General features: G+C 46.2%; 190 protein-coding genes, 1 tRNA gene, 8 pseudogenes, 2 CRISPR repeat arrays, 5 riboswitches and 1 other annotated feature (1 of these 207 cut by a window edge). Of the genes and pseudogenes, 130 read left to right on the top strand and 69 right to left on the bottom strand.

All coding sequences use genetic code 11. The features are described 5' to 3' along the window. Window positions 1-83: 83 nt before the first annotated feature. The 5 genes from NSQ19_RS12975 to NSQ19_RS12955 form a co-directional block, all read right to left on the bottom strand. Window positions 84-281 (bottom strand): DUF4926 domain-containing protein, encoded by a 198-nt coding sequence (locus tag NSQ19_RS12975; RefSeq protein WP_161655812.1) that lies wholly within the window; start codon window positions 279-281, stop codon window positions 84-86. 9 nt (window positions 282-290) lie between these two features. Next, window positions 291-2,042 (bottom strand): LXG domain-containing protein, encoded by a 1,752-nt coding sequence (locus NSQ19_RS12970; protein WP_340702971.1) that lies wholly within the window; start codon window positions 2,040-2,042, stop codon window positions 291-293. Window positions 2,043-2,046: 4 nt separating this feature from the next. Continuing rightward, window positions 2,047-2,325, bottom strand: a complete 279-nt coding sequence (locus NSQ19_RS12965; RefSeq protein WP_161655813.1) for a DUF5344 family protein — start codon at window positions 2,323-2,325, stop codon at window positions 2,047-2,049. 2 nt (window positions 2,326-2,327) lie between these two features. Beyond that, a complete protein-coding gene (locus tag NSQ19_RS12960; RefSeq protein WP_013860478.1) occupies window positions 2,328-2,678 on the bottom strand; it encodes a YwqH-like family protein in 351 nt (116 codons plus the stop codon). Window positions 2,679-3,041: 363 nt separating this feature from the next. Beyond that, window positions 3,042-3,497: a DUF4274 domain-containing protein gene (locus NSQ19_RS12955; RefSeq protein WP_340702970.1), complete on the bottom strand. Its 456-nt coding sequence runs from the start codon at window positions 3,495-3,497 to the stop codon at window positions 3,042-3,044. 637 nt (window positions 3,498-4,134) lie between these two features. Here NSQ19_RS12955 and NSQ19_RS12950 point away from each other — a divergent pair. The 5 genes from NSQ19_RS12950 to NSQ19_RS12930 all read left to right on the top strand — a co-directional run bounded on the left by NSQ19_RS12950 (window position 4,135) and on the right by NSQ19_RS12930 (window position 8,360). Further along, window positions 4,135-4,461, top strand: a complete 327-nt coding sequence (locus NSQ19_RS12950) for a hypothetical protein (RefSeq protein WP_035191034.1) — start codon at window positions 4,135-4,137, stop codon at window positions 4,459-4,461. Window positions 4,462-4,657: 196 nt separating this feature from the next. Further along, window positions 4,658-4,876, top strand: a complete 219-nt coding sequence (locus NSQ19_RS12945; RefSeq protein ID WP_014097104.1) for a hypothetical protein — start codon at window positions 4,658-4,660, stop codon at window positions 4,874-4,876. Between the two features lie 431 nt (window positions 4,877-5,307). Beyond that, window positions 5,308-7,359, top strand: coding sequence for a catalase (locus NSQ19_RS12940; RefSeq protein WP_340702969.1), 2,052 nt, complete (start codon window positions 5,308-5,310; stop codon window positions 7,357-7,359). 143 nt (window positions 7,360-7,502) lie between these two features. Next, a complete protein-coding gene (locus tag NSQ19_RS12935) occupies window positions 7,503-8,111 on the top strand; it encodes an aldose epimerase family protein (protein ID WP_340702968.1) in 609 nt (202 codons plus the stop codon). Between the two features lie 9 nt (window positions 8,112-8,120). Then, entirely contained in the window at window positions 8,121-8,360 is a 240-nt protein-coding gene (locus tag NSQ19_RS12930; protein ID WP_340702967.1) for a hypothetical protein, read from the top strand. On the opposite strand, the gene NSQ19_RS12925 is transcribed toward NSQ19_RS12930, so the two are convergent. The 4 genes from NSQ19_RS12925 to NSQ19_RS12910 form a co-directional block, all read right to left on the bottom strand. Further along, a complete protein-coding gene (locus NSQ19_RS12925; RefSeq protein ID WP_017554043.1) occupies window positions 8,355-8,489 on the bottom strand; it encodes a hypothetical protein in 135 nt (44 codons plus the stop codon). The genes NSQ19_RS12930 and NSQ19_RS12925 overlap by 6 nt on opposite strands. Beyond that, window positions 8,489-9,088, bottom strand: coding sequence for a DUF6609 family protein (locus tag NSQ19_RS12920; RefSeq protein WP_340702966.1), 600 nt, complete (start codon window positions 9,086-9,088; stop codon window positions 8,489-8,491). The genes NSQ19_RS12925 and NSQ19_RS12920 overlap by 1 nt, the downstream gene beginning before the upstream one ends. 373 nt (window positions 9,089-9,461) lie before the next feature. Continuing rightward, complete coding sequence (locus NSQ19_RS12915; protein WP_340702965.1) at window positions 9,462-9,776, bottom strand: hypothetical protein; 315 nt, start codon at window positions 9,774-9,776, stop codon at window positions 9,462-9,464. A gap of 169 nt (window positions 9,777-9,945) precedes the next feature. Continuing rightward, window positions 9,946-10,839 (bottom strand): fructose bisphosphate aldolase, encoded by an 894-nt coding sequence (locus tag NSQ19_RS12910; protein WP_340702964.1) that lies wholly within the window; start codon window positions 10,837-10,839, stop codon window positions 9,946-9,948. A gap of 323 nt (window positions 10,840-11,162) precedes the next feature. Between NSQ19_RS12910 and NSQ19_RS12905 the strand changes: the two genes are divergently transcribed. Genes NSQ19_RS12905 through NSQ19_RS12890 form a run of 4 tightly spaced genes read left to right on the top strand, consistent with a single transcriptional unit; the run spans window position 11,163 to window position 13,876 of the window. After that, window positions 11,163-11,888 carry an ABC transporter ATP-binding protein gene (locus NSQ19_RS12905; protein ID WP_340702963.1) on the top strand — a complete coding sequence of 242 codons (726 nt, stop codon included), beginning with the start codon at window positions 11,163-11,165 and terminating at the stop codon, window positions 11,886-11,888. Further along, on the top strand, window positions 11,885-11,989 hold the full coding sequence (locus NSQ19_RS12900) for a hypothetical protein (RefSeq protein ID WP_014097127.1): 105 nt from the start codon (window positions 11,885-11,887) through the stop codon (window positions 11,987-11,989). The genes NSQ19_RS12905 and NSQ19_RS12900 overlap by 4 nt, the downstream gene beginning before the upstream one ends. Continuing rightward, entirely contained in the window at window positions 11,986-13,209 is a 1,224-nt protein-coding gene (locus NSQ19_RS12895; protein ID WP_340702962.1) for an ABC transporter permease, read from the top strand. Before NSQ19_RS12900 ends, NSQ19_RS12895 begins: the two co-directional genes overlap by 4 nt. 13 nt (window positions 13,210-13,222) lie before the next feature. Beyond that, complete coding sequence (locus NSQ19_RS12890; RefSeq protein ID WP_340702961.1) at window positions 13,223-13,876, top strand: TetR/AcrR family transcriptional regulator; 654 nt, start codon at window positions 13,223-13,225, stop codon at window positions 13,874-13,876. A 181-nt stretch (window positions 13,877-14,057) separates the two neighbouring features. On the opposite strand, the gene NSQ19_RS12885 is transcribed toward NSQ19_RS12890, so the two are convergent. Next, window positions 14,058-15,539 (bottom strand): amino acid permease, encoded by a 1,482-nt coding sequence (locus NSQ19_RS12885; RefSeq protein ID WP_340702960.1) that lies wholly within the window; start codon window positions 15,537-15,539, stop codon window positions 14,058-14,060. Window positions 15,540-16,075: 536 nt separating this feature from the next. Here NSQ19_RS12885 and hsdR point away from each other — a divergent pair. The 4 genes from hsdR to NSQ19_RS12865 are packed head-to-tail and all read left to right on the top strand — an operon-like array spanning window position 16,076 to window position 22,690. Then, entirely contained in the window at window positions 16,076-19,288 is a 3,213-nt protein-coding gene (gene hsdR / locus NSQ19_RS12880; RefSeq protein WP_340702959.1) for a type I restriction-modification system endonuclease, read from the top strand. A gap of 33 nt (window positions 19,289-19,321) precedes the next feature. Further along, a complete protein-coding gene (locus tag NSQ19_RS12875) occupies window positions 19,322-19,762 on the top strand; it encodes a hypothetical protein (RefSeq protein WP_340702958.1) in 441 nt (146 codons plus the stop codon). Window positions 19,763-19,814: 52 nt separating this feature from the next. Then, window positions 19,815-21,245 carry a class I SAM-dependent DNA methyltransferase gene (locus NSQ19_RS12870; RefSeq protein WP_029142667.1) on the top strand — a complete coding sequence of 477 codons (1,431 nt, stop codon included), beginning with the start codon at window positions 19,815-19,817 and terminating at the stop codon, window positions 21,243-21,245. Beyond that, window positions 21,242-22,690: a restriction endonuclease subunit S gene (locus NSQ19_RS12865; RefSeq protein ID WP_340702957.1), complete on the top strand. Its 1,449-nt coding sequence runs from the start codon at window positions 21,242-21,244 to the stop codon at window positions 22,688-22,690. The genes NSQ19_RS12870 and NSQ19_RS12865 overlap by 4 nt, the downstream gene beginning before the upstream one ends. Before the next feature lie 95 nt (window positions 22,691-22,785). Here the strand turns inward: NSQ19_RS12865 and NSQ19_RS12860 are convergent, their stop codons facing one another. Then, window positions 22,786-24,132 (bottom strand): sigma-54 interaction domain-containing protein, encoded by a 1,347-nt coding sequence (locus tag NSQ19_RS12860; protein WP_340702956.1) that lies wholly within the window; start codon window positions 24,130-24,132, stop codon window positions 22,786-22,788. Between the two features lie 165 nt (window positions 24,133-24,297). Between NSQ19_RS12860 and NSQ19_RS12855 the strand changes: the two genes are divergently transcribed. From NSQ19_RS12855 to NSQ19_RS12840, 4 genes are all read left to right on the top strand, one after another. Next, window positions 24,298-25,509, top strand: coding sequence for an ornithine--oxo-acid transaminase (locus tag NSQ19_RS12855; RefSeq protein ID WP_340702955.1), 1,212 nt, complete (start codon window positions 24,298-24,300; stop codon window positions 25,507-25,509). A 276-nt stretch (window positions 25,510-25,785) separates the two neighbouring features. Beyond that, window positions 25,786-26,232, top strand: coding sequence for a GNAT family N-acetyltransferase (locus NSQ19_RS12850; RefSeq protein ID WP_013860456.1), 447 nt, complete (start codon window positions 25,786-25,788; stop codon window positions 26,230-26,232). Window positions 26,233-26,335: 103 nt separating this feature from the next. Then, complete coding sequence (locus tag NSQ19_RS12845; RefSeq protein ID WP_019721639.1) at window positions 26,336-26,899, top strand: FAD-dependent oxidoreductase; 564 nt, start codon at window positions 26,336-26,338, stop codon at window positions 26,897-26,899. Between the two features lie 371 nt (window positions 26,900-27,270). Next, window positions 27,271-27,744, top strand: coding sequence for a DUF523 domain-containing protein (locus NSQ19_RS12840; RefSeq protein ID WP_026684082.1), 474 nt, complete (start codon window positions 27,271-27,273; stop codon window positions 27,742-27,744). Between the two features lie 272 nt (window positions 27,745-28,016). Here the strand turns inward: NSQ19_RS12840 and NSQ19_RS12835 are convergent, their stop codons facing one another. Continuing rightward, window positions 28,017-28,301, bottom strand: a complete 285-nt coding sequence (locus tag NSQ19_RS12835; RefSeq protein WP_034768242.1) for an SDR family oxidoreductase — start codon at window positions 28,299-28,301, stop codon at window positions 28,017-28,019. 469 nt (window positions 28,302-28,770) lie between these two features. Here NSQ19_RS12835 and NSQ19_RS12830 point away from each other — a divergent pair, with 469 nt between their 5' ends. From NSQ19_RS12830 to NSQ19_RS12820, 3 genes are all read left to right on the top strand, one after another. Next, a complete protein-coding gene (locus tag NSQ19_RS12830; RefSeq protein ID WP_340702954.1) occupies window positions 28,771-29,361 on the top strand; it encodes a hypothetical protein in 591 nt (196 codons plus the stop codon). A 159-nt stretch (window positions 29,362-29,520) separates the two neighbouring features. Continuing rightward, complete coding sequence (locus tag NSQ19_RS12825) at window positions 29,521-29,706, top strand: type Z 30S ribosomal protein S14 (protein WP_013860453.1); 186 nt, start codon at window positions 29,521-29,523, stop codon at window positions 29,704-29,706. 515 nt (window positions 29,707-30,221) lie between these two features. Beyond that, window positions 30,222-32,393 (top strand): ATP-dependent helicase, encoded by a 2,172-nt coding sequence (locus NSQ19_RS12820; RefSeq protein ID WP_340702953.1) that lies wholly within the window; start codon window positions 30,222-30,224, stop codon window positions 32,391-32,393. A 207-nt stretch (window positions 32,394-32,600) separates the two neighbouring features. Here NSQ19_RS12820 and NSQ19_RS12815 read toward each other — a convergent pair. Both NSQ19_RS12815 and NSQ19_RS12810 read right to left on the bottom strand, forming a co-directional pair. Beyond that, window positions 32,601-33,536 (bottom strand): annotated as a pseudogene (locus tag NSQ19_RS12815) (purine/pyrimidine permease); the annotation flags it as partial. A gap of 105 nt (window positions 33,537-33,641) precedes the next feature. After that, complete coding sequence (locus NSQ19_RS12810; protein WP_003352379.1) at window positions 33,642-33,782, bottom strand: ribbon-helix-helix protein, CopG family; 141 nt, start codon at window positions 33,780-33,782, stop codon at window positions 33,642-33,644. 87 nt (window positions 33,783-33,869) lie between these two features. On the opposite strand from NSQ19_RS12810, the gene NSQ19_RS12805 reads away from it, so the two are divergent. After that, window positions 33,870-34,988: an RNA-guided endonuclease InsQ/TnpB family protein gene (locus NSQ19_RS12805; RefSeq protein WP_014096213.1), complete on the top strand. Its 1,119-nt coding sequence runs from the start codon at window positions 33,870-33,872 to the stop codon at window positions 34,986-34,988. A 116-nt stretch (window positions 34,989-35,104) separates the two neighbouring features. On the opposite strand, the gene NSQ19_RS12800 is transcribed toward NSQ19_RS12805, so the two are convergent. The 5 genes from NSQ19_RS12800 to NSQ19_RS12780 all read right to left on the bottom strand — a co-directional run bounded on the left by NSQ19_RS12800 (window position 35,105) and on the right by NSQ19_RS12780 (window position 41,361). After that, window positions 35,105-35,467 carry a purine/pyrimidine permease gene (locus tag NSQ19_RS12800; RefSeq protein ID WP_340702952.1) on the bottom strand — a complete coding sequence of 121 codons (363 nt, stop codon included), beginning with the start codon at window positions 35,465-35,467 and terminating at the stop codon, window positions 35,105-35,107. Window positions 35,468-35,948: 481 nt separating this feature from the next. After that, entirely contained in the window at window positions 35,949-36,905 is a 957-nt protein-coding gene (locus NSQ19_RS12795; RefSeq protein ID WP_081110487.1) for a sulfite exporter TauE/SafE family protein, read from the bottom strand. Window positions 36,906-36,994: 89 nt separating this feature from the next. Further along, a riboswitch (SAM riboswitch) is annotated at window positions 36,995-37,102 on the bottom strand. Between the two features lie 412 nt (window positions 37,103-37,514). After that, window positions 37,515-38,849, bottom strand: a complete 1,335-nt coding sequence (locus NSQ19_RS12790; RefSeq protein ID WP_014097155.1) for an amino acid permease — start codon at window positions 38,847-38,849, stop codon at window positions 37,515-37,517. Between the two features lie 323 nt (window positions 38,850-39,172). Continuing rightward, window positions 39,173-39,916: an oxygen-insensitive NADPH nitroreductase gene (nfsA, locus tag NSQ19_RS12785; RefSeq protein ID WP_340702951.1), complete on the bottom strand. Its 744-nt coding sequence runs from the start codon at window positions 39,914-39,916 to the stop codon at window positions 39,173-39,175. Between the two features lie 407 nt (window positions 39,917-40,323). Beyond that, window positions 40,324-41,361, bottom strand: a complete 1,038-nt coding sequence (locus NSQ19_RS12780) for a PTS transporter subunit IIC (RefSeq protein ID WP_014097169.1) — start codon at window positions 41,359-41,361, stop codon at window positions 40,324-40,326. A 1,309-nt stretch (window positions 41,362-42,670) separates the two neighbouring features. On the opposite strand from NSQ19_RS12780, the gene dhaK reads away from it, so the two are divergent. From dhaK to NSQ19_RS12760, 4 genes are all read left to right on the top strand, one after another. Continuing rightward, window positions 42,671-43,663, top strand: coding sequence for a dihydroxyacetone kinase subunit DhaK (gene dhaK / locus NSQ19_RS12775; RefSeq protein ID WP_340702950.1), 993 nt, complete (start codon window positions 42,671-42,673; stop codon window positions 43,661-43,663). Window positions 43,664-43,676: 13 nt separating this feature from the next. Further along, window positions 43,677-44,267 carry a dihydroxyacetone kinase subunit DhaL gene (dhaL, locus tag NSQ19_RS12770; RefSeq protein ID WP_340702949.1) on the top strand — a complete coding sequence of 197 codons (591 nt, stop codon included), beginning with the start codon at window positions 43,677-43,679 and terminating at the stop codon, window positions 44,265-44,267. After that, window positions 44,260-44,637, top strand: a complete 378-nt coding sequence (gene dhaM, locus NSQ19_RS12765) for a dihydroxyacetone kinase phosphoryl donor subunit DhaM (RefSeq protein WP_014097172.1) — start codon at window positions 44,260-44,262, stop codon at window positions 44,635-44,637. Before dhaL ends, dhaM begins: the two co-directional genes overlap by 8 nt. A gap of 523 nt (window positions 44,638-45,160) precedes the next feature. Then, entirely contained in the window at window positions 45,161-46,150 is a 990-nt protein-coding gene (locus tag NSQ19_RS12760; RefSeq protein ID WP_014097174.1) for an aldo/keto reductase, read from the top strand. A gap of 154 nt (window positions 46,151-46,304) precedes the next feature. Here the strand turns inward: NSQ19_RS12760 and gabT are convergent. After that, window positions 46,305-47,522 (bottom strand): annotated as a pseudogene (gabT, locus tag NSQ19_RS12755) (4-aminobutyrate--2-oxoglutarate transaminase); the annotation flags it as partial. 179 nt (window positions 47,523-47,701) lie between these two features. Between gabT and NSQ19_RS12750 the strand changes: the two are divergent. The 9 genes from NSQ19_RS12750 (at window position 47,702) to yidA (ending at window position 58,078) form a co-directional block, all read left to right on the top strand. Continuing rightward, window positions 47,702-48,460: a GTP pyrophosphokinase gene (locus NSQ19_RS12750; RefSeq protein ID WP_340702948.1), complete on the top strand. Its 759-nt coding sequence runs from the start codon at window positions 47,702-47,704 to the stop codon at window positions 48,458-48,460. Beyond that, complete coding sequence (locus NSQ19_RS12745; RefSeq protein ID WP_179234675.1) at window positions 48,457-48,894, top strand: YwnF family protein; 438 nt, start codon at window positions 48,457-48,459, stop codon at window positions 48,892-48,894. Before NSQ19_RS12750 ends, NSQ19_RS12745 begins: the two co-directional genes overlap by 4 nt. 554 nt (window positions 48,895-49,448) lie before the next feature. Further along, entirely contained in the window at window positions 49,449-50,864 is a 1,416-nt protein-coding gene (locus NSQ19_RS12740) for an ISLre2 family transposase (protein WP_042512392.1), read from the top strand. Window positions 50,865-51,425: 561 nt separating this feature from the next. Continuing rightward, window positions 51,426-52,493, top strand: a complete 1,068-nt coding sequence (rlmN, locus tag NSQ19_RS12735; protein WP_340702947.1) for a 23S rRNA (adenine(2503)-C(2))-methyltransferase RlmN — start codon at window positions 51,426-51,428, stop codon at window positions 52,491-52,493. Between the two features lie 172 nt (window positions 52,494-52,665). Then, window positions 52,666-54,183 carry a sugar porter family MFS transporter gene (locus NSQ19_RS12730; RefSeq protein ID WP_340702946.1) on the top strand — a complete coding sequence of 506 codons (1,518 nt, stop codon included), beginning with the start codon at window positions 52,666-52,668 and terminating at the stop codon, window positions 54,181-54,183. A 178-nt stretch (window positions 54,184-54,361) separates the two neighbouring features. Further along, complete coding sequence (locus NSQ19_RS12725; protein WP_013860418.1) at window positions 54,362-54,844, top strand: PTS glucose transporter subunit IIA; 483 nt, start codon at window positions 54,362-54,364, stop codon at window positions 54,842-54,844. A 165-nt stretch (window positions 54,845-55,009) separates the two neighbouring features. Beyond that, the gene (locus NSQ19_RS12720) at window positions 55,010-55,327 is read left to right on the top strand and encodes a nitrous oxide-stimulated promoter family protein (RefSeq protein ID WP_013860417.1); all 318 of its coding nucleotides are present in this window, start codon (window positions 55,010-55,012) and stop codon (window positions 55,325-55,327) included. A gap of 141 nt (window positions 55,328-55,468) precedes the next feature. Next, on the top strand, window positions 55,469-56,884 hold the full coding sequence (locus tag NSQ19_RS12715; RefSeq protein ID WP_265115626.1) for an ISLre2 family transposase: 1,416 nt from the start codon (window positions 55,469-55,471) through the stop codon (window positions 56,882-56,884). Window positions 56,885-57,268: 384 nt separating this feature from the next. Then, the gene (gene yidA, locus NSQ19_RS12710; RefSeq protein WP_017554285.1) at window positions 57,269-58,078 is read left to right on the top strand and encodes a sugar-phosphatase; all 810 of its coding nucleotides are present in this window, start codon (window positions 57,269-57,271) and stop codon (window positions 58,076-58,078) included. A gap of 39 nt (window positions 58,079-58,117) precedes the next feature. On the opposite strand, the gene NSQ19_RS12705 is transcribed toward yidA, so the two are convergent. Further along, a complete protein-coding gene (locus NSQ19_RS12705; protein WP_340702945.1) occupies window positions 58,118-58,342 on the bottom strand; it encodes a hypothetical protein in 225 nt (74 codons plus the stop codon). Window positions 58,343-58,555: 213 nt separating this feature from the next. On the opposite strand from NSQ19_RS12705, the gene NSQ19_RS12700 reads away from it, so the two are divergent. Further along, entirely contained in the window at window positions 58,556-59,089 is a 534-nt protein-coding gene (locus tag NSQ19_RS12700; RefSeq protein WP_133536463.1) for a hemerythrin domain-containing protein, read from the top strand. A gap of 47 nt (window positions 59,090-59,136) precedes the next feature. On the opposite strand, the gene NSQ19_RS12695 is transcribed toward NSQ19_RS12700, so the two are convergent. Then, window positions 59,137-60,240, bottom strand: coding sequence for a glycerol dehydrogenase (locus NSQ19_RS12695; RefSeq protein ID WP_328193930.1), 1,104 nt, complete (start codon window positions 60,238-60,240; stop codon window positions 59,137-59,139). 264 nt (window positions 60,241-60,504) lie between these two features. On the opposite strand from NSQ19_RS12695, the gene NSQ19_RS12690 reads away from it, so the two are divergent. The 7 genes from NSQ19_RS12690 (at window position 60,505) to fni (ending at window position 69,792) form a co-directional block, all read left to right on the top strand. Then, entirely contained in the window at window positions 60,505-61,263 is a 759-nt protein-coding gene (locus NSQ19_RS12690; RefSeq protein ID WP_237348532.1) for a DeoR/GlpR family DNA-binding transcription regulator, read from the top strand. 128 nt (window positions 61,264-61,391) lie between these two features. Further along, the gene (locus NSQ19_RS12685; protein ID WP_340702944.1) at window positions 61,392-63,290 is read left to right on the top strand and encodes a PTS fructose transporter subunit IIABC; all 1,899 of its coding nucleotides are present in this window, start codon (window positions 61,392-61,394) and stop codon (window positions 63,288-63,290) included. A 481-nt stretch (window positions 63,291-63,771) separates the two neighbouring features. Continuing rightward, on the top strand, window positions 63,772-65,181 hold the full coding sequence (gene ltrA / locus NSQ19_RS12680; RefSeq protein ID WP_340702943.1) for a group II intron reverse transcriptase/maturase: 1,410 nt from the start codon (window positions 63,772-63,774) through the stop codon (window positions 65,179-65,181). Between the two features lie 303 nt (window positions 65,182-65,484). After that, window positions 65,485-67,524 carry a Na+/H+ antiporter gene (locus NSQ19_RS12675; RefSeq protein WP_340702942.1) on the top strand — a complete coding sequence of 680 codons (2,040 nt, stop codon included), beginning with the start codon at window positions 65,485-65,487 and terminating at the stop codon, window positions 67,522-67,524. 222 nt (window positions 67,525-67,746) lie between these two features. Continuing rightward, window positions 67,747-67,977, top strand: a complete 231-nt coding sequence (locus NSQ19_RS12670) for an excisionase family DNA-binding protein (RefSeq protein WP_013860408.1) — start codon at window positions 67,747-67,749, stop codon at window positions 67,975-67,977. A gap of 21 nt (window positions 67,978-67,998) precedes the next feature. Then, window positions 67,999-68,667: an N-acetylmannosamine-6-phosphate 2-epimerase gene (locus tag NSQ19_RS12665; protein WP_258921099.1), complete on the top strand. Its 669-nt coding sequence runs from the start codon at window positions 67,999-68,001 to the stop codon at window positions 68,665-68,667. 93 nt (window positions 68,668-68,760) lie between these two features. Next, on the top strand, window positions 68,761-69,792 hold the full coding sequence (gene fni, locus NSQ19_RS12660) for a type 2 isopentenyl-diphosphate Delta-isomerase (RefSeq protein ID WP_328192275.1): 1,032 nt from the start codon (window positions 68,761-68,763) through the stop codon (window positions 69,790-69,792). A 54-nt stretch (window positions 69,793-69,846) separates the two neighbouring features. Here fni and NSQ19_RS12655 read toward each other — a convergent pair whose 3' ends face one another. The 3 genes from NSQ19_RS12655 to NSQ19_RS12645 form a co-directional block, all read right to left on the bottom strand. Next, window positions 69,847-69,969: a hypothetical protein gene (locus NSQ19_RS12655; RefSeq protein ID WP_013860405.1), complete on the bottom strand. Its 123-nt coding sequence runs from the start codon at window positions 69,967-69,969 to the stop codon at window positions 69,847-69,849. 119 nt (window positions 69,970-70,088) lie between these two features. Continuing rightward, the gene (locus NSQ19_RS12650; RefSeq protein WP_340702941.1) at window positions 70,089-70,583 is read right to left on the bottom strand and encodes a DoxX family protein; all 495 of its coding nucleotides are present in this window, start codon (window positions 70,581-70,583) and stop codon (window positions 70,089-70,091) included. A 279-nt stretch (window positions 70,584-70,862) separates the two neighbouring features. Continuing rightward, complete coding sequence (locus tag NSQ19_RS12645) at window positions 70,863-71,450, bottom strand: nitroreductase family protein (protein WP_019722097.1); 588 nt, start codon at window positions 71,448-71,450, stop codon at window positions 70,863-70,865. Window positions 71,451-71,599: 149 nt separating this feature from the next. Between NSQ19_RS12645 and NSQ19_RS12640 the strand changes: the two genes are divergently transcribed. The 9 genes from NSQ19_RS12640 (at window position 71,600) to NSQ19_RS12600 (ending at window position 96,673) form a co-directional block, all read left to right on the top strand. Next, window positions 71,600-74,845 (top strand): DEAD/DEAH box helicase, encoded by a 3,246-nt coding sequence (locus tag NSQ19_RS12640; RefSeq protein WP_340702940.1) that lies wholly within the window; start codon window positions 71,600-71,602, stop codon window positions 74,843-74,845. A gap of 189 nt (window positions 74,846-75,034) precedes the next feature. Beyond that, window positions 75,035-77,458 (top strand): CRISPR-associated helicase Cas3', encoded by a 2,424-nt coding sequence (gene cas3 / locus NSQ19_RS12635; protein WP_340702939.1) that lies wholly within the window; start codon window positions 75,035-75,037, stop codon window positions 77,456-77,458. A gap of 197 nt (window positions 77,459-77,655) precedes the next feature. After that, complete coding sequence (cas5c, locus tag NSQ19_RS12630; RefSeq protein ID WP_340702938.1) at window positions 77,656-78,375, top strand: type I-C CRISPR-associated protein Cas5c; 720 nt, start codon at window positions 77,656-77,658, stop codon at window positions 78,373-78,375. Next, window positions 78,376-80,262, top strand: coding sequence for a type I-C CRISPR-associated protein Cas8c/Csd1 (cas8c, locus tag NSQ19_RS12625; protein ID WP_276210544.1), 1,887 nt, complete (start codon window positions 78,376-78,378; stop codon window positions 80,260-80,262). A gap of 21 nt (window positions 80,263-80,283) precedes the next feature. After that, on the top strand, window positions 80,284-81,144 hold the full coding sequence (cas7c, locus tag NSQ19_RS12620) for a type I-C CRISPR-associated protein Cas7/Csd2 (RefSeq protein ID WP_168985563.1): 861 nt from the start codon (window positions 80,284-80,286) through the stop codon (window positions 81,142-81,144). Beyond that, entirely contained in the window at window positions 81,134-81,790 is a 657-nt protein-coding gene (cas4, locus tag NSQ19_RS12615; protein ID WP_328192270.1) for a CRISPR-associated protein Cas4, read from the top strand. The genes cas7c and cas4 overlap by 11 nt, the downstream gene beginning before the upstream one ends. Further along, the gene (cas1c, locus tag NSQ19_RS12610; protein ID WP_195850229.1) at window positions 81,787-82,818 is read left to right on the top strand and encodes a type I-C CRISPR-associated endonuclease Cas1c; all 1,032 of its coding nucleotides are present in this window, start codon (window positions 81,787-81,789) and stop codon (window positions 82,816-82,818) included. Before cas4 ends, cas1c begins: the two co-directional genes overlap by 4 nt. 10 nt (window positions 82,819-82,828) lie before the next feature. Then, window positions 82,829-83,119 carry a CRISPR-associated endonuclease Cas2 gene (gene cas2 / locus NSQ19_RS12605; protein WP_029143053.1) on the top strand — a complete coding sequence of 97 codons (291 nt, stop codon included), beginning with the start codon at window positions 82,829-82,831 and terminating at the stop codon, window positions 83,117-83,119. A gap of 168 nt (window positions 83,120-83,287) precedes the next feature. Then, a CRISPR array of direct repeats spans window positions 83,288-94,550; the repeat unit is 32 nt; unit sequence GTCGCTCCCTACATGGGGGCGTGGATTGAAAT. A 99-nt stretch (window positions 94,551-94,649) separates the two neighbouring features. Then, window positions 94,650-96,263: a CRISPR direct-repeat array (repeat unit 32 nt; unit sequence GTCGCTCCCTACATGGGGGCGTGGATTGAAAT). Window positions 96,264-96,421: 158 nt separating this feature from the next. Then, a complete protein-coding gene (locus tag NSQ19_RS12600; RefSeq protein WP_029142356.1) occupies window positions 96,422-96,673 on the top strand; it encodes a hypothetical protein in 252 nt (83 codons plus the stop codon). 119 nt (window positions 96,674-96,792) lie between these two features. Here the strand turns inward: NSQ19_RS12600 and NSQ19_RS12595 are convergent, their stop codons facing one another. Together NSQ19_RS12595 and NSQ19_RS12590 are read right to left on the bottom strand one after the other, a co-directional pair. Further along, complete coding sequence (locus NSQ19_RS12595) at window positions 96,793-97,212, bottom strand: helix-turn-helix domain-containing protein (protein WP_013860392.1); 420 nt, start codon at window positions 97,210-97,212, stop codon at window positions 96,793-96,795. A gap of 850 nt (window positions 97,213-98,062) precedes the next feature. Further along, window positions 98,063-98,683, bottom strand: coding sequence for a histidine phosphatase family protein (locus tag NSQ19_RS12590; RefSeq protein WP_340702937.1), 621 nt, complete (start codon window positions 98,681-98,683; stop codon window positions 98,063-98,065). A 228-nt stretch (window positions 98,684-98,911) separates the two neighbouring features. Continuing rightward, window positions 98,912-99,059, top strand: a riboswitch (cyclic di-AMP (ydaO/yuaA leader). Window positions 99,060-99,263: 204 nt separating this feature from the next. Here NSQ19_RS12590 and NSQ19_RS12585 point away from each other — a divergent pair. Together NSQ19_RS12585 and NSQ19_RS12580 are read left to right on the top strand one after the other, a co-directional pair. Further along, window positions 99,264-100,565 (top strand): cation:dicarboxylate symporter family transporter, encoded by a 1,302-nt coding sequence (locus NSQ19_RS12585; RefSeq protein WP_017553891.1) that lies wholly within the window; start codon window positions 99,264-99,266, stop codon window positions 100,563-100,565. Window positions 100,566-100,792: 227 nt separating this feature from the next. Continuing rightward, complete coding sequence (locus NSQ19_RS12580) at window positions 100,793-101,938, top strand: metallophosphoesterase (RefSeq protein ID WP_118497902.1); 1,146 nt, start codon at window positions 100,793-100,795, stop codon at window positions 101,936-101,938. A gap of 155 nt (window positions 101,939-102,093) precedes the next feature. Here NSQ19_RS12580 and NSQ19_RS12575 read toward each other — a convergent pair whose 3' ends face one another. Both NSQ19_RS12575 and NSQ19_RS12570 read right to left on the bottom strand, forming a co-directional pair. Then, on the bottom strand, window positions 102,094-102,372 hold the full coding sequence (locus tag NSQ19_RS12575; RefSeq protein WP_340703188.1) for a MurR/RpiR family transcriptional regulator: 279 nt from the start codon (window positions 102,370-102,372) through the stop codon (window positions 102,094-102,096). Between the two features lie 47 nt (window positions 102,373-102,419). Further along, window positions 102,420-102,896, bottom strand: coding sequence for a MurR/RpiR family transcriptional regulator (locus NSQ19_RS12570; protein WP_340702936.1), 477 nt, complete (start codon window positions 102,894-102,896; stop codon window positions 102,420-102,422). A 382-nt stretch (window positions 102,897-103,278) separates the two neighbouring features. Here NSQ19_RS12570 and NSQ19_RS12565 point away from each other — a divergent pair, with 382 nt between their 5' ends. Continuing rightward, window positions 103,279-104,193: a DUF1002 domain-containing protein gene (locus tag NSQ19_RS12565; RefSeq protein WP_118497904.1), complete on the top strand. Its 915-nt coding sequence runs from the start codon at window positions 103,279-103,281 to the stop codon at window positions 104,191-104,193. 22 nt (window positions 104,194-104,215) lie between these two features. Here NSQ19_RS12565 and NSQ19_RS12560 read toward each other — a convergent pair whose 3' ends face one another. The 3 genes from NSQ19_RS12560 to NSQ19_RS12550 are packed head-to-tail and all read right to left on the bottom strand — an operon-like array spanning window position 104,216 to window position 106,186. After that, window positions 104,216-105,109, bottom strand: coding sequence for a hypothetical protein (locus tag NSQ19_RS12560; RefSeq protein ID WP_328005020.1), 894 nt, complete (start codon window positions 105,107-105,109; stop codon window positions 104,216-104,218). Between the two features lie 27 nt (window positions 105,110-105,136). Next, the gene (locus NSQ19_RS12555; protein WP_013860384.1) at window positions 105,137-105,559 is read right to left on the bottom strand and encodes a DUF6114 domain-containing protein; all 423 of its coding nucleotides are present in this window, start codon (window positions 105,557-105,559) and stop codon (window positions 105,137-105,139) included. A gap of 24 nt (window positions 105,560-105,583) precedes the next feature. After that, complete coding sequence (locus tag NSQ19_RS12550) at window positions 105,584-106,186, bottom strand: DUF6230 family protein (RefSeq protein WP_029142364.1); 603 nt, start codon at window positions 106,184-106,186, stop codon at window positions 105,584-105,586. A 288-nt stretch (window positions 106,187-106,474) separates the two neighbouring features. On the opposite strand from NSQ19_RS12550, the gene NSQ19_RS12545 reads away from it, so the two are divergent. From NSQ19_RS12545 to NSQ19_RS12535, 3 genes and pseudogenes are all read left to right on the top strand, one after another. Beyond that, window positions 106,475-108,010, top strand: a complete 1,536-nt coding sequence (locus tag NSQ19_RS12545; RefSeq protein ID WP_207368766.1) for a response regulator transcription factor — start codon at window positions 106,475-106,477, stop codon at window positions 108,008-108,010. 149 nt (window positions 108,011-108,159) lie between these two features. Then, window positions 108,160-109,044: pseudogene (locus tag NSQ19_RS12540) on the top strand (anti-CBASS protein Acb1 family protein); the annotation flags it as partial. Beyond that, the gene (locus tag NSQ19_RS12535; protein WP_340702935.1) at window positions 109,037-110,017 is read left to right on the top strand and encodes a phage head morphogenesis protein; all 981 of its coding nucleotides are present in this window, start codon (window positions 109,037-109,039) and stop codon (window positions 110,015-110,017) included. The pseudogene NSQ19_RS12540 and the gene NSQ19_RS12535, both read left to right, overlap by 8 nt. A 216-nt stretch (window positions 110,018-110,233) precedes the next feature. On the opposite strand, the gene NSQ19_RS12530 is transcribed toward NSQ19_RS12535, so the two are convergent. The 9 genes and pseudogenes from NSQ19_RS12530 to NSQ19_RS12490 all read right to left on the bottom strand — a co-directional run bounded on the left by NSQ19_RS12530 (window position 110,234) and on the right by NSQ19_RS12490 (window position 120,870). Beyond that, the gene (locus NSQ19_RS12530; RefSeq protein WP_340702934.1) at window positions 110,234-111,697 is read right to left on the bottom strand and encodes a transposase; all 1,464 of its coding nucleotides are present in this window, start codon (window positions 111,695-111,697) and stop codon (window positions 110,234-110,236) included. 775 nt (window positions 111,698-112,472) lie between these two features. Further along, complete coding sequence (locus NSQ19_RS12525; protein ID WP_014461788.1) at window positions 112,473-113,210, bottom strand: glycerophosphodiester phosphodiesterase; 738 nt, start codon at window positions 113,208-113,210, stop codon at window positions 112,473-112,475. A gap of 86 nt (window positions 113,211-113,296) precedes the next feature. After that, window positions 113,297-114,637, bottom strand: a complete 1,341-nt coding sequence (locus NSQ19_RS12520) for an ABC transporter substrate-binding protein (protein WP_061566124.1) — start codon at window positions 114,635-114,637, stop codon at window positions 113,297-113,299. Between the two features lie 13 nt (window positions 114,638-114,650). Beyond that, window positions 114,651-115,463, bottom strand: coding sequence for a carbohydrate ABC transporter permease (locus tag NSQ19_RS12515; protein ID WP_014461790.1), 813 nt, complete (start codon window positions 115,461-115,463; stop codon window positions 114,651-114,653). Further along, window positions 115,460-116,395 carry a carbohydrate ABC transporter permease gene (locus NSQ19_RS12510; RefSeq protein ID WP_061566125.1) on the bottom strand — a complete coding sequence of 312 codons (936 nt, stop codon included), beginning with the start codon at window positions 116,393-116,395 and terminating at the stop codon, window positions 115,460-115,462. The genes NSQ19_RS12515 and NSQ19_RS12510 overlap by 4 nt, the downstream gene beginning before the upstream one ends. After that, a complete protein-coding gene (locus NSQ19_RS12505; RefSeq protein WP_061566126.1) occupies window positions 116,392-117,507 on the bottom strand; it encodes an ABC transporter ATP-binding protein in 1,116 nt (371 codons plus the stop codon). The genes NSQ19_RS12510 and NSQ19_RS12505 overlap by 4 nt, the downstream gene beginning before the upstream one ends. A gap of 20 nt (window positions 117,508-117,527) precedes the next feature. Then, window positions 117,528-118,106: a glycerol-3-phosphate responsive antiterminator gene (locus NSQ19_RS12500; protein ID WP_014461793.1), complete on the bottom strand. Its 579-nt coding sequence runs from the start codon at window positions 118,104-118,106 to the stop codon at window positions 117,528-117,530. A 244-nt stretch (window positions 118,107-118,350) separates the two neighbouring features. Further along, a pseudogene (bioB, locus tag NSQ19_RS12495) lies at window positions 118,351-119,302 on the bottom strand (biotin synthase BioB). Window positions 119,303-119,532: 230 nt separating this feature from the next. Next, window positions 119,533-120,870: an IS1380 family transposase gene (locus NSQ19_RS12490; RefSeq protein ID WP_081355869.1), complete on the bottom strand. Its 1,338-nt coding sequence runs from the start codon at window positions 120,868-120,870 to the stop codon at window positions 119,533-119,535. A 210-nt stretch (window positions 120,871-121,080) separates the two neighbouring features. Between NSQ19_RS12490 and NSQ19_RS12485 the strand changes: the two genes are divergently transcribed. The 9 genes from NSQ19_RS12485 (at window position 121,081) to NSQ19_RS12445 (ending at window position 128,035) form a co-directional block, all read left to right on the top strand. Continuing rightward, window positions 121,081-121,359 (top strand): hypothetical protein, encoded by a 279-nt coding sequence (locus NSQ19_RS12485; RefSeq protein ID WP_340702933.1) that lies wholly within the window; start codon window positions 121,081-121,083, stop codon window positions 121,357-121,359. Window positions 121,360-121,395: 36 nt separating this feature from the next. Next, window positions 121,396-122,226: a glycerophosphodiester phosphodiesterase family protein gene (locus NSQ19_RS12480; RefSeq protein ID WP_340702932.1), complete on the top strand. Its 831-nt coding sequence runs from the start codon at window positions 121,396-121,398 to the stop codon at window positions 122,224-122,226. 8 nt (window positions 122,227-122,234) lie between these two features. Beyond that, window positions 122,235-122,591 carry a hemolysin XhlA family protein gene (locus tag NSQ19_RS12475; RefSeq protein WP_340702931.1) on the top strand — a complete coding sequence of 119 codons (357 nt, stop codon included), beginning with the start codon at window positions 122,235-122,237 and terminating at the stop codon, window positions 122,589-122,591. A 13-nt stretch (window positions 122,592-122,604) separates the two neighbouring features. Then, entirely contained in the window at window positions 122,605-122,973 is a 369-nt protein-coding gene (locus NSQ19_RS12470) for a hypothetical protein (protein ID WP_340702930.1), read from the top strand. 12 nt (window positions 122,974-122,985) lie between these two features. Next, the gene (locus NSQ19_RS12465) at window positions 122,986-123,402 is read left to right on the top strand and encodes a GH25 family lysozyme (protein WP_340702929.1); all 417 of its coding nucleotides are present in this window, start codon (window positions 122,986-122,988) and stop codon (window positions 123,400-123,402) included. Then, a complete protein-coding gene (locus NSQ19_RS12460) occupies window positions 123,377-124,273 on the top strand; it encodes a LysM peptidoglycan-binding domain-containing protein (protein ID WP_340702928.1) in 897 nt (298 codons plus the stop codon). The genes NSQ19_RS12465 and NSQ19_RS12460 overlap by 26 nt, the downstream gene beginning before the upstream one ends. A 467-nt stretch (window positions 124,274-124,740) precedes the next feature. Continuing rightward, window positions 124,741-126,051 (top strand): transposase family protein, encoded by a 1,311-nt coding sequence (locus tag NSQ19_RS12455; RefSeq protein WP_013858128.1) that lies wholly within the window; start codon window positions 124,741-124,743, stop codon window positions 126,049-126,051. Window positions 126,052-126,286: 235 nt separating this feature from the next. Then, window positions 126,287-127,405, top strand: a complete 1,119-nt coding sequence (locus NSQ19_RS12450) for a hypothetical protein (RefSeq protein ID WP_340702927.1) — start codon at window positions 126,287-126,289, stop codon at window positions 127,403-127,405. Between the two features lie 447 nt (window positions 127,406-127,852). Then, complete coding sequence (locus NSQ19_RS12445) at window positions 127,853-128,035, top strand: hypothetical protein (protein ID WP_340702926.1); 183 nt, start codon at window positions 127,853-127,855, stop codon at window positions 128,033-128,035. A 252-nt stretch (window positions 128,036-128,287) separates the two neighbouring features. Here NSQ19_RS12445 and NSQ19_RS12440 read toward each other — a convergent pair. Then, window positions 128,288-128,360: transfer RNA gene (locus tag NSQ19_RS12440), tRNA-Arg, on the bottom strand. Between the two features lie 469 nt (window positions 128,361-128,829). Here NSQ19_RS12440 and NSQ19_RS12435 point away from each other — a divergent pair. After that, window positions 128,830-129,517: pseudogene (locus tag NSQ19_RS12435) on the top strand (N-acetylmuramoyl-L-alanine amidase family protein). A 602-nt stretch (window positions 129,518-130,119) separates the two neighbouring features. Here NSQ19_RS12435 and NSQ19_RS12430 read toward each other — a convergent pair. Beyond that, window positions 130,120-130,683: a beta-class carbonic anhydrase gene (locus NSQ19_RS12430; RefSeq protein ID WP_013860378.1), complete on the bottom strand. Its 564-nt coding sequence runs from the start codon at window positions 130,681-130,683 to the stop codon at window positions 130,120-130,122. A 159-nt stretch (window positions 130,684-130,842) separates the two neighbouring features. On the opposite strand from NSQ19_RS12430, the gene NSQ19_RS12425 reads away from it, so the two are divergent. The 6 genes from NSQ19_RS12425 to NSQ19_RS12400 all read left to right on the top strand — a co-directional run bounded on the left by NSQ19_RS12425 (window position 130,843) and on the right by NSQ19_RS12400 (window position 136,401). Continuing rightward, window positions 130,843-131,484 carry a class I SAM-dependent DNA methyltransferase gene (locus NSQ19_RS12425; RefSeq protein ID WP_328005022.1) on the top strand — a complete coding sequence of 214 codons (642 nt, stop codon included), beginning with the start codon at window positions 130,843-130,845 and terminating at the stop codon, window positions 131,482-131,484. 5 nt (window positions 131,485-131,489) lie between these two features. Next, window positions 131,490-131,960, top strand: coding sequence for an S-ribosylhomocysteine lyase (locus NSQ19_RS12420; protein ID WP_013860376.1), 471 nt, complete (start codon window positions 131,490-131,492; stop codon window positions 131,958-131,960). Between the two features lie 18 nt (window positions 131,961-131,978). Beyond that, a complete protein-coding gene (locus NSQ19_RS12415; protein ID WP_340702925.1) occupies window positions 131,979-132,893 on the top strand; it encodes a PLP-dependent cysteine synthase family protein in 915 nt (304 codons plus the stop codon). 18 nt (window positions 132,894-132,911) lie between these two features. Continuing rightward, window positions 132,912-134,042, top strand: a complete 1,131-nt coding sequence (locus NSQ19_RS12410) for a bifunctional cystathionine gamma-lyase/homocysteine desulfhydrase (RefSeq protein ID WP_017551465.1) — start codon at window positions 132,912-132,914, stop codon at window positions 134,040-134,042. 271 nt (window positions 134,043-134,313) lie between these two features. Beyond that, window positions 134,314-134,874 (top strand): NfeD family protein, encoded by a 561-nt coding sequence (locus tag NSQ19_RS12405; RefSeq protein ID WP_017553463.1) that lies wholly within the window; start codon window positions 134,314-134,316, stop codon window positions 134,872-134,874. A gap of 12 nt (window positions 134,875-134,886) precedes the next feature. After that, a complete protein-coding gene (locus tag NSQ19_RS12400; RefSeq protein ID WP_029142371.1) occupies window positions 134,887-136,401 on the top strand; it encodes a flotillin family protein in 1,515 nt (504 codons plus the stop codon). A gap of 71 nt (window positions 136,402-136,472) precedes the next feature. Here NSQ19_RS12400 and mreBH read toward each other — a convergent pair whose 3' ends face one another. The 4 genes from mreBH to NSQ19_RS12380 all read right to left on the bottom strand — a co-directional run bounded on the left by mreBH (window position 136,473) and on the right by NSQ19_RS12380 (window position 140,645). Continuing rightward, window positions 136,473-137,483 carry a rod-share determining protein MreBH gene (gene mreBH, locus NSQ19_RS12395; RefSeq protein ID WP_013860371.1) on the bottom strand — a complete coding sequence of 337 codons (1,011 nt, stop codon included), beginning with the start codon at window positions 137,481-137,483 and terminating at the stop codon, window positions 136,473-136,475. 263 nt (window positions 137,484-137,746) lie between these two features. Beyond that, window positions 137,747-138,262 carry an acyl-CoA thioesterase gene (locus tag NSQ19_RS12390; RefSeq protein WP_017553460.1) on the bottom strand — a complete coding sequence of 172 codons (516 nt, stop codon included), beginning with the start codon at window positions 138,260-138,262 and terminating at the stop codon, window positions 137,747-137,749. Window positions 138,263-138,440: 178 nt separating this feature from the next. Beyond that, window positions 138,441-139,208: a TraR/DksA C4-type zinc finger protein gene (locus NSQ19_RS12385; protein ID WP_340702924.1), complete on the bottom strand. Its 768-nt coding sequence runs from the start codon at window positions 139,206-139,208 to the stop codon at window positions 138,441-138,443. A 183-nt stretch (window positions 139,209-139,391) separates the two neighbouring features. Next, a complete protein-coding gene (locus NSQ19_RS12380) occupies window positions 139,392-140,645 on the bottom strand; it encodes an MDR family MFS transporter (RefSeq protein WP_265114822.1) in 1,254 nt (417 codons plus the stop codon). A gap of 114 nt (window positions 140,646-140,759) precedes the next feature. Here NSQ19_RS12380 and NSQ19_RS12375 point away from each other — a divergent pair, with 114 nt between their 5' ends. Then, on the top strand, window positions 140,760-141,110 hold the full coding sequence (locus tag NSQ19_RS12375; protein WP_017551467.1) for a DUF488 domain-containing protein: 351 nt from the start codon (window positions 140,760-140,762) through the stop codon (window positions 141,108-141,110). Between the two features lie 34 nt (window positions 141,111-141,144). Here the strand turns inward: NSQ19_RS12375 and NSQ19_RS12370 are convergent, their stop codons facing one another. Further along, window positions 141,145-141,303: a hypothetical protein gene (locus NSQ19_RS12370; RefSeq protein ID WP_013860365.1), complete on the bottom strand. Its 159-nt coding sequence runs from the start codon at window positions 141,301-141,303 to the stop codon at window positions 141,145-141,147. 97 nt (window positions 141,304-141,400) lie between these two features. Here NSQ19_RS12370 and NSQ19_RS12365 point away from each other — a divergent pair, with 97 nt between their 5' ends. The 5 genes from NSQ19_RS12365 (at window position 141,401) to map (ending at window position 145,215) form a co-directional block, all read left to right on the top strand. Continuing rightward, a complete protein-coding gene (locus NSQ19_RS12365) occupies window positions 141,401-141,775 on the top strand; it encodes a DnaJ family domain-containing protein (RefSeq protein WP_019721470.1) in 375 nt (124 codons plus the stop codon). 266 nt (window positions 141,776-142,041) lie between these two features. Further along, complete coding sequence (gene motA, locus NSQ19_RS12360) at window positions 142,042-142,845, top strand: flagellar motor stator protein MotA (RefSeq protein ID WP_013860362.1); 804 nt, start codon at window positions 142,042-142,044, stop codon at window positions 142,843-142,845. After that, window positions 142,838-143,662, top strand: coding sequence for a flagellar motor protein MotB (motB, locus tag NSQ19_RS12355; RefSeq protein ID WP_340702923.1), 825 nt, complete (start codon window positions 142,838-142,840; stop codon window positions 143,660-143,662). Before motA ends, motB begins: the two co-directional genes overlap by 8 nt. Window positions 143,663-143,796: 134 nt before the next feature. Continuing rightward, on the top strand, window positions 143,797-144,312 hold the full coding sequence (locus NSQ19_RS12350; protein ID WP_013860360.1) for a type 1 glutamine amidotransferase domain-containing protein: 516 nt from the start codon (window positions 143,797-143,799) through the stop codon (window positions 144,310-144,312). A 150-nt stretch (window positions 144,313-144,462) separates the two neighbouring features. Continuing rightward, complete coding sequence (map, locus tag NSQ19_RS12345) at window positions 144,463-145,215, top strand: type I methionyl aminopeptidase (protein ID WP_340702922.1); 753 nt, start codon at window positions 144,463-144,465, stop codon at window positions 145,213-145,215. 109 nt (window positions 145,216-145,324) lie between these two features. On the opposite strand, the gene NSQ19_RS12340 is transcribed toward map, so the two are convergent. After that, window positions 145,325-145,549: a DUF1128 domain-containing protein gene (locus NSQ19_RS12340; protein ID WP_026104843.1), complete on the bottom strand. Its 225-nt coding sequence runs from the start codon at window positions 145,547-145,549 to the stop codon at window positions 145,325-145,327. Between the two features lie 124 nt (window positions 145,550-145,673). Here NSQ19_RS12340 and NSQ19_RS12335 point away from each other — a divergent pair, with 124 nt between their 5' ends. Continuing rightward, window positions 145,674-146,516 carry a YihY/virulence factor BrkB family protein gene (locus NSQ19_RS12335; RefSeq protein WP_265114823.1) on the top strand — a complete coding sequence of 281 codons (843 nt, stop codon included), beginning with the start codon at window positions 145,674-145,676 and terminating at the stop codon, window positions 146,514-146,516. Between the two features lie 305 nt (window positions 146,517-146,821). Here NSQ19_RS12335 and NSQ19_RS12330 read toward each other — a convergent pair whose 3' ends face one another. Beyond that, entirely contained in the window at window positions 146,822-148,006 is a 1,185-nt protein-coding gene (locus NSQ19_RS12330; protein WP_179234643.1) for an MFS transporter, read from the bottom strand. A 113-nt stretch (window positions 148,007-148,119) separates the two neighbouring features. On the opposite strand from NSQ19_RS12330, the gene cax reads away from it, so the two are divergent. The 6 genes from cax to rlmD all read left to right on the top strand — a co-directional run bounded on the left by cax (window position 148,120) and on the right by rlmD (window position 154,789). Further along, a complete protein-coding gene (gene cax / locus NSQ19_RS12325) occupies window positions 148,120-149,181 on the top strand; it encodes a calcium/proton exchanger (RefSeq protein ID WP_340702921.1) in 1,062 nt (353 codons plus the stop codon). 425 nt (window positions 149,182-149,606) lie between these two features. After that, window positions 149,607-150,401, top strand: a complete 795-nt coding sequence (locus tag NSQ19_RS12320) for a YfkD famly protein (RefSeq protein WP_017551475.1) — start codon at window positions 149,607-149,609, stop codon at window positions 150,399-150,401. Window positions 150,402-150,543: 142 nt separating this feature from the next. After that, on the top strand, window positions 150,544-150,741 hold the full coding sequence (locus tag NSQ19_RS12315) for an SE1561 family protein (RefSeq protein ID WP_017554110.1): 198 nt from the start codon (window positions 150,544-150,546) through the stop codon (window positions 150,739-150,741). 142 nt (window positions 150,742-150,883) lie between these two features. Then, on the top strand, window positions 150,884-151,672 hold the full coding sequence (gene pdaA / locus NSQ19_RS12310; RefSeq protein ID WP_013860352.1) for a delta-lactam-biosynthetic de-N-acetylase: 789 nt from the start codon (window positions 150,884-150,886) through the stop codon (window positions 151,670-151,672). An 860-nt stretch (window positions 151,673-152,532) separates the two neighbouring features. Further along, a complete protein-coding gene (locus NSQ19_RS12305) occupies window positions 152,533-153,396 on the top strand; it encodes a DNA-3-methyladenine glycosylase family protein (protein WP_340702920.1) in 864 nt (287 codons plus the stop codon). A 13-nt stretch (window positions 153,397-153,409) separates the two neighbouring features. Then, window positions 153,410-154,789, top strand: coding sequence for a 23S rRNA (uracil(1939)-C(5))-methyltransferase RlmD (gene rlmD / locus NSQ19_RS12300; RefSeq protein ID WP_340702919.1), 1,380 nt, complete (start codon window positions 153,410-153,412; stop codon window positions 154,787-154,789). Window positions 154,790-154,990: 201 nt separating this feature from the next. On the opposite strand, the gene NSQ19_RS12295 is transcribed toward rlmD, so the two are convergent. From NSQ19_RS12295 to NSQ19_RS12285, 3 genes and pseudogenes are all read right to left on the bottom strand, one after another. Beyond that, the gene (locus NSQ19_RS12295; RefSeq protein ID WP_009052922.1) at window positions 154,991-155,890 is read right to left on the bottom strand and encodes a GIY-YIG nuclease family protein; all 900 of its coding nucleotides are present in this window, start codon (window positions 155,888-155,890) and stop codon (window positions 154,991-154,993) included. A gap of 25 nt (window positions 155,891-155,915) precedes the next feature. Beyond that, window positions 155,916-156,470 (bottom strand): hypothetical protein, encoded by a 555-nt coding sequence (locus tag NSQ19_RS12290; RefSeq protein ID WP_328192568.1) that lies wholly within the window; start codon window positions 156,468-156,470, stop codon window positions 155,916-155,918. 197 nt (window positions 156,471-156,667) lie between these two features. After that, a pseudogene (locus NSQ19_RS12285) lies at window positions 156,668-157,336 on the bottom strand (IS1634 family transposase); the annotation flags it as partial. Between the two features lie 335 nt (window positions 157,337-157,671). On the opposite strand from NSQ19_RS12285, the gene NSQ19_RS12280 reads away from it, so the two are divergent. Beyond that, window positions 157,672-159,135 (top strand): transposase, encoded by a 1,464-nt coding sequence (locus NSQ19_RS12280; protein WP_340702252.1) that lies wholly within the window; start codon window positions 157,672-157,674, stop codon window positions 159,133-159,135. 295 nt (window positions 159,136-159,430) lie between these two features. Here the strand turns inward: NSQ19_RS12280 and NSQ19_RS12275 are convergent, their stop codons facing one another. The 5 genes from NSQ19_RS12275 to NSQ19_RS12255 form a co-directional block, all read right to left on the bottom strand. Continuing rightward, entirely contained in the window at window positions 159,431-160,684 is a 1,254-nt protein-coding gene (locus NSQ19_RS12275) for an aspartate kinase (RefSeq protein WP_227277956.1), read from the bottom strand. A gap of 81 nt (window positions 160,685-160,765) precedes the next feature. Beyond that, window positions 160,766-161,071: a Na-translocating system protein MpsC family protein gene (locus NSQ19_RS12270; protein ID WP_340702917.1), complete on the bottom strand. Its 306-nt coding sequence runs from the start codon at window positions 161,069-161,071 to the stop codon at window positions 160,766-160,768. Window positions 161,072-161,139: 68 nt separating this feature from the next. Beyond that, window positions 161,140-161,604, bottom strand: a complete 465-nt coding sequence (locus NSQ19_RS12265) for a hypothetical protein (RefSeq protein ID WP_061575815.1) — start codon at window positions 161,602-161,604, stop codon at window positions 161,140-161,142. A gap of 112 nt (window positions 161,605-161,716) precedes the next feature. Then, window positions 161,717-161,875: riboswitch (cyclic di-AMP (ydaO/yuaA leader) on the bottom strand. A 207-nt stretch (window positions 161,876-162,082) separates the two neighbouring features. Next, a complete protein-coding gene (locus tag NSQ19_RS12260) occupies window positions 162,083-162,784 on the bottom strand; it encodes a response regulator (RefSeq protein WP_328192570.1) in 702 nt (233 codons plus the stop codon). Then, on the bottom strand, window positions 162,771-164,339 hold the full coding sequence (locus NSQ19_RS12255; protein WP_017551733.1) for an ATP-binding protein: 1,569 nt from the start codon (window positions 164,337-164,339) through the stop codon (window positions 162,771-162,773). The genes NSQ19_RS12260 and NSQ19_RS12255 overlap by 14 nt, the downstream gene beginning before the upstream one ends. 447 nt (window positions 164,340-164,786) lie before the next feature. Further along, a riboswitch (cyclic di-AMP (ydaO/yuaA leader) is annotated at window positions 164,787-164,948 on the top strand. Between the two features lie 111 nt (window positions 164,949-165,059). Between NSQ19_RS12255 and NSQ19_RS12250 the strand changes: the two genes are divergently transcribed. The 6 genes from NSQ19_RS12250 (at window position 165,060) to NSQ19_RS12230 (ending at window position 172,530) form a co-directional block, all read left to right on the top strand. Continuing rightward, a complete protein-coding gene (locus NSQ19_RS12250; RefSeq protein ID WP_161655352.1) occupies window positions 165,060-165,467 on the top strand; it encodes a hypothetical protein in 408 nt (135 codons plus the stop codon). A gap of 161 nt (window positions 165,468-165,628) precedes the next feature. After that, window positions 165,629-165,706, top strand: a complete 78-nt coding sequence (locus NSQ19_RS15785) for a potassium-transporting ATPase subunit F (protein ID WP_080612102.1) — start codon at window positions 165,629-165,631, stop codon at window positions 165,704-165,706. 32 nt (window positions 165,707-165,738) lie between these two features. After that, window positions 165,739-167,421, top strand: a complete 1,683-nt coding sequence (kdpA, locus tag NSQ19_RS12245; protein WP_340702916.1) for a potassium-transporting ATPase subunit KdpA — start codon at window positions 165,739-165,741, stop codon at window positions 167,419-167,421. A gap of 13 nt (window positions 167,422-167,434) precedes the next feature. Next, window positions 167,435-169,465, top strand: coding sequence for a potassium-transporting ATPase subunit KdpB (gene kdpB / locus NSQ19_RS12240; RefSeq protein WP_328192571.1), 2,031 nt, complete (start codon window positions 167,435-167,437; stop codon window positions 169,463-169,465). Between the two features lie 32 nt (window positions 169,466-169,497). Continuing rightward, on the top strand, window positions 169,498-170,106 hold the full coding sequence (kdpC, locus tag NSQ19_RS12235) for a potassium-transporting ATPase subunit KdpC (protein ID WP_328192572.1): 609 nt from the start codon (window positions 169,498-169,500) through the stop codon (window positions 170,104-170,106). Window positions 170,107-170,193: 87 nt separating this feature from the next. Further along, window positions 170,194-172,530, top strand: coding sequence for a histidine kinase (locus tag NSQ19_RS12230; protein ID WP_340702915.1), 2,337 nt, complete (start codon window positions 170,194-170,196; stop codon window positions 172,528-172,530). Window positions 172,531-172,815: 285 nt separating this feature from the next. On the opposite strand, the gene NSQ19_RS12225 is transcribed toward NSQ19_RS12230, so the two are convergent. Next, window positions 172,816-173,978 (bottom strand): IS3 family transposase gene (locus NSQ19_RS12225; RefSeq protein ID WP_406601754.1). Its coding sequence is split into 2 segments (ribosomal slippage): window positions 172,816-173,735 and window positions 173,735-173,978, totalling 1,164 coding nucleotides; the frame shifts between segments, so codons are not numbered across the junction. Window positions 173,979-174,070: 92 nt separating this feature from the next. Between NSQ19_RS12225 and NSQ19_RS12220 the strand changes: the two genes are divergently transcribed. From NSQ19_RS12220 to NSQ19_RS12180, 9 genes and pseudogenes are all read left to right on the top strand, one after another. Further along, a complete protein-coding gene (locus tag NSQ19_RS12220; protein WP_340702914.1) occupies window positions 174,071-174,775 on the top strand; it encodes an alpha/beta fold hydrolase in 705 nt (234 codons plus the stop codon). A gap of 17 nt (window positions 174,776-174,792) precedes the next feature. Then, window positions 174,793-174,927 (top strand): annotated as a pseudogene (locus tag NSQ19_RS12215) (zinc ribbon domain-containing protein); the annotation flags it as partial. A gap of 103 nt (window positions 174,928-175,030) precedes the next feature. After that, entirely contained in the window at window positions 175,031-175,243 is a 213-nt protein-coding gene (locus NSQ19_RS12210; protein ID WP_328192496.1) for a LysE family transporter, read from the top strand. A gap of 190 nt (window positions 175,244-175,433) precedes the next feature. After that, window positions 175,434-176,429 (top strand): tRNA dihydrouridine synthase, encoded by a 996-nt coding sequence (locus NSQ19_RS12205; RefSeq protein WP_207368612.1) that lies wholly within the window; start codon window positions 175,434-175,436, stop codon window positions 176,427-176,429. Window positions 176,430-176,749: 320 nt separating this feature from the next. Further along, window positions 176,750-176,956: a zinc ribbon domain-containing protein gene (locus tag NSQ19_RS12200; protein ID WP_061565006.1), complete on the top strand. Its 207-nt coding sequence runs from the start codon at window positions 176,750-176,752 to the stop codon at window positions 176,954-176,956. A gap of 20 nt (window positions 176,957-176,976) precedes the next feature. Beyond that, complete coding sequence (locus NSQ19_RS12195) at window positions 176,977-177,480, top strand: kinase (protein ID WP_207368610.1); 504 nt, start codon at window positions 176,977-176,979, stop codon at window positions 177,478-177,480. Window positions 177,481-177,555: 75 nt separating this feature from the next. Further along, on the top strand, window positions 177,556-178,050 hold the full coding sequence (locus NSQ19_RS12190) for a PH domain-containing protein (RefSeq protein ID WP_026104894.1): 495 nt from the start codon (window positions 177,556-177,558) through the stop codon (window positions 178,048-178,050). Continuing rightward, window positions 178,047-179,513 carry a PH domain-containing protein gene (locus NSQ19_RS12185; RefSeq protein WP_340702913.1) on the top strand — a complete coding sequence of 489 codons (1,467 nt, stop codon included), beginning with the start codon at window positions 178,047-178,049 and terminating at the stop codon, window positions 179,511-179,513. Before NSQ19_RS12190 ends, NSQ19_RS12185 begins: the two co-directional genes overlap by 4 nt. Window positions 179,514-179,585: 72 nt before the next feature. After that, window positions 179,586-180,068 (top strand): DUF456 domain-containing protein, encoded by a 483-nt coding sequence (locus NSQ19_RS12180; protein WP_017554820.1) that lies wholly within the window; start codon window positions 179,586-179,588, stop codon window positions 180,066-180,068. A gap of 72 nt (window positions 180,069-180,140) precedes the next feature. On the opposite strand, the gene NSQ19_RS12175 is transcribed toward NSQ19_RS12180, so the two are convergent. Beyond that, the gene (locus NSQ19_RS12175) at window positions 180,141-181,553 is read right to left on the bottom strand and encodes an L-cystine transporter (RefSeq protein WP_340702912.1); all 1,413 of its coding nucleotides are present in this window, start codon (window positions 181,551-181,553) and stop codon (window positions 180,141-180,143) included. Window positions 181,554-181,694: 141 nt separating this feature from the next. Here NSQ19_RS12175 and NSQ19_RS12170 point away from each other — a divergent pair, with 141 nt between their 5' ends. The 9 genes from NSQ19_RS12170 to NSQ19_RS12130 all read left to right on the top strand — a co-directional run bounded on the left by NSQ19_RS12170 (window position 181,695) and on the right by NSQ19_RS12130 (window position 194,565). Further along, a complete protein-coding gene (locus NSQ19_RS12170; RefSeq protein WP_061565001.1) occupies window positions 181,695-182,057 on the top strand; it encodes a hypothetical protein in 363 nt (120 codons plus the stop codon). 243 nt (window positions 182,058-182,300) lie between these two features. Then, a complete protein-coding gene (locus tag NSQ19_RS12165) occupies window positions 182,301-182,783 on the top strand; it encodes a DUF2975 domain-containing protein (protein WP_061565000.1) in 483 nt (160 codons plus the stop codon). A 10-nt stretch (window positions 182,784-182,793) separates the two neighbouring features. Further along, the gene (locus tag NSQ19_RS12160; protein WP_017554817.1) at window positions 182,794-183,009 is read left to right on the top strand and encodes a helix-turn-helix domain-containing protein; all 216 of its coding nucleotides are present in this window, start codon (window positions 182,794-182,796) and stop codon (window positions 183,007-183,009) included. A gap of 2 nt (window positions 183,010-183,011) precedes the next feature. After that, window positions 183,012-183,854, top strand: a complete 843-nt coding sequence (locus tag NSQ19_RS12155) for a DUF817 domain-containing protein (protein ID WP_340702911.1) — start codon at window positions 183,012-183,014, stop codon at window positions 183,852-183,854. Window positions 183,855-184,086: 232 nt separating this feature from the next. Next, window positions 184,087-185,778, top strand: coding sequence for a methyl-accepting chemotaxis protein (locus tag NSQ19_RS12150; protein ID WP_340702910.1), 1,692 nt, complete (start codon window positions 184,087-184,089; stop codon window positions 185,776-185,778). A gap of 483 nt (window positions 185,779-186,261) precedes the next feature. Next, window positions 186,262-187,752 (top strand): TIGR02677 family protein, encoded by a 1,491-nt coding sequence (locus NSQ19_RS12145; RefSeq protein ID WP_340702909.1) that lies wholly within the window; start codon window positions 186,262-186,264, stop codon window positions 187,750-187,752. Window positions 187,753-187,867: 115 nt separating this feature from the next. Beyond that, a complete protein-coding gene (locus NSQ19_RS12140; protein WP_207368604.1) occupies window positions 187,868-189,031 on the top strand; it encodes a TIGR02678 family protein in 1,164 nt (387 codons plus the stop codon). Beyond that, window positions 189,028-193,140 carry a TIGR02680 family protein gene (locus NSQ19_RS12135; protein ID WP_340702908.1) on the top strand — a complete coding sequence of 1,371 codons (4,113 nt, stop codon included), beginning with the start codon at window positions 189,028-189,030 and terminating at the stop codon, window positions 193,138-193,140. Before NSQ19_RS12140 ends, NSQ19_RS12135 begins: the two co-directional genes overlap by 4 nt. A gap of 129 nt (window positions 193,141-193,269) precedes the next feature. Beyond that, window positions 193,270-194,565, top strand: coding sequence for a TIGR02679 family protein (locus NSQ19_RS12130; protein ID WP_340702907.1), 1,296 nt, complete (start codon window positions 193,270-193,272; stop codon window positions 194,563-194,565). Window positions 194,566-194,910: 345 nt separating this feature from the next. Here the strand turns inward: NSQ19_RS12130 and NSQ19_RS12125 are convergent, their stop codons facing one another. From NSQ19_RS12125 to NSQ19_RS12115, 3 genes and pseudogenes are all read right to left on the bottom strand, one after another. Then, on the bottom strand, window positions 194,911-195,252 hold the full coding sequence (locus NSQ19_RS12125; RefSeq protein ID WP_259299114.1) for a YhgE/Pip family protein: 342 nt from the start codon (window positions 195,250-195,252) through the stop codon (window positions 194,911-194,913). An 8-nt stretch (window positions 195,253-195,260) separates the two neighbouring features. Further along, window positions 195,261-195,410 (bottom strand): annotated as a pseudogene (locus NSQ19_RS12120) (TetR/AcrR family transcriptional regulator); the annotation flags it as partial. 304 nt (window positions 195,411-195,714) lie between these two features. Further along, the gene (locus tag NSQ19_RS12115) at window positions 195,715-197,283 is read right to left on the bottom strand and encodes a multicopper oxidase family protein (protein WP_029141672.1); all 1,569 of its coding nucleotides are present in this window, start codon (window positions 197,281-197,283) and stop codon (window positions 195,715-195,717) included. Window positions 197,284-197,523: 240 nt separating this feature from the next. On the opposite strand from NSQ19_RS12115, the gene NSQ19_RS12110 reads away from it, so the two are divergent. The 4 genes from NSQ19_RS12110 to NSQ19_RS12095 all read left to right on the top strand — a co-directional run bounded on the left by NSQ19_RS12110 (window position 197,524) and on the right by NSQ19_RS12095 (window position 202,937). Further along, entirely contained in the window at window positions 197,524-198,522 is a 999-nt protein-coding gene (locus NSQ19_RS12110; RefSeq protein ID WP_340702906.1) for an asparaginase, read from the top strand. 312 nt (window positions 198,523-198,834) lie between these two features. Beyond that, window positions 198,835-200,535: a sensor histidine kinase gene (locus tag NSQ19_RS12105; RefSeq protein WP_340702905.1), complete on the top strand. Its 1,701-nt coding sequence runs from the start codon at window positions 198,835-198,837 to the stop codon at window positions 200,533-200,535. Then, complete coding sequence (locus tag NSQ19_RS12100; RefSeq protein ID WP_017550128.1) at window positions 200,495-201,244, top strand: LytR/AlgR family response regulator transcription factor; 750 nt, start codon at window positions 200,495-200,497, stop codon at window positions 201,242-201,244. The genes NSQ19_RS12105 and NSQ19_RS12100 overlap by 41 nt, the downstream gene beginning before the upstream one ends. Before the next feature lie 457 nt (window positions 201,245-201,701). After that, a complete protein-coding gene (locus tag NSQ19_RS12095) occupies window positions 201,702-202,937 on the top strand; it encodes an L-lactate MFS transporter (RefSeq protein ID WP_328192247.1) in 1,236 nt (411 codons plus the stop codon). A 103-nt stretch (window positions 202,938-203,040) separates the two neighbouring features. Here NSQ19_RS12095 and NSQ19_RS12090 read toward each other — a convergent pair whose 3' ends face one another. After that, on the bottom strand, window positions 203,041-204,144 hold the full coding sequence (locus tag NSQ19_RS12090; RefSeq protein ID WP_061575744.1) for a 5-methyltetrahydropteroyltriglutamate--homocysteine S-methyltransferase: 1,104 nt from the start codon (window positions 204,142-204,144) through the stop codon (window positions 203,041-203,043). Window positions 204,145-204,281: 137 nt separating this feature from the next. Further along, window positions 204,282-204,383: riboswitch (SAM riboswitch) on the bottom strand. A gap of 151 nt (window positions 204,384-204,534) precedes the next feature. On the opposite strand from NSQ19_RS12090, the gene NSQ19_RS12085 reads away from it, so the two are divergent. Further along, the gene (locus NSQ19_RS12085) at window positions 204,535-205,170 is read left to right on the top strand and encodes a Bax inhibitor-1/YccA family protein (protein WP_211062281.1); all 636 of its coding nucleotides are present in this window, start codon (window positions 204,535-204,537) and stop codon (window positions 205,168-205,170) included. Here the strand turns inward: NSQ19_RS12085 and NSQ19_RS12080 are convergent. Continuing rightward, window positions 205,093-205,584, bottom strand: a complete 492-nt coding sequence (locus NSQ19_RS12080) for a hypothetical protein (protein WP_340703187.1) — start codon at window positions 205,582-205,584, stop codon at window positions 205,093-205,095. The two genes, NSQ19_RS12085 and NSQ19_RS12080, sit on opposite strands and share 78 nt — an antisense overlap. 265 nt (window positions 205,585-205,849) lie before the next feature. Here NSQ19_RS12080 and NSQ19_RS12075 point away from each other — a divergent pair, with 265 nt between their 5' ends. Continuing rightward, window positions 205,850-207,109 (top strand): hypothetical protein, encoded by a 1,260-nt coding sequence (locus NSQ19_RS12075; RefSeq protein WP_340702904.1) that lies wholly within the window; start codon window positions 205,850-205,852, stop codon window positions 207,107-207,109. Window positions 207,110-207,542: 433 nt separating this feature from the next. Further along, complete coding sequence (locus NSQ19_RS12070; RefSeq protein ID WP_340702903.1) at window positions 207,543-208,400, top strand: STAS domain-containing protein; 858 nt, start codon at window positions 207,543-207,545, stop codon at window positions 208,398-208,400. Window positions 208,401-208,620: 220 nt separating this feature from the next. Here NSQ19_RS12070 and brnQ read toward each other — a convergent pair whose 3' ends face one another. After that, a complete protein-coding gene (gene brnQ / locus NSQ19_RS12065; RefSeq protein WP_328004864.1) occupies window positions 208,621-209,967 on the bottom strand; it encodes a branched-chain amino acid transport system II carrier protein in 1,347 nt (448 codons plus the stop codon). Between the two features lie 57 nt (window positions 209,968-210,024). Next, window positions 210,025-210,266: a binding site (T-box leader), on the bottom strand. Window positions 210,267-210,736: 470 nt separating this feature from the next. Between brnQ and ilvD the strand changes: the two genes are divergently transcribed. The 11 genes from ilvD to NSQ19_RS12010 all read left to right on the top strand — a co-directional run bounded on the left by ilvD (window position 210,737) and on the right by NSQ19_RS12010 (window position 224,653). After that, window positions 210,737-212,437: a dihydroxy-acid dehydratase gene (gene ilvD, locus NSQ19_RS12060; protein ID WP_013860314.1), complete on the top strand. Its 1,701-nt coding sequence runs from the start codon at window positions 210,737-210,739 to the stop codon at window positions 212,435-212,437. A 349-nt stretch (window positions 212,438-212,786) separates the two neighbouring features. Next, complete coding sequence (ilvB, locus tag NSQ19_RS12055; protein WP_340702902.1) at window positions 212,787-214,502, top strand: acetolactate synthase large subunit; 1,716 nt, start codon at window positions 212,787-212,789, stop codon at window positions 214,500-214,502. Further along, window positions 214,499-215,020, top strand: a complete 522-nt coding sequence (ilvN, locus tag NSQ19_RS12050) for an acetolactate synthase small subunit (protein ID WP_013860312.1) — start codon at window positions 214,499-214,501, stop codon at window positions 215,018-215,020. Before ilvB ends, ilvN begins: the two co-directional genes overlap by 4 nt. Before the next feature lie 29 nt (window positions 215,021-215,049). Beyond that, window positions 215,050-216,078 (top strand): ketol-acid reductoisomerase, encoded by a 1,029-nt coding sequence (gene ilvC, locus NSQ19_RS12045; RefSeq protein WP_017550959.1) that lies wholly within the window; start codon window positions 215,050-215,052, stop codon window positions 216,076-216,078. Then, window positions 216,065-217,606, top strand: coding sequence for a 2-isopropylmalate synthase (locus NSQ19_RS12040; RefSeq protein WP_340702901.1), 1,542 nt, complete (start codon window positions 216,065-216,067; stop codon window positions 217,604-217,606). Before ilvC ends, NSQ19_RS12040 begins: the two co-directional genes overlap by 14 nt. Before the next feature lie 19 nt (window positions 217,607-217,625). Continuing rightward, window positions 217,626-218,726, top strand: coding sequence for a 3-isopropylmalate dehydrogenase (gene leuB, locus NSQ19_RS12035; protein ID WP_340702900.1), 1,101 nt, complete (start codon window positions 217,626-217,628; stop codon window positions 218,724-218,726). Between the two features lie 163 nt (window positions 218,727-218,889). Next, window positions 218,890-220,305 carry a 3-isopropylmalate dehydratase large subunit gene (leuC, locus tag NSQ19_RS12030; protein WP_061577558.1) on the top strand — a complete coding sequence of 472 codons (1,416 nt, stop codon included), beginning with the start codon at window positions 218,890-218,892 and terminating at the stop codon, window positions 220,303-220,305. Between the two features lie 84 nt (window positions 220,306-220,389). Next, complete coding sequence (gene leuD / locus NSQ19_RS12025; protein ID WP_013860307.1) at window positions 220,390-220,980, top strand: 3-isopropylmalate dehydratase small subunit; 591 nt, start codon at window positions 220,390-220,392, stop codon at window positions 220,978-220,980. After that, window positions 220,937-221,989, top strand: a complete 1,053-nt coding sequence (ilvA, locus tag NSQ19_RS12020) for a threonine ammonia-lyase (RefSeq protein WP_061575753.1) — start codon at window positions 220,937-220,939, stop codon at window positions 221,987-221,989. Before leuD ends, ilvA begins: the two co-directional genes overlap by 44 nt. A gap of 147 nt (window positions 221,990-222,136) precedes the next feature. Beyond that, entirely contained in the window at window positions 222,137-223,267 is a 1,131-nt protein-coding gene (locus NSQ19_RS12015) for an HAD family hydrolase (protein ID WP_340702899.1), read from the top strand. Between the two features lie 357 nt (window positions 223,268-223,624). Then, window positions 223,625-224,653 carry a PTS transporter subunit IIC gene (locus tag NSQ19_RS12010; RefSeq protein WP_340702898.1) on the top strand — a complete coding sequence of 343 codons (1,029 nt, stop codon included), beginning with the start codon at window positions 223,625-223,627 and terminating at the stop codon, window positions 224,651-224,653. 91 nt (window positions 224,654-224,744) lie between these two features. On the opposite strand, the gene serA is transcribed toward NSQ19_RS12010, so the two are convergent. The 3 genes from serA to NSQ19_RS11995 form a co-directional block, all read right to left on the bottom strand. Continuing rightward, window positions 224,745-226,370, bottom strand: coding sequence for a phosphoglycerate dehydrogenase (gene serA / locus NSQ19_RS12005; protein WP_013860303.1), 1,626 nt, complete (start codon window positions 226,368-226,370; stop codon window positions 224,745-224,747). Continuing rightward, the gene (locus tag NSQ19_RS12000; RefSeq protein WP_340702897.1) at window positions 226,363-227,523 is read right to left on the bottom strand and encodes a pyridoxal-phosphate-dependent aminotransferase family protein; all 1,161 of its coding nucleotides are present in this window, start codon (window positions 227,521-227,523) and stop codon (window positions 226,363-226,365) included. Before NSQ19_RS12000 ends, serA begins: the two co-directional genes overlap by 8 nt. A gap of 386 nt (window positions 227,524-227,909) precedes the next feature. Then, the gene (locus NSQ19_RS11995) at window positions 227,910-228,872 is read right to left on the bottom strand and encodes a D-2-hydroxyacid dehydrogenase (RefSeq protein ID WP_340702896.1); all 963 of its coding nucleotides are present in this window, start codon (window positions 228,870-228,872) and stop codon (window positions 227,910-227,912) included. Window positions 228,873-229,118: 246 nt separating this feature from the next. Here NSQ19_RS11995 and NSQ19_RS11990 point away from each other — a divergent pair, with 246 nt between their 5' ends. Further along, on the top strand, window positions 229,119-230,686 hold the 5' portion of the coding sequence (locus NSQ19_RS11990) for a methyl-accepting chemotaxis protein (RefSeq protein ID WP_340702895.1). 409 nt of this gene lie beyond the right edge of the window; the window shows 1,568 of its 1,977 coding nt (coding positions 1-1,568); it begins with the start codon at window positions 229,119-229,121; its stop codon lies off the right edge, out of view.

Here is a 230,686-nt window from a genome sequence, read left to right as displayed (position 1 = left end):
TTGGATTATTCGTCAATGGGTAGCCCCAAAACAAGAAAAGAATCCTTGAAAGGCATTAAACCAATCAAGGTTTCATCATAAAATTATTTTATTTTTTTTATCTGATTTGAGAGAAAAACTCCTTGATACTTGACTCTGCCTTTTTCATCGACAAACTCAACCTCATAGGCTTTATTAGGTGTATCATAAACCATTATTATAGTGCCTATATCTCCTTTTTTTACCCCCTCGTTAGGGTCATCTTCTAAAACTATAACAGTATCGTATACTTCAAAACTCATTATCTTCACCTACTTTACAAATAGTGTAGTCATTTCAGGTGTATTTGAACCACTCTTAATAATCCATCCCGTTCTAACTGTGGCTGTTTTACCGTTTGCACCTTTTATTAGCATATCAACAGTATATCTCTGACCATATTGGTCTGCTTTCCCTAATGTAGCAGGTGTGTTTGCTAGATTTTTTTGAATTTGTTTCATTAGTTGACTAGCATTAGATTGATTATACCCTAGAGCACTCTCAAATACTTTTGCTTTATTCCCTCCAACTGGATGATTAGGATTTAAGGCATAATCAGTTAGTTTTCTAGGGTCTATTGTAGCTTTACTAAAGTTAGGAATTGCATTATCTATACCCTTATTACTTCCCCATCTTTCCTCTGTTGCCCTCTGAATCCTAACCCCCAGCTCATCCATTACATTATACGGAATCTTGATTTTTCCGGCCCCGGCTGCTTCCAATGCAGGAACGAACCCTGTATTGACTTTCAGCCTCTCGGCCTTTTCTGCCAGTTTCCCGGCCTTGACAGCTTTCGTAGCTGTGCCCAGTTTGCTGAGGCCTTTGTCGCCAATAAGTGAGATTCCGATAGAAGTTAGCCCGTAGGTGAAAAATTCCGTCCGGCTTTTGGCATCGCCGTGGATGACATCCCGTTCGAAGGCATTTTGGACGGCCTGCCCCATATACTTTGCCATATCGATCGTTTTATGTGCGGTGCTGTTCAACGTTGCAATTGGAGAAGATTTGAGCTTGTTTCCATAATCAACAGCTTTCTTTCCAATTGAAGAATAAGTATTACGATCTAAAGAGGACTTACCTAATGATAGGAGACCATTGATCGTGTCACCGATGGCTTTTCCGGCCCCATCATAAAATCCCTTCCAAATATCAAACAAGACCGGATCGTCCGGGTTTTCTGAACCTGGAATGGCTTCTTTTGGGATTTTATCCACCAGTTCATAATGGGGCTGCTTGCTGCCGGGCTTACGGTATTCCATCACCAGGACCCCGTCTTCATACCGATGGAACTTGACGGACAGGTGACCTTCAAAGTCCTTGCCGTCAATGGTTAGAACCGGCTTCGAGCCGGTTTTCTGAATGAGCCCGCCTTCCAAACTGCGATAGGCTTCGGTTGTGACAAACTGTTTCGGGTTGTAAGTGGCAATATCAAACGAACCATCACCCGCCATCGATTCCATTTGCCGGACAAACTTTATCATCGTGTCTATGTCCTGATCTAAAGCCTCGAGGGAGCGGGTGGCTTTTGTGTCAAAGTCATACAGCTGTTCAAGCGTCTTGTTTGCTTTTTTACGCGCTTTCTGGATTGGATGCAGTTTTTCATCAATGTCTAATGTCTTCAATTCAACAAGATCTGAAACTTCCCGCATTGCTTTATTGGCATCTTCCAGCAAATAGCCAATGGCGTTCTCCAGTTTTTTCAGTGCGGGGATGACACTATTCTGGATAAAAGCTTCCTCAATATAACCTTTCAGATCTGGTTCAAAGTATGACAAATCTTTAAGAATCTGGTTCAGCTGCCCATTGTAGTCGGCTAAAAACGACTGCAGATACAGGAGAAAAGGCTGGTGGAAATCCCGAAAATAGCCGCGTATCGCACTCCCGGCCTTGCCTTTAAACGCATCCTCCATGTTTACAAAAGAGTCGATCGCCTGTTGGAGGTCCGAAATTTGATCAGATTTCTCCTTTAAAGCCCTTTGCGTGTCCGTAACGACTTGTTCAAACGTTTCGACATCAAGGGTTTTCATGGCTTCACCTGCTCATCGCGCGGCCTTCAAAGCCTTTTTCCAATTGTTCATCGTATTCTTTCATGGCATGAACGACTTTTTGCGCTGCGGCTTCATTTTTTGATGTGACGGCCTGATATGCAGTGAGCAGGCTCTCCAGTTTTTGATTCAAATAGGCAAGCTGCTGAAGGGAAGATAAAGGATACGAATCCATGCCATCCATTGAAATGTCCAGGTTTTGTGCTTGTGAGCGGATTTTTGTAAGCGACTTTTCAACTGATCCGGATTGGATTTTGACTTCCATCTTCACACCCCTTTTTTGTACATTTTTACCATTTCGGCTCGAATGGCTGTTTCAATTTGGTTGTTTTGGGTGGTAAGCTTACTGATTTTTTCGTCTAGCAGTTGAAGGGCCGTATTGATTTGCTTTTCCGTTGCGTTAAAGCTTTCAAGCAGTTCGTTTTTTCGGACTGCCTGGAACTGCTTCGCGAGCTGCCCCTCCCAAGTTGAGGCGGACAGGGCGGGCTGAAGAGCGTGCTTTTCTTTCTCCGCCAGTGCGTGCTTTGATTCTAGTAGTGCCTGTTTGCTTTTTTTCAGCCGTTCCAATTCTTCCTGGTTTTGTGAGCGTTGAAAATTCAAGAGCGAAATGATACTCATGTTTACCCCCGGATTTCGTAATATTTTGGTTTTATTATCCAAGGTTGCGGAAACGTTGTCAATTTGGTGAGTGGCGGCATATAGGTGAATAGAAGGAGGGAATGGAAGAGAAATACAGAAAAATGCACTTACTTGGGGGCAAATTTGAATCTTTTTTAGTAAAAACTATCAAATTAAGGAAATAAAATAGGTCTTTCGATGGAGATTTCCGGAATGGTTATTTTTCAACCTTACATCCATCATGGTACTCCCCCCGCTAGTGATCAAGCGTTTTGCCGAAATATAGTGCTATTTCTAGTGGGATACAGGGGCAGCAGAAAAACAAAAACCTTGAAAGGCATTTAACGGCTCTAATCAATCACTTTATATTTTAGGAATATCAACCACTTCTCCTGGTGATTTGTTAATGAGCATATCAGGAATATCTGGATGGTTCTTTTTCAATTTATACTTTTGAATTTTTGTTAGCCCAGGGTTGAAAGAAATATTTTGATACTTAAATTCAAAATTAATAAGTTTATTATAAATTTTATTCAAAAAGGCCTTCCATTCCTTTAATGAAGAACTTGAAAATTCATCTGGATTTTCTAACATACGATATCCGTCTGCAAAATAAAACATTAGTAAACCTGTTCCTAAATCACAATTCTCATTCTCTAGAATAACCGTTGGGATATCAAATCCATTATTCCAATTATAATTTGCAGCAAAGTAATGAAGTAATAAAGAGTTGTTTATGTTTGCTAACTGACTGATTACACAGCTCTTATCTGTCTTATAAAGTAACTTTTCGAGAAAATTAATATCTTTCTTCTCCATAGATTTTTATCTCCTTACCTAAAATCATTAACTTGTAAATTATCAACACTTTGATTTTTTAACCGCTCATCGCTCAGCCTTGGAGGCCTGCTACCAATCGTTTATCCTCTTCCTTCATGACATGAACAGCCTTTTTGAATCAGATTTCATACTCAATATTCATAAATGGTTTGCTTTTATTATCTTGCGTTGTGGGAACGTCGTCAATTTTGTGAACATTGGTAAGTAAATATGATGGAACCTTTAAAGGGCTGGCAAAACGATAACGGAGCCATATATCTTAATGCGAGAGAGGTTGCTGCAATGAATGCAGCAGGGGAACAAATCGGCGTGAAAGATCAACATTTGCTTGTAAGCGCAGAAGAAAAAGGGGCACCTGCTTCATTTTTGCTTGCGCGTGAAAGATCAACATTTGCTTAGAAGTGTAGTAACTTGGTCTGAGGCAAATGCATTCGGGATCCCGAAGTCCGGATCAAATCAGCTGTTTATAGTAACAACAATGAATTGATGTACAATATACTTTCGCTGTCATTTGCATTTTCATTGGGAACACCTGGATTCGGTTTTAATATCTTATATTTACATAAAACATAAAAAATTATAAAATATTGATATGATGAAGGAAGGAGGAGTTATATTGAAAAAATTATTTGTATTATTAAGCTGTTTTCTGATTCTTGCGCTCGCATTAGTTGGATGTGGAAAAACAAAAGTGGATTTCACCACAAAACAGTTTGAAACTGCTCTCAATAAAGGGGAAAACGTAGAAGGGAAAACAGTTTCAGTTAAAGTGAACAAAATTGTGCCCAATAGCGTATTCGGTTACAATATTGAAGCCGGAAAACATTTGAACTTTGTATCAAATGATAATCCTGATGTCAAAAAAGGGGAAACGGTAATATTGAAGGTTAAACAAGTAAAAAGCACACTCGGTTCGTATATTATTTATTACGAGAAAAAGTAAGTTGAATAACCTAAAAACGCATCTCACCAGAGAGGTCAGATGCGTTTGCCATACAATATTTCTTACATGACCGTCCTGACCAATATTTTTGCTTGGTTTTTATCTTCAATTAATTGGTTGAAGCCTCTATCAAGGGTGTGTTGATGATTTCAATGAAAAACCTTATTCTCGTTAGAAACAAGGAGGGTATAAAAAAATGAGACCCACTACCCAACTGAAAAGAACGGTTGAATGGACTATAGACAATAAAAAGTTAAAAATTATAAATGTTCCATACGAAAAACTGCCGGTTGATGGAGAGATCTTTTACGACGCTGATGTATCTATTCGGATAATGATGTTAAAAGATCTAATGTTGGCAGATCGCATTCCTCCTATTGTTGACTATGAAATCGTCAAAGACTTTCCTGTTTAATATTACACATATTAGATATCCACATGAATCACTTATGAAATATTTTGTAAGTGATTTTTTATTTTTACTCTCAATCTGTGCCTAAAATTTTCATTTACTGCCAAATAGATCGCCTAATTGGAATATCCACCAAATATAACCCATTCCTCATTAGGTGATCTAATGAAAAGATTTTGATAGCCCCCCGAAGGAACGAATTGGAAATGAAGGCCGGCCGTCATCCGGAAATTTTCCGGGGGACAGGGAGCGAGCGAAAACGCCAAAGGATCAATTGTAAGTGCGATTGCTGAATGGAGCAGCGGGTATGAAAGCTGGTGGGCTCCGCTAACACGAAGAGGCGCAATAACGATTTGCGGTTTGCCTTCCTTTTTTGCAGGGTACGAAATGAATGAGGAGTGATGATCCAATGCAAAGAGTGGAGGCAGATATGAATGAGTAGTGAACGGAAACCGGGCCAAAATGAGAAGGATCGCCAACTGGAACAGTTTCGCTCCATTGATGAAGGAAAACCAATGTCGACAAACGAAGGGTTAAAACTTTCAGAAGATGAATTTTCTCTGAAAGCGGGCGAACGCGGCCCGACTTTGATGGAGGATTTCCATTTTCGTGAAAAAATTACCCACTTTGACCATGAACGGATTCCTGAACGCGTTGTCCATGCAAGAGGTTATGCTGCACACGGCGAATTTCAGGTTTACGAATCCATGAAACCTTATACAAAAGCGAAATTTTTGCAGGATCCTGCTGTAAAGACGCCTGTTTTTGTGCGCTTTTCGACAGTTGCCGGTTCGCGGGGGTCGGCGGATACCGTCCGGGATGTGCGCGGATTTGCAGTAAAGTTTTACACGGAAGAAGGAAACTATGACCTTGTCGGAAACAATATTCCGGTTTTCTTTATTCAGGATGCCATTAAATTCCCGGATTTGGTGCATTCCTTTAAACCTGAGCCCCATAACGAAATTCCACAGGCCCAAACGGCACATGATACGTTTTGGGATTTCGTTGTGAACAACCAGGAATCCGCCCATATGGTGATGTGGCATATGTCGGACAGGGCGATTCCGAGAAGCTTCCGGATGATGGAGGGTTTTGGCGTCCATACATTCCGGTTTGTAAACGAAGAAGGAAAGGCCCGCTTTGTTAAATTCCATTGGAAACCAAAGCTTGGTGTCCATTCGCTGGTATGGGACGAAGCCCAAAAAATTGCCGGGAAGGACCCGGATTTTCATCGCCGCGATTTGTACGAAGCCATTGAGATGGGGAATTATCCGGAATGGGAGCTCGGTGTCCAGATGATTCCAGAGGAAGATGAATTTGCTTTTGACTTTGATATCCTCGACCCGACGAAAATCTGGCCGGAAGAAGAGATCCCGGTGAAAATTATCGGGAAAATGACGTTAAATCGCAATGTCGATAATGTCTTTGCCGAAACTGAGCAGGTTGCCTTCCATCCGGGCAATGTGGTACCGGGAATTGATTTTACCAATGACCCGCTGCTGCAGGGTCGCTTGTTCTCATATACGGATACGCAGCTGATCCGCCTGGGCGGGCCGAACTTCCATGAGCTTCCGATTAACCGGCCGGTGTGCCCTTTCCATAATAATCAGCGCGACGGATATGGCCGCCAGACAATCAATGTCGGCCAGGTCAGCTATCATAGGAATTCGCTTGCAAATAATACCCCGTCTGTTTCAAGCGTACAGGAGGGCGGTTATGAACATTACCAGGAAAAAGTGGAAGGCCGTAAAGTGCGAAACCGCAGCAAGAGTTTCGAGGATCATTTTTCACAAGCCATCCTGTTTTGGAACAGCATGGGGGAACCGGAGAAACAGCATATTATCGAGGCCTTCAGCTTTGAACTCGGCAAAGTAAAAAGCAAGTCGATCAAGCAAAAGGCAGTCGATATGTTTGCCAATGTCAGCACCAAGCTTGCGAATGCGGTCGCAAATGCAATTGGCGTAAATCCGCCTGAAAACGCAGAGGATCCAAAACTGGAAAAGTCTTCTCCGGCGCTCAGCATGCTGAACACGGTTATGCTTCCTGATACACGTAAAGTTGGCGTGATTCTTGGTAACCAATTTAATGAGCCTAAAGTGGCAGCAGTCGTGAAGGGCTTGCAGGCTGCAGGAGTCCTGCCCGTCATCATCAGTGATAAAGCAGGTGATGTAAAAGGTACAGACGGGACTGTTTTTGAGGCAACAGAAACATTCCTGACAAGCAGTTCTGTTTTATTTGATGCGATTTATGCAGCAGGCGGGCAAGGGTCAACCCCTGCATTTGAAAAAAATGCCGCACAATTTATTCATGAGGCTTTTATGCATTATAAAGCAATTGGCGCCACGTTTGACGGCGTTGTATTTCTGGAAAAAGGAAATCTGTTAAACCAGGCGGGGGTGGTCACGGGAGAAGATCCCCGGCAATTTACAGAAGAATTTGTAAAGGCGATTGCAGCTGACCGCCATTGGGACAGGCGTTTGATATGATTTTAAGATAGCAGGGAGCGGCGGATTCTCCCTGCTATTTTTTTACATCCAAAGATTGGGTGGACTGCAGTTTTTGGTGTAGAGAGTTTTCACGAATGGTATAATAAAACGGATGTTCAATACTTAACAAATCGAGGGATCACATGTACAGCATAGAAGAATTTGACCGGAAAGGCATGCACTTTTTCCGCTTGAAGGGGGAAGGGGCTTTTGTGGAAGTCTGCCCTGAACGGGGCGGAATGATCACAGCCATTCATATTGCAGATGAGGATTTGCTGTATATGAATGAGGAAACGCTGTTTGATCTTGATAAAAATGTCCGCGGCGGGATTCCGGTTCTGTTCCCAATCGCGGGGCAGCTCAGGGGCAAGCAGTATGAATGGGAAGGCCGGGTGTATCAAATGGCCAACCATGGGCTTGTTCGGACGCGCCCTTTAGAAGTGGCAGGCCAATCGTGCGGCACGGATCATGCGGAAATCACTTTGGTTTTCCATAGCACACCAGAGACGCGTGTTTCCTATCCGTTTGATTTCGAAATGCAGTTAACGTACCGCTTAGCGGGCGGAAAAGTAACCATCCTGCAGAAAGCCACAAACCGGTCAGTAGACTCGATGCCGATTTGCCCGGGGTTCCATCCATACTTTGCCATCCGGGATAAAGCGCTGGAACTGGAGACCGCTGCAACAACTTATTTCGATTACAATGGCCACAAAGAAAAGCCACTTACTGGGAAACTGGAGATGGCGGGATGAAAAGAATCCGTGATATTTGAAGGTGGTTCAGTAAAGGCAGCTTTCCATGCCACAAAGGATCTCGCCATTGAAGCAGACGAACATTTCCGTTACACTGTCGTTTGGGTGGAAGGGGATGCGCCTTTCGTCTGCATCGAACCATGGGTCGCGAAAAACGAAGCGCTGAACACGAAAGAAGGGCTGATCCTTGTAAAACCGGACAAACCCATTGTACTGGAAGTGAACTTTTACCTGGAAAACAAATCATAAATCATTCAGCTGTTGCTGATGACCCGGAATTTTTCCGCCATTCCTATGAGCAAAAATTTCAGCTTTCATGAGAAAAAGCGGCGATTCCCGGACAATAGAAGGTATCGCTGCTTTATTTGCCATTTTCATTACGGTTTATCTGCTTTTAAAGTTTCTGATACCGTTTTTTCCAGGGTTAGCGGGTTTTTAGAACGCAATAAAATGATCCCAAAAATGCCCATGACCGCTACATCCGCATAAGCGAAAGTAGTGAAAGGGACGTTTGAAAGCAGCATGCCGGCAATGGCGTTTGCCGAACAAAGGGCACCAAGCGGCAGCATGATTTTTCCGTGCACGGCGGCAAACGGGAAAAAGTGGATGCCGAATGCCAAAAAGGCCGCAAGCCAGATCATCCGGTATTGATGCGAGGCAAAAAAAGGCCCGCCCATTCCAATGAGTAAAAGTACAGCCAGGAAAATTGAAATCACGGTCATTCGATTTTGAAAGCGGCTTGGACGGCCGAATGCCAGCTTTTTGTAAACCCACTTGTTTGCCAGGATCAAGGCAAATCCGAGAAAATAACCGGTAGCAAAAATCGGGATGCTGATCATTTGTGCTCCTCCGAAAAGGGTGCCCACGAGAATGACCGCTGCAATCCAGACCAGCCACAGCCCGCAAATCCTTTTGGACAAGAAAGTGAGCGGTTCGCCTTTTACGTAACCTAACGATTTAAGTAATGTAGAAATCATCTCAATCCCCTTTTGAATGTTTTCTTCTGCCTTTTTACCTGCTTTTAACAGCGGGAGCCGCAAGCCATGGGTAATAGAGAGCCGTTACATATAAGTATAATCGAAAAGCAGAATAAAAAATAGAAAATTTTGTGTAATTTTGCTGTTTTTCACGAAAGTATGCCTAAGAACCACCGCCGGAAAAGCCTAAAAAACTGGCAGGACTCCACCATTAATAAGTGCCTCACCGTTTTCTTGCATTCTAACTTTTTCAGTGCCTTCCAGAAAATACAGCGTTTTTTTCATCTAAATTGGACATGTTAATGAACAAAACCAATTTGGAGTGAACCAGTTATGATTACAAAACGGCACCCATGCTTCACGCGTTCGTGTGTCACCCGCCGCTTCCCGGATGAGCGCCCGCAAAGCTGCAGGCGTAATATGCTTCAACTGTCGCAGAAAGATTGCCGCCGTTTTCTTCATCGGCGAAAAGCTTCCATGCCCCGTTATCGGACTGTTTGCTTAAAATTCTTTGCGCGAGCCCCCGGATCAATTGGTCTTCCTGAACCGCCAGCGTCCTTAACAGAATGATCATGTAGGCATCGGTTGTGATGCCGGTGTCGAACGGATAGGCCCATGAACCATCAGAAGACTGGTCCTGTTTGAGCCTATTGATAAGCCAATCCATTTTTTGATCCCATTTTGTCATGGCGCCATTCCTTTCTTTTTTACGATACATATGCACAAAGCGGGGAAACATGATGGTTTTTTTGCGCGGTCTCTCCCGCAAAATGCATCTTTTCAGTTTGAAAAAATCTTCCCGCCGCCATCATCCAAATAAAAAACCAGCAGGACTGCGGTCGCCCTGCTGGTTTCTGTTAGTTTTTATTGACAGAAGCATCATAGATCGATTTTACTGCTTTTTCCAAAGCGGCATTAAATTCTTCATCTGTCTGGCTGGCGTTGAGTTCCCCGGTTAAAGCACGCGAAAAGCTTGCGATGATGCCATCGTTTTCTTTCAGTTTTTGATTGGCTTCTTCGCGGGAATAGCCGCCGGAAAGGGCAACAACGCGGATAACGCGCGGGTGCTCAACCAATGCTTTGTAGACATTTGGCACGGTCGGAATGGTGAGCTTCAGCATCACATGATCCTTTTCCGGCAATTCGTTCAGATGATTGAGTAGTTCTGCCTTTAACAATTCCTCGCATTTTTCTTTGTCTGCACTATGGATGTCTACTTCCGGTTCAATAATCGGAACGAGGCCTGCCGCGAGGATTTGTTTTGCCACTTCAAACTGCTGGTCAACCACGGCTTTAATGCCTTTCGGGTTGGCTTCCTTAATGACGGAGCGCATTTTGGTCCCGAAAATATGGTGTTCATTTGCACGCCGGAGTGTCGCATCCAGATCCGGGATCGGCTTCATCAGCTGAACGCCGTTTTCAAGATTCGCAAGCCCTTTGTCCACTTTTAAAAACGGGACAATGCCTTTTTTCTCGGCCAGGTATTCCGCAGTGTACAAGCCTTCAATCTGGCGGTCCATCGTTTGTTCGAATAAAATAGCGCCGAGGATGTATTTGCCATCAAAAGCCGGAGAAGTGATGATTCTTGTCCGCATTTGGTGGATAAGATCAAACATTTCGTCTTCGTTTGAATAGGCATCTTCCGGCACGCCGTAGTTTGCCAACGCTTTCGGTGTGCTGCCGCCGCTTTGGTCGAGCGCCGCAATAAAACCTTTTCCGTTCTTGACTTTGTCGAACTGCGTTTGGTTCATCATGATCTCTCCTTATAAGGTTTGTTGAAGGGCCTCTTTTTCTTCATATCCCGATGAATGAAAAAGAAACCTCTATGCATAAGCATACCACTACTGATTGGGAGAAAAAAATAATATATTCCGTTAGCGCATCGTTTCCGCTGTTTCCCATATTCTAATGTTAAGATTGTCCCAATGGCTCCGATAATAAGCAAAAAATGGAGAATGGGGCAGATTTTTGCCGGATTTAAAGTGACCACTCACTTTTTATTGACAGCCAGCTTTCTTCATGGCAATATAGTAAGTGAGTCATTACTCACTTATCTAAAAGAGGAGGGCCGGGGATGGAAGCTGCGGTTGTGATGGAACATATAAGCAAGCAGTTCGGGAAAAAGCCTCTGTTAAACGATATCCGTTTGAAAATCGGGAAGGGCCGGATTTACGGCTTGATCGGGCCGTCGGGAGCAGGGAAAACCACTTTGGTCAAAATGATTGTCGGGATGGAAAAAACGGATGCTGGCACGGTCCATGTGCTGGGAGAAAAGATGCCGAATCTTGAAGTTTTGCAGCATATCGGCTATATGGCGCAGTCAGACGCATTGTATATGCAGCTGACCGGGAAGGAAAACCTGAAATTTTTCGCATCGCTCTATAAAATGGGGAAAGCGGAACGGCATGAGCGGATTGCCTACGCGGCGGGCCTTGTCCATTTACAGGATGACCTCAATAAAAAAGTGTCTGCCTATTCCGGCGGGATGAAACGGCGGCTGTCGCTTGCGATTGCGCTGATCCAGGATCCGGAATTGCTCATTCTGGACGAACCGACTGTCGGCATTGACCCGGAACTAAGGGCAAATATCTGGGATGAACTGCTCCGCCTCAAAAATGAAGAAGGCAAAACGATGATCGTCACGACGCATGTGATGGATGAAGCGGAAAAATGCGATACGGTCGCCATGATCCGGGAAGGAAAAATTTTGGCGCACGGCTCACCGGGCGAGTTGAAAGCAATGTATGAAGCAGCCGGCTTAAATGAAGTGTTTTTGAAAGCGGGGAGGACCGGAAAATGAAGAGAACCAGCTTTTTGCTCGATACGGCCGGATTAAAAGAACTGCTTCAAACAGATGATGCAAACCGGATATTCCTGAAAGCAGGGAGGGACGGGCAATGAGGACAGCCGCACTCATCAAAAGAATTTTGTTGGAAATGCTGAGGGACAAACGCACATTGGCGCTGTTGTTTCTCGCGCCGCTGTTGATTTTGACGCTTATGTACTTTTTCTTTAACGGCAGCTCAACCAGCCCGAGACTCGGGATCAGCCACGTGGACGCAAGCCTTGTAAAAGTGTTGGATAAAGCGGATATGAAAATCAAACACTATGAAACAGTAAAAGATCCGGAGCAAACCGTGCTGAATGGAAATCTTGACGGGCTGCTTGTAAAAAAAGGCGGCGCGTATGTCCTCACTTTGCAAAACAATGATCCGTCTACTGCCAAATCGCTGCAGATGAAAGTGAAGCAGGCGATTGCGGCGGAATCCACGCAGCAGCTGGCCGAACAAATCAAAGCACAGGCAAAGACGCTCCAAGGTGTGCAGAAAATCATTGCCTTGCAAAATGAGGCACAGCATATATTGATGAAACAGGTTCCCGCGCAGTCACCGGCCTTTGGGAAAGTGCAGCAGCTGGAAGAACAGGCGGAAAAAACGAAACAACAGTTGCAGGCGCCGGTCAAAGTGGCCTTTTCTAAACCGGATGTATCGGCAAAATATGTATACGGCAGCAGCCATACGGTATTTTTTGATGTGCTGAGCCCAATTTTGGTTGGTTTCTTCGTTTTCTTTTTCGTATTTTTAATCTCCGGCATCGGACTTCTAAAAGAACGGACATCTGGCACGCTCGACCGCCTAATGGCAACGCCGGTCAAGCGGGGCGAAATTGTGGCTGCTTATTTGGTGGGTTTCGGCATTTTTGCTGTCATCCAGACCGTGATTGTCGTGTTTTACGCGGTGAACGTGCTGGATATGGTGCTTGCCGGTTCACTCTGGAATGTCTTGCTCGTTAATTTGATGCTCGCGCTTGTGGCGCTGTCTCTCGGGATTTTATTATCGTCTTTTGCGTCTTCAGAGTTTCAAATGGTACAGTTTATTCCGCTTGTCGTGGTGCCGCAGATCTTTTTCTCCGGCATTATTCCGTTAAAAGGGATGGCCGTCTGGCTGCAGGCGCTTGCAAAAGTGATGCCGATTTATTACGGTGCCGATGCCTTAAAGCGGGTCATGTATGAAGGCATGGGCCTTGGGGATGTATGGAAAGACTTGACGGCGCTTGTTGTTTTTGCAGTGATTTTTATTCTGCTCAATATTGTCGCGTTGCGGCGTTACCGTGCGCTGTAAAGGGGGAGAAAATTTGCCAAAATATAATCTTCTGGAAGCAATGAAGGAACAAACGAAGACGGACGCAAAGCTGACGGATAAAAAACAAAAAATCATGGAGGCAGCAATTTCTCTGTTTGCAGAGAAAGGATATGGCAATACGCCGACAAGCGAAATCGCAAAAGCGGCCGGCGTTGCAGAAGGGACGATTTTCCGGCACTTCGGCACGAAAGACCATTTGCTTGTTTCGCTGATCGTTCCGTTTTTAAAAGATTCGATTCCTTTGATGGCGGAAGAGCTTTTTGAAAAACTGCTGTCAAACCATGGCCTCGGTTTTGAGGACTTTTTGCGGAACCTGCTCCGGGACCGGCTTCTCTTTTTAAAACAGAACAGGGAGATTTTCCAAATCATCGTAAAAGAGTTTTTTTATAATGAAGAAATCCGCCATGAACTGATGCCGTATTTTGCGGAAAATATCGGTTCCCGGCTGGTGCAGGTGATCCGCACTTTCCAGGAACGCGGGGAGCTTTCAGACCGGCCCGCGGAAACCATGGCAAGGCATATCTTTTTTTCAATCGGCGGCACATTTATTTTTAAGTTTGTCTTCGGGCTGAACGTATCCCAGGATGAAGAGGCTGAGATTGAATCCGCCGTCCGGTTTATCATGGACGGGGTGCGGAACAGATAGGCGCATCTGCGGCAAAATAAAAGAACCCGAAATTCCGGGTTCTTTTCTGCTATTCGGGGCTTGTCAAACGAATCCGGCTTTGCGTTGCTTCATGACGATTTCAAGGGCAAAGTTTTTCCGGCATTTTTTATAAAAACATGTCCAGGCCGGAGCTCCCAAGCCTAGGACTTTAGAGCCCGGTTTATTTATTGGGTTCTGCGATTGCATGGAAATCGTGTGCATCAAGCGGCACGATTTTTGTTTTTCTTGCGATTTTGTATCCGAACCACAAGACGAGAAAGAACGGGATGCCAAGATAGGCCGCAATGACATTTCCCCAGTTAATATGCGGGGCGAGGAATGCCTGGTAGTCCTGGGCGAGTGTCACAATCAGGCAAACGGCAATGGCAAAAATCGGCCCGAATGGATACCATTTCGCTCTGTAAGGCAGTTCACTGAGCGCGTGCCCTTGCGCGAGAAAAGCTTTGCGGAACCGGTAATGGCTAACGCAGATGCCGAGCCAGAAAATAAAGCCGGTGATGCCGATCGAATTCATCAGCCAGATATATACAACACCGTCCCCGAAAATGGAAGTGAAAAACGCAAGCATACCGACAACTGCGGTTAAAATCATGGCCGGCACCGGGACGCCGCGCCTGTCAAGCTTTGAAAAAATACGCGGGGCCTGTCCTTCCTTTGCCATCGCGTAAAGCATGCGCGTGGATGCGTACAGGCTGGAATTGCCGGCTGACAGAACAGCGGCCAGGATCACGGCATTCATCATCGAAGCTGCAAATGAAAGGCCGGCTTTTTTAAAGACAAGCGTGAACGGGCTGACGAGAACATTTTCGCTTTCCAGGCTGCTGTTTGTATACGGGACAAGGAGCCCGATGACAAGGATGGCAAGCACATAGAATAATAGAATTCTCCAGAAAACATTTTTAATCGCTTTCGGCACATTTTTCGCCGGATTTTCGCTTTCCCCGGCGGCAACCCCGACAATTTCCGTCCCCTGAAACGAAAAACCGGCCGCAATAAAGACGAGAAAAGTGCCGAGAAACCCGCCCGGAAACGGCGCCTTCCCTGTAGTGAAATTTTTTACGCCGGCTGCTTCCCCGCCAAGAAGGCCAAAAACCATCAATAAGCCGACCACAATAAATAGAATAATCGCCGCCACTTTGATGAAAGAAAACCAGTATTCCCCTTCGCCATAACCTCTGACGGTCAAATAATTGAGCAGGAAAATGAGCACAAAAAAGGACATGCTCCATAATAACGACGGGCTGTGCGGAAACCAGAACTTCATGATCATAATCGAAGCGGTCAGTTCGGCAGCAATCGTCATCGCCCAGTTGAACCAGTAAGTCCAGCCAATTGCAAATCCGAAAGCGGGATCGACGAATTTTGTCCCGTATGTGCTGAACGCGCCGCTTGTCGGCATGTAGGCGGACATTTCCCCAAGGCTTGTCATGACAAAATACACCATTGCCCCGACCAGTGCGTATGCGACAAGTGCCCCGCCCGGCCCCGCCGAATGGATCGCCGCGCCGCTCCCGAGAAACAGGCCGGTTCCGATGGAGCCCCCGATCGAAATCATCGTTAAATGGCGTGCTTTCAGTTCTTTTCGGAGTGTCCTGCCCTGCTGCTTTGGAAGATGGATGTCCTGCTGCTTTTCCAATTCCATTTTTCTTTCCCCCCTTCATTCGTTTCATGAGAACGATTGCAAAAATGTATATATTCTCATATCAGGACTTTTTGCAATTTTCATGCCAAAGGCGGAGGAGCTGTTTTTCGTGAAGCAAACGCGATGCATGCAAAATTTTTTTGCACATGCGCGAACCATGATTTGGCGCCGGCATGATTATGTTGCGGGCCGCGAGTGCATTTCCCTTCAGGATGCAAAATCCATTTGCATGCGGCTAAAATAATGTCAAAAAGAGGGTCACACACAGACATGGCGAACATGAGACCCCGGCGGCCCGATTTCTGCCGGGATGCTAATAAAAATGCCATTGTGTTTGTAAATCAGGGGGTATTTTGTACACCTTAAAGTTGAGCACAGTTGAAGACGCCATCACAGACTCTCTTTTACGCAAAAATAAAGGGGATATATGTTCAGCCACCCAGTATTTTGATTCAACCCAATGACAACGTTTCCCTGTGCGCCCAAAGTATAAATAGTTTGTTGTATAATAAAAGCAAAGTAAAAAGAAAACGGTGATGAAAGTGAAAAGCAACTTTTCATTTTTTAAAGGGAAATGGGATGTGCTTGCAAATTTGGGCGAGACGGCTGAGAGAAATATTTATCAGGATCCCCATACAACGATTATGAAACTTAGGTTGTTTGCCGAGACGTTGACCAAGTTCGTACTGGCAGCCGAAAATATCAAGGAAGCATACGGAACATCCCAAGTGGATCGTATCCATATGCTGCGCAGAGAAGGTTTGATTGAGCCGGAACTGATGGATATTTTTGAAACGCTGCGTCGCAAGGGAAACCAGGCCATGCACGAAGCCCTGAAATTTACAACAGAGGAAGCAAAAGCACTGCTGCGGCTCGCTTTTCGCCTGTCCATTTGGTTTATGGAAGTATACGGAGAATGGGATTTTCAAGCGCCGGAATACATAGAGCCGAAAGAGCAGAAGAAAGTTGATACGGAACAGCTCCAGCAGGAATACGAAGAGAAGCTGAAAAAGCTTGAAGACGAGTTAGAATCTATTAGAGCAAAAGCTTCTAAAGAAAATGCGGAAGAGAAAACGGAACGGAAAAAGAGAGCTGTAACCTTTATGCGCCGCCATGAGCTGACGGAAGCGGAAACACGTGCCATTATTGATGAGAAGTTGCGTGCCGCCGGCTGGGAAGCAGATACAACTTTGTTGAATCATTATACACATGGTACAGTGCCTGAAAAGAACCGGAATATGGCCATTGCGGAATGGAAAGTTGGCAAAGGCAGAGCGGATTATGCTTTATTTATCGGTTTGAAATTGGTAGGGCTCATAGAAGCAAAGGCGAAGAAAAAGACGATTCCGAGCGCGCTGGAAAGCCAGACAAAAGTTTATGCAAGACAAGTGCGTCAAATTGAAAATGAAGAGATTTTACAAACGCGAAATGAATATAAGGTGCCTTTCCTATACGCAACCAACGGCAGGCCTTTTTTAAGGCAGCTTCAAGAGGAATCGGGCATTTGGTTTTGGGATTCCCGTAAGCCGCTTGAACACGCCCGTCCGCTTGAAGGCTGGCACTCTCCCGATGATTTGCTCATGTTACTGAGCCAGGATGATGAGGATGCCAATCAGCGGCTTGAAGAAGAAAGCATCTCGAAATTCGGATTGCGCCCTTATCAGGAAAAAGCAGTGCTGGCAGCCGAAGAAGCACTGAAAGCCGGACAAAGAAGGATGCTCATCGCAATGGCAACAGGGACCGGGAAAACCCGTACCGCAATTGCGCTCATGTACCGGCTCATTAAATCGAAAAAATGCAGGCGCATTCTTTTTCTTGTCGACCGCAACTCACTCGGGAAACAAACGGAAGATGCCCTGAAGGATACTAAGATTGAAGGTTATTCATTCTCTGATATTTATGATGTGAAGTCGATCGGGGACATTTCACCGGAAGTGGCAACAAAAGTGCACATCGCAACGGTGCAAGGGATGGTGCGCCGGCTGTTCTACAGCAATGAAGAAAAAATTCCGAGCGTCGGGCAGTACGATTTTATTATTGTAGATGAAGCGCACCGCGGCTATACAAGCGACAGGGAAATGTCTGAAGATGAACTATTGTTCAGGGATCAAAACGATTATGTCAGCCAGTACAGGCGCGTTCTTGACTATTTTGATGCGGCCTGTTTAGGGTTGACCGCGACACCGGCGCTTCATACGACGCAAATTTTCGGCATGCCGATCTTTAAATATTCGTACAGTGAAGCGGTACTGGACGGCTATCTGGTTGACCATGAGCCGCCTTATGTATTCAAAACGGAACTTTCACAAGCGGGGATCACTTTTGAGAAAGATGAAGAAGTCGAAGTGTACGATGCGGAAAACGGCGAAATTCAATTAGAAAAAATGGAAGATACCCTTCATTTTGAAGTTGAACAGTTTAACAAAAAAGTGATCACCGAATCTTTTAACAGGGCGGTGCTGAATAAACTGGCGGATTATATTGATCCGTCCGGCAAAGAAAAAACACTGATTTTTGCTGCTACCGACCAGCATGCAGACCTGGTCGTCCGTTTATTGAAAGAGGCATATGCCGAACGCGGCGATGAGATAGAAGATGATGCCATTATGAAAATTACGGGGTATATTTATAAGCCGCTCGATGCCATTAAACGTTTTAAAAACGAAAGGCTGCCAAATGTTGTTGTGACGGTTGATCTGCTCACGACCGGTGTGGATGTGCCGGCCATTACGAATCTCGTCTTTCTGCGCCGCGTTCAATCCCGTATTCTGTATGATCAAATGCTCGGCCGCGCCACCCGCCTTTGCCCTGAGATCGGGAAAAGCCATTTTAATATTTATGATGCTGTTGGGATTTACGATAAACTTCAGCCTTATACAGAAATGAAGCCAGTCGTGAAACAGCAACATGATAGTATTGGCGAGCTGTACAAGTCGCTTGTGAACGCGCAAACGGAAGAAGAAGCCAAATTTTACCGCGATCAGTTGGGCGCAAAAATCCAGCGGCGCAAACAAAGGCTCAGTGAAGAAGCAAAACAGAAATTTGAAGAGCTGTCCAATGGCAAAAATATTGAAGACTGGGCGAAAGAAATTCAATATTACACGCCGCAGGAAGCAAAGCAAAACAGCCTCTTGTTTGAGTACATGGAAAATTACCGGACAGGTGGAGATAAACGCTATATTTCCAATCAGGCAGACCGGGTAACAGCAGTCATCCGGGGCTATGGTGAAGGGAATGAACGACCTGAAGATTACCTGGATGGATTTGTAAAATTTATTAAAGAAAATATCAATGAAATTCCCGCACTCCACCTCGTTTGCACGCGCCCGAAAGATTTAACAAGGCAGGACTTGCGTGAATTAATTACGATACTGGAGACGAAAGGGTTTAAACAATCCCACTTGCAAACGGCCTGGAAACAAACGAAAAACGAAGATATTGCGGCCGATATCATCAGTTTCATTCGCCAAGCTGCATTAGGCGAATCGCTTATTGACCATGAAACCCGGATCAGGCGGGCGATGCAAAAGGTGTACGCCCTGCATGACTGGACGCCGCGGCAGAAAAAATGGCTGCAGCGGATTGAAAAGCAGTTGCTGCAAGTTCCGGTGCTGGCGCCAAACCCGGAAGAGGCGTTTGGGGAAGAACCGTTCCGCAGCCAAGGCGGGTATAAGATTTTGAAACGCGAATTTGGTGATGAAATTGATAGGATTGTGGATACGATTAATGACAATCTATATGTGATATAAATACACCCAGTTCATCCAGCCGGATTTTGGCGGTTGGATGAACTGGGTTTCGTTGTTTTGAAAGGCCCGATATTTAAACCTTGCCGGGAAAAACTTGACACATACAACTTGATAGAAACATGGACTTTTTTAGGATTTTGCATATATAATTGTACATGTACAATTATGTATGCTACGGAAGTGATTGCATTGTTCCATAACCCCCTAATAGAAATTGAATTTGAAACAAGGCAGGAAAAAGAAGCTTTTATCAAATGGGTTTTGGAACCAAGTGTGCCATCAGAAGAGCGAAAATGCCTGAGTCAAATTCGGGAAAAACAAAAACAGTACAAATGCTGCAAAACCAATCCGTGCAAATTTTTCAAACCAAAAATGAACGAAAGTAAAGGCAGCCTATATCATATACAGGCAGAACCCAGCTCCTTTGAATGCAAGCTCCCAAAAAGTGACTGGGTTCTTTTCTTTGGAATATAGAAGGGCTTGTTTCATTGCAAGTAACATGTGCAGTAAAAACAGGAGGAGAAAAATGAACAACCAGGAAATCGTACAAAAGCTTTGGAACTTATGTAATGTTTTGCGGGATGACGGGATTACATATCAGCAATATGTGACGGAATTAACGTATCTGCTGTTTTTAAAAATGATGAAAGAACAAGAAAAGGAGTCTGCCATTCCGGAAGGCTATCGCTGGGATGACCTTGTGGCCAAGGAAGGAACGGAGTTAAAAACATTTTATCAGCATTTGCTGCTGCATTTGGGCACAAGCGGTAATGAAATGCTGCGCGATATCTACAGCGATGCAGCGACCAGCATTTCAGAGCCGAAAAACCTTGAAAAAATCATTAAATCGATTGATGCCCTCGACTGGTACAGCGCAAAAGAAGAAGGGCTCGGTAATCTGTATGAAGGACTGCTGGAAAAAAATGCGAATGAAAAGAAATCGGGAGCAGGGCAATATTTTACACCGCGCGTCCTGATTGATGTCATGGTGCAGCTGGTCGACCCGAAAATCGGCGAGCGCTGCGCGGATCCGGCAGCCGGCACTTTTGGCTTTATGATTGCCGCGGACCGTTATGTAAGACAGAAAACGGATGACTATTTTGACCTGGATCCGCAAATGGCGGAATTCCAGAGGAAGGAAGCTTTCTCCGGGATGGAGCTGGTAAAAGACACGCACCGTCTTGCATTAATGAATGCCTTGCTCCACAGCATGGAAGGGCGCATTGAGCATGGCGACTCTTTATCCAACAACGGGAAATGGATGAAAAATCTGGATGTCATTTTAACAAATCCGCCTTTTGGCACAAAAAAGGGCGGCGAACGGGTATCGCGTGATGACTTGACGTTTGACACATCGAACAAGCAATTGAATTTCCTGCAGCTGATCTACAATGCCTTAAAAGATGATGGCAAAGCGCGCGCAGCAGTCGTTTTGCCGGATAATGTGCTGTTTGAAAGCGGCGTTGGTGCGCAAATCCGCCGAGACTTAATGAATAAATGCAATCTGCACACGATTTTAAGGCTGCCGACCGGCATTTTCTATGCACAAGGCGTCAAAACAAATGTCCTGTTCTTTACGAGAGGAAAAACCGACCGGGACAACACAAAAGAAGTGTGGGTGTATGACCTCCGCACGAATATGCCGTCATTCGGCAAACGCAACCAGTTGACGATGGCGCATTTCGAAAACTTCATGAAAGCCTACGAAGCCGAAGACCGGTCGAAAGTGGAAGACGAGCGCTGGAATGTGTTCACACGGGAAGAAATTGCGAAAAAAGGTGACAGCCTCGACATCGGCCTGATCGCGGATGCGTCATTGTCCTCCTACGAAAACTTGCCAGACCCGGTTGAATCGGCAGAAGAAGCGATCGCAAAACTGCAGCAGGCAATGGATTTACTGGGCGAAGTGGTAGACGAACTGCGCGCTGTGGAAGCGGATGAGGTGGCTGTGAAGTGAGGAAGAAGCAAAAGACCATGGAGGAGTTATTGGAAGAAGCTTTGGTGCCGGAAAAAGAGCAGCCGTATGAAGTGCCGGGGAATTGGGTGTGGGTAAAATCAGGGTATATAGCAAAATGGGGATCTGGCGGTACACCCTCTCGAAAAAAAGAAGAATATTATAAAGGTAACATTCCTTGGATTAAAACAGGTGAGTTAAGAGATAACGTGATATTAGATTCTGAAGAAAAGATATCAGAAGAAGCGTTGAAAAAATCTAGTGCTAAGCTCTTTCCAAAGGATTCTGTCGCTATCGCTATGTATGGTGCGACTATTGGTAAACTGGGAATCTTGGGCATTGATGCAGCAACTAATCAAGCTTGTGCAGTAGGAGTTCCGCACTTCTTAATGGATAAAGATTTTATGTTCTACTATTTCTTCTATCAAAGAAAAACACTTATTGATTTGGGAAAGGGTGGTGCTCAACCAAATATTTCACAAACAATAATAAAAGATTTTCCTCATTTACTTCCTCCGTTAAAAGAGCAAAAAAGAATTGTAAATAAAATCAAGCAACTTTTAAGTAAAATTGACGAAGCAAAGCGGTTGATTGAGGAAGCGAAGGAAACGTTTGAACTTCGCCGGGCGGCTATTTTGGATAAGGCGTTTCGTGGGGAGTTGACGAGGAAGTGGAGAGAGGAAAATAAAAACATTGAAGATGCCGAGTCATTATATGTCAAAATAAAGGAATCTCAAAGTATACGGAGAAAAGTATCAAAGGAAATTAATATTAAAGACTTAAGGTATAGCATTCCATCAACTTGGAAATGGGTAAGATTAGGAGATGTCTTTACAATTACTTCTGGAGGCACTCCAAAAAGAACTATTCCAGAATATTACGAAGGAAATATACCATGGATTAAAACCGGTGAAATAAAATGGAATGCTATTAATGAAAGTGAAGAGCAAATTACTCCTGAAGCAGTTGCAAATAGTTCTGCAAAGTTGCTTCCACCAAATACTGTTTTGGTTGCTATGTATGGCCAGGGATTGACAAGAGGTAGAGCTGCTATTTTAAGTGTGGAAGCGACTTGTAATCAAGCTGTTTGTGCGTTATTGCCTAATGATTATATAGCACCAGAATTCATATTTTATTATTTTATGGAAGGCTATCAAAGGTTTAGACAGGTGGCAAAGGGAGGTAATCAAGAAAATTTGAGTGTCTCGTTAATATCAGACTTTATTTTTCCATTGCCGCCATTAGAAGAACAGAGAGTAATAATCACCACTTTACAAAATATATTTAAAAAAGAAAGTAAAATAAAAGATGTAATCAAAATAAATACAGACGAAATAAAACAATCCATCCTCTCCAAAGCCTTCCGCGGCGAGCTTGGAACAAACGACCCGACAGAAGAAAGTGCGATCGAGTTGTTAAAAGAAGTGCTGCAGGAACAAGTGAAATAAGCGTAATCATGGCAGGGGCTGTTTGTTGAGTCCCCTGCCTTTTTCTAACTGCCTGGCTAGAGGTGATCTTTGAAGCCGGCTGTGTTTTACACACGTCAAATCCCGAGCCGTTTCATCCGGTACTGGAGGCTTTGCCGGCTTAACCCGAGCTGTTCTGCTGCTTTTGATATATTCGACCCGTTTGCCTCCAGCGCTTCTAAAATACAATGCTTCTCGTATTCAAACAGCCGGTCTTTTAAAAGCGGTGATTTTTCCGCCGGCGAATTGAAGTGGCCGGACTGCCGGTACTGCATGGGCAGATGGCGGAGTTCAATCATGTCTTCATCGAGCATGACATTCATCGCTGCCTCAATCATATGCTCCAGCTCGCGTATATTGCCAGGCCAGCGGTACGACCGGAAGAAAGTGAGCACTTCCGGTGTGATCCCCCTGACATTCATTTGAAAAAGGGGATTGTATTTTTGAATAAAATGGCCGGTGAGAAGGGGCAAATCTTCCAGCCGGTCCCGTAACGGTGGGATAAACAGCGTCACGACACCAAGCCGGTAATACAAATCTTTGCGCAGCCGGTGATTTGCAATCGCTTCGTAAGGCGTTTCGTTCATGGTGGCGATCACGCGCACATCCACTGGCTTTTCCTGCGTGCCCCCGATCCGTTTTACTTTTTTCTCTTGCAGCACGCGCAAAAGCTTTGCCTGCAAATGAATGTTCAACGCATTGATTTCGTCGAGCAGAAGCGTGCCGCCGTCCGCCTGTTCGAACAGCCCTGCGCGGTCAACGGCCCCTGTAAATGCCCCTTTTTTCGTACCAAATAAGATACTTTCAATGAGATTATCGGGAAGCGCTGCACAGTTTTGCGTGATGAACGGTCCCCGGCTTCTTTCGCTTTCATAATGGATGTTCTGTGCAAACAACTCTTTTCCCGTCCCGGTTTCGCCGATAATCAGCACATAGGAGGAAGTACGGGCGGCGCGTCTTGCAAATTCAATGACTTCAGAAACTGCCTTGCTTTTTCCGATAATATGATGAAATGTGTAACCGGTATGGGGCTCATGGTTCCGGCGAATGAGGCGCTCGATTTTCGTAATGTCCTCCGCAATTTCAACAGCACCCATCAATTTCCCTTTATAATAAAACGGATACGTATGGTTGACGGAGGTGATTTCGCGGCCTTTATTGTTAAAATACGTCTGCTTGACAAGATGACTTTCTTCTCCGGTTTTGAGCGCCTTTAACAGGGTGCTTTCTTCACTGCTGCGGAAGCGGAAAACATCTTCCAATTTTTTATGCAGTACTTCACGGCTGTCCATCCCCTCAATATCCCGCATTTTTTGATTGTAAATCATCGTGCGCCCTTCTTCATCCACTGCATGAATGCCGGCATCGACGAGATTCATTATTGTTTCGTACAACGCGAGGAGTACATCTTTTGTTTCTTCCATGTTGTGTCCACCCCCTTCGATGATAAAAATTTTAAAATATTTTGCGGCTTTATGCAAAAATTTTTTGCATTTTCACTGAAAAAACCGCACGAAGGCCTTTTTTTCATGATGGCATTCTTTTTGCATATGAATGGATAGGGACATTGAAAAGAAGGGGGAAACAAAATGGCACAAGTAAAAGAGCAAGCGAAACAAGTAATTGAAAAAACGGAACAGTTCGGTGCGCATAATTATGCGCCGCTTCCGGTTGTCATTTCGGAAGCGGAAGGGGTGTGGGTGAAGGATCCGGACGGCCGCCGCTATATGGATATGCTGAGTGCTTATTCGGCACTGAACCAGGGGCACCGCCACCCGAAGATCATTCAGGCATTAAAAGACCAGGCGGACCGTGTGACGCTCACATCACGCGCGTTTTATAACGACAAACTTGGCGAATGGTACGAAAAAGTGTGCCAACTGACGAAAAAGGATATGGTGCTGCCGATGAACACCGGGGCGGAAGCGGTGGAAACGGCGGTCAAAGCTGCACGGCGCTGGGCATATGATGTGAAAGGCGTGCCGGACAATAAAGCGGAAATCATTGCCTGTACCGGAAATTTCCATGGCCGTACGCTGCTTGCGGTGTCGCTCTCATCGGAAGAAGAATATAAACGCGGCTTCGGGCCGATGATTGAGGGCATCAAGCTCATTCCGTACGGGGATGCGGAAGCGCTGCGGGAAGCCATCACTCCGAATACGGCAGCGTTCCTTGTTGAGCCGATCCAGGGGGAAGCTGGCATCAACATTCCGCCGGCCGGGTTTTTAAAAGAAGCAGCGGATATTTGCCGCGCGTCCCGGGTGCTTTTCATGGCAGACGAGGTGCAAACCGGGTTAGGCCGGACCGGCAAGTTGTTTGCGGTTGACTGGGAGGGTGTTACCCCGGATGTGTTCATTCTTGGGAAAGCGCTTGGCGGCGGTGTCATGCCGATTTCCTGTGTAGCTGCAAATAAAGAAATACTGGGTGTATTCAACCCGGGGTCGCACGGCTCGACGTTCGGCGGCAACCCGCTTGCATGCGCGGTATCGATCACAAGCCTTGAGGTGATTGAAGAAGAAAAACTGGTGGAACGCTCGCTCCGGCTTGGGCAGGTGCTCCTGGAGAAACTGCGTGAAATCGAGCACCCGTCGATTAAGGAAATCCGCGGCCGCGGCCTTTTCATCGGCGTGGAGCTCACGGAACCGGCGCGCTCCTATTGCGAAGCATTGAAAGAGGAAGGGCTGCTTTGCAAAGAAACGCATGAAAATGTCATCCGCTTTGCCCCGCCGCTTGTCATAACGGAAGAAGAGCTGGAATGGGCAATTGAACGGATCCGGAAAGTTTTCGAGGAGAAAAAATGATCAGGAGTCTGCTCTGCCAAACGGCGGGGCGGCTTTTTTAATTGGGAAGTATATAAGAGGCGCCCGCACATGCGAACTGTTTTTTGATGGCATGCCAAAAGTCACTATACATTGCCGGCAGGGCCACGCCATACATTCATTTGGGAAATCATATGCCGTTCGAGTGGGGTACTCGAAGGACATTTAAAGGTTTGTCTCCTGGGTAGCAAAAAGTATTTGAAAGCGGCGGTTCGCTTATGATTTGTCTTTCATAACCGTGATGAAGGAGGCGCAGCTATGGAATTCCGGAAAGCCCATCTTGATGATCTTCATCATTTAATAGAGCTTAGAAAGCAGCAGCAGGTTGCCCAGGGCATCGAACCAAAGACGGACATTGATGCCGATTTGGAAAAGTTTTTTCAAAAGAAATTAAAAGAAGGCTCCATGGTCCAATGGCTTGCGGAAGACGAAGGAGAAATCGTTGCTTGCGGGGCCGTCATTTTTTACGAATTCCCGCCGAGCTATGTGAATAAAAGCGGGAAGAAAGCCTACATTACAAATGTGTATACAAAAGAAGAATACCGCGGCCAGGGGATCGCGAAAGAATTGATGGGAAAACTGGTTGATGAGGTGAAAAAGGCCGGCATCTCCAACATCTGGCTTGGCGCTTCTGAAATGGGCAAGCCGTTGTATGAAAAATTCGGTTTCCAGGAAGTGGATGAATGGATGGAACTGCATTTATGATAAAAAAGAGAATGAGAAAAACCGGTAATCCGGTTCCAAAGTGTATTTTTTGAACTTCCCCATCTGCCGGTCTATACTTAAAATGGTAAGGGAGGAATGTACGATGTATGAAATTGCCATTATTGGAGCTGGTCCGGCCGGGGCAAGTGCCGCTATTTTTACGGCCAAAGCCGGGAAAAGCACGGTGCTTTTTGATGGCGGCACGAGCGCTACCAAGCGGGCTTTGCTGAAAAATCACTACGGTGTAACAGAAATAACCGGACCAGACCTGGTCGAAACCGGTAAAAAACAGGCAGCGCAATTCGGTGCCAAACTGGTCGACAAAAAAGTTGAATCGATTGAAAAAACGGAAAATGGTTTTACCATTAAAACAGAACAAGAGTCGTACGAAAGCAAATACGTTATTCTTGCAACCGGCATGATTGCAAGCCTCGGGGAAGCCCTTGGCGTCAAAACCAAACCGGCAACAGAACCACGCGTAAAAACCGTTTTTGCAGTGGATGCGCAAGGAAAAACGAATGTCCCGAATGTATGGGCATGCGGCACGGTTGCCGGCGTTTCCATGCACACGATTATCACAGCAGGCGACGGCGCTAAAGTGGCTGTTAACCTCATCAGTGAAATCGACGGCAAACGCTGGGTCGACCACGATGTTTTAGGAAAATAAGCCGTTGCAAACGAACCGGGCAAAACTCCGCCCGGTTTTCGTTTTCTTTATTTTTCAATGCGGGCTAGAACTGAAAAGAATTCGTCGCAGATAAGCATTCTGACATGCTTATTGTTTTTCCAAAATCAAACCACCCACTGCAAAGCCGGGCACTGGGGATGCAGCCGGTACACGCGAGATTCAGGCAATCATCAAACCTTTTTTGCGGAAAGCCGTCTTTCCCATCCATGGGAGGATTGTTAGATACGTTTTTTGGGAGAACTTGTCTTTGGTGTCATTTTGCTTTTTAGTTGGATCGGACCATTCAAAAGTGGTTTGAGAAACTAACCGATTTTTTTAATATTAACATAGTAAAATGGGGTTGAATATCAATGATTTTAGTTAGTTCATGTTTAGCAGGACTAGAAGTTCGTTATGACGGGAAACATTGCCTTCGTGACATAATCAAGAGGTTAGTAGATGAGAACCGCGCTATCACAGCTTGTCCGGAACTATTAGGAGGTCTTCCAATACCAAGGATCCCTGCCGAAATCATTCAAGGAGATGGCTTCGATGTATTGGATGGCCGGGCAAAAGTGGTAGATCGGTTAGGAAAAGATGTAACCGATATGTATATAAAAGGCGCATATGAGACATTAAAACTGGTACAAAAGATGAAGATCACAACTGTTGTGTTGAAAGAAAATAGTCCTTCATGCGGAAGTTCAATGATTTATAACGGTGAATTTAGCGGCAAAAAGGTACCCGGCAATGGAGTGACTTCTGCTTTATTAAAAAGAAACGGAATCAAAGTTATTTCAGATGTAGAGCTTACAGAGTTGGAAGAGTTGGAAGAAATGCTTTAATATCAAAAAAGGCACCTTTAAAGAACTAAAAGAAGAGAATAGTAAATTGCTCAACATTAGATTTTACGATTTTAGGCAGACACCCCCTTATGTATTGGAGGGATAAGTAGCTTTATTTTATGTAAAAAATTCCAAACTTTGTTAATTTGGAATTTCTCCCGGAAATTTATTCGTTCTGCACAAAAAAAGAAAAATCCTTTCCAATGAGGTTAGAAAAATCCCCTTGGAAAGGTTTATTCCGGTTTACTCACCATGGAGAATCTGACAAAAATTTATCTTGAAGTATAACCTGCATCCAAATGAATCGTTGTTCCTGTTACATAGGATGATGCGTCGGAAGCGAGCCAAAGATTTGCTTCGGCGATTTCCCGAGCTTGACCGAATCGACCAAGTAAGCTCAATAGCGGGGCATATTCTCCTTCCGTAAAACCGAACTGTTCAATAATCTTCATCAAATTCAGCAACCGGTTTGTCATAGGATAATATGAAAGTTCAATTAACAAAACAAATAAAAAAGACTTATTGAACATTGGAAAGCCCGCAAATGGTGATTTCAAGCAGTCTCTTTCCATGTGAAGGATTGATGGGTTTGTGGTAAGTCAAATTTTGTTGTATTGAAAAGTCTCTGGTTTGTGTTAGAATAGAAATAGCCATGAAATCACTCCCTGGATATTTGGTCGTACTTATATCTTAGCAAAGGAGTGGCTTTCACGGCTCTTTTTTTTTCAAAAAAAATCATCCTTTTCCGTTTTACAATATTTTCCACAGGAATGAGTAGCCTAATCTATTGAAACTCGCCCAAAGCCTCAAAAAGTGATAAAATTCTGGCACTTATAATAAGCAAATTTATCCTATTAAAATCAAAAACTCACAATTTCTTTTTGCATTTGTCATAATGTTCCTACAAACGTCTTCTTTCTTTAGTGGAATAAATCAACGACCTTTAATTGTCTGACTGCTTACAGTTTCAGGGGATATAGCATTTTGGCAAGGGCTCTCAATGAAAAAATCTTTAAGAGTGATAACATGAAACGAGGAATTTTGGGTTTATTAACAGCTGTCTTGCTAATTGTACTTGCATTTCCATCCAGCAGCCTTGCTGCAACACCAACTAGTAATAGAGGGGCTACACCTCAACTATCTGGCAATGAACCAACTTATACTTATTGGATACAAAGCGGGGATCCAAAATATATTAAAAAGAGTTTTGGAGGCTGGAGAGATGTAGGGGCGGCTGTACATGGACCAACAACCTTAGTACAAGTATATAAAGAATCTTCGTCAATTAGTGTGACAGCTTCTGCAGGTATCCCAGTTAAACAAATAGAGGCTGGATTATCTAGCGATTTTTCTAAAAAATATTCACTTACTACTACAACAAAAACAAAGATTCCAAAAGGAAAAAAAGGCCAATTTCAAGTAAGAAGTGTTTATAAATACTACAAAGTGATAATGGTTCAATGGATGGCAATGGACGGAAAAAGAAAAAAACAGGAAAAAAGAAGACAGTTACAGTTAAAAAGAAAACATCTCTTGAAAACAGAGTATTACTTAAAAACCCAAATAACTAAAAGAAATCAAATGGAGAAGTTGCTTCTCCATTTGATTTCTTTTTAAGGTGAATTTTTTGCATCTCTATATTAAGATGAACGAAGTATCATGTGATTTGAAAAATTATTTAGAAAGGTTTACTTATAATTCCAAAATATTCCACTATCTTTTCTATTGAATTTATAGTAAAATAAACTGTTAACGCATAGAAAGGAGGCAAACGTCATGGCAAAGAAATCGATGATTGTCAAACAAAAACGTGAGCCGAAATTTAAAGTTCAGGCTTACACACGCTGCGAGCGGTGCGGGCGTCCCCATTCGGTATACCGCAAATTCAAACTTTGCCGCATCTGTTTCCGGGAACTTGCGTATAAAGGCGAGATTCCGGGCGTAAAGAAATCCAGCTGGTAAGCCTTCCCCGCTCCCCTTTTTCGGGGCACGGGATACATATCCCCGTTCTTTCCGCATCTTTGTAAATTCTTTAATCCCTCTTCATCATAATTTAACAAACCGGTGGTACTCTAAAATCAGCGGGGATGGCAAGCGTGGCCATCATCGGTACACCGCGTAGGCGGAGCGGGTACCTTGATTTCCAGTACAGCCGGCATGTTTACTTGGAAATCCAAAACCTTTCCCTTCTGATTTTTTAAAAGGAATTTCGGCATGCATGCAGAAATTTTTCTTTTATAGAAAATGAAAAAAGGGGGAGGACATAGGAAAATGTCGTCATAGGCAAAACCTTTTATGACGAGGTATGTGTCAAGCTTTTCTCGATTGTGAGATGTTGAAAGTGCCCTTCCAATGCTATCGAGAACTATTTTTATACATATGAGACAGTTGTCAAAACTGAATGGTTAGATTTTATGTCAACACTCCATTCCAATATGCTACTATTAAACCAAAGCATTTGGAACGGAGCAATGTCAATGGACACGAAACAAGACTTTTTTACCCGTAAAAAAGAGGAGTCCGGAATTGTGCTGAATGCAGTGCAGCAAGAGGCCGTAAAGCAAACGGAAGGTCCGCTTTTGCTTTTGGCTTCTCCCGGGTCCGGAAAAACGACGACAATTATCATGCGGATCGGCTATTTAATTGAAGAAAAAGGGGTGGCACCTGCACGGATCAAAGCCATTACGTTCAGCCGGGCCGCTGCCGCTGACATGAAAGACCGGTTCCGAAAGCTTTTTCCGAATCTTCCGCCCGTTGATTTTTCAACGATCCACAGCCTTGCTTTCGAACTTGTCCGCATATTTTTCAGGCGGGCCCATATCCCTTTCCGGCTGATTGAAGGCGAGGCGGGGCCGTACCATAAGAAAAAAATTTTGCGGGATGTATACAAGACCATTAACGGGGAGAGGATCACGGAAGACCAGCTGGAGGAACTGCAGACGTATATCAGCTACATCAAAAACAAGATGATCCCGCCTGCAAAATGGGGGAAGATTGCGACAGGTGTGCCGGAAGCTGCCCGGATTTTAAAAGAGTATGAGGCGTTTAAAAAGCAGGGTACCGGTCAGCTGCTTCTTGATTTTGATGATATGCTGACGCATGCGAATGAAATATTAAGGCGTGATCCTGATCTTCTCCGTATGTATCAGGGGCGTTATGACTATGTGCTGACGGATGAGAGCCAGGATACGTCCATGGTACAGCATGCCATTGTTGAAAAGCTTGTGCGCCGGCATCGCAATTTGTGCGTTGTCGCCGATGATGATCAGTCAATATACAGCTGGCGGGGTGCGGAGCCGTCCTACTTGCTAAATTTTAATAAAGTGTATCCGGATGCGAAAATTTTATTTATGGAACAAAATTACCGGTCATCTCAAGAGGTTGTCACGACTGCCAACCTGTTTATCAAGCGCAACAAGCACCGCTATGATAAAAACATGTTCACGGAAAACCCACCTGCCGGGCCGATTCGGTTTGTGCGCCTGCCAGATTATAAATACCAGGCAAAATATTTGGCCCAGAACATTGTCGTGTCCGAAAATTTTTCGGAAATTGCCGTGCTGTACCGGAACAATATGTCTTCGATTGCCCTGATCAATGAATTTGACCGGGAAGGGATTCCGTTTTATCTCAAAGATACCGACAACCGCTTTTTCTCCCACTGGGTCGTCCAGGATATTTTGAATGTGATGCGGCTCACGTTTACCGATAAACGGGCGGATATCCTCGCGCAGGTCCATTCGAAACTGGACGGTTATATTACGAAACAGCAGATGGAAGCGGTAAAGGGGATCCATAATAACCAATCTGTTTTTGACAATTTAATCCAATACGCACATTTGAAGGACTACCAGGTCCAAAAAGTGCGTGAAGTAAAGGAGACGCTCCGGGAAATGCGGGGCATGCCGCCGCTGGATGCGATTCATGTTATTCGCGGCAGGCTCGGCTATGAAAAAGCGCTCGAAAACATGTGCAAAAGATTAGGATTTCGAAAGGATCCCCTGATTGGCATTTTAAACACACTCGAAGAAATCGCGGACACGCTTTCCACCATGGAGGAATTTGCCGCGCGTCTTCAGCATTTGGCGCAAATTTTAAAAACGGCGAAAGGGAACAAAGGCCGGAATGCTGTGACGCTTTCGACGTTTCACAGCTCTAAAGGCTTGGAGTTTGAAAAAGTATATATGATTGACCTGGTGAATGGGATCATTCCGGGTGACGATGAAAAAGAAGATGAGTTACTGATGGAAGAATCGGTCCGTCTTTTTTATGTGGCCATGACGCGCGCGAAAAAGTCGCTGGAAATGGTCAGCTATGAAAAACGGGACGGAACCCGGACAATGGACTCGCCGTTTGTTGCAGCGGTGAAGGAAATTGTCAACAATGTTGAAAAGGCGGCAAAAACAAAGCCGGACATGGCAGTTGCCCGAATCGGCAAAAAGACGGTCTCCATACCGTATAACCCGAATGCAATGAAGGATGCCTCCGCTTTTGTGGCCGGCAAAAAAATCCGGCACCGTGTGTTTGGCCATGGTGAAATTGTAGAGATCAACGGCGACACCATGGCCATCCGGTTCGAAAAACGGACGGTGAAACTGTCTATCCCGACCTGCATCGAAATGGGGCTGCTTGAGGAAGCCGGTCGGTAATCGTGTGTGAAGAAGGAAAACTGAAGCGGATATAAAAAATGCCGGGAATCTCCCGGCATTTTTGCACCCCTGACCGCCGCAAAGGGCTCGCGGCTGTATGTAAGGCAAGGGATGCAGGCCATTTTGATGATTGCAGCAAATCCTGCATCCGGTTGGTGACACGGGACTCCGTGCAAATGGGAGCAGAGCATTCCCTGCTGTTTGGCATTACTGCTCGCGGATGCTGTTTTCCTGCATTTTTCTTTTTTTCCTCCAAATCAGCAGCTGTTCTGTTAAAATGCCGACCACAGAACCAAGAATTAAGCCGTTGTTTAAAAAAGTTGCCACCACCATTGGCAAATGTTCAGTTGCATGAGCCGGCAAAAACATCGCGCCGATTCCGACCAGGAAGGAGATGCCCGCTGTTGTATGGGCAATCTCTTTGTCCGGGCTTTTTTCAAGGTCATTTAAGGCAAGGCCGACCAACTGTGTGAAGACCACAAAGGTAACGGCATAACCGACCGGCGCGGGAACAGCAGACATGATATGCACGAGCGGTGGGAGCAGCGCAATAATGGAAACGAAACAAGCGCCGTACAAAAATGGTTTCAGCACTTTTATGCCGGTTTGTGCAACATAGCCTGCCGCTGCTGCAATCGGCACTGCGCCGACAGCGGAAAAGATGCCGGCAAGCAGCTGGTTGATGCCGGATATGAACAGACTGCTCCTCACCCGCTCTTGCCGGACTCCCGTCACATTTCCCATAACGCGCACAGACGTAATCATATTCGCAGTTAATAAAAGCCCGATGAATACACCGGTTGTGACGGCGCCGGAATCAAAATGCGGCCTTCCACAATCAAATACGGCAGGAAGAGAGAACCAGCTTTTCCCAAATGTAATGGCCGGCGCTTCACCGAAAAGCGCGAACAAAATCCAGCCGCAAATCAAGCCGAGCATGATCGAATATTGCTTGACCCACGGTTTCTTTACATGGCCAAAATAGAATGTAAGCAATACTGTGACAAGGCTCAAAACAGCAACAAGCGGCCGGACTTCCTGATGGGCCCCCGTAATGCCGAGCATCCCTTTCATAAAAGAGCCGCTCAACTGCAGCACCAACAATAGCAAATAAATAAATGTCACTACCGGTGTAAACAGTTTATTTAACGGCTTTCCGAAAGAAGTCTCCCATCCTCAAGGAATGTGAAGGTGCGAATCGCACCAATGAGTAGGTGGGAGATGAATTTTGGTTGGCTTTAGCCAAAGTTATTTTTCCAATCCTTTTCTCAACAATTCTAAGATTGCGGCTGTTCTAGTTGGAATCCCATTTTCTTTTTGATATTGCTCCAATTTTTCTAATATCGTCTTAGGCATACGAATTTCTACACGTTCTTTCTCTTCTCTCATGATTATCACCTCATATTGATTGTACGGATTTTTTACGATATAATCAATATATACGAAATTTTTCCGCACAAAGTGAGGTGAATTGATATGGCCAAGCAAAACAAAGCTTTCAAGTTTCGTTTGTTACCAAACAAAGAACAATCCGCATTATTAGCTAAGACATTTGGTTGTGTTCGCTTTGTCTACAATAAGATGTTAGCTGAACGCAAAGAAACGTATGAAAAGTTCAAGGATGATAAAGAATTGCTTAAAAAGCAAAAGTTTCCGACTCCTGCAAAATATAAAAGTGAATTTCCATTCCTAAAAGAAGTGGATTCTTTAGCTTTGGCAAATGCACAAATGAACTTACAGACTGCTTATAAGAATTTCTTTGAAGGAAATGCGGATTTTCCAAAGTTCAAAAATCGTAAAGCAAAACAATCCTATACAACTAATATGGTCAACGGAAATATTAAGCTAGAAAATGGTCATATCAAACTGCCAAAAATCAAAAAGCCAATAAAAATGAAACAGCATAGAGAGATACCTGCTGATTATAAAATCAAATCTTGCACTATTTCTAAAACAAAGACAGGCAAATACTACATTTCAATTTTGACAGAATATGAGAAAGATATTCGTCCAGTTAACATACAGAAAGTTGTTGGTTTGGATTTTGCTATGGATGGTCTATATGTCGAGAGTGAACAGGGTAAGAAAGCCAATTACCCACGTTACTATCGGCAAGCCTTAGATAAATTAGCAAAAGCACAACGAATTCTTTCTCGAAGAAAGAAAGGTTCTGCACGTTGGAACAAGCAACGACTAGTAGTGGCTAAGTTACATGAGAAAGTGGCGAACCAACGCATGAATTTTCTTCATCATAAGTCAAAAGAATTAGCTTCTAACTTTGATGCTGTCGTGATTGAGGACTTGAACATGAAAGGGATGTCTCAAGCCCTTCACTTTGGGAAAAGCGTTCATGATAACGGCTGGGGTATGTTCACTACTTTCTTAGCGTATAAGCTAAAAGAACAGGGGAAACAACTTGTGAAAATTGATAAGTGGTTTCCCTCCACTAAGAAGTGTTCATGTTGCGGCAAGGAAAAAGAAATGCCATTATCTGAACGTGTATATAAATGTTCTTGCGGCTTTGTATTAGATCGCGATCACAATTCAGCAATCAATATCAAAAATGAGGGATTACGCTTATTAGCGTTATCATAAGTAACAAAACTCTTGGAACAAGAGGGTTAGCTCGGTCAGTTTTCGTTGGCTAGTAAAAGCAACGATAAGTCGAGAAGCCCCCACTTCAATCAAACCGTAAGGTTGATAAGTGGAGGTTAGTTCACTTGGTCCACAAGGCCGGTAAAAGCGAGCAGGAAGAAAAAGATGCCGGTTACAATCAGTGCGCCTGCCAAATATTGCAGAGATTCAGTGCTTGAACTGTACATGCTGCCGACAAGCCCCGCATAAATGGCAAACACGCTCCACCACAGCCCGGCGGGCCCTTCATTGATTGGCATTCTGTGGCCGAAAATGCCTTGCAAAAGGCCGCCGATCCCGAGTACAAAAAGCGTCCGCTGCACAAACAGGGCAGTCTCACCTGCACTGAAATGGAAAGCAGCCGCAATGGCAATCGGGGCCGCGATCGACCCGGCGATCATAAATGCCATCCATTGCAGCGACGAAATAAATGTTTTCATAGGCACACCGTTCTTTCCGTTCAAAAAAATGGAAAATACCAGTAAATATAATTATAGCAAAACAGATTTTACATTTTAAACATAAAACATTTCGCGAACGGGGGAGGGAAAGCGGGCATGGCGGACGGCGGCATAAACAGGGGCTGCAAACCGGACGGGCGCGGGTAAGCCATGTTTTGGCCCGCAAAAAAATCACAAAATGCACCTCTGTGCATTTGCCGCTAAAAGAAGTTTGCGCTGCCTTCACTTAGGCGTTCGATCTCGAAAACATTTGTGATGAATTATTTTTGCCGGTGCTTGGTTAAGGGATGGCTGGTTTAGGTGGAAAAGCGGGGCCGCTTTCCTTCACATAGAGGGCATCTGCATAAAGGAAGCAAAAATGGCGTTGTTCGTTCGCATAGAAACGCCTCAGCCCGTTTATTGTCAAAAACGGCTTTAAAAAAACAATTTGGGCAATGGATCCCTTGCCCGAACATGTTCCTTATTCTGCGACGCTTACGCTGGCGCTGGCAACTGCCCGCTTGTGTTTTCTGATTGTATAGAAAATAAGGATTGCCCATATTGCCGCAATGGCTGTATAGGTAACGCCGTACCAGCCGCTTCCGGCGCCGGCCATTTTTAATAAAGTTTGCACGTTGCTGAACACAATCATGCCGCTGACAATGACAGCCAGCAAATGAGCCGGCAAAATTTTAACCAGATAGGCTGCAATCGGTGCGGCGATCAGGCCGCCAAGCATGAGGGCGATCGTCCAGATCCAGTTAATCTGCATAGCGCCGAGGGATAAAAGGAAACCGATGCTTGACGCCAGGGATACGGCAAATTCACTTGTATCCACCGAGCCGATCACTTTCCGCGGTTCGATGTCATTTCTGGACAGCAAAGCCGGTGTGGCGATAGGGCCCCAGCCGCCGCCCCCCGTTGCATCAAAAAATCCTGCGACAAAGCCGAGCGGGATAAAAAATACGTTAGACCCGGTCTTTTTTTTGATTTTCAACGCCCCGCGCGCGTTGATCAGAAACCGGATAAGAATATAGAGGCCAAGGGCGATCAGAAAAATAGAAATGTACGGTTTTAATGTGCTTGCAGGAAGATGGCTGAGAACGGTTGCCCCGAGAAAGGCGCCGACAGCCCCGGGTACAACCAGTTTCCAAATGATCCCTTTATCGACATTCCCAAATTTCATATGTGAGACCCCGGAAGCCGCCGTTGTAAAAACCTCCGCCAAATGCACAGAAGCTGATGCGACAGCCGGCGCAATTCCGAAAGCCAAGAGGAGTGAGGTAGAAGTCACCCCGTAACCCATTCCGAGAGATCCATCCACCAATTGTGCGGCAAGGCCGACAAGTGCTAAGACAATTAATTTTTGCATGTTCATGTTCCCCGCTTTCTTCATCCATAAATTTGATTCATCCTGATGTAGAGGAATTATACGCATCAGGGCCTATCCTGGTTCAAACGGCCGGCCTTGCAGAAATAAAAAATCTTTCCGCCATTTTTACGGAAAGACAGCGAGTAAAGGATAAGCGCTTATCTTCCAAAATGGTACCCATTTTGCTGGAATTGGCACCTTGCTGCTCGCTGCAGGTTGCCGGACTTCATAGGGCCAGATCCCTCCGTCGCTCTTGATAAGTTATTTGTTGTTTAAAATTTTATCAGAAAATAAATGGAAGTCAATATAATTATTGCAAGTTTTTTTATCGGATTTATACGAATGGGGGGATAAAGAAAAAAACTTCCCATCAGATCACGCTCTGTCGGGAGTTTTTTTCTTTACGCTGGATTGGTTTTAAAAAGCAGGTCATCAGGATCAGGCGGGGCATCATGGCCGCTTTCATTTGCTTCACAAAACGAAAAAGAGTCCAAACGGGTTAGCAGGCCGTCCCATTCTGGCAGTTTGTACGAGCTGCACACCCGTGCCTGCCCCCTTCCCGCCCAGAAAACGGTTTAATCAACCCCGCTTGTTTGTGCCCGCTTATCGCGCAGTTGGATTTCTGTCCTTTCCCTGCCTAAGGGAACCGGTTTTATCAACACAGCCGGCTGGAGCCTATTCCTTTGCTTTAATTCTCAGTGACAAGACGACGAGCACGATTAAAATAGCGAGGCAGACGCTTGTACCAATCGGGTTGCCGCCGCCCAGCAAAAAGGACAGGAAAATGCCTGCCAGTGCAAGCAGCGCAATCCAGACCATGAAAGGATACCCTTTTACACGGAAGGAAGGCAATTTTGCATACGACTTCCGGAGTCGCAGTTCGGCTGCACAGATGGCGGTCCAAACAAGGACGACGGTAAATCCCGGAATGGTCATCAAATAGCTGATGACTTCATCCGGCGTAAGATAGGCCAGAATCACGCCGGCTAAAATAAACAGCGAGGTCAGCAAAATACTGATCAGCGGGACGCCTTTCCGGGAAATTTTTAAAAAGGCGCGTGGCGCTTCTCCGGACTGCGCCATGTTAAACAGTGTGCGCGAAGTGGCATAAATGCCGGAATTGGCGGCAGAAAGAACGGCCGTCAAGAGCACAAAATTCATCACATGGGCGGCAGCGGGGATCCCTGTGCGGCTGAATACCTGTACAAACGGGCTTTCCACGGAAGAAACCTGGTTCCATGGGATAATGCCGCAAATGACCAGGATTGGCAAAATATAAAAAAGCATGACGCGGACAACGGTCTGTTTAATGACACGCGGCAACACTTTCTCGCTGTCTTTTGTTTCCGAAACGGTAACACCGATCAGTTCCGCGCCGCCGTATGAAAACATAACGATCAGAAAAGCGCTGAACGTACCGTGAAGCCCGTTCGGGAAAAAACCGCCGTGCGCGGTATAGTTAGACACCGTGGAAGATGTCCCGGGGAATAAACCGAATAAAATCAGCGCACCAAGCAGGATAAAAACGATCAACGTGATGATTTTAATGCCGGCAATCCAAAATTCAAATTCGCCGTAGTACTTCACTTCAATTAAATTGATGCCGACCACGAAAGCAGCACAGAGCAAACTGAGTAGCCATAGTGGCGCTTGGGGAACCCAGAATTGCAGGAAGCTCCCGGCTGCAAGCAGTTCCACAACTGTCACAATGACCCAGTTGATCCAGTACAGCCAGCCAATAATGAAAGAAACCCGGCTGCCGAACGCTTTGTGGATCAGATTTTGGACGTTGAGGCCGGGGTGGACGAGTGCCATTTCCCCAAGTGCTGACATGACAATGAATAAAAGTGCGCCGCCGATCAGGTAAGAAACGGCAACACTCGGGCCGGCAAGGCTGACGGTATCGGAGCTGCCTTTAAAAATGCCGGTTCCGATCATCCCGGCCAATGCGATGAACTGGACATGCCTTGGTGATAAGCCTTTTTGCAAATGATGTTGGTTTTTCTCCATTTCTATCAATCTCACTTTTCTGTTTTAGATAAACGCTTTTCAGTGCTAAAGCATTTATTCTATTTTAGCAGAAAAAAAGGAATATTGATATACAAAAAAATGGAATCGCCGGATGACAGATGTACCCGCATTTCACCAAAGCAAAATGTAAAAAAACGGCGGGGCACCACTCATCGTAGCATCTCGCCGTTCTGTTTAATATGTGTCCCGGGATGGTTGCCGAAGCGCTGAATATCCATATTTGAACATGTCGTTCTATTTAACTTGTGCTCCGCGATGGGCCGAAAGAAGAGGAAAATGCGCGGACGGATCCCCTATTCAGCTTACTTTTTATCAAACCCTTGTCGTTCTACAAATTCCTTCATAAAAACGCGCGATGGTTCTTTGAAAAATTGTGCCATTTGGCCTGTCCAGGTATCGTTCCTTTTTCCGTTTGTGCGTTTTGTATAATATTGCGAAACCGTTTCATTGTATTCCTTCAGATCGCGCAAAAGACGTTCATCAGCCGGATATTCATCTTCGAAATAAACATGCTCAGCCGCCATGCGTGGTTTTTTCACAGACGGATCGGCCGGATAGCCGATTGTCATTGCAAATAGCGGAAGGACATATTGCGGGATTTTCAAAAGTTCGGCCACTTCTGGCAGCCTGTTGCGCAAGCCACCGACATAACAAATGCCAAGCCCCATCGATTCCGCAGCGAGCGCGGCATTTTGCGCAGCCAGTGCCGTGTCGATGAGCGCGACCATAAATTTTTCCGTTGTCTCAAGTGTATCTTGCGCCTCTACGCCTTCCATTTGTGCCGCAAGTTCATGTTTATGGAGATCGGCACAGAAAATGAGCAGATGGCCGCATGTTCCGACATGTCGGTTCCCGGTCAGTTCTGCTAATCTTTGCTTCCGCCCGGGATCCTGAATGCCAAGAATCGTATAGGCCTGGACGAAATGAGAAGTGGCGGCTGCCTGCGCGGATTCCACAATCAGGCGGATTTGTTCATCGGATAGCGGCCGGTCTTCATAATGGCGGATCGACCGGTGATTGAGAATCGTTTCAATGATGGTATTCATTCCTTTACACTCCTGTCTTTGGTGAGTCCACTGTATGTTCAAATATAGCACAGAAAAAAACGGCCGGCATGAAAGGTGCTTGTTGTCCAGCATGGCCACGATGATCTGCCAAAAAATATTTTGATTAAGGCTAAATTAACCTATTTTCGCTTCGGTATACCCAAATTGAACTTCGAGTATGTTCATGCGAGGGGCGGAAGAACATTTTACCCTTCTCCATTATTTATATATCCGCCTTTATGATGCCGGGAGCAGAAGCTAGTGAAGGCGTTCGATTTCATTTTGCACAAACGTAACTCTCTCATGCTGCTATATCGCGCCGGCCGATCCTTCCGAAGTTCCGGAATTTCCGTCCGATGAAAAGAAAAACACTGCAACCCTGATCCGGAGGGCTGCAGTGTTTTTTGCTATTCGAAATTAAGCTGATAGTCTTCTGATTTGATCATCTTTAATTTTTTTGAAAAAACATAAATGAATCCGACATTTAAGATAAACGGCAGCACAAAGAAAGTGCTCAGCATAATGGCAATATTTTTCGCAGTCCAGCCGCCTTCAGCAAGATGCATGAAATTGAGCGGGCCGACTAAGCCCGACAACCCGAATCCTGCACTGTAAGGCGTGCCCTGAATATGAAAGACGCCGGCAAGCGCACCGAGAACGGCAGCAGTGATGAGCATCGGGAAAGCAATTTTCGGTTTCATAAAGAAGTTTCGCATCTGAATTTTCGGCGAGCCAAGTACATGGGCAAGGGCGGTACCGAGCGAGTTGGCTTTATAGCTGGCGATGGCAAGCCCGACCCCGGCGGCACAAATGCCAAGATTTGCCGCCCCTGAACTGACACCTGAAAGCATAATAACGGTTGCTACGCCGACTGTTGAAATCGGCGATAAAATAATCAGGCAAAAAATGACGGCAATAATGGCGCCCATTACGACAGGCTGCATGCTTGTCACATGTGCCACCCCGACGCCGACCAGCCCGGTAGCCGCTTTAATAAATGGCAAAATTGCAAGTCCGATCATGCCCGGTATTAAAATACTCAATGTCGGGACCAGGAGGATGGAATAAGCCTTTAACCTTGTTCCGACCCACTTGACGAATAAAACCGCCAATGCCGCTGTAATCCCTGTATTGATGACAATCCCGATCCCGTTTAAAGCAAATGCGCCGGCAGCCGTTTTCTGGATCGCGCCGCTCCCAACCATTGCGGCAATGCCGACACTTGCAATTTGGATCGGTGTCAATTGAAAGGTAATGCCGACCATAACGCCAATCAATACAGGGAGCATGCTCATGATGATAACGGTTGCATCCACAACATGCTGCAAATAAGGCGCATGCGGGATAATCAGTTTCAATATCTCCCCGAGTAAGGCGTTTGGGATCAGAGAAACGACAATGCCTATGCTCATTCCGTTTAACAGTTTGCTAAAGAAATCTTTCATTAGTGGAAGCCCCCATTTTGTTTTGACCTCGCTGCTGGCGCTGCCGGATAAGCGCCGATGCTTGTCTGTTTGCGTATGATTATATAAAACATTCAGATTATAGTCAACAAAAATTTTTAATACTTTACCGCGTGTGTGCACATATGCATAAAAGTACTAAAAAGCATATAAAATGAACTTAAGTTTTTCGTGCCAAAATCAATTACGATCAGGATAGACATTGCTTTTGGCAACACATAAAGAAGTAATAATGTTTAGTTCAGCTTATATATAGGGCTTGCTAAATAAGCAAAATTCCTAGATTTGGTAGGAATGCTGACAGCTTTGGCAAAAATTTAATACAAAGGGTTTTATAAAAAATCCAGGGAAAAGCTTGCACTTGAAAGCTGATTCAATGAATAGAGAAGACAGAATCGCATTTTCGAAGATGGCTTCTTCTATATTTTTAGACAGAGCTTGCTGACAAACTCAGAATCGGAATCGGGGGTTCAGCAAGCCCTAACATGACGCCCTCTATGTGAAGGAAGGCCTTCATTTTTTCGCGCTTCCTTAACGTAGACGGGCTCTATGTAAAGAAAGGGCTTCGTTTTTGCATGCTTCCTTAACATAGAAGGGCTCTATGTGAAGGAAGGCCGTCATTTTTGCACGCTTCCTTAACGTAGACGGGCTCTATGTGAAGAAAGGCCTTCGTTTTTCCGCGCTTCCTTAACGTAGACGAACTTTATGTGAAGGAAGGCCGTCATTTTTGCATGCTTCCTTAACATAGAAGGGCTCTATGTAAAGAAAGGGCTTCGTTTTTGCACGCTTTCTTAACGTAGATGCCCTCTATGTGAAGGAAGGGCCACGTTTTTGCACACTTCCTTAACGTAGACGAGCTCTATGTGAAGGAAGGCCGTCATTTTTCCGCGCTTCCTTAACATGGGGGCTTGCTAAATAAGCAAAATTCCTAAATTTGGCAAGGATGCTGACAGCTTTGGCAAAAATTTAATACAAGGGTTTTATAAAAAATCCAGGGAAAAGCTGAATCAACGTATAGAAAAGACAGAATCACGCATTTTCAAAAATGGCTTCTTCTAGAGCTTACTGACAAATTGGGTACAAACTCAGCATTGGATTCGTTCAACAAGCCCTATATAAAAAAGTGATCGAAAACAATCTCAGATATGATTGAAACAATTGACATCCGTGATTGCTGGCTTGACATGAAAAATGATTTTTTTTCACGATGGAAGCGGTATAATAAAAGTGGTGTTTTAGAATGTGTTGTGCCGGGCAAAAGAAAGGACATAAGGATGCGGAGGGATACGCCATGAAAAAAATTATAAACGACCCTGGAAAAGTTGTCGATGAGATGCTGGATGGATTTGTGTACGCCCATGAAGGAAAAGTGGAGCGATTGGAAGGGACAGGCGTCATTTATCGTACTTTCCGGGATGAAGGGAAAGTGGCGCTCATTAGCGGCGGCGGCAGCGGGCATGAACCGAGCCATGCCGGTTTTGTCGGGGAAGGAATGCTGTCTGCGGCAGTTTGCGGTGAAGTGTTTACCTCGCCGACGCCGGACCAGATTTTTGAAGCGATTAAAAAAGCCGACCAGGGCACCGGTGTGTTCATGATTGTGAAAAATTATACAGGGGATGTCATGAATTTTGACATGGCCCAGGAATTAGCTGAAATGGAAGATATTCAGGTGGAGAAGATCGTGGTTGACGATGACATCGCGGTAGAAGACAGCACCTATACAGCAGGAAAGCGCGGCGTTGCCGGTACCGTTCTTGTCCATAAAATTCTGGGCGCGGCAGCAGCAGAGGGGCAGACGCTTCAGGAAATCAAGGCGTTGGCTGAACGGCTTGTGCCCAATGTGAAGACAATCGGTGTCGCTATTTCGCCGGCAACAGTTCCGGAAGTCGGAAAGCCGGGCTTTGTCCTTCAGGAAGATGAAATGGAATACGGTGTCGGCATTCACGGGGAACCGGGTTACCGGCGGGAAAAAATCAAGTCGTCAAAAGCGATCGCGGAAGAACTCGTTGCCCGGCTGAAAACTGCGTTCAACTGGAAAGAAGGGGACCGGTTTGCGCTCCTTGTCAACGGGCTCGGGGCTACGCCGCTTATGGAGCAGTATATTTTTACCAAGGATGTGCATGCCCTGCTTGACCGGGAAGGCCTTGCCGTTCCGTTTAGAAAAGTGGGCAATTTGATGACGTCCATTGATATGGCCGGCCTTTCCCTCACGCTTGTAAAACTGGAAGATGAGGCGTGGCTTAAATTTTTAAAACGGCCGGTATCCGTTCCGGCATGGGTGTAAAGGAGGCGGAAATATGTTAACAGCAGAAACAGCAACAGACTGGCTGCATCTTTTTGCAGAAAAAATCGATGAAAACAAAGCCTATTTGAGCGAACTGGACAGTGCGGTCGGAGATGGCGACCACGGTTCGAACATGGCACGCGGGGTGGCGGCTATGGAAGAAAAACTGGCAGCCGGCGGTTTTGCCACGGTCCAGGACGTCCTGAAAACAGCGGCGATGGCGTTGCTTGGAAAAGTCGGGGGTGCCTCGGGGCCGCTGTATGGATCAGCGCTGATTGCGATGGCAAAACAGGCAGGGGAAAATGAACAAGATGTTGCGGCAATTGTAAAAGCCGGGCTTGAAGGCATCCAAAAACGCGGGAAAGCAGAAAAAGGCGAGAAAACGATGGTTGATGTCTGGATACCAGCCTGTGAAGCACTCGCGTCCGGATCGCTGACAAAAGAGGCCATTCAATCTGCCGTAGAGGCGACAAAAGAGATGAAAGCGACAAAAGGGCGCGCATCTTATCTTGGCGAGCGTTCCATTGGCCATCTTGACCCTGGGGCGGTTTCAAGCGGCTATTTGTTTGAAGCTTTGTTGGAAGGCGGGATTCTGGATGAGTAAAAAACCAGTAGGCATTGTCATTGTTTCCCATATTCCTGAAATCGCGGCCGGCCTTGCCACATTGTTAAAGGAAGCGGCCAAAGACGTTTCCATTACGTATGCGGGTGGCACCGATGACGGCGGGGTTGGCACCAGTTTTGACAAAATGAATGCCGCCATAGCCGAAAATGAAGCGGATGATCTGTTTGCTTTTTATGACCTTGGCAGCGCCAAAATGAATTTGGAAATGGCAATGGAGATGTCGGATAAGTACATCCGCCTGATGGACACCGCCTTTGTCGAAAGTGCTTATACGGCTGCCGCGCTGATCCAGGCAGATGCAGAACTGGAAGAGATTTTAAAACAGCTGGAACCGTTAAAGGTAAAATAAAAAATAGCCCGGGCCGGTATGAACGGTCCGGGCATTACTTTTTTGTGGAAAAACATAGGATTAAGGGCCTCGCCAAAATGAAACGTGTGGCATCCTTCATCAGGTTTTCACGCAAAACGCACGGGCGCCCTGCATGGCCATTTTAAAGCCTTTTTTGCCTGCCCACGCTGTATGGCGTTCGAAAGGCCCTTAGGAAAAACGGGGCCGGTGCTGTATGCATGTTAGAGATTCACTCAATCGGTTCTCCTTTTTATTATATTCGAGAGGACGCCGGTGCTGTATGCATGTTAGAGATTCACGAAAAATGAGAAGGAATTTTAAGATTAACTTTTTTTATGATACCAGTCAAAGCATTAATTTTTTATTACAAGAAGACCCGAACATTCTCGGGGCTTTTTATTTTCAGAGTTCATGTAAGCTTAAAAAGATTAGCAATGCACATTACTTTACACTCATAAATGAATAAGAATAAAATAGTTTTGCACCAAGCATTTTCTATTCTATTCAGAAGGAGGAAAATGAAGTGGAATATACGAAAATAAAAAATACCGATATTCAAGAAGCATCAAGGGTTGCCCTCGGAACATGGGCCATTGGCGGCTGGATGTGGGGTGGAACCGATGAAAGGGAATCCATCAAAACGATTCAAGCTGCGATCGATTTAGGGATTAACGTGATTGATACGGCTCCCGCATACGGTTTTGGCCGGTCTGAAGAAATAGTCGGCAAAGCCCTTGCTGAAGTCGGACAACGTGACAAAGTGGTGATTTCGACAAAAGTTGCATTGGAATGGAAAAATGGTGAAGTTTTCAGAAATGGATCAAAAGAACGGATTTTAGCAGAAATTGATGATTCATTAAAAAGGCTTCAAACCGATTACATAGATATTTATCAGGTGCATTGGCCGGATCCGAAAGTACCGATTGAAGAAACCGCAGAGGCCATGAAGACACTTTATGATTCCGGGAAGATTCGCGCCATAGGCGTCAGCAACTTTTCTCCGGAACAAATGGAGGCATTCCGTACTGTGGCACCTCTGCACACGGTACAGCCCCCTTATAATTTGTTTGAACGAAACATTGAAAAAGATGTTTTGCCATATGCTGTGGATAAAGGCATGACTTCTTTATTTTATGGAAGCCTGTGCCGGGGACTTTTGAGCGGTAAGATGACACCGGACAGAAAATTCGAAGGCGATGATTTGCGCAAAACAGATCCAAAATTTCAACCGGACCGCCTGCCACAATATTTATCGGCCGTTAACGAATTAAATCAATGGGTCCAAGAAGCTTACGGCAAACAAGTTATTCATTTAGCTGTTCGCTGGCTTCTTGATCAACCGGGTTCAAGCATCGCTTTATGGGGTGCGCGCCGCCCCGATCAATTAAACCCTGTCAAGGAAGTTTTCAGTTGGAAACTAACACAAGAAGACTTGAAAACAATCGATGATATCATAAATAAAAATGTAAAAGACCCCGTTGGCCCTGAATTCATGGCCCCGCCGGAGGATTAATAAGAGGAGGCTGGGACAGAAGTATTTTACTCATAGAAAAATCCGAACTCATTCAGACATTCTATCTGAATGATTCGGATTTTTATTTATTCATAAGAAAGCAACGAAGCGCTCCGTCAAAATACTTCGCTTTCCACGGGCACGGCCTTTAATATCATAATAAAGATATTTCTTCCTTTACGTTTGCGGCAGCGGCAATGGACTGTTTTAAAATATCCAGGCCTTCTTGCAGCTGGTCGTCTGTAATGACAATGGGCATTAGAATGCGGATGACATTGCCGAAAATCCCGGCATCCAAAAGAAGCAGCCCCCGCTTGTTGGCTTCTTTCACAATCCGCTTTGTCAATGCTTTATCTGGTTCTTTTGTCGTTTTGTCTTTTACGACTTCAAATGCACACATGGCGCCAAGGCCGCGCACATCCCCGATAAAGGCAAACTCCTTCTGCCAGCTGCGGAACGTATCAAGCACCTGTCTCCCGATTTTTTCCGCCCGTTCGTTTAATTTTTCAGATTCAATAATGTCCAGTACGGCAAGGGCGGCTGCGCATCCAAGCGGGCTTCCGGCATAGGTGCCGCCAAGTTCACCCGGATTTGCCGCATCCATTATGTCGCTCCGCCCGATTACCCCGCTTAACGGGACGCCTGCTGCGAGGGATTTCGAGACGGTAATCAAATCCGGCACAACATCGAAATGCTCAATGGCAAAATAGCGCCCGGTCCGGCTGAATCCTGCCTGAATTTCGTCCGATACGAACAAAATGCCATTTTCCCGGCAGAAGTCATAAACCGCTTTTACAAATTTCTTGCCTGGCACAATGAACCCGCCTTCTCCTTGCACAGGTTCCATGACCACAGCAGCAACCGTTTCAGCGGCAACATCGTTTTGAAAGAAATTCCGGAACTCCTGGATCATATAGTCTTCATATTCTTCATCAGTCAAATGGCCGGGTTTCCGGTAAGCATAAGGGTAAGGCGCCTTATAAACTTCAGAAGCAAACGGGCCGAATTCGTATTTATACGGCTTCACTTTGCTTGTCATCGACATCGTCATTAACGTTCTCCCGTGGAAGCCGCGGGTGAAGCTGATAATGGCCGGCCGTTTCGTATATTTGCGGGCAATTTTAACGGCATTTTCGACGGCTTCGGCCCCGCTGTTTAAAAGGATGACCTTTTTCTCCGCATTCCCCGGGGCGAGCGCTGCCAATTTCTCAGCCAGTTCAATATAAGGTTCATACATCATGACGTTAAAGCCGGTATGGATAAAATGTTCAAGCTGTTCTTTGACAGCTGCGATAACTTTCGGGTGGTTATGCCCGACATTCAGCGTGCCGATTGCGCCGGCAAAATCAATATACGTGTTGCCGTCCACATCTTAGGGGGATTTTACGCCTTTTTGATTCATCTTTTGGATAGCGGGTAAACGGCGGATGAAACCGCTATGACCACACCTGATATGAACCACCCGGGCAATGCGATTCTTTGACAAAACCCCCTCCTGCCTTTAAGATGGGGATAACGGATTTGCATTGCAAATTTGAAGGAGAGACAAAAATGGAAGTTGCCATCCCGATAGATTTTGAGCAGATGAAAGAAGTCAAAACAGAGCTGACGCGGTTTATGATGTCGTATAAATTCGCGCTCCATGAAGTGATGACAAAAATTGATATTTTAAAAGAAGAATTTCAGTACGTCCATGACTACAATCCGATTGAGCATGTAAAATCGCGCCTAAAGTCACCGGAAAGCATTTTGAACAAAGCATATCGGAAGGGTTGTGGATTATCGCTTGATTCGATCCGTGAAAACATCCGCGATATTGCCGGCATCCGGATTACGTGTTCGTTTATTTCAGACATATATGAGATCAGCAAAATGATCCAGCAACAAAAAGATGTAAAGTTAATTGAGTGCAAGGATTATATTCAAAATCCGAAACCGAACGGCTACCAGAGCCTTCATATGATCATCAAAATTCCGATTTTCATGTCGGACAGGTCGGAAGAAGTGTATGTTGAGATTCAGATCCGGACAATCGCCATGGACTTTTGGGCAAGCCTGGAACATAAAATATATTATAAATATGACGAGGATGTGCCACAACATTTGAAGGAAGAACTGAAAGAAGCAGCACTGCAGGCAGCACAGCTCGATGTAAAAATGGAGAACATCCAAAAAGAAATGAAGGAAGTCAAAAAGCGGAACAGTGAAAACAGCGTGCACCAACTGATCATAGACGCTGAAAAGCTTCGAATCCCTGAAGATTTTTTAAAAGTGGCCTTAAATGAAACGGATGGGAAGGGATCCATTTGATCATTAATTTGAACGAAATGCCGGGATTTGTCCGGTTCGAAATGGAGAAATTAGGGGAAATGATCGCCCCAAAACTGAAAAAAGCCAACCAGTATGCATTTTGGTCCAAACCGCTCATTTTTGTGGCAGCGCTCAATTTGTTTTTGTTGCTTCTCGTGATGCCGGCGGAAGACCGCTCGATTCCGCTCCTCCTTTTCTGTGCGGTCGCCGGGGCGTTCGGCATGGCGCTGTCGCAGGAAGCGCGGGTTTTGAGAAAAGAAATTACGAAGCTCAGTTTTTCCTATATGAAAAAGCGGATTGAAAAAAGCAGCATTGTCACGGAGCCGGTGAAAAAACGCTATGCGGCATTGATCGAAAAGGAACCGACGAATATTTTCCTCCACTTTATCCACTTTTTGGAAGAAGAGCAAAACAGAAAAAAAGAGCTTTGGTAAAATCCGCACGGCCCGTTGATGGCGTGCGGATTCTTTGAATTTTTATGGACGGATGGGAAAATCCAACACTCCTGCGGCATTTTTACGCTCGTTTGTCTGGATGCGTGGGGATTTTTGCCCGCTCGATAGGCCGGGCGTTTCCATGCAAGTTTTTCTCGCCATGCGGCTTCTTGGTGAGAATAGCCGGAAAACGGGCGAAACCGAAACACTTTGCATGCTGCTAACAATATAGCGGGCTGCCCCTTTTTCATACATTAGCGCTTTCAAATTTTTAAAAGCACCCTAAAAAAGCTATTCTCTTTCCGGTTCGTGCCCGATTGTGATTAAGCGCGTCTCCACGTTGATGTCCAAGTTCACATCGTATCCGCAGTTTGACACCTGAACGGATGCATCACGAACAGAGAAAGCAACCACCGTATCCAGTTCGCCATCCAGCACGGCAAAGGCGTATGTGTAAAATTTTACTCGAAGGGGCAAATGAGTGGAAAAAAATGGGAAGACACTCTATCATCTAAATGTACACCTTGAATGAACATCTAGAGAGAGGTCTTCCCATGGATATTATATCAATAATTGCTGGATTATTAAAGAATACAAAGAGTCTTATGGAGTTTGAAGAACAGGTTAAAATTCTGATGCAGAAGGTTTTTACACAATGGGTTGGGGATGTATTTGAGGAGTTAGATAAAACAATAAAACAGAAGAAGTTGGAGGAAGGCTGGGAGTACTGCCGGAGTGATAACAGAAGCGTTCAGTTTCTATTTGGAAGTGTGACTTTTAAACGATCATTAATGCGTGATAAGAGAGGGAACTCACATTATCCTTTGGATGAATGCTTGGGGCTGTTACCCCACCAGAGATATAGCCCGTTAGTGGAATTAAAGGTGGCAGAGTTGGCAAGTGAGAACACCTATCGGGAGGCGGCGAATATTTTAAAAGAATGGACAGCCGTGAGTCTTAGTCATACAACTGTAGGGGAAATGGTGAAACGCGTAGGGAAAACGCAGGCGGAAGCCGACAAGGCCCTTGTAGAAGAGATGGAAATAGCTGCTTCACTGCCTGATGGGAAGAAGGTAGACTACCTGTTTTCCGAAGCAGATGGCGTATTCATCCGGGGACTGGAAAAGAAACAGGGTATGGAAGTCCACCATGCCATTCTCTATGAAGGTTGGGAAACCAATGGAAAAAGGGTCTCCCTGCGTCAGCCCACAGTCATCATGACGACGGAAGACATTCAGACATTTTGGGATGAAGTCCAAGCCACAGCTGCCAACACCTATTCCCTCGAAAAAGCGCATGTCATTACAAACAGTGATGGAGGTGCTGGGTACACAGCTGAACGGTTTCAAACAGCATTCTCACAGTCGGAATTCCCGGTGCTCAACCAGCTGGATACCTACCACGTTGCACAAGCCATTGTAAGGACATTTGGGGGCGGAAAGAGCGAGATCAAGGAGCAGATTAGAAAAGCGATTAGAAAGCATGACCTAGACCAATTCACGTTATATTTGGATACGCACGAAAGCACCTTGACGGATAAAAAGGCCCTCAAGAAAATCAAGGAATTCCGTTCGTATATCTTGAAAAACTGGGACCGCATTTTTGACTGGAGAGACAGGGTGAAAAACGTGCCGGAAGGTGCGAGAGGCCTGGGAGCGATGGAATCGAATCAAAGGCATATCTCCTTCAGGATGAAAAAAAGGGGCATGCATTGGAGTGAACTTGGCGCAGAAGCCATGGTGAAAATCAAACAAGGCATACTCAATGGGACATTGAGAGAAGCCTATCTGAAACACCGTTCAAGAAGCGAGAGAAAGCAACGGAACTTGAAACAATCCATCAGGATGTCTCAACTACTCAAGCAGCCTGTACGCCCGTCAGTGGGCGTAAAGCACGGATCAGTTGCCCTGCATTCAAGCAGTTCATCGGCAATGGGACATTTAAGCAAAATATTAGAGCTTTCGTTTTAAGCTTGGCTCAGTGGGGACTGATCGTTGAGGCGCGCGAAATTTACGAGACTCCTGCGGGAAAAGCGAGCCAGGAGAGACCCCGCAGCGAGGTACGAGCGAGGAGGCTCGCCGGCCGCCCGCGGAAAGCGAGTGAATTTCGCGCGCCTCAACATCCCCGTTGTCCATCTTTATACGGAAATATCACATCTTTTCCGAAAATTACACCGAGCAAGTGAAGCACGGTAGCCGAAAGTGTACAAAAAGAGTGTCTTGGAATACCCGATATTTAAACCTTGTCGAGAAAAACTTGACACATACGCAAAGGCATACTGGTCTTCCTGATTTGTGTACAAATGGTATGATTCGTGAATGACAACGGTCCATCGGTATGGCAGGAATAATGTTTTTGTGCCCATGTCTGTCTCTCCCTGAAAAAATGTAGTTATCTAAACTATATTCGTTCCCTGCCGCCAGAATTCCTGCTTTCGCTGCGGCCCATTTTGCAACATCTGCCTGTGGAAATCGGCGGCAAATTCGATTACAATAGGAATTATGCGAAAAACGCCAGAAAAGAGGGGTAGAATGGAAAAGAAATCCATTTTTGGATTGACGATAGATCAATTGACCGGCTGGATGCTTGAACACGGACAGAAAAAATTCCGCGCCCAACAAGTGTGGGAATGGTTGTACCAAAAAAGGGTGAAAAGCTTTGCAGAGATGACGAATGTCAATAAAGACTGCCTTGCGTTGCTTGAGGAACATTTCCATATTCACACGTTAAAACAAGTGGTGAAACAGGAATCAAAGGACGGCACGGTAAAATTTTTGTTCCAGCTTAAGGACGGCAATTTAATTGAAACGGTTTTGATGCGCCAACATTATGGTTTGTCGGTTTGCGTGACGACCCAGGTCGGCTGCAATATCGGCTGCTCGTTCTGCGCAAGCGGCCTGCTCCGCAAAAACCGCGACCTGGACAGCGGGGAAATTGTAGAACAGATTATGTATGTCCAGAAACATTTTGATGAAGCCGGAAAGGGCGAGCGGGTCAGCCATGTGGTCGTCATGGGGATTGGCGAACCGTTCGATAACTTTGAGAATGTGGTGAACTTCCTTAAAATTATCAATGCGCCAAAGGGACTGGCGATCGGCGCGCGCCATATCACCGTTTCCACAAGCGGCCTTGCACCGAAAATTTATGCGTTCGCAGACCTTGACCTGCAGGTGAATTTGGCCATTTCCCTGCATGCGCCGAATAATGAACTCCGGTCGCGCATCATGAAAATCAACCGTGCATACCCGCTTGAAAAGCTGATGCCTGCGATCGATTATTATTTAGAAAAAACAAATCGCAGAATCACGTTCGAATATATTTTGCTGAAAGATGTCAATGACCATAAGGAAGAAGCGCTGCAGCTTGCAAAACTGCTGCAGGACAAGCGCCATCTTGCCTATGTCAATCTCATTCCTTACAATCCTGTTAACGAGCACGGTTATCAAAGAAGCGAAAAAGAATCGATTATGACATTTTACGATACGCTCAAAAAAAATGGCATCAACTGCGTTGTGCGCCAGGAACACGGCACGGATATCGATGCGGCATGCGGCCAGCTCCGCAGCAAACAGATCAAAAAAGCGAACAGAACGGCATAATAGAGCCCGCCCCGTATTTTGGATTTTATCCAAAGCGGGGCGGGCTTTTTACATTTAAAAAAACGAACAAACAGGGTAGGTATAGGGTACAGCAATTATATGCTGAAAAAATATTTTAACAACATACGAAGAATACATGATAGGAAAGGAATGAGCGTAATGAGAGGAAAAGATGAGGGAGACGGGGGGCAGGCGTGTTTCAGTCCGTCCCGAGGAAGCGGGAACAAGGAAAGAATCATTTTCTAAAAAAACTTTTCTGCGTTTGATTACAATCGTATCAACATTTGGCGGTTTACTATATGGCTATGATACAGGCGTTGTCAATGGGGCGCTGCCATTCATGTCAAGGGACGACCAGCTTGGTTTAACGCCGTTTACGCAAGGGCTTGTCACAAGCACCTTGCTTTTAGGGGCAGCATTCGGTGCCGTGTTCGGGGGGAGGCTTTCTGACCGGAAAGGGCGCCGGAAAACGATCTTAAGCGTCGCTTTTATTTTCGTCATCGCCACGCTTGGCTGTTCGATGGCGCCGAATGTGGCCGCCATGGTTACCTTCCGGATGATCTTGGGCCTTGCAGTTGGCGCGACAGCTGTCACAGTCCCGGCTTTTTTGGCAGAATTGTCGCCTGCCGAACACCGCGGGCGGATCGTTACACAAAATCAACTGATGATTGTCTCCGGCCAACTATTTGCCTATACGTTTAACGCGATACTGGCCAATACGTTCGGGGAAGCCGGAAACATTTGGAGATATATGTTGGCAATCGCAACATTGCCGGCTGTCATTTTATGGCTCGGGATGCTGATTGTGCCGGAAAGCCCGCGCTGGCTCGCCGCAAAAGGCAAATTTGGGAAAGCCCTCGATGTGTTGCGGAGAATACGCGAAGAAAAACGGGCACAAATGGAATGGAATGAGATTCGCCAGACAGTCGAAAAAGATGCCAAAATGAAAAAGGCAACCTTGAAAGATTTAAAACTTCCATTTGTCCGCCGCATCATTGTCATCGGTGTCGGCATCGCGATGATCCAGCAGCTGACCGGCGTGAACTCCATTATGTATTATGGGACGGAAATTTTAAAGAAATCCGGATTTTCGACAGGCGCAGCACTGATCGGAAATATTGCCAACGGTTTGATTTCCGTTCTCGCCACCCTTACAGGCATTGCACTTTTGGACAGGGCCGGCAGAAGAAAAATGCTGATTACCGGGCTTGCAGGGACAAGCACTGCGCTCCTTTTGATCGGGATTTTTTCGATCACGTTAAAAAACAGTGCGGCATTGCCATTTCTCGTTTTGGGCTTGACCGTCATGTTTCTCGCTTTCCAGCAGGGCGGCGTATCTCCTGTGACATGGCTCATGCAGTCGGAAATTTATCCGATCCATTTACGGGGGCTTGCGATGGGGATCTCGGTTTTCTGCCTGTTTATAACGAATTTCCTTGTCGGCCTGTTGTTCCCGGTATTGTTCCATGCAATCGGACTGTCGGCAACATTCTTCATTTTTACCGGGCTTGGCATCTTCTCCATCCTGTTTGTAAAAAAATTCGTCCCGGAAACGAAGGGGCGGTCGCTTGAAGAAATTGAGCAAAGCTTCCATGCGCGGAAGGAGCGTTACTTTGCGCGCAGAAAAAAATCAACATTCAACCGGAACAACCAGCCGCAGCACTTGCATCACAGCGGCATGGACCGGTAAAAATTTTTCGAAAAGGGTCCGGCGCGGGCCCTTTTCGTTTGTCCATACATATAATAGAATAAGAAGTTTTTCCAAAAAGATGTGAAGTTTCCTGACGCCAAACAAGACAGTATTTCAAAATAGGTGTATAATAGAAGTGAAAAATACAGATTTTACTGACTAAAGGAGGTGTTGTGAGATGTTCAACTGGCTGAAAAGAAAAAATTCAAAAGTGGTTACACTTGTTTCCCCGATAGCCGGCAATATGATTCCGTGCAAAGATACGGGCAAGCCGGGTAAGGGCATTGCCATCCAACCGCTTGAAGGAAGGGTGCATTCGCCCGCAGCAGGAAGAATTACGCACATTTCTCCGGAAAACAACGCCATCAGTATATTGACAGACCAGGGGCTTGAAATTACAATCCGCCTCAATACAGAAGAAGCCGCTATGGAAAGCGAAGAATTTGTGATCATGGTCAAAGAAGGCGATCACATTACCGCCGGAACTCCGCTCATGGAATTTTCCTTTCAATTGACAGATGCCAAAACAGAAAATCTTTACTCCTCTGTCTCCGTTGCCAATATGGATCAAGTCGAAAGCATGGAAGTCCCGCCGGCCCAGACAATCGGCCTCGATGACTGGGTAATGCGGGTAAAAATGAAATCAGGGAACCGGGAATAATCTTTTTTAAAGAAGGTGGCTCCCATTTTTTACCGTTTGTTAAAAGGGACATAGAAATGTCGTAAGGGCTTTTGTTCTTTACGGCATTTTTGTGTGCATTGTAGAAAAATCGTTAAAATTGCTTTTCTGTGGCTGTGGTATGGTGAAAACAGGAGGTCGATCGCCATGCCAAAAAGGGAATTAAACAACGGGCCGGTCATCCAAAAAGAAAAGGAAACCGTGTCACAAATGATTGCCATTTACTGCCGGAAAAAACACCACCGCAAGACGCTTTGCGAAGAATGCCTCGATTTACAAAACTATTGCTTAAAAAGGCTTTCCTATTGCCGGTTTGGCGAGGAAAAAAGCGCGTGTTCCAACTGCAAGGTCCATTGCTACCGGAAAGATTACCGTGAAAAAATCAGGGCGGTCATGCGTTTTTCCGGCCCGTGGATGCTTTTGTACCATCCCGTTTTTTCCATCCGGCATTTATTAAAAAAATAAGTTTGGGCGATGCATGATTTGTAAATGATTTTGTATGTGTAAAATTTTACTCGAAGGGCAGATGAGTGGAAAAAAATGGGAAGACGCTCTATCATTTAAATGTACGCTTGTGGGCGAATACATTTAGAAAGAGGTCTTCCTATGGATATTATATCAATAATTGCTAGATTATTAAAGGATACAAAAAGTCTTATTGAATTTGAAGAACAAGTTAAAATTCTGATCCAGAATGCCTTTACGCAATGGGTTGGGGAAATATTTGAGACGTTAGATAAAACAATTAAGCAAAAAAAGCTGGAGGATGGCTGGGAGTACTGCCGGAGTGATAACAGAAGCATTCAGTTTTTATTTGGAAATGTGACCTTTAAACGTTCACTAATGCATGACCAGAAAGGGAATTCACATTATCCTCTGGATGAATGGTTAGGGCTTTTACCATACCAACGATACAGCCCGTTAGTGGAGTTAAAGGTGGCAGAGTTGGCAAGTGAGAACACCTATCGGGAGGTAGCTGATATTTTAAAAGAATGGACAGCAGTGAGCCTTAGTCACACAACTGTAGGGAACATGGTGAAACACGTAGGGAAAACGCAAGCTGAAGCCGACAAGGCACTTGTAGAAGAGCTAGAAATAGCTGATTCACTACCTGAGGGAAAGAAGGTAGATTACCTGTTTTCCGAAGCTGATGGTATATTCGTCCGGGGACTAGAAAAGAAACAGGGTTTGGAAGTCCACCACGCCATTCTCTATGAAGGATGGGAAACCAATGGCAAAAGAGTCTCTCTACACCATCCCGTTGTTATCATGACGACGAAATCCATCCAGACATTTTGGGATGAAGTCCAAGCTGTAGCAGCCAACACCTATTCCCTAGAAAAAGCTCGTGTCATTACAAATAGTGATGGAGGTGCGGGGTACACAGCTGAACGGTTTCAAACAGCATTCTCACAGTCGGAATTTCCGGTGCTCAACCAGCTGGATACCTACCACGTTGCACAAGCCATCGTAAGGACATTCGGGGGCGGAAAGAGCGAGATCAAAGAGCAAATTAGAAAAGCGATTAGAACGCATGACCTAGACCAATTCACATTGTATTTGGATACGCATGAAAGCACATTGACGGATGAAAAGAGCCTTAAGAAAGTCAAGGAGTTTCGTTCGTACATCCTAAAAAACTGGGACCGCATTTTTGACTGGAGGGACAAGGTAGAGAACGTACCGGAAGGTGCGAGAGGCCTGGGGGCAATGGAATCAAATCAAAGGCATATCTCATTCAGAATGAAGAAAAGGGGGATGCATTGGAGTAAAGCTGGCGCCGAAGCCATGGTAAAGGTGAAACAGGGCATGCTTAACGGGACATTGCAGGAAACCTATCTGAAACACCGTTCAAGAAGCGCGAGAAAGCAACGGAGCTTGCAACAATCCATCAGGATGTCTCAACTATTCAAGCAGCCTGTACGCCCGTCAGTGGGCGTAAAGCACGGATCAGTTGCCCTGCATTCAAGCAGTTCATCGGCAATGGGACATTTAAGCAAAATATTAGAGCTTTCGTTTTAAGCTTGGCTCAGTGGGGACTGATCGTTGAGGCGCGCGAAATTTACGAGACTCCTGCGGGAAAAGCGAGCCAGGAGAGACCCCGCAGCGAGGTACGAGCGAGGAGGCTCGCCGGCCGCCCGCGGAAAGCGAGTGAATTTCGCGCGCCTCAACATCCCCGTTATCCATCTTTATACGGAAATATTACATCTTTTCCGAAAATTACACCGAGCAAGTAAAGCACGGTAGCCGAAAGTGTACAAAAAGAGTGTCTTGGAATACCCGATATTTAAACCTTGTCGAGAAAAACTTGACACATACAATGATTTTACATAAATGGATTTTACCGGCTGAGTGTATTATGATAAAATCATATGAAATTTTCTCATCACCAAGGAGCAGAAAAATATGTATAAATTGATTGCCATTGATATGGACGGAACGCTTTTAAACGACCAGCATGAAGTCACTCCGGAAGTCCGGGAAGCTTTACATAAAGCGAAAAAGAAAGGCGTCAAAATCGTGCTGTGCACGGGGCGGCCGATCGGGGGCGTCCGCCGCTTTCTTGAAGATTTATTGCTGAATGAAGAAGATGATTATGTCATTGCCTATAACGGCGCGCTCGTGCAAAATACGCATACGAACGGGGTTGTCGCGGAACGGTCGATTGGTTACGGCGATTTGGTGCGGCTGTACGGGCTCAGCCTCGAACTGAAAACGCCGATGCATTTTTTTGACCCGGAACATTTGTATACGCCGAACCGGGATCTCAGTCCTTATACGGTTGTGGAATCTTATTTGACGCAGATGCCGGTGCATTACCGGACGTTGGAAGAGCTGCCGCGGGATATGGTGATTCCGAAAGTGATGTTTATTGACGAGCCGGAGAAGCTGAGCCGGACGATTGAAGCGATTCCGGACTGGGTGCAGGAGAAGTACACGATGGTCAGAAGCATGCCGTTTTATTATGAAATATTGCATAAAGATGCGAGCAAAGGCAATGCTGTGAAACTCCTTGCCAGCCATCTCGGCATCCGCCGCGAGGAAGTGGTTTGTATCGGCGATAATGAAAATGACCTGACCATGATTGAATACGCCGGCTGCGGGGTGGCGATGGGCAATGCCGTCCCGAAAGTAAAGGCGATTGCCGATTTCGAAACGCGCACGAACAACGAACACGGCGTCGCCTATGCAATTGAGAAACTGGTGTTGTCGTAAAAAGAAGGGTGCCCGCCGGCAGAAGGCAGGCACCCTTCTTTAAAATGGATTCGGGCCGGGCTCTTCCAGTGCCTCAGCGAGTTCGCCGCAATCCGGGCAACAAATATAGATATCATACAAATGATACCCGACATAGCCGTGCGTCAACTCCTGCATATCCCAAATCGTTTCCCATTCCATATCAAAAGTCTTGTTGCAACGTTTACAGTAAAACATCACGCTTCCAAAATCTTCCTGTCCCTTTTCCTGCTTCTTTTTCTTCAATTGGATTAGCCCCATTCTAAAATAGTTTTAACGGTTCGGCTTTTGGCTTTTCGTGATGCATCTTACAGGCAGGCTGTCTTTTTTAAAACAGTTTGGGCCGCCCTGAACGGATTCTGGCAAATAAGACAAATTTGCAAACTATGATCTGCATCACGCCATTTTTACGCCATCTTGTTTAAAATAAAGGAAATGGCAAAGAAAGAGGGAATTAACATGGAAATGCCACATTGTGCCATGATTAGCGGCGGGGCTGATGTTGCATTGTGCGCAGGCCTCAACCAGTTGAAAAATGAGCATGGGCACTTGAATGAAGTAAAACGCGCATTGTATGAAACGGCAGAGCAGATGATAAACGGTGAACTCGAAAATAAACGAGAAGCCCTTGGTGCGCTGCGGAAAGGGACTGAATCCTTTTCCGCACAGCTGAAACATCATGCCGAACGGGAAGAAAATGTGCTGTTTACCATGATGGCCCGCTACATTGGACGCGAAAACGGGCCGATCGCCGTGATGGAATACGAGCATGATGAAGCAGAAAAATATATTGAGATTTTCTTGAATGGCACAAAAATCATGGATGAAGGCCAGGCCGAAATGCTTGCTTCCTATATCGTTCAAATGTATGAGCTGCTCACAAGCCATTTTTTCAAAGAAGAAAACGTCCTGTTTCCAATGGCAGAAAACCTGTTATCAGCAGCTGAAAAAGACGAGCTGGAAGAAAAAATCTGTACAACTGGATTACAGTGAAATTCCAAAAAAGGGCTGTCCCGGAACCGGGAGCAGCCTTTTTGCCATCATGCCCATTTTTCCTTATAATACCGCCCTACGGAATCAGCAGTGACGATTGCTGCATACACAAGGTCAGGGGTGACTTCAAACGGCATGTTATAAATCGTCTCGCCTTCCGCGCAGGAAAGTTCAGCCACTTTCCGGAGCTTTTCCTCATTGAGTTCTTTCACGCCCAAGTCCCCGAGCGTGACGGGAAGTCCGACACTCAGGCAGAAGGAGACCACCTCTTCAATTTCCGCTGTCGGCGCATCTTCTAAAATCAGCTGGGCGAGGGTACCGAATGCCACTTTTTCGCCGTGGTACATGCTATGGGTTTCTTCAAGCACGGTAAGCCCGTTATGGATCGCATGTGCCGCAGCAAGGCCGCCGCTTTCAAAGCCGATCCCACTCAAATACGTATTCGCTTCAATGATTTTTTCCACTGCTTCCGTAACAAGATGTTTTTCTGCTGCCAGTTTCGCTTTTAACCCTTCCAAAATTTGCGTGTCATAACAAAGTTTTGCAAGCGTAATCGCCGCTTCCGTAACATGTCCGCCGGCCATCGTCGTTTTATTTGCCCGCTTAGTGGCACGCGCTTCAAAATACGTCGCAAGCGCATCCCCCATGCCGGAAACGAGCAGGCGGGCAGGGGCAGAGGCAATCACTTTCGTATCCATGATGACAAACGTCGGGTTCAGCGGCAGCATCAAGTATTCTTCAAACTCGCCGTTCTCTTTGTAGATGACAGACAGGGCGCTTGTCGGGGCATCGGTGGAAGCGATGGTCGGCGCGACAATCACCGGGATGTTGTTGTAATACCCGACTGCTTTTGCGGTATCCAATGTTTTTCCACCGCCGATTCCGACCATGACATCAGCTTTCTGGGATTTGCAGGCATCACAAAGCCGTTCGATTTCTGGTTTAGAACACTCGCCGCCGAATAATGCCATTTGATACCCCGTTTCTTTGCCGGCATAGCTTTCTTCAACCGTTTTGCCGACAAGGCCGGTGACAAATTCATCCGCAATAATAAACGCTTTTTTGCCAAGCCTTTCCGTATACGCCGAAAGCCTGGACAATTCATCGGGGCCCTGTATAAACTTGCTTGGAGAGGTAATGATTTTCGTCATAAAAATGCCTCCTCTTTTTGTGAAAAGTATAACAAACACAACTCCATTATAACTTATTTTTGCAAAAAAAGAAAACCTTTTCATCGCATCATCCATACTTTTTCAAAAACGTTCAATTTTCGGGGGAGAATAAGTAAAATGGGGCTGTCACGACAAAATGTGACAGAAATATGATTTGTTTTGAAGAAAAATGATATTTTTTGATTGAAAACGGTTGATTATGATTAAGTATGTGATAAAATAACATCAGACGGAGGAATGAAGATGTTAGCAGAAGAACGCTATCAAATCATTTTGCAACATTTGCAAGAAAACCATATCGTAAAAGTGCAGGAGCTGGTTAACCTGCTTAATGCTTCAGAATCAACGGTCAGGCGCGATCTTCAGGACCTGGAAGCGATGAATCTGCTCAGGCGCATCCATGGCGGCGCATCGATTTTGCAACGCAGAAGCGAAGAACCGGATATGGATACGAAAACGCTCAAAAACGTTCAACAGAAAAGAATCATCGCTCAATTGGCAGCAAAAATGATCAGTGACAATGACTGCATTTATTTGGACGCCGGAACGACAACGCTTGAAATGATTCCTTATATAGAGGGGAATAATGTAATCGTTGTCACGAACGGGATCCCGCATGTGGAGGCGCTTGTCGAGAAAAAAATCAAATCTTACCTTCTCGGCGGGATGATGAAACGAACGACGAGGGCGGTGATCGGCAGTGTCGCCATGCAGACATTAAACAGTTTCCGGTTTGACAAAGCGTTTCTCGGCGCAAACGGCGTAGACCTTGAAATGGGCTTTACCACGCCGGACCCGGAAGAAGCATTGATCAAGCGGCGGGCAAAAGAACTTTCCGAACAGTGTTATGTGCTTGCAGACAGCAGCAAATTTCAGGAAGTGGCTTTTTGCAAGATGTTTGACATTTCGGAGGCTTCCATTATCACGGATGAATTGCCAGATTCCTTAAAATCTTCCATTTTAAGCAAAACGAAGGTGATATGTGAGCAAAGCGGAGCATAAAGAAGTTTTTCCTCCGCCATGATAAAAGCACGCAGTTGAAACAAAATAACAAATGGCTCTTCAGCACCCGGTTTGGATGCCATGATAAGAGGTATTGTTTTCTGTACTGGAAAAAGGAGTGAACTAAAATGAAAATAACCGATTTATTGGTCCAGGAGACCATGGTTATGGATATGCGGGCGACGAAAAAAGAAGAAGCGATTGACGAATTGATTGCAAGCCTGTCAAAAAGCGGCCGCATCAATGACCCGGTTCTTTTTAAAGAAATGATTTTAAAACGCGAGCAGGAGTCGAGTACAGGAATCGGCGACGGAATTGCAATGCCGCACGCAAAAACAAAAGCGGTCAATAAAGCGACAGTCGTATTCGGGCGCAGCAAAAAAGGCGTCGATTACGAGGCGCTGGACGGCCAGCCATCCTATTTATTCTTCATGATTGCAGCGCCTGAAGACGCAGCGGATACGCATTTGCAAACATTGGCGGCATTGTCGAGGCTTTTGATCGACCAGGAGTTTGTACAGCAATTGAAACAGGCTGAAACGCCGGCTGAAGTGGCAAGGCTGTTCGATGAAAAACAAGCGGAAAAAGAAGGGAAAGAAGCAGCGGAAACGGGTGCCGGCAACGGTTCGGATGACAAATTGATCGTTGCTGTTACCGCCTGTCCGACCGGGATCGCCCATACGTATATGGCGGAAGATTCTTTGAAGAAAAAAGCGGAAGAAATGGGCATTTCGATCCGGGTGGAAACAAACGGATCGGAAGGTGTCAAACACGAACTAACGAAAGATGAAATTGACCGCGCTGTCGGGGTCATTGTCGCAGCCGACAAGAAAGTTGAAATGGCGCGCTTTGACGGCAAACACGTCCTGCAAACGCCTGTCAGCGATGCCATCCGCAAGCCGGAAGACTTGATCAACCGGATACTGGAACAAAATGCGCCTGTTTACCATGCAGACAGCACGGACCGCAGCCAGGACGACGGGCCGGCGGAGAAAAAGTCGGTATGGGGAACCATTTACAAAGATTTGATGAACGGGATTTCGCACATGCTGCCATTCGTTGTCGGCGGCGGGATCTTGCTTGCGATTTCGTTCCTGATTGAAAGAACAGCCGGTGAACACAACACGATTTTCAAAATGCTGAGTGCGATTGCAGGCGGCGATACAGGGGCATTCCACTTCCTGATTGCGATTCTGGCCGGATTTATCGCATCGAGCATTGGCGACCGCCCGGCTCTCATGCCTGGTATGGTCGGCGGCTATCTTGCGTCCAGATCGAATGCCGGTTTCCTCGGCGGACTTGCAGCCGGTTTCCTTGCCGGATATATGATCGTCTTTTTGAAAAAAGTATTTGCAGGGCTGCCGCAGGCGCTGAATGGATTAAAACCGATTTTGATTTTCCCGGTTTTAGGCCTCTTGCTTACCGGCGGATTGATGTACTATATTTTTGACCCGATTTTCAAATGGATCAACACCGGTTTAATCGGTGGTTTGAATAACCTTGGCACGGGCAATGCCGTACTGCTCGGCATCGTTCTGGGCGGCATGATGGCCATCGATATGGGCGGCCCGTTCAACAAAGCGGCTTACACGTTTGCGATCGGTGTATTTACGTCGAGCGGCAACACGAACGGCATGATGATGGCTGCCGTAATGGCCGGCGGGATGGTACCGCCGCTTGCGATTGCGCTTGCCACCACGTTCTTCAAAAATAAATTTACGAATCAGGAAAAAGAAGCAGGCATTACAAACTATGTGCTCGGGCTGTCCTTTATTACGGAAGGGGCAATCCCGTTTGCAGCATCCGATCCGCTCCGTGTCATTGGTTCAAGCATTGTTGGTTCGGCGATAGCCGGTGGGCTGACACAATTCTGGCACATTAACATACCGGCTCCGCACGGCGGGATTTTCGTTGTATTCCTTGCCAACCATGCGGTCTTGTTCCTTGTCTCCATTATCATTGGCGCAATTGTTTCCGGCCTGATTCTCGGGTTATGGAAACGGCCTGTTGCACAGAAAAACGGATAATGCAGCGAACAAAGCTTTTTGTATAAAGCAAATAAGGTAACAAAAAAAAGACCGGCCAGGCATGCCGGTCTTTTTTCAGTGCGCCGTGCATGGCGATTCGCTAGGCGGTGTAAGTCCGCTATGGGGGTAGGTAGCGACCAACCATTAGCCAAGAGCAAGGGTGTCCATCGTGAGATGGAATCTGAAGGAAGCTGGAGGCAAAATTCTGACCCGAGGAACACGAACATCATTAGGCGTACTCTCACAGGGTAAGGCTGCTGAACAAGTCAAAGCCCAAAAGCTATCCGGATGTGGAAACGTAAATGGTGCGGGTACATGGAATGAAAGTGAATCACCTTACCACGGGAGGTCTCACGGACAGGTGGAAACAGAGTATGAAACCTGGTTGAAACAAGATTTGCCGTGAGAAGTCAGCAGAAGCCATAGTACGGAGATGCCTGGGGCATCGAAGGAAGGGCTGAACTAAAGGAAGTGGAAGTCAATGAAAGTTACCGAAGAAACGAACAAATGCAGAAAACAGGAAGAAACCTGCTGTCAAAAAGATACTGCGGAACAGGAAGGATATGACAGAGGGCATAGTTTCAAGAGGATAACCGAAAACAACACCACTAACACCAACAGACAGAACGAATGGATGCTTGAACGAATCCTTTCAAGTAATAACCTGCACCGTGCCTATAAAAAGGTAAAGAAAAACAAAGGTGCGGGCGGTGTCGATGGAATGAAAACAGGTGAACTTTTGGCATACCTAACTGAACACCAGAGGGAACTCGTCCTCTCCATTCGAAATGGGACATACAAGCCCCAACCCGTTAGAAGGGTAGAAATACCAAAAGACAACGGAAAAACAAGGAAACTTGGAATACCAACGGTAGTGGACCGAGTCATCCAACAAGCCATTTCGCAGGTCCTAGTCCCTATATATGAAAGAAAGTTTTCAGACAATAGCTATGGTTTCCGACCACATAGAAGTACACATCAGGCACTTCTCAAGTGCCAAAGGAATGTAAATGAAGGATACCAGTATGTAGTAGATCTGGACTTAGAACAGTACTTTGACACGGTAAACCATAGTAAGCTTATCCAGATATTGAGTGAAACAATTCACGACGGACGTGTAATCTCCTTAATCCATAAATTCCTAAATGCAGGTGTTATGATCAAAGGGGTAAGGACAACAAATGATTTCGGTGTTCCACAAGGAGGACCACTAAGTCCGCTTCTTGCCAATGTAATGTTAAACGAATTGGATAAAGAAATGGAAGCAAGAAATCACCGATTTGTCCGTTACGCTGATGATGTGATCATATTCTGCAAAAGCCGAAGAAGCTGTGAAAGAACATACCATAACATTCTCCCATTCATTGAGAAGAAATTGCGACTCAAAGTGAACCGAGAGAAGACGATGATCACACATATCAGAAACATCAAATTCTTAAGTTATGGATTCTACCTTTATGAAGGAAAATGCAAATTCCGGGTACACCCGAAGGGTGTTCAAAAATTAAAGGAGAAAATTCGCGCAATCACAGGAAGGAGCAACGGATTAAGCGTAGAGGAAAGAAAGAAAAGGCTAAATGACACTGTCCGAGGATGGGTAAATTACTACAAGCTAGCGGATATGAAAAGTCTGGTAACCAGACTGGACCAATGGACACGAAGAAGAATGCGAATGGTAACTTGGAAAAGATGGAAGAGAGTACGCACAAGATTTTATTGGCTCAAGAAATTAGGGATCAATAAAAGAAAGGCGTGGGAATGGGCTAACACAAGAAAAGGCTACTGGAGAATCTCCGGCAGCCATATCTTAGCCAGAACCCTTACAAACGAACTCTTTCGAAGAGCAAGGTATATAAGTTTTCTGGATTATTATCTGTCTGTACGGTCGTAAACTTTAGAACCGCCGTGTACGGAACCGTACGCACGGTGGTGTGAGAGGTCGGCTAATCAAATAATGATTAGCCTCCTACTCGATTTCTCTAATATTTTTTAACGTGCGGCGATGGTGGCCTGTTCGGCAGATAAAAGATTGAAGCAACGGCCGGTCCGCGTTAACATAAAATTATCAAAATATTGCCATCACCGCCAAAAATTTCGTTACAGCTCGTTTTTTTACACGCTTTTCACGGATATTTGGGTATAGTTGTATTAGTGGATTTAATAAACATAAGAGGATAAGGGGAAAAATATCCATATGAACATGTTTCTGATTTTATTGATCTTACTTTTGCTTGTTGGCATCTCCGATATTTTAAATCATTTTATCCCATTTATTCCGGTGCCGCTTATTCAAATTGCCCTCGGTCTTGCGTTTGCAGCCGTGCCGGTCGGGGCACATGTCCCGCTTGAACCGGAATTGTTTTTCGTGTTATTTATCGCACCACTGTTGTTTCATGATGGAAGAAACGTATCCCGCGAAGCCATGTGGAGGCTGCGGAATCCGATTTTGCTGCTTGCGCTCGGGCTTGTTTTTGTCACGGTGTTTGCGGTCGGGTATATTACCCATCTGATGCTTCCCTCACTCCCGTTTGCGGCAGCATTTGCCCTGGCCGCCATTTTATCCCCGACCGATGTTGTAGCAGTCAGCGCCATTTCCGAGCGGGTAAAAATTTCACGCGTGATCATGCACCTGCTGCAAGGAGAAGGGCTATTAAATGATGCATCCAGCCTTGTTGCATTTAAATTTGCGATTGCGGCAGCGGTCACCGGGTCGTTTTCGCTTGCTGAAGCCGGCGCCAGTTTTTTGCTCATCTCGATCGGCGGCTTTTTAGGCGGCGCATTGCTGGCATTTTTCATTATCCGTTTCAGGGTGCTGATTCGCCGCCTCGGAATGGAAGACGTCACGGTCCATATACTCATCCAAATTTTAACTCCGTTTTTCATTTACCTTGCTGCGGAACATTTTCATTTATCTGGCATTTTGGCGGTTGTCGCCGGCGGAATGGTCCATGCCGTTGAGCGTGAACGGGAACAGTCCCCAAATCTTTCCTACCAGATCGTTTCGCGCAGTACTTGGACAGTTTTAGCCTATATTTTAAACGGCCTTGTCTTTGTCCTTTTAGGCCAGCAAATGCCGGCAGTACTCGGCGAAATTTGGACAAGCCCGGATTTTAATAACGGCACGGTGATTTTGTATATCGTTGTGGTCACGGCCGCCCTTTTGCTGCTCCGGTTTCTCTGGGTGTACGCCGTGTGGTGGGTCGGATGGAAGTCAAAAAAACAGCGCCTTGCAAAGCCTTCCCTAAAGCATACGGCGATTACAACGATATCCGGCGTCCGGGGGGCGGTTACGCTGGCCGGCGCATTCTCTATTCCGTACACCATTGCAAGCGGAGCTCCTTTTCCGTATCGTTCTTTGCTGATTTTTATTGCGGCCGGTGTCATCCTGCTGACGCTTGTGATCGCAAGTGTGTTCCTGCCTCTTTTGGCGAAGCGGGAAGGAAATGAGGCAGATCGTTCAGAGCGTAAAGCGGAAAAAAATGCTTCAATCTTTATCAAGGAAGCGGCAGTCCAGTCTGTGCGCGAGGAAGTGAATGACGAGAACCGGGAAGCGGCAGCGGCTGTGATTGACAACTATCAAAATATGCTGCATCAATTAAAAGCGGAAAAAAGTGAAATAGATTCACTTGAATTCAAACGGATTGAAACGGAGACAAGGATGAAGGCGCTGGAGGCGGAAACGGATTATATTAATGCTTTGATGAAATCAAAACGCATTGACCAGGAGATGGCTTTTTTGTTCCTTGAATATATTCACCGGATGGAAATTGCCGTTACCGATAAAATGAAGTTCAGGTTTTTGAATTTATGGACCCTTTTCCGGAAAGGCGCCACCCGGTTCCTTTTCCTCTTTTACCCGAATAAGGAAAGACGCCGCAAACAGCGGATTAACCGTTATGCGAAAATCAGGCAAATTAAAATTGAAATGGCGGAAGCGGCGATCCGGGCCATTAAATCGGGAATGACAGAGGAAAACAGGGAAATTTCGTTTCTTGTCATCAGTGAATACCGGAAGTTTATCCGGATTTTGAACAAGCCGAAAAATATGGAGGCATCCCTGAAGTATACCCAGATGGAAAGGGAGCTGCAGGAAAAGGCTTTTCAGGCCGAGCGAAACGCTGTGCAGGTGCTGTTTGAACGGGGGGAAATTTCAAGGGAGACTGCCCGCAAACTCCGCAGGCAAATCAATATCCGGGAAGTGTATTGGATGGAAGAACATCAACTCCATGCATGATATAATAATCTTAGAAGGCCGTGCCGGAACGAATGCGGCATCCGCAAATTAATCAGGACAGGCTTTTGTGCGCTTTTTCCGCACACGGGCTGATATAAAATGGCGTAATCTGGCTCCTTCTATTGTTAATCCGGCTTCATTTTGTGTAGTGAATATGATCCGGGATTGAAAGCCTCGTTGTATTTTCCGTATTCCAAAAAAAGATGAATCGGGGTGCCTGCAATGTATTTAACCATTCAGGAAACAGCGGAATATCTGTCTTTGCCGGAACCGGTGATTGAGAAACTGATCCTGCAAAGACGCATACGCGCCGTGCATGATGGAGAGCAGTATTTGATTAACCGGGATCAGTTTGATATTTATTTGCAACAGCTCGAAAAATACAGGCAGCTTGTGGAAGAATGGCTGAATGAACCGCTTCCGGAAGATCCGGACATCAAAGACGAGGACTAAACGGATATTGGAGGATTTGGAATGTTTGACAAGGTAAAAGGAAAGCTGATTGTGTCATGCCAGGCGCTGGAGGATGAACCTTTGCACAGCCCGTTCATCATGTCGAAAATGGCGCTCGCAGCAAAAGAAGGCGGAGCGGCCGGCATCCGGGCAAACAGCGCTGACGATATCCGGGCCATCAAAGCAGAAACAGGGCTGCCTGTCATTGGCATTGTCAAAAGGGATTACGAAGGTTCAGAAGTGTATATTACCCCAACAAAAAAAGAAATTGACGAGCTGTTTGCCGTAAAACCGGATATGATCGCGCTTGACGCAACCGGCCGGAAACGCCCGGGCGGCGAAACGCTTTCCGGTTTAATCGGATATATCCATGAAGCCGGCCTACCGGTGATGGCCGACATTTCGACGTATGAAGAAGGATTGCAGGCAGCAAGGCTCGGTGCGGATTGTGTCTCCACAACGCTTTCCGGCTACACCTCCTATTCTCCGAAACAGGGAGGGCCCGATTTTGCATTGCTCAAGAAGCTTGTGGAAGCCTTGGCGATTCCCGTTTTTGCAGAAGGGCATATCAATACGCCGGCTGAAGCGAAAAAAGCGCTCGAATTCGGGGCGTTTGCAGTTGTGGTGGGTTCAGCCATTACAAGGCCGCAGCTGATTACAAGAAAATTCGCAGAGGCGATGAGGGCATAGAGCTTGATGAAAATGCCGGGTAAAGCCAGAAACGGCTTCTGGTTGCAAACCGATACAGGAAGGAATGGCTTCCATACGAAAGGTGACGTGAAAATGGAAGATTCATCTATCTCAAAGCGGAAAGCGGAACATATCCGTGTTGTGCTTGAGGAGAATGTCGCCGGGAAAGATATAACAACCGGCTTTGAAAAATATCGTTTTGAACATCAGGCGCTGCCTGAACTGGATTTTGAAGAAATCTCGACGGAAACGGCTTTTCTTGGCAAACCGTTGAAAGCCCCGTTTTTGATCAGTTCCATGACCGGCGGCACTGCCCAGGCCCGCACCATTAACCGGAACCTGGCGCAGGCGGCAGAGAAAAGAGGCTGGGCCTTTGCGTTAGGGTCGACACGGGCTGCATTGGAAAGCCCGGAACAGGCGTATACTTTTCAGGTGCGGGATGTTGCGCCGCATATTCCGGTTTTGGCCAATCTTGGCGCCGTCCAGCTGAATTACGGCTACGGGATTGACGAGTGCCGCCGGATTGTGGAACTGACCGAGGCGGATGCCTTGATCCTGCATTTTAACTCCTTGCAGGAAGTCTTCCAAAAGGGCGGCAATACGAATTTTAAAGATCTGCTTGTGAAAATTGAAGACATTTGCAGCCGCCTGGAAGTCCCGGTCGGCGCCAAAGAAGTCGGCTGGGGCATCAACGGCCGCCTTGCTGAAAAACTTTATTCCGTTGGCGTTTCTTTTGTTGATGTTGCCGGCTCAGGCGGGACATCGTGGAGCCAGGTGGAAAAATATTTAACGTCCGATCCGTTGAAAAAAGCGGCAGCAGAGGCATTTTCGGGCTGGGGAAACCCGACGGCAGAGTGCCTTACCCAGGCCCGCAACCTTGGGCTGCAAGGCACTTTGGTCGCAAGCGGCGGCTTGAAAAACGGGATGGATGCCGCCAAAGCCATCGCCCTCGGAGCCGACTTGGCGGGATTCGGAAGAAAACTGTTGCACGACGCAGTGCATTCAGTGGATGCGCTGCTTTCTACTTATGAACAAACAGAGCTTGAGCTGAAAATTGCCATGTTCGGAATCGGGGCAAAAGACTTGTCCGCTTTGAAACAAACACCGCTTTTGAAAAAAATGTAAACCATCCGGCTGCATAAAAAACCCCGGCTCCCGTTTTTGGGAGGCCGGGATTTTTTATTTTTTCGCGCCTGCAAAGTTAGACAGTTGGTCCATCAGTTTGCTGCGTGATCTTTTATTCCGTAATAAATAGGCAGCACCTAAAGCGACTGCTGTCATGGCCATTGATTTTTTCATCATCCATCACATCCCTTTCTTTTTTCGTATGTTTGTACTTTTCCCCTTGTATGCGGAATTAAACAGTTTAAAGCCAAAATGAAAAAGCAAACCCGGAAAAGGTTTGCTTTGAAATGGACCGGTTAATGGGCAGGGCGCGGTTTATGGGCCCGGTTTTGGAAATAATTTTTTATTGCCGGGATGGCGATACGGTCAAGTCCCCAGTAGTAAGATGCGCTGCCTGTAAACAACAGAATGATGGCGACGGTGTAAAGGACCGGGTTGGTGCTCGTTGTGCCGGCAAGCATAAAATTCAGGTTCATAAACGCGCCTGCAATTAATGTCGGGATGGTTGCCAGCCCGACAATCAGGCCAAGGCCGACCAGCAATTCCCCATAAGGAATCAGCACATTAAAAACATGGACATTCGGTACGGCAAAATGGGCGAGGAACGCTGCATACCAGCCTTGAACTTCGGCATTTTCACCAGCTGTTTTTGCCAGTGCTCCTTTTAAAAATCCGGAAGCATCAAACCCTCCTGTCAATTTATGGAAACCAGCTTCCAGCCATTGAATGCCGAGCCAAATGCGGATGATTGCCCAGATAATGCTGACTTTGGAATCATGATACCATTTCATTTTGAACATCTCCTCAAGATAAAATGATCATTTCATGTGAATTCCTTCACATATCTTACATTTTTAGAATACAGCGTTTGCAACGGAATTACAATGGATTCCGGCTAGTTGTCAAGAGTTTGTGATATATTTCACATTTGTGAACAAAACATTAAAAAAGCGGCAAGCCAGGCTCACCGCTTTTTTTCGATGTTCCATTTCCATTTGCAAACAGCTTTCCCACGGCCGTTGCCGGATCCGTTGTTGCTTTGGTCAAGCTCCGGATCCCTTCTGCCGACTTTATTTTACCGGATTTCCGAAACTTCCCTCGAAAACCGATTCTTTCACAGGCCTGCGTGCAGAAGGCGTCTCTCTTTCCTGCAGGGAAGCAGGCAGTGCCTCTTTTTCACCGCGGTACCCGATGGCAATAAGGGCGTCAATTGCATAATCGGCCGGGATGTTCAATACTTCACGTGCTTTTTCAAAATCAAAGCCCGTCATCGGATGCGTGGCGAGCCCTTTTCTGACGGCTTCAAGGGAAAGATATCCCCATGCTGCGCCCGCATCAAAAGCATGTGAACCGATCGGGCCGGTTTCACTTTCCGTTTTCGAGAGAATGAGCGCAAATGCTGGGACGTTCTTGCACCACATCCTGTTGTACTCTCCGAGAAACGACAGAATCTTTTCCCTGTCTTCCTTTGTACGTGCAAGAATAAAGCGCCAAGGCTGGTGGTTATAAGCGGACGGCGCCCAGCGCGCTGCTTCAAACAAGCTCAAAAGCACCTCTTCCGGTACTTCTTTTTCCAAAAAAGAACGCGGTGACCATCTTTCCAAATAGACCGGATCGATATCATAGTGCGCTTCACGCGGCGATGTTGTCTTTACCATGGGGATTCCTCCTTATTGATGTCATATCTTTTTTATATTAAAATAATCCAACGCAATCTACAAACGATTCAACTCGGGCAAAAAATGTATTTATGTGCCTGTTATTGTATAATGGTACTCAGGAGAAAATACGAACAGGATGATCTGAATTGGTTGAGCTTTTGCTTTTTGAAGAAGATGTTGAAGATATGTATTCCCCCGCTATTTTCCGCAGAGGAATGAGGTATTACCTTGAAGGACGGGTAAAAAAATTGATACCTGATTCTACTATGGAATTTACCTGGACGGCAATCGTAAAAGGATCCAAAACCTATTACGTCACCGTTCGGTATGACGAAGAATTCGGGGGATTTGCAAACGAATGCACGTGCCCGGCATTTGCACAATACGGCGAGTGCAAGCATGAAGTGGCGGCCATGCTTGCGATTGCAAATAGGGAGGAAGAGGTGGCGGAACCGGATATTGGCGATGTTCCGGAGACGCACCAGAATATGAAAACTTTACAATTGATGAATATTTTTTCCGGCCTTCAGCAAAGCATGATGGAAACCAAACACCATGCCGCGAGAAAGCCGCTTCGTCTTGAATATTTTTTAAAAGCTACGAACATTTCCGGCTTTGGCTCTGACCACTTTTTAACCATTGAATTTAAAATTGGGCCTGGCCGGACATATGTGGTGCGCAACATAAAAGAATTCCTTGGCCATGTCAGCCACGGGAACCCGCATGAATTTACGAAAAACTTCACTTATGATCCGGATGAATATGAGTTTGAAAAAGAAGATCATGAAATTGTGGAGATGCTGCTTTTTATGCTTTCCACCCAGCAACTGTACGAGGCTTCTATCGATAATTGGTACAGATATACATTTGAGCGGGAACTGGTTATTCCTCCGTTTATCGCAAGGCCGCTCATAGAAAAGCTGGCAAACCGCAAGTGCAAATTTGAATATGGGCGTTATGCCTCAGACTCGATTACGGTGCAACCGGGAGAAGAACTGCCGCTTTCTTTCCGGCTTGACGGCAACAGACAGGGCGGCCCGGGCTTTTCACTGCAGCTGAAGAGCTTAAGGGACCTGCTTTTGTTTGAACAATACGGGCTTGCATTTTACAAAGGGGTTTTTTATGAAACGCCCGATGAGCAACTTGTTCTCTTAAAGGCGCTCGAAGATTTTTACAAAAACAGCGGCGATGAAGTAGAGATCCGGCAAGAGCAGATGAGCCCGTTCCTTTCCAATGTGCTGCCAGGCCTGAAGCGGATCGGAAAAGTAAAGCTTACAAATGAAATAAAAGGGAAAATCGTCCAGCCAAAACTGCAAACGAAAATTTTCATGGACAACGAAGACGAAAAAATTACGCTCCGGATTGAACATCATTACGGCTCCCGTGTCATTGATCCGTTTACGGACAAAGAGACCGCCGATGATGATAAAATTTTGCTGCGCGATGTGGAAAAAGAACAGAAAATCATGACGATGATTGAACAGTCCCCGCTCAAATACAATGGCAAACAGCTGTATTTGGAAGACGATGAAGAAGCGCTGTACGAATTTATTTTTACTATTCTACCGCAGCTTGAAGAAGAAGCGGAAGTGTATATTGCAGGCGGCATAAAATCGTATTTTCAGACAAGCCGCTACACGCCGGTTACATCGGTGGATATGGATACGAGCGGAAATTTTCTGGAAGTCAATTTTGACATGGACGGCATTGATGAAGAAGAAATCCGCAATGTGCTCCGGTCCGTGATCGAGAAAAAACGGTATTACCGGCTGCCGGACGGGGCTTTTGTCTCCCTTGAAAGCGATGCATTCGAACATATCGGGCAGCTTCTCGAAGAACTGCATGTCCCGAAGAAAGAGCTTGAAGACAACCGCCTCAAAGTCCCGGTTTACCGCGGGCTCCAGGTGGAAGAGCTGATGAAAACGCGTGATAAATACGCCGTTAAATTCGGCAAAGCGTTCCGTAAGCTTGTCCAGCAGCTGAAAAATCCGGAAGATACGGATTTTGAACTGCCAAAAGGGCTTCAGGCGAAGATGCGTGATTATCAGGTGACCGGGTTCCAATGGTTCAAGTCGCTCGCCTTTTACCGTCTTGGCGGGATTCTGGCTGATGACATGGGGCTCGGGAAAACATTGCAGAGCATCTCTTACATGCTGTCGGAAAAAGAAGCGAATCCGGATATCAAGCCGTTCTTGGTTGTAGCGCCGGCATCCTTGATCTACAACTGGAAAAGCGAGATTGAGAAATTTGCACCGGGGCTGTCGTCAGTGGTTATTGCCGGCACGCCTTCCGAGCGGAAAGCCTTTTTTGAAGCGGGCGAGCTGCCGGATGTGCTGATCACCTCATACCCGACACTGCGCCAGGATATCGGGGAGTATGAAAAAATGGAATTCAACACCCTTATTTTGGATGAGGCCCAGGCGATTAAAAACTATGCGACAAAAACAGCCGCCGCCGTCCGGAATGTGCAGGCAGGGAGAAGATTTGCGTTAAGCGGAACGCCGATTGAAAATTCTATTGATGAATTATGGTCGATTTTTCAGGCGGTTCTCCCGGGCTTTTTCCCGCCGCTATCCGAATTCCGGAAAATGGAGCAGGAAAAAATTTCGCGGATGGTGCGGCCGTTCATTCTGCGGCGCGTCAAAAAAGATGTGTTGAAAGAGCTGCCGGATAAAATCGAAACGAATCAATTGTCCGAGCTGACGAAACCGCAAAAAGAACTTTATTTGGCGTATTTGGACAGAATCCGGCATGAAACCGCCCAAACATTGGCTGAAGGGGATTTTAACCGGAACCGGATTAAGATTCTCGCGGGTCTTACCCGTCTGCGGCAATTGTGCTGCCATCCGGCCCTGTTTGTGGAGAATTACCGGGGCGAGTCCGGAAAACTCGAGCAGCTCGTTGAATTGGCCCATACGGCAATCGAAAACGGAAAACGGATACTCATTTTCTCGCAGTTTTCCAGCATGCTCCAGCTGATCCGGTCGCGTTTTTCCGGCGAGGGCATCGATTCCTTTTATCTCGACGGCCAGACGCCATCACGCGAGCGGGTCGAAATGGCAGACCGGTTTAACAGCGGCGAGAAAAATGTCTTTCTGATTTCGCTCAAGGCAGGCGGCACCGGCTTAAACCTGACCGGCGCCGATACCGTTGTGCTGTACGATTTGTGGTGGAACCCGGCTGTGGAAGAACAGGCGGCCGGCCGCGCCCACCGCATCGGCCAGAAAAACGTCGTCCAGGTCATCCGCCTGATCGCCCGTGGCACCATTGAGGAAAAAATATACGAACTCCAGCAGAAAAAGAAAGAACTGATCGAAAAAGTCATCCAGCCGGGCGAAACCATGCTGAACAGCCTGAATGAAGAGGAAATTAAAGAACTGCTGGGCATGTAAAGGGAATGTGGCGGCATCGGCATTGCCCCCCTTTTTTACGGCCCGGGTGGAGGCAGGTATGTAAGGAAAACCCCCGCAGCTGTTTGGCTGCGGGGATTTTGGGATGAGAGTAGAAGGCGAAAAAGTTCTATATTTATTCAAAAAACAATTTCTTTATTGTTATATAATGGACATAAAAGGAGGAGAGTTATGGAGTCCATTGCACATATTCGTGAAAGCGACCTGAAGGTACAAACAGTTGAAGAACATTTATTGGCAGCGAAAGATTTGGCTGAAACTTATGGCGAAAAGATTGGTGTAAAGCACATAACCGGGCTTGCTGCACTACTTCACGATTTAGGGAAATATACACACGCATTCCGCAATTATATTTTGGAAGCGGTAAACAACCCTGATCGCCCGCCGAAAAGAGGGAGTGTAGACCATTCTACTGCCGGAGGGAAGCTTTTGTACAGCATGTTCCATTCAGGGAAAACCAGTCCTCATAAAGCATTGTTAGCTGAAATGGTGGGCAATGCAATCATTTCTCACCATTCCTATTTGCAGGATTTTATCAGCCCGGAAATGGAACTAAAGTACTTAAATAGAGTTGAAAGTAAGGAAATTGACGAATTTGAAACGGCAAAGAAAAACTTTTTTGAAAAAGTGATGAGCCCATCAAGCTTTTCTGATTATGTGAATCAGGCCGAAATTGAATTAAAGCACTTTATTATGAAAGATGCATCAAAACCGCTTGCGCATAAGATGATGTTTTTAACGAAATATATTTTCAGTGCGCTAATTGATGCTGACCGGACGAACACCAGATTGTTTGAGGAAAACAGACCGGAAATAGAGCATACTCCAGTTGCAAAGTTGTTTAATCAATACTATGAAAAACTGTTACTTACTTTAGACAGTTTTAAGGAAAATTCGAGCGCTAATGCCCGTATCAACCGATTAAGATCCGGGATGTCCGAGCAATGCGATGCTTTTGCCGAGAAACCGTCCGGTATTTATACGCTTTCGATCCCGACCGGAGGAGGAAAAACTTTTGCCAGCCTGCGATACGCATTAAAGCATGCCCAACTTTATAACAAAAAGCGTATCATTTATGTCGTGCCTTTTACGACAATTATCGAACAAAATGCTGAGGAAGTGCGGAAAGTTTTGCAGGACGATGTAAATATTCTTGAACATCATTCAAACGTCGTCGAAGATGCTGATGAGAATGATGAACAACAGGACGGAATTATGAGTGCGCAGCAACGGCTGAAACTGGCAAGGGATAATTGGGATGCTCCAATCATTTTTACCACAATGGTGCAGTTTTTAAATGTCTTTTATGCGAAGGGAAGCAGAAATATTAGACGCCTTCATAATATGAGTGAAGCGGTGCTAATCTTTGATGAAGTGCAAAAAGTGCCGGTTCCTTGCATTTCCTTATTTAATGAAGCACTAAACTTTTTAAAAACATATTGCCATTCCAGCATTCTTCTTTGTACGGCAACCCAGCCGGCATTAAATTATGTTGAACATCAATTGCAGGTCAGCCCAAATTCGGAGATTATCCGCGATCTGGAAAACGTATTAGACGCCTTTAAGAGAGTTGAAATTGTTGACAGGGCAACTGATGAATCATTCAACACCGAAAAGCTTGCCGGCTTTATTGAGGAAAGAATGACAGAGGTTTCCAGTGTACTGGTGATATTGAATACCAAGCGTGTTGTAAAAGAATTATATAATCATTTAAATTCTAACGATAATACCCATATTTTCCATTTAAGTACATCTATGTGTGCAGCCCACCGCAATCAAATTTTGGAAGAGGTAAGGCACTGCCTGAATACCGGTAAAAAAGTAATATGTGTCAGTACCCAATTAATTGAGGCGGGTGTCGACGTGAGCTTCGATTGTGTCATCCGTTCCTTAGCCGGCCTGGATTCGATTGCACAGGCGGCCGGGCGTTGCAATCGGCACGGAGAGAAAGAGACCGGTTTTGTGTATGTGATCAACCATGAAGAAGAAAATCTAAGCAGGCTCCCGGAAATAAAAAAAGGCAAAGAGATTTCAAAGCGAATTTTTATCGATTTAAAAAATAATCCGTCTATCCATAATGGAAATGTTCTGTCTACCCAAGCAATGGAAAAATATTTTAAAGAGTTTTATACAGAACTTAATACCCGTTTGGATTACGATGTTCCGTCTCTTCAGAGTAATATGGTGGAAATGTTAACAGCTGACCCCAACCACTATAGTTATGCGAGGGCGTATCGCAGTAATACAAAAAAGGAATTTCCGTTGTTCTTAAGCAGCAGTTTTTATACAGCTGCAGAAAAATTCCGTGTGATAGATGATAAGACTACTTCTGTTATTGTTCCTTTTGGGAAGGGGAAAGACGTGATAGCCGAATTAAGCAGCAAAGTAACCATTGAAGATCTCGGCAAACTCATGAAAAAAGCACAGCAGTACACGATCAATCTTTACAGTCAGGAACTACAAAAGCTTGAGCAAAATGGCGGAATCATAGGTTTGTTTGACGGTAAAGTATTGGCTCTCAAGGAAGGTGCATATGATCATGAATTTGGATTGAATGTGGAGAATGACAGCGAATTGGATTTTTTGTCAATTTAAAAACCTATCATAACAGATAGGTTTTTAAATCATATAATATATATTTCAATCCGCGCTTTCACAGCGACTATATTATCATAACACAAAAACAGAAAGGAAGATTTTCTTCATATATTATATAATTTTTATTGACTAGAAAAGATTCGCATTGTATACTGAATTTATCAAAACATCCAAAAAATGAGAGGAGGGGAAAAATGAGGAATTCCATAGAATTTGAGGTATATGGCAAATATGCTTTGTTTACTGACCCATTGACAAAAATGGGGGGTGAAAAATTATCCTACCAAATACCTACCTACCAAGCGATCAAAGGAATAGTCGAATCGATCTACTGGAAACCCACTATTCTAATGGTAATTGATGATTTGCGTGTTATGAATCCAATCAAGATGGAGTCTAAGGGTGTTAGGCCGATTGAATATGGCGGCGGCAATACACTGGCAAATTACACATATTTGCGTGATGTACGCTACCAGGTAAGGGCACATTTCATTTTTAACCCACACAGGCCGGATTTGGCATTCGACCGTAACGAAAATAAGCATCATAATATTCTGAAACGTTCTCTGAAAGCCGGGGGAAGAAGAGACATTTTTCTTGGCACCCGGGAGTGCCAGGGTTATGTGGAACCCTGTTTATTCGGGGAAGGTGAGGGTTACTATGATCAAACAGAAGAAGTGCATTTTGGAACGATGGTTCACGGCATCAATTATCCGGATGAAACCGGCCGTAACGAAATGGAAGTCAGATTGTGGAACCCTGTTATGAAAAACGGCGTGATTCATTTTATCCGGCCGGACGAGTGTAAACTGGTGAGAAGAGTTGCAGAAATGGAAATGAAAGCCTTTACCAAGGATAATGTGGAGTCTGCCGATGTGCTTTTAAAAGAACTAGAGAGGGGAGGGGAATCGTGAGTGAGCTGGTTACTAAACTTATATGAGACTTATCAAGCGAATGAAGAGCAGGTCGGGAAAATTGAAAAGAAAAGAAATGATCAGGAGTACACGCTTCTTCCGGTTTCACATACCACACAAACTGCACATTTAGAAGTGCAGGTAACGGAGGATGGAAATTTTTATTATGCGGAGGTAATTAATGATAAAAAGGATGCGATTACATTAATCCCGTGCACAGAAGAATCATCCAGCCGTGCCGGTTCAAAAATAGCTCCTTACCCATTGCATGATAAATTGATTTATGTAGCCGGCGACTTTGTGGCTTATGGAGGAAAAATAAAAAAAGAAGAGCCTTTCTCTTATTATATTCAACAATTAGGTGAGTGGGCAAATTCTCCGTTTAGTAATGCGAAAGTGCAGAGTATCTATGCATATTTAAAAAAGAAACAGTTAATCCACGATCTTGTAGAAGCGGGAATTTTGTTTTTGGATAACAACGGGCAGTTAATTGATAAATGGGACAGTAAGTATGGTGATAAGCCTCCATTATATTCAACAGTTACAGGGAGTGTTGAGAGCGCTTTTGTAAGGTTTACTGTTTATTCGCCTGAAAAAATCCTGACCAAAGTATGGAAAGATCCGGAAATGTACGAATCATTTATAAAATTTTACAATCAACATTTAAGTGACCGGGATCTTTGTTATGTAACGGGTGAATTTTTGCCAAGCACAGAGAGGCATGCTAATAAAATCAGAAATTCCGGAGATAAAGCCAAACTGATATCTGCGAATGACTCAAGCGGGTTTACGTACAGAGGGAGATTTACTGAAAGCAAACAAGTGGCAAGTATTAGTTATAAAGCATCGCAAAAAGCTCATAATGCGCTGAAATGGTTGATCAACAAGCAGGGAAAAATAATCGATAACAGAGTATTTCTTGTATGGGAAAACGGCGGAAATGAAGTGCCGTCAGTCACCGAAGATTCATATGACATTACTAGTCTCGATCCTTTTGCGAATGGAAACAATCCAAAAATAGCTTTTACAAACCAGGAATTTGCACGTGAATTTTCTAAGGCAATGGATGGATATAAAAGCAATCTTTCGACTGAAGCCAGTATTAATATTTTGGTTTTAGATTCGGCAACAACCGGAAGAATGGCTGTCCTTTATTATCGAAATTTAAATAAAGAGATTTATTTTGAAAATTTGGTAAAATGGCATACAACTTGCGCCTGGCTCCACCGTTATCGAAAAAATGAGGACAACCAGCCAATTTTATTTTTTGGTGCGCCTGCAACAAAAGATATCGCGTTCGCGGCGTATGGTCCGAATGCAAGCGATAAAGTTGTAAAAGGTTTAATGGAAAGAATGCTTCCGTGTATTGTGGAAGGGAGAAGAATCCCAACAGATATTGTCAGAAGTGCCCTTCGGCGTGCATCTAATCCGGTTGCTCTGGAAAAATGGGAATGGGAAAAAATATTAAGCATTGCTTGTGCACTGATTAATAAAGAGGAGGGATATAATTTGGCACTTGATAAAGAAAATAACAACCGCGATTATTTATTCGGAAGGTTGCTGGCCATTGCGGACGTACTCGAACGAAATGCTTTGGATTCCGGCGAAAATCGTGCTACCAATGCCATCCGATATATGAATGCATTTTCACAGCATCCTGCACGCACTTGGGGAACGATTCAGGCCAGTTTGCAGCCCTATCAAGTCCGGCTGGGGAAAAAAGGGACGTACTACGCCATGTTAATAGATGAAGTCGCTTCTAAACTTAAATATGAAGATTTTAATGACAGGCCTTTATCGGGTAAGTTTTTGCTTGGCTTTTATAGCCAGCGCTATGATTTATATCAGAAGAAAGATACCAGTACTGTTGGACAAACTAAAGAATAAAAGATTGAGAGGGGACTAATTATGCCAGCTTTAGATCATAAGATTGATTTTGCCGTTGTGTTGTCTGTTACAAAAGCTAATCCCAATGGAGATCCGTTGAACGGAAACCGCCCGCGCCAAAATTATGATGGTTATGGGGAAATTTCTGATGTTGCGATTAAACGTAAAATCAGAAACCGTCTTCAAGACATGGGCGAGTCAATTTTTGTGCAATCAAACGATCGAAAAAATGATTCGTACAACAGTTTAAAAGAACGGGCGGATGCGAATCCGGAATTGAATAAGATTTTTAAGTCTAAAGACGGATCAGGTGAATCTTTTGCTGCGATCGCGTGCCAAGAGTGGATTGATGTCCGCAGTTTCGGCCAAGTATTTGCTTTTAAAGGATCCGGCAATAAAGGTGTATCTGTAGGGGTAAGAGGCCCTGTTTCAATCCATACTGCTACCAGTGTATCTCCAATTGATATTACAAGCATGCAAATTACTAAAAGTGTAAACTCTGAGCCTGGCAAAGACCGGGGTTCCGACACTATGGGGATGAAACACCGCGTAGACTTTGGTGTCTATGTATTTTATGGGAGTATCAATCCCCAGTTGGCTGAAAAAACAGGATTTTCAAATGAGGATGCCGAAAAAATCAAGCAGGCCTTAGTCACATTATTTGAAAATGATGCTTCTTCTGCACGTCCTGAAGGGAGCATGGAAGTTAAAAAAGTGTATTGGTGGGAACACCAGTCCAAATTGGGCCAGTATTCGTCGGCAAAAGTGCATCGGTCATTAGCCGTTACACCACTTGTAGACAATCCTAAAACATTTGAGGATTATGAGATTACTTTAAATGAACTAAACGGTTTAAAGGTTGACGTCATCGATGGCATTTGATGAAGATGAATACCTGATGTTGTCGGGCATCCAACATTTTCAATTTTGTAAGCGGCAATGGGCATTGATTCATATAGAGCAAGCGTGGGAAGAAAATGTAAGAACGGTTGAGGGGCAAAATATCCATCAAAAAACGGATAGCCCCTTTATCCGTGAAAAGCGTGGTAGTAAATTAATTGTCCGGGCAATGCCAATTAAATCAAATGAATTGAAATTGACTGGAATATGTGATGTTGTTGAATTTGTCAAGGATGAGAATGGCGTTGAAATTTATGGAAATGAAGGGAAATATATTCCTTATCCCGTCGAATACAAACGCGGAAAACCAAAAAAGAACGATTCGGATATTTTACAGCTTGTTGCGCAAGCGATGTGTCTTGAGGAAATGCTTCTATGTGAGGTCAACAAGGGCTATATTTTTTATAACGAAATCAAACACCGAATTGAAATTCCGATAACCCCGGATGAAAAAAATAAAGTTAGAAAGATTGCTGCTGAGATGCAAGATTACTATCAACGCCGCTATACGCCAAAAGTAAAAACCGGCTCCTTCTGCAACCAATGCTCCCTTCAGAATATTTGTTTGCCGAATATCATTCGTAAACGTGCTGTTTCCAGTTATATAGAAGGGAAGATAAAGGAGTGAAAAAACTTCTGAACACTTTATTTATTACGCAGCCGGATGTTTATTTATCCTTGGATGGAGACAATATTGTGCTTTTAAAAGAGAAGGAACAATTGGGGAGACTGCCACTGCACAATTTGGAGTCAGTCGCTGCTTTTGGTTATACCGGGGCCAGTCCTGCCTTGATGGGGTACTGTGCGGAAAGGAATATTTCTCTCATATTCTTTACAATGAACGGCCGCTTTCTAGCCAGAGTAATTGGTAAAAGCAGAGGAAATGTTGTTTTGCGAAAAAAACAATACCGTATCTCAGATGATGAAATCGCTTCGGTTCAAATTGCCAGAAATTTTATTATTGGGAAGATATACAACCAAAAATGGATTCTTGAAAGAATGACAAGAGATTATCCGTTGCGTATTGATGTTGCGCAATTTAAGGATGTTTCCCAGCTTTTATCCGCCATTATCAAGCAGGTCAGACTATGTGATAGTTTAGAAACATTGAGGGGGTTAGAAGGGCAGGCTGCCATCAATTACAATAAATTATTTGACCAGATGATTCTACAGCAGAAGGATGATTTTTTCTTTCATTCCCGTTCACGCCGGCCGCCTTTGGATAACGTGAACGCCATGCTGTCCTTTGCTTATACATTACTGGCAAATGACACAGCTTCCGCACTGGAAGGAGTAGGCCTTGATGCTTATGTTGGATTTATGCACCAAGACAGGCCGGGCAGGGTTTCACTTGCTCTGGATTTGATGGAAGAATTAAGAGGTGTGTATGCGGACCGTTTTGTACTTTCACTCATTAATACCAAGGTAATCAACAAAGATGATTTTTTAAAAAAGGAAAATGGAACCGTTATTATGACAGACGAAGCAAGAAAAAAGTTTCTAAAAGCTTGGCAAAATAAAAAACAGGAAAAGATTACTCATCCGTTTCTAGGAGAAAAGATTTCATGGGGACTGGTTCCTCATGCACAAGCTTTGTTGTTGGCCCGGTTTTTAAGAGGAGATCTAGATGAGTATCCTCCTTTTCTGTGGAAGTAGGTGGAAGATTTTGCTTGTTGTCATTACTTATGATGTGAGTACTTTGACCGGAGCTGGGCAGAAAAGGCTGAGAAAAGTGGCGAAAGTTTGTCAAAACTATGGCCAGCGTGTTCAGAATTCTGTCTTTGAATGCTATGTTGATGCAACTCAATTTGCATCTTTGAAGATTGAACTGTCTAATATTATTGATCCGGACGAAGATAGCTTGAGATTTTATCAGTTGGGGAATAACTATAAAAATAAAGTAATGCATATTGGGGCAAAACCATCTTTGGATTTAGAGGACCCTCTGATCTTTTAGTGCGAAGGTGTAGCACACACGATTTTCCAGTGAGTTCGCACCAAAATATAAACCAATATTTTACACATATTGATTTTATATGGAAAATAGTCCTTTGTTTTGTCAGAGGAAATAGCGAAATTTGGTTGTTTTAAAAACGTACATTCGCCTTTTTGACCAAATTCCGCTGTCGCTCCCTACATGGGGGCGTGGATTGAAATATGGCCAGCGCGCGGATGACATATGGCCTCCATCGTCGCTCCCTACATGGGGGCGTGGATTGAAATAATAAAATCTTTGACAAGATTGGGCTGGGCAATAGTCGCTCCCTACATGGGGGCGTGGATTGAAATTACCTTGTACCCCTTTGCCTTTTCAGCTGCATCGGTCGCTCCCTACATGGGGGCGTGGATTGAAATACCAAATTAGTGACTGGCTTATGCCAATCGATGATGTCGCTCCCTACATGGGGGCGTGGATTGAAATATTTTGTCGAAACAGGAACAATGCGGACCGGCGGCGTCGCTCCCTACATGGGGGCGTGGATTGAAATATGCAGCGACCCGAAAGGCTACGGCGAATACCAAGTCGCTCCCTACATGGGGGCGTGGATTGAAATTTAAAATACCCATACGTTTGCCCACAAGACTAAAAGTCGCTCCCTACATGGGGGCGTGGATTGAAATCTGCCTAATAATAACAAATGGGAGATAACTTGGGTCGCTCCCTACATGGGGGCGTGGATTGAAATCGTCAGCGCAGTTTCTGATATAAACGTATAGGCGGTCGCTCCCTACATGGGGGCGTGGATTGAAATTTCAATCTGATCCCAAGTAAAACCGAGCATCTCAGTCGCTCCCTACATGGGGGCGTGGATTGAAATCTTTCTAAAGGAAGGGCGGTTTATCCGACTTATTGTCGCTCCCTACATGGGGGCGTGGATTGAAATCTTTCGCCTGATCGCCCGACCATGATGTTTGCACGTCGCTCCCTACATGGGGGCGTGGATTGAAATGACATACAGCTTACAGGTGTCAGAAGTAAAATAAGTCGCTCCCTACATGGGGGCGTGGATTGAAATGCTTCTGCCTACGATGCTCAAAAATCAACAAAAGTCGCTCCCTACATGGGGGCGTGGATTGAAATCCTATGAGCAGGGGAAAACGAGTGGAAATCAAAAGTCGCTCCCTACATGGGGGCGTGGATTGAAATTTCCGGACCATGGTCTATTACCTCATCCCGTCTAAGTCGCTCCCTACATGGGGGCGTGGATTGAAATATTATTTTGGTAATATACCCGATCAGTCTTAAAAGTCGCTCCCTACATGGGGGCGTGGATTGAAATTTGATTCGCTGTTGTCGAAAGTGGTTGACGGTAAAGTCGCTCCCTACATGGGGGCGTGGATTGAAATCCAGGTCATGGGAACATTTTTAATGGATTTGATGTCGCTCCCTACATGGGGGCGTGGATTGAAATCGGCAAATATAGATGAACAAATAGAAAAGTACAATGTCGCTCCCTACATGGGGGCGTGGATTGAAATAATTTTGCGCTGGTTGTCGCGCATGGCCCTGGTGTCGCTCCCTACATGGGGGCGTGGATTGAAATCTTCCACCCACCTGCAAATTGTCCAAATTAGTCTGGTCGCTCCCTACATGGGGGCGTGGATTGAAATAAATTGGAGACAAGACGTATGAAGCTGATTTTAGTCGCTCCCTACATGGGGGCGTGGATTGAAATAATCGCCTCGGAAGCCGAAAAGTCGAAAAAACCTCGTCGCTCCCTACATGGGGGCGTGGATTGAAATTGTCGAGCAATACACTATACGTCCTATATCCGTTGTCGCTCCCTACATGGGGGCGTGGATTGAAATAAACTGACCCTTATTTAAATAAAACTCCTGACCAGTCGCTCCCTACATGGGGGCGTGGATTGAAATAGCGACAAAATTAAAGAAGTGACCCCAAATGGTGTCGCTCCCTACATGGGGGCGTGGATTGAAATCGTCAATAATTTTTTGTTGAATTCTTCCTCGTATGTCGCTCCCTACATGGGGGCGTGGATTGAAATGTTTTCATCACCCCCTTACAGATTTTTGAGATCGCGTCGCTCCCTACATGGGGGCGTGGATTGAAATCATTATTACAGCGTTTGGATCCGTTGCCGTGTACGTCGCTCCCTACATGGGGGCGTGGATTGAAATAAGGTGTAACTGACGTATTAGAGGAAGGTCAAACGTCGCTCCCTACATGGGGGCGTGGATTGAAATTTAACAGTGTAATATTTCGTTACCTTATCCGCCCCGTCGCTCCCTACATGGGGGCGTGGATTGAAATACAGATTTTATAAATGAAATTGGGAGGGAACTTGTCGCTCCCTACATGGGGGCGTGGATTGAAATTAAAACGGAAGGGGACGAAAAAGCGGAATGATTAAAGTCGCTCCCTACATGGGGGCGTGGATTGAAATATTCGCAAAACTTTTGGCCATGAAAGCATGGTACGTCGCTCCCTACATGGGGGCGTGGATTGAAATGCCAACAAAAATGCGGTTGACGTTCTTTATGCCGTCGCTCCCTACATGGGGGCGTGGATTGAAATTTGGCGATCTCACCGATCGTGTCGCCGCGTTTAACGTCGCTCCCTACATGGGGGCGTGGATTGAAATAAAGCGAAGAAAAGGAAATAGCCGACATCAAAGGTCGCTCCCTACATGGGGGCGTGGATTGAAATTAAAACGGAAGGGGACGAAAAAGCGGAATGATTAAGTCGCTCCCTACATGGGGGCGTGGATTGAAATTAAATGGCCGGTTAACAGCCAGGGTAAAACTTACGTCGCTCCCTACATGGGGGCGTGGATTGAAATTAAATGCCCTGCTGTTTGAGTTGTGTTCAACCACGTCGCTCCCTACATGGGGGCGTGGATTGAAATATCATGCTCAAGGAAAAACTCGAAAATGGCGAAAGTCGCTCCCTACATGGGGGCGTGGATTGAAATACCGCCCGTTTGCATATTAAAAGCGCCCATCCATGTCGCTCCCTACATGGGGGCGTGGATTGAAATATCTTTTCGCACCTCGTGTAAGGCACGTTTTCGGCGTCGCTCCCTACATGGGGGCGTGGATTGAAATATCATGTTTCTCTTCTCCCTCCATAAATTTTTCAGTCGCTCCCTACATGGGGGCGTGGATTGAAATTAATATTACAGTTGACGGCGAAAAGCCAAAGTTGTCGCTCCCTACATGGGGGCGTGGATTGAAATGTTTTGGGGGCGCCGTCCGGGGGGCGTCCCCGGCGTCGCTCCCTACATGGGGGCGTGGATTGAAATTTTCCTCAGGTTTAACATTCCAGTCCCTAGAATGTCGCTCCCTACATGGGGGCGTGGATTGAAATTCCAAGTAATGATAAGTCTGTGACTGTAAAATCGTCGCTCCCTACATGGGGGCGTGGATTGAAATTCTTACTCAAACCTTTAAAAAACTTAGGTATCGTCGCTCCCTACATGGGGGCGTGGATTGAAATCCTACCCGCCCGCCGGACGCCTGCCCGCCTTTTTGTCGCTCCCTACATGGGGGCGTGGATTGAAATCCTACCCGCCCGCCGGACGCCTGCCCGCCTTTTTGTCGCTCCCTACATGGGGGCGTGGATTGAAATTAGTTTTCCATGGTTTTATTTTTTCAATAACAAGGTCGCTCCCTACATGGGGGCGTGGATTGAAATAAGTAACAAAAGGTTTTTATCCAATAAGAAATAAGTCGCTCCCTACATGGGGGCGTGGATTGAAATAAAATCTGGGAACGGTAAAGGCCGAAATTATTACAGTCGCTCCCTACATGGGGGCGTGGATTGAAATAAAAATTAGAGGCTGCCCAGGCTGCCGCAATTGAGTCGCTCCCTACATGGGGGCGTGGATTGAAATACTCGCTTTTTCCGGCGCTGGCTTGCTTGTACGACGTCGCTCCCTACATGGGGGCGTGGATTGAAATCGGTTGGGAAATTGGTGAGAATTATTTTTATGGGTCGCTCCCTACATGGGGGCGTGGATTGAAATGATTTTTGTTTTTAATCCTCCTTTTGTTGCCACAGTCGCTCCCTACATGGGGGCGTGGATTGAAATCCGTGCCAGTGGCTCGTATTCATCCGCTGTTGCCGTCGCTCCCTACATGGGGGCGTGGATTGAAATCAGGTAATCATCCGCCTTCATGCTTACGCATATATGTCGCTCCCTACATGGGGGCGTGGATTGAAATTTCTAAAACCTGTTCCGCGATGGCAACCGCTACGTCGCTCCCTACATGGGGGCGTGGATTGAAATACTTTCTCAAAATCAAAGTGAACAAAGTGAACAGGTCGCTCCCTACATGGGGGCGTGGATTGAAATCGCGCAAAAGGCCAAAATCAATATCATATTCATGTCGCTCCCTACATGGGGGCGTGGATTGAAATATGGAGCGATAATTCGTACAGCTGCTTACCATCAGTCGCTCCCTACATGGGGGCGTGGATTGAAATATTGAGAATTTTTATGTGCCTGCTTTCGATTTCGTCGCTCCCTACATGGGGGCGTGGATTGAAATTTTGGACATCTCGAGTGAAAATATAATCGGCAAGGTCGCTCCCTACATGGGGGCGTGGATTGAAATGATTAAAACAACTTTTCAGATTTACGTTCCCCTCGTCGCTCCCTACATGGGGGCGTGGATTGAAATACGGATTCGGCGTGGAGACCTCCGATGATCTCCAGTCGCTCCCTACATGGGGGCGTGGATTGAAATCTTCCAAAACCAAAAAGAAAGTGAAATACTTAAGTCGCTCCCTACATGGGGGCGTGGATTGAAATACCTTGTTAACTCCCAAGATGTTCTTTTCATAAGTCGCTCCCTACATGGGGGCGTGGATTGAAATCTTTTCTTTTGCCGTTTTGTACGTCACGCCATCCGTCGCTCCCTACATGGGGGCGTGGATTGAAATGCCGCAACCGTACTTCCCATTACATCCGCATACTGTCGCTCCCTACATGGGGGCGTGGATTGAAATTTTTTTGTTGAATGTATCAGTGCCATACCCTTTAGTCGCTCCCTACATGGGGGCGTGGATTGAAATTAAAATACAATTATCTGACAATTATATTTTACTAGTCGCTCCCTACATGGGGGCGTGGATTGAAATACGAGCAGCGACTATTTGAAAACAGTGTTGTTGGTCGCTCCCTACATGGGGGCGTGGATTGAAATACGATATATTGACCTAAGTCAATAATGGTGGTATTGTCGCTCCCTACATGGGGGCGTGGATTGAAATTTATATTTTAAGCGGATACTCTTTAGCCAACACAGTCGCTCCCTACATGGGGGCGTGGATTGAAATAATTGTTTTTACAAATGGCAAATGTAAATAAATAGTCGCTCCCTACATGGGGGCGTGGATTGAAATAAGTCCTGCATTTCAACCCGGGCATGTGCCATAAGTCGCTCCCTACATGGGGGCGTGGATTGAAATGGGTTCGCATAGCTTTCTATCTCATTTAGGTACGAGTCGCTCCCTACATGGGGGCGTGGATTGAAATATGGGCATCTTGGATAAAACTTGATTATCCTTGAGTCGCTCCCTACATGGGGGCGTGGATTGAAATTTTTGTAATTACAACAGTCGATTCCGCAACAAAGTCGCTCCCTACATGGGGGCGTGGATTGAAATGCCTGTCATATTATTGATAGTACGCATGATCAAGCGTCGCTCCCTACATGGGGGCGTGGATTGAAATATAAGCATATTGTCTATAAGTGGATGAAGGTTATGTCGCTCCCTACATGGGGGCGTGGATTGAAATTATTTTGACTTAATATACACACCATTTCTAAGAAGTCGCTCCCTACATGGGGGCGTGGATTGAAATCCCGGCGGTCGCCAAGTCCAGGGCACCCTTTAAGGTCGCTCCCTACATGGGGGCGTGGATTGAAATACGAATGTAATGCGGTCATTCAGCTGCCCTGTTGTGTCGCTCCCTACATGGGGGCGTGGATTGAAATGACGACGGTTGCGAAAGTGAAGGCGCTGAATAAGGTCGCTCCCTACATGGGGGCGTGGATTGAAATTAGCATTAATCTTCCGTTGTAATAAGCTTCTTCGGGTCGCTCCCTACATGGGGGCGTGGATTGAAATACCTGCTGGGTAAGCACAAGATTTTCGGTTTGGAGTCGCTCCCTACATGGGGGCGTGGATTGAAATAGCTTTCCATGTTGATCATAAAAAGCACTGGATGGTCGCTCCCTACATGGGGGCGTGGATTGAAATCTTTAAGATCATATTTTTTTGGCATTAAGTACCAGTCGCTCCCTACATGGGGGCGTGGATTGAAATTTCGGGTGCCGTTTTCTTTTCATCTTTATGCAGTCGCTCCCTACATGGGGGCGTGGATTGAAATACGAATGTAATGCGGTCATTCAGCTGCCCTGTTGGTCGCTCCCTACATGGGGGCGTGGATTGAAATGCTTGAACAATATGTCGAGGTCATCCCTGTTTCGTCGCTCCCTACATGGGGGCGTGGATTGAAATCAATCCATCTTCCGGACACTCTTGCTGCTGTTCCGTCGCTCCCTACATGGGGGCGTGGATTGAAATGAAATATCAACATCAGCCATTATTCATCAGCTCGCGTCGCTCCCTACATGGGGGCGTGGATTGAAATCAGCCGAAAAATGCGCTCGGTTCCGGTCTTGATGCGTCGCTCCCTACATGGGGGCGTGGATTGAAATTTTCCGTTTACAGTTATCCAGGCTTTGTACCGCAAGTCGCTCCCTACATGGGGGCGTGGATTGAAATTATCAGAAGAATTACCAATTGCTTTATCAAGTTTCGTCGCTCCCTACATGGGGGCGTGGATTGAAATAATACTCAATTGGATCCGGCTTTGCACGCTACTACGTCGCTCCCTACATGGGGGCGTGGATTGAAATTTCCACGGTCAGGCTGCGGTTTGTAAGTACTTCTCGTCGCTCCCTACATGGGGGCGTGGATTGAAATGAGTGATACATGGTTATTTGCAAGACCTCCTTTGTCGCTCCCTACATGGGGGCGTGGATTGAAATGTCCTTATCTGCGCTGTCTGCAGATTTGGGGAAGGTCGCTCCCTACATGGGGGCGTGGATTGAAATTTTTCATTTTTTAATGTTATATCGCTTTTGTAAAGTCGCTCCCTACATGGGGGCGTGGATTGAAATAAGCCGATAAGACAGTTTTAGATAAATGGCAATAGTCGCTCCCTACATGGGGGCGTGGATTGAAATAAGGGAGAATCAGAAATTCATGTCGGTTTGGTAGTCGCTCCCTACATGGGGGCGTGGATTGAAATCGCTCATGCCGTAATCCTTGGCGATTTTGGTAACGGGTCGCTCCCTACATGGGGGCGTGGATTGAAATATCATTGTACAGTTTAAGCAGGTTGACCGCTTTAACGTCGCTCCCTACATGGGGGCGTGGATTGAAATAAATGTGACTTTGCTATTGAAAAACTTGGCGCTTACGTCGCTCCCTACATGGGGGCGTGGATTGAAATCGGCGTGAACATAAACATTGGAAACGGAAACTTTGTCGCTCCCTACATGGGGGCGTGGATTGAAATGTTGGTGTAAGTTGACTCCTCAAAGTTGTGGAGGTCGCTCCCTACATGGGGGCGTGGATTGAAATTTACCGCATTTAGGTCTGCTGGATCACCTACTAAAGTCGCTCCCTACATGGGGGCGTGGATTGAAATAAAGAATGGGTGCAAGAAAAATCATTTTTTGGTGTCGCTCCCTACATGGGGGCGTGGATTGAAATAGGTGGTAATAGAATTGATATAGCTGTTAGGCAGTCGCTCCCTACATGGGGGCGTGGATTGAAATTAACTTAGAATCGAAATTTGACCCATCTACGTGCGTCGCTCCCTACATGGGGGCGTGGATTGAAATGAAATTGACTTGCCGGACACTTCGGTGGCCCGGGAGTCGCTCCCTACATGGGGGCGTGGATTGAAATAATTTTTCGGCTTCTTCTGCAGTTAAACCCAAATTGTCGCTCCCTACATGGGGGCGTGGATTGAAATAGACGGCCACACGTTGGAAGTAGACGTGCTCGACGTCGCTCCCTACATGGGGGCGTGGATTGAAATCGTAATGTCGATAGGATCAGTAAAAGTAATATTTGTCGCTCCCTACATGGGGGCGTGGATTGAAATCGGCTTGTCGTATAATATCTCCATCAAGCGCGCTGGTCGCTCCCTACATGGGGGCGTGGATTGAAATTTTAAACCGTCAAGTCCTCCGCCGATTAGTCCGGTCGCTCCCTACATGGGGGCGTGGATTGAAATCATGGCGCGGCGGCATGAAAACCATTAGGCGCTGTCGCTCCCTACATGGGGGCGTGGATTGAAATCAACGTATCAGCCCAAAAGTGCAGATCGGAAATGGTCGCTCCCTACATGGGGGCGTGGATTGAAATTTACGACTAATAAAACGATTGACGGTGTGCAAGTGTCGCTCCCTACATGGGGGCGTGGATTGAAATTTTATCTTTATAAATATTTAACACTATCTGCCTCGGTCGCTCCCTACATGGGGGCGTGGATTGAAATGTACTCCCGGCAACCCTGGCCAGTAATTTCTAGGTGTCGCTCCCTACATGGGGGCGTGGATTGAAATATTATTTTTAACGACACAATATATCAGTGTGAAATGTCGCTCCCTACATGGGGGCGTGGATTGAAATCCCTAGTTGTATTATTTGTTTACAGAAAAAGTCCAGTCGCTCCCTACATGGGGGCGTGGATTGAAATGTTTAGTCTCCGTTTAGCCATTGTGATCGTCCTCCGTCGCTCCCTACATGGGGGCGTGGATTGAAATTTTCGCTAAAATACTATAATTTTCCTCGGTCAACGTCGCTCCCTACATGGGGGCGTGGATTGAAATAATATCATACGTTTTGTGACTCATTCTTAGATGCGTCGCTCCCTACATGGGGGCGTGGATTGAAATGTGTCGAAATGTACAAACGGCAGCATGCGGTATAGTCGCTCCCTACATGGGGGCGTGGATTGAAATGGCACTTTGCGTAAAAAGATAATTGTTGGGTTGTCGTCGCTCCCTACATGGGGGCGTGGATTGAAATAGATAAGGCAGGTTGCATCTCTATAAAGAAATTGGTCGCTCCCTACATGGGGGCGTGGATTGAAATAGTTCTTCGTTTGTCATTCAGCGTCATTCCCTTCGTCGCTCCCTACATGGGGGCGTGGATTGAAATCAGCGCAAGGTTCGTAGTGCAAGCCGTCGTAGTCGTCGCTCCCTACATGGGGGCGTGGATTGAAATACCCATATTTAGCACGGTGACATAATGGCTGTTTGTCGCTCCCTACATGGGGGCGTGGATTGAAATACGCCACAAAGTATTAACGAATTGATTACGCAGTGTCGCTCCCTACATGGGGGCGTGGATTGAAATCCAATTGATGGCATCTAAATCAATCATGTCCCGCGTCGCTCCCTACATGGGGGCGTGGATTGAAATACCTTCGTATTGTACTCTCGGAAGAAAAGGATACGTCGCTCCCTACATGGGGGCGTGGATTGAAATTTGGTAGTATCATCGATAACTGTATCAAACGAAAGTCGCTCCCTACATGGGGGCGTGGATTGAAATACGTCGATTAACAATCAAGAGTTCGAGTGCGATAGTCGCTCCCTACATGGGGGCGTGGATTGAAATTCGAAGATTTGTTTTATATAAACTTTCGTTTCTGGTCGCTCCCTACATGGGGGCGTGGATTGAAATTTTCTACTAGCTCACCCGTCTTTGCGTCGAATAGGTCGCTCCCTACATGGGGGCGTGGATTGAAATTTTCTACTAGCTCACCCGTCTTTGCGTCGAATAGGTCGCTCCCTACATGGGGGCGTGGATTGAAATCGGATACTGTATATATCGCGGATGGTGTGCATTGTCGCTCCCTACATGGGGGCGTGGATTGAAATCGTATACGGCAACACGTTCAACGACGAAAATTTCGTCGCTCCCTACATGGGGGCGTGGATTGAAATGCGGTGGTAAACGCTGGGTTATTGCTAATTTCCGTCGCTCCCTACATGGGGGCGTGGATTGAAATAAAATAGCTGGCGTATAGTGCCACCATGTCGTCGTCGCTCCCTACATGGGGGCGTGGATTGAAATCGCCGATTAGAACCGCTATATATGCATATTCATAGTCGCTCCCTACATGGGGGCGTGGATTGAAATGACGTGCTGCCATGATCCGTTTCCGCTGGCTCTAGTCGCTCCCTACATGGGGGCGTGGATTGAAATAACAATCATAGCCCGCGAAGTACACGAAAATGACGTCGCTCCCTACATGGGGGCGTGGATTGAAATAGGAAATGGGCCTGAACCACGTTATGAAAATGAAGTCGCTCCCTACATGGGGGCGTGGATTGAAATAATTTGCCGTCCAGAATCTGATTTCCGACGCCTCGTCGCTCCCTACATGGGGGCGTGGATTGAAATTCGATTGACGCAACTCAAGAAGGAATTCGTATGGCGTCGCTCCCTACATGGGGGCGTGGATTGAAATACCCCTATCTATATGACATCCTGCCCAATCAGCCGTCGCTCCCTACATGGGGGCGTGGATTGAAATAATTTGCAAACCGGCCGTATTCATTTCCTCCAGCGTCGCTCCCTACATGGGGGCGTGGATTGAAATCGTCACACTTTTTAGCTGTTTATCACTAATACCGTCGCTCCCTACATGGGGGCGTGGATTGAAATAAATGCGCCAGCACCAACGTTTGTAGACATCAGGTCGCTTCCTACATGGGGGCGTGGATTGAAATATAAATCTCCCGGCCGTTCTTATCACGCAGGCCGTCGCTCCCTACATGGGGGCGTGGATTGAAATTGGCATTAACTGTTCTGCATATTTTACCGCGCGGGTCGCTCCCTACATGGGGGCGTGGATTGAAATCATATGATTTCGCGAGTAATAGGCCCATTAGCAAGTCGCTCCCTACATGGGGGCGTGGATTGAAATATCGCAGATAATATCCCAACGGTGCCATAGTTTCGTCGCTCCCTACATGGGGGCGTGGATTGAAATGTATTGATTTTTGTAATTGGGCTGATTTGGGCAACGTCGCTCCCTACATGGGGGCGTGGATTGAAATTATAGACGTTAGCCACCACAATCGCGAACAAGGCGTCGCTCCCTACATGGGGGCGTGGATTGAAATAATTATTTTATTTCTGCAAAAGTGAGCACCTGGGCAGTCGCTCCCTACATGGGGGCGTGGATTGAAATCGAGATCAGCTGATGTATTTACTAGAGCGAGGCCGTCGCTCCCTACATGGGGGCGTGGATTGAAATCGATAAAACCAAAAAAACGGCGGTTTTTTAAAAAGTCGCTCCCTACATGGGGGCGTGGATTGAAATAGCCCGCATTTTCTCACTCCCCTATACTGGTTTTGTCGCTCCCTACATGGGGGGCGTGGATTGAAATTGTTTGCTTTTTCAATCAGCCATTCTGCTGATAGTCGCTCCCTACATGGGGGCGTGGATTGAAATATTCAAAATCCGCCTCATTTCATCCTCGTTGTTGTCGCTCCCTACATGGGGGCGTGGATTGAAATAGGGGCGCCAGAGGCTCACTGTCAAGGGCGGCTTGTCGCTCCCTACATGGGGGCGTGGATTGAAATAATGATGTGCCTGCGTCTTGTCCTTTCAAACCGTGTCGCTCCCTACATGGGGGCGTGGATTGAAATTATTGCAGCCGCCTGATCCCCCATTTGTTATAAGTTGCTCCCTACATGGGGGCGTGGATTGAAATCAGGGAAAACGTGGCAAGATTAACGGTGCATCTGGTCGCTCCCTACATGGGGGCGTGGATTGAAATCAGAAACGGGGTGCTATACATTATCACGCTGTAGTCGCTCCCTACATGGGGGCGTGGATTGAAATATGTTATATTGGAGATACTGAACCGTATTCTCGAGTCGCTCCCTACATGGGGGCGTGGATTGAAATATACTTTGCCGGAAGAAGATAAAAAAGTACTTTTGTCGCTCCCTACATGGGGGCGTGGATTGAAATAGACAAACCACCAGCCGCCGCAACAGCACCAAGCGTCGCTCCCTACATGGGGGCGTGGATTGAAATGCCTCGGGAACCCAAGCATTTCCGCCACATTGTGGTCGCTCCCTACATGGGGGCGTGGATTGAAATGCGCAAAGAGGCTTGCCACTTCTCGCCTGGGCTGTCGCTCCCTACATGGGGGCGTGGATTGAAATCTTACCGTACCAACCTTTGTCTATACTCGTTTTGTCGCTCCCTACATGGGGGCGTGGATTGAAATTTTTCGGTTTTAATCTTCTCCATGTCGCTTTTCTGGGTCGCTCCCTACATGGGGGCGTGGATTGAAATATCGACTACGTTAACCAAAATACGGTATTCTTGTCGCTCCCTACATGGGGGCGTGGATTGAAATCTTGATTCGCAAGATGCCGAAGACGGTTACGAGTGTCGCTCCCTACATGGGGGCGTGGATTGAAATTGGGAAAACAGCTGAACTATTTAACGAGTGGAAAGTCGCTCCCTACATGGGGGCGTGGATTGAAATATGATCCAGAGGATAAATATCGTTTTCGCACTGGGTCGCTCCCTACATGGGGGCGTGGATTGAAATTGGGAAAACAGCTGAACTATTTAACGAGTGGAAAGTCGCTCCCTACATGGGGGCGTGGATTGAAATTGGGAAAACAGCTGAACTATTTAACGAGTGGAAAGTCGCTCCCTACATGGGGGCGTGGATTGAAATAGAACTAGGGATGAAAGTGCAGGAGCTGCCGCCTTGTCGCTCCCTACATGGGGGCGTGGATTGAAATATGATCCAGAGGATAAATATCGTTTTCGCACTGGGTCGCTCCCTACATGGGGGCGTGGATTGAAATCTTTTGATAAATGCATTGCACGACCGGATGAAGAGTCGCTCCCTACATGGGGGCGTGGATTGAAATCGTAATACCATGCCATTTTTATTCCTCCTTTGATGTCGCTCCCTACATGGGGGCGTGGATTGAAATCGGTGTCGGAATTTTTGTTCGTATTGCCGTATTGCGTCGCTCCCTACATGGGGGCGTGGATTGAAATGTGAATCCAAGAGGTAGATAAAGAAACCTATGCCGTCGGCTCCCTGCATAGGGGGCATGAAATAAAACAACATCCACCAAATAGAAACAATTTTTGATCTTTTCTAAAACTTACCCTTTGATGCAACGCTTGGCATTCCCGATGGAATTGAGCAATTATTGCTGCCAGAAGTGCTGCCGGTAATAATTCCGGTTCCTACTGTTCCATGCAGCCTTGCATGCAGCTGCCTGGCCAGAAAGAAAAGAGCCCAAGTCCCGCCTGCAGGAATAATAAAACAGAAGCAAGCAGCCCTGCCCAAAAAAGATTTTAAAGTTTTTCCCATTGAAGGCTTGCTGAGCGAACCAGACAAAGCTTTATCTCTGGTTCGCTCAGCCGCAAAACTGGTTGATGCCGCCTTCTTTTTTCTTTAGATCCAAAAAGAGGCGCAGATCGTGCAGGCAGCAGTGACAAACCCTCTTTATGAAATTGCCCTTGTTTTTATAGTCCCCGGAAACGGGTCCAGGGCTTTTGCTTATTCAGCAGCCCCCGATTATGTATTTCTGTCATCCTCATCGTCCAGTTCCCTGATCAAATTCCAAGTCTGATAAATCCGGCTTGCCATTTTCTCAGGATCTTTCAGCATCATTTGATATAAATCCGGTTCATGGCTCAACGTCTCAAGCAGTTTCTTTTCCGGATTACTGACCGCTTCATTTGTTTTCAGGCCCACATGGTTGGTAAGGCCTAAAAGATAATCAATGGATACTTTTAACACTTGCGAGATCCGGTATAACACTTTAATAGAAGGAAAACTGTATCCAGTTTCGTAGTTCGAAATGTTCCGGTCGCTTACCCCGACCCTTTTCGCAAGTTCAGGCTGGCTGTAGCCTTGAGCTGCCCGCACTTTTTTCAAACGGGCTGCGAATATTGCTTTAACGTTATCCATGTTTTCATTCCCGTGATCGGCCATCGCTACTGCTCCTTAAAAAAAATCAAAAAAATGGTTGACTTCCAAAATAATTGTGTATAATATAAGTGTATAGAAATTATTTTGTTGATGAGTGTCTGTACAAAGTTGACAAAGAGCCGGAGACACAAAGAAAATAGAGCTTCAGCAAAAAATCCCCCCTATTTTCTCATGATTCTTACTTGCAGTTCCCAAATCCAAAGTAAGAGTAATACGGTCTCCAGGCTCTATTTTTACAGTCTCCCTTCCAGTTTAGCATGAAAACGGTGCGGTTTTAACCCCTTTTCAAATTGTAAACGCTTTCATATAAAAATGGCGGGCCAATGATCCCTGCCATTCCATCATCATTAATCCACATTGTTGATGAACAAATCCGTTTCTGGCTTGCCATGAACCAGCTTTCGCGTGCAAAGAGGAGTCCGGGCAAAGGGGCCAGTTTCCTTGCCAAATCCAGGCACAGCAACCCCTCAAGCAGGCAAGGCAGCTGCATGCCATTGTAGAATCCCCGCCATTCAAATCCACATTGTTGATGAACAAATCCGCTTCTGGCTTGCCAATGAACCAGCTTTTGCGTGCAAAGAGGAGTCCGGGCAAAGGGGCCAGTCTTCTTGCCGAGACCAGAGATCGCAACCCCTCAAGCAGGCAAGGCAGCTGCATGCCTTTGTAAAATTTCCATTTCCTACGGGTTCATGCACCAATCTTGTCCCGGATTTTTGATGAAACAAATTATAAAAACGCATCATGGATTACGTTCATTTTCAAATAACCCAGCCCATGCCGGTTCCGTTATTCAACCGGCATGGGCTGGGTTCCTGTAGCAATGGGCAATCGTTATTCTGAAAATGTCTAACCCTCATTTTATTGCATATAAATGCGTATTTAGATTAATGGCCAGAAATCCGGCGTTTTCCGGTGCCTCTTTGTAAATTGTAATGCCCGTGTTGTCTTGCGGGATCATCCGGTAATTTTTAAACGGGACTTCCAGTGTTCCGGCGACGAAAAAGCGGATTGCCATGCTGTGGGCCACAACAAGGACGGTTTCCTCCGGATGTTTTTCCACCAGCTCATTGATACAGGCACGGACACGGTTATAGACCTGGACGGCCGTTTCCCCCGTATAACCCGCATGTGTCGCGCCCGGATCTTGTAGCCATGCCTCCCAATTCTCCGCATAGTTTACGGAAAAGTCTTCCTGCCGTTCTCCTTCCCAGGCACCGAAGTCCGTTTCGACAAGACGCGGATCTTGGTGTATTTCCAAATTCCGCCCCTTCACGAGAATTTCTGCCGTACGGACAGCACGGGCCAATGTTGATGTGTAAACCGCATCAAACGGAATATCCTTTAAAAATCCTGCCGCCAGTTTCGCCTGCCGCACGCCGGTCTCAGACAAACCGATATCGCTTCTCCCGCAATATCTGTTCCGGTCGGCGTTCCATTCTGTCTGGCCATGGCGCACAAAATAAAAAAGTGTCATAATGTACCTCTTTTCACAAAGTATCGACTGGTTTTATTTTAGCAAATTGAAGCGTGAAATGCTATCTCCCACGGATGACCAGCAAATTGATGCCGGCTATGCAACGCGAATGCGTCCGTCCTCTCGCTATAAAAAAATTTATTTGCTATATTATATTAAAATATTATATAATGGCAAAGGACGCTAAAACATTGGAGAAGGATGAGTTGTTTTTTATCTTTTAAAAACTTCATATCATCGCTCAATTACATGTTTATGTAAACGGGGGAACCAACGGGTGCTTTGGGCACCAGGGGTGAAACCTTTCATTGAAAGGTAGGGAAACTCTTTATTCCCTAATCCGTCAGCTAACCTCGTAAGCGTCTGGAGAGAACTGCGTGTGTTTTTTGGACACGCCTTTTAAGCAAAAATGCTGCGAAGGAATTTCTCTCTTTCGTGGTTTTTTTTCATCCGCAAATTCGGTTTCCGCATGGAAATCCGGAAACCGGTGGTATCTGCAATTTGAGTTTTACAAACAATCCGGTATGCAGCTTGCGTACTGCGCTTTTTGAAAAAATATTGGCATCTGGGAGGGACCTACATGAAAAGAGTGAGTTTAGCCTGGCAGATTTTTATCGGCCTGATTCTCGGTATTGCGATCGGCGGCATTTTTCACGGAAATGACACCGTGGCCCATATTCTCCAGCCGTTTGGCGATTTCTTTTTGCGCTTGATTAAAATGATTGTGATCCCGATTGTCGTTTCAAGCCTGATTGTCGGTGTTGCCGGTGCAGGAGATATGAAGCAGGTTGGAAAGCTCGGCCTGAAAGCATTAATCTATTTTGAAATTGTCACGACCATTGCAATTGTAGTCGGGCTGCTGGCCGGAAACTTGTTCCATCCGGGTACAGGGGTGGATATGGGTTCGCTGGCAAAAACATCGATCAGCAGTTATGTGGAAACAACGAAAGAGACGCAGCACAATGGCATAGTCGATACGATCTTAAATATTGTGCCGACGAACTTGTTTGAATCCCTTTCACAAGGGAACATGCTTCCAATCATTTTCTTCTCTGTCATGTTCGGGATCGGGGTAGCAGCCATCGGGGAAAAAGGAAAACCGGTGCTCCGCTTTTTCCAGGGTGTCAGTGAAGCGATGTTTTATGTCACCAATTTGGTCATGAAAGTGGCCCCGATCGGTGTATTCGGCCTTATTGGCGTAACGGTTGCGCAATTCGGCCTCAAGTCATTGATCCCGCTGAGCAAGCTTGTTTTCACGGTTTACGGCACGATTATTTTCTTTGTGGTTGTCGTGCTTGGCCTGATTGGCTGGCTTTTCCGTGTAAATATTTTCAATCTCTTCAAGATCCTGAAAGACGAATTGATCCTTGCCTATTCCACTGCAAGCTCGGAAGCGGTGCTGCCAAGGATCATGGAAAAAATGGAAAAATTCGGTTGCCCGAAATCGATCACCACACTGGTTATTCCGACCGGGTACTCCTTCAACCTGGACGGCTCGACCTTGTACCAGTCGCTGGCGGCGCTGTTTATCGCGCAAATGTACGGGATTCATATGTCCATCGGTGCGCAAATTTCCCTGGTGCTCGTGCTGATGGTCACGTCAAAAGGCATCGCCGGTGTTCCGGGAGTTTCATTCGTCGTGCTTTTGGCGACGCTGGGAACGGTCGGCATTCCGATTGAAGGCCTGGCATTTATTGCGGGGATTGACCGTATTCTAGATATGGCAAGAACAGTCTGCAATGTCGTTGGGAATACACTGGCAACCATTATTGTGTCAAAATGGGAAGGAAAATATGATAAAGAAAAAGGAGAAGCGTACCTTGCTGAAATCAGCGGCGGCGGGCACGATTCCAAAGATCACAAATATGTAACGGAATCTTAAAATCAGCTATGAAGTTAAAGAAGGTGCACTGCCGGAACAGGGGCGGGGCGCCTTTTTTGTTTGCGAATGTTCTGTCCGTTGAAAGATCACCGGCAGTGTCCCCTTTTTGCATGGGCCCGAAAAAATTGTGCCTCTGTTTCCAAGGATTGTTACCGGCCGGGCTGCAATAATGAGCACCCCGGGGCACAAACTATTCACAGCATGTATTGATTTTTGGAGGGATAAAGATGGGCAAAAAAATGCTGATGTGGGCAGCGGTACTGTCCCTCGCTCTTTTTCCCCGGACGGAACATGCGGATGCGGCTTTTTGGTTTCAGCCGAAACGGGCCACTGTCGATTTGCGTTTGTTGGAGACATCGGATTTGCACGGCTATATGCTGAATTATGATTATGCCGCGCGCACTGAGGCGGAGACTTACGGGCTTGCCCTCACGGCTTCACTCATTGCAGCGGAGAGGAAAGCGGCAAAAAATACGATGCTGTTTGATGACGGGGACTTGCTCGAAGGGAATGAAATGGCTGCTTATGCTGCCCGGCGCCCGTTAAAAAAAGGGGAAGTTCATCCGTTTATCCGTGTGATGAACCATTTAAATTACGATGCGGCGACCGTGGGCAATCATGATTTTCATTACGGGCTTGATTTTTTGAAACAGACCATCAGCGGAGCAAAGTTTCCGTTTGTGAATGCCAATATATACTATAATTTCGAAAAAAATGATACAGATGACCAAAATTTTTTTAAACCCTATGTGATTTTGAATAAAAAAGTGGAAGACCGGCACGGGCATTCTCATCATTTGAAAATCGGGGTCATTGGGTTTGTCACGCCTTCTGTCATTGAATGGGAAAAACCGAGCCTTGGCGGCAAAGTCAAAGCAAAGGACATCCTGCATACGGCTGCCTGGTTTGTCCCGAGAATGAAGGCGGAAGGAGCCGACCTGATCATCGCGCTCGCCCATTGCGGTGTGGATCCGGCTGCAAAACAACCGTTTTATACAGGGGATGCCGTATATTTATTAAGCGAGGTAAAAGGGATTGATGCCATTCTGTTCGGGCATCAGCACAGGGTGTTCCCAAGCGAATTTTTTGCAGGCGTTCCCGGTGTCGATATCCGGAAAGGGACGATCAATGGCGTGCCTGCGGTGATGCCCGGCAAGTGGGGGAGCCATCTCGGTGTGATCAGTCTCACTTTGGAAAAAAAGGGAGAGAAGTGGGAAATGACGGAGGCGCAATCCGAGGCGAAACCGGTATATGCCACCCACAATCAGCAGGCAAAATCCATTGTCAGGCCGGATTCGGATATTGTCCGGATGACCGCCGAACTGCAAAAAAACGTACTGGGATCCAAGTTTACTTTATATAGCCGAAACTAATTTGCCCATGCCGCCATTGTTGCGGCATGGGTATTTAAGTGAAGGAAAAAGGGGGCAAATTTTAACATCATCGGGTTCCAGCCGTGGCGTTCTACAATTTGCGGCGAAAATTATAACGGGCGTGCAGGCTCCGTTTGCCGGGAAACGGGGCGCTGTCATACGGTGTACGTTTCTTTTCCTTTTTGTAAAATTTCTTCGTTCGTATCTTTATATCTCAGCATGACATTGACATACAGGGGATCAATGAGGCTAAGCTGTACGATCCGCGCGGAAAAGGAAGAAAAGCGGAAATCTGCTTCTTGTGAAACTGTAAATAAAGGGACATCGGCTTTCTGGCTTAGCGGCGATTTTGCAAATTGCGTGATCGCGATCGTTTTCGCCCCGGTTTTCTGAACGGCCTGGAGCAACTTCAATACTTCTTTGTCCGCGCCCACGTGAGAAATGAAAACCGCCACATCTTCTTTGGTGCATCTTGCCGCGCTCAGCAGCTGCAGATGGGGTCCGTATAAGCCGTGACAGCCAAATCCGTCTGCAAAGATTTTTCGAGGGCGTCAAGGGCAATAACGGACGCACTTCCGCAGCCGTAAAACACAATATGCTTCGCACGGCAAATCCATTCAACGGCCTCATGCAAATGTTTTTGGTTCAATGTATGGATCGTATCCTGCAAGGTCTGGATATTGGATTCAAACACTTTTATGGCAACTGCTTTTTCATTGTCGGTATCTTTCACTGCTTCGTCCATATTTTTCCCGGGGCGGGCGGCTTCCGCAGCGAGTGCAATCTTCAACGCCTGAAATCCGCTGAAACCGATGCGTTTGCAAAACCGGAATACCGTTGCATCGGCAACAAGCAACTGATCCGCCACCTGGTTGATCGTGCTGTGGACCAAACGCTGCGGGTTCTCAAGGATGTAGTCTGCAATTTTCCGTTCTTTTGCGCTAAATTCGCTGTACATCGTTTGAATTCTATGAAGACACGGGAATGACTGCAATTGTGTGCCCATCTTCAAACACCTTTCCTGTTGTGTCGTACCTTCTGATTTTATTTTAGTATAAAATCTTCCTTTTTGAAACCGCTGCCATAAAAGGAATGGGTCAAGTTTTCTTCGCTCTTGCCAGCAAACGGGGCAACCGGCGATACTTTTGCTGCCGCTGAAAAATCAATCCAGTTGCATCCCCCCGCGCCAGGCCCGGGTTTTCTCATCATATTTTTAGGGAAAACGGACGGTGCAATCGTGTATAATAAAAATGATGCATCACGATGGGCTGATTTGCAGGCATCTTTTGAAATGGCAGGCGGCAAGCCCGCAACATTTCAAAAAAGGAGGCGTAAAAAGAATGCTAAAAAGATTGGGCTTGATTTGGTTCATCGCTATGATTGCGCTTGGATTCAGCATGAACGGTGTGGCAAAAGCATCTGGCGATAATAGTACAGTGATCGATGAAAAATACGGGAAACCGATCGTTGTAACCGGTGCGGCGCTTTCTGCCTCGCAAAAAGCAGAGGTGGAAAAGGAACTTGGCGTGGACGATGCAAACAATGTGGAAGAGATTACCGTAACCGGCGATGATCTTGTCCATTACATTCCTGACGGCAACCGCAATTCGAATATGTACTCATCCGCAAAAATTACAAGAACGGATTCCGGCGGTGTCCAGGTGAATATTGTCACACCGGAGAATATTACAGAAGTGACAGCGGATATGTATAAAAATGCGCTGCTCACTGCCGGGATTAAAAATGCGGAAGTGGAAGTGGCTTCTCCGCTCAAAGTAACCGGCCATTCAGCGCTTGTCGGTATTTATAAAGCTTACGACGATTCAAGTAAATCCGGGGATAAACTTGATTCAGATCGGACGGAAGTGGCCAGCCAGGAACTGAATGTCGCAACGGATCTGGCGAAAAAGGAAGGGTTAAGCAATGACAAAGTGACCCAGCTTCTTACGGAAATTAAGCAGGAAATTGCGGACCAGCATCCGGCAACAAAAGAAGATATTGAAAAAATCGTCGATGATAAATTGAAGGATTTAAACATCAATTTGAGCGATTCTGACCGCCAGCTGCTGTATGATTTATTCGACCAGATGCGCAAGCTCAACATCAATTTTGGTTCGGTCAAGAGCGAATTGAGTTCCTTGTCGGACAAACTGAGCGATAAGATCAATAAAGCGGCCGGAGACAAGGGTTTTTGGCAAAGCGTAAAAGACTTTTTCCAAAACATCTTTGACGCGATCCGGGGATTATTCCAATAATGGGAAAGAAGGCAGTGCGCCCCTAATTTCCGGCGTTGCTGCCTTCTTTTTGTTGAACATTTTTATCTGTGCTGCTCTGGCTGGGAGCAGTCTTTGCAGGGGTGCCATTCTTTTCCGTCTCCTGGCCGGAAGCAGGTTTTGTGCCAGTGTTGTCCGATTCTGTTCCCTCAGCATTCTTTGTTTTTGTATCATCCGCGTTTTCTGGTTTTTTATTTTTATTTTGATCCGTAACCTTGCCATCCGTTTTCGCATCGTGATGTTTTTCTGTATCCTGTGTTTCTGTTTTCGCTTTATCCTGCGTGCCAGCCTTTGCTTTATCAGCCGTAACAGGCTTGCCGTTTTTTTCTTCCTTGTTTTGATCAGAAGTCCCGCCCTTAAGCAGTTGTGTCAGCTGATCGGCCTGTTTTCGCAACGTTTCTTCATCGGAACCGGAAGTGTCAATATTGGCTGCGCCGGTTTCCATCGAAAGGTCAAGGCCCGGCAGATCCGCATTGTCGGCAAGCTGTTGATGGGCAACAAGGCGGACGTTTTTCATGCCGATTTGTCCGGCTTTTTCCGGGACGTAAATGCTGCCAAAGTCCACCTTTGTAGCATCGTCCTTCATATTTTTCAATTGGATCGGGCCGGGTGCATTCATATGGATCGTCACCGGTCCCTCAGGCGTTTGCAGCACTTTTGTGATTTTCAGTCCGTAAATGGTAACATCCGCATACTGCAGGCGGAGCATGACCTGATTTTGTTTTATTGCTGTATCGCCTGCTGTAATCTCGGGCGGAAGCATCACGCCTTCCACGCGGTCTGCTTCAATGATGAAGCCGTCTGTTGCGGGGGATTCAGCCACTGAAATGTTTGTAAAAAAGCAAAAATTAAATGCAATAAATGCGGCTGTCAATAGGAAAGATTTTGTTTTCTTCACTTGCCTCACCATTTCTGTGTATAGTCTTTATCTTTCTTCTGCACTCCCTGCGGCAATTTCTTCCATCGGCCCAACACTAGCCGGCACTTCCTCCTGCCTGATTACCCGCCATGAAACAGATAAAGACCCGCCGATGATACCGAGCAGGGTTCCAATGAAAAATCCGCCCATCGCCCCCATGATGGAAAGGACAGACAGGAAAATGGCCAAAATGCCGAACACCATATTAAACTTCGGGAAAAAATAACCCATTCCGCCGATCAGAAAAATCAAGCCGCCGAAAATAAGGCCGATCGACACCATGCTACCGGGCGCGGCTGCAATTTCAAGAAGTTGGACCGGCACATATAAAATGATCATCCCGGAGAGCAACGTAAACGTTGCCCCCCAGAATGGCCGGCTTCTTCTCCAGTTTCTAAAATTCATGCGAAACATATGGAACTTGCCCATTATGATCACTCCTTGAGGAAAAGCCTATTTTTTGACAAACTGCACTTTGAGGTTCGGCAGATTTGCGACTTTTTGGAAAAGATAATGTGTATCCAGGCTGCCGTCTTTGATCGTTAAAGTATCTGCCCCTTGCGTAAATGCCTTTGAAGCAGCTTGAGGGTCATCGGCAGTGACATAATTTTCTGAAATATTCATATTGGTGAAGACTGCATCCCCCTGTACAAGCGCAGCTTTTTGAATTACCCCGTCAAGGTGTACAGGTGTGCTTCCGTCGCCTGCCGTAATTCTTACCTGGTAATCGCCGAGAACTGGAATCTTAACATCTTTTTTAATAACCAAGTCTTGAATCGTCACTTTATCAATTTCATTGACAAAGACTGGCTTGACATGGTCCTGCCCTTTGGAAGGGTCCCCATATAAACTCCCGTATAATTTAAACCCGGTACCTTGCATTTCCTTGAATGAAACATTGAATTTGCCGATGCCGCCGACAGTTGCTGCAACGGCAACCCCGTTAATGCCGAGTACCGCTAAAAGTCCCCCCAGAAAAATAAGGCCTGAAAGCAGAGCGGTAAAAAACCATTTTTTTGAAGTTCTCCCTTGTAAGACTAATGCCCCTTCGTTCATGTAACAATCCTCCCCTTTAATACTTGATCATTTAAAAAAGATGGCATGAAAAATGTTTTGGTGGGAAAAGTTCCTCCTCTCCGAATGGTATCGCTTACATTTTTCTTTATTTTATTCATTTTAGACAAAAAAATATATTCCTATTATTGTAGGGAATTCAACGGCTTATGGCCTACAAATATCGTATCGGAAAACCGGTTTGATTTTTAACGCGAAAACCCGGCCCGATTATGATAATATTATAGGAAAAAACACTGGCAAGGGGGTTTAGACGAAGGAGGGAGAAAGGTGTCGCTGTCATTAAATGCGCATATGAACATGGTCATGAAACACGGGGTAGATCTTTTGCGGTCGCACCAGCAGCAAATTATTGCGGAATGCACGGAAATTTTGCAGTATTTGAGAGAAACACATAAAGGCAGCGCGGATGCTTTTGAATTCGCTTTCAATTGTTTTGTCGCCTTTTTCCGTTCCGGCCAGCAATCGGTTGAAACGCTGATTGACGATATCCGGTCGCAATGGGTGAAGGAATTCCGCCGCCCGCCGGAACCGCATGTTCTCATTTTTATTTTAACCCTAATTGAAAACTCTGTTCATAAAGCCATAAAAGAAAGCACGACCCGGTCTTTTCACTTGCATCCTTCCGTCCAGTACCTGTTTTCAAAAATTTGTGAAGAAATGCTGCTCATTTCCAAACAGGAAACTTTTCATATGGATTCATTTTGTGAGCAGCTTACCAAATCCGAACAGCTCCGGATTGAGTGGATTGCAAGGGTCAGCCATGTGGACGGGGGATACCGGCTGAAGAAAGTGATCGGGATGGAGGAGAACGCGATTGACAGCGGGCTTTTTGAACGGGTGGATCCTTCATGGTTCTGGCTGTCGGAAGCGCTGCTGAAGCGGACGCCGCGGCGGAAACCGGATGAAAGGCGGGATGTGTTTCCGGTGCCGTGGAAAAATGAGACGTTGATTTTTTGTATGAGCGACCAGGATGTTTCGGCCACCATCCCGTTTTTGACATATGCGATGCATTTGTTGCAGATGGAGGAGGAACGGAACGGAAAAGTATATGCGGGCGACCAGTGGAAAGACGCAGTCATTTTGTTTAACGAATGGATTATGCGCTCCCAGGATTTAAATGAAGCGATCCAAAACATCGCTTTCGGTTACGCACAATATTTGCCGTTCGAGCGCTGTGCTCTGTTCCGTTATTCGCAGAGTGATGCGGCGGGATTCGGCCTGTTCGGCTACCATTTTAACAATACGGCAATTCGGAATATAAAGGAGACGATCGACCGTTTTCCGTCCATTTCTAAAATATTGCTAGGAAAGGGGCAGCAGGTGAATATGGTACAGCATTTCCAGCCGCTGTATATCCCAAAAGCTTCAGAAGAGTTTCCGATGCAGTATGTGAAGGAGTTTGAGCTGGAATCGGTCGTGGTCGCCCCGATTTATGTGCCGTCAGAAGGGGTGTTAATTGGCGGTGCCATTTTGGACCAGGGGCCTGGAAAGTTTTTTGAAGTGGACAGCAGCACATTTACAGCGCTGTTGAAGTTCGGCCAGAGCGCAGGTGAACTGCTGGCCAAGTTTTTAAAAGCGAACCAGTGGGACGAAAAGCAGCCGGAACTTGTCCAGTTGTCCGCCCGGGAAATCCATATTCTGCAGCTCTTGGCGGACGGGGCCTCGACGACGGAAGCAGCGGAAATGCTGCATTTGAGCGAGTATACGGTCCGAGATTATGTCTCAAGCCTGATGAAACGCCTTCACGCCAGAAACCGGACGGAAGCCGCCGTAAAAGCAATGCGGCTCGGACTGATTCATTGAATTTTGTTCATTTTCCTCCGCTCCGCACTTTTTTTAAGGGAAAAGTAATGATGCACTCATTTTGCACGAAAAAAATGCAAAACGCCCGCAACCCCTTATTATTAAAGGCTTGCGGGCGCTTCTTTTAGCGGCCCCGAGAGGACTCGAACCTCCGACGCACGGTTTACGGGACCGTCGAATTCTTCCAAGTTAACCGGCGCTCCCAAATTGGAACACAAATTGCCGGTACCGTAAATGACAGCATCCATCGATCTCGCCTGCTGTATGATCAGACTCGGCGCCTCGAGGATGAATATCAAGGGCAGTCATTGCTTGAGCCTTTGTTTGATGCCATTACCGTCCTGGATACGTCTCTTTGGTCTGTTGGACAAATGCTTTATGATTTTGCATTCAAGGTCTACAAGGCAGAGGGCATTGAGGATATGAGCGCATCCGACAAATACGAATTGGGTATGCTGATGGACTTTATGTTCCGCACAGAAGCCTTGGCCATCATCGGGAAAGATGAAGAGCTGGACAAGAAAACGACCAATCTATCCGGCATGAAAGACCTGCTTGATTACGTCTGGGATTATCTCTCAGGCGCTGTTCGTATGCCTAAAACCGTAATTAAAGGGCAGGAGGCCGGGACAATCGCAGGTGCGCAGTATGATGTGATGAACTACTATTCTCGGATTGCGGCCATGCAGGAAAATGAACTGAAGCCGCATATTGAAAGGCTTATCCGATTACTTTTGTGGTCGCAGGATGAAATCGGTGGGGGTAGCATTGACCCAAATTCCCTCGAGTGGGAAATAAAGTTCAACCCTCTTTGGAACGTGGACAGCAAGACGGATGCAGAGATCCGAAAGCTGGTGGCTGAAACAGACCAGATTTACATTGGAAACGGTGTCGTTGCACCGGATGAGGTCCGGCAGGCCAGGTTCGGGCAATTTGGGTTAACCGAGGAAAACAAGCTGTCCGGCGACTCTGTGGACTGGGATGCCATTGCCCACGAAGTTTACCAGGCTTGGAGAGAAAAACACGATGGCTAAGACGGTTCCACAAACAAGATATCCACATGCTGCTGAGGCCGCGTATTTTCGTGATATTCAGCGTTTAGTAACTGAGCTGGGCAAAGTTACCCTGCAGGTGTTTGACGAGCAAATCAAACCGCAAATAAAGCTGTACGGGCAGGATAGTTACGGATATATTATGGACGGCCCATTGGATGTCATCCAGCGGGCAATTGAGATTATCAAGGGGCTGTCACTTGGCATCTTTGCTTCAACTGAGATTCGTAATATCTGCACACGGTTTCTAAACGCCGTGAACGCTCAAAGCAAAGCAAATATTCAGCAGCAGGCCAGGATAATCGGGATTGACCCGACTCAAAGCGAGCCATGGCTTGATGAGTTTATGAGGTCCTCGATCAATGAGAATGTGAGTTATATCAGCACCATTCGGGATGAGTTTTTTCCGAAGATTGAAGGCATTATCTATCAAGGGGTAAAGAATGGCTCGAGCATTAAATCAATTCGTGACCAGCTTGTTGAGCGCATTGGCATGACAAAAAACCGGGCTCAATTCATAGCGGTTGATCAAACCGGATCCATTTTCGGGCAAATGACAGCCAAACGACACCAAGAAATGGGTGTGGAGAAGTTCAAATGGTCTACCAGCCATGATGACCGTGTCCGGCAGGCACACCGGGTGCTGGATGGAAGAGTTTTTGCATACAGTGATCCACCGAGCGAGGGACTGCCGGGCACGCCGTATCGATGCAGATGTGTGGCGATTCCTGTTTTTGATGATGGCCAAGTGAAAATCAATCAGCCAAACTTTTTACGCGTCCAAACAAATGGTATCGACAGTCCTGATGATCTTAAGGCTATTCAAGACGATCTGTCGATGGTGCCTGAAGAGCATCATAAGATATTGAGGGATACGGTAAAAGAAATTAAGTTGATTAACGATCCCCCATCATTTTTTCATAGAGCCTCTGCCAAAATAAAAATATACCCTTGAGCGAGGCTCTGGAAAATTAATTATCCCGATTTTTTTTTGCCTTTTCATCCAGATTTTCAATTTACATCCAGATTTTCAATTCAATAGAAGTAAAACGGTCATTTTTCTTCAAAAAAAGGGCATACGTATCCCGCCTTCACAAAATGGTTTTTTTCACTACCCTTTGTGGAAAGAAAACGTTCATTTGAGTTATTCACATATCCACCTGTGAATAACTTAATTTGCTCTTTGCAGCCGATTGCGTGTCCATCCACAATTGGCCTTTCCAGTCTGATGGTACGCCATATTTGCCATGATATGCATAGATATCATGCATCGATCTACATGAGCTTCAACTGCCTGTTTCCCACGCTTGTGAACACGACGGAGACTGTATCCGTCTTTTAGAATGCCAAAGATTCTTTCGATGATCGTCCTGGCACTATATAACACTTCAAATGTGCGACCATGTTGCGGCAACTCGACATCTACTTGAGGCGTTTGATCAAAGTCCATCCTAAATACTCTTCCTTGTGCTGCCCCATTACAACATTCCGCGTGATTCGCTAGCGGGCAGGTGAGACCTTCTTGCTTGGCATTTGGATGAAATACAGGACAAGTGTAAATATATTGCCCCTTTTCCCGATCAGATCCTCTAAGTTCCATTTTATGTCCACTGATACAGATGGGAGTGCCGTACCGGTTGATTTTTTCAATCCCCCGGGCGGTAGTTGGTTTATCTTTACGGTTCCGTGGATTGATCGGTGCCACCAATTTCGCCTGTAATACATCCTTTGTCACTTTTTGATTTTCCGGCGTTTGGTAGATTCCATCTGCCAGGATAAAGCTCAACTGCTCAGCCATCTCGGGGTGCTCTGCCTTAAACGTTTCCAATGTCGGTTCTAATGTTTTCCCATCGGGTGTATTTCCTTTAAATACTTCCCGCGTCAAAGGCAAACCGGATCTCACCCCGCATACCATTGATAATTTATGCGCAATATAGGAGACTGCATTACTTTTACGCATTACCCCTACATTGTCGTCCGTAAGGACTCTGGGGCAATCGCAATCACCCTCACAAGAACACGTCTTCCTTGTTTTATTCAAGGTTGCTTCTGCCTCTATATGCGATGTATCCACGGCGGCTGCTTCCTCATTCGTTTCAACCACGCCTTCCCCTTTATTATATTCAACAACCAATAGCCGGGCTTTTTCCCAAAGACCATTTGTTGTCATGATTTGATCAAAACGAGCAAAGGAACGGTAGCTCGGAATTTTCTCCGTAAATCCACACATGGTGGCAAATAGCGGGTTTGATTTCACTTGCAAATAGACACTCTCCACCATCACTTCAATATACTGTAAAGAGGCCAGTTCAAAAGCACGAAAAAAGGGCATGAAAGGATGCGGTTTTCTCCCAGTGGAAGGGAGATGAAATAATGAAGACGCAGACTTGTCTTCTTCCTCCGTTATTGAAAATAGTGCCGGTTGTATTTCATTAGAAGGATCATGTGCTCTTTCATTTTTTAGGTGCAAATATAAAAGGGTGTAGTATTCTCGTTCAATCGGCTTAAAAATCTCCCATGGGAAACACATGGATGGAATGACAAATGGTATATCGGCATAGTCTTGCCAATTGTGGGGAATCAAATTTTGTTGTATTGAAAAGTCTCTGGTTTGTGTTAGAATAGAAATAGTCATGAAATCACTCCCTGGATATTTGGTCGTACTTATATCTTAACAAAGGAGTGGCTTTCATGGCTCTTTTTTTTTCAAAAAAAATCATCCTTTTCCGTTTTACAATATTTACCACAGGAATGAGTAGCTTAATCTATTGAAACCCGCCCAAAACCGACCGAAGCGGAAAAATTTAGACATTTATAATAAGCAAATTTACCCCATTAAAATCAAAAACTCACAATTTCTTTTTGCATTTGTCATAATGTTCCTACAAACGTCTTTTTTCTTTAGTGGAATAAATTAACGACCTTTAATTGTCTGACTGCTTACAGTTTCAGGGGATATAGCATTTTGGCAAGGGCTCATAGGAAAACGGGAATTGTTTATATTGCAAGAGGTCTTGAAAAAGGTGAGTTGGTTCATGAATTAGGCCATGCAATCGAGACCTATTTCAACCTAATGAATAATCAAAAATCTATAAAACAATTTCACAATATAACTTTTATACTATTCAGAATAAAATAATATTTTTTTGCAAAAAAAGCGATTGAGATATAACTGACTTAATCCAAACTAAAGACGAACAAATGGGATACATGAGCTGAATCGCTTGTGACACCGCAGTTGATTTCCATGTAAAACTTCACTTTCCGCAGGCGAGCGCTGAGCCTTCTCGTCGCTTTCGCTCTTGGAGTGCTTCACCATAACATAAAAAACGAACCACTAATCAGACATTTTGATTAGTGGTTCGTTTTTTAATTCGGCTCAAATATTTTTGTTCCGGCTTCTTTCTACGTCATCCTTTGAATACCGTAGAGGAAAAACGATTAGGGTAATCTGTCATCACTACTTTTACTGAAGCCTGCTGGAGCTTCAAAAAATCATTCATTTCATTAATCGTATATACCCGCAAGTCTAATCCTTCTTGCTTTGCTTTTTTCCCGTACGAAGAAAGAGCAAAAGACATATCGCAGTGAAGATGCGCTCCTATCGATTTTGCTTTTCCAATCGCATCTTCGCTCACCCCTTCAAATAAAAAACCTGTTGGTATATACGAATGGAGAGATCTCACTTTAGCCAAGCTATCATAGTTAAAAGATGACAAAATAACTTGATCTTCTAAATCAAACTCATCGATTAGACGAAGAACTTTTTCCTCAAGTTTTGGATAGTAAATTTGGTCATTTTTTAATTCAATGTTCACGGTCATTTCTGTCTTTTTGTCCATCATCCACTCAAACACTTCTATTAATGTGGGAATTGATTGTTTAGAAAAACGAGAATCATACCAGCTTCCAGCATCGAATAATCGCAGCTGTTTATATGAAAAGTCTTGAACGTATCCCATTCCATTCGTCGTTCTGTCAATTCGTTCATCGTGAATAACTACTATTTCCCCGTCTTTTGTTAATTGTACATCCAATTCAATACCTGCAACCCGCATTTTTCTTGCTTCTTCAAATGCAATCATTGTATTTTCAGGATACCGTCCGCTAAAGCCGCGATGCGCATAAAGATCAATTGAAGTGTTCATTGTCTTCTATCTCCCCTAACTAGTGATTCACTAAATAAAAAGCTCGTCCTCAAAATAACTTGAAAGACGAGCTTCGTAATCATAGGTTATTTTTGATTCGCTACTTCTAATGCTCTATTTGTTTCTTTTGCAGCTTGATCAAGTGCTTCTTTCGGCTTTACTCCTTGATACAGACTTTCCATTCCTGTTACTACCTTTTGACGTGATTCAGGAAATACCGAAATCAAAGCGCCTTGTGTTGCCGGAGTTGATTTAGTTTTATGAAGCTGATCAACCGTCACTTTTAACTGCGGGTATTTTTCCCACTCTTTCTTTACAATGTCTTGGTCATATGCTTTAGGATTAACCGCAAAATAGCCGCTTTCTACGTGCCATTTTGCCTGAACTTCTGGTGTTGCTAAATATTTCATGAAGTCCCACGCCGCTTTTGATGTTTCATCACTAATTCCTTTAGACATCCATAAAGATGCTCCCCCGATAACTACTCCTTGGCGATCCTCTTCTTTTGGAACAGGAAGATCTGATACGCCTACATCAAATGGCGCATTGTCTACTAGTGTTTTAATACCTGCTGATGAGTCTAGGAACATTGCAATTTTTTTAGATTGAAATGCTGCGCGCATATCGTCCCAGTTTTGTCCTACGTTGTAGAATGTACCTTCTTTGTACATATCATTGATTAAATTAAATGCGTTTTGTCCTTCTTTTCCATTAAATACTGCCTTCTCAGCATCACCTTTACGGCCGTTTTCGTGATCTACATACAAACCGCCTTGAGAAGCAACTAGCTCTTCAAAGAACCATCCGTAATTTAGAATTGAAAAGCCGTATTGTGATGTTTTATTTCCTTGTTTCTCTGTTAATTTTTTTGCAGCTGCCTTTAATTCATCATACGTTTTTGGAGGATTTTCAGGATCTAATCCTGCCTTTTTAAAGGCATCTTTGTTGTAAACTAACACAGGTGTTGAAGAGTTAAACGGCATTGAATATTGCTTTCCATCTACTTGGTAATAGCTTGAAATGTTTTTCTCCCACTGCGAAGTATCGTAGTGGTCTTCATCAATAAACTTTTGAACAGGCTGGATCTTACCACTGTCTATCATGAATTTCGTTCCTACTTCGAACGTCTGCATAATAGCCGGTGCATCCTTTGTTCCTGCTACTGTATTAAATTTTGTTTGTGCTTCCTCATACGTTCCTTGAAAAACAGGCTTTACTTCCACTTTGTCCTGAGATTTATTGTACTCATCGACAATTTTATTAAGTGATTTTTCAAGGTCACCGCTCATAGCGTGCCAAAAAACGACTTCTGTTTTACCTGATGCTGTTTTTTTAGTTTCTTGCGCTTCCGAAGAACCAGTTGAATTTGAGCAAGCACCTAGAACGACTAGCAAGCATGCCGTTACGATAGCCAATATCTTTTTCATCACATTCACTCTCCTATTTAATTGCACCTTGTGTTAATCCTTTTTGAAGACGTTTTTGACCTAGGAATAATAGTAATAATGTCGGTAAGATCACAACAACGACAGCGGCCATAACCACTCCCCAATCAGTTGAAATCTCTTGCGTTTGCATTTGCTTTAAACCAATCTGAACGGTACGAACATCCTCTGTATTTGTCACTAATAGTGGCCATAAATACATATTCCATGTTGTTAAAAAGCTATATACGCCAAGCGTAACTAAGCTTGTTTTAGACACAGGAAGCACCACGTTCCAAAAGAAACGAAAGCGGCTGATCCCTGCAACTTGAGAAGCTTCATATAACTCATTTGGAATGGTTTTAAACTGTTGACGCAATAAAAAGGTTCCAAATGCTAAAGCAAAAAAAGGAATCGTTAATCCTAAATAATTGTTAATCCATCCTAGCTTTTGTGCTGTTAAAAAGTTAGGAACCATCGTTGCTTCCCATGGAATCATCATCGTAGAAATAAAGAGAAAGAAAATAGTATCTCTTCCTTTAAATTTAATAAATACAAATGCAAAAGCGGCCAAACTTGAAACTAACAGCTGCCCAGCCATGACGAAGATAGATACGGCAAAACTGTTGATTAAATAATGAAGCAGCGGAACTTTTTCAAAAGCGTCCCGATAATTTTCAAATGAAAAAGATGACGGCCAAATCTTCCCTTCCAACACTTCCGCTCCACTCATAAAACTAATGGAAAAAGCGTATAGAATAGGAAACATCAATACTAACGTAGCTGCAATGAGTAACGAATAAGTTGTCCATTTTCTCGTGATGCTCATTGATAATGTACCTTCCTTTCTCCAAGTTTGAATTGAAGAGCGGTAACCAGTAGAATACAGAAAAATAAAATTGTAGCTTGAGCACTTGCAGAGCCAACATTATAGTTTACAAATGCATCTTTGTAGATTGAATAAACAATGACATTTGTGGAATCTGTAGGTCCGCCTTTTGTTAAAATGTCAATTTGTCCAAACGTTTGAAACGCGTTAATAAACGAAACGGTGATAATAAAAAACAGCGTTGGCGAAAGCATAGGAAGCGTAATTTTACGGAGCTGATACCAATAGCTAACTCCAGCAATACGCGCGATTTCATACAGCTTTTCATCAATATTTTGTAACCCGCCAAGTAAAATTAAAAAGGTAAACCCAATGTTCATCCAAATCGTAGAGATGGACACAGCAATCAGCGCATACTTAGGATCTAATAACCACTGCACATCATGAATGCCTACAAGATTTAATACTTTATTAATAACACCGATTGTCGGGTTATACATAAACATCCAAATTACAGAAGAAGCCGCTACGCTCATTCCCATCGTAGATGAAAACATTGTTCTGAAAAAACCAATTCCTTTTAGCTTTTCATTTGCGATTAGCGCTAGGAATAATGCAATAATTAAGCCAATAGGCACCGTGTATAGTACAAATAAAAAAGTGGCTTTCATACTTTGCAAGAAGTTTGGATCTGTAAATAGATAAAAGAAATTTTGCAATCCTACAAATTTCAAGGGATTTCCCTGTGTGTCTGTAATAAAAAGACTTAAATATAAGGTCTTAATCATTGGGTAGAATAGAAATACCCCAAATAACAACAATGATGGAAGCAAGTAAGATAATCCTACCAATAGGTTAGGCATTGACTTCTTTTCTTTTGGATTTGATGAAACAGAAACAGGCGAGTTTGCTGTTTTGGTAACAGCACTCATACAAATGCCCCCTTTACAGTTAAATCTTCCGTTGATGGTTCATAGTGCAAGCATGAACCTGTACCACTATCAAATAAAAACAGATGTTTTGGATCGATAAAAATAGGGACGCGCTCTCCCACTTTTATATTCCATTGACCGTTCCACTTAGCCATCCACTGCTTGTCTCCCATTTGAAATGTAAGCAGTGTTTCCGTTCCTAGAATTTCGACATTATCTACCTCTACGATAAAGCTGGTGTTGTCGTTTGTCGCAAGCTGAACGTGCTCAGGTCTTACTCCAACCACAACTTCCTTTTTACCGCTAAGGTTGCTGTATGATGCACTCATAGAAATAGCTCTTCTATCTTCAAAAACGAGTAAGTTATTTTCTATAGAAACGTTTGATAAGTTCATAGGAGGAGAACCTATAAACGATGCTACAAACGTGTTTGCCGGTGCATTGTAAATATCAAGGGGACGCCCAACCTGCTGAATATTACCTCCATTTAAAATCATCATTCGATCCGCCATCGTCATCGCTTCCGTTTGATCATGCGTGACATAAATCATCGTAATACCTAACTTACGCTGAATCTGGCGAATTTCTGATCTCATCTTTGCTCGCAGCTTCGCATCCAAGTTTGATAACGGCTCATCCATCAGGCAAATAGGCGAATGAGTAGCAATAGCACGTGCGAGTGCTACACGCTGACGCTGTCCTCCCGAAAGCTGTCTAGGCTTTCGCTTTAAATATTCACTTAAACCAAGCATTTCTGCTGCTTCCCTGCAGCGCTTATGCTGTTCTTGCTTTGAAATTTTCTTTGTATGCAGACCAAAAAGAATATTTTGTTCTACTGTCAAATGCGGATATAAAGCATAGTTTTGAAACACCATGGACAAATCGCGCTGACTTGGAAGCAGTTTATTTGCTTTTACATCTCCAATTAGCAACTCTCCCTGTGTGACTTCTTCTAATCCGGCAATCATTCTCAGCATTGTACTTTTCCCGCACCCTGAAGGACCTACTAATACGAAGAATTCTCCAGGTTCAATTGTGACGTTAATATCTTGAATAACATTTGTTTTTTGATCGTATGACTTTCCAACGTTAACTAGCTCTACTTTTTTCATTAAAAACGCTCCTTTCTCGCTCATTCATATTTTTTCCACAGCCATGATTTCCCTGTAGAAACTGCCGTAGCCCCTGCTTTTAAAGCAGCTTGGATATGGCTTTCATGTTGAATGAGTCCACCTGTAATAATAGGGATATTTGTTTTTTTAACGATTTTCTCTATCATCTCCGGAATCAACCCTGGCATTAGTTCTAATGCATCCGGTTTAATATCTTGAACGGTTTTTAACCCTTGTGCTACTGCGTCTGTATCCACTAAAAACAGCCGTTGAATAGCAACCAGCCCTTCCTGTTTTGCGTAATTAATGAGTGAACTTTTAGTGGTTACGATACCTGTGGGCTTTACAAACTTAGCGAGAAATTTCAGCCCTTCCCGGTCATAGCTAATTCCCGGAATTTTTTCAATGTGTAAGAAAACCATTCGATTATGCTGTTTGAGTAAATCTACATAGCGTTTAATTACACTAATGTTGCCAGTCAATAAAAAGGCGGCCTGGATCTCTGTTTCTAAAAATTGTTCTAAATTTTTCGGACTTTTAATGGATGCAATTAAACGATCTTGTCCAAGCTGTTGTAAGAAATCTGCTTCCTTATTCAAAACGATTCCTTCCTTTCATTTATAAAAAAACCACAAAAAACGCATAGGATGTTTATATAGACCTATTGTTTTTTGTGGTTTCTCAATTTCATAACCTTAGTAACTATTCACTTATCGTTCACATGTTTTATAATAATGGTTATTTGTGAAGGCAATATAAAGAAGCTGTTGAGTTTTGTAAAGTAAACGTATAGTTCCTGTAAATCGCCTAAAGATAAAAAAAGCCGTTGATTTCTCAACGGCTTCACAGTGCACATTCTTCGATTTCAAATCCTAAATCTTCAATTAATCCCCAGTCAGCTGTAGGTTCTTGACCTTGAGTCGTTAAATAATCACCTACAAAAATTGAGTTTGCAGCAAACAGACCAAGCGGCTGAAGGGATCTGAGATTGACTTCTCTGCCTCCTGAAATCCGAATTTCTTTCGTTGGATTTACAAAACGCATCATAGCCAACAGCTTTAAGCATTGCATTGGCTTTAACGCCTTTTTGTCTTCTAGAGGCGTTCCTGGAACGGCAACAAGAAAGTTGCATGGAATAGAATCTGCATCTAACTTTTTAATTTGAAAAGCTAATTCAACGGCTTGCTCATTTGTCTCGCCCATTCCAAAAATCGCACCGGAACAAGGTGACAAACCTGCTTTTTTAGATGTAGTAACCGTATCGACTCGATCTTCATAGCCATGTGTAGAACAAATATTGTCGTAATTATCAGCGTGAGTATTTAAATTATGATTATAGCGATGAACACCCGCCTCGACTAGTTCGTGTGCTTGATCATCTGTTAAAAACCCTAGACAGGCACAGATTTTCAAGTCTGTCTTTTGACGAATTTCTTTTACCGCCCCCACTACGTGCGCTACTTCTTTATCAGTAGGGCGACGGCCTGACGCCACGATACAATATGTACCTGCTTTTCTTTTTTGAGATTCAAAAGCACCTTCTACAATTTTCTCTTTTGTTAACCACGCATACTTATCAATCGGCGCTTCTGATACAATCGACTGCGAACAATATCCACAGTCTTCTGGTCATAAACCCGATTTAGTATTAATAATCATATTAAGCTTTACTTTTTTTTCCATAATGATGATGACGAATTAAGTACGCGGCATTCATGACCTCTAACACTTCTTCATCCGGTACATGCAGAAGTTGAAGCGCTTCATTATATGTAATTTCTTTCCCTTGAATAATACCTGAATCCGTGACGAAAATATAACAAACGCCGTTAATAGGTAGATTTCCCAAGAGTAAGGATATAGTGGTGTCCGACTATTCGATAAATGCACTTTTAGTGATTCAGTATGTAAAAATTTCCCTGTTTCACTCGTTTTTGTGCACGCCAAATAAATCTGCAAATTTCCATTTTTTGAAAGTTTTCGTTTTTTATTTCTTTTTTCCTAGTAGTCTATTGATCGGGATGTTTAGTAAAAGGCTTGATACAAACGAGTAAAGACCGGTAACCATTTGTTGGTCTCCGCGACTTTTAATTTCCATTGCCGGCCACGGAAAACCAGCTTTGAGGCCAGTGTGATCATATTCTGGATGACGGTTCGGATTCTTCTTCTTGTTGTTTTCTTTTTCAATGGCGTATCTTGTTTTTTCAAGCTTTCTTGTCCAATCAAGCGAAGCAGGTTATACGCAAATACACCGAAATGGAGCACAAGGCCATTCGTTTCATATTTGCCTGACGGCAGCCGTTCGAGATCCAGTTCTGATTTAATTTCACTATGGAACTGTTCGCAAGTGCCATGGTTATGATAAAGAGAGATCACCACATGAGGCGGCACTTCAAGGTCCGTCCAGTAGGTTTCAAATTCATACTCGGGAATTAAAAAAATTTGTCCGTCTCTTGAGATGGTTCTTTCGGTCACTTTAAAAACTTTTCGGATGCTTCGCTCCTGGTCCTTAATTTGAATGGTTTCGGGGATGGATCCAAGGTAAACCTTCTTTCCTTCCCGTTCTTCACAACAGATCCCATATTTTCGGGCAATGTACAGCCAGTCCTCAGCTTTTTCCTTACGGGGATTGCGTTTGATAATAAAGCTTGCATGGTTTTCTAGGAGAATAATGAGATTATCCCGGCTGTCATTTCCGGAATCAAGCCTGAAAAGCAATGGCTGATCTGTTAGTTTCCGGGCAGATTGAATGGTTTCCTGGATGAAATTTGGTGTACCTTTTTGGCAGTGGACACTTCCCTTTCGCATCTCAACATGCAGGCAGTAACCTTCCTGTCCCATGTAAGCGAACATAGGGGCATAACCGTCACAGCCTTTATAGGTTCTTTCTACCCCTTCCTTTTTTGTCTTGGAGTTATCGAAAGGGGAGACATCCAGATCAACCGGGATATACGGCTTGTCTTTGGCGTAAACCGGGCTGATTTCCGCATTTGTATGGCGAATCAGATCCAGCGATTCTTCGTGCAAGATCGTTTTCCATTTTTCCACCAAGGCGGCCTGGTCCAATCGTTGCCTGAGAGTCGGGCTGGAAGGAACCCTCTGGATATCCAAAGCCAGTGCAAAAAAAGCATCATCACGGAAGGTTTCAATATTGTCATAATCACTTTTTCCCTGGCAAAGCAAGCCGATATAAGATTTAGCCACATCGCCATTGGAACAAGCCGGATACCGGGAGATATCAGGGAGTTTATAGGCATTCAACCTGGAAACTAAATTCGTTTGATTTAGTAAATTTCCTACTATCGCTAAGCCAGCTTGGGCAACAATTCGTTCTTTTGTGGGTTCTATCACAAACTTTTTCATGAGATCACCTGAATGTGGAATGAATTTAATTTGTCTGATATACCAATTATACTAAATTTTATGCGATTTGTTTGCCTTTAAGCGGAAATTTCGTCACGGATTCAGGAACTATTAAGGAGGTGCTGCTTAACTGTCAAAAAGAGTTTGCCGGTGCAGAGGCGGAAATTTATGCTTACCTTTGCGACAAATTTGAAGAAGGAGCGGATGAAAATGAATGCTAAAATCCAATTTACAAACATTAATCTTACAGTAGACAAAGATGGAAAAATCACAGGGGCAACGGTTCCGGTAACGGCAACTTCACAAATCAATTCAGGGTATTTTTCGACATCTGGCACATATTCATTGATATTGGATGAGTTGACCGGTACCGGCTTTGACGTGAAAAAATTTGAAAAACTATTGTCCCAAAAGACGGCGGAAAATCTATCCGCTATGGTGAATGATCTGACGGTAGGTAACACAGCAACAGAACAAAAGACGAATTAAAAATACATTTTGACCATCTTATGATAAATTAATAGTATGAAAAAAATAATGGCGATTTCCATAGTCTGCATTTTTGCTTTTAACCTGGTGGGCTGTTCTTCTGCAATTGCGAAAAAAGAAAAAAGGGGAACTCTTATTATTGCCCATAGAGGAGCAGATGACCGGGCACCTGAAGAAACGATGCCGGCGTTTAGGCTTGCTGTCAATGAAAAAGCTGATTACATTGAGATGGATTTAAGGGAAACAAAAGATGACAAACTCGTACTAATGCATGATCCAACTTTGGATAGGACCACAAACGGGAAAGGGGATGTAACACGTTATAGTTTGAAGCAAATCAAAAAGTTGGATGCTGGAAGCTGGTTCAGTAATAAATACAAGGGCCAGCGTGTTCTTACCCTTGACGAGCTCATCAACCAGTATGGCTCGAAAACGAATTATTTTATTGAAACGAGACGGGTCGGCAATAAATTGAAAATGGAGGAACCACTGATCAGGCTGCTGAATAAAAAAGGCCTAATTAAGAAAAAGAAGGTGATGATTGAATCTTTTTCAGCAATGAGCCTTGAAAAAATTCATAAATTGGATAGGTCAGTTCCTCTTGTGCAGCTAACGCTTTTTAAAAGCAAAAAAGACTTCACTGATCAGAAAATAAAAGAGTGGAGGAAGTACACTGTTGGCATTGGTTTAGATGCAAAACTGGCTGACAAAAAATTAATCCAAAAAATGCACCAAAACCACTTGAAAGTATATATCTTCTTCTTTGATTCTAAAAAAGAAAAAGCTGAACAAAAAAGAGTCATAGAAGATGGGGCTGATGGTGTTTTTACAAATCATCTTACTTATACAAAGGCCTTACTAAAATGAGCACTCGAATGGGTGCTTTTTATTATGCTCAAATAAGGAGGCGGATCAAAAATTGCATTAAACATAGACAGATTGGGGGTGTGGATCCATTGGAGGCGGATCAGCAGGTGGATATCTGGCGGGAGACACTGCAGAAAGACCTAGAAGCCATAAAGACCGAGCAGGTAAATATGAAAAGCGACATTCGGCGCCTGCAAGACAAAGAACTTATGCAGGATCAGCAGATTGACAGCATAAAAGAGGATTTGAAAGAGATTAAAGAGGACACAAAATGGTTACGGCATGCCATTACAAATGCGCTTATTGTTGCGCTTATTGGCGGGGCCGTAGCCATTTTCTTTGCTGCCATTCAAAATTTTAATTGAGGAGATGTTTGGAATGAAGTACTTATCTGATTTATCTTGGTGGAAACAAACAGCAACATTGGTTGGTGGTGTTTTAACCGCACTGATTGCCTTTTTTGGCGCACTAAACGTACATTTCCAGTGGCTTACAGCTGACTCGGTAAACGCGTTTGTATCGCTAATTGTGGCAATAGGTGCGCTGTTTGCTGGATCAATTGCAACAATCTTAAACACCTATCTGACGAATAAAAAGAAAGAAGAGGCAACTCAGGTGGCGATCTCTTACGCACAGAACCCTACAACAGAAGATGCAGAAAGGGAAAGGATTAAAGCAATTGTGGAACAAGTATTGGCGGCACAAAACGAAGCTGCTACACCGTCCACAGATACGACAACAAAATAAGGAGTGATCGAATTGAATAGACTATCTAAAACCATCGGAGCGCTGACCCTATCTGCAGGGTTGGCGTTTTCTTTTGGATCCGTTTCGCATGCGACGGCGCCAAGTGTAGATTTCATCGATGTGTCACATCATAATAGCGAGTTAGGTTTGCCTTTAAGTTTCTACCAAACAATGAAAGCTGGTGGGATAAACGCGGTAGTTGTAAAGGTATCGGATGGACAAAGCTACGTAGATCCAGCCGCCAGTGTAAATATTGCCAACGCAAAACAGGCCGGAATGGCGGTGCATGCTTATCATTATGCCCGATTTAAAAGTACAGTACAGGCAAAGGCCGAGGCAAAATGGTTTGATAAAAAGCTTAAGTTAGTAGGATTTGACAAAAAAAAAGGATGGCCAGGTCGTTGTGGACGTAGAGGATGGCTCGCTTGAAAGTGTGGGTGCTAGCAATCTCACAGAATATACAAATACGTTTATCAGTACGATGAAATCTTTAGGCTATTCAAAGGTAGATTTGTATACCGGTAACTCATTTTATAATACGTACTTAAAACCAGGTCAATTAGCAGTAGATAAACCTTGGCTTGCCAGGTACCCACTTTATCCGGAAACAGGCCAGCCGACACCAGTCTGGTACAATGGACAAAAAGGGGCTTGGCAATGGTCCAGCAGCTACAAATTTACCGGCATTTCGGGCTATTTTGATGTGTCCGATGATTTTGCTGGCAAATACACCAACGTGGCAAAAGTTGACAATGCAACCAGCACAGGCGTGGTCAAAAAAATCGGGTCCTTAAGCCTGGTCGATTATCTAAAATCCAAGGGGAAGAGCTCAACGTTCAGCGCCCGAGTTAAGTTGGCCAAGCAGTACGGCATCAACAATTATTCAGGTACTGCAGCTCAAAATTTGGCACTATTAAGCAAGCTTAAATCTGGTGTTAAGCCGGCGAAAGTGAACACCACAAACAGCAAGCTGACGACATCCAGCAAGGTTCCAGCTAAAACGTACACGGTTAAGCGTGGAGATACGCTGTCAGGCATTGCCAAAAAATATGGCACTACGGTGGCAAAACTGCAAAAATTAAACGGTATTAAAAATGCAAACAGGATTTACGTTGGACAAAAGATTAAGATTTCCGGATCCGTGGCTGTCGGAAGCACGAAATATGTAACGGTAAGAAGTGGGGACACTGTTTCGGAGCTGGCCGCAAAATATGGGTCCACAATCGCAAAAATTAAGTCGTGGAATAAACTGAATAGTCGATACACGATTTATGCCGGGGAAAAACTGCGTGTAAAATAAGACTTCCCGGGGTAGAATATTTTTACACCAGGACGCTGCTACAAGATAAAAGCCCTGCCAAATGGCGGGGCTTTATTTTTTTTACTCTCCCTCCTAGATTGATAACTATTTTTGTGTTAATGAATGCATATGTTCCATTTTATGCGTGAAATTCTTATTTTCATGCTTAGTCTTATATCTAACAGGAACAAAGGTTTGTTTTTATGATCAATATTGTAGTTTTCCATAATCCCTCTACAATTAAATTAAAAAAATGCTATATTATTACAGCTCTGAGGAGTAAAAATTTTTCGTGATAATTTAACTATTCCCCCCCAAAAATGCGGCTAAATATGTAATAATTTAAATAATTAGAGCTTGCTGGACGAATATTTTGGCATGGCTTAGTGACAAGTCGAATACAAGCTAAAATTTGATTCGTTCAGCAAGCCCTAATTAAACTTGGCTGTTTTGAGGGGGTTTTTATTTTGGTTACTAGAAAAGAAAAAAGAAATCGTGAAAAAGAAGCAAATTATTTTTTCGAGTTCCTTAAAATTCAGAAGCATTTTTTCAAAGACCTGATGAATAACCTAAAAAAGGTAGCAGACCACCGACATCAAAGCTATATCACTTATGGTCCAGAGGTCCTTTTATTTACGATGATGTTGAAAAATATGACCGGCCTAAAATCCATGAGAAACATGAGTGAGAGTTTTAATAAAGAAGAATGTATTAAAAATGTAGGGAAGGTGTTAGGCTTAGATTCTCTTGAAGAACTTCCACATTATGATACAATTAACGACTTTTTATCTGGCTTAGATGTAAATGAATTAGAAAAAATTAGAACGTATATGATTAAAGAATTATTGAAAAAAAGGTCTCTCGAGTCTTATCGAATTGAAGGAAAGTACTGGGGTGTCATCATTGATGGAACTGGATTACACACCTTTCATGAGAAACATTGTAAACACTGCCTGAGACGGGCATATACAAATAAAGAAACAGGAGAAACGAACGTACTTTATATGCACCATGTACTTGAAGCCAAGCTTGTCGTGGGGGATATGGTCTTCAGTATTGCCTCCGAATTTATCGAAAATGAATCAGAAAATGTTTCTAAGCAAGATTGTGAATTAAAAGCCTTCGACAGGCTGGCAAAGAAAATAAAAAAAATATTTAAAAGACTACCGATTTGTATCTTGGGAGATAGTCTCTATGCATGTGAAACGGTATTTAATCTGTGCAGGGCGCACAAATGGAAATATATATGCAGATTTAAGGAAGGGAGAATTAAAAGTATCTCGACGGAGTTTAAGGCAATAAAAGAGCTGGAACAAAGTAAGGATCAGAATTCATTAGTTTGGGTGAATGATATTGCCTACAAAGACAGAACGGTCAATCTGATGGAGGCCACAATGAAAACAGAGGATGGGAAATCGAAAGAGTATGTATTTATAACGGATATTAAAATCACGAAAAAGAACGTGGAACGACTCATCGCTGCAGGAAGAAGCCGCTGGAAGATTGAAAATCAAGGATTTAACGAACAAAAAAATAATCGTTACAATATAGAACATGCCAATAGCCAAAACTACACAGCCATGAAAAATCATTATTTATTAGTTCAAATAACAGATATTATTAGACAGCTGTTTGAAAAAGGTTCGTCAATCTTAAAAGCACTCAAAAAAACGGCAAAAGAAAAATCCTCAAATCTGTTGGAATCGTTTCGGACACGTATTTTAACAGACGAGGATTTCACCCATTTAAGTAAGCCAATACAAGTAAGGTTTACTTAATGGTTATATTATAGCAAAGGATGTGATGTAAAAAAAGGTTTTTTGAAGTTATCCACAATTTTAAAAAAGAAATTTGCAAATTCGGCTCTTTTTGACTTTGAAAGCAGAAAAAATAGATGGAAAAATTTTCTAAATGTGGATAAGTCATTTTATCATAAAACATCTAAAAATTGATGAATTTACTCTTCAGAACTGATATTATTATTAAAGCATTGCAATTCAGGAGGGTTTGCTAATGGGAAAAGATGACTCAAATAATGAAGTGGGAATTTTAGAGATACCAAAAGATATTGGTTACTGGTTAGTGAGAGCAGATGGTGGCAAGTATTACGAGGATTTTTTTCTAAACAATTTTATTGCGATATCCGATAATGAAGTATCTCTCGAAAAAATAAAGAGCTATGCAGAAAATAGCTTAGTTGGGATAACTATTGACCATTACAAGAATCTGTATAACCAAACATACCCTGATTGGACAAACCAACAAATTGCACAAGCTGCTGGTAGAACTCAAAGATTTTTGGATGAGATGAAAATCGGCGATTTAATACTTGTTCCATCGAAAAGGTCTACACATTTTTTATTAGGAACTTTAACTAGTGATGTTTATGAGGCACAAGATGAGGAACTAACTTCTAAAGCGGAAGTAAATCATGCAGTTAATCAGTTTTTAAAAAGGAGAAGAGTGCAATGGTTAAAAGAAGTTTCGCGCAATGAAATATCGGAAAAACTTTATTGGGTATTGTCAGCACATCAAACTATATTTAATTTAAACGAACAGAAGGAGTATATTAACCAACTATTAGCACCAATATATGTTCAAAATGGGATATGCCATGGAACAATTAAAATCTCCAAGAAAAAAGGGCTAACATTAAATGAATGGTATAAACTATATTCATTGGTTAAGAAATGTTCAGCTGAGGAATCTGAAGAAGTTATTGTAAAGTCAAATGTACAAAGTCCAGGAACAATTGAATTCATCGTACCTAGTATACCTACAATAATCACATTAACAATAGTTTTTTCTGGTATTTTAATAGGTGAAATAAATACAAAAAGGATAAAATTAAAGGGAATAATTCCATACTTTCAATCATACAAAAGAGAAAATGTAGAAATTAAGAAATTAGAAAAGGAATTAGAATTGTTGGATGAAGATAAAAAGGCAAAACAGTTGATCAATCAACGAGCAGAATTCGAATTAGAGCGTGACAAAGAACTTTGGGAAATAAAAAAAGAAGCTGTTCCGCTAGGGCAACAACTTCAAATAACTAATTTCGATGCTGGCAGAATAGTTGCAAATCAAACGCAAATGGATAATTATAGCGATCAGGATGCGGACGAATCCTGATAACTGAAAAAGATACTGCGACAATAATCACATAAATTACAGGGGTGAACTGGTGGAATAATGATAAAAATTTTACAAAAAGGTAAATTATGGAAAAAATTAGGCAGTAACCATAAGTCATCTGAATGTACTTTATCATATTCCTCACCCCTTTCTTTAATATTATAATGGCATTTAAGAGTCGACTTTTCAAGGTCTAAATATTAAAATGATGAAAAATAATAATTAGACCTTTTCCCTGGGAGGAGGTTTTTTGATGCTTTAACAAGACCGCAACCAAAACATCCGGTTGGCTCTATTGATGGCAGCTCACTTCCAGGCATTCCAGTAGGCCATCTCAGCACATCTAAAAAAAGACATCTCTCTCCCTTCTTCGATGTATCAGCTGTAACAGGACGGTTATGGCGGGATTAAACCCTAAACAACAAGAGGAGAGGGAGGACGTCAATGCTCACGTTGCTGGAGAAAAAGGAATTGCGGGACATGCTGCGAGCAGGAAGAACGACGGACGTCAGCCGTCAGCTGCCGAAGAAAGAGTTCTTGAGACTCAGGGAAGACCGCGGGCGGTTCCGATCGCTAAACGGACTGAGTCAGGAGGAATTCCAATCCGAATTATTTAAAACGCGATAAATCAAATTGGTTTGGCAAAAAGACACATACGGGTCCTACTGGGTTAGAAAAAAGTGGCTGACAGATGGAGATAAGGCATTTTGATCGTGGCGGGAATTTTATTGATTATGTAGCTAATTTTTTGAGGAAAAATAGGAACAAATATTCCTGTTTTGAAATTTCGTGCCAAATTCGTGCCAAATGGCCAAATAAAGAAAAAGCCACAAGGATTCAAAAACGCTGAAACCCTTGTGGCTGTAGTGATTCATGTAGCGGCCCCGAGAGGACTCGAACCTCCGACGCACGGTTTAGGAAACCGACGCTCTATCCACTGAGCTACGGAGCCGTAACTTTATAATATCCGTTCTAGTCACCTTAAATATTATAGTGAATCTGCCGTTTTGTGTCAATACCCCTGCTTTTTAGCAAAACACATGGTTCTTCCCGCAATTCAATTGCCAAAACGCTAAAAGAAGCAAGTACATAAACTTTTCCGTAAAACGATTGCGGAGAAATCCAGGCGGAATCCAGGCGGACAATCCTGTCACACATGAAACATGCTTTACATACGATATTGTAAAGATAGGTTCAATTGTGCGAGGCAACAGGCCAGGTTCTTCATTTTCCATGCGATAATCCGCCCCCTTGTCATTTGCATCTGTCCCACTTAGCTTTGCCAGGTTATTGGGGAATTTTCCCTGCTGCCGGCAAAACGGATGGTTTCCATTTGTGCAAAAAAACAGGGCGGGAAAGTAACCGTTTCTCTTTAAAAAAGATATGTAGAAATTGAGCATGGTTGAAAAGGGGTGAAGCATTTGTTTAAACTGTTTCTTGATCCGGGGCATGGCGGAAAAGACCCAGGTGCTGTGGGAAACGGGATGGAGGAAAAAGACATCACTTTGGCGATTGCCAAACAGATTCACGACATTCTAACAAACCATTACCGAAATGTTTCAGTGAAAATGTCGCGGACGACGGACAAATTTGTGTCATTGAAAGAACGGACGGATGCCGCCAACAGCTGGGGCGCCACTTTTTTTCTTTCCATTCATATCAATTCAGGAAATGGAACGGGTTTTGAGAGCTATATTTATCCCGAAGCCGGCATCACGACAGAAACCTACCAGAAAACCATCCACCAGGAAGTGCTGAAGCTGAATGATTTAAAAGATAGGGGCAGAAAAAAGGCCGATTTTCATGTGCTCAGGGAATCAATCATGCCTGCGCTCCTTACTGAAAACGGCTTTATTGACACGGCAAGTGATGCGAAAAAAATGAAGCAAAGCAGCTGGATTGAGGATGTGGCGCAGGGGCATGTCAACGGGCTGGCAAAAGCTTTCGGGCTCAAAAAAAAGCGGTGCAACGTATCACAAAGTCGTTAAGGGGGATACCGTATACGCTTTAAGCAAAGCATACGGCTCAACCATCAAAGAAATTAAAAAATGGAATAATCTGGATGATGATTATACCATCCGTGTGGGGGAAAGATTACGGGTAAAGTAGCCGTACAAGCGGCCTTTACCCGTTTTTTTCATCTGAAGCCCCATTCATCCTCCGCCGTAAAAGCCATATGGTGGTCACCGGATCACCGGTGCCTGAATCTGCAAATGGCCGGTTATTCTGTTCATAGGCTTTGCCGCTGGTCAAGTCCGGGGCTCGGGTTATTGGGAAGAGCGGCAACGGGTTTGTGCTTTTAATCGCCCTCCGCCATCCTGTCTGCCGCCATAAAACCCCAAACGCATTACCGGTGCCTGAATCTGCAAATGGCCAGTTATACCGCTCGTAGGCTTCACTGCTGATTGACACCTGGTCCCGTGCTTGCGGTGGAGCTGTTTCATAATAATTTTTCCTACACGCTATTATCCGATCTCCATTCTTAAAATTCCCTTAAATTTTTGCTCAAAAAAAAAGACGGCACACAGGCCGACATAAAAAGAGGGGGTAAAACAGTGGGTATTTGTCCAGCATGCTTCCTGCTCTGCTGTCCTCGCTACATGATTGATTGTAAACCGGTGACCCTAAAAAACAATGAAAGCAACATCATCATTTCATGAAGTTTCGGTTAAAAAAAGAGGAGAACCCCGTACGCCCGGATTAAACCGGTTTTAATTTTCGTAGCCGTTTACGATCAGATCAAGCTTCCCGGTTTCCGGGTCAATGACAAGCCCGTGGACCGGCACTTTTTTGTCCATCAGCGGGTGGTTTTTAATGATGCCGACACTCTTTTTCACGCTGCTTTCGACCTTTTCGAAACCGCTCAGCCATTCGTCGAGGTCAATCCCCGCATGAACGAGTGTTTCAATCGCATTTTCTTCAACTCCGCGTTTTTTCATATTTTCAAGGACGGTTTCGCCTTTTAATCCGGTCATGCCGCAGTCATAGTGGCCGATCACAAACACTTCATCCGCCTTCAGCTGATAGATGGCGACAAGCAGGCTCCGCATCGTGCTGTCGAACGGGCTCGTTAAAATGGCGCCTGCATTTTTTACGATTTTCGCGTCTCCGTTTTGAATATTCATTGCTTTATGTAACAATTCAATGATCCTCGTGTCCATACATGTGAAAATCACCATCCGTTTGTCGGGGAATTTGGAAGTCAGGTAAGGCTCATACGCTTTTTTCTCCACAAATTCCTGGTTAAATGCAAGTACTTCATCTAACAATGTCATCACATCTCACTCCTTTAAGCATATTTTAAAATACAATGGCAGGAAATAAAAGTATACACGTTAAAAATAGGAATAAATCCTTCACATTTTTGTTTGCGAAAAAACAAGGGGCGTGCTACATTTAATTCAGAGTTATTTTATGGGAAATGGGTGATTTGATTGGGAAGGGAGTTTGACGCGCTGTTCGATGAATGGTCCCGCTCCTATGATCAAACCGTTACCGGACATGATGCCGAATACGAAGAAGTATTCTATCAATACGATAAAATTTTGGATGCCGTCAGAGACCGGGCAACCGGTTTTGTTGTTGAATTCGGCCCGGGAACAGGCAATTTGACGGGCAAGCTTTTGGAGAAAGGGATGAAGATAATCGGGATAGAACCTTCTGCCAATATGAGAAAAATCGCTCAAAAAAAGCATCCGGATGTTAAAATAATAGACGGGGATTTTTTGAATTTTCATGTGGAGGAAAAGGCGGATACATTTGCCAGCACTTATGCGTTCCACCATTTGACAAACGAAGAAAAAAGGGCCGCCATTTCCCTTTTCCGCACCCGGTTAAAGGCGGGCGGCAAAATCGTGTTCGCCGATACGGTTTTTGAGACGGAAGAAGCAAAACAGGAGATGATCAGGGAAGCCAAAGCGAGAGGATTCTGCCGGCTTGCGGAAGATCTTGAAACGGAATATTACACCACCATTCCCGTTTTATCTTCCATCTTTGAGGAAAATGGTTTTGATGTCTCTTTCCGGAAGATGAACCGGTTTGTGTGGCTAATGGATGCAAAAATGAAAGGAGCATGATCATCATGACAGAGATGAAAAAAATGAATGTAGAAAGCTTTAATTTGGACCATACAAAAGTCAAAGCGCCATATGTCCGCCTTGCAGGAATAAAAGAAGGGATTCACGGCGATGTCATCCGCAAATACGATATCCGTTTCTGCCAGCCGAACAAGGAACATATGGATATGCCGGGGCTCCACTCGCTCGAGCATATGATGGCGGAATTCGCCCGCAATTACACGGATAAAATTGTCGACATCAGCCCAATGGGTTGCCAGACCGGTTTTTATTTTTCCGTTATCAATTTGGATGATGATAACGAGGTGCTTGGCATCATTGAAAAAACATTAAGCGATGTATTGAATGCCACGGAAGTGCCGGCCTGCAATGAAACGCAGTGCGGCTGGGCGGCAAGCCATTCTTTGGAAGGCGCAAAGGAAATTGCCCGGAAAATGCTGGCAAAACGTGATGAGTGGACACAAGTATTTGCCTGATAACAGGAGACGAGCGAAATGAAGGTTGCGAAAAGCGTGCACGAACTGATCGGCAACACGCCATTGGTTGAATTAACCGCATTTGATCTGCCAAAAGGCGTGCGCCTGTTTGCAAAGCTGGAATATTTTAACCCGGGCGGCAGCGTGAAAGACCGGCTCGGCGCTTATTTAATAGAGCGCGCGTTTCAGGAAGGCAGGCTGAAACGCGGCGGGACGATCATAGAACCGACGGCCGGCAACACGGGCATCGGGCTTGCGCTTGCTGCGATCCGTTACGGCGTGCATGCTGTTTTTGTTGTGCCGGAAAAATTCAGCGTGGAGAAACAGACGCTGATGCGGGCGCTCGGGGCTGAAGTTGTGAACACGCCGACCGCGCTTGGTATGGCTGGCGCGATTGCGGAAGCAAAAAAACTAACCGCTGAAACACCAAATGCGTATTTCTCGGGACAGTTTGAAAACCCGTCCAATCCGGAAACGTATTATAAGACGCTTGGGCCTGAAATTTGGGAAGCACTTGATGGGCATATCGATGTTTTTGTCGCAGGCGCCGGTTCCGGGGGAACGTTTATGGGGACAGCCCGCTATTTAAAAGAGAAAAATCCGGCCTTGAAGGCGGCCATAGTGGAACCAGAAGGCTCGATTTTAAACGGGGGCGAGCCGCACAGCCACCGTACGGAAGGGATCGGCATGGAATTTTTGCCGCCTTTTATGGACCGCACATTTTTTGATGCCATCCATACGATTCCGGACGATGCGGCTTTTAAACGGCTTGCGGAAGCGGCCCGGCTTGAAGGCCTTTTGATCGGCAGTTCCTCAGGTGCTGCGCTGGAGGCGAGCCTGCGCGAAGCAAAGCAGGCAAAACCGGGCACGCATATTGTCACCATTTTTCCGGACAGCAGCGAACGGTATCTCAGCCGCAGCATTTATTCTTGATGAGAAGGAGTTTGTGTCATGCGTAAAAAAACAAAATTCATTCATGCAGGCATCAGCCGCGATCCATTTACAGGCGCAGTTTCAGTGCCCGTCCATCATGCGAGCACATTCAAGCAGGACGGCGTCGGCCATTTTAAATACGAATACGCACGCACCGGCAATCCGACGCGTGAAGCGTTAGAAAAACTGATTGCAGATATCGAAGAAGGCACACACGGTTTTGCATTTGCATCCGGGATGGCCGCGATTACAGCGGTGATCCAGCTGTTTTCAGCCGGCGACCATATTTTGGCAACCGATGATGTATACGGCGGGACTTTCCGCGTTTTAACAAAAGTGATGAACCGTTTCCATATCGACGTGACTTTTGTGGACACAAGCGATCTGGATGCGGTCCGTGCCTCGATCCGCCCGAATACAAAAGCCATCTACGTGGAGACGCCGACGAACCCGCTGCTTAAAATAACAGACTTGCGGGCCATTGCCGGTGTGGCCCGTGAAAACGGCCTGACATTTATCGTGGACAACACATTCAGCACCCCGTATTGGCAAAATCCGCTCACTTTAGGGGCGGATATCGTCGTGCACAGCGCGACGAAGTATCTCGGCGGGCACAGCGATGTGGTCGCAGGCCTTGTTGCCGTGCGGAACGAGGCGCTTGCAGAAGACTTGCATTTTATCCAAAACTCAACCGGCGGCATTCTCGGGCCGCAGGACAGCTGGCTGTTGATCCGCGGCATTAAAACACTCGGCATACGCATGGAAGAAATTGAATCCAACACAAAGCAAATTGTTGATTTTCTTGCCGCACATCCTGCCGTTGAAAAGGTATACTATCCGGGGCTTGCCCATCATCCCGGGCATAAAGTGCACAGTTCCCAGGCCGGTGGATTCGGCGGCATGGCCTCTTTTACAGTGGCATCCCAGGAAAAAGCCCTTGAAATATTGAAAAAAACGCGTTACTTTACTTTGGCAGAAAGCCTCGGCGCGGTGGAAAGCCTGATCTCGCTCCCGCCGCTTATGACGCATGCATCTATTCCGCGTGAACGCCGTCTCGAACTTGGCATCGAAGACGGGCTTATCCGCATCTCAGTCGGCATTGAAGACGTCGAAGATTTGTTGGAAGATCTGGAAAACGCGCTAAGGTAAAAAGTCAGCCTGCTCTCATGGGGGAGCAGGCTTTTTGTAACGGTATCAATGGCGGAATATTGCCGCTCTGTTTCCTGCCGCCTGGTCTGGAATGTTCACCATACTTTTTCCTGCTGTAAAACATCACCATCGTGCGAATCCGCAGCGGCAGCTCCACAGTTTAAAAAAATTTCCTCTTTCACGAAACTTAAACCATTTTTAAACGTAATGATTAGTAAGCAATTATGTCCGGCGTCATCTGAAAGAAAATCCCAATCAAGGAAAGGGTGGAATGTTTATGGAAGTGTTCGGCGTGCCGATAGAGACGGCGTATTTGGCTTTGCTGATTATGGCGGGATGCCTGACGGTGCTTTACCTGTTGTTCAATGACTTGCTCGGCGGAATTGCAGACGCCATCCATTTTATCCATCCAGCCCTGATTTTGGCATTTTTTACTTTTTTCTCGGCAGGCGGGTATATTTTGGAAAAGGTGACACCGCTTTCCCACCTGCTGATCATGGCCATTTCTGCTGTGATCGCGGTGATTCTTGATATCCTGCTCAATGTGTTTGTGCTTGTCCCGCTGTCTTCGGCTGAGGAATCGCTTGCTTATACGGAAGAATCCCTGAAAGGAAGGGTCGGGAAAACGATTCTTTCGATTCCGAAAGCCGGTTTTGGTGAAGTGGTGATTGACAGCAAAACAGGAACGATCTCCAAGCCGGCAGCCAGCATACAGGATGAGGAAATTAAAGAAGGGACGCAGGTGTTGGTGATTGAAGTGAAAAATGGCGTGTTATATGTTGTGCCCTATGAGAATTATCGTTTGAAAATTGAAAACTTTAGACAATTATAAGGAGGGATCCGCATGTTTGCGAGCGGAATTTGGATTGTCATCGGTGTTGTTGTATTTTTGGTGATTGCCCTTATCGGCGTTTTTATTACAAAATATCGTACAGCAGGGCCGGATGAAGCATTGATTGTAACAGGGAGTTTTCTTGGCGGTAGAAATGTCCATGTCGACGAAGCCGGAAATAAAATTAAAATTATTCGTGGCGGCGGTACATTTGTGTTTCCGGTATTCCAGCAGGCAAAACCGCTCAGCTTATTATCGAGCAAGCTGGAAGTGACCACCCCGGAAGTCTACACCGAACAAGGCGTCCCGGTAATGGCAGACGGAATTGCCATTATTAAAATCGGCGGGTCGATCGGCGAAATTGCGACAGCGGCCGAACAATTTCTCGGGAAATCAAAAGAGGATCGCGAAAATGAAGCGCGGGAAGTGCTGGAAGGCCATTTGCGCTCGATTCTCGGTTCGATGACGGTTGAAGAAATTTATAAAAACCGTGATAAGTTTTCACAGGAAGTCCAGCGCGTTGCCTCACAGGATCTGGCAAAAATGGGGCTTATCATCGTGTCGTTTACGATTAAAGAAGTGAAGGATAAAAACGGCTACCTTGATGCGCTCGGGAAACCGCGAATTGCACAGGTCAAACGCGATGCGGATATTGCCACGGCAGAAGCCGAAAAAGAAACGAGAATCCGGAAAGCGGAAGCATTAAAAGAAGCAAAACGTGCAGAACTGGAACGGGCAACGGAAATTGCGGAAGCCGAGAAGTTCAACCAGTTGAAAATTGCCGAGTTCCGCCGCGAACAGGATATCGCAAGGGCAAAAGCCGACCAGGCATACGATTTGGAAACGGCCCGGTCGAAACAGGAAGTCACCGCACAGGAAATGGAAATCAAGATCATCGAGCGGCAAAAACAAATCGAGCTCGAAGAAAAAGAAATTTTGCGGCGTGAACGACAATACGACTCCGAAGTCAAGAAAAAAGCGGATGCAGACCGTTATTCGGTTGAGCAGGCCGCCGTTGCAGAAAAAACGAAACAAATGGCAGAAGCCGACGCCCACAAATACCGGGTGGAAGCGATGGCGAAAGCGGAAGGGGAACGCGTCCGCATTGATGGTACGGCTAAAGCCGATGCCCAGCGCGCCCAAGGGGAATCGGAAGCCGAAGTCATCCGTCTCAAAGGGCTGGCCGAAGCGGAAACAAAACGAAAAATTGCGGAAGCATACGAACAGTTCGGCCAGGCGGCTGTGCTCGATATGATTTTGAAAGTGCTGCCTGAATATGCGAAACAAGTAGCGGCCCCGCTTTCCAATATTGACCAAATCACCGTTGTCGATACCGGAAGCGGCGCAAACGGCGGTGCAAATAAGATCACCGGCTATGCAACCGATTTGATGTCGACCTTACAGGAAACTTTGAAAGCGTCAAGCGGCATTGATGTCCGGGAAATGCTGGAAGGCCTTTCCGGGATCAAACTGCAACAAACAGCTGAACCGGAACCGGCAGCTTTGGAACAAAGCACAAAAGGGTGAAAAAACGGCGTGTTTCTGCCAAATTAAAAGGCAAAAGCACGCCGTTTCTTTAGAAAAACAAATGTGTCCGGTTATTTTCCGGCCCCCGCAGTCATTTTATGGATGAACTGGAGGGAGCGGCCTGCGCCGACTACGACGGATTGCAGCGGGTTTGGCGCGAGATGGACAGGCACGGAAATTTCATTGCTCAGCCATTCCTGCATGCCTTGAAGGAGGGCGCCTCCCCCTGTTAAAACAATCCCGCGGTCCACAATATCGCCGCTTAACTCTGCCGGGCAGTCTTCCAGTGTAGCCCGGACCGTTTCCAAAATTTGGAGCAGAGAATCGCGGAGCGAAGCCTGAATTTCCAACGAACTTAAGGTGATGGTTCGCGGCAGCCCTGTCACGAGATCGCGCCCGCGGACATCCAGCGTTTGTTCCGGATGGTCGACAAGGGCATGCCCGATTTCCATTTTAATTTTTTCCGCTGTCCGCTCGCCGATCAGCAGATTATACGTTTTTCTGACATGCTGCATAATATCATCGTCCATTTTATCGCCGCCGATGCGGATCGTGTTATACGTCACGACGCCGCCGAAGGAAATAATGGCGACTTCCGTAGTGCCGCCGCCGATATCGACAATCACGTTGGCGATCGGCTCGTCCACGGGAAGATCGGCACCAATAGCGGCAGCAACCGGTTCTTCAATCAAATGGACGGTTTTTGCCCCACTGTTTTTGACGACATCTTCAATGGCCCGCCGTTCAACCGATGTTGCGCCTGATGGGACGCATACTACGACGTTCGGTTTGCGGATCGAGATGCCGCTTTGCTGATTGATTTTTTTCATAATTTGTTTCAGCATTTCTGTTGTCATATCGAAATCAGCGATTACCCCGCCTTTTAAAGGGCGGATGACAGTAATTTTTTCAGGTGTTTTTCCGATCATCGCTTTGGCTTCCTGCCCGAAAGCGAGCACCTGCCTTGTCGAATGGTCAATCGCCACAACGGACGGCTCGTCTAAAATAACGCCTTCTTTTTTCGAATATACTAAAACATTTGCAGTTCCTAGATCGATCCCAATTTCATTCCCTGAAAACATGCATGTCACCTAACCTTCATCGTCTTTTCGCTCGGATTAACAGTAGTCTCTCCCATTTAGTATAGCTTTTTTTGTTCGTTCTGAAAGGTTACATTTTCTTCCATTCTCTTATGTTACAAAAATATGATCGCGGCAAGTCCATAAAATATGCGAAAAACAGCTTCAGCCGGCACCCCAAATTTAATCTTTTTGTAATTTTATTCACAATGGAGGACAGGAAAAAATTCCTTTTTGTTTCAAAAGGAATTTTTTCTAAACAAGAATCACAGCGGCATTTTTGACAAATAGCGTGCCAATTCTTCACTTTGTTGTTTTCGCAGCACCCGCTGTTCGGCGCGCTGGATGGCCGTTTGGTTTAACCATCGTTCCTCATCGGTTTCCGGGATGATTTCCGGCACCGGTGTAGGTTTTCCATCCTCATCCAGTGCGACAAAGGTCAAAAAAGAAATGGCGGCAATTTTTGTCTCTTCTGTTTTCAAATCTTCCGCACTGACCTTTACAAATACTTCCATCGATGTCCGCCCTGTCCGGCTGACCATGGCTTCTACTGTAACGACGTTTCCGACGCGGATCGGTGCGATAAAATCAACGGAGTCGGTCGAAGCCGTGACAACGGTGCATCTTGCCAATTTGGCCGCGGCGATCGATGCAGTATCATCAATATACGCCATCAGTTTTCCTCCGAACAGTGTGCCAAGATGGTTTGTGTCCGGCGGAAAAACATAACTGGTCTTTACTGTGCGGGTTTCCCGCATGTATTTCTTCGGTCTGTCTTCCAAAAGACTCACTCCAATATGTCGGCGCTGTCAAACGCGATTCAAATTTCCTTTTACCATATAAAAATTATAGCAAAATCAGTTGGCATATACGAACAAAAATGAATAGAAAAAAGGCTTTCATCCGGAATTTTTTCAAAAGAAAAATCAGGCCCGGCACCTCAACCTGATTTTTGCATGCTCATTTCTTTTTTTTCTCGTCTTCCACATAAGGATCTTTTTCGTTTCGGGGCAGATCCCCGAACGGCGTCATCGTACGGGTTTCATCCAATTCTTCTTCGTATTCTTTGTATTCCTCATTTGGATAGATTTCCACGTTTTTCCCGTTGATGTCATTGCCGGAAAAGTTTTCGAAATCTTCCACATAGCCGTCATGGTCATCCGATTCCGTATACATATCATTGTAACTGTCCGGCGGGGTTTCAAAATCGGAAGGGGACTCGGATGTGCCCCATTTTGCGACAGCCTGCCAGGCGTCTTCCGCGTCAAAAGCGACCGATTCATCTTTGCCTCCATCAAAAACGAATTTTCCCCACGGTGGATTCAGCACGTCTTCTTCAACCGGGCGGTGTCTTGGAATGGTCCGGTCCGGGGTGTGCTCTTTGCAGTACAGCGTGGACGGAAGGGTTTCAAGCCGCTCAAGCGGGATCTCTTTGCCGCATTCTTTGCATCTTCCGTAAGTGCCGTCCTCAATGGCTTTGAGGGCCGCTTTGATTTTTTCGACTTCATATTCAGCATGGTCATTTAAGGCAATATCTTTTTCCCGCTCAAACAGTTCAGTACCGGTATCGGCGGGATGATTATCGTAACTGGACAGTTCCCCGACAGAATCGTAAGGAGATGCCGTTCCCGTTTGGAAATGGCCGTTTTCCCCAAATTCCTCTTCAAATTCTTTCAGCTGCGCGGTTAAAATGGAACGGAAATGCGCCAGTTGTTCTTTTGTCAGCATATTCACCACTTCTTTCTTTAAAAAAGATGGGTTCAATCGTTTTAGAGTCTATTTACCACCGGGAAAAGCCCGCAAACTTTTCTAAGACTAGTATGGATCAAAACACTGCTGTTCATGAAAAAAAGTCTGCCCGTTTAAACAGACAGACTTTTTTAGCCTATTGTGCATCGATCATGCCCATTTTCAAGCAGACAGGCGTTTCTTTTCATACTGTCGGAACATCAGCACATACATCCCCGCGCTCATTACCGCAAGCACGGCCAGGATGGAAAACGTCCATTTATAGCCGATCCAACCGGCAAGCGGGATGGAAACAGGGGCAATCGTGCGCCCGATTGTATTGCGCAAGCTTGCGGCGGCAAAATATTGCGCGCGCATTTCAGGCGGGGAAAGCTTCGAAACAAAGTCCTGCTGGATTCCGGTCACAATCAGTTCGCCAAGCGAGAACAAAAGAATCGAGAAAATAAAGCCGATGCTTGAAATCCAGACGCCGAACAAATAAATCGAAACGGCATACAGGAGGGAGGAGAGGACAAACACATTCCGTTCCCGGTACCTCGTCACCCATTTCGTCGCCGCTACTGAAAAAAGCGCGACAATCAGCCCGTTTTCGGATAAAATAAAACCGTACAGCTGCTCGCCGGTAAAGTGGAGCAGATGGAGCAAATCTGCTTCAGGAATGGCCTGCTTCGTAAATACCGGCAAAATTAAATCAAGCTGCATATACGTTTGGGAAATCAGGATTCCGGCAAAAATAAACAACATAAATATTTTATCTTTGACAATCACCTGGTAGCTCTTGACCTGTTCCATCAGCGTACTGTACCATTTTTTACGGACGCGCTGCTGCCCGCCTGCCCAAACCGGTGCTGTTTCGCGCGTATATTTGACGAGCAGTGCGCCAAGCAGAAAACAGGAAAGAGCGGCAAAAACAAGCAGTTCAAAACGGTAATCCGCAAAAAATATCCCGCCGATTGCCGGGCCGATGACGACGGAAATGTTCATAGATGTATAAAAAACGGCAAACACATGGCTCCGGTTTTTCTCATCCACAACATCGGCAATCATTGCCTGGCTTGCCGGATAATAAAAAGAACCGAAAACGCCGGCAGCCGTAAAGCAAATAAAAGCTGTCACGGCGGAATGGAACCATGGCGAATTGGCAAATCCGAAAATGAAAAAAGACACGCCCTGCCCGATTGAGGCCACGACCATCATTTTCTTTCTGCCAAAGCGGTCGGCGTAGTATCCTCCGAGCAAATTGGCAATGACGGAAAAAACTTGTGAGGCAATCAGCAGGACACCCGCAAGCCCGGCCCCAAACGCCTCGGTGAAATAAATGGTCAGAAAGGGGAAAAACATCCAAAAGGTGATATTCATCAAGGATTCCCCAAGCAGGCGGACTTTTAAATTTTGATCCCAGTCACGTATTCTCATAAAAATTTCCTCATCTGTCCAGAATTGGTATCAACCCTATGATACCAGAAAAAGCGGGGAAAACAATGAAGAAAGTTACAGGACCGGGCAAGGCATTGAAAGGGGGATTGCCAGATGTACCGGATAAAACGAATTTATGAAGAGCCCGGCGGGGACGGCAAACGTGTGCTGGTCGACCGCCTCTGGCCGCGCGGCATATCAAAAGAAAAAGCGGCACTCGATGCCTGGATGAAGACAGTTGCGCCGACGGGTTCCCTCAGGAAAAAATTTAACCATAATCCGGCTTTTTTTGCTGAATTTGCCGCGCTTTATAAGGAAGAGCTGGACCGGCTGGAAGACAGAACGGAACTGGACCGGCTGATCGAATGGGGAAAGGCTGGAACGGTTACATTGCTCTACGCGGCAAAAGACGAAAAGCACAACCAGGCGGTGGTGTTAAAAGAATATCTCGAAGAACGGTCATAATCGAAAGGCGCCGCATACGCTGCGGCGCCTGTTATTACGGGTTGTGCATGCGGTTTTTAAACGCTTCGTGCGGAAATGTTTGCTCGTCGTCATAGTTGCTGTCTTTATGCTGCTTTTCGCCGGCCATCTGGTCTTTCGGAAAACGGCCCGGGTGGCCTTTTCTTTTGTGGCCAAACATTTCTCCGCGTCCCATCCTTGTTCCCCCTTCCTGCCTATAGCGTCCCTTAAACAGAAGGAAATATGTACCCGCATGCGGTATAATGGTAAAAAAGCGAAAGGGGTGCCGACCTTTGGATTTCATGAGAATGACGGAGGAGAAAATCCGGAGAGCGTATGAAGAAGGGCAATTTGAAAATCTGCCGGGATACGGAAAGCCGCTCCCGAAAGACCCGCTTTCCGGCGTGCCGGAAGATTTGCGGATGGCTTACCGGATTTTGCAGAACGCCGGTTTTTCCCCGGAAGAAGCCAATTTAAAGAAAGAACTGCTTTCCATTGAAGATTTAATCAAGCAGTCCGAAAATGAAATGGAAAAAGAAGGCTTGCAAAAGAAACTGAGCGAGAAGCTGCTGGCGTACAACCAAATGCTTTCCAAAAAACGGATCAAAACAAACAGCGCCATGTTTAAAAATTACCAGGATAAAATTGAAAAAAGGCTGTTTGATTAAGGGACGCCGCGAACAGAACCGGAAGTGGGGCCGGTTTCTGCGCAAGAAGCGGGAAGCCCGTTTAAAAAGCAGGTTTGGTGGCGTTCTGGAGCGTTACAGTGCGCCGTTAATTTGTAATCGCTTACTAAATCCAGGGGAACGGAAACCGGCTGCCCCTTTCACCGGGCGTTTAAAAACCGCATCATATTTTCCCGCTTTTTTACTACAAATTGCCGCCATCCATCCGATATAATGAAAGAAGACATTATGATATTCAGGTGAAAAAAATGGATAAATCATCAATTATCGGCGTAATTCTGGGTGTTGCGGCAATTGGTACCGGGATGGTGTTAAAAGGGGTAAGCCCGGCTGTCCTCGTTAACCCGGCTGCCCTTTTAATTATACTGGCTGGAACGGCTGCGACCGTCATTATCGGTTTCCCAATGAGTGAATTGAAAAAAATTCCCAAACTGTTGAAGATTATATTTACGGAACAACAACTGATGAGCACGGAAGAAATGATCCGCTTTTTTTCCGACTGGGCCCAGACTGCCCGGAGAGAAGGGCTGCTGGCACTTGAAGCAAGGCTGGACGAGGTCGATGACGCTTTTTTGAAAAACGGCCTGAGCCTTGCGATTGACGGGCAGAGTGCCGAATATATCCGCGATGTGCTGAGCGAAGAGATCGAGGCAATGGAAGAAAGGCATCAGATGGGGGCTGCCATTTTTTCCCAGGCGGGCACATATGCCCCGACACTCGGGGTGCTCGGTGCCGTATTGGGGCTGATCGCCGCTCTCGGAAATATGTCGGATACAGAAGTGCTCGGGCATGCCATTTCTGCCGCATTCGTGGCCACATTGCTCGGGATTTTTACCGGCTACGTATTGTGGCATCCGTTTGCCAATAAATTAAAACGGAAGTCCAAAAACGAAGCAAAAAACAAGGAAATTATGCTGGAAGGGATTCTTTCCATCCTGGCAGGCGAATCCCCGCGCGTGATCGAACAGAAATTGGCGTCTTATTTGCCGAATGAAGAACGGATCAAACTGATGGAAGAGATTACAGAAGGCAGCGTGGCAACAAATGAGTAAAAAGCGGAAGAAAAGACAAGAAGAAGAGGGAAACAGCGAGGCATGGCTCCTGCCTTATTCCGACCTTTTAACATTGCTCCTTGCCCTGTTTATCGTCCTGTTCGCAATGAGTTCCATCGACGCCCAGAAATTCCAAAAATTTTCTAAAATCTTAAACGGCGTGTTTGTCGGCGGGACGAGCTTTTTCGATTATACGAAGCAGACATCCGGGGATGATAACGGCACATCCGACACAGAAAAATTTCTCGAGCAAAAGAAAAATGATGCACAAAAAAACGGGGACAGCACAACGAATGGTTCAAAAAGCAACAGCACAACAGATACATCAAATGGGCAAGGGGATGCCCAATTAAAAGAAACCCAGCAAAGAATCAACACGTACATAGCGCACAATAAATTGGAAGGAAAGTTTAAAACGTCTTTGACAGGCGAAGGGCTTTTGATTACGATCCGCGACAATGTCCTGTTTGATTCGGGAAAAGCGGAGGTCCGGAAAGAAGATATCAAAACTGCCAAAGCCCTTTCCAATTTGCTCGTGATGGACCCGCCAAGAAGCATTATCGTCAGCGGCCATACGGACAATGTGCCGATCCATAACTCTGTTTTCCAATCAAACTGGGACTTAAGCGTGATGCGCGCAACCAATTTTCTAAAGATCATTTTAGAAAATAAAAAATTAAATCCAAAATATTTTTCGGCAAAAGGATATGGGGAATACCATCCGATTGCATCGAATGATACGCAAGGCGGCCGGGCAAAAAACCGGCGGGTGGAAGTGCTCATTCTCCCGAAAAATGAGAAAGGAAACGGCCGGTAAAACCGGAAAAAAAAGCGTCCCGGATCCGTATTTTCCAATCGTTCGATGATCCCGTGAAGCAAACTGTTTGTTTGAAACCGCACAAACGAGGTAAAATATAAACGTCCCAAAGATTAGAAAAGGAGATGGTTCGATTGGCTAAAAAGATCGCTGTACTTGTCACCAATGAAGTGGAAGATTCTGAGTACACCGAACCGGTGAAAGCATATAAGGAAGCCGGCCATGAAATTGTCAATATTGAAATGGAAGCCGGAAAAACGGTAAAAGGGAAACACGGCACCGAAATCCATATCGACAAAGGCATCGATGATGTCAGCGTGGATGATTTTGATGCCCTCCTGATTCCGGGCGGCTTTTCTCCGGACCAGCTCCGCGCCGACGATCGCTTTGTCCAATTTGTAAAACAATTTATGGATTCGAAAAAACCGGTGTTTGCAATTTGCCACGGCCCGCAGCTTTTGATTACGGCAAAAGCATTGGAAGGCCGGGCTGCCACAGGTTACAAATCGATCCGTGTTGACATGGAATATGCCGGCGCGAACTTCCGCGACGAAGAAGTTGTCGTATGCCAGAACCAGCTTGTCACAAGCCGTACGCCGGATGACATCCCTGCATTTAACAGGGAATCGCTGAAAATCCTGAACGGATGAGCTTTTAAGTAAAAAACTGCTGCCCCTTTCCGGGCAGCAGTTTTTTTACTTTGCGCACAATGCAAATTAGGGATATGATAAATGGAGCGGGGAAACAGAAAATGAACCTTTACATAGAATAATGTTGCCATAACGAAAGGAAGTCGGACGATGATTACACTGAAATCACAAAGAGAAATTGACATGATGAAAAAAGCGGGCAAACTGCTTGCCGATACGCATAAGCAAATCGCAAAAATGATCAAGCCGGGGATTACAACATGGGAAATTGAGGAATTTGTCGACCGTTATTTAAGGGAGCACGGGGCAACCCCTGAGCAAAAAGGGTACCAGGGCTACCAGTATGCGACATGCGCAAGCATCAATGATGAAATTTGCCACGGGTTTCCACGGAAAACGCCGTTAAAAGAAGGGGATATCGTCACGATTGATATGGTTGTCAACCTGAACGGCGCGCTGGCTGATTCCGCCTGGAGTTATCCGGTCGGAAAAGTTAGTGGAGAGACGCAAAAACTGCTTGAGGTTACAAAAGAGGCGCTTTATAAAGGAATTGAACAGGCCAAACCGGGCAACCGGATCGGCGACATCGGCCATGCGATTCAAACTTATGTGGAAGCACAGGGATTCTCGGTTGTCCGTAATTTTATCGGCCATGGCATCGGCCCGACGATCCACGAAAAACCGGAAGTGCCGCACTACGGGCTGCCGCATAAAGGGCCGCGCATTAAAGAAGGCATGGTGTTCACGATCGAGCCGATGGTCAATATCGGCAGCTACGAAACGAAGATGGACGACAACGGCTGGACTGCCCGGACAAGGGACGGATCCCTTTCCGCCCAGTATGAACATACCATTGCAGTTACAAAAGACGGCATTGTGATCATTACGGATCAGGAAGATTAATGCTGCACTGAACCCGGATCCGGCTGGAGTGCTGCACAGCGCCGGAAACCTAAAAAAGCTGGGAGGAATAAAGGCTCCCAGCTTTTTTACATTCCGAAACCGGCCGGCATTAATCTTTTTTCAGGCTGCCGAGCTCTTCCACGATGGCTTGCATTTCATTCGGGCTGAATGTATTTTTTTTCATCACCATTTCGTACAAATCAAACAAATCGTCATAATGGTCAATGCTAAACTGGGACGACTGCAGTGCCGCCGTGTTGACCATTTTTAATTTCGCTGTGATTGCTTGCACCATATAAGCCATATTTTGCGCTGTTTTTTCTGAAAGATCCAACATTTTCACCCTTTTCGGTTTTTCATGTTTTTATTATACCGCATGGCGTGCCATCCGGAAACGTTTCATACGGAACGGAGAGGGAAATATAATGGTAAACCGGACGGACAGAGGGTGATGAAAATTGGATAAAATTGCACTCCAGGCAGAAAAAAAACGTTCAACCATTGCGGCTTTGTTAGAGAACTCAAAACGGAACGATATTACCGGGATGGCTGCACAGTTATCCTACTTTTTTCTTTTATCTCTATTTCCGCTATTGATTTTTTTGTTTACCTTGCTTCCTTATTTGCCGATTAAATCGGATGATGTGTTGAATATGGTCAGGCATTTTGCGCCAAGCCAGTCGTTTAAGCTGATCGAAACCACCTTGAAAGAAGTGCTGACCAACCGGCACGGCGGCCTGCTTTCTTTTGGGATGATCGCGACTTTGTGGTCCGCTTCCAACGGGATGAACGCGGTCATTAAAGCATTAAACCGGGCTTATAAAGTAGAGGAATCACGCCCGCCTGTCATGCAGCGGCTCATGTCGGTGATACTGACGCTCGGGATGATCATCGTGTTTATAGCTGTTATTTTAATTCCTGTTTTCGGTGAGCAACTCATCCATTATGTGTTTTCTTACTTCGGGCTGCCGAATGATTTGAAAAATATGATCAATATTTTAAGATGGGTGCTCACGCCGGTCCTGCTGTTCATTGTGTTTGCCTTGTTGTACTTTTTTGCGCCGAATGAAAAATTCGGCTGCCTGACGGTTGTCCCCGGAGCCATTTTTGCAACAGTCGGCTGGATTGTGGCGTCACTCGCTTTATCGTTTTATGTCAGCCATTTCGGGAATTATAATGCCACATACGGAAGCCTCGGCGGGATGATCATCATGATGCTTTGGTTTTATATTAGCGGCATCATCCTCATTTTTGGCGGTGAACTGAATGCAGTTTTAAATGATAAGCACAAAAATTGCTAATTTGGATAACTGCTTTTAAGCGCATATTAAAAAAACGGCAAGTTGCCGTGCCATCTTAATGAAGAAACGAAGCATTCTGAGTGAAGAAGGGCGTTCCAAATTCCGCCTGTTTTACGAGTGAAGACAGGCGGACAAATAGGGAAAGCAGTCTAAATTTCGCGCGCTCTTAACGGAGAGATCTCCCGGGTTAAGATCGCGGCCGGTTTTTCCGGTAAATCTTATCCCCGGCAACCCAGGCAGCCGATTTTGGCGGACAAAAGGCAAAGTTACCGGGTCTTCAAAACGTGCACGGCAGCACGCAGCCGTTAGGAGTGCCGGGGGACGGGGGCGGTCGTTTTTTTGAAACGGAAAATCAAAACGGACAAAACAAACAATATCATGCAAATCAGCAGGAAAAATACAGGCCCTTTTGTATATTTAATGATCACGCCACAAAGATACGGGCCGGCCATGCTGCCAAAGCTGTACAGAATGCCGCACATGATGTTGCCGGCGGGAAGGAGCGGCCGCGGCAGCAGATCGGACAGGTAACTGATCCCGAGAGAAAACGTCGAGCCGACGGCCATACCGGCAACGAAAAAGCAGGCAAACAGCGCGATGGCGTTTGATTTGCTAAAAGCAGCCCCCGCAAAACAGGCGCAGCCGATCAAAAGGACTGCAATCAACACTTTTCGCCTTCCGAGCCGGTCGCTTAACATGCCGAGCGGAAGCTGAAAAACGATGCTTCCGATCGAGAAGGCAGGGATAATCATGGAAACAGCATCGACATTTATTCCGTTTCTTAATGCATAAACCGGGAAACTGCTGTTTAAAGACGATTCCATGAATCCGTAACCGAGCGGCGGGAGCAATGCAACCCACGCCAGTTTCCAGACCTTACCAAAGCGCTGAAATGTGGCCAGAAAAGAAACATTTTCCAAATCTGCTTCCGGGTGCTCATTTTTTAAAAGAAAAACGGCCAGCCAGAAACAAAGGCTGATGATGGAGCAGGCAATAAAGGGAAGGCGCTCATCCACATTTACAAGCCTTGTCATATACGGCCCGACGGCAAATCCAAGGCTGAAAAAAAGCCCGTATAACGCAATGTTCCGCCCGAGCTGCCCTTTCCGGGAGAAAGACGTGATCCATGTCTGCGCCGAAAAATTCAGCATATGGTCTCCAATGCCGATGAAAAGGCGCAAAACAAACCAAAACCATAACGATTTCCAGGCCGGAAATAAAAGCAGTGAGGCAAATACGGTCAGCCCGCCTGTTAAAATAAGCGGCTTATATCCGAATTTCCGCAGCGGCGCTTCCATGAGCGGGGATGCAAATAAAACGCCGATATACAGGCCGGTTGCATTCAGCCCGTTCAATGATGCATCAATTCCATCTTTTTCAAAAATAATGGAAATCAGCGGCAAAAGCATGCCCTGTGTAAATCCGGAAACAGAAGTCATCAATACCAAAATCCAAAAACGCATATTTTCATAACGATTCATTGCTCTCACCCGGCTTGTTCTCGTTGTGCATTCGCTCTCTATAGCATAATCAGATCAGAAAAATTTGGCAAGCCAACCGTTCTTTTGTAAAATTTTATAGAAAGCAGATAAGGAGGATGGCCATGAATAAAATGTTTGCCATTATGGTGATGATCGGGGTTCCCGTCTCGGTTGCTGGAGCACTTTTGCACTGGCCGAACGTTTTGATGTTTGCCGTTTACTGCCTGACCATCATTGCGCTGGCCAGTTTTATGGGCCGGGCAACCGAAAGTCTCGCGATTGTAGCGGGTCCGCGGATCGGCGGCTTGTTAAATGCCACATTCGGAAATGCGGTGGAATTGATTATTTCATTGTTTTCCCTTGCGGCCGGGTTGCACCAGGTCGTGCTTGCTTCTTTGACAGGCTCTGTGCTCGGGAACTTGCTGCTTGTTGCTGGCATGTCGTTTTTGTTCGGGGGGATCAAATACAAACGCCAAAAGTTCAACGTGTATGATGCGCGGCATAATTCAGGGCTTTTGATTTTCGCGATTTTTGTCGCATTTGTGATTCCTGAAATTTTTTCCATGAATATGTCAGAAGGGAAGACGGTCAGCCTCAGCATTGGCATTTCCATTATTTTAATCCTGCTTTACTTGTTTGCCCTGTTTTTTAAACTGGTGACACACCGCGGGATCTATCAGGACAGGGAAGCACGGGCCCAGCAGAAAGAAGAACATGAAGCGCCGGAATGGTCAAAGGGGAAATCGATCTTTGTGCTTGCCCTTGCGACGCTTGCAGTGGCCTATATTTCGGAAAATCTCGTACATACTTTTGAGTCCGTTGCAAAAAGTTTCGGATGGAGCGAAATGTTTATCGGGATTATCATCGTTGCCATTGTCGGAAATGCCGCTGAACATGCTTCGGCCATTTTAATGGCGGTAAAAAATAAAATGGATATTGCGGTTGAAATTGCATTCGGCTCCACGCTCCAGGTGTCCATGTTTGTCGTCCCCGTCCTGGTGCTCGCATCTTTGTTTTTTGAAAAAGCCATGCCGCTTGTCTTTTCCATACCGGAGCTGGTCTCGATGATCGCTTCGGTCATGCTTACGATCATTTTAGCAAATGACGGGGAAACAAACTGGTTTGAAGGTGCCACCATGCTGGCAGCCTACATTATCATGGGGATCGGTTTTTACTTGCTGTAATTCCGGAATCGGTATCCATCATAACCGGAAAAAATGCGTGCGATCCATTAACGGGATATAGGAAAATCGGGTTGCAGTAACGCCGGAAGCTTATGTCCATTATAAATGGAAGCAATATGTGTGATACTTTGACAAATACTGGTGAAGCTCATGCATCGAGATAAAAGGAACACGGGGTATCTGCAATAACGCCGGAAACTTGCGGCCCGTTATAAACGGGAGTCCAGCGGTGAACCGGAGTTTTTTCAGTAACGCCGGAAGATATTGCCGTGTGAAGCGCAAAATACGCTGGCACATCGCGGCGGAGTGCCGTGATGCATGTGGTATAAAGGAGCCGGGTTTTATTTGCATGGAACGGATATTTTAATCCGGGCAGGAAAAAATAACGGTACGTTCGTAACCTCTTGTGAAAGGAGACAACATCAATGAAATGGATGCGGACGATCCTGATTTTCCTGCTTGCCGTACTTTTTGCTGTGCCGGCAGGGGAAGCAAAGCCGGCAGATAAACAGGTGCAAATTCCACAGTCGGTCCTAAACATTACAAAAGAAAATACGTATCCGAACTCGTCGCAGGATCTGCCTTACTTGCAGCCGAGCAAGTTTACCGAAACTTTGCTGAAAACATCTAATGTCAGAATTGAAAACCCGAATCTCGTGCGGATGTTGAATGAAACAAGCGTGAACCGTTCGTTTTTATCGCTCGGCTTGCGCGCGAAAATTTATCTGGGCGAATGGCCGCTGAATTATGAATCCAGCGAAACGTCGCCAAACTGGCAATACCAAAAAATCAATACGAACTACTTTGATAACCGCGGCGGCGATGCCAATTATAAAATGCACTATGTCCAGGAAGCGCAAAAGATCGTGCGCGGCGGCCTGACTGCCAGGATTCCGCAAGCGGACGATGTAAAGAAAATGATGCTGTTAAAAGCAATGGAAAACTCGAAGCTGCCGCTTTCCTTTGACACGATTATCGGAGCCGGCACGAAAAAAGGCCATGAATACAATGTCCCGGCAAAACGGCTCGGCTATTTGTATGCTTATGCCCCGGCCGTGAACGAAAAAGGAAAAGTGACATACGGCGAAGTGTACCTTGTCCTTAAAGGGACGAAACGGGAAATTTTGGTGAAAAACGTCACTTCCCACGGCATTGGCGCCTGGATTCCGATTCAGGACTATGTTTCGTTCGGCTTTTCCGTGAGCGAACAGCCGAAATAAGGAAGTTTATTGGGCAGGTTCGCCGGCTTCTGAGGAGGCCTGTCTCACGCTAATAAAGAAAAAGCTGTCTGAACGGCAGCTTTTTTCTGTGCCGAAAATGGGGTATACTATAATAAGAAAGAAGTACGTGAGGAGGATTTTTTTGGGGAAAGCGGTATATGACAAGGACCAGCAACTTACTTATTTAATGGAACGGCTGAATATCTTTTTGGAGGTTCTGGATTCGATTGATCCGGAAGCGGCAGGCCTTGAAGATATTGACCGGCTTATTCAAATGATCGATGAAATCGAAATGAAAATGGACCAATTCAAAAAGCGCAAACCGGCCCCTTCTTTGTAAAGGCCGGTTTTTTATCTGGCATCGGGGGACGACTGCTGTTTTGGAACGATATTGCCCTGTTTTCCTGCACGAACAGATACTGCCAGCATTTCCGGCTGCAGAAATGAGAAAGATAAGGAAAACAACAAAAAGGAGTTTGGTTATGAGAAAAGTTTTTGCAACACTTTTTGCAGTCTTCCTGTTTTTTTCAATATGCCCGCAGCGAGATGCTTTTGCCCTTTCCAACGCCCCGATCAACTGGGGATTTAACAAAGGCAAAAACGGGCAGCAGGCGGATGCCGGCGCCGCTTATAACGCTCTTTTGCAAAAATACGGCGGCATTTACAAGGGCAATCCGAACGACAAGTATGTGTATTTGACGTTTGACAATGGATACGAGAATGGGTATACCCCGAAAATACTCGATGTTCTGAAGAAAGAAAAAGTCCCTGCCATCTTTTTCGTCACCGGCCACTATTTAAAATCACAGCCGGATCTTGTGAAACGGATGGTGAAAGAAGGCCATATCATTGGCAACCACTCATGGAGCCATCCGGACATGACACAGATTTCCGATGCACAAGTACGTGAAGAGTTGGAAAAAGTGAAAGCAGAAACCGCCCGCCTTACCGGCCAGAAAGAAATGAAATATTTGCGTCCGGCCCGCGGCATCCTGAGTGAACGGACGCTGAAACTGGGCAATGAAGAAGGCTACACCCATGTCCTTTGGTCACTGGCTTACCTCGACTGGGATGTGAACCGCCAGCGCGGCACACAATTTGCCTATGACAGCATCATGTCACAAATCCACCCTGGGGCCATTATTTTGCTCCATACTGTGTCAAAAGACAATGCCAACGCATTGGAACGCGTGATCAAAGACTTGAAAAAACAAGGCTACAAATTCAAAAGCATGGATGAGTTTATGAAAACCGAAAAATTGAAAAAGTAACCAAAGAGGGCTGCCTGAAAAGTGGGCAGCTCTGTTTTTCTTGCCGCAACAGGCTGGTTTCTTGCCAGAAGGAAAAGGGCTTGCCGGGTTGGGTTGAACGAATTGGAAACAATTGTGCCGGCTGATCTTCATTCTTCTGCTGGCCGCGTTCACTGCAGCATGGGCGTCTATTCTGAAATATGCGCCGGTTGATTTTTATTTTTCCGCTGGTGCTGCTTTCACAGCGGCATGGGCGTCTAATTAGACAAATGCTCGCGCGGGTCTGTTGCAATTGTCTAATTGGCAGATTTATTAGACAAATAGCCGGGCGGATCACCTGCATTTGTCCAATTGGAAACGCTAATTAAACAAATGAGCATGCACCCCTCCTGCAATTGTCTAATTGGCAGAGCTCTAACTGGACAAGTGCTCGAGCAGCCCTTCCGCTTTTGTCTAATTAAAAAGGCTAATTAGGGCTTGCTGAATAAGCAAAAGTCCTAGACTTGGTAAGGATACTGACAGCTTTGGCCGAACTTTAAATGCAAGGGTTTTATAAAAAATGCAGGAAAAACTTTGCACTCTAAAGCTGATTCAACATACAGAGAGGACAGAATAAAGCATTTTCGCAGATGCATTCTCCTATGATATTGAGGTAGATCTTGCTGACAAATCAGATACAAGCCATAATCGGATTCGTTCAGCAAGCCCTAATTAGACAAATAGCCGCGCAGCTCACCTGCGTTTGTCCAAATAAAAATTCTGATTAGACAAGTAACAGGCCGGGTCTCTTTATCTTGCGTTGTTTTTCATGCGCGTTGAATCGGCAATGAAAAGGGCGAGCGCTTGTGCTATAATACTTAAAAACGAATTGAGAGGACGCCATGTGGGAGAAAATCGTTAAAATCAATGGCCCGTACAATTTTGACCGTGCGCTCGAAAGATTAAGCCTCGACCCGTTGCATGCGGTGGATCCGCTTAGACGGACAGTGAAAATCCCGATATACGGCAAACATCCGGAAACAGCGGCTATCACTGCAACCGGCACGACGGAGGCACCTGCATTTCTCATCAAAGGCGAAAATCCGGATACCGCTGAAATCGTTGAGAAGCGGATTTTTCACCTTTTTCAGTGGGAGGAAGACCTCGCAGGCATCACAAACCATTTTACCGGCACCGCCCTTGAACCGCTTTTTAAAGAACACTGCGGTACACCGTTTGTGCTCGACTTTTCGCCATATGCCTGCCTGGTCAAATGCATCATCCACCAGCAGCTCAATATGAAATTTGCCCATACGCTGACAGAGCGTTTCGTGTACCATTTTGGTTTTCAAAAAGACGGTGTCTGGTTTTATCCGTTTCCTGAAAAAACGGCTGCATTGCAAGTCGCAGATTTACGCGCCCTGCAGTTTAGCGAGCGGAAAGCAGAGTATGTAATCGGGCTTTCCAAATTGGTGGCATCAGGCGAACTGGATCTGGCGGCACTTGAGAAGGAACCGGATGAGGAAATTTTAAAAACGCTCGTGAAAATCCGCGGCATCGGCCCGTGGACCGTGCAAAATTTTCTCATGTTCGGGCTCGGCCGCCTGAATCATTTTCCAAAAGCTGACATCTGCATACAGAAGGCATTGAAAAAACTTTTCCAGCTTGAGAAAAAACCTACTTATGAAGAAATGGACGCTTACGCAAAAGACTGGGAGCCTTATTTGAGTTATGCCTCCTTGTACTTATGGCGCAGCATCGAATAGAAGGACGGATTTTATGCAAAAAGAAGCCATCATTAAACCAAAACAGCAATTTCCCTTGACGATCAAACGGCTCGGCATCAACGGGGAAGGGGTCGGCTATTTTAAGCGGACGGTCGTTTTCGTGCCAGGTGCACTGCCGGGCGAAGAGGTGGTCGTTGAAGCAAAACGGATACACCCGAAATACGTGGAGGGCATTGCCAAAAAGGTGCGAAAACGCTCGCCCCACCGGGTAAAACCCCCGTGCCCGGTTTACGAGCAGTGCGGCGGCTGCCAGCTCCAGCACCTTGCGTACAAGCAGCAGCTTATCGAAAAACGCGACATTGTCATCCAGGCGCTTGAACGCCATACAAAGTTAAAAGTAGACGAACTCGATATCCGCCCGACGATTGGCATGGATAACCCGTGGATTTACCGGAACAAAGGCCAGTTCCAGCTCGGCGAAGACCATGGGAAAATTATTTCCGGCCTCTACAGCCTCGATTCCCACCGGCTGATCAACGTGCCGGAATGCATTGTCCAGCATCCGCTGACAAACAAAGTGACACAAGTGGTGACACAAATTTTAAATGATTTTCATGTTCCGGTGTATAATGAAAAAACCGGGAAAGGCATCGTGCGGACAATTGTCACAAGGGTAGGCACCCAGACCGGCCAGGCCCAGGTTGTGCTGATTACGGCCAGGCGGGAGCTGCCGCGCAAAGATGTCATCCTTTCTGAGATCAAAAAGCGCCTGCCGGAAGTCGTATCGGTTGCGCAAAATGTGAACGCCAAAAAAACGTCGGTTATTTTCGGCGACGAAACGATTCATTTATCCGGAAAAGAAATCATTGAAGAACGGCTCGAAGAATTCACATACGAACTCTCCGCCCGCGCCTTTTTCCAGCTGAACCCGATCCAGACGGTGAAGCTTTACAATGAAGTGAAAAACGCCGCTGCGTTGACCGGCAAGGAGAAAATTGCGGATGCTTACTGCGGTGTCGGCACCATTGGCTTGTGGCTCGCGGACGGCGCATCTGAAATCCGTGGCATGGATGTGATTCCGGAAGCGATTGAAGATGCCAGAAAAAACGCCGCCGCCCACAACATCCCGAACGCCCATTACTACGCAGGCAAAGCGGAAGTCCTCCTGCCGAAATGGCTGGACGAAGGATGGCGCCCGGACGTTGTCATTGTCGACCCGCCGCGTTCGGGCTGTGACGAAGCCCTCTTACGGACAATTTTGAAGGTAAAGCCGAAAAAATTTGTCTACGTGTCGTGCAACCCTTCCACTTTGGCGAAGGACTTGCACATATTGAGCAAGGCTTATGACGTAGCGTACATGCAGCCTGTGGATATGTTCCCGCAAACGGCGCATGTGGAGTGTGTTGTCTTGATGTCAAGGGTGAGGAAATAGAAGGGCTGAAAATGCCCATAAATAAAGGGTTTCCAGACATTGAGTTTTCTCGCGGCTACTTTGCCGGAAGAAATAATGTCAGAAAACCCTTATTTTTATTGTTTGCGGTAACATATCAACTGCCTTGAAAGTGATAGGGTTGAGTTGATAGGTTAGATATATTAACAGGGTTGAGGAGACAGGATGGATGTAAATTTCCGCTTAATTTTCTTCACTGTTTTCTATTTCTTTCAATGATACCCCGTCTTTCGTTTTCCATTCTACCAGTCCATTTACGTGCCCGCCAATGACAAAGGCAGCAGCATATGATGGGCTACGAAATAAGATGTTTTCTTGAAGTATTCCATTTTCATCTATTTTGGCTTTTTGTCTGCGTTCTTTAATTCCAGGTGGAATGCTATCAGAATCTATAGTTTCTATACGACTGCCTTGTAAGACGACAAAGCCCTCGTTTGTTTGCTTACAGCTTGCCTCAATTACTTGTCCACTCTTACGACTTTTTCGCTTCATAAAGAGAAGCAATTCTTCTTCGGGAGATTCTACAGTGATAGCTGCTTTTGGTTTATCTGTTAGTGGTTCGAATAATTTATGTCCAAGAGCGCCCATTATAATCTTAGCGTAATCAATGAACTCTTCAAGCTCACTTTCTTTTTCCTCGGTTATATTTCCTGGAGTAGGGTCGTTTCCATTCTTAACCACATACCGGTTTGCCTCTACTGCAAGTCCACAAAAGCGGTTCTCAAGATAACTTATCTCTGTGGGACCAAAGGAGTTATTGGACGTAGTGAATACAACAGCCTCTGTCCAATAATCTTTATCAGGATTTCGCTTATGTTCTATCAACCGACAGAGAAGACCCTCTCCATTTTTTCGTACTCCAGCTTGACCAATATAAACCATATTGTCGTCTGTTTGATCGGAAGTGCCAAATAAGAAGTAAACACCGCTCTGTGATAAATCTTCGCGTCCCTTGCACTTATCTAGTTCTGTTCGAGGTATTTTGTAAGCCACGCCTGTCCAATTAGCAAGAGTACACTTTATTCTCCCATTTGGTGTGCCATCCATTAAAAACAAATTTATACTTTTTCCTCGTTTAGCCATAATCCTTTACCTCTCTCGTAACAGCTTATTTGTTATTTGAATCATTGTAAGGAGTTTCAAATGGTTTTCCTTCAGGGTTATACGTTAAATTGAAAACAAGATCCGACAGCCATTTCTTAAACGAAGGATTATCATTAAACTGCTTAAATAACTCCATATTATCCGCCATTATACTAAATATAACCGACTGAAGGGCACGTTCACTTTCCATACGCGCATTTTGCTTGTCTGAATTTTTCATTGCGTTAATATAGCGCTCGTCTTTTGTAACCATTCCTGGTATTTCTAGAATTTGGCGGCGAACATTATCAGCATCGTTCCAGTCTATATTGCCGAACAAGTCATTAAATGATGAAAGAATGCTAGAAAGCAAATCCATTTCTGGCTCCACTATGCCACCTACACGACCAGCAGGTACAGGGCCAATCTCAGCGTCAGCATCATCTAATACAAGAGACATAGAATCACGAGCTTCCACTCGGTAACTATCTAAATCAATTGAATCTAGTATCCCTTGAGATAAATCATCTTCTTTGGGAGAAGGAAGTTTAGGTATTAATAAATTTAGAGCCCTTGCCAAAATGCTATATCCCCTGAAACTGTAAGCAGTCAGACAATTAAACCCACATTTCGCACGTCTTAAATATAGTTCATTCTAATTTTTGAATGAACTATATTTAAATGGCTTGGTGGGATGATATCTTCTTATTTTTGAGGAATTTTCGATAAAATTCTTTTCAATTCGACATTCTTTTCATGAATTCCTCCTATTGTGTGTTATTCTCCTTTGTTTTCGACATTTTTTGACACGTATATTGATACATCATACCCGCATAATTCAATGATTTTTTTGGCTTGTGAATCAATATTATCGGGTAAGAGCCTTATTTTTTGTTGATTTTGATTTATAAGGATCACGGTAATATCTTCTAATTGCTCTAACAATGCTTGGCCTGTGGGTTGATAGAGTTTCCTTTTTCCTTTCAAGATTAGAGATAGGTTCTTTTCTTTCAGTTCTTTTCTAACTCGATATTCTAAAATTCCATAGATTAATAAAGCCATCACATACACAATACCTAAGGCCTCAACCCTTTCCGGGGTTTTCAAGTAAATGGCATCAATCATTTGTGAATCTTTGATTAATCGGAAACGGGTCTCAGCGGCCGACTGTCCTTTATAAACCCTCAAAACTTCTTGATTGGATAGTGTCTCCTCATCTAATTTATTTGTGATTAAAACAAAAGTGCTGAGCATTTTTTTCTTATTTTCGATAAAATCATGATCTTTTTCAAACGATTCCAGTTGTATTTGATAGATTTGTTCTCGTTTTGTCTGTTCGTCCTTTTTAGGTCTTCCTCTCTTTTTTCGTTTGATAGGTTGATCACTCATCTGGACGTTTAGTTTATAACAGAAATATGAAGCCTTTTGTTTTTTCTTAAGAGCCCTTGCCAAAATGCTATATCCCCTGAAACTGTAAGCATTCAGACAATTAAAGTTCGTTGATTTATTCCACTAAAGAAAAAAGACGTTTGTAGAAACATTATGACAAATATAAAAAGAAATTGTGAGTTTTTGATTTTAATAGGATAAATTTGCTTATTATAAGTGCCAGAATTTTATCACTTTTTGAGGCTTTGGGCGAGTTTCAATAGATTAGGCTACTCATTCCTGTGGAAAATATTGTAAAACGGAAAAGGATGATTTTTTTTGAAAAAAAAGAGCCATGAAAGCCACTCCTTTGCTAAGATATAAGTACGAGCAAATATCCAGGGAGTGATTTCATGACTATTTCTATTCTAACACAAACCAGAGACTTTTCAATACAACAAAATTTGATTCCCCACAATTGGCAAGACTATGCCGATATACCATTTGTCATTCCAGCCATGTGTTTCCCATGGGAGATTTTTAAGCCGATTGAACGAGAATACTACACCCTTTTATATTTGCACCTAAAAAATGAAAGAGCACATGATCCTTCTAATGAAATACAACCGGCACTATTTTCAATAACGGAGGAAGAAGACAAGTCTGCGTCTTCATTATTTCATCTCCCTTCCACTGGGAGAAAACCGCATCCTTTCATGCCCTTTTTTCGTGCTTTTGAACTGGCCTCTTTACAGTATATTGAAGTGATGGTGGAGAGTGTCTATTTGCAAGTGAAATCAAACCCGCTATTTGCCACCATGTGTGGATTTACGGAGAAAATTCCGAGCTACCGTTCCTTTGCTCGTTTTGATCAAATCATGACAACAAATGGTCTTTGGGAAAAAGCCCGGCTATTGGTTGTTGAATATAATAAAGGGGAAGGCGTGGTTGAAACGAATGAGGAAGCAGCCGCCGTGGATACATCGCATATAGAGGCAGAAGCAACCTTGAATAAAACAAGGAAGACGTGTTCTTGTGAGGGTAATTGCGATTGCCCCAGAGTCCTTACGGACGACAATGTAGGGGTAATGCGTAAAAGTAATGCAGTCTCCTATATTGCGCATAAATTATCAATGGTATGCGGGGTGAAATCCGGTTTGCCTTTGACGCGGGAAGTATTTAAAGGAAATACACCCGATGGGAAAACATTAGAACCGACATTGGAAACGTTTAAGGCAGAGCACCCCGAGATGGCTGAGCAGTTGAGCTTTATCCTGGCAGATGGAATCTACCAAACGCCGGAAAATCAAAAAGTGACAAAGGATGTATTACAGGCGAAATTGGTGGCACCGATCAATCCACGGAACCGTAAAGATAAACCAACTACCGCCCGGGGGATTGAAAAAATCAACCGGTACGGCACTCCCATCTGTATCAGTGGACATAAAATGGAACTTAGAGGATCTGATCGGGAAAAGGGGCAATATATTTACACTTGTCCTGTATTTCATCCAAATGCCAAGCAAGAAGGTCTCACCTGCCCGCTAGCGAATCACGCGGAATGTTGTAATGGGGCAGCACAAGGAAGAGTATTTAGGATAGACTTTGATCAAACGCCTCAAGTAGATGTCGAGTTGCCGCAACATGGTCGCACATTTGAAGTGTTATATAGTGCCAGGACGATCATCGAAAGAATCTTTGGCATTCTAAAAGACGGATACAGTCTCCGTCGTGTTCACAAGCGTGGGAAGCAGGCAGTTGAAGCTCATGTAGATCGATGCATGATATCTATGCATATCATGGCAAATATGGCGTACCATCAGACAGGAAAGGCCAATTGTGGATGGACACGCAATCGGCTGCAAAGAGCAAATTAAGTTATTCACAGGTGGATATGTGAATAACTCAAATGAACGTTTTCTTTCCACAAAGGGTAGTGAAAAAAACCATTTTGTGAAGGCGGGATACGTATGCCCTTTTTTTGAAGGAAAATGACCGTTTTACTTCTATTGAATTAAAAATCTGGATGTAATGGATGTAAATTGAAAATCTGGATGAAAAGGCAAAAAAAAATCGGGATAATTAATTTTCCAGAGCCTCGCTCAAGTGTATATTTTTATTTTGGCAGAGGCTCTGAACTAAGATACAGCGTGTTTTTCCGTTGAGTAACATTCATTCATTACTTACGTCCGTTACAAAGACATATTCGTGCTCGTCGAGTCCAAACACGGTATGCAGGGATCGAATAACTTCATGGAGCCTTCTCCCTTCGATTACGCACGAAATTTTAATTTCAGACGTGCTGACCGTGTAAATGCTAACGCCGGTTTCGGCAATGGTATGAAACATCGTCGCTGCAAGACCAGGGGAACTGACATTTCCCGCCCCGACGATAGATACTTTCACCAAATCGGAGTGGGTTTCCAAGTTTTTGAAACCAACATCTGCCTGGATGTGATAAAGCACACTTTTTGCCTTCTCCAGATCGGCGAGGCTAACGGTAAAGGACAGGTCAGCCTTGCCATTCCTTATTCCGCCTTGAACGATAAGATCGACATCAATGTCGTCATTCGCAAGCGAATTAAAAACCGCAGCGAGTCGGCTTGGGTTTGTAGGCATATCCAATAAGCTTACATGCGCAATAGGCTTGTCGAACGCGATGCCACGAACCACGATTCCTTGTTCCATATCCGTTTCCTCCTTTACTTGCGTACCTTCATGGTTCGTAAAGCTGGATCGAACGACCAACTTCACTTTATTTTGTTTGGCACATTCCACCGCACGGGGGTGAAGAACCGCCGCTCCGAGATGAGCCATTTCCAACATTTCGTCGTAAGAGATTTCCTTCAGTTTTCTGGCCTGCTTGACGATGCGCGGATCGGTTGAATAAACACCGTCCACATCCGTGTATATTTCGCACAAATCTGCCCGGATCGCTGCTGCAAGCGCGACAGCCGTCGTGTCGGAGCCCCCGCGTCCAAGCGTCGTAATCTCGCCATTCTCTGTCACTCCTTGGAAACCGGCTATAATGACAATGCGCCCCTGATTTAGCGCATTCATTATTCGATCTGCCTGAATGTCGATAATCCGTGCCTTCCCGTGGTTGGCTTCTGTACGAATGCCGGCTTGCCAGCCGGTTAAAGAGACCGCTTGTTCGCCCAGGGCGTGCAGCGCCATCGACAACAGGGCAACCGAAACTTGTTCTCCTGTACTGAGCAGCATGTCCATTTCACGCGCTGAAGGGGTTGCCTCCGCGATTTCTTTGGACAACTCGATCAAATCGTCCGTCGTATCTCCCATTGCGGAGACCACCACGACGCACTGATGGCCTTCCTGCCTTCGGTCCGCTATCCGACGCGCAACGCGCTTTATCCGTTTGGCGTCGCCTACGGAACTGCCGCCATATTTCATCACCAATAATGACAACATTATCTCTCCCGATTATGAATTCGAATACTGTTCCACTTAACTGACGGACAGGCCTTGGAATAAAACGTCTCTTCAAACCTAATCATGCATATACTTGTGCTTGATATCGCAATCCAGATGAATCAGCTCCATTTTTTCCTCGGTGCCGATGCAAATGTCGGATTGAATGGAAGTGACGCGGCAACCGACAATTGCAGCCACTTTAGGTTTCGACAGCGCTTGCAATCGGTCGCGATCCATTTCGACTATCGTCTGATGAATGCTTCTGCCGCGTATGGTATGGACAGAGATGGAATGCTCAATTGTTGGAGTTCCTTTGGCAATGATCACGATATGGTTTTTAATGACTCTTACTTCCACCTCCTGCGGATGTTCACCGATCATTGCAAGTAGGCCTCTTTCAGTTGATTTACAAGCTCCTGCACCATGCATTTCTCCTTTCCGTTACGAGATCAGAATGAGACGTAAGATTCGGCATGTTCCATGATATATTGTTGTTTTATCGGAAAATCACCGTGATGTGGCAAAAGAAAAGGGGTCTCGAGAGTGGATGACAAGTCCATCAACGCCGATTCGGCCAACTCTTTTCGAATCCTTCCCCAATTCTCTTCTTTACCCTGTAGCAATTGAAAGGCTTGGGCAATGTTAAGACCTTTCAGATTCATATATACGGATGCCCATCCGACGAGGTCGAACGGTTTTTTCGTATTAGGCAATCGGTATTCTCCCCAACCGCTAAACCCGTTGCCGGATAGTTTCAGATATCCGCACACGCTACCTTTTTCGTTTTCGAAAAATAAACGCCGGGTCAACTCTTGATCGAAGCGAAATACTTCGATGGAACGGATTCTCTCCTCATACCGAAAACCGGGCGATTCAAGACCCGGCAGTGGATCCGCTTCTTGCACGTGTAACATGCTTGCCACTCTCCCTAAATGTTTTTTGGGTATGACAAAAAGCCCGAAGAGCAGAGAAACGAAGCTCTCGGGCAGTCTGTTGTCAGTCCATCAGACAAACGCAGCTCGGATACGGTTCTCTCTCAATGCGCTTACGAGGTTAGCTGTCGGGTTAGGGCTTGAGAGTACCCTTTCCAAGTGCCAAGCAGACAAGGAATTCACCCCGTGAAACCATTTAATGGCTTCTGTTGGTTCCCCCGTTTCCCCTTAGGGAATTCAGCGATTCAAATGAATTTGAAGTTGTTGATAGAGATCATACGCTTTTTGCAAGACAATGTAAAAGCCGAATCCAACGCCTATTTTTGATTTTTAGCCTTTTCTCGTGCGCGAAAACGGATGCATCGGACAAAAACTTACGGAGACGGCAATATTTCTACACGAAGGTCCCGTTCTTACGTTTTTGAACGGAGGATGGACGTAGCCGAGGTAAGCGACTCTGTTACTCCCTGGACAGGAAGCGATAGCCGATCCCCGGCTCCGTCAGAATGAACTTGGGCCGAGTCGAGTCTTCCTCGAGTTTTTTGCGTAGATGTCCGATGTACACCCGCAAATAATGGCTGTCGGTCTCATTGTGGTGGCTGCCCCATACTTGTTGGAGCAGCTGACGCTTCGTGACTACTTTCCCGGCGTTGGAGGCGAGAATTTTCAACAGATCGTATTCTGTTGGGGTCAACTTGATCCGTTCTCCCTTCAACTCCACGCTTCGCTGTGCCAGGTCGATGGTCAGCTCGCCGATCTGGAGGATGGGCTCATTCGACGATTTGGCTACGTGCCGCAGCGCAACACGTATTCGAGCGACGAGCTCTCCCATCCCGAACGGCTTGGTTACATAATCATCGGCGCCGCTGTCGAGCGCGACGATTTTATCTTCCTCCCTGTCTTTTGCCGTCAGCACAATGATCGGCGAATTTGACCATTCCCGGATGCGGCCGAGCACTTCCATGCCGGATATGCCCGGCAACCCGAGATCAAGTATGATCAAGTCCGGCAACATCAAGGATGCCTGTTGGAGGCCCTCCTCTCCTGTCGAGGCTTCGTAGATGGCATATTGATGGGCTTGCAGGGTTACCTTCAGAAGCTTTCGAATTTGGGGTTCATCATCGATGATCAAAATGCGAGCCCCATGTTCATTCATGGTCATGATTCGTGGTTCCCCTTTCTTCAGCTGCTGCAAGCAAGTCGTCTTGCTTGTTTAAGGGAAGGGTTATCGTTACAATGGTCCCTCGCGGTTCCTTCGGCTGCGCCGATATCGTTCCTTCATGAAGCTCGACGATTCCTTTGCATATGGCAAGTCCCAATCCCGTACCGGTTATTTGCTTCGCAGCGGTTGAACGGTAAAACTTTTCGAATATCCGATCGTATTCGTCCTCGTTCAGTCCAATCCCCGTATCGGAGACCGAGATGACAACGCCTGCTTCCCCGGTTTTCACTGACAGGACGATTTCACTATAATCCGGACTGTATTTGATCGCATTGCTCACGACATTGACCAACATTTGCTCTAGCAATACTTCGTCACCCAGGACCATAATGGGCCCGTCATCCGGCAACTCGGTGCGCAGCTTTCGATGTTGTTGAAAGTCTTTGACCTGAGATAACGTGACGCCGATCAAGTCCTCCACATCGCACCAGTTTTTCCTGAGGCGCAGCATCCCGCTCTCCAGCTGCACCATGCTGAGCAGATTCGTCACTAGGCGATTCATACGAAGGGCGTCGTCACGAATCGTGACAAGAAGCTCCATTCGATCCTCTGCAGAGAAAATATGCCCGCCCTCGATCAGACCGGTTGCCGAGCCGATGATGGTTGCCAAAGGGGTGCGTAGTTCATGGGAGACCGAATCCAAAATTGCAGTACGAAGGCGTTCCGACTCTGCTGTTAGATGAGCAATTCGGGCTTCCTCCGCCAGCCTGAGGCGAGCGATTGCGCTGGCCGCCAAGCCTCCGAGAGCCTCGAAGAGCCGCTTTTGCTCGGCTGTGATCCCGGTTCGCGCTTCATTCGGATAGAGCGCGATGATACCATATGTGCGGTCTTCGGTCCGAAGCGGAATAAAATAACCCGGAGATTCGTTCAAACGCGAAATTTCCATTCCGGCCGTCTCGACGTGCTCAAACACTCGCTTTGCGATAGACATTTCCGTATTCTCTTGCCTGCAGTCAGGAAGATCGGCAGACTCATGGGCAAGTTTCAGGGTATTCTGGTCATCCGCCAAATAGATCGCGATTTCTGTGTCAAGGGTCTGCGAAACTTGTCGGGAAAAATTGTCCAGCATGGAATGGATGTCCGCGATCGCGCTCATCTGCTTGCTAAGCGCGTACAACGCAGCTGTGTGAGCTTCCCTTTGCTTGGAAAAGAGGACCTGCTGCTTCAGCTTGGCCGCTAGGCTGGCCGTTAATGCTGCCACCGCCAAATAGACGCCAAATGAAACCAGATAGCGCAAGTCTGATACGGTAAAGCTCAGTACAGGAGGCACGAAGAAGAAATCAAAGGCTAAGACACCCAGGATCGCCGCGTAGAAAGCAGGACGCAGTCCCCCGAAGACGGCATTGAAAAGAACCGGGAGTAAATAGATAAGAGCAATATTGACCAAGTCAAAAGCAAGACCAAACGGTTTTAATACCATGGTCATGAGAGCGATCAGCAAAGTCGTGCTTACGTACGATCGCAACGAAATCCATACCGCATTCCATTTATGCATAGAAAAACACATCCTTCTCTTTTTTGTGTCTCTCCTCTCTAGGTTACTGTAAAAAAAGAGTAAAATAAACCGGTACTGGGCGTAAAAATTTCGTAAAAATGATTGAAAAACCTCAAAATAATGAATAAAATAAGTCCATGAATTGAATTGTTTTTCATTTACAGTTGCTTAATTGTGACTCAGGAACAAGAGGGAACCAACTACGGATCAGTGCTTGTGTGAGAGCAAGTCAACCGGATCCGTAAGGGATGAATTCCCCCGCTTATACGAAGCTTAAGCAGGGGCAGGGCGACTCTCACCGCCCGAATCCATAAGCAAAACTCGTAAATGCGGAAGCAGCTCTTTTCAAAAGTGTGGCCCTTGTAGAGAGAGGATGATGAAGCTTGTGATCGTAAGTTTCGACCACAGTGCTTATGCCTCTGTGGTGTTTCGTGAACATGATAATCATCGTTTCAATCGCTGAATTCTTCAATTAACACGAAGGAGCGGGGGAACCAATCGAAGCCGGTCTTGTCGGCTTCATGGGGTGAATCGCCGGTAAATCCGGCGTAGGGCGACTCTTACGCCCGAATCCGACAGCTAACCTCGTAAGCGTCTTTAAGAGAGGCAACAATTGTCGTGATTAGACACGGTGTTTTTTCGTGCCTAAGAAGCTGACGAAGAGTTCCTCTTCCGAAAGCTTCTTTTTTGTTGCCTGTACCAGGATGGAGGAGATTGGCTATGGAAGCTCAAGATGAGTTTGTACTCGTCTCTGCGCCCAACAAAACCGGGGAGCAGTTTATTAAAGCGTTGCGAATCAAAGAAATACCTTATGCAGCGATTACCAATAATGAAACAGAGAAGTCGAGATTGACACATTTGGGCGTCAAGCACATCTTAATGGTCGATACTGTAGACCGGGAAACCTGGCTCATTCCAGAGTTACCGGTAGGGAAGGTGTACTTGTTTGAGTCAAGTTTGCCCTTGATTTGCCGATACATTCAGATCTGCCGATCCTGGACAGGCAAGCCGATCTATATCATCACCGGCAGCAACAATGCAAGACTCATCTACAAAGGACTTGGCGCTAGCTATGTCATTTACACCCGCAGCGATGATGTTTCGTTTCTGCTTGATAACGAAAGCTGAATCCATATCAGGCAAACGTACCGGTTACATGCTTGAAGGGAGGGATGATCATTCATGATGGATATCGCAATGATTTTAACACTAGGTGGCGTATATGGATTGTTTTGCTTATTTTTAGCTTGGTGCGGACGAGTTGTAGGTGAATCGGGGGGAGAACGCTCATGATAATAGTTGCTGTTTTTACGGTTTTGATTTTTTTATATCTCGTTTTTGCTTTGGTGAATCCCGAAAAATTTTAATATGATCTGTATATGTTTGAGGAGGGCATGAAATGGCCATTTTGCAACTGGTAGCGGTCATTGTGATTTTAGTTTTTTTGGTCAAACCTTTGGGGGCATACATCTTTCATGTATTTTCCAATGAACCCAACCGGACCGACAAAATATTCGGACCGATTGAAAGGTTGATCTACGGACTGACCGGTTTGAAAAACCGCGCTGAAATGAGCTGGAAACGATACACGCTCAGCTTGATATTGACCAACGTTATTTTGGTGGCGGTCAGTTATTTGATTTTACGCATCCAGAAATGGCTGCCGATCAACCCGAACGGCATCGATAACATGGAGTCAACGCTTTCTTTCAATACGGTCATCAGCTTCATGACGAATACGAACTTGCAGCACTATAGCGGCGAAACGGGTCTGTCCTATTTTTCGCAAATGGCTGTTATTATGATGATGATGTTTACATCAGCGGCATCCGGCATCGTCGTAGCGATCGCGTTCATTCGCGGTTTGACAAGCAAAGGGAAAACGCTCGGCAACTTCTTCACCGATTTTGTCAAAGCGCACACCCGTTTGCTTATCCCGATGGCGATCATCGTGACATTGGCACTAGTTGCGTTGAAAGTGCCGCAAACGCTTAGTCCGACCGTTCAAGCGACTACGCTTGAAGGCGGGACGCAGCAAATCGCGATCGGTCCGGTAGCTTCCCTCGAATCGATCAAGCACTTGGGAACGAACGGGGGGGGATTTATGGGCGCCAATTCATCGCACCCGTTTGAGAATCCGAATCCGCTAACCAATGTTATCGAGATATTGTCCATGTGGTGCATTCCGGCCGCGCTGACGTATACGTTCGGCAGATTCGCGCGAAATCAAAAACAGGGCTGGGTGATCTTCAGCGCGATGCTCATCTTGTTTGTCTCCTTCCTGTCCATCGTTTATACATCGGAACTGCGAGGGAACCCAGCGCTGAATGCGCTCGGAATCGACGCTTCGCAAGGCAACATGGAGGGCAAGGAAGTTCGGTTCGGTATAGCGCAGTCGGCTTTGTTTACAACGGTTACGACTGCGGCTACAACAGGTTCGGTCAATAACATGCACGATACGTTGACGCCGCTGGGCGGTCTCGTCCCGCTGGCGCAAATGATGCTGAACTGTGTGTTTGGTGGCGACGGCGTCGGTTTGGTCAACATGCTTATGTACGCAATATTGGGTGTCTTCCTTTGCGGATTGATGGTCGGCCGCACGCCGGAATTTATGGGGCGCAAAATTGAAGCTCGTGAAATGAAACTGGTTGCCATCGCGATTCTCGCTCACCCGCTTATTATTCTTGCGCCTACGGCCATTGCCTTTTTGACGGACTTGGGGAAAGGGGCCATCAGCAATCCCGGCTTCCACGGCATATCTGAGGTGCTTTATGAGTATACGTCTTCCGCCGCGAACAACGGTTCCGGCTTCGAAGGTTTGGCTGACAACACAACGTTCTGGAACGTTTCTACGGGACTTGTCATGCTGTTCGGACGGTACGTTTCCATTGTGGCATTGCTCGGCGTAGCCGGTTCTCTGGCGGCGAAACAATGGGTTCCGGAAACGATCGGAACGTTCCGCACGGACACCAAATTGTTTACGGGTATTCTCGTCGGTATCGTACTGATTATCGGAGCTTTGACCTTTTTGCCCGCCCTTGCTCTCGGTCCGATCGCAGAACATTTGACGCTCCTGAAATAGAAGAGGTGAGATCATGAATACGAAACGAAGAAGCATGTTGTCCGGAGAGATTGTCAAAAAGGCGATCTTGGACAGCTTTATCAAATTAAATCCGGTTGTCATGATGAAAAATCCGGTCATGTTTGTCGTCGAAGCAGGAACGTTCGTCGTGTTGTTAATGACGTTGTTTCCGGGCTACTTCGGTACCGAAGGACGAGTTGGATTTAATCTGGCGGTTTTTCTAATTTTGCTATTTACCGTGCTGTTCGCCAACTTCGCCGAGGCATTGGCTGAGGGCAGAGGAAAAGCGCAGGCCGACACTCTCAAGAAGACGAAAAAAGAAATCATGGCCAATAAAGTGACCGGCAACAGCGTGAAGGTGGTTCCGTCCACGGAACTGCGCAAAGGCGATGTTGTAATTGTCTCGCAAGGGGAGATGATTCCGGGTGACGGGGAGGTCATTGATGGGCTCGCTTCCGTGGACGAGTCAGCCATTACCGGCGAATCCGCTCCTGTCATCAAAGAAGCAGGCGGCGATTTCAGTTCGGTAACCGGCGGCACGCGGGTCGTTAGCGACCGGATAACCGTACGGATTACAAGCGACCCTGGCGAATCGTTCATCGATCGGATGATCGCATTGGTCGAAGGCGCAAAGAGACAAAAAACGCCAAACGAAATCGCGCTGAATACCCTGCTTGTCAGCCTGACCCTGATTTTCCTGATCGTTGTGGTGACATTGGCGCCGATGGCCGATTATCTTGGAATCAAATTGGAGATTCCCGTTCTGATTTCGCTGCTGGTATGTCTCATTCCAACAACGATCGGCGGTTTATTATCCGCAATCGGTATTGCCGGGATGGACCGAGTAACCCGTTTCAATGTACTGGCCATGTCAGGGAAAGCGGTGGAAGCGGCAGGCGACATCGATACGATGATTTTGGACAAAACAGGTACAATCACGTTTGGGAACCGGATGGCCAGCGAGTTCATCGCGGTTGGGGATACGACCGTAGAGACGGTAGCCGAATGGGCAGCCGTCAGTTCAGTGAAGGATGAAACACCCGAAGGCCGATCCGTACTCGAACTCATGAAAAAAGAAGGGTATACGTATCCAACGAATGCGGCTGAAGGTGCGGAATTCATAGAATTTAAAGCGGAAACTCGCATGAGCGGTATCGATTTGCCGAATGGACGAAAAGTTCGCAAAGGCGCGGTTGACGCAGTCAAGGCTTGGGTCAGTGCACAAGGAGGGGTTATTCCCACCGATTTGGAACAAAAAGGGAACGCGATCGCATCGGAGGGCGGAACGCCGCTCGCCGTTGCCGTCGACAATCGAATTTACGGACTCATTTATTTGAAGGATACGGTGAAGCCCGGCATGCGGGAGCGTTTCGATCAGTTGCGAAAGATGGGAATCAAAACGATCATGTGTACAGGAGACAACCCGTTGACAGCAGCGACAATCGCACGAGAGGCCGGGGTGGATGACTTTATCGCCGAGAGCAAGCCGGAAGACAAAATTGCCGTGATCAAGCGGGAACAGGCGGCCGGTAAGCTGGTAGCCATGACCGGAGATGGAACGAACGATGCCCCGGCACTCGCGCAGGCGGATGTAGGACTTGCGATGAACAGCGGCACGACGGCAGCCAAGGAAGCGGCCAACATGGTCGATCTTGACTCCGATCCGTCGAAGATCATTGAAGTCGTAGCGATCGGCAAGCAACTGCTAATGACGCGCGGCGCTCTGACCACCTTCAGCGTGGCGAACGACATCGCCAAATATTTTGCCATTATCCCGGCCATGTTCATGCAGGCGATTCCGGAAATGAACGTATTGAATGTAATGGGACTCGGATCACCAATGTCGGCCATTTTGTCGGCGCTTGTGTTTAATGCGATCATTATCCCGTTGCTTATTCCGTTGGCCATAAAGGGCGTTGCCTACAAACCGATGAGTTCCGCCCAATTGCTCAGCCGGAACCTGCTTATTTATGGATTGGGCGGTGTCATCGCGCCGTTCGTCGGGATTAAATTGATCGACATGGTCGTTCACTTATGGGTGTAGTTAAAACGGAATACAGAGAGGATTGAAATGGAATGAATCATTCAGAGCAGCATGTTCAGGGACTTTCCCGCGGATCTTACTTGTTTTCCATGATTCGGCTCAGTTTGTTGTTCATATTGCTATGCGGAATTGTGTATCCGCTCGTTTGCACCGGCATCGCGCAACTTTTGATGTCAGATCAGGCTAACGGCAGTTTGATCAAAAGCAGCAGCGGAGAAATCATCGGTTCCGAATTAATCGGGCAAAACTTTACCGATCCAAAATATTTTCAAGGCCGGGTCTCCAGCATTGAATACAAAGCGGAAGCCTCCGGTTCCAACAATTACGGGCCATCGAACCCGGACTTGCTGAAAAGGACGGAAGAATCCGTTAAAGCGTGGAAGGCAAACAATCCGGACGTTCCTGTTAGCCAATTGCCGATTGCCTTAATCACGAACTCCGGTTCAGGGCTGGATCCCGATATTACGCCAGAATCCGCCTACGTGCAAATTCCGCGTATCAGCAAGTTGACCGGTTTGTCTTCGAGCGAGCTCAAGAAACTGGTACAAGAACATACCGAAGGACGGGATTTGGGGATTTTCGGGGAACCAAGAGTCAATGTGTTGAAATTGAACATCGCGCTGCGCGAACTTATGAAATAGTTAAATATCATCTGCGAGCCCTGCCTATGGCCAAATAGGCGGGGTTATCGCATTTTAGTAAAGAGCTTGCGCAAGGGGGGAACAAGAGTGGGAAGTTTTCGCAGGAAGACGCCGGAAGAAATCCTGTACTCCATTTCCAAGCTACACCGTGGTCGGCTCAAAATCTATATCGGCGCGGTCAGCGGTTCGGGTAAAACGTACCACATGCTTCAGGAAGGTCAGCATTTGAAGCAGCAGGGAATCGATGTCGTCATTTGTGCGGTTTCGACAAGACAGCGGCCGGAAACGGTGGAGCAACTCGGAGACTTGGAACGTGTACCCAGCATTCACTGGATCAAGGATGGAATGGAGCGTAAGGACTTGAACCTCGAGGCGCTGGTCAAACGCAATCCGGAAGTGGTATTAGTTGACGGGCTTGCCCATCGCAATCGGGAAGGAGCACAGTTTCCGACACGTCTGGATGACATCCAATTTTTGCTGAATCATGGCATCAGCGTAATCACAACCGTCAACGTGTACGAACTCGACGGCGCGACGGAACTGGCGAGAAAATGGACCGGTGTCGTGGTGGAGGAAACCGTCCCGGCAAACACATTGGAGATGGCGGATGAAGTCCAATTGATCGACGTATCGCCGGAAACGATACTGAAACGGCTGGAGGAGGGGCATGTCAACGGTGACTCCTCGCCCATGTTGTTTGAGCGAAGCAACATCGGAAAATTACGGGAGCTGGCTTTGCGGCTAGTGGCGGAAGATGTGAACGATTCCCACGAAAAATACCGCATGGAGCAAGGTTTAACCGGGCCTTCCGGAGTAGCGGAACGCATTCTCGTCTCGGCGCAATACCATTGGAACGGATCCATTCATGTCCGCCGCGGCCAACAAATTGCCAAACGCTTGGGTGGAGATTTGATGATCGTCACATTTGTCCATCCGAAAAAAATGCTGTCTCGCGAAGAAACTGCATTTAAGCGTTCCCTCTTGAAATTGGCCGATAAAATAGGAGCTAAATTCGAAGAACTCACCTTGGCAAGTAGACGGAAGCTTCCCGGCATGTTGGCTCGTTACGCAACCTTGCATCAGGTAACGAGAATTGTACTCGGCCATTCCAAGCTAAATCGCTGGCAGGAGCTGTGGCGGGGATCGATTACAAACGGCATCCTTAAAAAATCGAGACATACGGATATCTACTTCGTTGCGGATCGTGCTGAAAACGAAGGAGAGCGGATACTGCCGACCAAAATGCTGACGGAAGGTCGGTCGGATGATCGCTACCGCAGGCTAAGCGATCAGGAAGTGGAGCGAAAAATAGGGGAAATCCGGAGAGGACGATTCAAGGTGCTCATCGGCGCCGCCCCCGGGGTCGGGAAAACGTATGCGATGCTTCGCGAGGGGAACGATTTGCAGAAGAAAGGCATTGACGTCGTCATCGGACTTCTCGAAACGCATGGACGAAAAGAAACGTTAGCGCAAGTCGGTTCGCTGCAAACGATCCCGCGGGCGAAGTTGGAGTATCGTGGAGCGAATCTGGAAGAACTGGACGTCCAGTCCATCATTCGCCGCAATCCGGAAGTCGTACTCGTGGATGAACTGGCACATACGAACGTGCCCGGCAGTAAAAACAAAAAAAGATTCGAAGATATTATAGACATTTTGAACGCAGGCATTTCCGTTATTTCGACGATGAACGTACAGCATTTGGAAAGTTTGAACGATGCGGTTGAACAGATTACCGGCGTGCGAGTTCGGGAAACCCTCCCCGACCACGTGTTGCGCATGGCCGATGAAGTCGAGCTCATTGATGTCGATCCAAAAACGCTGCAGCAACGAATGCGGGAAGGAAAAATCTATGCGCTAGATAAAGTGGATCAGGCCTTGAATCATTTCTTCCGAACGGGCAATTTGATTGCTTTGCGTGAATTGGCGCTACGGGAAATCGCTGACGATGTGGACGAACGATTGGAAGCCTGGGAAAGAAACGATTCGCTTCGCGGACCTTGGAGAAAGCAGGAGACGGTCTTCGTCGGGGTAACATTAAGCACCAATGCTGAGCGCTTAATCAGGCGGGGGTTTCGAATTGCTTATCGTTTGAAGGCTGACTGGGTTGTAACGTATGTTCACGATCATGCTGAGGTTGCTGATGAGTTGAAAAAACGCATCAAAGTGCTGGAAGACTTGACAGCGCGGTTGGGCGGTAAGTTTATGATGCTGTTTGCCCGGAGCCGAAGGCAGATTCCATACCTTTTGCTGAATAAAGCCAACGATATCCAAAGTACGCAGATGATTGTCGGGCAATCGAAGCGGACCTTGTGGGAAAAAATATGGAAACGATCCGTAATCAGGCCGATTCTGCGTTATGGACGCCATATGGATGTGTTGGTGATTGCGGATATTGAGGCTTGCTATTATCAAGATGAAGGGTAACATAGCTTATCGTCTCATGAAAAATAATTACGTTTTAGCAGATAGTTAATGGAAAAAAGTTAATAGATGTGGATTTAAGTCAATATTTTGGACACCAATAAGTGAAATTTAATTTTGATCTCATGCCATATTTTTCATGACATCGCTGGTCGCTTGACATGGAGCCTCTGCGGGCGTGGTGTTATGCGAAGGGCGAAAGGGGCAATGATTTCTTTCGCATGGCAAACAAGCCTGCCACACCCGCCACTCCATGTAAAGCGGATGCTTGTAAAATTGTGAAGAGCACTACGCTGCCCCTTTGATACTGTCTTCTGTCTCTTGTGGCGTCATATAGCCCAAGCAGCTATGAATCCGTTTCCGATTGTACCAGCCTTCTATAAATTCGAATAAGGCTCTTTTGGCAGCTTGAAAGTTCAAATAGTTGACTCTGTAGATCTCTTCCTTTTTCAGAATTGCATGGAAAGACTCAATGCAGGCGTTATCGTATGGGCAACCTTTTTTACTGAAGGAGTGTTTGAACTGCTTCTTTTCCATGTATTCTGCAAATTTCTCGCTTGTATACTGGGATCCCAAATCAGAATGCAAGATCAATCCCGGACCTGGACGTTGTGCCTGATAAGCGTTTTCTACTGCCTTTAAAGCCAGTTCAGTCGTCATGTGGCGGTCAAAAGCGTAACCGACAATCTTTCTGGAATGTAAATCCATTACGGAAGCCAGGTAGCACCAACCGTCTCTCAAAGTATGAATGTACGTAATATCCGTAACCCATTTCTCGTTGATGGTTGTCGTTGAGAAGTCCTGGTTCAGCAGGTTATCGTGTTCTTCCATCTTGCCCTTATTGGAATGGGGACGGTACTTTTTTCTGATAATGGAATAAATGCCTGCAGCCTTCATCAAACGCTGAACCCGTTTCAGGCTGACTTTGAGCCCTTCTTTTTCAAGCATATGGCGGATCTTCGGCGCTCCGTACCTCTGCTTGCTTTCCGTATGGATTTTTCGTATTCTGTCTGTCAACTCCCGGTTTTCCCGTTTTGTTTTTGACTCTTTTTTTTGTTTGGATTGATAGTAGGTACTTCTCGGCACGCCAAGGACCGTACACATGGTTTTAAGGTCATAATGGTGTTTGGCTCTTATCTCGTCAATCATGGATATAACAGTGGTTTGATCTACTTCTTTGCGAATATGGCCATAGCTTTTTTTAAGATTTCGTTTTCCTCTTTCAGCCGGTGCAATTCTTTTTGCAGGTTCAGAAATTCTTCCGGGGTAAAAGAGCTCCCGTCATCCAGCTTAACCGGTTTTTGTTTTCTGATCCATTTGTAGATTGTCGTTTCAGACAGGCCATATTCGCTGCAGATCTGTTTTACTGGTGTTCCAGTTTGATAAAGCTCAACCACCATTTCTTTAAATTCAGCATGATAACTTTTACGTTTTTCGCTTGTGTTACCCATATCAGGACACATCCCTTCGTTAATATTATATTTCACTAAAGGGTGTCCATGAAACTATACTAGCATCAGATGTTAACGAAAAGGAGTTGGGAATGTTGCCACTTTGGAAAGTGAATGGAACTTCGCTATATTATGAAGTTTGTGGTCAAGGAACATCCCTCGTCTTTATTCATAGTCTTGGACTAACACATGAAATGTTTGAAATTCAAAAAAATTATTTTAAACAATCGTATCAAACTGTGTTCCTTGATCTGAGAGGAAACGGACAGTCTGGAAATTTGAAAGTTCCGGTTGGAAGAGTTATAGAAACCCAGTGTGAGGATCTAAGTCTCCTCCTGGGGTATTTGGGAATTAAAAAAGCTGTAATTGTTGGCGTTTCCTATGGTGGAATCATTGCTCAGAAATTCTCGAATTTGTATCCAAACCAAGTAAGCGCAATCGTGATTTCAGACTGCTTGAGTATAAATGTCAGGACAACTATGCTTGGCAAATTCGTCTCCATGATCGATCTCATCAGTTCGCTCTCGTATTATTTGCCAGGTGAATTCTTTTTACGCTCGATGAAGATCACTTATTATAAGTGGGACTTGGCTTATCGTGCAATTCGAAAAGGAATGCTGCAAAAAAGATCTGGAGAATGGTATAAACAGCGTCTGGCGGTCAAGGGGATTGATTTCACCCCGTTCTTGCCGCAAATTAAAGTGCCCGCGCTTTGTATTGCGGGGGACCATTCCTATCCAGTTATCAGGCAAATGAATGAAACTGCAATATTATATTTCACTAAAGGGTGTCCATGAAACTATACTAGCATCAATGTTGCGGCAAGGAAAAAGAAATGCCATTATCTGAACGTGTATATAAATGTTCTTGCGGCTTTGTATTAGATCGCGATCACAATTCAGCAATCAATATCAAAAATGAAGGTATACGCTTATTAGCGTTATCATAAGTAACAAAACTTTTGGAACAAGAGGGTTAGCTCGGTCAATTTTCTGTCATTAGACGGGATTACCCGAGAAGCCCCCACTTCAATCAGACCGTAAGGTTGATAAGTGGAGGGTAGTTCACACTATGCAGGAGCGGAAAAAGCGGCTTTCTCTATTGCCTGTATGCTTGTTTCGTGGATCTGGTTCACAGGATTGGCGATTGCGGGAAGAGGGATTGGGAGATTAGGCCAGTCAGGGAGATTTTTACGCTTCATAAACAAAGTTTCTGCAGTCATCATGTGGGGGATGGCGGTTTATATTGTTCAATCATTGGTTTAAGGCGGCGTTGCTGTAAAACGGCATGGTTTTTTCCATCCCCAGGTGTGGCTTTCACGATCGCCCGCTTTGATTTGACAACATTCAAAATAATATCCCGTTTGATAAAAAGGACCGAGCCATGTTATAAGTGTAAAAGAGGTTAAAATTTTTTTGTGTTGGACGTTTGGCCCGGTACCAGACAGGGGAGGTTATGATTTTTATTATGAAAGAAAATTTTTGGCGTGATTTACCACGGCCATTTTTTATACTGGCACCCATGGAAGATGTGACAGATGTTGTTTTTCGCCATGTTGTAAGTAAAGCGGGCAGGCCGGATGTGTTTTTTACAGAGTTTACAAACACGGAAAGTTATTGCCACCCCGAGGGGAACCAAAGTGTGCGCGGCCGCTTGGCGTTTACCGAGGATGAGCAGCCGATTGTGGCCCATATATGGGGGGACAAGCCCGAATATTTCCGGCAAATGAGTATGGGCATGGCAAAGCTCGGGTTCAGCGGTGTTGATATCAATATGGGCTGCCCTGTGCCGAATGTGGCAACAAAAGGGAAGGGAAGCGGTCTGATCCGCCGTCCGGATGTTGCTGCTGAACTCATACAAGCCGCAAAAGCAGGCGGACTGCCTGTGAGTGTAAAGACGAGGCTTGGTTACACGTATGTGGATGAATGGCTGGACTGGCTTACGCACATATTGAAACAGGACATCGTGAACCTTTCCATCCATTTGCGTACAAGAAAGGAAATGAGCAAAGTGGACGCCCACTGGGAACTCATTCCGGAGATCAAAAAACTGCGTGATGAGGTGGCGCCGGATACCCTTTTGACCATTAATGGGGATATCCCTGACCGTCAAACCGGCCTTAGATTAGCCCGCCAGTACGGTGTCGACGGGATTATGATCGGGCGCGGCATTTTTAAAAATCCGTTTGCTTTTGAAAAAGAGCCGAAAGAGCACAGCAGCAAGGAATTGCTTGATCTTTTAAGACTGCATCTGGATCTCTTTGACAAATATTCAACAGAACTGGAGCCGCGCCCGTTTCCACCGCTTCGCCGCTTTTTTAAGATCTATGTCAAAGGCTTCCGGGGAGCGAGCGAGTTGCGAAACCAACTAATGAGCACAGATTCAACAGATGAAGTGCGCACCTTGCTTGATCACTTTGAAACAAAACAGATGGAGGGGGAAACGGTATAGCATTCCCCCTGAATACCCCCGATACAAAAACAGCCCGGTTTTTATATCTTTTTCATCGCAATAGATGCGCGGCTGTGCCAAACGGCAGGAAAGCCCCGTAGGCCAATACACCCGGCTCTTTCCATCTGCCGCGGCACCCGCACCGGCATATGATTCAGCCGTTGAAACGGCTCCCGCAGAAAAGAAACCCATCGTTCCGGGTTTTCAGCCGTTTTGGCGGATCAGAAATCCCCGCTGCCCCTTATGCAGTTGAAATGCCTGAAACTTTTTCTGCTGCCGCCCGTATAAAAAAGTAACAATGATGAGGAGGGGAAATCGCCATGCCTGAAAAAGGGTGCGTGAAGTGCGGGTCTAAGCATGCGGGGAAAAAAGAAGTGGCAATGACGGGAACAGGTCTGTCAAAATTATTTGATGTCCAGAACAACACGTTCATTGTCGTGTATTGCAAAAACTGCGGTTATTCGGAGTTCTATCATAAACAAACTTCCACCGCCTCTAATATTCTGGACTTATTCTTCGGGGGCTAAATCCGGGGAGGTGCTTATAATTGGAAACGAAGCTGATTATCATACGGGGAAACTCCGGAAGCGGAAAAACAACGATCGCCAAAAGGCTTCAAAGCCATTTGGGGCCGGGAACGCTTCTTGTCTCACAAGATACTGTCCGGCGTGAAATGTTAAAGGTGCCGGACAAAGAAGGAAACCTCTCTGTTGAGCTCATTCGCCAAATTGCGGAATATGGCAAAGGAAAATGCAGATTTGTGATTGTCGAAGGCATTTTAAACAAAAACCGTTACGGGGAAATGTTGTCCCGTTTAATGAAATTCTACCATCCAAAGGCGTATATTTATTATTTTCGCTTAACGTTTTGGGAAACAGTCAGACGCCATAATATGCGTTTGAAAAAAACGGAATTCGGGGAAGAAGCTTTGCGTACCTGGTGGAATCCGAGAGACGAACTGGGGGTAAAGGGTGAAACCATGTTAACAAATGATATGTCACAGGATGAAATCATAAAACTGATGGCCTATCAACTGGAAAATGATCTTTGATCCGGTATGAGCAATACGAATTTTTGTCTTGCCGGTATGAAGTGAAATGAAGAAAACATGTTTAAAGGTGATGGAATGTATTCAGATATAAATGAACCTCGACAAACATTATCCAAAGATGCAATAAAGGTTTGGATCATACGTGAGACGCTGGAGGCCGGAGCAGGGGTTGTGGTTCTCGCCGTGTTGCTTTATCTCGACCATCGCTTTGCCTGGCCGGCATGGATCGGCTGGATATTATACGGTTTACTCGTGTTGGATATAGGCAGTATGATCTGGTCATGGATAAGTTCGTATTTTCGCTATAAAAATTGGCGTTACGATGTGAACGAAGAATTTTTACAAATGAAATTGGGTGTGCTGAACGAAAAACATTCTTTGGTTCCGATGACCAAAATCCAATCGGTTGCAACCGAACAAGGCCCCATTTTAAAGAAATACAGGCTCTGTTCCGTGACTGTGGACACCATGGGGACGTCCCATACCATTCCGGCTCTGCCTAAAGAGGAGGCCATTGCGTTAAGAAACCGAATTGCGCGTTATGCAAAAATCAGGGAGGTGGAGTCGTGAAGAAAAAACGGTACCATCCCCTTTTGATCTTGTTTCGTATCGGTGATTTTGTAAAAAGCTATTTCATCCTTTTCATTATCTTATTTATCGTAAATGCCGGTTCCCGTTCTCCCGTGCTTACATATGGCAGATATTTGTTTTTGCTCTTTTTTGCAATCGTGATGGTATACCATTTTTTGAAATGGTACACACATAAATATGCACTGGATGAAAGCGCCTTTCATCTGTATAGAGGCATATTCAACAAAACAGAACGAACGATTCCTTTTTCGAAAATCCAAAACATTAACCGCCATACATCCTTTTTTCACCGGATTTTTCATGTCACCTCTGTCAGCTTTGAAACCGGTATCTCCGGGGATGAAGCGGCCGTGTTATTTGAAGTGATTACCCGGAAAGAAGCGGAAAGAATCATTGACATCGTACAGAATGATAAGCGTAAAACGTTTGAACCGGATGCGGAAGAAAAGGAAAAGGAACGGGTGGTCCATTTTAAACCGACGAGAAAAGATACGTTAAAAGCAAGTTTTACATCTTTAAGCCCGCTTGCCGTCATCCCTGTATTTTTTTCTTTTTATTCGAATGTGGACGATATTGTTGATATTGATAAAAAGGCGAGAGGGATGCTCTCTTATATAATCAGTTCCTGGTGGATTGTATCGGGTATTGTTCTTTTTGTGGCCCTTATTGCGGTGATTTTCGGCATGGCACGGACCTTTTTGAAGTATGGGAAATATGAAATCTCCTCTGATGATGAGCGGATTTATATTACCAAAGGGGTAATTGAAGAAACGTCTTTTTTTATCGAAAAGCATAAAGTGCAGGCTGTTGAAGTGGAACAGTCTTTGTTGAAACGGCTGCTCGGGCTGGCGGAAGTAAAGCTGACGAGTGCAGGAAGGCTTGACTTTGAAGGGGAGAAACTTGAATTAAACTCGCTGTATCCTTTTTTGCCGGTTAAAAGGGCGTACGAAATCATAAACGAGATATTGCCGGACTATGAAGTGGCACAGGAGATGAGGCAGCTTCCCAAGAAATCTTTATGGGTCCGGCTGCTTGCCCCGAGCTGGATTTGGATCATCGCCACAGTCGTGTTATATTTTTGGAAGCCAGAAATTTTCGGCTTGCGTGTTCCGTGGTGGCTTTTGTCCGCTTTTCTGTTCGTATCGATACTGGTCGCAAGATGGATCGGTTATTTACATACGAAATATGTATTGAATGACCGTTTTATTCAGTTACAATCGGGCATTTTTACGACTTCTTTGTTCCTTTCCAAGCGGGAAAAAGTGATTGAAGTGCGCGTTTCCCGGAACTTTTTTCAAAAATGGCTGGGCCTTGCCTCCATTGAAACGATGAATCGTGCAAAACCGATTCAATTTAACGGGGTAAAGGATGTCCCCATCGAATTTGCCTGGATGTTTTACAAATGGTATATGGGGCGGGGAAAGGAAGTTAAAGTGGAATGACTGTTTTGGCCTTCATATGATCACGGTTTTCATGCAGTCCCGGCACATGCCGGGAGTAGAGGAGGGATCTGATTGACGTTTATCCTTTGGACGGCCATTGTGATTTTATTCATCTTAAGTTTTGCAGGCATCATCTATCCTGTCATTCCATCTATTGTGATGCTGTGGGCCGGATTTGCAGTCTATCAGTTTTTCATTAATCCGCATGCATTGTCTGTCTGGTTTTGGATCAGCATGGTCATCTTAAGCATTGTCCTTATTGCGGCGGATATCATTGCAAACGGATATTTTGTAAAAAAATACGGCGGGTCCAAAATATCTGAAAGGGTTGCTGCGGTTGCAACGATTGTTGGCTCTTTTGTCATTCCGCCTTTTGGAATTATCCTTGTTCCGTTTGTTTGTGTATGTATAACGGAGATCCTGATGACGAAAAATCCCGTCCAGGCTGTAAAAGTGGGCGTTGCCACGATCATTGGGTTTCTTAACAGCAGTATCGCCAAAGCATTCATACAGATCGTCATGATCGTTTGGTTTGGTTTAGCCGTTTCTTTTTAACGGATTTTCGGTTTCTTTTACGGCAGCCGGTTGCATAATAGAAAAAAGCCCCGTTAACGGAGCTTTTTTCTATTATGCTTCAAGAAGATCGGCATCTTCCTGTTGATATATTTTTTTATCCATTTCGCCGGTAATTTTGCCGGTTAAAATACCGGCAGTCATGGCGCCGCTGACATTTAATGCCGTCCGGCCCATGTCAATCAATGGTTCAACAGAGATCAGAAGGCCGACAATCGCGATCGGCAGGTTGAGCACTGACAATACAATCAGCGATGCGAAAGTGGCACCCCCGCCGACACCCGCAACGCCGAATGAGCTGACAACGACAACAAGGATCAGCGTAATAATGAAAGACGGGCTTGCCGGGTTGATGCCGGCAGAAGGGGCAACCATAATGGCCAGCATTGCCGGATAAATGCCGGCGCAACCGTTTTGCCCGATGGACAGGCCAAAGGAAGCCGAAAAATTGGCGATCCCTTCTGAAATGCCGAAACGTTTTGTTTGTGTTTCAATGTTGAGCGGCAGCGTGCCAGCACTGGAACGGGAAGTAAAGGCAAAGGTGAGTGCCGGCAGCGCCTTTTGCACATATCGTACCGGGCTCAATTTTGCCAGGCTGATAAGCAGCAAATGAACCAGGAACATGACGATAATCGCTGTGTAAGAAGCCAGCACAAACTTTGCCAGTTTGACAATGGCGCCATAGTCGCTTGAGGCTGTGACTTTGGTGATCAATGCAAGTACGCCATATGGTGTTAATCTTAAAATAAGGGTAACCACCCGCATCACGATCGTATACAAAGTATCAACAATTTTTGCAAAATGTTCCGCCTGATCAGGTTGTTTGCGTTTTACCCCGAGATAGGCCATCCCCAATATGGCGGAGAAAATCACCACCGCGATTGTGGAAGTCGGGCGTGCGCCGGTTAAATCTGCAAACGGGTTATTCGGCAGAAAGGAAACGATTTGTTGCGGAATGGTCATGTCTTTTACGCTGGCGACGCTTGTTTTCAGTTCCGCATTCCGTGCGGCTTCAGCCGCACCCTGCGTTAAGTGGATGCCATCCAGCCCGTAAAGAAGCGCGGATCCGATTCCGAGCGCAGCGGCAATCGCAGTCGTGCCAAGTAAAAACGCGAGTACAAGAAAGCTGATTTTTCCTATGTTTTTGGTTAATTTCAGCCTCGTAAACGCCGCTAAAATGGAAATGGAGACAAGCGGCATGACGACCATCTGCAACAGCGAAACATAACCGCTGCCGACAATATTAAGCCAGTCGATCGTATGGTTGGTCACATACGACGCCGTGCCGTACAAGAAATGCAGGATAATGCCGAAAACGATGCCAATGCCCAATGCCGAGAAAACGCGTTTTGAAAACGAAACATGTTTTCTTTGCATGGCATACAAACCGGCCAAAAGGATCATGAAGACGGCCAGATTGATGATAATGTATAAAATGTCCAACTTTTCCCCTCCTTTTGTTAACATTTTTCATCTTAATCATCTTATTCCGATATGTCAAGTGAGGTATTTGGCGGCGGAATTTTATCTCCCATTGGGTACTTGTCCGTTTCAATCTGTTCTTTTCTTTCATTTAATATATTGAAAAAAGAATGGGAGGTGAAGAGTTTGGAAAAACGGCGGAAAAAGACACCAGTCGTCCCTTGGATGCACGATCATCATGACGATGGGAGAGCGGACAATACCAATGCAGGAAACAGCGCTGTACAGCCTGAAGACCGTTACGATCATACCGGCAATGTAAGCAGCACCGGCAATCAATCCAATCGTACCAGCAACACGGTATTTTGCGAACCGCGGTATGTTTATAAGGACACTTATGTTGAAAGAAACGTCACTTATGTGCACCCCATCATCCAGGTAAACAGGAAACATGTTGTAAACGTTCCGCGCCATGTTTATCAAAGATATGAACAGAACATTACAGTAGATCCGGGTATTCCGGATGAATGCGATCGTTGTGATGAGTAATGAAAAGAAACGCCCCGATTAAAACCGGGAACTTTTAAGCCGGATCCAATGGTTTCCGGCTTTCTTTTTTTTCAAACACGATGAAGCGGCGGGCCGTTTACCGGGGGTACTGCGGTAATACCGGTAAAGGAATGAGACATTGAATTAGGATAAAAATACATTGAAATATAATAACAATTTATTGTAAAACGATAAATCATGTGCTAAAATCAAAACGACAATTCATCAGTGAGGTGTTTTTTTATGAAACGGGGATCTACGCTCTTTTTAAGGCTGGCGGTCATTTTGATTGGCATCCCGATTCTTGCTTTGTGCATCTTTGTGGTGCCGGAGATTGGAAAACTGGCAGCCCGCCTGGTTCCGGATTTTGCTTTTATGGAATTTCTCGTGCTGCTTGTGATGTACGGGGCGGCACTCCCTTTTTACTTTGCATTGTACCAGGCTTTCATACTCTTGGGTTTGATAGACAAAAACACTGCTTTTTCGGCAAATTCCGTAACAGCTCTGAAAAAAATTAAATCCTGTGCCGCAGCGATCGGCCTGTTGTACGTGGCAGGCAGCCCGCTTTTTTATCTTATGGCGGATAGAGATGATGCCCCGGGGATTCTCGCCATTTGTTTTTTCATTATTTTTGCATCAGCGGTCATCACCGTCTTTGCCGCTGTGCTTGAGAGGCTTTTGCAGGAAGCAATCGAAATGAAAAATGAAAATGATTTAACGGTCTGAGGTGGAAAATATGGCGATCATCATCAATATTGATGTCATGCTGGCAAAAAGGAAAATGAGTGTGACGGAACTTTCGGAGCGGGTCGGCATTACCATGGCCAATCTGTCGATATTGAAAAACGGGAAAGCAAAGGCGATCCGATTATCCACTTTGGACGCGATATGCAAGGCGTTGGAATGCCAGCCCGGCGATATTTTGGAATACCGGGGAACAGAGGAGGAGTGACCATGGAGGCAACCGTTCAAAAGCATATTCAGAAAAAAACGGCAAGGCTGCGAATGAAGCGGGTGCTCATCCAACTCCTCTCATTTGCCCGGGAGCAGGCCCTGTCCTGCCTGTTTCCTGTTGTGATTTTTGCGTCTTTGGCGCTGACAAAAATCGTGCCGCTCCCATTTTTGCCACGGTATGACTGGCTGCTCATCATTTGCCTTTTCATGCAATGGTGGATGGTGCATTCCCGGCTTGAAACAGTGGACGAATTAAGGGTTATTACATTGTTCCACCTGATTGGGCTTGCACTGGAAATTTTTAAAATTCATATGGGTTCCTGGTCTTATCCGGAAAAAGGGTATGTGAAAATTTTGGGTGTGCCATTGTACAGCGGCTTCATGTATGCGAGCGTCGCAAGTTACATTTGCCAGGCGTGGCGGAGGCTTGAAGTTGGGCTCGTGAAATGGCCGCCGTTTCTTGCCGTTTTTCCGCTTGCTGCCGCTATTTACTTGAATTTCTTTACCCACCATTTTTGGATCGACATTCGCTGGTGGCTTTCCGCGCTTGTTCTCGTTGTTTTTTGGAAATCCCGGGTTACATACATGGTAAACGGCACCCGCTACAGCATGCCGGTTGCCCTCTCGTTTGTACTGATCGGATTTTTCATTTGGATCGCTGAAAATATCGCAACGTTTTTTGGCGCCTGGCAATATCCGGATCAGGCCGGCACCTGGAGCCCTGTCCATTTCGGCAAAGTAAGCTCCTGGCTCTTGCTTGTGATTGTCAGCTTTTTGATCGTGGCGGTATTGAAGCAGGTAAAAGGAAATATGCCGGGCGGGAAAAAAGGCGGGGGTGGTTGAAAAAAATTGATGCAAAAATCTTCATTCTATTTTCAAAGTGTCTCTAAACGGATTTCAGGGACGTTTTTTTCCTGGATTGCCGGCTGTGCTTAAAACATACAAATGCAAGCATGACATCTTTTAGCCTTTACCAAAATTGTTAAATTTGTGGTTTCCATCCATCTCTAAAAACCATCGCTTCTGCCGATATAAATATAGAAAGTAAAATAAAGGCAGAAAAGAGGTAGAGAACTTGCATTTAACCGTGTCCCGCAAATTATTTTTAGTATTTGGATCCATCTTGTCACTCTTGATTATTGTCTCAGCCGGCGCTTATATTGGCTTAAACAAGCTGGACAGCACGTATGCCAAGCTGGTCGATATCCAAACGAAAAACCTGGATTCCGCCAAAAATATAAAGATCAGTGTGAGGGAACAGTCAGCCGCAGTACGGGGGTATTTGCTGACCGGCGAACCGGCTTATTTAGATGACTATAAAGAGGCAACAAACAACTATAAAGCCCAAAGCAAAGCATTGCTGCGCCACTTGACCGACCCGTCAAACATCAGCAATGTAAAAGAGCAGCAAGCATTATTTAATCAGTACACTGCGATCTTAGATGAGGAAATTGCCTATAAACAAAATGGGCAGGAGAAAAAGGCATTGCAGCTTGTATCTACTTCCGGGCGGCAAATAGGCAAGGAACTGGGCGACCAAACTGATGCGCTTGTGAAAGGGATCAACCACGTGCTGGATGTTGAAAAGCAAAAAACTGAAAAAACCGTTCACTTCCTTATTTTGCTGATCAGCGGCATCTCGGCTGTTTCCATTTTGGCCGGAATCGTGCTGCTCCTGCTGCTGAGCCGGGCAATCTCAAGGCCGGTACGGGTTGTCTCCGAAGCCATCAAAAACATTGCGGAAGGCCGTTTGAATATAGAAAAAGTGCATGTGAAAAATAAGGACGAGCTGGGGCAAATGGCCGGCTTATTAAATGAAATGATTGCAGATTTAAGAAAGATCATCAGCCAGGTCAGCGAAGCTTCCGAACAGGTTTCAGCCAGCAGCCAGGAGCTGGCGGCGAGTGTCGAACAAAGCAACCAGGCTTCTGAACATATTGCCGAGGTCACCCAGGAGGCAGCTGAAAAGACGGATCACGAAATGGTCCAAATCCAGCAAGTAACAGCAACCGTAGGACAAATGTCGCTGGAATTGCACAAAATCGCCGGAAACAGCGAAGACATGAAAAAAGCGGTTGAAATTGCAAATACGCTGACAAAAGAAGGGGACAGAGCCGTTTCAAATGTTCAAAACCAAATGAATCATATCGAAAAGACAGTTGCCAATGCCTCTGACATTATCCGCAGCCTGGAGAAAAGATCCGAGGAAATCAGCCGGATCATGGGAATTATTACGTCCATTGCAGAGCAGACGAATTTGCTGGCTTTAAACGCAACGATTGAAGCGGCAAGAGCCGGGGAACATGGCCAGGGATTTGCGGTGGTGGCAAATGAAGTCAGGAAGTTGGCGGAAGAGTCTAAAAACTCTGCGGATGAAATACGGACGATGGTTTCCAATATCCAAACGGAAATGGCACATGCAGTCAAAGCGATGGAAGAAGGCCATCATCAGGTCAATACAGGGCTGAAAGAATCTTCGGATGCAGGCGCTGCATTTATCAAAATCTCTGAATCGATGAGCAATGTGTTGGGAAAAGTGCAGGAAGTGGCAGCTTCGGTTGAGTCATTGGATGACCAGGGCGCCCAAATCACAAAAACGCTGGAAGAACTGGCGGTTATTTCCAATAAGACCGCTGAAGCCAACCAGGAAAGCAGTGCAGCAACCGAGGAGCAGCTGGCAACGATGGAAGAAATCTCGTCCCTCTCTAACGCGCTTGCCCATTTGGCCCAGGACCTGCAAGATGGCATCCAGCATTTTAAATTGTAATTATCCGGACCGCGCCGATCGAACGGCTTTAAAAGGGCAAAAGCCGGCAACCTTTCTGCGGCAAAGGGGCAACTTCTTCTGAAGCAAAATCAAAAAAATTACATCAAAAGCCTGCACGCCGCAAGAACTTGAGGGAAAGTTATCCAGAGATGTGGAAAGAATGGTGTATAAACATGTGAATTTCACCAGCCATAAAATCCAGAAGAAAGGGTGGACATGGTATCATTCTTTTTTCAGTATGATGGGCAAATTTTTCATTTGCAGGCTCATCATTGCGGTGGTGAGGAAAATCAACAGGGGAAAGGTGTCTGTAACCTAAAAGGCTGCCGAAATTTTACCGGCAGCCTTTGCTGTTCCCGCATAAAAAGTACATGTGCACGAAAGGCTCAGCCCGCTCCAAACCTGCAAAAACATATTTTCCATGTCAAAATTCCTGCAAATCTTATACAATAGAAGTAATACGACCAAAACGTGGTGAAACGAATGGACCAGATCATGAAGAAAGTTGTCGAAGCGAGTTATCTGACGGCGGATTCTGCTGCCCAGTACCGCGTGATTTTGCGCTTCTTTTACAGGCAGCATGAAAGGATGCGCGACTTTATTTCGCCGGAGGAAGTGCTCGAATATTTGCGCTCGCTCCCGGCTTTTCACGATTATGAAGAAGAACAGCTGCACCAGCAGTTGGCCCAGCTGGTAAAATGGAATAACCTGGTTGCCCGCCAGGATATGACAAATGCCAAAACCATCGAAGAATATAAGAAAAAAAGATTCCGCTACCAGTGTACGCCTTACACAGTGGAAATCGAGCGGATGCTGATCCAGCTTGAAAAACTGGGGGACCAGTTCCAGGGATCGCTCGAACGTTCGCAATTTGACCGTCTGCTCGCCTCTTTGGCAAAACTGGAAGAAGAACTGAAACAGCCGTTGGACAAACCTGCAGCCCACTACATGCACATTTGGGATGACATTTTTCACTTTTTCGGGACCATCCGGACAAATACAGCGGATTACATAGCCTATATCAATAGCGAAAAGACATCACAACGGATGCAGACGGAAGCCTTTCTCGTATATAAAAACCAATTCACGGCTTATTTGCGTGATTTTATCGTCTCGTTGCAAAAAACATCGCTGCAAATCCGGGAAAGGTTGCGGGAACTGGATACGCATATATTGGCGCCGCTTTTTGAAAAACTCGTGGAACACAGGCGCCAAATTCCCCGCTTGGAAGATACGGCTGCTTCCGCACAAGAATGGCTGGAAGAATTCCGGGAATACTGGGAGTCTTTGCGGCGGTGGTTTCTTGGGACCAGCTCCTCCCAAAGTGAACTGGAAATGCTGCAGATGCAGACAAATGAAATGATCCGGAGGATGGCCCGTTATGTTCAGCGGATCAGTGAACGCCAGCAACATTTCCGGAGCCGGAAAAAAGATTATTTGCACCTTTCCAAATGGTTTGCCGGGTGCCATAGTTTGGAAGAGGCCCATCAATTGTCATCCGTCGTGTTCGGGACGATGACGGTACGGCATTTGCACCTGGAGGAGGCGACAACGGACAATCTTCATGCCGAGACATGGGAAGAACAGCCGGAGATGCGGGAAATCAAGCCGCGAACGAACCGGTACCGCGAGAAAACAAAGCCAGGCGCTTTCCGTTCTAACCATGAGCAGAAAGAAAAGCAGCGGCTCGCCTATTTAAAAGAGCGCGAACAGGAAAAGCAGCTGATTGAAAAATATATGAAAAACGGGGAGATTCGCCTTGCTGAAATCGGGATAGTGGAGCCGTTTGTCCGGAAAGTGCTGCTCGGCTGGATCGGAAAATCGATGGCAGCGAAAAACCATGAAGTAAAAACGGATTACGGGATGTCCGTAAAAGTTGTGATTGACCCGGATCGGATCATCACACTGGATGCAGAAGACGGGAAACTGATCATGCCGGATGCTGTATTTGAATTATCGGGAGGCGAACGCTGATGGATACGGCACATGTTTTGGCTGAAAAGAGGATAGCCCGGTTTATCCGCGGCGAACTGATGGGCACGGGGATGGCACCGGATGCCATATTTGAACTGTCAGGAGGAGAACGCTGATGGATCCGTTACAAGTTTTTGATGAAAAAGCGGTGCAGGGGATGGACCTGTTATTCCATCATTACTGGATTTTGCGGTCTGAGCACCCGGACTGGTACCAGCTCATCCGCGAGCGCGAAAAAGTGCTGCGCCGTTACATCAGCGAGAAATTCGGGCTCAGGCTGATCATCCACCAGCATTTTATCAAACTTGAAAAAATCCCGGTGGAACCGGAAAGCTGGATGGGCATCCCGCATTTTCAGGAGCCGATGGATTATGCGATTTTTTGCTGCGCGCTTTCTTTTCTGGAAGGAAAAGCGGTGGATGAACAGTTCCTCTTGTCGGAGATGTGCCAGGAGATCCAAAACGATTATCCTGTGGAAGATGGGTTGGACTGGACGCTTTATCTTCACCGGAAGTCGCTCATCCGGGCGGTCCAGGCATTGATGGAATTCCATCTGATCCGGACAATAGACGGCGATATTTCCAGGTTTGACACTTACGAAGACCAGGAAGTCCTATATGAAGCGACCGTTTACAGCCGCTATTTTCTAAGAAGCTTTCCGGATGATTTTACAAGTTATGCGGACTGGACCGGGCTCCTTGAAGAAGACTGGAAACAGAATCAGGAAGATGAACGGCGCAAGCGGGTGTACCGGAAATTGTTTTTCTCCCCTGGCCTGCACCGGAAAGATACGCAGGACCCCGATTTTCTTTATATCCGCAATTTCCGCAACCGGCTTTTTGAGGACATTGAAGAACACAGCCGTTATAAACTCCATGTTTTTAAAAACACAGCCTTTTTATCTGCCGCAGAACCGCGGAGTTACCACCATGTTTACCCGAATGCAAAAGGTTCTACGGATCTGATGCTGCAGTTGTCAAAGACGCTGCATGACCACCCGGAAAAATACGTTCCGAATGAAGCGGGGGAAATTTTGCTTACGGAAGGCGAATTTGAAGCGGTCATTGACGAGATGCGCTCCCGCCTCGAACGCGGATGGCCGAAACATTTCCGGGACGCCGGCACAAAGGCGGTATGTGCGGAATTGGTCGAAACGATGAAAGAATGGATGATGGCGGAAACGGATGAAGCGGCGGGGCTGATCCGGATAAAACCGCTGTTGGGCGTGCTTGCAGGCGAGTATCCAGCTGATTTTGAGAAAGGGGTTGAGCAACCGTGACAGAAGGAAAATGGGTGATGAACCGCGCCGGCCTGTTAAATTTTTGGTATTATGACGATGAAATTTTTGAATTTGCGGACGGAAAGCTGTTGTTGCGCGGCACAAACGGTTCGGGGAAATCGGTGACGATGCAAAGCATTTTACCGGTTTTGCTGGACGGAAAAAAGACGCCTGACCGGCTTGATCCGTTCGGGTCAAAAGCAAGGAAGATGGAAGATTACCTGCTTGGGGAAAAGGAAGTGTCCGGCCATGACGAGCGGACCGGCTACTTGTTTCTGGAATACCAAAAGCAGGGGACAAAACAGTATATCACAACGGGCATCGGCATGCAGGCAAAGCGGCATAAAACGTTAAAATCATGGTATTTCGTCCTGACCGACAACCGCAGGATCGGCTACGATTTTGAACTGGCGCACACCCGCCAGTCAGAGCGGATCCCGTTGTCTGCAAAAGAGCTTGAAAACCGGATCGGGTCCGGGGGGTATCTCGTCCACTCGCAGAAAGAATATATGGAACTGGTGAACAAATATATTTTCGGTTTTCAGTCGATGGAAGCCTTTGAAGATTTAATCAAGCTTTTGATTCAGCTGAGAAGCCCGAAACTGTCAAAAGATTTCAAGCCGACGGTCATTTATGAAATCCTCGAGTCCGCGCTGCCGCCTTTGACGGATGACGAGCTCCGCCATTTGTCCGACACGATTGAAAGCATGGACGAAACGGAGCAGCAGCTTGAGCAGCTTGAACGGGAGCACGAATCGGCAAAGAAACTGGTGCGCCAATACGATCTTTACAATCAATATATTTTAGCGGAACGCGCCCAAAAATGGCGGGAGGCCGAAAGCAGGCTGCAGGACGCCAAGCAGGACGCCAGCACGTTAGAAACCCGCTCTGAATCACTGCGCGGCATGATTGAAAACCTGGAAGAAGAGAAAAAGCATTACGAACAAAAACGCGACGTTTTAAAAGCAGAACAGGAACGGCTGCAGCACCATGAAGTTTGGCGCCTTGAGAAAGAAAAAGGGGAGAAACAGGCCAGGGCTGAAAAGTTAAAAAGTGAAGCAGCGGATCTGGAGAAAAAGTGGGAAGCAAAGAAAAGCCAGCTTTTGGACATCCGCCTGGAGCAGGACCGGTTGGAAACAGAAAACAGCAAGGATGAATCCAGTATGCAGGAGATACTGGATGAACTGGCACTGGATGCCGGGGATGCAGCTTTTACCGGGCACGGGATAAACGCCGGGGATTTTTCGCGGCATGAGGGGGAAGCTTTTGATTTTTCGGTTTGGAAGCGGGAAACGAAACAGCACAGCGGACTTTTGCAAAAGCTGCGGCAACTGGCCGGAGAAGTGGAGCGGCTTCACGAAGCGCATCTGAAACTGCAGCGCCAGTCATCTGCCAAAAAGCAGGAAATTGACGAACTCCGGAAACAACTCGACCATTTGGAAAACTGGTTTACCGAACAAAAGCAGGAGCTGGAAGATGCCGTGTTTTTGTGGATTGAACAGCATCCGGACCTCTCTTTTACAGACGAGCGGCTCCGGCGTATTGCCGGCGCGCTGGACGGGCTGTACGAAGAAAACCGTTATGAAGCGGTCAGGGAAGAAATTGTGGACGCGGCAAATGATTATATTTTGCAAGTGCGGACGGAAATTTCACGCGCGGAGCAGGAACAAAAGGCGAAAGAACAGGAATTGGCCGAAGCCGAAGAAACGCTTGTGTATTGGCAAAACTTGAAACTTGCCAACCCGGAACGCCCCGCAGATACGGAGGCTTTCCGTGCGCGTCTCCATGAATCAGGGAAACGCTATCTCCCGTTTTATGCCGCGGTGGAATTCCAGGATCATGTGGCCGATGCCCAAAAAGCCAGAATTGAAGCGGCACTCCGGCAGACGGGGATTTTGGACAGCCTGATTACGGAAGAACCGGTTACGCCTGTCCACGACCGGGTCATCCGCCCGAACCCGCACATTCTCGGATACACGCTTGCCGATTACTTAAAGCCGGATCCGGATGACGATAGCCCGGTTTCAGCCGCGCGCATTGACGAAGTGCTGCGCAGCATTCCGCTTGAACCATCGGAGAGCGGTTTTCACATTGACGCGGATGGCTCTTTTTCAATCGGCTGCCTCGTTGGGCATGCCCCGGATGAAGGGCCTTCCAAATTTATCGGCAGAACGTCCCGGAAACGGTACCAGCAGGAAAAAATCAAAGAAACAGAGCAAAAGATTGCTGAAATCCGCCTTGCTCTTTTGCAAATGGAAAACAGCCTTTTAGACTGGGCCGGCAAAGTACAGGAAGCAGAAGATTGGAAAGCGGGCATTCCGGATGACAAAGATTTGCGCGACATTGAAGAACAGATGGAAAAAACGGCGCGCAGCCTGAAGCAGGAACAGGAATTTCTGAGCGACATCGACCGCGAATGGAAACAAGTATACCAGGATTTGCAAAACATCCGGCTGCAATTGCATGAGCAAGGGGCCGGCCTGAATCTTGCACTTCAAAGCGGCCCGCTCGATGAAGCGCTGGCTGCTGCGAAAAGTTATGAAGAACATCTTCACAATCTGGAGCTCACTTTTCAACGGTTGTTTTCCAGGCGCAAAATGCTCGCGCGCCTTGCTGCGGACATCCTTGAGAAAGAGCAGGAACTCGATGAAATCCGCGGTGAAGAGAACATCCGCCGGTCAGAATGGGAGAAAACAGCGGCAGATATCGAAGCGATTGAGCAGCAGCTGAAATTGCGGGGGATTGAGGAGGTCCGCGCCCGGATTCAGGCAGTCCAGCATGAATATGCAAGTACGGACGAAAAAATCAGGGATATTTACGAAACGAAGCCGAAAAAAGAAGCAGAACTTGAAAAGTGCATAGCCGATTTGTCTCTTGCGAAAACGCGCGCCACATTTTGGGCAAATATGGCCGCGGAATGGGAGAAACTCGTAAAAGAAGAGCTTTCACTCGGCTTCGTGGAAAGCGGAGATACGGAACCGGAAAGCATTTTGGCGGCGTTTTCCGGCGTGCTGGAAAAATATGACCGCGCAAAATTAAATGAAAACCTGACAAAAATTTTTTTCAACGAACAATCGAATTTAACAGAGTACCGCATGTCCGAGTTTACAAAAGAAGCGGATCCGCCAGAATGGTTCACTGAAAAACTCGATGACTATTACGAAACGTTCAAAAAGGAATGGGAAGGTTTGCGGGGCCGCCGCCTCATCCAGATGGAATACCGCGGCCGCAGGGTGAGCCCGTATACGGTACTCGAGTCTCTTGAAAAAGAACTTTTAAACTTGCAAAGTTATTTGGATGAGCAGGACAGAAGGCTGTACGAGGATATTATCGTCAATACGGTTGGTGTCATCTTGCGGAACCGGATCCAGCGGGCAGCCAAGTGGGTGAAAGAAATGGACGCGATTATGAGAAACCGGGATAATTCGTCCGGACTTACTTTTTCGATTGCCTGGAAAGAAAAAACGGCGGAGTCCGAAGACGAGCTCGATACGAAAGATCTTGTCGCGTTGCTGCAGCGCAACAGCAAGTTTTTAAACGAGGACGATTTAAACCGGATTACAAAACACTTCCGCTCGCGGATTGCGGCTGCCAAAGAACTGATTGAAATCCGCAATGAAGGGTCGACGCTCCATCAAGTTTTAAAAGAAGTGCTCGATTACCGGAAATGGTTCCAATTCGTGCTGTCATACAGACGTGCCGGCGAGCCGAAACGCGAGCTGAGCAATACTGCATTTTTCAAATTCAGTGGCGGGGAAAAGGCAATGGCCATGTATATTCCGCTTTTTACCGCAGCATATTCGCGTTATTTGGAGGCAGGAAGTATGGCGCCGTATATCATTTCGCTGGACGAAGCGTTTGCCGGGGTGGATGAAAACAATATCCGCGACATGTTCGAAGTCGTCGAGCAGCTCGGATTCAATTATATTATGAATTCGCAGGCGCTCTGGGGCGACTATGACACCATTTCCAGCCTTGCCATTTGCGAGCTTGTCCGCCCGAAAAACGCCAATTATGTCACAGTAATCCGTTACCGGTGGGACGGGCATAAACGGTCGATAGTGGAAAAACCGGAAGAAGCATTGGCGGGAGCTCCGGACCGGCTTTGAAAAGCATAGACTTGTCAGTGTGCGGCCGGGATGGAAAACCATTCCGGCTTCTTTTGACCGGTGTAAAAGAGGTTCCGGAAGCGGGAAACAAGATGTCGGGAGAGAGCTTGTGAAAAGGAGTTGGGAAGGATGAATGATGCGATCGATCTGTTAAGGAAGGAACCGGGGATGATGAAACTGTTCCGCCTTTTTAAAGAAAAATACCGTTCGCTCGGCCATATCGGGGGAACCGTCAGTCTTGCCGGTTTTACGCGCACTGAACTGGAGGCGATTGCAGGTCTTACCGGCACGTCCCCTGATTTGCTCAGAGAGAAAAACAAAATTTCGCTGCGAGCATTTGAAAAGGCGCTGGCGCCGACTGTTTTCGGCAAGTACACCCTGGTTGAGCTGCTTGAAGCGGTTTTGAGGGAAAAAATTTTTTCCAAAGCGGAAGAAGGGGAAATAGAGAAAAAGAAAGAGGAACAGTTTTTGGCGCGGCTTTCGGAGACGATGCCGGGCGGAAACTGGTGGTGGCGCCGGATTGCCGGTAAAACGGCTGACACGCGTTTTATCTGGCATGCGTACAAGCAGGATCCGGATACGTTGTCCGCACAGCTCACAACCGTCTTGAAAGCTTCCACAATGCTGCCGGAAGAAGGGAAATATGAACGAATTCCGTTTTTTTCCCAGCGTGTGACAGGGAACCCGCATTTTTTTGACCAGAACCGTTTCGAAGGCAGGCTCTTTGTCCATTGTTTGTTCACCAGCCAATTGTTGAAAGGGCTGATCGAAGAGATGCCGAAAACGACGGAAGAATTGAACGAACTGTACGCAAATGCCGGGCTGATGCGGGATGACTTATGGAGTTTTGTGACGTGCCGCGCATTTTTGGCGGAAACGGAAAACGGCCTGCACCCGGTCTGGCGGGAAGCAGCTGCTCTAGGGACGGTCATGAATGTCCCGGTGAAAGAATTATTGCAGCTTACGAACATTTGGCCGCGGGTGGGAAAAAAAGTCTGGATCATTGAGAATTCCGGCGTGGCTTCGGCCGTGCTTGATGAAGTGCCCGATGCGCCTGTGATTTGCACGCACGGCCAGTTCCGCACTGCTGCCTGGATCATGCTGCAGCGTCTTGCGGAAAACGGGTGTACTTTTTATTATTCGGGCGATCTCGATCCGGAAGGCGTTGTCATGGCGGAGCGCCTCAGCAACCGTTTTCCCGGGCAAACGGTATTTTGGCGGATGGACCCGGATGCATACTTGCGGGTTCTGTCGGAAGAGGATATATCCGCCCGGCTTTCCAAGCTGGATGCGGTTCAATCTCCTAAACTGCTTTTAGTGGCAAATGAAATGCGGTTGAAGAAAAAAGCGGGGTACCAGGAAGGCCTTGCCGATTTGCTTGTAGAAGATTTGAAAAAAAGATGGGCGGGCGGAAAAGAGATATGACATGGGCCGGAAATTCGGATGCTTCGCATAGAACGCCCCTGTGTTAAAATATCCGGGAAAAAAGGCATTGATTCCTTCACGCAGAGAGTCCATACGTGAATAAACCCGGCAAAAGCCCCAGCCTTTCTTCACATCGAGCGTTCTACGTGAAGGAATACTAAAAACAGCAAGCTTATCCAAAAAACTGGCAGCACGCCCCGAAAACCAGCGGTATCTAAAAGAATCAACAGATTGCTTCCGGAATCGGAGCGGGCTGGAAAAAAGGCTGCCCGGCCATCTCGCCGGGCAGCCTGTTAAATTTGTTATGAGCCGGCCGGAAAAATCCCAGGGCCCGGCATCAAATCTTTAAACTTCTTCCGGTACTGTATGTTCATGCAACTGTCCGTACTGGCGGCGGTAACGGATGACAAAGTACAACAGGGTGAGGACTTCGGCACCTACGATATAAATCAGCAGGATGCCGGCGTTTTGCCACATCACACCCATCTCTCCGCTGGAAACAACCGCTTTAAATCCGCGCACGCTGTAGGTCATCGGCAACAGCGGGTTAAACCATTGGATGAATTTCGGAATGACTTCCAATGGAAAAGTCCCGGCGCTGCTCGTCAGCTGCAGGATTAAAATAACAATGGCAAGGAATCTGCCGGGATTTTGCAAAAACGTAACCAAAAATTGAATCAGCGCCATAATTGAAGCAGTTCTTCTTTGTTTTTAAAAAAAGTATAAATTGTACCTTTGCCGACGCCTGCACTTCTTGCTACATGGTCCATTGTAGTCGCTTTGTAGCCGAATTCAGAAAAAGATTTCGCAGCTGCTTCCACAATCAGCTTTTTCCTGTCTGCCATTGCAACCCCCTCCCTTTTTTGACCAAATGAATGATTTGGTCAAGTAGTATATATACAGCAAAAAAATAACGGAATGAATCCGCTTTCCATTTTTAGTATAACAGACGATGGCCAAAATTGCATGTGACATTTTTTTTAATTGCCGGTTTTTCCGGTTTTTTGGCTCCCGGATAAATGGCATTCTATTACGATTTATCCGGGAAACCGGGGTTTCGGGCTTGATTTATTCAAAAAGCGATTCGTAAATCCCCGTCCGTTCAAGGCCTTGCAAACCGGTTGGGTTTCATTCGTTTGTTAGCAGCCTTTAATCCGAAAGGGGGCTGTCTGACTCTGGGAGATCCGGATCGATGACTTGGAACGGGCGCATCATATCGTAGTCTTCGTGTTCGAGAATATGGCAGTGCCATACGTAGTCGCCGGCATACGGGGAAAACCGCATCATGACGCGGGTGATTTGCCCGCCCGGTGCGGCAACGGTATCTTTAAAGCCGCGTTCATTCGGTTCCGGCGGGGTCGCAGGGCCGGTATATACAATTTGGCCCGTTTCGTTATACAAGTCCAAGTCAAATGGGCGGCGGTCCAAAATTTGAAACTGGACAAGATGGATATGGATCGGATGGGTAAAAGCCGTTGTATTGGCAAGCGACCAGATTTCAGTTGTGCCGAGCCTTGGCATTTCCGTCACCGGATCCATCCATCTTTTTTTGTCCAGAAGCAATAGCGGGCGCCCGTATGAATCGGTTGCACCGGTCAGTTTTAAATGGCGGATGGCGCTCACGTTTTGGCTGGAAGGAACCGGGATGGAAGACAAGGACGGCGGAATGCGGCTTGTGTCTTCTCCGGAAACCGGCAGCACGACCCGAAACTGCATGACATCGCCGGTTTGGTCGGCCGGATCGGCATTAGGCCCGAGGTCATTTTTTAGTAAAATCGTCTGCCCGGCATATTCGGAAAAATCAAGGATCAAATCCGCCCGTTCTGCCGGTTCCAGTGCCAGATTTCCGACTTGCACCGGCCGCCTTAGCAGCCCGCCGTCCGTGCCGATCTGGTAAAAAGCCTGGCCGGAATCAAGGTACAACTGATAGGCCCGCGTGTTGGACGCATTGACAATCCGGAACCGGTATTTTCGCGGCTCCACTTCCAAATAGGGCCATACCTTTCCATTTACAAGAATCGTATCGCCGAGGAAAAACGGCACGACGGATGGATCCGGTGTTCCGGGCCCCGGATTTTGCGGCTGGCGCGGATAAAAAAGGGAACCGTCATTGTTAAAAGTCCGGTCCGTGAGAAGCAGCGGAATTTCGTATTTGCCGGATGGCAGATGGAAAGCCTTTTCTTTTTGATCGCGAATGATATACATGCCGGCCAGGCCTGCATACACATTGAGGCGCGTAATGCCGATCGCATGGTCATGGTACCACAAAGTGGCGGGGCGCTGTTTGTTTGAATACTCATAAACTTCATTTTTGAATGCCGGCCCGGTTTCGTTAAAATCGCGCGTAAACCAGGCTTCCGGATAGCCGTCGCTGTCCGGTTTGGTTTCCCCGCCATGGAGATGCACGACGGTCCGCACTTCCGGAAAGTCCGTTCCCATCCCGTCTAAGATGGTGGGGTCAATCGGGAGAAAATGTCTTTGCGGCAAATGATTCGTCCATTTCACCCGTATCTTTTTCCCGTGCGGCACGTCAAAAAGCGGCCCGGGAAAGCGGCGGTTGTACCCCCATAACCTTGTCGGCCTTAAATCCCGGTGCAGCTTTTGCCAAAATTCTTCCATTGTGACGTCATAATATGCGATCCCGCCCTCTTCCCGCACTGGCCGGATTTTTTCCGCGAGCGGCAGGCGGTCAACAAACTTTTCTAAATTCGGGCTCAAACTCCCCACTCCCTCATCAATTGATGCCGTACATTTCTAACAGAATATGAACCATCAAGGCTTTTGGAAAGGGCGAATGGTACCGGAGGCAGAGATAACGTTTTTGGCCCGCCCGTATCAAAAACATAGGCATGTTTGAAAAAGCTTTTAGAGGCGAGACAAAAAATTGAACGGGAACCGCAAAAATCATATAATAAGCTATATTGGTTTCCGAGACAGTTAGAAATGAAGGTGGCACAAATGAAAAAAATTTTGCTCTTGGCAACAGGCGGGACCATTGCTTCCGTTGAGGGGGATGAAGGGCTGAAACCCGGGCTTTCGGGAGAAGACTTGCTGAAATATTTTCAGCATGCTGCTTTGTCTGCCGATGTCACCGCAAAGATATTAATGAACCGCGACAGCACAAACATGCAGCCGGAACATTGGGTGCAGATTGCAAAAGCAGTTGCGGAACATTATGAACAGTATGACGGTTTTTTGATTACACACGGAACGGATACATTGGGATATACGTCGGCAGCCTTGTCGTATATGCTGCAGGGCCTGAATAAGCCGGTTGTGCTGACGGGTTCGCAGGTGCCGATCAGTTTTAAAAAGACCGATGCCAAGAAAAATCTTTTCAACGCCCTCCGCTTTGCCTGCGAGGAGATTGGCGGCGTTTTTGTCGTGTTTGACGGGCGCGTGATCATGGGCACAAGGGCGGTGAAAATGCGGACGAAAAGCTACGATGCGTTTGAAAGCATCAATCATCCGTATGTGGCTTATGTAGCAGGGGACGAGGTGCACTATCATTGGAGGCCACAACCGCCGGAGCAGCCGTTTCATATTGAGACAAGCCTGTCACCGGATGTCTTTCTTTTAAAATTGCATCCGGGCACAAAGCCGGAGATTTTTGATTTTTTAAAGGAACATTACCGCGGGGTGATCATTGAAAGTTTCGGGAACGGCGGGGTGCCGTTTGAAGGGCGCAATTTGCTGCCAAAAATCAAGGAATTGACCGATGCCGGGATTGTTGTTACGATTTCGACGCAATGCTTGGAAGAAGGGCATGATTTGTATTTGTATGAAGTCGGAAGAAAAGTCGCGCAATATCCGGTGATTGTTTCCGGGGATATGAATACGGAAGCGATCGTGCCGAAACTAATGTGGGCGCTGGGCAAAACGGATGATCCCGCTGAAGTGAAAAAGATCATTGAAACGCCGCTTGCTTATGATTTGTCACAGGATTGGGGGGCTTAAACGGTAAAGCGCGCCGGAAAACGGCTGAAAGATTGCGGGAGGGGATGCCTGCAATTTTTTTGCCGTTCGATGCGTTTGAGCATCCTGCTGCACAGCCCGCATTTGCAGCGTTTTCCCGGCATTTTTTCAGCCGGTGTCTTCTATATAGAACGGGGTTTCTGCGTTTACAAAAAACCGCCGCCATAAATTCCATTAAATTTCATACCAACTGCGCGGGGAATCGAGTAAACTGGAGTTAGGAAACATGAAAAAACAGGCGCCAGGCCCAGCCTTAAAGGGGCGGTTTCCGGCATCCGCGAGGGAGGTAGCACGGTGGAAACGTCATTTGAAATGCTGCTGGGAATATTTGAGAGGGCTTCCCTTTTATTAACCTGCTTATTTTTTATCACGAGAATTCCGCGTTTTAAAGAAATCTTTCAACAGGAGCAGCCGTCTGTTTTTGAATTGAGTTTTATCACTGCAGTCTTTTGCAGTTTTGCCATCTTTGCGACTTACTCGGGCATTAAGGTGGACGGGTCCCTTGTCAATGTGCGGATTATTGCCATCGTATCCGGCGGCATCCTGTTCGGCCCGTGGGTTGGCATTATCACAGGCATCGTCTCCGGGTTGCACCGTTATTTAATAGATATTGGCGGGGTTACCTCCGTGCCGTGCTTGATTACGAGTATTACAGCCGGCGTCATTTCCGGCCTGATCAGCAGGAAAGTGAAAAATTCCTGGCGCTGGTTCGTCGGGATCGCAGCCGGGATGTTTTGTGAAATATTAACGATGCTTTTGATTCTTGTTTTTGCCCACCCGTTCAGCACCGGGGTGGATATTGTGTCCAAAATTGCCTTCCCGATGATCGCGGGCGACGTCAATATTGGATTGATTGTCCTGCTGATTAAGAGCGTGGAGGGCGAGAAGGAATTTGTGGCGGCAAAACAGGCAAAACTGGCGCTTGATATTGCCAATAAAACCATGCCGTATTTCCGCGCCATCAATGCAGAATCGTTGGAAAAAATCTGCGCCATCATTAAAAATGAGATCCGCGCCGATGCAGTTGCCATCACCGATAAGAAAAAAATCCTGGCTTATGTCGGCTTCGGACAGGAAAGGTACCAGATCGGCCATGAAATTATTAGTGATCTGACAAAAACTGCGATCAAAAGCGGGGAAATTACGATCCGCAACCATATCCAGGACCAGCAGACCCCGCAGATCCAGTGCCTGCTGATTATTCCGTTAAAGGAGCGGGATGAAGTCACCGGCACATTGAAAATTTATTATAAAAAAGCGAACAAAATCACCTACTCCCTGCAGACAATGGCAATCGGCCTTGCCCAGATGATTTCAACGCTCATGGAAATTTCGCGCATCGAAGAAATCAAAGAAGAAGCCAATAAAGCGGAGTGGAAGGCGCTCCAGACAAAAATCAACCCGCATTTTTTGTTTAACGCGTTAAATGCGATTGCCTCCACGACCCGCAGAAATCCCGATAAAGCACGAAAATTAATCATGAACTTATCCGGTTTTATGCGCTATAATCTTGAATTGGCTGATGATTTTATTGATATCAATAAAGAACTGCAGCAGGTGCGCGACTATATTGAGATTGAAAAAGCGAGATTCGGCAGCCGCCTGCAGGTTGAATATGAGATTGACGCCGTATCCGTGCTGATCCCGAGCCTGATTATCCAGCCGCTTGTGGAAAATGCAATCAACCATGGGATTTTAAAAGTAAAAGGGCCGGGGATCGTAAAAATCTCCGTCAAGGAGGTGGGAAATAAAGTCCGCATCAGTGTGGCGGATACAGGGGCAGGCATTCCGGAAGAAGTGATTGAGCATGTTTACCAGGATAATATGTCGGTCACACAGATTGGCCTTTATAATGTCCATCGCCGTGTCAAACTGATTTACGGAGACGGCCTGGCCATCAGAAGGCTGAATCCCGGAACAGAAGTTTATTTTGAGGTTCCGAAGGTGGGAGAATATGAAAGCCATTATAGTGGAAGACGAAATACCGGCACGTGAAGAACTGGCGTATTTGATTGAAACGTACAGCGGGATTGAGATTACCGATTGTTTTGAAGACGGGCTGGATGTGCTGAAATTTTTACAGGAACATGAAACAGATGCGATTTTTCTTGATATTAATATTCCTTCCCTGGACGGCATGCTGCTGGCAGGAAGCATCAGCAAATTTGCGCATAAACCGTATATTATTTTTACAACGGCTTATAAGGAACACGCCGTACAGGCTTTTGAACTGGAAGCATTTGATTATATTTTAAAACCATATGAAGAAAAAAGAATTGCCGCCATGTTGAAAAGGCTTGAGGCTGCGTATAAAAGAGAGCATCCATTGCCGGGAGAAGAAGGGGCTGTGCCGCGAAATGGCGGGCTTCACCGGAAAGAGCGGGTGAATTTGCGCAAGGGAGAGAAAATTATTGTGGCGGATGCAAACGATATTTTTTACTGCGCCGCTCAGGAAAAAATCACGCTTGTTTATACACAACAGGAAACGTTTGAAATGCCCATGGCGATATCCGAGTTCCAGTCCCTTTTGCCTGAGGATCTTTTCTTTCGCTGCCACCGGTCTTATCTTGTAAATTTAACGAAGATCCGGGAAATTGTGCCGTGGTTCAATCAGACGTATTTGCTCCGTTTAAAAGGGATGGACGCGGAAATACCGGTAAGCAGAAGAAATGTGAAACAGTTTAAAGCGCTGATGCATTTTTAATATAAAGCGCCATAAAGCGCCCAGCCATGCAGGAAAAGCGGCTGGCATGAACAAAAAGTGTATGTCGGCTTTTTTCTTTTTTGCCGGGGCGGGCGTGAAAAATAGCATGGCCTACTTTGCGCACTGCAGCCGTTCGCGTGTGAAAAGTTGCCTGCTTTCCAATTTGCCATCCTCCAAGGTGTTGCGCCGAAAAAGCGGGCACGGCCTGCTTCCGGCAATACCGTTTTTCAGGAAGATTGTGCATAAATTGGAATACCTGATTTTATCCATATGCCATCTTTTATGGACATTGCGCGGGAAAGTTTCAAGAAGCGGTTTGTTCCTGTGCCATCCATTCCTTTCTGTATACCGTTTATTCCTTTTTAAAGCATTCTCGTTCCGAAAATGAGTTCCCTCCTTATTTTCGTACTATAATTTGAACTGTAGAAAAGGACAGAAGAAACGGAGGGAATCGGACATGTTAGAACGAAAAGCAAACCGCAGCCTGATTGTATTAGGGACGATGATTGTACAAATGGGGCTTGGGACTGTTTATACATGGAGTTTATTTAACCAGCCGCTTGTTGATAAATTCGGGTGGCAATTGAGTGCAGTATCGACGACATTTTCTATTTTAAGCCTGGCACTTGCAGTATCGACATTGTTTGCGACAAAATTGCAGGCAAAATGGGGGCTGCGCCGCTTGGTTGCTTTTTCCGGCATTTTGCTTGGCGCAGGATTAATCTTGAGTTCATTTGCACCTTCACTTTGGATGCTCTATCTGTTGGCAGGCCTTATTGTCGGTTATGCAGACGGGACAGCTTATATCACGACTTTATCCAATTTAATGAAATGGTTTCCGGATAAAAAAGGCCTCGTTTCAGGCATCTCCGTCGGGGCATACGGGACCGGCAGCCTGGTATTTAAGTTTGTAAACGGTGCCATCCTCAGTTCGTTTGGTGTCACACAGGCTTTTCTTTGCTGGGGAGTGATTGCAATTGCCATGATCACCGGCGGATCTTTCCTCTTGAAAGAAGCAGAAAATACAACCACATCCGGTACTGTGTCCAAACAGCCGGCCGGAAAAGATTTTACCATCAAAGAAATGCTCAAAACGAAACAAGCTTACCTCTTATTCATCGTGTTCTTCACGGCGTGTATGAGCGGTTTATATCTGATCGGCCTTGTTAAAGACATCGGCACGAGGCTTGTCGGGCTGGATGTTGCGACGGCCAGCAATGCAGTGGCGCTGATTGCCGTCTTTAACACCATCGGGCGGCTCGTTCTCGGCGGTTTATCAGACCATGTGGGAAGAATGAAAGTGGTATCAGGGACGCTGCTCGCGACGGCCGTTGCGGTTTCCATTTTGAGCTATGCCCACTTAAATTTCGCCCTGTTCTTTATCTGTGTTGCTGCGATTGCTTTCGGTTTCGGCGGAAATGTCACCGTATTTCCGGCTATTATTTCAGACTTCTTCGGCCTGAAAAATCAAAGCGCCAATTATTCAGTGATTTACCAAGGCTTCGGCATCGGCGCATTATCCGGATCGGTCATCGCTTCCCTTCTCGGGGGCTTTATGCCGACATTCCATGCGATCACGATTCTCTGCCTGGTCTCTTTTGCGATTACGCTTTTCATTAAATCGCCGGCTGAAGAAGCAGCCCACGCACACGGGGTTCGGGGGAATGTCAACCGTGCCCAGCATTCGCATTAAAGCAAGGGCTGTGTGCTTCGATCATGAACAAGCAGACAGGAAAGGGATTCGTGCCTCCATCATGATAAAAAACCCGCTGGCTGCCCCAGCGGGTTTTCCCGGTTTATCCCCAAATTTCCTTTGCGGTATCCACAATATATTTTACTTTGTCCCACTGCTGCTCTTCTGTTAAAAGATTGCCGTGGTGGGTGGAGGAGAAGCCGCACTGGGTGCTGATGCAAAGCTGTTCGAGCGGTACATGCCTGGATGCTTCCCGAATCCGGTTTTTGATCAGCACTTTATCTTCAAGCTCTCCCTTTTTCGATGTGAAAATGCCAAGCACGACTTTCGGCCCGCCTTCCGGAATGTATTTCAACGGTTCAAACCCGCCGGAACGCTCATCGTCGTATTCAAGGAAAAACCCGTCTACTTTTTCATTTGCAAAGATTTTCGGGGCAATTTTATCATACGGGCCTTCAAAAGCCCATTTCGACTGGTAGTTGCCGCGGCACAGATGGGTTGTGATGGTCAGATCATCCGGCTTGCCTTCCAGTACGCTGTTTGCTACATGTAAAGCGAGATCAATCAATCTTTCCCTTTCGAGCTCACTGTCTGCAAACGGCAGTTTCGGTGCACACAGGCCGGCAAGATAAACATCATCCAGCTGCAAGTAGCGGCAGCCGGCATCATAAAAAGCTTTGATCGCATCCCGGTAAGTTTGGATAATATCATTTGCGTATTCTTCAAGATCCGGGTAAATGTCTTCATTGCGGATTCCGGCATTGAAAAACTGATTCGGGCTTGGAATAGTCATTTTCGCAACCGCCCTGTCCCCGGCGATTTCTTTCAGCGCAATAAAATCTTTTATGTGCGGATGGTCCGGGTTAAAGGAGACTTTTCCGGTTACCCGGACGTCATAAGCTTCCGTTTCGATGCCGACAAACCGGTATCCATGGTTCGGCACGTACCCTTTTACCCCGTTTAAATGTTCCATGAAATCCGTATGCCAGAATCTCCGCCGGAATTCTCCGTCCGTTACCGCTTCGAGGCCGGCTTCAATTTGTTTGCCGACCAGGCGGCGGATTTCTTCATTTTCAATTGCACGCAAGTCTTCGGCCGGGATGGTTCCCGCTGCAAATTTTTCCCGCGCTTCGTGCAACCGGGCCGGGCGCAAAAAGCTTCCGACAATGTCTGCCCTGTACGGCGCTTTTGTTAATGTTTTCGTCATCATGATTCCCTCTTTCTGGATATTTTTTAAAACAGCTGCTGTGCGCAGAAAAAAATTGCTTTTAGCTGCATGGGCCCATTAAAAAACCTCTTCTGCAATAAGAAGAGGTTTGGATTGCAAAACTGAACCGTCCGCTCTTCTTATCTTCAAGCAATGCTTTCTGGAATTGGCACAGTTCTTTAAAAAAGACCGCTGCCGAGGCTTCAAGGGGCCAGTCCCTCCACCTCTCTGGATAAGAATTTTAAATATTATTTAGTTTAAATACACTTTAAATGTTCCACCTATTTTTGTCAAGGGCATTCGCAAAATTTTTTAAAATGGGACGGAAAGATTGAAATCAGGGGCGATGTGAAAATATAATAGTAATAAGAAAAACAAAGGAGGGATTTTATGGAGGCCATACAATCAAGGTCTGTATTCCAGAAAGTGCTTGGCGTCTTTGCCGTTTCACTGCTGTTTGCAACGGCGGGTTTATATACGGGGAGATTCATTCCGCCTGCGCTTATGATGCCGCTGATGGTTGCAGAAATTGCAATGGTCATCGCCGCTTTCTGGTTAAGAAGGAAAAAGAGCGTTGGGTATTTGTTCGTTTATGCTTTCACCTTTATTTCCGGTATTACGACATATCCGATTGTAGCTTATTATGCATCCCAGGCCGGTGCTGAGGTCGTCCTGCTCGCTTTTGGTTCCACGTTCGGCATTTTTGCCGTGATGGGTGTTATTGGGGCCGTTACCAAGAGGGATCTTGGCTTTTTAAGCACCGCATTGCTTGTCGCATTGTTGGCGCTGATCTTCATCGGAATATTCAGCATTTTCAGCCCGTTAACCTCAACCGGGATGCTCGCGTACTCCTTCATTGGCGCGATTGTTTTTTCCCTGTATGTTGTTTTTGACTTTAACCAAATGAAGCACCATGGCATTTCCGAGGAAATGGTCCCGCTTTTGGCTTTAAGCCTGTACCTTGATTTTATCAACCTGTTTATTTACATTTTGCAAATTCTCGGCATTTTGGGAAGCGACGATTGAGAAAAAAGAAAACGCCCGCCATTCACCGGCAGGCGTTTTCTTTTTCACATGTTGGATGTCAAACAAAACAATACGGTCTTTTTGCTCCCATTCGGGGATGCGCGCTTCCCATGCTGCCCGGACCATTTGTGCCAAATGCTGCTGCGCATCCGGCCCCATCAGCGATAAAAACAGCGCTTTCCGGTGGAGATGCTCTTTTCCATCGAGCGTCTGGATCGCATTTTCGCCAAATAACGTTTTTTGAATACGTTTCGGCACAGCCCCGTTTCGTTTGAATTTTTCCGGGTCATAAAACATTTTGACTGCTTCCTCGCCGCTGATGCACACCGCTTTTTGCCCGAGCAGACGGGTTTCAAACAAAATTGCATGATAATCGTCCGTCCGGTTTTTAACGTAGAGATGCCCTTCTTTCATCAAATCAATGGTATCATCAATCGTTTATTCATTAGGAATTTGCCCAGCCATTGCTCTGCTCCTTTTTTCATGTGCCCGTTTTTCCCGGCTTTCTGGAAAAAACAGGGCGCATCCTTTTTTATCTTTTTACACTTTTTCATCTTCATTCAAACATTGCACGCAACATAATCGAAGTGTACCCGCAATCCGGGGAATTTATGCCATGTTTCGGTCCGCATGCAAACAGGGTATAAGGAAATAGAAATGCAAAAGGAGAGGGAAACAAATGGCAAAGGAAATCAATGTGGGCATCGGATTTGCAACAGGAAGAAAAAGTTTTAAAAATGTTTTAAAAACGTATATGTATAACTTGAAGGAATCCGAACTGACGGAGAGCGACAGGATCAAGCTGCATTTGTTTGTTGCCTATGATTTGCACTACGAAAATGCAGAGCCTGAAGACTTTGTACATATTGAAACGGAATGCATGGAAGATATTGACCGGGCTTATTTCATCGGGGAGAAGGAGACGCGTAAAGCAACCGAAGAACTCGTATCCCAAATGGGCATGAGCAGAAAAGAAGCAGTCCTTTTGTTCGGCGAAGGATACGCGTCCAAACGCAATATCATCGTTTATGAGGCGTTGAAAAGAGGCATCGATTATCTCATTTTTCTTGATGATGACGAGTATCCGGTTGCCGTGACAAAAAGCAGGAAAACGGCTGTCTGGGGGGGCCAGCAAGTGCTCCGGAAGCATTTGGAACATATCCGGAATGCCGATATTACGAACGGATACCATTGCGGCTACATTTCCCCGATTCCGTTCATTTCTTTCAATGACGCACTGCAAGAAAAAGATTTCCGCACGCTCATTGAGGCCTTGAGCAACGATATTGTCAATTGGGATACGATCAAAACCGTGATGAAAAACGGCGGGGTGACATATGCCGATACAGGTGTGCTTGTAAAGGATGAGGCGGAAGAAGTGCCGGAGATTAACCGGGCAAAATTTATTTCAGGATCGAATTTGACGCTGAATTTAACAGACCCGGACCGTGTGCTGCCGTTTTACAATCCGCCGAATGCACGGGGCGAGGATACTTTCTTAGGCACATGCCTGACAGACCGGACCGTGCTGCGCGTGCCAGCCTATACTTTCCATGACGGATTCGGCGCTTACCAGCATTTGCTGCTCGGGGTGCTGCCGACCAATTTAAGCTATATTAAAGCGGATACGAAACAGGTCGTGGAACGTTTTTACAAAGCATGTGTCGGCTGGATCCGGTACAAGCCGCTTTATGTGTATATCACCGACAGGGAAAACTATGAAGAAAAAATGGCGGAAGTGCGTGCCCGGCTGAAAGAGACGCTTCCGAAAGTTTGCCGCTACTTCGGACGGGATGACTTTATGAATGTACTGAAGGAATTCGAGCAGTACCACCGCAACGTCAGACAGCATTACCGCGATTTTCAGGATACAAAAGCAGCCTGGAGGAAAATGACCGCGCAATTGGTTTCAAGAGAAAAAAGGGAAACAGCCATTTAAGCCGCTTTGGATGGAGCGGCTTTTTGCCGGTTGGAAAGGAAAAACCTGGCCGGATGGGGAAAGCCATAGGGGAGACCCCTTTCGCGAATAGCCGCCCATCCCGCAACGCGGGTGCAAATTGTCCACGGCTGCTTTTTGCACGGCCGGAGACCCGGGTGAAAATAATGGCCCCTTATGCATGATATTGCCGCTCTGTTGCCTACTGCAAAAAGTCATCCTCATGCAAATTGGCGCCTGGTCCTGGGGAGGAATTTAAGTTCATTTATATAGCATCATGTTAATGTATTTGGTGTATGGGGTATAAGAATGGTATTCTTTTAGAGGCGGGGCCATCTTTCCCTGTCCTGGCTGATCTTCGGACAGGCCGCAAAAAACGCGGGCGGCCGCCGCTTCAACAGCCATCCTTTTATCATAATAGATGAGGTGTGGAATAATGAGATCGATTGTAAATGAACAAGAAGAAATTATCACATACCTTAAGAAAAATAGAAACAGCTTCGAACAGAAGTTATTAAATGAGGCCGTAAATGTAAAAGATAAAATTGATGAAATTTTAAGAATAGGGAACATTGATTTGTTGAATAATGCCTTTAAAATTGTGACGTATGTCGTCGAACAGCAGGATGAGGAATTGGTCACTTTTGCCCGCCAGGAAGGGATTGCCTGGGCAACGCATTCTTTGACGCTCGGACTGAAACTGGAGTGGGTGCAGGCGATCCGCCGGACATTATGGGTATTTCTGAGAAAGTACGGGGAAGAAAAAGGGATTGAAGTGGACCAGGACTACTTTTTTAACATGGAGAAAAAAATCAATGACCGTATTGACCAATTTTTAAATCACTTTTTTATCCGGTATTCTACCTATAAAGATGAACTGATCGACCAGCAAAAAAGATTGGTGGAAAACCTGTCCGTCCCGATCATTCCGATTACATCGAGCGTCTGTATTTTGCCGTTAATCGGCTCTATTGATATTTTCCGCACCAATATTTTGGAAGAAAAAGTTTTGCTTGAGGTAGGGCGGCTACATGTCCAAACGTTGATAATGGATTTCTCCGGCATTGCAGAAGTAGAGATGGAGGTAGTCGACCATATTTTTAAGATGATTGACGGCACTTCGATGATGGGATGCAAAGTGGTCATCACCGGCCTGCGCCCGGAAATTGTAAGGCAGATGGTCACAAGGGGCCTTTCCTTTGAAAATAAAGCAGAAACAAAAGGGACATTACAGCAGGCATTGAAAAAATATATTCAATATGATGATTTAAACAAGGAAATTACGCTGTATTAACGGTTATATTATAGAAATCATAAAAAAGGCCCCGCACTTTTCCAGGAGGCGGGGCCTTTTTTTGCGGCTGAAAACGTAAAGCGTTTATGATTCGATTACAGGCTTTGCGCCGGGCGAAAAATTTGCCCGCAATTCCCCATACGTTCCTCCCGGGGGAATTGCGGTCCGATCCGTGGGAAAAGCGAGACCAGGCTGGCCGCCTCGAAGCTTTTCCGGGCCGCTACAAACTTTGTTCCCTTGCCTGGACGGCACGTGTTTCTTTTGTGCGGTGTTCCAGCCGGCTGAATAAAAGCCCGATGGCCGTTCCGCAAAGAGCCGGCATTACCCATTCAAGGCCGGCGGCGGCAAGCGGCAGTTTTTGGGCGAATGCCCCGATAAAGCCAAGCGGGACGCCGAACCCTTTCAGCCCTTCGATTAAAGCAAACACGCCCGTAAACAACAATGCAAAGCCGTATACTTTTTTCGAACCGCGGAATGCCGCGTGGAAAAATGTCAGGACAACGAGCACGATCGTAACCGGATAAGCCATTTCCAAAAACGGGACGGAAAATTTTAAAATGGTATTAAGCCCGAGATTGGAAAGCGTAAAGCCGGTAAGGGCAACGGCAATGATAACGCCATGGTAGCTGAATTTCGGCACCAGATTGGAAAAGTATTGCCCGCACGCTGTTGTTAAACCGGCGACGGTTGTAAAGCAGGCCAGCATAAAAATAAAACCGAGCAGCATTTTTCCGGCCTGCCCGAATAGCAGGGAAGACATTGCCGTCAGGACATCGGTGCCGTTTTGGAACGTGCCGCTTGCAGCCATTTTTGCGCCGATCAACCCGAGTGCGACATAGACGAGCGCCAAAATCGCGCCGGCAATCAACCCGGCTTTTAATGTATAGGCCGTCATTTGTTTCCGGTTTGCGACGCCGCGGTGTTTGACCGCTGTTAAAATGACGATGCCAAACGCCAGGGAAGCGAGCGCATCCATCGTGGAGTATCCGTCAATAAAGCCTTTATAGAAAGAACCGGTCTGGTATCCGGCTGCCGGTGCCGTAAACGGGCGGCCAGAAAGTTTAAAGAAGCCGGCTGTGCAAAGGACAGCCATTGCCAGCAATAATACCGGTGTAATCCAGCGCCCGAGCGTATTTGACATTTTGTCAGGATTCAGGCTGGTCAAATAGACGAGCAGGAAAAAGACGGCGCTGAACAACAGCAAAGAGACTGGCGAACTGTGGGCGGACCCGGAAAGAAACGGTTTAACCCCCATTTCATAAGCGACGTTTGCATTTCTTGGGATCGCCAAAAACGGCCCGATACATAAATAGACAATCACGGTAAATACTGTACTGAAAACCGGATGGACCCGGTTTCCGATCGCCTGGATGCCGCCATCTACAAAAGAGACTGCCGCGATAACGAGAACCGGCAGCCCGACCCCCGTTACGATAAAGCCTGCCATTGCCGGCCAGTAAGACGATCCCGACTGGATGCCGAGAAAAGGAGGGAAAATTAAATTTCCGGCTCCGAAGAACATGGAAAACAACATAAAGCCGATAAACAATACTTCGTTTCTTTTCATAACTATGTCCGCTTCCTTTCGATGCAATATAGAGAAAAACAAAAAACCCGCCCCTGAAACAGGGACGAGTTTGCTCGCGTTACCACCCTTATTCCGCACAAAAGCGTGCGGCACCTCATACAACGTACCAACATACGTGTTCCTTTCTTAACGGGGGAATCGCCGTCAAAGCCTACTGTAAACTTCAGCTTTGCATCTCGGGGGTGATCTTCGGAATGGCCTTGAACATTGGCTTTCAGCAATATGCCAACTCTCTGGGGAACAAGATCCAAACTTACTCTTCCCGTCCTCGACTTTTGTTTTTTTATATTATTTGAAAATAAGATTATCACTGAACATTTCATCTGTCAACATCTCTCCCAGAAAATTTTTTAGCCCCGTCCCTGCCATCAAAAAGGACAGAAGTCGCAAAAATCAATTGCTGAAATGGGATAAGAAAGAACAGAAGCCAAAAGCCGGCCCAATACAAGAGCTATCTGAAAAAGCGGCAAGCAGATGAAACGAAAGAAGTCAGGGGCCAACCCCGGGCAATTCAAAAAATGAAAAAGGAAAAAGTCGATGAAATCAATAATGAAAGCGTTTCCAAATAGATTCTCAAATCAAAATTGTCAAAAAAGTTGACAGAAAAGGGTTGACCTCGGCGACCAAAAGTCGTATGATTGACAACAATTAAAGAATATAGAAAAATTCTCTCGGGCGGATATTTAAAAATCCGGATTTTCACCGGGCATAAGAAAAACCCCGCAGGCAATAGAATGGGAGTGATGGAATGCGAAGTGACATGATCAAAAAAGGGATCGACCGTGCCCCGCACCGAAGCCTTTTATATGCAGCAGGGCTGAAAACGGAAGATTTCGATAAGCCTTTCATCGGGGTGTGCAATTCTTATATTGATATTATCCCGGGGCACAAACACCTCAATAAGTTTGCGGAAGTGGTAAAAGAAGCCATCAGGGAAGCGGGCGGTGTCCCGTTTGAATTTAATACGATCGGGGTGGATGACGGCATTGCGATGGGGCATATCGGCATGCGGTATTCGCTTCCGAGCCGCGAATTGATTGCCGACAGTGCCGAAACGGTCATCAACGCCCACTGGTTTGACGGGGTCTTTTACATTCCAAACTGTGACAAGATCACCCCTGGCATGCTGATGGCAGCCGTGAGGACAAATGTGCCGGCGGTCTTTGTTTCCGGGGGGCCGATGGAAGCCGGTATGGCGCCGGATGGAAAACAGTTGTCCCTTACATCGGTATTTGAAGGCGTCGGTGCCCATAAATCCGGAAAAATCAGTTATGAAGAGCTGAAAATGCTGGAAACGAGCGCTTGCCCGACATGCGGATCGTGTTCAGGCATGTTTACGGCAAACTCGATGAATTCATTAATGGAAATGCTTGGCCTGACGCCGCCCGGCAACGCCACCATCGTTGCCACGTCGGAGGAACGGCACCGCATTATCCGGGAAGCCGTCGGTCATTTAATGAACTGTATCAAAAATGATATCCGGCCGCGCGATATTGTCACAGAAGAAGCGATTGATGATGCTTTCGCGCTTGATATGGCGATGGGCGGTTCAACCAATACCGTGCTGCATACGCTGGCAATTGCCCGGGAAGCGGGAATTGACTACGATTTGGAACGGATTAACAAGGTGGCGGAAAGAGTCCCGTATCTTGCAAAAATTATGCCGGCGTCGGATTACTCGATGCACGACGTCCACCTTGCAGGCGGAATCAGCGCAATTGTCCATGAACTTTGCAAGATTAAGGGGGCGATTCACCCCGGCCGGCTGACGATCACCGGCAAAAGCATCTATGAAAATGTGAAAAATGCGGAAATCCGCAATCCTGAAGTGATCAGGCCGAAAGAAAATCCTTACAGCCCGGTCGGCGGTTTATCCATCCTGTATGGCAACATTGCCCCGGACGGTGCCGTGATCAAAGTGGGAGCGGTCGATCCGGATATTCACACCTTTACCGGGGAGGCCATTGTATTCGAGTCCCAGGAAGAGGCTCAAAAAGGGATTGACAGCGGCCTTGTCCGTGAAGGGCATGTCGTCGTGATCCGTTATGAAGGGCCAAAAGGCGGGCCGGGCATGCCGGAAATGCTCGCGCCAACATCCTCCATTATGGGCCGGGGGCTTGGCAAAACCGTTGCCTTGATTACGGACGGCAGATTTTCCGGCGCAACCCGCGGCATCTGCGTCGGCCATATTTCACCGGAAGCGGCGGAAGGCGGGCCGATCGCACTTGTTGAAAACGGCGACCGCATTACGATTGATTTAATCAACAGAAGGATTGAGCTTCATGTTCCAAATGAAGAATTGCAAAGAAGAAAACAAAATTGGGTGCAGCCGGAGCCGAAAATCACAAGCGGCTACCTGGCAAGATATTCCGCACTCGTGACTTCCGCGAATACAGGCGGGGTTTTAAAAATCGGATTACCGCAAAAAACGTTGACGGGGACAAAGTGATCGGATCAGGTATTTTTTAGAGAGCCGGGGATGCTGGGAGCCCGGTAAATACCCCGGTCACGACATCGCCTCTGAGTGCAAGTCTGAACGGTTCTGCCTACTAGGACTTGCCGGGTCGGCCGCATGAAGCGGAGGACCCGTTACCAAAAGCAGCATTTTGTAAACGATGCTGCATGAGGCGGCGTTTGTGAGAACGCTGTGAAGTTGGGTGGTACCATGAAAAGATGCCTTTTCATCCCTGCAAAACCGGCAAAAACGATTATTCCTTTTGCCGTTTTCAAGGAGAGAAAGGCGTTTTTTATTGGGATAAATCAAGGAGCCTGCGCAAATCAGAATAGGAGGTTAAATCGTGTGTGCGAAAGCAAGAATGGATGGCAATGTGAAAACAGCAGAATGTACGGGTGCTGAGGCGCTTGTCCAGTTATTGGTGCGGGAAGGAGTCGAAGTCATGTTCGGCTATCCGGGGGGTGCGGTTTTACCGATTTACGATGCCCTATACAACCAGCCGATCAGGCATATCCTGGCCCGGCATGAGCAGGGGGCCATTCACGCGGCAGAAGGTTACGCGCGCGTTAGCGGAAAACCAGGTGTCGTCATTGCGACTTCGGGCCCGGGGGCAACCAACCTGATCACCGGGATTGCCGATGCGATGATGGACTCACTCCCGCTCGTCGTCTTTACCGGCCAGGTCGGCACTTCCGTCATCGGCTCGGACGCGTTCCAGGAAGCCGATGTTATCGGCATGACGGCCCCGATTACCAAGCACAATTACCAGGTAAGGGATTTGCGGGATTTGCCGCGGGTCGTCAAAGAAGCTTTTCATATTGCAAAATCCGGCCGGCCCGGACCGGTGGTGGTCGATATCCCGAAAGATATCCAGCAGGGCACGGTGGAAATGGGAGAAAACCGGGAAGTATATCTGCCCGGTTACCAGCCGAATACAAGCCCGAATCCGCTCCAGATTAAAAAGCTTGTGGAAGCTGTCTCTTATTCCGCAAAACCGGTCATATTGGCAGGAGCCGGCATCCTCCATGCAAAGGCGTCTGATCTTTTGCTCAAGTTCGCGGAAAAGTGCCGCATCCCGGTCGTAAACACGCTGCTCGGCCTTGGCAGTTTTCCGTTCCGCCACCCGCTTTTTCTCGGCATGGGCGGCATGCATGGAACGTATGCGGCAAACATGGCCATTTGCGAATGCGATCTGCTTATTAATATCGGGGCCAGGTTCGATGACCGCCTGACAGGCAACTTAGCCCACTTTGCCCCGAATGCAATGGTTGTCCATATTGATATCGACCCGGCTGAAATCGGCAAAAATGTCAAAACCGATATCCCGATCGTGGCAGATGCAAAGGAAGCCTTGCAGAAGATTTGTTCGGAAGATTTGCAAAACGCCGGCACGGATGAGTGGGTCCGCCATGTAAAAGCATACGCCGAAAATTTCCCGCTTTGGTACGAAGATGACGGCGAGGAATTGTCCCCGCAGCATGTTATTCGAAGAATCCATCATTACACAAACGGGGATGCGATCATTTCGACGGATGTCGGCCAGCATCAGATGTGGGCTGCGCAGTATTACGGGTTTGAAAAGCCGCACAAGTGGATTACATCCGGCGGGCTCGGCACGATGGGATTCGGATTTCCGGCCGCAATCGGCGCGCAAATCGCATGTCCGGACCAACTGGTGGTTTCGATCAGCGGCGACGGCGGCTTCCAGATGACATTACAGGAACTTGCTGTTGTAAAAGAATTAAATCTGCCACTCAAGATATTCATTGTGAATAACCAGTATCTCGGCATGGTACGGCAGTGGCAGGAATCTTTCTACGAAGAACGCTATTCCTATTCGACGATCCCGGTGCAGCCCGATTTTGTCAAACTTGCGGAAAGCTACGGCATCAAAGGCTGCCGCGCAACGAACAACGAAGAACTCGAACAGGTGCTGAAATCCGTTTTCGAGGATGACGGGCCTGCCGTTGTCGACTGCCGCGTGAAAAGGCTTGGAGCGGTGTTCCCGATGGTCGCGCCGGGTGCAGGCTTGCATGAAATGATGGGGGTGAAGCCATGAAGCGGATTGTTGTAGCCACTGTTTTAAACCAGAGCGGGGTGCTGAACAAAATTACCGGCGTTCTCGCAAAGCGGCAGTTTAATATTGACAGCATTACGGTCGGCCGCACCGAAACGGAGGGCATCTCGCGCATGACCATTGTCGTCAATGTCGAAGACGACAGACAGGCGGAGCAGCTGACAAAACAGCTGAACAAGCTGATCGATGTGATCAAAGTCCAGGACATCACAGGCCAGGCCATCGTCTCACGGGAACTTGCTTTGATTAAAGTATTGAGCACACCGCAGACGAGAAGCGAAATCGGCGGGCTTGTCGAACCGTTCCGTGCCTCCATCATAGATGTCAGCAGGGAATCTGTCACCATCCAGGTAACCGGCGACAGCGACAAGGTAGAGGCGCTCGTTGACCTGCTTAAACCGTACGGCATCAAAGAAATGGTCCGTACCGGGATGACCGCATTTCTGCGCGGCTCGCAAAAACAAGTAACCGATTTAAGCTCGTATTCCCTATTAAAATAAAAATCTTGAACTTAAGGAGAGAATGAAAAATGGCAAAAGTTTATCTTGAAAAAGACATCAAAGAAGAAGCATTGAGAGGGAAAAAAATCGCCGTTGTCGGCTATGGCTCCCAGGGCCATGCCCATGCACAAAACCTTCGTGATAACGGTTTTGACGTCGTTGTCGGTGTCAGGCCGGGCCGGTCGTTTAACCGCGCGGAACAGGACGGATTTTCCGTTAAGCCTGTGAAGGAAGCCGCAAAAGAAGCGGATGTCATCATGATGCTTCTGCCGGATGAGCAGCAAACAAAAGTATACAAAGAAGAAGTGGAAGCAGGGCTCGAACCCGGCAATGCAATCGCATTTGCCCACGGATTTAACATCCATTTTACCCAGATTGTCCCGCCGGAAAATGTTGACGTCTTTATGGTTGCGCCAAAAGGCCCGGGGCATCTCGTCAGAAGGACATTTGAAGAAGGGGCCGGGGTGCCTGCGCTTGTTGCCGTCCACCAGGATGTGACGGGGGAAGCAAAAGACCTGGCGTTTGCTTATGCAAAAGGAATCGGGGCTGCCCGGGCCGGCGTTTTGGAAACAACCTTTAAGGAAGAAACCGAAACGGATTTGTTCGGTGAGCAGGCTGTCCTGTGCGGCGGGTTGACCTCCTTAATCAAAGCCGGTTTTGAAACGTTAACGGAAGCAGGGTACCAGCCGGAACTCGCTTACTTTGAAGTGTGTCATGAGATGAAGCTGATCGTCGATTTGATCTATGAAGGAGGCCTGAAAAATATGCGCTATTCCATCTCTGATACGGCGCAATGGGGCGATTTCGTTTCCGGCCCGCGCGTTGTGAATGAAGATACGAAAAAGCGCATGAAAGAGGTTTTAAAAGATATCCAAAACGGCACATTTGCCAAAGGATGGCTGCTTGAAAACCAGACAAACCGCCCGATGTTCAATGCCATCAACACACGCGAGCAAAATCATCCGCTCGAAAAAGTCGGTGAAGAACTGCGCGATTTAATGCCTTTTGTCAAAAATCCGATTAAACAAAAGGAAGTGGCTGTGAATGCAAAAGGTTAATGTTTTTGACACGACGTTAAGGGACGGGGAACAATCGGCAGGCGTCAACCTCAACACCGTGGAAAAAGTCGAAATTGCCAAACAGCTGGAAAAATTTGGCGTGGATATCATGGAGGCGGGGTTTCCTGCCGCTTCAAAAGGGGATTTTGAAGCGGTTGAAAAAATCGCAAAAACCATCCGGAACAGTTCCGTTACCGGCCTGGCGAGGGCATACAAGCAGGATATTGATGCAGCCTGGGATGCACTGAAGCATTCCGCCGAGCCAAGGATCCATATTTTTCTGGCCACATCGCCGATCCATATGCAATACAAACTGCGAAAAACGCCAGATGAAGTGGCAGCTATCGCTGTTGAGGCTGTGAAATACGCGAAGCAAAAATTCCCGCTGGTGCAATGGTCGGCAGAAGATGCGACAAGGTCGGATAAAGACTTTCTCGTCCGGATCATTACAGAAGTGATCCATGCCGGCGCAAATGTTATCAACCTGCCGGACACCGTCGGTTATACGACGCCGAAAGAATATGGTGAAATGTATGACTATATACGGGAGCACGTTCCGAATATTGATAAAGTCATTTTATCCGCCCACTGCCATGACGATCTCGGGATGGCGACGGCCAATACGCTTTCAGCCATTGAACACGGTGTCCTCCAAGTGGAAGGGACGATCAACGGTATCGGCGAACGGGCCGGCAATGTTGCCCTCGAAGAAGTGGCGGTCGCCCTTCACATCAGGCAGGATTATTACAACAAGAAAACCCGCTTGAAATTGGATGAAATCAAACGCACAAGCCAATTGGTCAGCAAACTGACCGGGATGGTTGTACCAGGCAATAAAGCGGTTGTCGGCGCGAATGCTTTTGCCCACGAATCCGGCATCCACCAGGACGGCGTGTTAAAAGAGGCTTCGACATATGAAATCATCACTCCGGAACTGGTTGGATTCTCAAGCAACCGGCTTGTGCTCGGAAAACATTCCGGCCGCCACGCTTTTAAAGAACGGGCGGCAGCGCTCGGCTTTGATCTTGGCCAGGAAAAACTGAACGAAGCGTTTAAAGCTTTCAAAGCATTGACGGATAAGAAAAAAGAAGTGACCGATGACGATTTGTTCGCCATTTTAGCCGAAAAGCAAACCGATGCGGCAGATGCTGCGCATTATGAACTGGAAAGTGTGCAGGTGCAGTATGGCACATTGAATATTCCGACCGCCACAGTAAGAATCAAAACACCGGAGGGAACGCTTGTTGAAGAAGCCGGCACCGGATCGGGGAGTGTTGAGGCGATTTACCATACGATCACCAAGTTGTTTGACGGTCCGATTGAGTTGAAAGATTATAAACTGCAGTCAGTCGGTTCCGGGCAGGATGCGCTTGCGGATGCTTTTGTCAAAGTGAAATGCGGGGAGTTTGAATGCGGCGGGCGCGGGTCTGCCCAAGACGTACTGGAAGCTTCCGCAAAATCATTTTTAAATGCAATCAACAGGGCGCACGCAATGGAACAGCAATCGAGAAAACAAGTACAGGTGTGATTTTCGGGGAGGAACGACAATGAAAATGAAACTGGCCGTACTGCCCGGCGATGGGATCGGGCCGGAAGTGATGGATGCAGCGATCCGCGTTTTAAAAACAGTGTTGGACAATGACGGGCATGAAGCCGTTTTTGAAAATGCGCTGATTGGGGGAGCCGCCATTGATGAAGCGGGGACGCCCCTACCGGAAGAAACGCTTGCCATTTGCCGCAGGAGCGATGCCATTTTGCTCGGCGCGGTAGGGGGGCCGAAATGGGATCATAACCCGGCTTCCCTCCGCCCGGAAAAAGGCCTGCTCGGGCTCCGGAAAGAAATGGGGCTGTTTGCGAACCTGCGCCCGGTTAAAGCATATGCCACACTTTTAAACGCATCGCCTTTAAAACGGGAACGTGTGGAAAACGTCGATCTTGTTATTGTCCGCGAACTGACGGGCGGCCTCTATTTTGGGCGCCCGAGTGAAAGGCGCGGGCCGGGCGAGAATGAAGTGGTAGACACGCTTGCCTATACAAGGGAAGAGATTGAAAGAATTATTGAGAAAGCATTCCAGCTTGCCCAAATCAGAAGAAAAAAACTGGCATCCGTCGATAAGGCGAATGTGCTGGAATCAAGCAGAATGTGGCGCGAAATTGCGGAAGAAACCGCGAAAAAGTATCCGGACGTGGAATTGAGCCATATGCTTGTCGACTCAACTTCGATGCAGCTGATTGCAAATCCGGGCCAATTTGATGTCATTGTAACAGAGAATATGTTCGGCGATATTTTAAGCGATGAAGCGTCCGTGATTACCGGCAGCCTCGGCATGTTGCCATCCGCAAGCCTCCGTTCCGACCGGTTCGGCATGTATGAACCGGTCCACGGCTCCGCGCCGGATATTGCCGGGCAGGGAAAAGCCAACCCGCTCGGGACAGTGCTGTCAGCGGCTTTGATGCTCCGTTATTCGTTCGGGCTTGAGAAAGAAGCGGCGGCCATTGAAAAAGCAGTGGATGATGTGCTTCAAGACGGCTATTGTACAGGCGATTTGCAGGTGGCAAACGGAAAAGTGGTCAGTACAATTGAGCTCACAGACCGGCTGATCGAAAAATTAAATAACAGCGCAGCCCGTCCGCGCATTTTTCAATAAGAGGGCGTATCTTTCAATAAAAAAGGATTTGGCAAGTGGCAGTTTACAGCGGTGCACGTTTTCTGGATGGAAAAACAGCACGGATTTTTAATCATGAAAAAAGGAATTGGCAAAACGGAGATTGATCTCCAAAAAACGAAAAGCGGCAGATGGGAGTGATACGATGGCACCGAAAACGATTATCGATAAAATATGGGAAAACCATTTGGTCCACCGCGAAGAAGGGAAGCCGGACCTGCTCTATATTGATTTGCACCTTGTCCATGAGGTCACGTCCCCGCAGGCGTTTGAGGGGCTGCGGATAAACGGCCGCAAAGTGCGGAGGCCGGATCTAACCTTTGCCACCGTTGATCATAATGTTGCGACAACAAGGGGCCGGATTTCAAAAGACCCGGTCTCGAAAAAACAAATGTCCACTTTGGAAAAAAACTGTGGGGAATTCGGCATCCCGCTTGCCGGCATCAACCATCCGGACCAGGGGATCGTCCACGTCATCGGGCCGGAACTGGGGCTCACCCAGCCCGGGAAAACGATTGTATGCGGCGATTCCCACACGTCCACGCACGGTGCATTTGGCGCCATTGCTTTCGGAATCGGCACGAGTGAAGTGGAACACGTGTTGGCGACCCAGACATTATGGCAAAAGCGCCCGAAAACGATGCAGATCAAAATCAACGGCAAACTCGGGCCGGGCGTGACGGCTAAAGATTTAATCCTTGCCATCATTGCCAAATTCGGGATTGGCGTCGGCACCGGCCATATTGTCGAATACACCGGCGAAGCGATCCGCAATTTGTCAATGGAAGAGCGGATGACCGTCTGCAATATGTCGATTGAAGCAGGAGCCAGGGCAGGGTTGATCAGCCCGGATGAAACGACCATTTCCTTTTTGCGCGGAAGGAAATATGCGCCGAAGGAAGATTTTGAAGAAAAAGCGGCATACTGGCTCTCGCTGGCATCAGATGAAGGCGCCGTCTATGACAAAACGCTTGAAATGGATGCAGCAGAAATTGAGCCGCAGGTCACTTGGGGCACGAACCCTTCCATGTGCCTCCCGGTCAGTGAAAAACTGCCTGATCCGGCTGAAATCAACGATCCCGGCGAACGGCAGGCGGTTGAAAAAGCGTTGCAATACATGGGCCTTGAGCCGGGGATGAAGATTACAGACATCCCTGTCCAGCATGTATTTATCGGTTCATGCACGAACTCGCGGCTTGCCGATTTGCGGGCTGCAGCGGAAATTGTAAAGGGACGGCATGTAAGAGAAGGAGTCCGGGCCCTCATTGTTCCAGGGTCGCAAAGCGTGAAAGCACAGGCGGAAGAAGAAGGACTTGACAAAATATTTACGGAAGCCGGGTTTGAATGGCGCGAGTCGGGCTGCAGCATGTGCCTTGCGATGAATGATGATATTGTCCCGGCCGGAGAACGATGCGCTTCAACATCGAACCGCAATTTCGAAGGCCGGCAGGGGACTGGCGCCAGAACGCATCTTGTCAGCCCGGAGATGGCCGCAGCCGCCGCCATTTACGGCAAATTTGTCGATGTCCGGAAGCTCGGCCAGACTGTGCCGGCCCGCTAAATGGTGGCATGGCGCGCTGCTTCTTTTGCAGCAGGCAGCAGAAGTAAATTCATTCATCTATACGGAGAGAGGGGGCAAAAGCAAATGGAGCCATTTCAAACTTTTTCAGGGCTCGTATTCCCATTGGACCGAAAAAATGTCGATACCGACCAGATCATTCCAAAACAGTTTTTGAAACGGATTGAGCGCAAGGGATTCGGGGAATGCCTGTTTTACAACTGGCGCTTCGATGAAAACGGAAATAAAAGGGAAGATTTTCCTTTAAATGATCCGAAATACGAGGGAGCACAGATTTTAGTGGCAGGCGACAACTTCGGATGCGGCTCTTCACGGGAGCACGCGCCGTGGGCCTTGCAGGATTACGGCTTTAAAGTGGTCATCGCAACAAGTTTTGCTGATATTTTCCATAATAACTGTCTGAAAAACGGGATTTTAACCGTAGAGTTGCCGGAAGAAGAAGTGCGCGAGTTGATTGGCAAGGCACAGGCAGAACGGCTCGTTTTAACGGTTGATCTTGAAAAACAAGTGGTATTAACGGGAGAAAAGTCCATCCACTTTGACATTGATCCGTATCCGAAGAATATGCTGTTAAAGGGACTGGATGAAATCGGGCTGACATTATTGCTTGAAGATGAAATTTCAAAATTTGAAGCGTCTGAAAACGCAGGAGTGTGACGGGAACAATGGGGATTTCTTACAAACGAAAGACATTGTAGCAGCATTTGAAAACTTATTGCCGGTCGTGCACCGGACGCCGTTGAACGAATCGGCGACATTCAATGAAATGGCAGGAACAAGGCTTTACTTTAAAATGGAAAACCTGCAGCGCACCGGGTCTTTTAAAATCAGGGGCGCACTGAATAAAATTACGAACCTGGCAGGGGATGCGAGAAAAAACGGCGTGATTGCGGCATCGGCGGGCAACCATGCGCAGGGTGTCGCTTTTTCGGCAACGAAACAGGGGTTGAAGGCAAAAATATATATGCCGGAAAAAACGCCGCTTGCCAAAGTGCTGGCAACAAAGGCGTATGGCGCGGAAGTTGTGCTGACCGGCGAATCTTTCCAGGAAGCATATGAAGCAGCTGTTTTGGACCAGCAAATCACAGGCGCAACGTTTATCCACCCGTTTGATGATTATGAAGTGATGGCCGGCCAGGGCACGATTGCCCTCGAAATGATCCAGCAATGCGCGGATCTTGATACGGTTGTGATTCCGGTCGGGGGCGGCGGTTTAATTGCCGGCATGGCCTGCCTCCTGAAAAATTATGATCCGAAAATCCGCGTCATCGGCGTGCAGTCCGAGGGGGCGCCTGCTGTTTATAACCGCTTTAAAGGGATGGGAAACAGTCGGCTCGAACATGTTTCGGGCATTGCGGACGGCATTCTTGTAAAAGAGACCGGCCAGCTGACTTTTCCGTTAATCAGCAAGTATGTGGATGATGTCGTGACGGTGAGCGATGAAGACATTTCCATTGCCATCATTTATATGCTCGAACGTGAAAAAATGTTTGTCGAAGGGGCAGGAGCGGCGGCTTTCGCGGCTGTATTAAGCGGCAAAGTTGGCGTTTCGGGAAAGCATATTGGCATTGTTGTAAGCGGCGGAAATGCAGATCTGGATAAAATTTCCCACTTCAAACGGCTGGCTGCGGCCGGCAAAAAAAAACATAAGGTTGTTTCGCTTTAGAACCGGGCACCAGCAGGCCGGGGCATGCCAGACGTGTTCACCAGGCTTGCCCCGGGGCGCCTTTTCTTTAATGCAGGCCGAAAAGTGAGAAAACGATACAAAAAAACAGCATCCTTTGTTACACTGATGTAGGAAAGAGGTGAAGAGATGATTCAAACGGTATTATTTGATGTGGACGGGGTATTGCTGAGCGAGGAACGTTATTTTGACGCATCCGGCTTGACCGTCTGGGAATTGATACATAGCGGCCATTATTTAGGGCTCGCACCGGAACAATTTAAAACAGCCTTAACAGATGAGGAAATCAGGCGGATCCGGGCTGATGTTTTTCAGCATGATGAAGTGTTGCGGTTTTTAAAATCGCGCGGCATGAACGCCAACTGGGATATGATTTATTTGACGTTCACCTGCCAGCTGTTACACTTGCTTTCGCAAATAAAGGAAAAGGAAGCAGGCCGGATCCGCGGCTGGCTGGCGCGTGAAATCGATTATGAAACGCTTCATGAAATCCGCGGGGTGCTTGCACACTATCCGGTTGAAACCGACTACGGCATATTTTTAAACTGGTTTGCAAAGAGGCCCGAAACAAAACAGGATTTGTTGAAAGTGCTGGACCAGCTTGCTTATGAAATCTTCGGGCTTACAGATACGCAGCTTGGCAAAAAAGGCGCGCTCTGGTCGGTGTGCGAGCAGATTTCCCAGGAATGGTATGTCGGCGACCAAAATATTATGGCCTCTACCGGGAAGCCGAGCGTGCAAACGGGGAAAAAAGGCTTTCTCGATGAAGAGATCCCGCTTGCCGAACCGGAAAAAATCGGTGCCTTGTTTTCCTTTTTGGCGGAGAAAGGGCTGAAACTCGGCGTCGGCACGGGGAGGCCGCAGCTTGAAACGTACGGGCCGTTCCAGGCGCTTGGCTGGCTGCCGCTGTTTCATGAGGCGCATATCGTGACGGCGGACGACGTTTTAAAGGCGGAAGAGGAGCTTGGAGGCCATACGCCGCTTGCAAAGCCGAATCCTTTTACCTACCTGCTTGCTTTAAAAGGGAAAAACACGCCCACCCGCGACTGTACGGAATGCAGCCTCCCGCTTGAAAACGGGCAGGAAATCCTGATTGTCGGGGACTCGCTTGCAGACCTGCTTGCTGCGCAAAAAATAGGCGCCCAATTTGCCGGCATTTTAACCGGCTTGTCCGGAAAAGAAGCAAAAGCCGAATTTGAAGAACACGGGGCAGATTATATTTTTGAAAATGTGGCAGACCTCAAAAACATATTTTTGTAGAGCTGGGGCATGCGAAGGCATGCCTCTTTTTCGCAGGACATTCCGCTACGTGAAAAATGGCATTTTTTGAAAAGAAAATTTTTGTAGGGAAATCTAACATGATCATTTTATTAATATAGTGTAATTTTGCCAGTTCCTCTATAAAAATGAAGATAAAAGTTTGAAAAAAATATTTTTAAATAAAATTAAATGTTGACTTTATTTTAAAACTAACGTAATATTTTAACATCATAAAAAAAGGAGCGGAAATCTAGATGGACAAGCCGGCATTTGGCGGAAATCATTGAAGACGGAAACTAAAACAGAAACGGCGATTGTAACGGCTTTTAATTCAGAATATTTCAAGGAGTGGAAAAGATGAAGCAAGCAACTAAAGATTATGTCATTGACAGGGCATATAAAGCATCTGCCGGGGTAGCAAACGCTGTGCTCGTGACTTTGGGTCTGGGCCTTTTGTTTGAAACGTTTGGGAAATTCCTCGGCTGGGACGGCTTTTTGACGATCGGGGCAGCGACAAAATCGCTGTTGGCGCCGGCCATCGGCGCAGGGATTGCATATCAGCTTGGCGGCAATACATTGGTCATTTTCAGTTCGATGGCTTGTGCGGCGGTCGGCGGAAATGCGATCGGCACCACCCAGGACGGCTTGATTACGATTGTCACCGGACAGCCTGTCAGTGCTGTGCTGGCTGCAGTTGTTGCAACGTGGGTCGGGAAACGCGTGTCCGGCAAAACGAAGCTCGATATGATGGCAATTCCGTTTGCCGCCATTCTTGCCGGCGGTGTTGCCGGCGTTGGCCTTGCTGCTGTCACCACGCCGTTTTTGCAATGGCTGAGCGGTGAAATTACGGCCTCTGTACAAGGTTCGCCGCTTTTCGGTTCAATGGTTGTATCGCTCGTCTGGAGCATCCTGCTCATGTCACCTGCTTCTTCGGCCGCGCTTGCCATTGCGCTGCAGCTTGATCCGGTATCCAGCGCAGCTGCACTGATAGGCTGTACGGTCCAGTTTGTCGGTTTTACGGCAATGTCGCTGAAACAAAATGACTGGGGCGGCAATATTGCACAGTCCTTGATTACACCAAAAGTCCAGTTCCCGAATTTGGTGAAAAATCCGCGCCTTGTTATTCCGCCGTTTGTTTCGTCGCTCATTTGTGCGCCGGTTGCAACGATGATGTTTCACTTGAAAGTGCCGTATGAACTCGGCGGGCTCGGTCTGAATTCTTTAATTGCGCCGCTTAATATTCTCGCCAACCAGGGAACCGGCGCGTTGCTTGCTTATGTTGCGGCGGGTGTGATTTTACCCATTTTTACGACGCTCGGCATCTATCATTTCCTTAAATTGTTTGGCTGGGCAAAAGCCGGCGACCTCAGGATGGAAGTCCAATAATACCGGAAAGTAAAGCCGGGCCGTACAAGCCCGGTTTTTGCTCGTATCCGAAAAAAAGCATTCACAGCGTTTTGCCGTGAATGCTTTTTATTTATACTTCTACAAAAGGTTCTTCCTGAAAGGTATAGCCGGTTGCGAGTTCCAAAGTCTGGACGGCTTTAATGCCGATGATCTCTTTTAATTGGTCCAGCACTTGCCGGCTTGCGGTTTTATCGAGCGTGAGCACCATGATCGCTTCCCCGCCGATTTCTTTCCGGCCCACCTGCATCGTGCCGATATTCGTGTCGTTGCTGCCGAGAATCGAACCGACCCGGCCGATCATGCCCGGGATGTCCAGATGCCGGATATAAAGAAGGTGCTGTTCCGGGCGGAGATCGACGCGGTAATCGTTCAGCTTCACGATGCGGCCGCCGAACCCGTTAATGATCGAAGCGCCGATATTCACTTGTTTGCCTTTTTTATACAGCGCCAGTTCCAGATAATTGGAAAAGCCCTTAAACGACGCATTGCGCTGCAGATTGTATGTCAAGCCCTGTTCCTTTAAGAGATGAAGGGCATTGACAAGATTGACGGTGCTGCCGAGGTGGCGCGCCAGGATCCCTTTGATGATCGTTCTTGTCAGCAGTTTTGTATCTTCATCCAAAAGCTCGCCGGCGTACGTAATTTCAATTTTTTCGGGCGCTTCATCCAAAAGCTGGATGCCGAGCTGTGCCACCTGTTCGCCAAGAAGGAGGAACGGTTCCATCCGTTCGCGGTTTTCCCCGGAAGTTTGCGGCATATTGATGGCATTGCGGATTTCCTCAGATTCAAAGATATGGATGATTTCGTCGCTGACATCCGCCGCCACCCGGACCTGTGCTTCGCGGGTCGACGCGCCGAGATGCGGGGTTACAATAACATTCGGCAGTTCCAAAAGCCCCGGTGTGATGTCCGGCTCGTTTTCAAAAACGTCCAAGGCGGCCCCTGCAACGCGGCCTTCCTGAAGCGCCTGAAGCAGCGCCTGTTCGTCAACGAGCCCGCCGCGTGCGCAATTGATGATGCGGACACCTTTTTTCGTTTTTGCCAAAAATGCTTCATTGATCAAATGCTTCGTTTCTTTCATCAGCGGCGTATGGAGCGTGATGAAATCAGCCCGGGCGGCAATTTCGCCAAGCGTTGCTTTTTTGATGCCAAGCTTGGCCGCGCGTTCTTCGGTTAAATACGGGTCGTACCCGAGCACGGCCATTCCGAATGCTTTTGCCCGTTTCGCCACTTCTGTCCCGATTTTGCCCGTTCCGATTACGCCGAGCGTTTTCTTGAAAAGCTCGACGCCTTTGAACTTTTCGCGCTCCCATTTTCCCGCGGATGCGGACTTGTGTGCCTGCGGGATATTGCGGGAAAGGGAAAGCATCATGGCGAGTGTATGCTCCGTTGCGGAAATCGTGTTTCCTCCCGGCGAATTGACGACAATAATCCCTTTTCTCGTCGCAGCATCGACATCAATATTGTCAACGCCGACCCCGGCCCTTGCAATGACGCGCAAATTGCCGGATGCCTCAATGATGTCTTTTGTCACTTTTGTTTGGTTCCGCACAATCAGCCCGTCATACTGGCCGATCCTGGCTTTTAAATCTTCCGGCGCAATGCCCGGCTGGTGCTCAACTAAAAAATCTTTGTGCGCATACAGTTTTTTCAAGCCTTCTTCGCTTACTTTATCCGTTACTAAAATTTTAAACATGCGCTTTCCATGCCTCCTCCGCTTTTTTCACTGCAATGCCGAATGTATCCTTTCCGTTCAGTTCGTGTACCGCCATTTCCAGCGCGGTTAAAACGTTGATCACGTCAAAAGGGGTGCTGTAACCCATATGGCCGACTCGGAAAATTTTTCCCTTCAACTGCTTTTGCCCGCTTGCGACAACCATTGAAAAATGATCCTGCAAATATTTTTTGATTGCCCCGGCCTGTTCGCCATCCGGTTTCACCGCTGTGACGGTCGGCGAAGCATCCGCATCGTTTTCGACAAGGAGCGGAAGGCCCAAAGCTTTCACGCCGGCGCGGGTCATATCGCGCAAAATTTCATGGCGCTTGATGACATTGCCCCAGCCTTCTTCCTCAATCATCCGGCACACTTCTTCCGCGCCAAACACGAGGGAAACGGGCGGGGTGAACGGTGTTGTCACGGCTTCATCATATGAATCGATATACCGGTTCAAGTCGAGATAAAACCGTTTTTCCGGTCCGTTCTTGATTGCCTCTTTGGCCCGTTTATTGACGGCGACAAAGGCAAGGCCCGGCGGCAGCATGAGCGCTTTTTGCGAACCGGAAACAAGGATATCAATCTGGTAATCTTCCATATCCGCGGGCACGCCGCCAATGCAGCTGACGCCGTCAACGATATACAAGGCATCGGTCAACCGTTTTACAACGACGCCAAGGTCTTTCACCGGGTTCAACACCGATGTGGATGTTTCGCAATAGGTGGCAAAAACCGCTTTGACCGGATCTTTTAGCCCCTTAAGGAACGTTTCCAGCTGTTCCGGGCGGCAGGCGGTTCCCCATTCTATATTGAGGCGGTGGACATGGGCGCCGTATGATTCGCAAATGGAAGCAAAACGCTCCCCGAACACACCGGTGACAACGACAACGACATGGTCGCCTTCATGGACAACGTTGCAGACGGCGCTTTCCAGTGCGGATGTCCCGCTGCCGGCAATGACAACCACCGGTTCTTTTGTGCCAAAGACCGGCATCAGTTTTGTCGCCACTTGCTTCAGGCTATTTGAAAAGACTTCACTGCGGTGGGCGACCATAGGCTGGTTCATGGCCTGTTTTACACGGTCCGGTACGGGTGTTGGGCCTGGTGTGAATAGCGATTCCTTACAAAAAAGCATGAGTACGTCAATCCTCCAATATAAAATTAAAATAAAACGTCCCTCCGCCACAAAGAAATCCTTGTGGAGGAGGGACGTCATGTACCGTGGTGCCACCCTCATTTGCTGCGTACGGCAGCCTCTGGGAAAATAACGGCATATGCCGGGTGCGGCCTACATCACTTTCGGCCGGCCAGTTCAGAAGCGCTGGGCATTGTATTAGCAAAAGCATCGGTTCGCAGCAACCACCGACTCTCTGCGGCTTTTTGCAAATACGCCTTCTTCATCATTACTTTTCGGATATCATTTTGCTCTGTGCTAAATATTCTAACAGCTGATTTTAGTTCTGTAAAGGGAAAAATGAAATAATTTAAAAATCACCGTATTTTTTGATTCGCGCAAACAGGTTAATAACCTTTTTTGTAGTCGACAAGATGAATGTCCGGCTTGTCACCAGCGAGATACCGTTTTAAATTCGGAATAAAGATATCCCGGACAACCCGTTCATCGTAATGTTCGGTTGAGCCGGCCGTGTGCGGGGTAATGATCACATTTTCCAACTCCCAAAGCGGGCTGTTTTCAGGGAGCGGTTCCTTTTCGAATACATCCAGCCCGGCACCGGCAATTTCACCGGAGGAAAGCGCATCGGCCAGTTCTTTTTCGTTTGCGATTTCCCCTCTGCCGATATTGATAAAAAATGCAGACGGCTTCATGCGGGCAAATGCTTCTTTCCCGAATAAATGGTACGTTTCTTTCGTAAGCGGCAGGCAGACGGCGACATAATCACAAAGCGGAAGCATATCATGGAGCTGCCCGTTGGTATACATTTCGTCTACAAACCCGGCAGGCGCACCGGAACGCCGCACGCCCAGCACTTTCATCCCGAAGGCTTTGGCAATTTTTGCCGTTTCAAGCCCGATTTCCCCGACACCGATAATGCCAATCGTCTTTCCATGCATTTCCAGCTTTAACCCGGCATGGTCCCATTTCTTTTTCGTTTGATTTCTGACATATGTATGGATTTTCCTTGTCAATGCCAGCATCATTGCAAAAATGGTTTCAGAAATCGGATAGGCGTGGATGCCGCTTGCGGAAGTCAGGAAGAGCCCCTTTTTCTCAAATTGTTCGAGCGGGAAACTGTTCACCCCCGCACTCCAGCTTTGAACCCAGCGGAGAGCGGAATCTTCCGATAATGCATCTTTTTCCATTTTTTTTCGAAAGCTCGCAATCACTTCAGCTTTCTTCACTTCACTCTGCCAATGCGCCGGATCTTTTCCGGCCAGTATGCGCCATTCCGGAACCAATTTCCTGATTTCATCAAGCAGGCCGGGGGCAAGATTTTCTGCAATAATCATGGTTCTTTCCGCCATCAAACTCCCTCCTTTATTCCATTAAATCATATATTCGATATACCGTAAAAATTTCCTGCTTTTTCTGGTAATTCCTGCCATAAACATTTCACATTTGCAAAAACCGCCATCCCTTCAGCCTGTAAGCCTTATCAATTATTTGCACGCATGTTTCCAGGTATAAAGCCCTATGAAAAAGTGACTAAAAGGTACGATAAAAGAATTAGTGATATCCGCTATGAAAATGATTAAAGGAGTTGCCCTGTTATGCGAAAGATGGTAGAAAAACATGTACGATGGAATATGAAAGCGAAATTGATTGTTTCTATCCTCGCGATCCTGCTCGTTCCATCTGTACTGATCGGATATTTTTCAATCAAATCAGCAGGAAGTGAAGTCCAATCGCAAATGCTGAATGCCGCTACGGAAAATGTCAATCTGTTGCAGAATATCATCCATGATGCGATCCAGCCGCGCATGGACGATGTGGATTATTTTTCTAAAAAAATTTCGGCCCAAACGGAAAAAAAACCGTCCGAAATCAAGTCGATGTTCAGCCAATATGCAAATCTGCATAACAATGTCTTGAATGTTTACGTTGGGACAGCTTCCGGGAAAATGATGATCGAACCGAATGGCAACTTGCCTGCAGGTTATGATCCAAGGCAAAGGCCGTGGTATAAGGAAGCAATGGAACAGCCCGGAAAAGCGATTGTGACAGCCCCGTACCAGGACGCGACCACGGGAAAAACGATTGTCACCATTGCCAAAACGACGCAAGACAACTCCGGGGTTGTTGCAGTTTCCCTGAAAATAAGTGCGATCCAAAAAATGGCAAAAGAAATCAAAATCGGGAAAAACGGGTATGCGGTGCTTGTAGACCCGGCGCGCCGCATCGTCGTGATGCCGGGAAGAAAACCGGGGGCGTATGCAAAAGAAAAAGTGTATGATACCGTATTTAACCATGTTTCCGGACACACTTCCTATACGTATCAGGGGAAGGAAAAAGTGATGGTTTATACAACCGACAGCCTGACGGGTTGGAAAATTGCAGGGACAATGTATGCCGATGAGGTCGGCAAAGCTGTACAGCCGATCATTGACCGGATGATTCTTGTCATCGTCATTTTTCTCGTTCTCGGTACGGTATTAGCCTATTTTGTCATCCGGTCTGTGACACGGCCGATTAACCACCTGAAAGAAGCAGCATTAAAAATTTCCTCAGGGGACTTAACAGAGGAAATTGATATCCGGAAAAAAGATGAAGTCGGCGAACTGGCTGTAAGTTTTAAAAAAATGCAGGGCAGCCTGCGCGACCTTCTCGACCAGGTCGATAAAAGCGCGGAGATGGTCGTTTCCTCTTCCGAAGAGCTGAAGGCAAATGCGGAAAATACAACGCAGGCAAGCCATGAAATCAACTCCGCTGCTGCCCAGATTGCAAGCGGTGCGGAAACGCAGACGAACGGCACGGAAAACAGCGCACAGGCGATGAGCGAAATCGCAAAAGCAATGGAAAAAGTAACCGACAGTACGATGGCGATTTCCAGCTTGTCCAATGCCACGCTTGAACATGCGAAGCAAGGCGGCGAGGCTGTCCGTGAGACGGTTGCGCAAATGAAGTCCATTGCCGGTTCTGTCGCGCAATCTAACGCAAAAATCCAGGCACTCTTTGAAAATTCGAAGCAAATCAGCCAAATTACAGAAGTGATAAAAGGAATTGCGGCCCAGACGAATTTGCTTGCTTTAAATGCAGCGATTGAAGCAGCAAGGGCGGGCGAGCACGGAAAAGGGTTTGCGGTCGTGGCAGACGAAATCCGGAAACTGGCCGACCAGTC

Origin of the sequence: Weizmannia sp. FSL W8-1119, assembly GCF_038008605.1 — a bacterium.
Lineage (GTDB): Bacteria > Bacillota > Bacilli > Bacillales > Bacillaceae_C > Weizmannia > Weizmannia coagulans.
This window is presented reverse-complemented; position numbering and strand designations above follow the sequence as displayed.

Excerpts from the sequence above, each read along its gene's own strand:
- NSQ19_RS12720 (WP_013860417.1), top strand. The coding sequence starts at position 55,010 with ATGCCAAAAAGGGAATTAAACAACGGGCCGGTCATCCAAAAAGAAAAG.
- NSQ19_RS12590 (WP_340702937.1), bottom strand. The coding sequence starts at position 98,683 with ATGACACTTTTTTATTTTGTGCGCCATGGCCAGACAGAATGGAACGCC.
- NSQ19_RS12650 (WP_340702941.1), bottom strand. The coding sequence starts at position 70,583 with ATGAAATGGTATCATGATTCCAAAGTCAGCATTATCTGGGCAATCATC.
- serA (WP_013860303.1), bottom strand. The coding sequence starts at position 226,370 with ATGTTTAAAATTTTAGTAACGGATAAAGTAAGCGAAGAAGGCTTGAAA.
- NSQ19_RS12795 (WP_081110487.1), bottom strand. The coding sequence starts at position 36,905 with ATGCGTATAATTCCTCTACATCAGGATGAATCAAATTTATGGATGAAG.
- NSQ19_RS12510 (WP_061566125.1), bottom strand. The coding sequence starts at position 116,395 with ATGAGTGCTGTTACCAAAACAGCAAACTCGCCTGTTTCTGTTTCATCA.
- NSQ19_RS12750 (WP_340702948.1), top strand. The coding sequence starts at position 47,702 with ATGGAAGTTGCCATCCCGATAGATTTTGAGCAGATGAAAGAAGTCAAA.
- cas5c (WP_340702938.1), top strand. The coding sequence starts at position 77,656 with ATGAGGAATTCCATAGAATTTGAGGTATATGGCAAATATGCTTTGTTT.
- NSQ19_RS12190 (WP_026104894.1), top strand. The coding sequence starts at position 177,556 with ATGTATTCAGATATAAATGAACCTCGACAAACATTATCCAAAGATGCA.
- NSQ19_RS12965 (WP_161655813.1), bottom strand. The coding sequence starts at position 2,325 with ATGGAAGTCAAAATCCAATCCGGATCAGTTGAAAAGTCGCTTACAAAA.
- NSQ19_RS12015 (WP_340702899.1), top strand. The coding sequence starts at position 222,137 with ATGATTCAAACGGTATTATTTGATGTGGACGGGGTATTGCTGAGCGAG.
- NSQ19_RS12255 (WP_017551733.1), bottom strand. The coding sequence starts at position 164,339 with ATGCATAAATGGAATGCGGTATGGATTTCGTTGCGATCGTACGTAAGC.
- NSQ19_RS12945 (WP_014097104.1), top strand. The coding sequence starts at position 4,658 with ATGAGACCCACTACCCAACTGAAAAGAACGGTTGAATGGACTATAGAC.
- NSQ19_RS12410 (WP_017551465.1), top strand. The coding sequence starts at position 132,912 with ATGCGTAAAAAAACAAAATTCATTCATGCAGGCATCAGCCGCGATCCA.
- NSQ19_RS12885 (WP_340702960.1), bottom strand. The coding sequence starts at position 15,539 with ATGGAATTGGAAAAGCAGCAGGACATCCATCTTCCAAAGCAGCAGGGC.
- NSQ19_RS12430 (WP_013860378.1), bottom strand. The coding sequence starts at position 130,683 with ATGACATTGTTAGATGAAGTACTTGCATTTAACCAGGAATTTGTGGAG.
- NSQ19_RS12260 (WP_328192570.1), bottom strand. The coding sequence starts at position 162,784 with ATGACCATGAATGAACATGGGGCTCGCATTTTGATCATCGATGATGAA.
- NSQ19_RS12000 (WP_340702897.1), bottom strand. The coding sequence starts at position 227,523 with ATGCTTTTTTGTAAGGAATCGCTATTCACACCAGGCCCAACACCCGTA.
- ilvN (WP_013860312.1), top strand. The coding sequence starts at position 214,499 with ATGAAGCGGATTGTTGTAGCCACTGTTTTAAACCAGAGCGGGGTGCTG.
- NSQ19_RS12485 (WP_340702933.1), top strand. The coding sequence starts at position 121,081 with ATGAATGCTAAAATCCAATTTACAAACATTAATCTTACAGTAGACAAA.
- NSQ19_RS12895 (WP_340702962.1), top strand. The coding sequence starts at position 11,986 with ATGAGGACAGCCGCACTCATCAAAAGAATTTTGTTGGAAATGCTGAGG.
- NSQ19_RS12420 (WP_013860376.1), top strand. The coding sequence starts at position 131,490 with ATGACAGAGATGAAAAAAATGAATGTAGAAAGCTTTAATTTGGACCAT.
- NSQ19_RS12405 (WP_017553463.1), top strand. The coding sequence starts at position 134,314 with ATGTTTATGGAAGTGTTCGGCGTGCCGATAGAGACGGCGTATTTGGCT.
- NSQ19_RS12295 (WP_009052922.1), bottom strand. The coding sequence starts at position 155,890 with ATGGCTAAACGAGGAAAAAGTATAAATTTGTTTTTAATGGATGGCACA.
- NSQ19_RS12380 (WP_265114822.1), bottom strand. The coding sequence starts at position 140,645 with ATGAGAATACGTGACTGGGATCAAAATTTAAAAGTCCGCCTGCTTGGG.
- yidA (WP_017554285.1), top strand. The coding sequence starts at position 57,269 with ATGTATAAATTGATTGCCATTGATATGGACGGAACGCTTTTAAACGAC.
- fni (WP_328192275.1), top strand. The coding sequence starts at position 68,761 with ATGGAAGATTCATCTATCTCAAAGCGGAAAGCGGAACATATCCGTGTT.
- NSQ19_RS12090 (WP_061575744.1), bottom strand. The coding sequence starts at position 204,144 with ATGACGAAAACATTAACAAAAGCGCCGTACAGGGCAGACATTGTCGGA.
- NSQ19_RS12570 (WP_340702936.1), bottom strand. The coding sequence starts at position 102,896 with ATGTACAGCGAATTTAGCGCAAAAGAACGGAAAATTGCAGACTACATC.
- NSQ19_RS12085 (WP_211062281.1), top strand. The coding sequence starts at position 204,535 with ATGGAGGCCATACAATCAAGGTCTGTATTCCAGAAAGTGCTTGGCGTC.
- NSQ19_RS12530 (WP_340702934.1), bottom strand. The coding sequence starts at position 111,697 with ATGACTATTTCTATTCTAACACAAACCAGAGACTTTTCAATACAACAA.
- NSQ19_RS12715 (WP_265115626.1), top strand. The coding sequence starts at position 55,469 with ATGGATATTATATCAATAATTGCTAGATTATTAAAGGATACAAAAAGT.
- NSQ19_RS12910 (WP_340702964.1), bottom strand. The coding sequence starts at position 10,839 with ATGAACCAAACGCAGTTCGACAAAGTCAAGAACGGAAAAGGTTTTATT.
- leuD (WP_013860307.1), top strand. The coding sequence starts at position 220,390 with ATGGAGCCATTTCAAACTTTTTCAGGGCTCGTATTCCCATTGGACCGA.
- NSQ19_RS12905 (WP_340702963.1), top strand. The coding sequence starts at position 11,163 with ATGGAAGCTGCGGTTGTGATGGAACATATAAGCAAGCAGTTCGGGAAA.
- NSQ19_RS12070 (WP_340702903.1), top strand. The coding sequence starts at position 207,543 with ATGAGATCGATTGTAAATGAACAAGAAGAAATTATCACATACCTTAAG.
- mreBH (WP_013860371.1), bottom strand. The coding sequence starts at position 137,483 with ATGTTTTCAGGGAATGAAATTGGGATCGATCTAGGAACTGCAAATGTT.
- NSQ19_RS15785 (WP_080612102.1), top strand. The coding sequence starts at position 165,629 with ATGATAATAGTTGCTGTTTTTACGGTTTTGATTTTTTTATATCTCGTT.
- NSQ19_RS12490 (WP_081355869.1), bottom strand. The coding sequence starts at position 120,870 with ATGAAAAAGTTTGTGATAGAACCCACAAAAGAACGAATTGTTGCCCAA.
- NSQ19_RS12250 (WP_161655352.1), top strand. The coding sequence starts at position 165,060 with ATGGAAGCTCAAGATGAGTTTGTACTCGTCTCTGCGCCCAACAAAACC.
- NSQ19_RS12670 (WP_013860408.1), top strand. The coding sequence starts at position 67,747 with ATGTATTTAACCATTCAGGAAACAGCGGAATATCTGTCTTTGCCGGAA.
- NSQ19_RS12370 (WP_013860365.1), bottom strand. The coding sequence starts at position 141,303 with ATGGGACGCGGAGAAATGTTTGGCCACAAAAGAAAAGGCCACCCGGGC.
- NSQ19_RS12130 (WP_340702907.1), top strand. The coding sequence starts at position 193,270 with ATGAATGATGCGATCGATCTGTTAAGGAAGGAACCGGGGATGATGAAA.
- NSQ19_RS12550 (WP_029142364.1), bottom strand. The coding sequence starts at position 106,186 with ATGAACGAAGGGGCATTAGTCTTACAAGGGAGAACTTCAAAAAAATGG.
- NSQ19_RS12825 (WP_013860453.1), top strand. The coding sequence starts at position 29,521 with ATGGCAAAGAAATCGATGATTGTCAAACAAAAACGTGAGCCGAAATTT.
- ilvC (WP_017550959.1), top strand. The coding sequence starts at position 215,050 with ATGGCAAAAGTTTATCTTGAAAAAGACATCAAAGAAGAAGCATTGAGA.
- NSQ19_RS11995 (WP_340702896.1), bottom strand. The coding sequence starts at position 228,872 with ATGGCGGAAAGAACCATGATTATTGCAGAAAATCTTGCCCCCGGCCTG.
- NSQ19_RS12320 (WP_017551475.1), top strand. The coding sequence starts at position 149,607 with ATGAAATGGATGCGGACGATCCTGATTTTCCTGCTTGCCGTACTTTTT.
- NSQ19_RS12305 (WP_340702920.1), top strand. The coding sequence starts at position 152,533 with ATGTGGGAGAAAATCGTTAAAATCAATGGCCCGTACAATTTTGACCGT.
- motB (WP_340702923.1), top strand. The coding sequence starts at position 142,838 with ATGAGTAAAAAGCGGAAGAAAAGACAAGAAGAAGAGGGAAACAGCGAG.
- NSQ19_RS12580 (WP_118497902.1), top strand. The coding sequence starts at position 100,793 with ATGGGCAAAAAAATGCTGATGTGGGCAGCGGTACTGTCCCTCGCTCTT.
- nfsA (WP_340702951.1), bottom strand. The coding sequence starts at position 39,916 with ATGAATACCATCATTGAAACGATTCTCAATCACCGGTCGATCCGCCAT.
- NSQ19_RS12160 (WP_017554817.1), top strand. The coding sequence starts at position 182,794 with ATGGCGATCATCATCAATATTGATGTCATGCTGGCAAAAAGGAAAATG.
- NSQ19_RS12810 (WP_003352379.1), bottom strand. The coding sequence starts at position 33,782 with ATGAGAGAAGAGAAAGAACGTGTAGAAATTCGTATGCCTAAGACGATA.
- NSQ19_RS12725 (WP_013860418.1), top strand. The coding sequence starts at position 54,362 with ATGTTCAACTGGCTGAAAAGAAAAAATTCAAAAGTGGTTACACTTGTT.
- leuB (WP_340702900.1), top strand. The coding sequence starts at position 217,626 with ATGAAAATGAAACTGGCCGTACTGCCCGGCGATGGGATCGGGCCGGAA.
- ilvA (WP_061575753.1), top strand. The coding sequence starts at position 220,937 with ATGAAATTTCAAAATTTGAAGCGTCTGAAAACGCAGGAGTGTGACGGG.
- kdpB (WP_328192571.1), top strand. The coding sequence starts at position 167,435 with ATGAATACGAAACGAAGAAGCATGTTGTCCGGAGAGATTGTCAAAAAG.
- leuC (WP_061577558.1), top strand. The coding sequence starts at position 218,890 with ATGGCACCGAAAACGATTATCGATAAAATATGGGAAAACCATTTGGTC.
- NSQ19_RS12655 (WP_013860405.1), bottom strand. The coding sequence starts at position 69,969 with ATGATGAAAAAATCAATGGCCATGACAGCAGTCGCTTTAGGTGCTGCC.
- NSQ19_RS12480 (WP_340702932.1), top strand. The coding sequence starts at position 121,396 with ATGAAAAAAATAATGGCGATTTCCATAGTCTGCATTTTTGCTTTTAAC.
- NSQ19_RS12915 (WP_340702965.1), bottom strand. The coding sequence starts at position 9,776 with ATGACAAAATGGGATCAAAAAATGGATTGGCTTATCAATAGGCTCAAA.
- NSQ19_RS12175 (WP_340702912.1), bottom strand. The coding sequence starts at position 181,553 with ATGTTAACAAAAGGAGGGGAAAAGTTGGACATTTTATACATTATCATC.
- NSQ19_RS12475 (WP_340702931.1), top strand. The coding sequence starts at position 122,235 with ATGGGTGCTTTTTATTATGCTCAAATAAGGAGGCGGATCAAAAATTGC.
- NSQ19_RS12790 (WP_014097155.1), bottom strand. The coding sequence starts at position 38,849 with ATGGAGAAAAACCAACATCATTTGCAAAAAGGCTTATCACCAAGGCAT.
- NSQ19_RS12165 (WP_061565000.1), top strand. The coding sequence starts at position 182,301 with ATGAAACGGGGATCTACGCTCTTTTTAAGGCTGGCGGTCATTTTGATT.
- dhaM (WP_014097172.1), top strand. The coding sequence starts at position 44,260 with ATGAGTAAAAAACCAGTAGGCATTGTCATTGTTTCCCATATTCCTGAA.
- NSQ19_RS12140 (WP_207368604.1), top strand. The coding sequence starts at position 187,868 with ATGGATCCGTTACAAGTTTTTGATGAAAAAGCGGTGCAGGGGATGGAC.
- NSQ19_RS12805 (WP_014096213.1), top strand. The coding sequence starts at position 33,870 with ATGGCCAAGCAAAACAAAGCTTTCAAGTTTCGTTTGTTACCAAACAAA.
- NSQ19_RS12270 (WP_340702917.1), bottom strand. The coding sequence starts at position 161,071 with ATGATCGGTGAACATCCGCAGGAGGTGGAAGTAAGAGTCATTAAAAAC.
- ltrA (WP_340702943.1), top strand. The coding sequence starts at position 63,772 with ATGAAAGTTACCGAAGAAACGAACAAATGCAGAAAACAGGAAGAAACC.
- kdpA (WP_340702916.1), top strand. The coding sequence starts at position 165,739 with ATGGCCATTTTGCAACTGGTAGCGGTCATTGTGATTTTAGTTTTTTTG.
- NSQ19_RS12080 (WP_340703187.1), bottom strand. The coding sequence starts at position 205,584 with ATGAAAGAAGGGCATCTCTACGTTAAAAACCGGACGGACGATTATCAT.
- NSQ19_RS12145 (WP_340702909.1), top strand. The coding sequence starts at position 186,262 with ATGGACCAGATCATGAAGAAAGTTGTCGAAGCGAGTTATCTGACGGCG.
- motA (WP_013860362.1), top strand. The coding sequence starts at position 142,042 with ATGGATAAATCATCAATTATCGGCGTAATTCTGGGTGTTGCGGCAATT.
- NSQ19_RS12740 (WP_042512392.1), top strand. The coding sequence starts at position 49,449 with ATGGATATTATATCAATAATTGCTGGATTATTAAAGAATACAAAGAGT.
- hsdR (WP_340702959.1), top strand. The coding sequence starts at position 16,076 with ATGAAAGTGAAAAGCAACTTTTCATTTTTTAAAGGGAAATGGGATGTG.
- NSQ19_RS12870 (WP_029142667.1), top strand. The coding sequence starts at position 19,815 with ATGAACAACCAGGAAATCGTACAAAAGCTTTGGAACTTATGTAATGTT.
- NSQ19_RS12695 (WP_328193930.1), bottom strand. The coding sequence starts at position 60,240 with ATGACGAAAATCATTACCTCTCCAAGCAAGTTTATACAGGGCCCCGAT.
- NSQ19_RS12450 (WP_340702927.1), top strand. The coding sequence starts at position 126,287 with ATGGGAAAAGATGACTCAAATAATGAAGTGGGAATTTTAGAGATACCA.
- NSQ19_RS12595 (WP_013860392.1), bottom strand. The coding sequence starts at position 97,212 with ATGGCCGATCACGGGAATGAAAACATGGATAACGTTAAAGCAATATTC.
- NSQ19_RS12830 (WP_340702954.1), top strand. The coding sequence starts at position 28,771 with ATGAAACGAGGAATTTTGGGTTTATTAACAGCTGTCTTGCTAATTGTA.
- NSQ19_RS12665 (WP_258921099.1), top strand. The coding sequence starts at position 67,999 with ATGTTTGACAAGGTAAAAGGAAAGCTGATTGTGTCATGCCAGGCGCTG.
- cax (WP_340702921.1), top strand. The coding sequence starts at position 148,120 with ATGAATAAAATGTTTGCCATTATGGTGATGATCGGGGTTCCCGTCTCG.
- map (WP_340702922.1), top strand. The coding sequence starts at position 144,463 with ATGATTACACTGAAATCACAAAGAGAAATTGACATGATGAAAAAAGCG.
- NSQ19_RS12685 (WP_340702944.1), top strand. The coding sequence starts at position 61,392 with ATGAAAATAACCGATTTATTGGTCCAGGAGACCATGGTTATGGATATG.
- NSQ19_RS12155 (WP_340702911.1), top strand. The coding sequence starts at position 183,012 with ATGGAGGCAACCGTTCAAAAGCATATTCAGAAAAAAACGGCAAGGCTG.
- cas3 (WP_340702939.1), top strand. The coding sequence starts at position 75,035 with ATGGAGTCCATTGCACATATTCGTGAAAGCGACCTGAAGGTACAAACA.
- NSQ19_RS12970 (WP_340702971.1), bottom strand. The coding sequence starts at position 2,042 with ATGAAAACCCTTGATGTCGAAACGTTTGAACAAGTCGTTACGGACACG.
- NSQ19_RS12925 (WP_017554043.1), bottom strand. The coding sequence starts at position 8,489 with ATGAAAATGGCAAATAAAGCAGCGATACCTTCTATTGTCCGGGAATCG.
- ilvD (WP_013860314.1), top strand. The coding sequence starts at position 210,737 with ATGCGAAGTGACATGATCAAAAAAGGGATCGACCGTGCCCCGCACCGA.
- NSQ19_RS12400 (WP_029142371.1), top strand. The coding sequence starts at position 134,887 with ATGTTTGCGAGCGGAATTTGGATTGTCATCGGTGTTGTTGTATTTTTG.
- NSQ19_RS12125 (WP_259299114.1), bottom strand. The coding sequence starts at position 195,252 with ATGGCGCTGATTCAATTTTTGGTTACGTTTTTGCAAAATCCCGGCAGA.
- NSQ19_RS12205 (WP_207368612.1), top strand. The coding sequence starts at position 175,434 with ATGATTTTTATTATGAAAGAAAATTTTTGGCGTGATTTACCACGGCCA.
- NSQ19_RS12110 (WP_340702906.1), top strand. The coding sequence starts at position 197,524 with ATGAAAAAAATTTTGCTCTTGGCAACAGGCGGGACCATTGCTTCCGTT.
- NSQ19_RS12565 (WP_118497904.1), top strand. The coding sequence starts at position 103,279 with ATGCTAAAAAGATTGGGCTTGATTTGGTTCATCGCTATGATTGCGCTT.
- NSQ19_RS12960 (WP_013860478.1), bottom strand. The coding sequence starts at position 2,678 with ATGAGTATCATTTCGCTCTTGAATTTTCAACGCTCACAAAACCAGGAA.
- NSQ19_RS12415 (WP_340702925.1), top strand. The coding sequence starts at position 131,979 with ATGAAGGTTGCGAAAAGCGTGCACGAACTGATCGGCAACACGCCATTG.
- NSQ19_RS12855 (WP_340702955.1), top strand. The coding sequence starts at position 24,298 with ATGGCACAAGTAAAAGAGCAAGCGAAACAAGTAATTGAAAAAACGGAA.
- NSQ19_RS12010 (WP_340702898.1), top strand. The coding sequence starts at position 223,625 with ATGAAGCAAGCAACTAAAGATTATGTCATTGACAGGGCATATAAAGCA.
- NSQ19_RS12515 (WP_014461790.1), bottom strand. The coding sequence starts at position 115,463 with ATGAGCATCACGAGAAAATGGACAACTTATTCGTTACTCATTGCAGCT.
- NSQ19_RS12280 (WP_340702252.1), top strand. The coding sequence starts at position 157,672 with ATGACTATTTCTATTCTAACACAAACCAGAGACTTTTCAATACAACAA.
- NSQ19_RS12900 (WP_014097127.1), top strand. The coding sequence starts at position 11,885 with ATGAAGAGAACCAGCTTTTTGCTCGATACGGCCGGATTAAAAGAACTG.
- NSQ19_RS12850 (WP_013860456.1), top strand. The coding sequence starts at position 25,786 with ATGGAATTCCGGAAAGCCCATCTTGATGATCTTCATCATTTAATAGAG.
- NSQ19_RS12975 (WP_161655812.1), bottom strand. The coding sequence starts at position 281 with ATGAGTTTTGAAGTATACGATACTGTTATAGTTTTAGAAGATGACCCT.
- NSQ19_RS12780 (WP_014097169.1), bottom strand. The coding sequence starts at position 41,361 with ATGAAAGATTTCTTTAGCAAACTGTTAAACGGAATGAGCATAGGCATT.
- NSQ19_RS12730 (WP_340702946.1), top strand. The coding sequence starts at position 52,666 with ATGAGGGAGACGGGGGGCAGGCGTGTTTCAGTCCGTCCCGAGGAAGCG.
- NSQ19_RS12845 (WP_019721639.1), top strand. The coding sequence starts at position 26,336 with ATGTATGAAATTGCCATTATTGGAGCTGGTCCGGCCGGGGCAAGTGCC.
- NSQ19_RS12470 (WP_340702930.1), top strand. The coding sequence starts at position 122,605 with ATGAAGTACTTATCTGATTTATCTTGGTGGAAACAAACAGCAACATTG.
- NSQ19_RS12375 (WP_017551467.1), top strand. The coding sequence starts at position 140,760 with ATGTACCGGATAAAACGAATTTATGAAGAGCCCGGCGGGGACGGCAAA.
- NSQ19_RS12820 (WP_340702953.1), top strand. The coding sequence starts at position 30,222 with ATGGACACGAAACAAGACTTTTTTACCCGTAAAAAAGAGGAGTCCGGA.
- rlmD (WP_340702919.1), top strand. The coding sequence starts at position 153,410 with ATGCAAAAAGAAGCCATCATTAAACCAAAACAGCAATTTCCCTTGACG.
- brnQ (WP_328004864.1), bottom strand. The coding sequence starts at position 209,967 with ATGAAAAGAAACGAAGTATTGTTTATCGGCTTTATGTTGTTTTCCATG.
- NSQ19_RS12200 (WP_061565006.1), top strand. The coding sequence starts at position 176,750 with ATGCCTGAAAAAGGGTGCGTGAAGTGCGGGTCTAAGCATGCGGGGAAA.
- NSQ19_RS12075 (WP_340702904.1), top strand. The coding sequence starts at position 205,850 with ATGGCAAAGGAAATCAATGTGGGCATCGGATTTGCAACAGGAAGAAAA.
- NSQ19_RS12955 (WP_340702970.1), bottom strand. The coding sequence starts at position 3,497 with ATGGAGAAGAAAGATATTAATTTTCTCGAAAAGTTACTTTATAAGACA.
- NSQ19_RS12690 (WP_237348532.1), top strand. The coding sequence starts at position 60,505 with ATGTTAGCAGAAGAACGCTATCAAATCATTTTGCAACATTTGCAAGAA.
- cas4 (WP_328192270.1), top strand. The coding sequence starts at position 81,134 with ATGGCATTTGATGAAGATGAATACCTGATGTTGTCGGGCATCCAACAT.
- NSQ19_RS12095 (WP_328192247.1), top strand. The coding sequence starts at position 201,702 with ATGTTAGAACGAAAAGCAAACCGCAGCCTGATTGTATTAGGGACGATG.
- NSQ19_RS12525 (WP_014461788.1), bottom strand. The coding sequence starts at position 113,210 with ATGAACACTTCAATTGATCTTTATGCGCATCGCGGCTTTAGCGGACGG.
- NSQ19_RS12535 (WP_340702935.1), top strand. The coding sequence starts at position 109,037 with ATGGCTAAGACGGTTCCACAAACAAGATATCCACATGCTGCTGAGGCC.
- NSQ19_RS12555 (WP_013860384.1), bottom strand. The coding sequence starts at position 105,559 with ATGGGCAAGTTCCATATGTTTCGCATGAATTTTAGAAACTGGAGAAGA.
- NSQ19_RS12100 (WP_017550128.1), top strand. The coding sequence starts at position 200,495 with ATGAAAGCCATTATAGTGGAAGACGAAATACCGGCACGTGAAGAACTG.
- NSQ19_RS12265 (WP_061575815.1), bottom strand. The coding sequence starts at position 161,604 with ATGTTACACGTGCAAGAAGCGGATCCACTGCCGGGTCTTGAATCGCCC.
- rlmN (WP_340702947.1), top strand. The coding sequence starts at position 51,426 with ATGGAAAAGAAATCCATTTTTGGATTGACGATAGATCAATTGACCGGC.
- NSQ19_RS12800 (WP_340702952.1), bottom strand. The coding sequence starts at position 35,467 with ATGAAAACATTTATTTCGTCGCTGCAATGGATGGCATTTATGATCGCC.
- NSQ19_RS12645 (WP_019722097.1), bottom strand. The coding sequence starts at position 71,450 with ATGGTAAAGACAACATCGCCGCGTGAAGCGCACTATGATATCGATCCG.
- kdpC (WP_328192572.1), top strand. The coding sequence starts at position 169,498 with ATGAATCATTCAGAGCAGCATGTTCAGGGACTTTCCCGCGGATCTTAC.
- NSQ19_RS12700 (WP_133536463.1), top strand. The coding sequence starts at position 58,556 with ATGGAAATGCCACATTGTGCCATGATTAGCGGCGGGGCTGATGTTGCA.
- NSQ19_RS12445 (WP_340702926.1), top strand. The coding sequence starts at position 127,853 with ATGCTCACGTTGCTGGAGAAAAAGGAATTGCGGGACATGCTGCGAGCA.
- NSQ19_RS12940 (WP_340702969.1), top strand. The coding sequence starts at position 5,308 with ATGAGTAGTGAACGGAAACCGGGCCAAAATGAGAAGGATCGCCAACTG.
- NSQ19_RS12840 (WP_026684082.1), top strand. The coding sequence starts at position 27,271 with ATGATTTTAGTTAGTTCATGTTTAGCAGGACTAGAAGTTCGTTATGAC.
- dhaK (WP_340702950.1), top strand. The coding sequence starts at position 42,671 with ATGAAAAAAATTATAAACGACCCTGGAAAAGTTGTCGATGAGATGCTG.
- NSQ19_RS12920 (WP_340702966.1), bottom strand. The coding sequence starts at position 9,088 with ATGATTTCTACATTACTTAAATCGTTAGGTTACGTAAAAGGCGAACCG.
- dhaL (WP_340702949.1), top strand. The coding sequence starts at position 43,677 with ATGTTAACAGCAGAAACAGCAACAGACTGGCTGCATCTTTTTGCAGAA.
- NSQ19_RS12675 (WP_340702942.1), top strand. The coding sequence starts at position 65,485 with ATGAACATGTTTCTGATTTTATTGATCTTACTTTTGCTTGTTGGCATC.
- NSQ19_RS12040 (WP_340702901.1), top strand. The coding sequence starts at position 216,065 with ATGCAAAAGGTTAATGTTTTTGACACGACGTTAAGGGACGGGGAACAA.
- pdaA (WP_013860352.1), top strand. The coding sequence starts at position 150,884 with ATGAGAAAAGTTTTTGCAACACTTTTTGCAGTCTTCCTGTTTTTTTCA.
- NSQ19_RS12860 (WP_340702956.1), bottom strand. The coding sequence starts at position 24,132 with ATGGAAGAAACAAAAGATGTACTCCTCGCGTTGTACGAAACAATAATG.
- NSQ19_RS12220 (WP_340702914.1), top strand. The coding sequence starts at position 174,071 with ATGTTGCCACTTTGGAAAGTGAATGGAACTTCGCTATATTATGAAGTT.
- cas7c (WP_168985563.1), top strand. The coding sequence starts at position 80,284 with ATGCCAGCTTTAGATCATAAGATTGATTTTGCCGTTGTGTTGTCTGTT.
- NSQ19_RS12585 (WP_017553891.1), top strand. The coding sequence starts at position 99,264 with ATGAAAAGAGTGAGTTTAGCCTGGCAGATTTTTATCGGCCTGATTCTC.
- NSQ19_RS12385 (WP_340702924.1), bottom strand. The coding sequence starts at position 139,208 with ATGCTGACAAAAGAACAACTGGCGCATTTCCGTTCCATTTTAACCGCG.
- NSQ19_RS12520 (WP_061566124.1), bottom strand. The coding sequence starts at position 114,637 with ATGAAAAAGATATTGGCTATCGTAACGGCATGCTTGCTAGTCGTTCTA.
- NSQ19_RS12505 (WP_061566126.1), bottom strand. The coding sequence starts at position 117,507 with ATGAAAAAAGTAGAGCTAGTTAACGTTGGAAAGTCATACGATCAAAAA.
- NSQ19_RS12935 (WP_340702968.1), top strand. The coding sequence starts at position 7,503 with ATGTACAGCATAGAAGAATTTGACCGGAAAGGCATGCACTTTTTCCGC.